This is a genomic window from Glycomyces sp. MUSA5-2 (genome assembly GCF_037034145.1).
In the GTDB taxonomy this organism is placed as follows: Bacteria; Actinomycetota; Actinomycetes; order Mycobacteriales; family Micromonosporaceae; genus Glycomyces; species Glycomyces artemisiae.
The window spans coordinates 57672-286165 of the sequence record NZ_JBAGKG010000004.1 but is presented as its reverse complement, the minus strand read 5'-3'; the positions used below and the strand labels follow the sequence as shown (position 1 = coordinate 286165).

At 70.5% G+C, this 228494-nt stretch carries 211 protein-coding genes, 3 tRNA genes and 3 pseudogenes (2 of these 217 cut by a window edge); 140 read left to right on the top strand and 77 right to left on the bottom strand.

All coding sequences use genetic code 11. From position 1 onward, the window contains the following. Nucleotides 1-410, top strand: partial view of an RICIN domain-containing protein gene (locus WA640_RS15005; protein ID WP_335988660.1) — the 3' portion only. Its footprint begins 385 nt before the window's first position; 410 of the gene's 795 nt are visible here — the last part of the coding sequence; its start codon lies off the left edge, out of view; the stop codon is at nucleotides 408-410. Between the two features lie 4 nt (nucleotides 411-414). On the opposite strand, the gene WA640_RS15000 is transcribed toward WA640_RS15005, so the two are convergent. Then, nucleotides 415-1782, bottom strand: a complete 1368-nt coding sequence (locus WA640_RS15000; protein ID WP_335988659.1) for a serine/threonine-protein kinase — start codon at nucleotides 1780-1782, stop codon at nucleotides 415-417. 173 nt (nucleotides 1783-1955) lie between these two features. Here WA640_RS15000 and WA640_RS14995 point away from each other — a divergent pair, with 173 nt between their 5' ends. Further along, nucleotides 1956-2504 (top strand): hemerythrin domain-containing protein, encoded by a 549-nt coding sequence (locus tag WA640_RS14995; RefSeq protein ID WP_335988658.1) that lies wholly within the window; start codon nucleotides 1956-1958, stop codon nucleotides 2502-2504. 63 nt (nucleotides 2505-2567) lie between these two features. Here the strand turns inward: WA640_RS14995 and WA640_RS14990 are convergent, their stop codons facing one another. The 3 genes from WA640_RS14990 to WA640_RS14980 form a co-directional block, all read right to left on the bottom strand. Beyond that, nucleotides 2568-3776, bottom strand: a complete 1209-nt coding sequence (locus WA640_RS14990) for a zinc-dependent alcohol dehydrogenase (protein ID WP_335988657.1) — start codon at nucleotides 3774-3776, stop codon at nucleotides 2568-2570. A gap of 104 nt (nucleotides 3777-3880) precedes the next feature. After that, entirely contained in the window at nucleotides 3881-4267 is a 387-nt protein-coding gene (locus tag WA640_RS14985; protein ID WP_442904764.1) for a low affinity iron permease family protein, read from the bottom strand. A gap of 53 nt (nucleotides 4268-4320) precedes the next feature. Beyond that, nucleotides 4321-6111, bottom strand: a complete 1791-nt coding sequence (locus WA640_RS14980) for a thiamine pyrophosphate-requiring protein (protein WP_335988654.1) — start codon at nucleotides 6109-6111, stop codon at nucleotides 4321-4323. Nucleotides 6112-6234: 123 nt separating this feature from the next. On the opposite strand from WA640_RS14980, the gene WA640_RS14975 reads away from it, so the two are divergent. Beyond that, nucleotides 6235-8307, top strand: a complete 2073-nt coding sequence (locus WA640_RS14975) for a catalase (protein WP_335988653.1) — start codon at nucleotides 6235-6237, stop codon at nucleotides 8305-8307. A gap of 7 nt (nucleotides 8308-8314) precedes the next feature. On the opposite strand, the gene WA640_RS14970 is transcribed toward WA640_RS14975, so the two are convergent. Next, nucleotides 8315-8899, bottom strand: a complete 585-nt coding sequence (locus WA640_RS14970) for a TetR/AcrR family transcriptional regulator (protein ID WP_335988651.1) — start codon at nucleotides 8897-8899, stop codon at nucleotides 8315-8317. A gap of 98 nt (nucleotides 8900-8997) precedes the next feature. Between WA640_RS14970 and WA640_RS14965 the strand changes: the two genes are divergently transcribed. The 4 genes from WA640_RS14965 to WA640_RS14950 all read left to right on the top strand — a co-directional run bounded on the left by WA640_RS14965 (nucleotide 8998) and on the right by WA640_RS14950 (nucleotide 13657). Then, entirely contained in the window at nucleotides 8998-10062 is a 1065-nt protein-coding gene (locus WA640_RS14965; RefSeq protein WP_335988650.1) for an NAD(P)-dependent alcohol dehydrogenase, read from the top strand. Between the two features lie 127 nt (nucleotides 10063-10189). Beyond that, nucleotides 10190-10849 carry a response regulator transcription factor gene (locus WA640_RS14960; RefSeq protein WP_335988649.1) on the top strand — a complete coding sequence of 220 codons (660 nt, stop codon included), beginning with the start codon at nucleotides 10190-10192 and terminating at the stop codon, nucleotides 10847-10849. Nucleotides 10850-10875: 26 nt separating this feature from the next. Further along, entirely contained in the window at nucleotides 10876-12078 is a 1203-nt protein-coding gene (locus WA640_RS14955) for a sensor histidine kinase (RefSeq protein ID WP_335988647.1), read from the top strand. 85 nt (nucleotides 12079-12163) lie between these two features. Then, on the top strand, nucleotides 12164-13657 hold the full coding sequence (locus tag WA640_RS14950) for a S41 family peptidase (protein ID WP_335988646.1): 1494 nt from the start codon (nucleotides 12164-12166) through the stop codon (nucleotides 13655-13657). Nucleotides 13658-13730: 73 nt separating this feature from the next. Here WA640_RS14950 and WA640_RS14945 read toward each other — a convergent pair whose 3' ends face one another. Continuing rightward, a complete protein-coding gene (locus WA640_RS14945) occupies nucleotides 13731-14534 on the bottom strand; it encodes an alpha/beta hydrolase (protein WP_335988645.1) in 804 nt (267 codons plus the stop codon). Between the two features lie 250 nt (nucleotides 14535-14784). On the opposite strand from WA640_RS14945, the gene WA640_RS14940 reads away from it, so the two are divergent. Beyond that, nucleotides 14785-15696 carry a peptidase inhibitor family I36 protein gene (locus tag WA640_RS14940; RefSeq protein ID WP_335988644.1) on the top strand — a complete coding sequence of 304 codons (912 nt, stop codon included), beginning with the start codon at nucleotides 14785-14787 and terminating at the stop codon, nucleotides 15694-15696. Between the two features lie 65 nt (nucleotides 15697-15761). On the opposite strand, the gene WA640_RS14935 is transcribed toward WA640_RS14940, so the two are convergent. After that, nucleotides 15762-17801, bottom strand: coding sequence for a glycosyltransferase (locus tag WA640_RS14935; RefSeq protein WP_335988643.1), 2040 nt, complete (start codon nucleotides 17799-17801; stop codon nucleotides 15762-15764). Between the two features lie 376 nt (nucleotides 17802-18177). Then, entirely contained in the window at nucleotides 18178-19173 is a 996-nt protein-coding gene (locus tag WA640_RS14930; RefSeq protein WP_335988642.1) for an AraC family transcriptional regulator, read from the bottom strand. Nucleotides 19174-19324: 151 nt separating this feature from the next. On the opposite strand from WA640_RS14930, the gene WA640_RS14925 reads away from it, so the two are divergent. The 3 genes from WA640_RS14925 to WA640_RS14915 all read left to right on the top strand — a co-directional run bounded on the left by WA640_RS14925 (nucleotide 19325) and on the right by WA640_RS14915 (nucleotide 22640). Then, the gene (locus tag WA640_RS14925; protein ID WP_335988641.1) at nucleotides 19325-20107 is read left to right on the top strand and encodes an IclR family transcriptional regulator; all 783 of its coding nucleotides are present in this window, start codon (nucleotides 19325-19327) and stop codon (nucleotides 20105-20107) included. Between the two features lie 255 nt (nucleotides 20108-20362). Continuing rightward, the gene (locus tag WA640_RS14920; protein WP_335988639.1) at nucleotides 20363-21430 is read left to right on the top strand and encodes a hypothetical protein; all 1068 of its coding nucleotides are present in this window, start codon (nucleotides 20363-20365) and stop codon (nucleotides 21428-21430) included. 4 nt (nucleotides 21431-21434) lie between these two features. Then, on the top strand, nucleotides 21435-22640 hold the full coding sequence (locus tag WA640_RS14915) for an MFS transporter (RefSeq protein WP_335988638.1): 1206 nt from the start codon (nucleotides 21435-21437) through the stop codon (nucleotides 22638-22640). Here the strand turns inward: WA640_RS14915 and WA640_RS14910 are convergent. Then, nucleotides 22615-23493, bottom strand: a complete 879-nt coding sequence (locus WA640_RS14910; protein ID WP_335988637.1) for a helix-turn-helix transcriptional regulator — start codon at nucleotides 23491-23493, stop codon at nucleotides 22615-22617. The genes WA640_RS14915 and WA640_RS14910 overlap by 26 nt on opposite strands. Nucleotides 23494-23549: 56 nt before the next feature. Here WA640_RS14910 and WA640_RS14905 point away from each other — a divergent pair, with 56 nt between their 5' ends. The 4 genes from WA640_RS14905 to WA640_RS14890 are packed head-to-tail and all read left to right on the top strand — an operon-like array spanning nucleotide 23550 to nucleotide 28347. Next, a complete protein-coding gene (locus WA640_RS14905; protein ID WP_335988635.1) occupies nucleotides 23550-25169 on the top strand; it encodes an FAD-dependent oxidoreductase in 1620 nt (539 codons plus the stop codon). A gap of 39 nt (nucleotides 25170-25208) precedes the next feature. After that, entirely contained in the window at nucleotides 25209-26531 is a 1323-nt protein-coding gene (locus tag WA640_RS14900; protein ID WP_335988633.1) for an ABC transporter substrate-binding protein, read from the top strand. A 2-nt stretch (nucleotides 26532-26533) separates the two neighbouring features. Continuing rightward, on the top strand, nucleotides 26534-27508 hold the full coding sequence (locus WA640_RS14895) for a carbohydrate ABC transporter permease (RefSeq protein WP_335988632.1): 975 nt from the start codon (nucleotides 26534-26536) through the stop codon (nucleotides 27506-27508). Then, a complete protein-coding gene (locus tag WA640_RS14890; RefSeq protein ID WP_335988631.1) occupies nucleotides 27505-28347 on the top strand; it encodes a carbohydrate ABC transporter permease in 843 nt (280 codons plus the stop codon). Before WA640_RS14895 ends, WA640_RS14890 begins: the two co-directional genes overlap by 4 nt. A 24-nt stretch (nucleotides 28348-28371) precedes the next feature. Here WA640_RS14890 and WA640_RS14885 read toward each other — a convergent pair whose 3' ends face one another. Beyond that, nucleotides 28372-30618 carry a hypothetical protein gene (locus tag WA640_RS14885; protein WP_335988629.1) on the bottom strand — a complete coding sequence of 749 codons (2247 nt, stop codon included), beginning with the start codon at nucleotides 30616-30618 and terminating at the stop codon, nucleotides 28372-28374. Nucleotides 30619-30632: 14 nt separating this feature from the next. Continuing rightward, complete coding sequence (locus tag WA640_RS14880) at nucleotides 30633-32003, bottom strand: hypothetical protein (RefSeq protein ID WP_335988627.1); 1371 nt, start codon at nucleotides 32001-32003, stop codon at nucleotides 30633-30635. Between the two features lie 169 nt (nucleotides 32004-32172). On the opposite strand from WA640_RS14880, the gene WA640_RS14875 reads away from it, so the two are divergent. The 3 genes from WA640_RS14875 to WA640_RS14865 all read left to right on the top strand — a co-directional run bounded on the left by WA640_RS14875 (nucleotide 32173) and on the right by WA640_RS14865 (nucleotide 35365). Continuing rightward, on the top strand, nucleotides 32173-33156 hold the full coding sequence (locus WA640_RS14875) for a hypothetical protein (protein WP_335988625.1): 984 nt from the start codon (nucleotides 32173-32175) through the stop codon (nucleotides 33154-33156). Between the two features lie 317 nt (nucleotides 33157-33473). Then, nucleotides 33474-34730, top strand: coding sequence for an MFS transporter (locus WA640_RS14870; RefSeq protein ID WP_335988623.1), 1257 nt, complete (start codon nucleotides 33474-33476; stop codon nucleotides 34728-34730). After that, entirely contained in the window at nucleotides 34730-35365 is a 636-nt protein-coding gene (locus WA640_RS14865) for a hypothetical protein (RefSeq protein ID WP_335988621.1), read from the top strand. Before WA640_RS14870 ends, WA640_RS14865 begins: the two co-directional genes overlap by 1 nt. 67 nt (nucleotides 35366-35432) lie before the next feature. Here the strand turns inward: WA640_RS14865 and WA640_RS14860 are convergent, their stop codons facing one another. Beyond that, on the bottom strand, nucleotides 35433-37901 hold the full coding sequence (locus tag WA640_RS14860; RefSeq protein WP_335988619.1) for a tetratricopeptide repeat protein: 2469 nt from the start codon (nucleotides 37899-37901) through the stop codon (nucleotides 35433-35435). A 185-nt stretch (nucleotides 37902-38086) separates the two neighbouring features. Between WA640_RS14860 and WA640_RS14855 the strand changes: the two genes are divergently transcribed. The 3 genes from WA640_RS14855 to WA640_RS14845 are packed head-to-tail and all read left to right on the top strand — an operon-like array spanning nucleotide 38087 to nucleotide 41789. Then, nucleotides 38087-39268, top strand: coding sequence for an NAD(P)/FAD-dependent oxidoreductase (locus WA640_RS14855; protein WP_335988618.1), 1182 nt, complete (start codon nucleotides 38087-38089; stop codon nucleotides 39266-39268). Then, complete coding sequence (locus WA640_RS14850; RefSeq protein ID WP_335988617.1) at nucleotides 39265-40194, top strand: RNA polymerase sigma-70 factor; 930 nt, start codon at nucleotides 39265-39267, stop codon at nucleotides 40192-40194. The genes WA640_RS14855 and WA640_RS14850 overlap by 4 nt, the downstream gene beginning before the upstream one ends. 32 nt (nucleotides 40195-40226) lie before the next feature. Further along, a complete protein-coding gene (locus WA640_RS14845) occupies nucleotides 40227-41789 on the top strand; it encodes an FAD-dependent monooxygenase (RefSeq protein WP_335988616.1) in 1563 nt (520 codons plus the stop codon). Here the strand turns inward: WA640_RS14845 and WA640_RS14840 are convergent. Beyond that, complete coding sequence (locus WA640_RS14840; protein WP_335988615.1) at nucleotides 41777-42217, bottom strand: hypothetical protein; 441 nt, start codon at nucleotides 42215-42217, stop codon at nucleotides 41777-41779. The two genes, WA640_RS14845 and WA640_RS14840, sit on opposite strands and share 13 nt — an antisense overlap. Nucleotides 42218-42494: 277 nt before the next feature. Between WA640_RS14840 and WA640_RS14835 the strand changes: the two genes are divergently transcribed. Further along, nucleotides 42495-44681, top strand: a complete 2187-nt coding sequence (locus WA640_RS14835) for an NACHT domain-containing protein (protein WP_335988614.1) — start codon at nucleotides 42495-42497, stop codon at nucleotides 44679-44681. Between the two features lie 43 nt (nucleotides 44682-44724). Here the strand turns inward: WA640_RS14835 and WA640_RS14830 are convergent, their stop codons facing one another. Both WA640_RS14830 and WA640_RS14825 read right to left on the bottom strand, forming a co-directional pair. Further along, complete coding sequence (locus WA640_RS14830; RefSeq protein WP_335988612.1) at nucleotides 44725-45153, bottom strand: GNAT family N-acetyltransferase; 429 nt, start codon at nucleotides 45151-45153, stop codon at nucleotides 44725-44727. 51 nt (nucleotides 45154-45204) lie between these two features. Next, nucleotides 45205-45765, bottom strand: a complete 561-nt coding sequence (locus tag WA640_RS14825; RefSeq protein WP_335988611.1) for a TetR/AcrR family transcriptional regulator — start codon at nucleotides 45763-45765, stop codon at nucleotides 45205-45207. A 92-nt stretch (nucleotides 45766-45857) separates the two neighbouring features. Here WA640_RS14825 and WA640_RS14820 point away from each other — a divergent pair, with 92 nt between their 5' ends. The 3 genes from WA640_RS14820 to WA640_RS14810 all read left to right on the top strand — a co-directional run bounded on the left by WA640_RS14820 (nucleotide 45858) and on the right by WA640_RS14810 (nucleotide 49075). Beyond that, nucleotides 45858-46700: an alpha/beta fold hydrolase gene (locus WA640_RS14820; RefSeq protein WP_335988610.1), complete on the top strand. Its 843-nt coding sequence runs from the start codon at nucleotides 45858-45860 to the stop codon at nucleotides 46698-46700. Nucleotides 46701-46864: 164 nt separating this feature from the next. Beyond that, nucleotides 46865-47878: an alpha/beta hydrolase gene (locus tag WA640_RS14815; RefSeq protein WP_335988609.1), complete on the top strand. Its 1014-nt coding sequence runs from the start codon at nucleotides 46865-46867 to the stop codon at nucleotides 47876-47878. 51 nt (nucleotides 47879-47929) lie between these two features. Next, nucleotides 47930-49075, top strand: coding sequence for a helix-turn-helix domain-containing protein (locus WA640_RS14810; RefSeq protein ID WP_335988608.1), 1146 nt, complete (start codon nucleotides 47930-47932; stop codon nucleotides 49073-49075). Here WA640_RS14810 and WA640_RS14805 read toward each other — a convergent pair. After that, entirely contained in the window at nucleotides 49045-49536 is a 492-nt protein-coding gene (locus WA640_RS14805; protein WP_335988606.1) for a hypothetical protein, read from the bottom strand. The genes WA640_RS14810 and WA640_RS14805 overlap by 31 nt on opposite strands. A 332-nt stretch (nucleotides 49537-49868) precedes the next feature. On the opposite strand from WA640_RS14805, the gene WA640_RS14800 reads away from it, so the two are divergent. After that, nucleotides 49869-50879 (top strand): MsnO8 family LLM class oxidoreductase, encoded by a 1011-nt coding sequence (locus tag WA640_RS14800; protein ID WP_335988605.1) that lies wholly within the window; start codon nucleotides 49869-49871, stop codon nucleotides 50877-50879. A 33-nt stretch (nucleotides 50880-50912) separates the two neighbouring features. Here WA640_RS14800 and WA640_RS14795 read toward each other — a convergent pair whose 3' ends face one another. Further along, nucleotides 50913-51401, bottom strand: coding sequence for a lamin tail domain-containing protein (locus WA640_RS14795; RefSeq protein WP_335988604.1), 489 nt, complete (start codon nucleotides 51399-51401; stop codon nucleotides 50913-50915). A gap of 382 nt (nucleotides 51402-51783) precedes the next feature. Here WA640_RS14795 and WA640_RS14790 point away from each other — a divergent pair, with 382 nt between their 5' ends. Continuing rightward, nucleotides 51784-52239, top strand: a complete 456-nt coding sequence (locus tag WA640_RS14790) for a hypothetical protein (protein ID WP_335988602.1) — start codon at nucleotides 51784-51786, stop codon at nucleotides 52237-52239. A 325-nt stretch (nucleotides 52240-52564) separates the two neighbouring features. Beyond that, a complete protein-coding gene (locus tag WA640_RS14785) occupies nucleotides 52565-53203 on the top strand; it encodes a hypothetical protein (protein ID WP_335988601.1) in 639 nt (212 codons plus the stop codon). A gap of 138 nt (nucleotides 53204-53341) precedes the next feature. On the opposite strand, the gene WA640_RS14780 is transcribed toward WA640_RS14785, so the two are convergent. After that, nucleotides 53342-53959, bottom strand: coding sequence for a GNAT family N-acetyltransferase (locus WA640_RS14780; RefSeq protein ID WP_335988600.1), 618 nt, complete (start codon nucleotides 53957-53959; stop codon nucleotides 53342-53344). 32 nt (nucleotides 53960-53991) lie between these two features. Next, nucleotides 53992-56730, bottom strand: a complete 2739-nt coding sequence (locus tag WA640_RS14775) for an AfsR/SARP family transcriptional regulator (RefSeq protein ID WP_335988598.1) — start codon at nucleotides 56728-56730, stop codon at nucleotides 53992-53994. Nucleotides 56731-56864: 134 nt separating this feature from the next. Here WA640_RS14775 and WA640_RS14770 point away from each other — a divergent pair, with 134 nt between their 5' ends. After that, the gene (locus WA640_RS14770; protein WP_335988596.1) at nucleotides 56865-58151 is read left to right on the top strand and encodes an MFS transporter; all 1287 of its coding nucleotides are present in this window, start codon (nucleotides 56865-56867) and stop codon (nucleotides 58149-58151) included. Nucleotides 58152-58439: 288 nt separating this feature from the next. Here WA640_RS14770 and WA640_RS14765 read toward each other — a convergent pair whose 3' ends face one another. From WA640_RS14765 to WA640_RS14745, 5 genes and pseudogenes are all read right to left on the bottom strand, one after another. Further along, nucleotides 58440-58757 carry an antibiotic biosynthesis monooxygenase gene (locus WA640_RS14765; protein ID WP_335988595.1) on the bottom strand — a complete coding sequence of 106 codons (318 nt, stop codon included), beginning with the start codon at nucleotides 58755-58757 and terminating at the stop codon, nucleotides 58440-58442. Between the two features lie 72 nt (nucleotides 58758-58829). Further along, on the bottom strand, nucleotides 58830-59306 hold the full coding sequence (locus WA640_RS14760) for a hypothetical protein (protein WP_335988594.1): 477 nt from the start codon (nucleotides 59304-59306) through the stop codon (nucleotides 58830-58832). Nucleotides 59307-59326: 20 nt separating this feature from the next. Next, a complete protein-coding gene (locus WA640_RS14755; RefSeq protein WP_335988593.1) occupies nucleotides 59327-59701 on the bottom strand; it encodes a YciI family protein in 375 nt (124 codons plus the stop codon). Nucleotides 59702-60051: 350 nt separating this feature from the next. After that, nucleotides 60052-60885 (bottom strand): annotated as a pseudogene (locus WA640_RS14750) (alpha/beta fold hydrolase); the annotation flags it as partial. 19 nt (nucleotides 60886-60904) lie between these two features. Further along, nucleotides 60905-61762, bottom strand: coding sequence for an alpha/beta hydrolase (locus tag WA640_RS14745; RefSeq protein WP_335988591.1), 858 nt, complete (start codon nucleotides 61760-61762; stop codon nucleotides 60905-60907). 284 nt (nucleotides 61763-62046) lie between these two features. Here WA640_RS14745 and WA640_RS14740 point away from each other — a divergent pair, with 284 nt between their 5' ends. Further along, entirely contained in the window at nucleotides 62047-63021 is a 975-nt protein-coding gene (locus tag WA640_RS14740) for a helix-turn-helix domain-containing protein (protein ID WP_335988590.1), read from the top strand. 27 nt (nucleotides 63022-63048) lie between these two features. Here WA640_RS14740 and WA640_RS14735 read toward each other — a convergent pair whose 3' ends face one another. The 4 genes from WA640_RS14735 to WA640_RS14720 form a co-directional block, all read right to left on the bottom strand. Then, nucleotides 63049-63693, bottom strand: a complete 645-nt coding sequence (locus WA640_RS14735; RefSeq protein WP_335988589.1) for a TetR/AcrR family transcriptional regulator — start codon at nucleotides 63691-63693, stop codon at nucleotides 63049-63051. Nucleotides 63694-63802: 109 nt separating this feature from the next. Further along, nucleotides 63803-64822: an NAD-dependent epimerase/dehydratase family protein gene (locus WA640_RS14730; RefSeq protein ID WP_335988588.1), complete on the bottom strand. Its 1020-nt coding sequence runs from the start codon at nucleotides 64820-64822 to the stop codon at nucleotides 63803-63805. A gap of 727 nt (nucleotides 64823-65549) precedes the next feature. Further along, nucleotides 65550-65843 (bottom strand): hypothetical protein, encoded by a 294-nt coding sequence (locus WA640_RS14725; RefSeq protein WP_335988587.1) that lies wholly within the window; start codon nucleotides 65841-65843, stop codon nucleotides 65550-65552. 174 nt (nucleotides 65844-66017) lie between these two features. After that, nucleotides 66018-66641 carry a hypothetical protein gene (locus tag WA640_RS14720; RefSeq protein WP_335988586.1) on the bottom strand — a complete coding sequence of 208 codons (624 nt, stop codon included), beginning with the start codon at nucleotides 66639-66641 and terminating at the stop codon, nucleotides 66018-66020. Between the two features lie 572 nt (nucleotides 66642-67213). On the opposite strand from WA640_RS14720, the gene WA640_RS14715 reads away from it, so the two are divergent. Both WA640_RS14715 and WA640_RS14710 read left to right on the top strand, forming a co-directional pair. Then, nucleotides 67214-68002 (top strand): hypothetical protein, encoded by a 789-nt coding sequence (locus tag WA640_RS14715; protein WP_335988585.1) that lies wholly within the window; start codon nucleotides 67214-67216, stop codon nucleotides 68000-68002. A gap of 330 nt (nucleotides 68003-68332) precedes the next feature. After that, entirely contained in the window at nucleotides 68333-69277 is a 945-nt protein-coding gene (locus tag WA640_RS14710; RefSeq protein WP_335988584.1) for a hypothetical protein, read from the top strand. A gap of 149 nt (nucleotides 69278-69426) precedes the next feature. Here WA640_RS14710 and WA640_RS14705 read toward each other — a convergent pair whose 3' ends face one another. Next, a complete protein-coding gene (locus WA640_RS14705; RefSeq protein WP_335988583.1) occupies nucleotides 69427-70389 on the bottom strand; it encodes a hypothetical protein in 963 nt (320 codons plus the stop codon). Nucleotides 70390-70919: 530 nt separating this feature from the next. After that, on the bottom strand, nucleotides 70920-71624 hold the full coding sequence (locus tag WA640_RS14700; protein WP_335988582.1) for a hypothetical protein: 705 nt from the start codon (nucleotides 71622-71624) through the stop codon (nucleotides 70920-70922). 495 nt (nucleotides 71625-72119) lie between these two features. On the opposite strand from WA640_RS14700, the gene WA640_RS14695 reads away from it, so the two are divergent. From WA640_RS14695 to WA640_RS14590, 22 genes are all read left to right on the top strand, one after another. Beyond that, a complete protein-coding gene (locus WA640_RS14695; RefSeq protein ID WP_335988581.1) occupies nucleotides 72120-72470 on the top strand; it encodes a pilin in 351 nt (116 codons plus the stop codon). Nucleotides 72471-72473: 3 nt separating this feature from the next. Further along, entirely contained in the window at nucleotides 72474-74138 is a 1665-nt protein-coding gene (locus tag WA640_RS14690) for a hypothetical protein (protein ID WP_335988579.1), read from the top strand. 14 nt (nucleotides 74139-74152) lie between these two features. Further along, nucleotides 74153-75004, top strand: a complete 852-nt coding sequence (locus tag WA640_RS14685) for a PrgI family protein (protein WP_335988577.1) — start codon at nucleotides 74153-74155, stop codon at nucleotides 75002-75004. Continuing rightward, a complete protein-coding gene (locus tag WA640_RS14680; RefSeq protein ID WP_335988576.1) occupies nucleotides 75001-76743 on the top strand; it encodes a VirB4 family type IV secretion system protein in 1743 nt (580 codons plus the stop codon). The genes WA640_RS14685 and WA640_RS14680 overlap by 4 nt, the downstream gene beginning before the upstream one ends. Then, nucleotides 76743-77795 (top strand): M23 family metallopeptidase, encoded by a 1053-nt coding sequence (locus tag WA640_RS14675; protein WP_335988575.1) that lies wholly within the window; start codon nucleotides 76743-76745, stop codon nucleotides 77793-77795. The genes WA640_RS14680 and WA640_RS14675 overlap by 1 nt, the downstream gene beginning before the upstream one ends. Then, nucleotides 77792-78223: a hypothetical protein gene (locus tag WA640_RS14670; protein ID WP_335988574.1), complete on the top strand. Its 432-nt coding sequence runs from the start codon at nucleotides 77792-77794 to the stop codon at nucleotides 78221-78223. The genes WA640_RS14675 and WA640_RS14670 overlap by 4 nt, the downstream gene beginning before the upstream one ends. After that, nucleotides 78220-80136, top strand: a complete 1917-nt coding sequence (locus tag WA640_RS14665; protein WP_335988573.1) for a type IV secretion system DNA-binding domain-containing protein — start codon at nucleotides 78220-78222, stop codon at nucleotides 80134-80136. Before WA640_RS14670 ends, WA640_RS14665 begins: the two co-directional genes overlap by 4 nt. Then, on the top strand, nucleotides 80133-80975 hold the full coding sequence (locus tag WA640_RS14660; protein WP_335988571.1) for a replication-relaxation family protein: 843 nt from the start codon (nucleotides 80133-80135) through the stop codon (nucleotides 80973-80975). The genes WA640_RS14665 and WA640_RS14660 overlap by 4 nt, the downstream gene beginning before the upstream one ends. 349 nt (nucleotides 80976-81324) lie before the next feature. After that, entirely contained in the window at nucleotides 81325-81837 is a 513-nt protein-coding gene (locus tag WA640_RS14655; RefSeq protein ID WP_335988569.1) for a hypothetical protein, read from the top strand. Nucleotides 81838-82285: 448 nt separating this feature from the next. Continuing rightward, the gene (locus WA640_RS14650) at nucleotides 82286-83236 is read left to right on the top strand and encodes a hypothetical protein (protein WP_335988568.1); all 951 of its coding nucleotides are present in this window, start codon (nucleotides 82286-82288) and stop codon (nucleotides 83234-83236) included. Beyond that, a complete protein-coding gene (locus WA640_RS14645; RefSeq protein ID WP_335988567.1) occupies nucleotides 83188-84171 on the top strand; it encodes a DUF4192 domain-containing protein in 984 nt (327 codons plus the stop codon). The genes WA640_RS14650 and WA640_RS14645 overlap by 49 nt, the downstream gene beginning before the upstream one ends. Before the next feature lie 103 nt (nucleotides 84172-84274). Next, entirely contained in the window at nucleotides 84275-85372 is a 1098-nt protein-coding gene (locus WA640_RS14640) for a hypothetical protein (protein ID WP_335988565.1), read from the top strand. Between the two features lie 218 nt (nucleotides 85373-85590). Next, entirely contained in the window at nucleotides 85591-87003 is a 1413-nt protein-coding gene (locus WA640_RS14635; protein ID WP_335988564.1) for a hypothetical protein, read from the top strand. Nucleotides 87004-87215: 212 nt separating this feature from the next. Next, nucleotides 87216-88382, top strand: a complete 1167-nt coding sequence (locus WA640_RS14630; RefSeq protein ID WP_335988563.1) for a hypothetical protein — start codon at nucleotides 87216-87218, stop codon at nucleotides 88380-88382. A 92-nt stretch (nucleotides 88383-88474) separates the two neighbouring features. Further along, complete coding sequence (locus tag WA640_RS14625; protein ID WP_335988562.1) at nucleotides 88475-88939, top strand: hypothetical protein; 465 nt, start codon at nucleotides 88475-88477, stop codon at nucleotides 88937-88939. Beyond that, nucleotides 88936-89391 carry a hypothetical protein gene (locus WA640_RS14620; RefSeq protein ID WP_335988561.1) on the top strand — a complete coding sequence of 152 codons (456 nt, stop codon included), beginning with the start codon at nucleotides 88936-88938 and terminating at the stop codon, nucleotides 89389-89391. Before WA640_RS14625 ends, WA640_RS14620 begins: the two co-directional genes overlap by 4 nt. A gap of 3 nt (nucleotides 89392-89394) precedes the next feature. Beyond that, a complete protein-coding gene (locus WA640_RS14615) occupies nucleotides 89395-89856 on the top strand; it encodes a hypothetical protein (protein ID WP_335988559.1) in 462 nt (153 codons plus the stop codon). A 97-nt stretch (nucleotides 89857-89953) separates the two neighbouring features. Then, the gene (locus tag WA640_RS14610; RefSeq protein ID WP_335988557.1) at nucleotides 89954-90949 is read left to right on the top strand and encodes a DUF4192 family protein; all 996 of its coding nucleotides are present in this window, start codon (nucleotides 89954-89956) and stop codon (nucleotides 90947-90949) included. Further along, nucleotides 90949-91425 carry a hypothetical protein gene (locus tag WA640_RS14605; RefSeq protein WP_335988555.1) on the top strand — a complete coding sequence of 159 codons (477 nt, stop codon included), beginning with the start codon at nucleotides 90949-90951 and terminating at the stop codon, nucleotides 91423-91425. Before WA640_RS14610 ends, WA640_RS14605 begins: the two co-directional genes overlap by 1 nt. Further along, a complete protein-coding gene (locus tag WA640_RS14600) occupies nucleotides 91422-91889 on the top strand; it encodes a hypothetical protein (RefSeq protein ID WP_335988552.1) in 468 nt (155 codons plus the stop codon). The genes WA640_RS14605 and WA640_RS14600 overlap by 4 nt, the downstream gene beginning before the upstream one ends. Continuing rightward, nucleotides 91886-92377, top strand: coding sequence for a hypothetical protein (locus WA640_RS14595; protein WP_335988549.1), 492 nt, complete (start codon nucleotides 91886-91888; stop codon nucleotides 92375-92377). The genes WA640_RS14600 and WA640_RS14595 overlap by 4 nt, the downstream gene beginning before the upstream one ends. Before the next feature lie 142 nt (nucleotides 92378-92519). Then, entirely contained in the window at nucleotides 92520-93161 is a 642-nt protein-coding gene (locus WA640_RS14590; protein ID WP_335988547.1) for a hypothetical protein, read from the top strand. 89 nt (nucleotides 93162-93250) lie between these two features. Here the strand turns inward: WA640_RS14590 and WA640_RS14585 are convergent, their stop codons facing one another. From WA640_RS14585 to WA640_RS14575, 3 genes are all read right to left on the bottom strand, one after another. Next, nucleotides 93251-93913 (bottom strand): prepilin peptidase, encoded by a 663-nt coding sequence (locus tag WA640_RS14585; RefSeq protein WP_335988544.1) that lies wholly within the window; start codon nucleotides 93911-93913, stop codon nucleotides 93251-93253. A gap of 106 nt (nucleotides 93914-94019) precedes the next feature. Then, nucleotides 94020-94244, bottom strand: coding sequence for a DUF397 domain-containing protein (locus WA640_RS14580; protein ID WP_335988541.1), 225 nt, complete (start codon nucleotides 94242-94244; stop codon nucleotides 94020-94022). Further along, complete coding sequence (locus tag WA640_RS14575; protein ID WP_335988539.1) at nucleotides 94241-95110, bottom strand: helix-turn-helix domain-containing protein; 870 nt, start codon at nucleotides 95108-95110, stop codon at nucleotides 94241-94243. The genes WA640_RS14580 and WA640_RS14575 overlap by 4 nt, the downstream gene beginning before the upstream one ends. Before the next feature lie 464 nt (nucleotides 95111-95574). On the opposite strand from WA640_RS14575, the gene WA640_RS14570 reads away from it, so the two are divergent. The 13 genes from WA640_RS14570 to WA640_RS14510 all read left to right on the top strand — a co-directional run bounded on the left by WA640_RS14570 (nucleotide 95575) and on the right by WA640_RS14510 (nucleotide 103196). Continuing rightward, nucleotides 95575-95934: a hypothetical protein gene (locus WA640_RS14570; RefSeq protein ID WP_335988537.1), complete on the top strand. Its 360-nt coding sequence runs from the start codon at nucleotides 95575-95577 to the stop codon at nucleotides 95932-95934. Further along, a complete protein-coding gene (locus WA640_RS14565) occupies nucleotides 95931-96230 on the top strand; it encodes a hypothetical protein (protein WP_335988533.1) in 300 nt (99 codons plus the stop codon). The genes WA640_RS14570 and WA640_RS14565 overlap by 4 nt, the downstream gene beginning before the upstream one ends. Continuing rightward, nucleotides 96223-96621 (top strand): hypothetical protein, encoded by a 399-nt coding sequence (locus WA640_RS14560; RefSeq protein WP_335988532.1) that lies wholly within the window; start codon nucleotides 96223-96225, stop codon nucleotides 96619-96621. The genes WA640_RS14565 and WA640_RS14560 overlap by 8 nt, the downstream gene beginning before the upstream one ends. 19 nt (nucleotides 96622-96640) lie before the next feature. After that, nucleotides 96641-96937 (top strand): hypothetical protein, encoded by a 297-nt coding sequence (locus tag WA640_RS14555; protein ID WP_335988530.1) that lies wholly within the window; start codon nucleotides 96641-96643, stop codon nucleotides 96935-96937. 2 nt (nucleotides 96938-96939) lie between these two features. Continuing rightward, nucleotides 96940-97272 carry a hypothetical protein gene (locus WA640_RS14550; protein ID WP_335988529.1) on the top strand — a complete coding sequence of 111 codons (333 nt, stop codon included), beginning with the start codon at nucleotides 96940-96942 and terminating at the stop codon, nucleotides 97270-97272. Continuing rightward, nucleotides 97269-97646 carry a hypothetical protein gene (locus WA640_RS14545; protein WP_335988527.1) on the top strand — a complete coding sequence of 126 codons (378 nt, stop codon included), beginning with the start codon at nucleotides 97269-97271 and terminating at the stop codon, nucleotides 97644-97646. Before WA640_RS14550 ends, WA640_RS14545 begins: the two co-directional genes overlap by 4 nt. After that, entirely contained in the window at nucleotides 97646-97897 is a 252-nt protein-coding gene (locus WA640_RS14540) for a hypothetical protein (RefSeq protein ID WP_335988525.1), read from the top strand. Before WA640_RS14545 ends, WA640_RS14540 begins: the two co-directional genes overlap by 1 nt. Beyond that, nucleotides 97881-98168 (top strand): hypothetical protein, encoded by a 288-nt coding sequence (locus tag WA640_RS14535; RefSeq protein WP_335988523.1) that lies wholly within the window; start codon nucleotides 97881-97883, stop codon nucleotides 98166-98168. The genes WA640_RS14540 and WA640_RS14535 overlap by 17 nt, the downstream gene beginning before the upstream one ends. Nucleotides 98169-98321: 153 nt before the next feature. Next, a complete protein-coding gene (locus WA640_RS14530) occupies nucleotides 98322-98720 on the top strand; it encodes a hypothetical protein (protein ID WP_335988520.1) in 399 nt (132 codons plus the stop codon). Nucleotides 98721-98805: 85 nt separating this feature from the next. Next, complete coding sequence (locus WA640_RS14525; protein WP_335988519.1) at nucleotides 98806-99408, top strand: hypothetical protein; 603 nt, start codon at nucleotides 98806-98808, stop codon at nucleotides 99406-99408. Further along, nucleotides 99402-99923 carry a hypothetical protein gene (locus tag WA640_RS14520; RefSeq protein WP_335988517.1) on the top strand — a complete coding sequence of 174 codons (522 nt, stop codon included), beginning with the start codon at nucleotides 99402-99404 and terminating at the stop codon, nucleotides 99921-99923. The genes WA640_RS14525 and WA640_RS14520 overlap by 7 nt, the downstream gene beginning before the upstream one ends. A 288-nt stretch (nucleotides 99924-100211) precedes the next feature. Beyond that, nucleotides 100212-101642, top strand: a complete 1431-nt coding sequence (locus tag WA640_RS14515) for a hypothetical protein (RefSeq protein ID WP_335988516.1) — start codon at nucleotides 100212-100214, stop codon at nucleotides 101640-101642. A gap of 60 nt (nucleotides 101643-101702) precedes the next feature. Then, nucleotides 101703-103196, top strand: coding sequence for an IMP dehydrogenase (locus WA640_RS14510; RefSeq protein ID WP_335988514.1), 1494 nt, complete (start codon nucleotides 101703-101705; stop codon nucleotides 103194-103196). A 49-nt stretch (nucleotides 103197-103245) separates the two neighbouring features. On the opposite strand, the gene WA640_RS14505 is transcribed toward WA640_RS14510, so the two are convergent. After that, entirely contained in the window at nucleotides 103246-104718 is a 1473-nt protein-coding gene (locus WA640_RS14505; protein ID WP_335988511.1) for a peptide deformylase, read from the bottom strand. Nucleotides 104719-104861: 143 nt separating this feature from the next. Here WA640_RS14505 and WA640_RS14500 point away from each other — a divergent pair, with 143 nt between their 5' ends. From WA640_RS14500 to WA640_RS14490, 3 genes are all read left to right on the top strand, one after another. Continuing rightward, nucleotides 104862-105353, top strand: coding sequence for a glycine-rich domain-containing protein (locus WA640_RS14500; RefSeq protein ID WP_335988510.1), 492 nt, complete (start codon nucleotides 104862-104864; stop codon nucleotides 105351-105353). Between the two features lie 16 nt (nucleotides 105354-105369). After that, nucleotides 105370-106269, top strand: coding sequence for a phosphotransferase (locus tag WA640_RS14495; protein ID WP_335988509.1), 900 nt, complete (start codon nucleotides 105370-105372; stop codon nucleotides 106267-106269). Between the two features lie 75 nt (nucleotides 106270-106344). Next, complete coding sequence (locus tag WA640_RS14490) at nucleotides 106345-107022, top strand: hypothetical protein (RefSeq protein WP_335988507.1); 678 nt, start codon at nucleotides 106345-106347, stop codon at nucleotides 107020-107022. Nucleotides 107023-107128: 106 nt separating this feature from the next. Here the strand turns inward: WA640_RS14490 and WA640_RS14485 are convergent, their stop codons facing one another. Then, on the bottom strand, nucleotides 107129-107941 hold the full coding sequence (locus WA640_RS14485) for an IclR family transcriptional regulator (protein WP_335988505.1): 813 nt from the start codon (nucleotides 107939-107941) through the stop codon (nucleotides 107129-107131). Nucleotides 107942-108054: 113 nt separating this feature from the next. Here WA640_RS14485 and WA640_RS14480 point away from each other — a divergent pair, with 113 nt between their 5' ends. The 12 genes from WA640_RS14480 to WA640_RS14425 are packed head-to-tail and all read left to right on the top strand — an operon-like array spanning nucleotide 108055 to nucleotide 118852. Further along, the gene (locus WA640_RS14480) at nucleotides 108055-108654 is read left to right on the top strand and encodes a hypothetical protein (protein WP_335988504.1); all 600 of its coding nucleotides are present in this window, start codon (nucleotides 108055-108057) and stop codon (nucleotides 108652-108654) included. Next, complete coding sequence (locus WA640_RS14475) at nucleotides 108648-109538, top strand: hypothetical protein (protein WP_335988502.1); 891 nt, start codon at nucleotides 108648-108650, stop codon at nucleotides 109536-109538. The genes WA640_RS14480 and WA640_RS14475 overlap by 7 nt, the downstream gene beginning before the upstream one ends. A gap of 36 nt (nucleotides 109539-109574) precedes the next feature. Then, nucleotides 109575-110255 (top strand): SAF domain-containing protein, encoded by a 681-nt coding sequence (locus WA640_RS14470; protein WP_335988500.1) that lies wholly within the window; start codon nucleotides 109575-109577, stop codon nucleotides 110253-110255. Then, nucleotides 110252-111058: a hypothetical protein gene (locus WA640_RS14465; protein WP_335988499.1), complete on the top strand. Its 807-nt coding sequence runs from the start codon at nucleotides 110252-110254 to the stop codon at nucleotides 111056-111058. Before WA640_RS14470 ends, WA640_RS14465 begins: the two co-directional genes overlap by 4 nt. Then, nucleotides 111055-112374, top strand: coding sequence for a CpaF family protein (locus WA640_RS14460; RefSeq protein ID WP_335988497.1), 1320 nt, complete (start codon nucleotides 111055-111057; stop codon nucleotides 112372-112374). Before WA640_RS14465 ends, WA640_RS14460 begins: the two co-directional genes overlap by 4 nt. Before the next feature lie 5 nt (nucleotides 112375-112379). Then, complete coding sequence (locus tag WA640_RS14455; protein ID WP_335988495.1) at nucleotides 112380-113333, top strand: type II secretion system F family protein; 954 nt, start codon at nucleotides 112380-112382, stop codon at nucleotides 113331-113333. Then, nucleotides 113330-114199, top strand: coding sequence for a type II secretion system F family protein (locus WA640_RS14450; RefSeq protein ID WP_335988493.1), 870 nt, complete (start codon nucleotides 113330-113332; stop codon nucleotides 114197-114199). The genes WA640_RS14455 and WA640_RS14450 overlap by 4 nt, the downstream gene beginning before the upstream one ends. A 44-nt stretch (nucleotides 114200-114243) precedes the next feature. Further along, nucleotides 114244-114438, top strand: coding sequence for a hypothetical protein (locus tag WA640_RS14445; RefSeq protein WP_335988491.1), 195 nt, complete (start codon nucleotides 114244-114246; stop codon nucleotides 114436-114438). Between the two features lie 7 nt (nucleotides 114439-114445). Beyond that, on the top strand, nucleotides 114446-114865 hold the full coding sequence (locus WA640_RS14440) for a TadE/TadG family type IV pilus assembly protein (RefSeq protein WP_335988488.1): 420 nt from the start codon (nucleotides 114446-114448) through the stop codon (nucleotides 114863-114865). Continuing rightward, the gene (locus WA640_RS14435) at nucleotides 114865-115305 is read left to right on the top strand and encodes a TadE/TadG family type IV pilus assembly protein (RefSeq protein ID WP_335988486.1); all 441 of its coding nucleotides are present in this window, start codon (nucleotides 114865-114867) and stop codon (nucleotides 115303-115305) included. Before WA640_RS14440 ends, WA640_RS14435 begins: the two co-directional genes overlap by 1 nt. Continuing rightward, entirely contained in the window at nucleotides 115302-115772 is a 471-nt protein-coding gene (locus WA640_RS14430) for a pilus assembly protein TadG-related protein (protein ID WP_335988485.1), read from the top strand. The genes WA640_RS14435 and WA640_RS14430 overlap by 4 nt, the downstream gene beginning before the upstream one ends. After that, a complete protein-coding gene (locus tag WA640_RS14425; RefSeq protein WP_335988482.1) occupies nucleotides 115769-118852 on the top strand; it encodes a hypothetical protein in 3084 nt (1027 codons plus the stop codon). Before WA640_RS14430 ends, WA640_RS14425 begins: the two co-directional genes overlap by 4 nt. A gap of 317 nt (nucleotides 118853-119169) precedes the next feature. On the opposite strand, the gene WA640_RS14420 is transcribed toward WA640_RS14425, so the two are convergent. The 3 genes from WA640_RS14420 to WA640_RS14410 all read right to left on the bottom strand — a co-directional run bounded on the left by WA640_RS14420 (nucleotide 119170) and on the right by WA640_RS14410 (nucleotide 122111). Further along, nucleotides 119170-120540, bottom strand: a complete 1371-nt coding sequence (locus WA640_RS14420; RefSeq protein WP_335988480.1) for a DUF6414 family protein — start codon at nucleotides 120538-120540, stop codon at nucleotides 119170-119172. Continuing rightward, on the bottom strand, nucleotides 120537-121706 hold the full coding sequence (locus WA640_RS14415) for an ATP-binding protein (RefSeq protein WP_335988479.1): 1170 nt from the start codon (nucleotides 121704-121706) through the stop codon (nucleotides 120537-120539). Before WA640_RS14415 ends, WA640_RS14420 begins: the two co-directional genes overlap by 4 nt. 114 nt (nucleotides 121707-121820) lie before the next feature. After that, complete coding sequence (locus WA640_RS14410) at nucleotides 121821-122111, bottom strand: hypothetical protein (protein WP_335988478.1); 291 nt, start codon at nucleotides 122109-122111, stop codon at nucleotides 121821-121823. Nucleotides 122112-122679: 568 nt separating this feature from the next. Here WA640_RS14410 and WA640_RS14405 point away from each other — a divergent pair. The 3 genes from WA640_RS14405 (at nucleotide 122680) to WA640_RS14395 (ending at nucleotide 124478) form a co-directional block, all read left to right on the top strand. Beyond that, on the top strand, nucleotides 122680-123375 hold the full coding sequence (locus WA640_RS14405; protein WP_335988476.1) for a hypothetical protein: 696 nt from the start codon (nucleotides 122680-122682) through the stop codon (nucleotides 123373-123375). Then, complete coding sequence (locus WA640_RS14400; RefSeq protein ID WP_335988474.1) at nucleotides 123372-124232, top strand: TRM11 family SAM-dependent methyltransferase; 861 nt, start codon at nucleotides 123372-123374, stop codon at nucleotides 124230-124232. Before WA640_RS14405 ends, WA640_RS14400 begins: the two co-directional genes overlap by 4 nt. 87 nt (nucleotides 124233-124319) lie before the next feature. Next, on the top strand, nucleotides 124320-124478 hold the full coding sequence (locus WA640_RS14395) for a hypothetical protein (RefSeq protein WP_335988473.1): 159 nt from the start codon (nucleotides 124320-124322) through the stop codon (nucleotides 124476-124478). A gap of 119 nt (nucleotides 124479-124597) precedes the next feature. On the opposite strand, the gene WA640_RS14390 is transcribed toward WA640_RS14395, so the two are convergent. Then, a complete protein-coding gene (locus WA640_RS14390; RefSeq protein WP_335988472.1) occupies nucleotides 124598-124873 on the bottom strand; it encodes a hypothetical protein in 276 nt (91 codons plus the stop codon). On the opposite strand from WA640_RS14390, the gene WA640_RS28870 reads away from it, so the two are divergent. Next, the gene (locus WA640_RS28870; RefSeq protein ID WP_442904763.1) at nucleotides 124814-126310 is read left to right on the top strand and encodes a recombinase family protein; all 1497 of its coding nucleotides are present in this window, start codon (nucleotides 124814-124816) and stop codon (nucleotides 126308-126310) included. The genes WA640_RS14390 and WA640_RS28870 overlap by 60 nt on opposite strands. Here WA640_RS28870 and WA640_RS14380 read toward each other — a convergent pair. The 5 genes and pseudogenes from WA640_RS14380 to WA640_RS28865 form a co-directional block, all read right to left on the bottom strand. After that, nucleotides 126270-126343: transfer RNA gene (locus WA640_RS14380), tRNA-Leu, on the bottom strand. The two genes, WA640_RS28870 and WA640_RS14380, sit on opposite strands and share 41 nt — an antisense overlap. 69 nt (nucleotides 126344-126412) lie before the next feature. Beyond that, nucleotides 126413-127126: a hypothetical protein gene (locus WA640_RS14375; protein ID WP_335988468.1), complete on the bottom strand. Its 714-nt coding sequence runs from the start codon at nucleotides 127124-127126 to the stop codon at nucleotides 126413-126415. Next, nucleotides 127116-127574: a MarR family winged helix-turn-helix transcriptional regulator gene (locus tag WA640_RS14370; RefSeq protein ID WP_335988467.1), complete on the bottom strand. Its 459-nt coding sequence runs from the start codon at nucleotides 127572-127574 to the stop codon at nucleotides 127116-127118. The genes WA640_RS14375 and WA640_RS14370 overlap by 11 nt, the downstream gene beginning before the upstream one ends. Before the next feature lie 34 nt (nucleotides 127575-127608). Next, nucleotides 127609-128367, bottom strand: coding sequence for an SDR family NAD(P)-dependent oxidoreductase (locus WA640_RS14365; RefSeq protein ID WP_335988465.1), 759 nt, complete (start codon nucleotides 128365-128367; stop codon nucleotides 127609-127611). Between the two features lie 22 nt (nucleotides 128368-128389). Next, a pseudogene (locus WA640_RS28865) lies at nucleotides 128390-129271 on the bottom strand (aminoglycoside phosphotransferase family protein); the annotation flags it as partial. A gap of 128 nt (nucleotides 129272-129399) precedes the next feature. Between WA640_RS28865 and WA640_RS14355 the strand changes: the two are divergent. The 6 genes from WA640_RS14355 to WA640_RS14330 all read left to right on the top strand — a co-directional run bounded on the left by WA640_RS14355 (nucleotide 129400) and on the right by WA640_RS14330 (nucleotide 137838). After that, a complete protein-coding gene (locus tag WA640_RS14355) occupies nucleotides 129400-130137 on the top strand; it encodes a 5-formyltetrahydrofolate cyclo-ligase (protein WP_335988462.1) in 738 nt (245 codons plus the stop codon). Nucleotides 130138-130282: 145 nt separating this feature from the next. After that, nucleotides 130283-130900, top strand: a complete 618-nt coding sequence (locus WA640_RS14350; protein WP_106365251.1) for an ANTAR domain-containing response regulator — start codon at nucleotides 130283-130285, stop codon at nucleotides 130898-130900. A 118-nt stretch (nucleotides 130901-131018) separates the two neighbouring features. After that, nucleotides 131019-133730: a DNA polymerase I gene (polA, locus tag WA640_RS14345; protein ID WP_335988459.1), complete on the top strand. Its 2712-nt coding sequence runs from the start codon at nucleotides 131019-131021 to the stop codon at nucleotides 133728-133730. Nucleotides 133731-133938: 208 nt separating this feature from the next. After that, nucleotides 133939-135438 carry a 30S ribosomal protein S1 gene (gene rpsA / locus WA640_RS14340; RefSeq protein ID WP_106365250.1) on the top strand — a complete coding sequence of 500 codons (1500 nt, stop codon included), beginning with the start codon at nucleotides 133939-133941 and terminating at the stop codon, nucleotides 135436-135438. Nucleotides 135439-135512: 74 nt separating this feature from the next. Further along, nucleotides 135513-136703: a dephospho-CoA kinase gene (coaE, locus tag WA640_RS14335; RefSeq protein ID WP_335988455.1), complete on the top strand. Its 1191-nt coding sequence runs from the start codon at nucleotides 135513-135515 to the stop codon at nucleotides 136701-136703. Nucleotides 136704-137136: 433 nt separating this feature from the next. Further along, nucleotides 137137-137838, top strand: coding sequence for a hypothetical protein (locus WA640_RS14330; RefSeq protein WP_106365248.1), 702 nt, complete (start codon nucleotides 137137-137139; stop codon nucleotides 137836-137838). A 58-nt stretch (nucleotides 137839-137896) separates the two neighbouring features. On the opposite strand, the gene WA640_RS14325 is transcribed toward WA640_RS14330, so the two are convergent. Further along, on the bottom strand, nucleotides 137897-139315 hold the full coding sequence (locus WA640_RS14325; RefSeq protein WP_335988452.1) for a hypothetical protein: 1419 nt from the start codon (nucleotides 139313-139315) through the stop codon (nucleotides 137897-137899). Nucleotides 139316-139393: 78 nt separating this feature from the next. Between WA640_RS14325 and uvrB the strand changes: the two genes are divergently transcribed. After that, a complete protein-coding gene (uvrB, locus tag WA640_RS14320; protein WP_106365246.1) occupies nucleotides 139394-141451 on the top strand; it encodes an excinuclease ABC subunit UvrB in 2058 nt (685 codons plus the stop codon). Between the two features lie 59 nt (nucleotides 141452-141510). Here the strand turns inward: uvrB and WA640_RS14315 are convergent, their stop codons facing one another. Continuing rightward, nucleotides 141511-141801 carry an antibiotic biosynthesis monooxygenase family protein gene (locus WA640_RS14315; RefSeq protein ID WP_106365245.1) on the bottom strand — a complete coding sequence of 97 codons (291 nt, stop codon included), beginning with the start codon at nucleotides 141799-141801 and terminating at the stop codon, nucleotides 141511-141513. A gap of 270 nt (nucleotides 141802-142071) precedes the next feature. On the opposite strand from WA640_RS14315, the gene WA640_RS14310 reads away from it, so the two are divergent. Then, nucleotides 142072-143118 carry a TerC family protein gene (locus WA640_RS14310; protein ID WP_106365244.1) on the top strand — a complete coding sequence of 349 codons (1047 nt, stop codon included), beginning with the start codon at nucleotides 142072-142074 and terminating at the stop codon, nucleotides 143116-143118. Between the two features lie 61 nt (nucleotides 143119-143179). On the opposite strand, the gene WA640_RS14305 is transcribed toward WA640_RS14310, so the two are convergent. Beyond that, a complete protein-coding gene (locus WA640_RS14305; protein ID WP_219926845.1) occupies nucleotides 143180-144079 on the bottom strand; it encodes a C40 family peptidase in 900 nt (299 codons plus the stop codon). Nucleotides 144080-144337: 258 nt separating this feature from the next. Here WA640_RS14305 and bioB point away from each other — a divergent pair, with 258 nt between their 5' ends. Continuing rightward, on the top strand, nucleotides 144338-145405 hold the full coding sequence (gene bioB / locus WA640_RS14300) for a biotin synthase BioB (RefSeq protein WP_335988447.1): 1068 nt from the start codon (nucleotides 144338-144340) through the stop codon (nucleotides 145403-145405). Nucleotides 145406-145468: 63 nt separating this feature from the next. On the opposite strand, the gene WA640_RS14295 is transcribed toward bioB, so the two are convergent. Continuing rightward, on the bottom strand, nucleotides 145469-146488 hold the full coding sequence (locus WA640_RS14295; RefSeq protein ID WP_335988446.1) for a LacI family DNA-binding transcriptional regulator: 1020 nt from the start codon (nucleotides 146486-146488) through the stop codon (nucleotides 145469-145471). Nucleotides 146489-146757: 269 nt separating this feature from the next. Here WA640_RS14295 and WA640_RS14290 point away from each other — a divergent pair, with 269 nt between their 5' ends. The 8 genes from WA640_RS14290 (at nucleotide 146758) to WA640_RS14255 (ending at nucleotide 158343) form a co-directional block, all read left to right on the top strand. Next, nucleotides 146758-149076, top strand: coding sequence for a beta-glucosidase family protein (locus tag WA640_RS14290; protein ID WP_335988444.1), 2319 nt, complete (start codon nucleotides 146758-146760; stop codon nucleotides 149074-149076). 56 nt (nucleotides 149077-149132) lie between these two features. Further along, the gene (locus WA640_RS14285) at nucleotides 149133-150230 is read left to right on the top strand and encodes a Gfo/Idh/MocA family protein (protein ID WP_335988442.1); all 1098 of its coding nucleotides are present in this window, start codon (nucleotides 149133-149135) and stop codon (nucleotides 150228-150230) included. A 49-nt stretch (nucleotides 150231-150279) separates the two neighbouring features. Further along, nucleotides 150280-151197, top strand: a complete 918-nt coding sequence (locus WA640_RS14280; protein WP_335988439.1) for a PmoA family protein — start codon at nucleotides 150280-150282, stop codon at nucleotides 151195-151197. Next, on the top strand, nucleotides 151194-151913 hold the full coding sequence (locus WA640_RS14275) for a cupin domain-containing protein (RefSeq protein ID WP_335988437.1): 720 nt from the start codon (nucleotides 151194-151196) through the stop codon (nucleotides 151911-151913). The genes WA640_RS14280 and WA640_RS14275 overlap by 4 nt, the downstream gene beginning before the upstream one ends. A gap of 111 nt (nucleotides 151914-152024) precedes the next feature. Then, complete coding sequence (locus WA640_RS14270; protein ID WP_335988435.1) at nucleotides 152025-153890, top strand: RNB domain-containing ribonuclease; 1866 nt, start codon at nucleotides 152025-152027, stop codon at nucleotides 153888-153890. A 74-nt stretch (nucleotides 153891-153964) separates the two neighbouring features. Beyond that, nucleotides 153965-155221 carry a tyrosine--tRNA ligase gene (gene tyrS / locus WA640_RS14265; protein ID WP_335988433.1) on the top strand — a complete coding sequence of 419 codons (1257 nt, stop codon included), beginning with the start codon at nucleotides 153965-153967 and terminating at the stop codon, nucleotides 155219-155221. Nucleotides 155222-155270: 49 nt separating this feature from the next. Continuing rightward, nucleotides 155271-157334, top strand: a complete 2064-nt coding sequence (locus tag WA640_RS14260; RefSeq protein ID WP_335988431.1) for a hypothetical protein — start codon at nucleotides 155271-155273, stop codon at nucleotides 157332-157334. Beyond that, nucleotides 157309-158343 (top strand): HAD-IIA family hydrolase, encoded by a 1035-nt coding sequence (locus WA640_RS14255; RefSeq protein WP_181245840.1) that lies wholly within the window; start codon nucleotides 157309-157311, stop codon nucleotides 158341-158343. The genes WA640_RS14260 and WA640_RS14255 overlap by 26 nt, the downstream gene beginning before the upstream one ends. An 86-nt stretch (nucleotides 158344-158429) precedes the next feature. On the opposite strand, the gene WA640_RS14250 is transcribed toward WA640_RS14255, so the two are convergent. Both WA640_RS14250 and WA640_RS14245 read right to left on the bottom strand, forming a co-directional pair. Continuing rightward, complete coding sequence (locus tag WA640_RS14250) at nucleotides 158430-158777, bottom strand: SCP2 sterol-binding domain-containing protein (protein ID WP_181245839.1); 348 nt, start codon at nucleotides 158775-158777, stop codon at nucleotides 158430-158432. A gap of 194 nt (nucleotides 158778-158971) precedes the next feature. Beyond that, on the bottom strand, nucleotides 158972-159310 hold the full coding sequence (locus tag WA640_RS14245) for an SCP2 sterol-binding domain-containing protein (protein ID WP_106365231.1): 339 nt from the start codon (nucleotides 159308-159310) through the stop codon (nucleotides 158972-158974). Nucleotides 159311-159471: 161 nt separating this feature from the next. Here WA640_RS14245 and WA640_RS14240 point away from each other — a divergent pair, with 161 nt between their 5' ends. From WA640_RS14240 to WA640_RS14185, 12 genes are all read left to right on the top strand, one after another. Further along, a complete protein-coding gene (locus tag WA640_RS14240; protein WP_335988428.1) occupies nucleotides 159472-159858 on the top strand; it encodes a hypothetical protein in 387 nt (128 codons plus the stop codon). Further along, nucleotides 159855-160049 (top strand): hypothetical protein, encoded by a 195-nt coding sequence (locus WA640_RS14235; RefSeq protein WP_335988427.1) that lies wholly within the window; start codon nucleotides 159855-159857, stop codon nucleotides 160047-160049. The genes WA640_RS14240 and WA640_RS14235 overlap by 4 nt, the downstream gene beginning before the upstream one ends. 32 nt (nucleotides 160050-160081) lie before the next feature. Then, nucleotides 160082-160879, top strand: coding sequence for a TlyA family RNA methyltransferase (locus tag WA640_RS14230; RefSeq protein ID WP_335988425.1), 798 nt, complete (start codon nucleotides 160082-160084; stop codon nucleotides 160877-160879). A gap of 83 nt (nucleotides 160880-160962) precedes the next feature. Next, nucleotides 160963-161871, top strand: a complete 909-nt coding sequence (locus WA640_RS14225) for an NAD kinase (RefSeq protein ID WP_335988424.1) — start codon at nucleotides 160963-160965, stop codon at nucleotides 161869-161871. Nucleotides 161872-161930: 59 nt separating this feature from the next. Continuing rightward, complete coding sequence (gene recN / locus WA640_RS14220; protein ID WP_106365226.1) at nucleotides 161931-163667, top strand: DNA repair protein RecN; 1737 nt, start codon at nucleotides 161931-161933, stop codon at nucleotides 163665-163667. A gap of 72 nt (nucleotides 163668-163739) precedes the next feature. Then, nucleotides 163740-164936 carry a putative cytokinetic ring protein SteA gene (steA, locus tag WA640_RS14215; RefSeq protein WP_106365225.1) on the top strand — a complete coding sequence of 399 codons (1197 nt, stop codon included), beginning with the start codon at nucleotides 163740-163742 and terminating at the stop codon, nucleotides 164934-164936. Further along, nucleotides 164933-165862, top strand: a complete 930-nt coding sequence (locus WA640_RS14210; RefSeq protein ID WP_181245838.1) for a copper transporter — start codon at nucleotides 164933-164935, stop codon at nucleotides 165860-165862. The genes steA and WA640_RS14210 overlap by 4 nt, the downstream gene beginning before the upstream one ends. A gap of 10 nt (nucleotides 165863-165872) precedes the next feature. Beyond that, on the top strand, nucleotides 165873-166769 hold the full coding sequence (locus WA640_RS14205; RefSeq protein ID WP_335988422.1) for a hypothetical protein: 897 nt from the start codon (nucleotides 165873-165875) through the stop codon (nucleotides 166767-166769). Continuing rightward, nucleotides 166766-168421 (top strand): murein biosynthesis integral membrane protein MurJ, encoded by a 1656-nt coding sequence (murJ, locus tag WA640_RS14200; protein WP_335988421.1) that lies wholly within the window; start codon nucleotides 166766-166768, stop codon nucleotides 168419-168421. Before WA640_RS14205 ends, murJ begins: the two co-directional genes overlap by 4 nt. Further along, nucleotides 168418-169515: a glycosyltransferase family 4 protein gene (locus tag WA640_RS14195; protein WP_335988420.1), complete on the top strand. Its 1098-nt coding sequence runs from the start codon at nucleotides 168418-168420 to the stop codon at nucleotides 169513-169515. Before murJ ends, WA640_RS14195 begins: the two co-directional genes overlap by 4 nt. 3 nt (nucleotides 169516-169518) lie before the next feature. Then, complete coding sequence (locus WA640_RS14190; RefSeq protein WP_335988419.1) at nucleotides 169519-171759, top strand: hypothetical protein; 2241 nt, start codon at nucleotides 169519-169521, stop codon at nucleotides 171757-171759. A gap of 95 nt (nucleotides 171760-171854) precedes the next feature. Further along, the gene (locus WA640_RS14185) at nucleotides 171855-173546 is read left to right on the top strand and encodes a CTP synthase (protein WP_335988418.1); all 1692 of its coding nucleotides are present in this window, start codon (nucleotides 171855-171857) and stop codon (nucleotides 173544-173546) included. Nucleotides 173547-173604: 58 nt separating this feature from the next. Here the strand turns inward: WA640_RS14185 and WA640_RS14180 are convergent, their stop codons facing one another. Together WA640_RS14180 and WA640_RS14175 are read right to left on the bottom strand one after the other, a co-directional pair. Then, on the bottom strand, nucleotides 173605-173958 hold the full coding sequence (locus tag WA640_RS14180) for a DUF805 domain-containing protein (RefSeq protein WP_335988416.1): 354 nt from the start codon (nucleotides 173956-173958) through the stop codon (nucleotides 173605-173607). Between the two features lie 189 nt (nucleotides 173959-174147). Further along, nucleotides 174148-175653, bottom strand: coding sequence for an MFS transporter (locus tag WA640_RS14175; RefSeq protein ID WP_335988415.1), 1506 nt, complete (start codon nucleotides 175651-175653; stop codon nucleotides 174148-174150). Between the two features lie 162 nt (nucleotides 175654-175815). Between WA640_RS14175 and WA640_RS14170 the strand changes: the two genes are divergently transcribed. The 11 genes from WA640_RS14170 to WA640_RS14120 all read left to right on the top strand — a co-directional run bounded on the left by WA640_RS14170 (nucleotide 175816) and on the right by WA640_RS14120 (nucleotide 184597). Continuing rightward, the gene (locus WA640_RS14170) at nucleotides 175816-176355 is read left to right on the top strand and encodes a TetR/AcrR family transcriptional regulator (protein WP_106365217.1); all 540 of its coding nucleotides are present in this window, start codon (nucleotides 175816-175818) and stop codon (nucleotides 176353-176355) included. Between the two features lie 24 nt (nucleotides 176356-176379). Next, nucleotides 176380-176934 carry an NUDIX hydrolase gene (locus tag WA640_RS14165; protein ID WP_335988414.1) on the top strand — a complete coding sequence of 185 codons (555 nt, stop codon included), beginning with the start codon at nucleotides 176380-176382 and terminating at the stop codon, nucleotides 176932-176934. A 202-nt stretch (nucleotides 176935-177136) separates the two neighbouring features. Then, on the top strand, nucleotides 177137-178258 hold the full coding sequence (gene ald / locus WA640_RS14160; protein WP_335988413.1) for an alanine dehydrogenase: 1122 nt from the start codon (nucleotides 177137-177139) through the stop codon (nucleotides 178256-178258). Between the two features lie 165 nt (nucleotides 178259-178423). Next, nucleotides 178424-179350, top strand: a complete 927-nt coding sequence (locus WA640_RS14155) for a ParA family protein (RefSeq protein ID WP_106365215.1) — start codon at nucleotides 178424-178426, stop codon at nucleotides 179348-179350. A gap of 77 nt (nucleotides 179351-179427) precedes the next feature. Further along, complete coding sequence (locus WA640_RS14150) at nucleotides 179428-180321, top strand: segregation and condensation protein A (RefSeq protein ID WP_245889024.1); 894 nt, start codon at nucleotides 179428-179430, stop codon at nucleotides 180319-180321. Then, nucleotides 180318-181079: an SMC-Scp complex subunit ScpB gene (scpB, locus tag WA640_RS14145; protein WP_335988409.1), complete on the top strand. Its 762-nt coding sequence runs from the start codon at nucleotides 180318-180320 to the stop codon at nucleotides 181077-181079. Before WA640_RS14150 ends, scpB begins: the two co-directional genes overlap by 4 nt. Then, nucleotides 181066-181803 carry a pseudouridine synthase gene (locus tag WA640_RS14140; RefSeq protein ID WP_106365212.1) on the top strand — a complete coding sequence of 246 codons (738 nt, stop codon included), beginning with the start codon at nucleotides 181066-181068 and terminating at the stop codon, nucleotides 181801-181803. Before scpB ends, WA640_RS14140 begins: the two co-directional genes overlap by 14 nt. Before the next feature lie 55 nt (nucleotides 181804-181858). After that, nucleotides 181859-182230 (top strand): YccF domain-containing protein, encoded by a 372-nt coding sequence (locus WA640_RS14135; protein ID WP_106365211.1) that lies wholly within the window; start codon nucleotides 181859-181861, stop codon nucleotides 182228-182230. 137 nt (nucleotides 182231-182367) lie between these two features. After that, nucleotides 182368-183045, top strand: a complete 678-nt coding sequence (cmk, locus tag WA640_RS14130; protein WP_335988406.1) for a (d)CMP kinase — start codon at nucleotides 182368-182370, stop codon at nucleotides 183043-183045. Continuing rightward, nucleotides 183038-184441: a ribosome biogenesis GTPase Der gene (gene der, locus WA640_RS14125; RefSeq protein ID WP_335988404.1), complete on the top strand. Its 1404-nt coding sequence runs from the start codon at nucleotides 183038-183040 to the stop codon at nucleotides 184439-184441. The genes cmk and der overlap by 8 nt, the downstream gene beginning before the upstream one ends. A gap of 82 nt (nucleotides 184442-184523) precedes the next feature. Then, nucleotides 184524-184597 (top strand) — tRNA-Pro (locus WA640_RS14120). A 294-nt stretch (nucleotides 184598-184891) separates the two neighbouring features. Here WA640_RS14120 and WA640_RS28860 read toward each other — a convergent pair. The 3 genes and pseudogenes from WA640_RS28860 to WA640_RS14110 all read right to left on the bottom strand — a co-directional run. Further along, nucleotides 184892-185066, bottom strand: a pseudogene (locus WA640_RS28860) (MEDS domain-containing protein); the annotation flags it as partial. 473 nt (nucleotides 185067-185539) lie between these two features. Further along, a complete protein-coding gene (locus tag WA640_RS14115) occupies nucleotides 185540-187294 on the bottom strand; it encodes a phosphodiester glycosidase family protein (protein ID WP_335988402.1) in 1755 nt (584 codons plus the stop codon). Between the two features lie 145 nt (nucleotides 187295-187439). Beyond that, nucleotides 187440-188009 carry a TetR/AcrR family transcriptional regulator gene (locus WA640_RS14110; RefSeq protein WP_335988400.1) on the bottom strand — a complete coding sequence of 190 codons (570 nt, stop codon included), beginning with the start codon at nucleotides 188007-188009 and terminating at the stop codon, nucleotides 187440-187442. A 129-nt stretch (nucleotides 188010-188138) separates the two neighbouring features. Between WA640_RS14110 and WA640_RS14105 the strand changes: the two genes are divergently transcribed. Both WA640_RS14105 and WA640_RS14100 read left to right on the top strand, forming a co-directional pair. Next, nucleotides 188139-189026: an alpha/beta fold hydrolase gene (locus tag WA640_RS14105; RefSeq protein ID WP_335988399.1), complete on the top strand. Its 888-nt coding sequence runs from the start codon at nucleotides 188139-188141 to the stop codon at nucleotides 189024-189026. Nucleotides 189027-189136: 110 nt separating this feature from the next. Continuing rightward, the gene (locus WA640_RS14100; RefSeq protein WP_335988398.1) at nucleotides 189137-189838 is read left to right on the top strand and encodes an SDR family oxidoreductase; all 702 of its coding nucleotides are present in this window, start codon (nucleotides 189137-189139) and stop codon (nucleotides 189836-189838) included. Between the two features lie 113 nt (nucleotides 189839-189951). Here the strand turns inward: WA640_RS14100 and WA640_RS14095 are convergent, their stop codons facing one another. Beyond that, nucleotides 189952-190656 (bottom strand): TetR/AcrR family transcriptional regulator, encoded by a 705-nt coding sequence (locus WA640_RS14095; RefSeq protein ID WP_335988397.1) that lies wholly within the window; start codon nucleotides 190654-190656, stop codon nucleotides 189952-189954. 102 nt (nucleotides 190657-190758) lie between these two features. Between WA640_RS14095 and WA640_RS14090 the strand changes: the two genes are divergently transcribed. After that, nucleotides 190759-191442 carry an NAD(P)-dependent oxidoreductase gene (locus tag WA640_RS14090; protein ID WP_335988396.1) on the top strand — a complete coding sequence of 228 codons (684 nt, stop codon included), beginning with the start codon at nucleotides 190759-190761 and terminating at the stop codon, nucleotides 191440-191442. A 195-nt stretch (nucleotides 191443-191637) separates the two neighbouring features. Here the strand turns inward: WA640_RS14090 and WA640_RS14085 are convergent, their stop codons facing one another. Continuing rightward, nucleotides 191638-192372: a TetR/AcrR family transcriptional regulator gene (locus tag WA640_RS14085; RefSeq protein WP_335988394.1), complete on the bottom strand. Its 735-nt coding sequence runs from the start codon at nucleotides 192370-192372 to the stop codon at nucleotides 191638-191640. A gap of 83 nt (nucleotides 192373-192455) precedes the next feature. On the opposite strand from WA640_RS14085, the gene WA640_RS14080 reads away from it, so the two are divergent. Further along, nucleotides 192456-193349, top strand: a complete 894-nt coding sequence (locus WA640_RS14080; RefSeq protein WP_335988392.1) for a lipocalin-like domain-containing protein — start codon at nucleotides 192456-192458, stop codon at nucleotides 193347-193349. A 19-nt stretch (nucleotides 193350-193368) separates the two neighbouring features. Next, nucleotides 193369-194586: an FAD-dependent monooxygenase gene (locus WA640_RS14075; protein ID WP_335988390.1), complete on the top strand. Its 1218-nt coding sequence runs from the start codon at nucleotides 193369-193371 to the stop codon at nucleotides 194584-194586. A gap of 74 nt (nucleotides 194587-194660) precedes the next feature. Here WA640_RS14075 and uidA (WA640_RS14070) read toward each other — a convergent pair whose 3' ends face one another. The 11 genes from uidA (WA640_RS14070) to uxaC all read right to left on the bottom strand — a co-directional run bounded on the left by uidA (WA640_RS14070) (nucleotide 194661) and on the right by uxaC (nucleotide 210055). Beyond that, nucleotides 194661-196424, bottom strand: coding sequence for a beta-glucuronidase (uidA, locus tag WA640_RS14070; protein WP_335988389.1), 1764 nt, complete (start codon nucleotides 196422-196424; stop codon nucleotides 194661-194663). Between the two features lie 255 nt (nucleotides 196425-196679). Beyond that, a complete protein-coding gene (locus tag WA640_RS14065; protein ID WP_335988388.1) occupies nucleotides 196680-199301 on the bottom strand; it encodes a family 78 glycoside hydrolase catalytic domain in 2622 nt (873 codons plus the stop codon). A 13-nt stretch (nucleotides 199302-199314) separates the two neighbouring features. Beyond that, entirely contained in the window at nucleotides 199315-200625 is a 1311-nt protein-coding gene (locus tag WA640_RS14060) for an MFS transporter (protein WP_335988387.1), read from the bottom strand. A gap of 103 nt (nucleotides 200626-200728) precedes the next feature. After that, on the bottom strand, nucleotides 200729-201739 hold the full coding sequence (locus WA640_RS14055; protein ID WP_335988386.1) for an SDR family NAD(P)-dependent oxidoreductase: 1011 nt from the start codon (nucleotides 201737-201739) through the stop codon (nucleotides 200729-200731). Then, on the bottom strand, nucleotides 201736-202275 hold the full coding sequence (locus WA640_RS14050; protein ID WP_442904762.1) for a gluconokinase: 540 nt from the start codon (nucleotides 202273-202275) through the stop codon (nucleotides 201736-201738). Before WA640_RS14050 ends, WA640_RS14055 begins: the two co-directional genes overlap by 4 nt. Then, nucleotides 202269-203507: a D-mannonate dehydratase ManD gene (manD, locus tag WA640_RS14045; protein WP_442904758.1), complete on the bottom strand. Its 1239-nt coding sequence runs from the start codon at nucleotides 203505-203507 to the stop codon at nucleotides 202269-202271. The genes WA640_RS14050 and manD overlap by 7 nt, the downstream gene beginning before the upstream one ends. Nucleotides 203508-203516: 9 nt before the next feature. Continuing rightward, complete coding sequence (gene uidA, locus WA640_RS14040) at nucleotides 203517-205307, bottom strand: beta-glucuronidase (RefSeq protein WP_335988382.1); 1791 nt, start codon at nucleotides 205305-205307, stop codon at nucleotides 203517-203519. Between the two features lie 16 nt (nucleotides 205308-205323). Beyond that, entirely contained in the window at nucleotides 205324-206148 is an 825-nt protein-coding gene (locus WA640_RS14035) for an SDR family NAD(P)-dependent oxidoreductase (protein WP_335988381.1), read from the bottom strand. 9 nt (nucleotides 206149-206157) lie between these two features. Then, entirely contained in the window at nucleotides 206158-207369 is a 1212-nt protein-coding gene (locus tag WA640_RS14030; protein WP_335988380.1) for a glycoside hydrolase family 1 protein, read from the bottom strand. Continuing rightward, nucleotides 207366-208664 (bottom strand): mannitol dehydrogenase family protein, encoded by a 1299-nt coding sequence (locus WA640_RS14025; RefSeq protein ID WP_335988378.1) that lies wholly within the window; start codon nucleotides 208662-208664, stop codon nucleotides 207366-207368. The genes WA640_RS14030 and WA640_RS14025 overlap by 4 nt, the downstream gene beginning before the upstream one ends. After that, on the bottom strand, nucleotides 208661-210055 hold the full coding sequence (uxaC, locus tag WA640_RS14020; protein WP_335988377.1) for a glucuronate isomerase: 1395 nt from the start codon (nucleotides 210053-210055) through the stop codon (nucleotides 208661-208663). The genes WA640_RS14025 and uxaC overlap by 4 nt, the downstream gene beginning before the upstream one ends. Nucleotides 210056-210232: 177 nt before the next feature. On the opposite strand from uxaC, the gene WA640_RS14015 reads away from it, so the two are divergent. From WA640_RS14015 to WA640_RS14000, 4 genes are all read left to right on the top strand, one after another. Continuing rightward, nucleotides 210233-211258 carry a LacI family DNA-binding transcriptional regulator gene (locus WA640_RS14015; RefSeq protein WP_335988376.1) on the top strand — a complete coding sequence of 342 codons (1026 nt, stop codon included), beginning with the start codon at nucleotides 210233-210235 and terminating at the stop codon, nucleotides 211256-211258. A 233-nt stretch (nucleotides 211259-211491) separates the two neighbouring features. Further along, a complete protein-coding gene (locus tag WA640_RS14010; protein ID WP_335988374.1) occupies nucleotides 211492-212787 on the top strand; it encodes an ABC transporter substrate-binding protein in 1296 nt (431 codons plus the stop codon). After that, nucleotides 212784-213695: a carbohydrate ABC transporter permease gene (locus tag WA640_RS14005; RefSeq protein WP_335988372.1), complete on the top strand. Its 912-nt coding sequence runs from the start codon at nucleotides 212784-212786 to the stop codon at nucleotides 213693-213695. Before WA640_RS14010 ends, WA640_RS14005 begins: the two co-directional genes overlap by 4 nt. Beyond that, nucleotides 213692-214507, top strand: coding sequence for a carbohydrate ABC transporter permease (locus WA640_RS14000; RefSeq protein ID WP_106363921.1), 816 nt, complete (start codon nucleotides 213692-213694; stop codon nucleotides 214505-214507). The genes WA640_RS14005 and WA640_RS14000 overlap by 4 nt, the downstream gene beginning before the upstream one ends. Here WA640_RS14000 and WA640_RS13995 read toward each other — a convergent pair. The 3 genes from WA640_RS13995 to WA640_RS13985 all read right to left on the bottom strand — a co-directional run bounded on the left by WA640_RS13995 (nucleotide 214500) and on the right by WA640_RS13985 (nucleotide 216934). Next, nucleotides 214500-215150, bottom strand: coding sequence for a TetR/AcrR family transcriptional regulator (locus WA640_RS13995; RefSeq protein WP_335988369.1), 651 nt, complete (start codon nucleotides 215148-215150; stop codon nucleotides 214500-214502). The two genes, WA640_RS14000 and WA640_RS13995, sit on opposite strands and share 8 nt — an antisense overlap. Before the next feature lie 96 nt (nucleotides 215151-215246). After that, the gene (locus WA640_RS13990) at nucleotides 215247-216041 is read right to left on the bottom strand and encodes an SDR family NAD(P)-dependent oxidoreductase (protein WP_335988366.1); all 795 of its coding nucleotides are present in this window, start codon (nucleotides 216039-216041) and stop codon (nucleotides 215247-215249) included. Nucleotides 216042-216100: 59 nt separating this feature from the next. Further along, nucleotides 216101-216934 (bottom strand): oxidoreductase, encoded by an 834-nt coding sequence (locus WA640_RS13985; protein ID WP_106363918.1) that lies wholly within the window; start codon nucleotides 216932-216934, stop codon nucleotides 216101-216103. 159 nt (nucleotides 216935-217093) lie between these two features. On the opposite strand from WA640_RS13985, the gene WA640_RS13980 reads away from it, so the two are divergent. Together WA640_RS13980 and WA640_RS13975 are read left to right on the top strand one after the other, a co-directional pair. After that, complete coding sequence (locus WA640_RS13980; protein WP_335988363.1) at nucleotides 217094-218020, top strand: helix-turn-helix transcriptional regulator; 927 nt, start codon at nucleotides 217094-217096, stop codon at nucleotides 218018-218020. Between the two features lie 19 nt (nucleotides 218021-218039). Next, nucleotides 218040-218102: transfer RNA gene (locus WA640_RS13975), tRNA-OTHER, on the top strand. 183 nt (nucleotides 218103-218285) lie between these two features. Here the strand turns inward: WA640_RS13975 and WA640_RS13970 are convergent. Then, the gene (locus WA640_RS13970) at nucleotides 218286-219776 is read right to left on the bottom strand and encodes a hypothetical protein (protein WP_335988362.1); all 1491 of its coding nucleotides are present in this window, start codon (nucleotides 219774-219776) and stop codon (nucleotides 218286-218288) included. A 132-nt stretch (nucleotides 219777-219908) separates the two neighbouring features. Further along, nucleotides 219909-221153: a hypothetical protein gene (locus tag WA640_RS13965; protein ID WP_335988360.1), complete on the bottom strand. Its 1245-nt coding sequence runs from the start codon at nucleotides 221151-221153 to the stop codon at nucleotides 219909-219911. A 591-nt stretch (nucleotides 221154-221744) separates the two neighbouring features. On the opposite strand from WA640_RS13965, the gene WA640_RS13960 reads away from it, so the two are divergent. Further along, nucleotides 221745-222284 carry a PH domain-containing protein gene (locus tag WA640_RS13960; protein WP_335988358.1) on the top strand — a complete coding sequence of 180 codons (540 nt, stop codon included), beginning with the start codon at nucleotides 221745-221747 and terminating at the stop codon, nucleotides 222282-222284. Nucleotides 222285-222412: 128 nt separating this feature from the next. Here WA640_RS13960 and WA640_RS13955 read toward each other — a convergent pair whose 3' ends face one another. Beyond that, the gene (locus tag WA640_RS13955) at nucleotides 222413-223213 is read right to left on the bottom strand and encodes a J domain-containing protein (RefSeq protein WP_335988356.1); all 801 of its coding nucleotides are present in this window, start codon (nucleotides 223211-223213) and stop codon (nucleotides 222413-222415) included. Between the two features lie 127 nt (nucleotides 223214-223340). Then, nucleotides 223341-225716, bottom strand: coding sequence for an Hsp70 family protein (locus tag WA640_RS13950; protein WP_335988354.1), 2376 nt, complete (start codon nucleotides 225714-225716; stop codon nucleotides 223341-223343). Between the two features lie 254 nt (nucleotides 225717-225970). Between WA640_RS13950 and WA640_RS13945 the strand changes: the two genes are divergently transcribed. Together WA640_RS13945 and WA640_RS13940 are read left to right on the top strand one after the other, a co-directional pair. After that, nucleotides 225971-227293, top strand: coding sequence for a hypothetical protein (locus tag WA640_RS13945; protein WP_335988351.1), 1323 nt, complete (start codon nucleotides 225971-225973; stop codon nucleotides 227291-227293). Nucleotides 227294-227297: 4 nt separating this feature from the next. After that, nucleotides 227298-227597, top strand: a complete 300-nt coding sequence (locus WA640_RS13940) for a hypothetical protein (RefSeq protein ID WP_335988349.1) — start codon at nucleotides 227298-227300, stop codon at nucleotides 227595-227597. Between the two features lie 100 nt (nucleotides 227598-227697). Here the strand turns inward: WA640_RS13940 and WA640_RS13935 are convergent, their stop codons facing one another. Beyond that, nucleotides 227698-228240: a hypothetical protein gene (locus tag WA640_RS13935; protein ID WP_335988347.1), complete on the bottom strand. Its 543-nt coding sequence runs from the start codon at nucleotides 228238-228240 to the stop codon at nucleotides 227698-227700. Nucleotides 228241-228243: 3 nt separating this feature from the next. Further along, nucleotides 228244-228494: the 3' portion of a PadR family transcriptional regulator gene (locus WA640_RS13930; RefSeq protein ID WP_335988345.1), read on the bottom strand. The gene runs 79 nt beyond the window's last position; the window shows 251 of its 330 coding nt (coding positions 80-330); the start codon falls outside the window, past its right edge — the gene reads right to left on this strand; the stop codon is at nucleotides 228244-228246.

Genomic DNA, 228494 nt, shown 5'->3' with positions numbered 1-228494 from the left:
CCCGCCAGGAGGCCAGCGGCCTGTGCATGACCTGGGGCGACGAGCCCGACGGGGACGGGCGCAGCGTCATGGTGCTGGGCGAGTGCGCCAGCACCGAGCCCGAACTGACCTGGGTGGAGGACGGCGGCCGGTACGCGGTCGAGATGGCGTTCGAGGACTGGACGCCCTGCATGACCGCCGACAACGGCGGCACCGAGGACGGGATGCTCGTCGGATTCGACGGCTGCGACGGCCTCGACGCGCAGACGTGGGAACTCGCTCCGGCCGGCGGCGGTTACCTGCTGCGAACGGCCGCAAGCGATTCGCTGTGCCTGAGCGTCCTCAAGAGCGCCTCGGCCGAGTCCGGCGACGCGGTGGCGCTCCAGGACTGCGACGCCGGGGACGCGAAGCAGCGGTGGACGCTCCTGTGACGGCTCACAGCCGCTGGTAGCACAGGAAGTAGTAGATCCGGTCGGTCTCGGGCTCCCACTCGCGCCCTTCGCGGACCGCCGAGTCGGCCCAGTAGTAGTCGAACTCGACGCCCTCGTGCCCGCACGCCTCCCACGCGGCGTCGTCGTGGTCGGGCTGGGCCGGGTTCGGGTCCTCGGGGTCGGTGACCACCCGGTACACGCGCTTGGCCGCCGCCTCCGAGTCGCAGGCGACGACCACGTACCGGTCCTCGTCCGCAGTCAGGCACTCCCCGGCGCGCGGCGCGCGCTCCACCTGGTCGTCCCCGGTCACCGGAGCCGCGGTCGGGTCGACCGCGCCCGCCACGACACCGTCTCCTGTGGAGTCGCGCAGTTCGGGACCGAAAGCCAGGAACGACAGGCCGCCGCCGAGCGCCAGCCCCGCCGCCAGCGCCCCGGCGAGCGCGAGCCGACCCGGCCTGCGGACCCGGCCCGGCTTCGCGGGCCCGTCCTCGGCACGGGCCACGGCCTGCTCGAACGCCCGCGCCAGCTCCCCGCAGGTCCGGTACCGGTCCGCCCGGTCGCGGCTCATCGCCTTCGCCGCGATGGCGTCGAACTCGGCGGGCAGGTCGGGCCGGATCTCGGCGACGCTCGGCGCCGGGCCCTCCTCCTGCACCCGGGCGACGATCGCGTCGTCGGTCCGGTCGAACGGCCGCTGCCCGGTCAGGCAGTGGAACAGGACGGCCCCGAGCGAGTACACGTCCCCGGACCGGTCGACCCCGCTGTCCGACCCGGCCGCCCTCTTGGCGGCTGAGTACACCTCCGGCGCGGTGTACCGGCGGGTCCCGATCGAGTCCCCGACCCGGGTCAGGTCCTCGCCCACGGCGTGCTTCGCGACCCCGAAGTCGCTCAAGTAGACGTGGTCCCCGGCGCCGAAGAGGATGTTCGCGGGCTTGACGTCGCGGTGGGCCACCCCGCGGTCGTGCGCGTAGTCGAGCGCGCTCGCGACCTGGGCGATCACCCGCGCGGCCGCCGCAGGCTCCATGGCGCCCATCGCCAGGCGCGCCCGCAGGTCGCCCTCCGCCTGCGGCATCACGAGATAGAGCAGCCGGTCGTCCGGCCCCGCGGCGGCAACGACGAACATGATGTGCGGGTGGTCCAGGCCCGCCATGAGCTCGATCTCGCGCAGGAACCGCTTGCGGAAGCCCGGGAACGCGGCCAGCGAGCCCGCCATGACCTTGACGGCCACCTTGCGGTCGTGCAGGCGCGCGTCGGCGGCCCGGTACACCCGGCTCATCGCGGTCGTGCCCAGCGGCTCCGGATCGATCCGGAACCCGGGGAGGAGGGCCTGGAGTTCTTCTGGGGGAAGGAATTCGCTGTCGGTGGTGTCGTCCATCGCGCTTCGTTCGAAAGTCCGGGGGGAGCGGGCCTGCGGCCCGGACAAGGGTCCCATATCGGGGCCCTCCGTCCTGCGCGCCCCTCCCGCGGGGGAGGTCCTCCCCTGATGCATGAGCGCTCTGAGCAGCGGGTACCCCCGGGGCGACCGACGCCGAAGGAGAGGACGAGGACATGAGCGGCGATGTAGTGGACCTGATCATGGCCGACCACCGCGAAGTGGAGCGGCTGTTCGACGAGCTCAAGACGCACCCGGAGACCCGGCCCCTGCTCACGCCGGTGCTGTCGGCGCTGCTGACCGCGCACAGCCGCGCCGAGGAGGCCGAGGTCTACCCGGTCGCCAAGACCGAGGCCCACGAGACCGAGGAGGTCGCGCACTCTCAGGAGGAGCACGAGGAGGCCGAGGAGCTGCTCGTCCGCCTCAACGGCGCCGACCCCGAGTCCCCGGAGTTCGACCGGGCCCTCCAGCAGCTCATCGACGCCGTCACGCACCACGTCGAGGAGGAGGAGTCCACGGTCCTTCCCGGCATGAAGACCGGGCTCGACGACGCCCGCCGCGCCGAACTCGGCGCGGCCTTCGCCGCCAGCCGCGCCCAGCACCTCGGCGACGAGCCGGGCCACGCCAGCCGCGAGGAGCTCGAACTCCAGGCGCGGAACATGGACATCAGCGGTGCGTCCAACATGGACAAGGCCGCGCTGAAGGACGCCGTGAAGCCCGAGTGATCGGAACGGCGGGGCCGAGTCCTGTTCCCTGCGAACAGGACTCGGCCCCGCTGCGATCATCGGTCAGGCGACGTCCAGCACCGTCTTGAGCCAGCCGTCCTCGCGGCGGTCGAACGTCTCGTACGCCTCGATCGCGTTCGCGGGCGGCTCGTGCTTCGTGATGAACCCGGTCGGGTCGAGCGTGCCCGTCGCGACCAGGCGCAGCAGCCCCGGGATGTAGCGGCGGTGGTTGCAGTTGCCCATCTTGAGGGTCAGGTTGCGGTTCATGGCGTCGCCGATCGGGAAGCGGTCGAACCCGGCGGGGTACACCCCGACCACGCCGATGCTCCCGGCCTTCGCGACCGCGTCGACCGCCCACCGCAGCGCGAGGCTCGGCGCGTCCCCCGGCACCCACTGGTCGCCGTCCGGAGCGCCTTCCGGCGCGGCGACGTCCCGTTCCCGGTCGAACTGCGCCGCTTCGCCTTCGGGCAGCACCGCAGGCCCGGCGGCGGGCCGCTGCGCGTCGACGCCGACCGCCTCGATCACCCGGTCGACGCCGATCCCGCCGGTCAGGTCCTTGACGGCCGCCACCGGATCCTCCCGGTTGAAGTCGATGACCTCGGCGTGCTGTTCCCGCGCCTTCTCCAGGCGCGATGCGATCCCGTCGACGACGAGCACGCGCCCGGCGCCCTGGCGCTTCGCCGAGGCGACCGCGAACTGGCCGACCACGCCCGCGCCGAGCACCAGGACCGTGTCGCCCCGGCTCACCTCCGCGAGCTTCGCGCCGAACCACGCGGTCGGGAAGATGTCCGAGAGCAGGATCGCCCGGTCGTCGTCCACTTCGTCCGGTATCGGGACCAGTCCCGTCTGCGCGTAGGGCACCCGCGCGTACTCGGCCTGGAGTCCGTCGACCGGCCCGGTCGACGCCGGGCCGCCGAAGAAGCACGTGCCCGCGGCGGGCCCGTTCGGGTTCGCGTTGTCGCACTGCGCGTAGTACCCGGCCCGGCAGTACGAGCAGGTCCCGCACCCCACAGTGGACGGCACCACGACCCGGTCCCCGGGCCGGAACCCGCGCACCGCGGAACCGACCTCCTCGACCACGCCGACCGCCTCGTGCCCGAGGATCGTGCCCGGGACCATCCCCGGCATCGTCCCGCGCACCATGTGCAGGTCCGTGCCGCAGATCGCGCTGCGCGTGATCCGCACGACCGCGTCGGTCGGCTCCTCGACCGCCGGATCGGGCACCTCGTCCAAGCGGATGTCCCCGATCCCGTGCCACACCACGGCCTTCATCGCATTCCCCCCTCCGCGAACGCTGCCGGGCCGCGGTCCCGCGGCCCTCGCCCACAGGCCTACCCGCTGACCGGCCGCGTATGCGCGGGCCGCCGACTCGCGGCTCAGGTGCTCTCGTCCTCCTCCAGGCCCACCGCGCGGCGCAGCTGGTCGCGGCACTCGTCCAGGTCGGTGGAGTCCGGGTCCTCTTTCGCGGTGTGCTGCATGAGGTCGGCGAGGCCGTTGGCGATCGCGTTGAGCTTCTGCTGGATCGCCGCGTCGTTGCGCGACTCGGTGTTCTGGAGCAGCGCCACCATGAGGAACGTGATGATCGTCGTCGTGGTGTTGATGATGAGCTGCCAGGTCTCCATCGGCAGCCAGATGATCGACGGCGCCCAGATCAGCACCAGCAGGATGCACAGCAGGAAGAACGGCGCGCGGGCGGCGAACTCCGACGCCTTGGTCGCGAACCTGTCGAACAGGCCGACGTGGTTCGAGACGTCCTCCGGCATCGTCGCGTCCACCGTGCGCTCCTCGTGTTTCTCGGTCACAGCGTCCTCCTACGTCAGTGCCGGTGCGGCAGCAGTTCCCGGGCCTTGGTCTTCACGCCGCGGACGAGGACGTCCCACGCGTCGGGGTCGCCCTTGAGGAGCGCCTGGGTCGTGGACGCGAGCTGGTCGCGGCTCACGTGCGGCGGGATCGGCGGCACGTTCGGATCGCATTGGACGTCGAGCAGGACCGGCCGGTCCGCGGCGAACGCGAGGTCCCAGGCGTCGCCGAGCCGGTCCGGATCGGTCACCGTGACGCCCTGGAACCCGAGATGGCCGGCGACGTCCGCGTACGAGACCGGCGGCAGGTCCTGCGACGGCCCGAACTTGGGCGCGCCGCCCGCGGCCCGCAGCTCCCAGGTGACCATGTTCAGGTCCCCGTTGTTGAACACGCACACGATGAAGCGCTGATCCTCCCACCGGTCGAGGTAGTGCGACGCGGTGAGCAGCTCGGCGAGGCCGTTCATCTGCATCGCGCCGTCGCCCACGAGCGCCACGACGGGCCGGTCGGGGTAGGCGAACTTCGCGCCGATCGCATACGGGACGGCGCAGCCCATCGTGGCGAGCGTCCCCGACAGCGAGCAGCGCATCGTGCCGCGGACCTTCAGCTGGCGCGCGTACCAGTTCGTCGACGACCCGGAGTCGGCGGTGACGATCGCGTCGTCGGGGATGCGCTCGGAGAGCTCGCGGACCACCCGCATCGGGTTGACCGGGTCCGCCTCGACGAGCGACTGCCGCTCCAGGGTTTCCCACCACGAGGCGACGTTCTCCTCGACGGTCTCGCGCCACTCGCGGCGCTCGCGCGGCTCCAGCCGCGGCAGGAGCGCCGCGAGCGTGGCCTCCGCGTCGCCCACGAGCGCGGCCTCGACCGGGTAGCGCAGGCCGATCATCGAACCGTCGAGGTCGATCTGGACGGCGCGGGCCTGCCCGAACTCGGGCAGGAACTGGCTGTACGGCATGTTGGAGCCGACGATGAGGAGGGTGTCGCAGTCGCGCATCATCTCGTAGCTAGGGCGGGTGCCGAGCAGGCCGATCGAGCCGGTGACGTACGGCAGGTCGTCGGTGAGCACGTCCTTCCCCAAGAGCGCCTTGGCGATCCCGGCGCCGGTGGCGTCGGCGACCTGCGTGAGCGCGGCCCCGGCGCCGCGGGCGCCCTGGCCCGCGAGGATCGCGACCCGGTCCCCGGCGTTGAGGATCTCGGCGGCGAGGTCGAGTTCGGCCGCGGCGGGCAGCGTGCGCACCGCGGGGTGCGAGGGCGGCGAGGAGGGCACCTGCTTCATCGCGTGCGCGGGCGGCGCGTAGGCCTCCTCCTGGACGTCGGCGGGGATGATGACGGCGGTCGGGTCCCGGTGCGCCTCGGCGGCGCGGAACGCCCGGTCGAGCGCGAACGGCAGCTGCTCGGGCACGTCGACCTCGGCGAGGTACGCGGAGGCCACGTCCTTGAACAGCGACCGCAGGTCCACTTCCTGCTGGTAGGACCCGCCCATGGCGCTGCGGGCGGTCTGCCCGACGATCGCCACGACGGGCACGTGGTCCAGTTTCGCGTCGTACAGGCCGTTGAGCAGGTGGATCGCGCCCGGACCCGAGGTCGCGGCGCAGACCCCGGTGCGCCCGGAGAACTTCGCGTACCCGACGGCCGCGAAGGCCGCCGCCTCCTCGTGGCGGGTCTGGATGAACCGCGGCCTGTCCTCGGCCCGCCCGAACGCGGCGATGATCCCGTTGATCCCGTCTCCCGGATAGCCGAAGACCTGCTCCACGCCCCATTCGCGCAGCCTGCCCAGTACGTGGTCGCCCACTTGCTCCGCCATGGCGCCCTTCCTCCCGGTAGTCGTCGTCACACGGGGCTACCCGCTCCCCGGGGTGATAACCGCCGTTTGACGGCGGCCAGCGCGGGTAGGGAGGTCCGAGAGGGACGACGAAGGGGGACCGCCATGACCGACGAGGCCGCACGCGACCGCAAGGACGCCCAGCTCGACCGCGACAGGGTCATCGACGCCGACGAGGCGCTGACCACGCAGCAGGGGGTCCGGGTCGACCACACCGACGACTCGCTCAAGGCTGGCGGCCGGGGGCCGACCCTGATGGAGGACTTCCACGTCAGGGAGAAGATCACCCACTTCGACCACGAGCGGATCCCCGAGCGCGTGGTCCACGCCCGCGGGGCGGGCGCGTACGGCGTCTTCCGGCCCTACGACGACTCGCTGCGGGAGTTCACGACCGCGTCGTTCCTGACCGACCCGGCCGAGGAGACGCCGGTGTTCGTGCGCTTCTCGACCGTCGCCGGGTCGCGCGGCTCGGCGGACACGCCGCGGGACGTGCGCGGCTTCGCGACGAAGTTCTACACCCGCGAAGGCAACTACGACCTGGTCGGGAACAACTTCCCGGTCTTCTTCATCCAGGACGGGGCCAAGTTCCCCGACTTCGTGCACGCCGTGAAACCGGAGCCGCGCAACGAGATCCCGCAGGCCGCCTCGGCGCACGACACCCTGTGGGACTTCGTGTCGCTCCAGCCTGAGACGCTCCACGCGATCATGTGGCTCATGTCCGACCGGGCGCTGCCGCGCTCGTTCCGGATGATGCAGGGCTTCGGCGTGCACACGTTCCGCCTGGTCGACGCGGCCGGCCGCGGCACGTTCGTGAAGTTCCACTGGACGCCCGCGCTCGGCACCCACTCGCTGGTGTGGGACGAGGCGCAGAAGGTCTCCGGCGCCGACCCGGACTTCAACCGCCGCGACCTGTGGGACGCGATCGAGGCCGGGGACTTCCCCGAATGGGAGCTGGGGGTGCAGCTCGTGCCCGAGGAGGACGAGTTCGCGTTCGACTTCGACCTGCTCGACGCGACCAAGCTCATCCCCGAGGAGCAGGTCCCGGTCCGCCCGGTCGGCAGGCTCGTCCTCAACCGCAACCCGGACAACTTCTTCGCGGAGACCGAGCAGATCGCGTTCCACACCGCGAACGTGGTGCCCGGCATCGACTTCACGAACGACCCGCTGCTCCAGGCCCGCAACTTCTCCTATCTGGACACCCAGCTGATCCGGCTCGGCGGCCCGAACTTCGCGCACCTGCCGGTGAACCGGCCGGTCGCCGAGGTCCACAACGACCAGCGGGACGGCTACGGGCAGCACCGCGTCCACACCTCGGGCACCTCGTACAACAAGAACTCGATCTCGGGGGACAGCCCGGCGCCGGGTGCGGAGGGCTCGTACCGGCACTACACCGAGAAGGTCGAGGGCGCGAAGATCCGGGAGCGCTCGGAGTCCTTCAAGGACTTCTACGGGCAGGCGGCCCTGTTCTGGCACTCGATGACCCCGGTGGAGGCCGAGCACATCGTGGCCGCGTACCGCTTCGAGCTGGGCAAGGTGACCGACAAGGGCATCCGCGCCCGCGTCGTCGACCAGCTGCGCCTCGTGGACCTGGAACTCGCGCAGCGCGTCGCCGAAGGGGTCGGCGTGCCCGCGCCTTCCGAAGGCGCGCACCGGGAAGGGCCCACCTCCCCGGCGCTGTCGCAGCTCACCGACCCGGTGCGGTCCGTCGCGACCCGCAAGGTCGCGGTCCTCGCCGCCGACGGCGTCGACGGCACCGGCCTGACCCGCCTCGTCGCCGACCTGCGCCGCCGCGGCGCCGTCCCCGAGGTCCTCGGGCAGACCGACGGCGCCGTCCACTCCGAGACCGGCGAGGACGTCGTGGTCGACCGGGCCCTGCCCACGATGGCCTCGGTCCTGTACGACGCGGTCGCCGTCCCCGGCGGGGCCGACGCGGCGCTGCGCGCGGACGGCCGGGCGCTCCACTTCGTCGCCGAAGCCTTCAAGCACGGCAAGGCGATCGCCGCGTTCGGCACCGGATCGGACCTGCTGGAGGCCGCCCGGATCGACCCCGGCGCACCCGGCGTCGTCACCACCGCCGCGGACGGCGGCGACGTCCCCGATTCGTTCCTCGACGCCTTCGCCGACGCGATCGCCGCGCACCGCGCCTGGGACCGCCGCACCGACGACGTCGCGGCCTGATCGGGGGTCAGGGCGCCACGAGTCGGGCGACGGCCTCGCGCAGCAGTGCGCGCCGCCGGTCGTGGTCGCTCTCGGGTTCCTCGACCGTGGCGGTGTAGACGCTGCTCGACGGCGACCAGGCGGAGGCCATGCCGATGAGGAGGATGAGCAGATCGGCGGGGTCCCCCGCCCGCAGTCGGCCCGCCTCCTGCGCGGCCGCGATGGCCGCGAGCTTCGGCTCATGCTCGGCGCTGTCGAACCAGCGCCCGGTGGGGCGCCGTTCGAGCCTCGTCCAGGCGATGAGCCGCGCGAGCTCGGGATGCTCCAGGTTCCGGTCGTACAGCCGCACCGCCCACCCGGGCAGGTCGCCGGCGTCGAACGGCACGCTGTCGGCGCTGGTGTCCACCCGGTCGGCGATGACGGCTTCGAACAGGCCCTCTTTGCTGCCGAAGTAGGCGTACAGCTGCGCCTTGTTGGCCCCGGCCGCCGCGATGATGCGGTCCATCCTGGCCCCGGCGATCCCGACGCGCGCGAACTCGGCGGCGGCGGCGTCGAGGATCCTGCGGTGCGTGGCGATCCCGCGCGAAGTGGTGGGCATCGGGGGCTCTGACATGGCCGTACGGTACCAGAAAGACCAGTCGGTTGACTTCGGCTCGCCCGCGGCCTAGTCTCGATAAAGACAGACTAGTTATTCTTTTTTTGGAGGTCCCGATGACTACCAGCACCCTCGCGTGGCAGCACGCGAACGACAGCACCGAGCTGCGACCGGTCGCGATCGAGCGCCGGAGCCTCCGCGCCGACGACATCGCGGTCCAGGTCGCCTTCTGCGGCGTGTGCCACAGCGACCTCCACGCGATCCACGGCGCCACCCCGCACATGTCCGACGGCGGCGGGCTGGTCCCCGGCCACGAGTTCACCGGCACGGTCACCGCCGTCGGAACGGCCGTGACCCGTTTCGCCGCAGGCGATCTCGTCGCCGTGGGCACGCTCGTCGACTCGTGCGGCGAATGCGCCATGTGCCGGGTCGGGCAGGAGAACTTCTGCCAGCTCGGACCCGTCAGCACCTACGGCGGACGGGACCGCGTCGACGGGACGGTGACGAAGGGCGGCTACAGCCGCGAGTACGTGCTGCGCGAGCGGTTCGCCTACCGCCTCCCCGCATCGCTCGACCCGGCCGCGGCCGCCCCGCTGATGTGCGCCGGGATCACGATGTGGGAGCCGCTCCAGGCGGTGGGCGTGGGACGCGGCAGCCGCGTCGCCATCGCGGGCCTCGGCGGCCTCGGCCACCTGGGCGTGAAACTCGCTGCGGCCCTTGGCGCCGAAGTCACCGTCCTCAGCCGCACCGGCGACAAGGCCGACGACGCGCTCGCACTCGGCGCCGAGGACTTCCTCCTGACGACCGACGACGATCAGCTGCGGCTCGCCCGCGGCCGCTTCGACCTCATCCTCGACACGATCGCCGCCGACCACGACCTCTCCCCGCTGCTGCGGCTGCTCGCACTCGACGGCACCCTGTCCGTCGTGGGCAACCCGCTGATGTCCGGCCCGCGCATTCTCGAACTCACCGCAGGCCGCAAGAAGCTCACCTCCAACGGCACCGGAGGGACGAAGGGAACATCCGCCATGCTGGCGTTCTGCGCCGAGCACGGCATCACCGCCGACATCGAGGTCCTCCCCTCCACACGCGTCAACGAGGCGCTGACCCGCCTGGAGAAGGGCGACGTCCGCTACCGCTTCGTCCTCGACATGTCCGACCTCGCCGACCTGGAATCCTAAGCCGCACGCGGCGAACGACGGCTCGCCGCGCCGTGCGGACACCCGCTACGGTAGGGCGGTCTCGGCCGGGACGCGTCCGCTCCGCCCGGTCGGCTCCGGGACGAGGAGGGGAACGAGGTGTCGTGGGATGCGCGTGCTCATCGTCGAGGACGACGAGGAGACGGCCGAGGCCGTCGCGATCGGCCTGCGCCGCAAGCAGATCGCCGTCGACGTGGTGTACGACGGCACGGAGGCGCTGGAGCGGCTGGCCGGTGAGGGCGACCTGTACGAGGTGGTCGTCCTGGACCGGGACCTGCCCGGGACGCACGGCGACGAGGTGTGCGCGGCCCTGACCGCCGCCGGATGCCGCAGCCGCATCCTGATGCTCACCGCCGCAGGCGATGCGGACGACATCGTGGCGGGCCTGGGACTGGGCGCCGACGACTACCTCGCCAAGCCGTTCGACTTCCCCGTGCTGGTCGCCCGGATCGCCGCGCTGGCCCGCCGCGCCCACCCGGCCGTGCCGCCCGTGCTGCGCCGCGGCGACCTCGCGGTGGACAGCGCCCGGCGCACCGCATCCCGCGCCGGTCGGCCGCTGTCGCTGACCCCCAAGGAGTTCGGCGTCCTCGAACTCCTCCTCGCCGCCGAGGGCCGCACGGTCTCCGCCGAGGAGCTGCTCGACCGGGCCTGGGACGAAGCAGCCGACCCCTTCACCAGCGCCGTCAAGATCACCGTCAGCCGACTGCGGGCCAAGCTCGGGCCGCCGCCTCTCATCGAGACGGTGGCCCGGAGCGGCTACCGCATATGAGCGGCCCCTTGGTTCCGTTGCGGCGGTTGACCGACCGGACCCTCCGTGCGGGACTGCCGCGCCGCACGGTGCGCCTGCGACTGACCGCCTGGTACGGCGGGCTGTTCCTCGCCTCCGGGGCCGCGCTCCTCGCGCTCACATACGGCCTGGTGGCCGGGGCCCTGGACCGTCCCACGGTCCTGGAGCGGGCGGTGACGACCAATGCGGACTCGGTGGACGGGGCAGCCGGCGACGGCGCTGCGCTGGACGCCGAGATCGGCGACCTGCGGGAGGAGGCCCAGCGAATCGCGGACCGGCAGAAGACCGCCGTGCTGCGCACCCTGCTGGTGCAGTCGGGGATCGCCCTGGGGTCGATGTCGGTGATCTCGGTCCTCTTGGGCTGGCTGGTCGCAGGCCGCGTCCTCCATCCACTGCGGACCATCACCGCGACGGCGCGGGACATCTCGGCGACGAGCCTCCACCGGCGGCTGGCCCTCGACGGACCGCAGGACGAGCTGCGGGAACTGGGCGACACCTTCGACGCGCTGCTGGCCCGGCTCGACGACGCGTTCCATGCGCAGCGGCAGTTCGTCGCCAACGCGTCCCACGAACTGCGCACGCCGCTGTCGCGCCAGCGCGTCCTGGGCCAGGTGGCCCTCGCCGATCCCGAACCGACCGTGGACACCCTGCGGGCGGCGCACGAGCGGATCCTCGTCGCGGGGGAGCAGCAGGAGCGCCTGATCGACGCGCTCCTCACGCTGGCCCGCGGGCACGCGGGCCTCGACGAGCGCCGCCCCTTCGACCTGGCCCGGATCGCGCGGGAAGCGGTCGTCGCCTGCGGTGCGGAAGCGGCGGAGCGGCAGGTGACGCTGCGCCCGTCGACCGGCCCCGCCGCGCCCTCCGGCCACCGGGCGCTCGCCGAACGGCTCGTGATCAACCTGCTGGACAACGCGATCCGCTACAACACCCCCGGCGGGCACGTCGACATCCGCACCTCCACGAGGGACGGCCGCGCCGTCCTGGAGGTCGCCAACACCGGTCCGGACCTCGCTCCAGAGGATGTGGAACGGATCTTCATGCCGTTCCAGCGCCTCGGCACCGCCCGGACCGCCCGCGGGTTCGGACTCGGCCTCTCCATCGTCTCGGCCGTCGCCGCCGCCCACGACGCCGACCTCACCGCCGCCCCGAGACCCGGGGGCGGACTGCGCATCGCCATCGTGTTCCCCGCTGCGCCAACGAAACCGCGGTGAAACCGCCCGTCGCGTACGTTGCCCCTCGGCGCCCGACCGCTGCGGCGCCCGCGTCACCGCACGCGCGAATCCAGGAGCACTGCGCATGAGCGAAACACCGGCGACCCCACTGCCGCAAACGATCACACCGACCCGGCGCCGCGGCCTGGCCGCCGCGGGCGCCGCCGCCCTCGCGGGCGTCGTCCTCGTCGCGGGCCTGAGCGCTTTCAACGACCCGCAGGCATCGGCCGAGAGCGCCGACGCGCCCGCGGCCTGCACGGCCCAGGACCCGGCGAGCCCGCCGCCCGCCCGGGAACCGGTCCCGACCACCGTCGACACCGTGGCCCAGGCGTACTACTGCATCTTCGACAACTACTACGGCGGCAGCCTGATCGACGACCGCCAACTGCTCCAGTACGCCTTCCAGGCCGTGGTGCGGGACCTGCGCGAACGCGGCATCGACCAGCCCCGCGCCGTCCTGCCCGCGCTGACGGGCGACAGGGACGAGGACTGGTCGCGCTTCGCCGAACGGCTCCAAGAGGTGCTGGACGCGGCGACCGACGACGAGGACGTGCGCTCCGCCCTCGCGGTCACCGCGATCGAAGGCATGCTGGAGTCCTTGCACGACAACCACGCCGGATACCTGGTCGCCGGCGGCGGGACCACGTCGGACGCCCAGCCGTGGGGCCTGGGCATCGGCCTGAACCGGACCCTCCCCGCCGCCGAGACCGCCCCGGACTTCACTGGGCCGCTCTTCCTGACCTCGGTCGACCCCGACACCCCCGCCGCCGCGGCCGGGCTCAAGCCCGGGGATGTGATCGATGCGGTCAACGGCGTCCCCGTGTTCACCAACGGCCAGCTCAACCCGGGTGTCCTCGACTACCTGCGACCGCCGAGCGGCGAGAGCACCCCGGTGGTCCTCTCGATCACCCGGCCCGCCACCGGCCGCACCAAGCGCGTGCGCGTCGTCCCCGGCCCGCTGCCCGCGCAGCCGCAGACTGGCGTGGAGGCCGAAGTCGTGGACGGCGGCATCGCGAGCGTCCGCGTCGGGTCCTTCTACCCCGGCGTCGCGCAGGAGGTCCTCCAGGCCGTCGCCGACCTCCAGGAGTCCACTGCGATCACCGGCGTCGTCCTCGACATGCGCGGCAACAGAGGCGGCCTCGGCGACGAGGCGAACAGGCTCCTCGGCGCCTTCGTCCACGACGCCTCGGCCGTGTCCTTCTGCGACGCCGAGGGCGCCTGCGAACCCCAGCCGGTCGACGACAGCGTCCCGCTCCTGAACCTGCCGATGGCCACCCTCGTCGACGACGGCTGCGCCTCGGCGTGCGAGGTGTTCGCGACGGGCGTCAAGGACCTGGGCTTGGGGGCGCTCGTCGGCACCCGCACTGCGGGCGCCAACTCCGGGCCCGCCCTGGAGTACGCGCTCGACGACGGCGTCAGCCTGATCCGGCTGCCGTCACACCGCGTCGTGGGCGCGAACGGCGAGATCATCGACGGCGTCGGCGTCCCGCCGGACCACTACGCCCCCTTGACCGCCGAGGACCTGTCCGCGGGCGAGGACGCGGCCCTCGACAAGGCGGTCGAGCTGCTCGGCTCGTGACCCGAGAGCGAACGCCGACGGGGCGGCCGATGGCCGGCCCCCGTCGGCGGGCGTTCTCGAAGCGCTGCCGCGTTCAGCGAGCGGTGGCGGCGACGTCGCGGACGGCGTCGGCGACGGCCTTGAAGTCCTTCTTGAGGATGAGGTCGTGGTTGCTGGCGACCTTCGCGCTGATCTCGACGTTCGGGTTGCGCGCGACGTACTTGTCGAGCGCGGCCCGGATCTGCTCCTGCTCGTCGCCCTTGCTGCCGAAGGACGCGCCGGAGGCGAGGACGTAGCGGGTCGGCACGGCCAGGCCGTCGATCACGGGGCCGAGGTTCGCCTCCCGGGAGATCTTGCCGAGCTCGATGTTGCACTCGGCCTGCTGGGCCGCGCTGAGCTTCGGGGTGAGGCCGGTGGGGCGCAGCAGGGCCGTGACCAGGCTGAGCCGCTTGAACAGCTTGCGGATGCGCGCTTCCATGGCGTCGGTGAGCCAGTCGTGGGGCTCAGCCCCTTCGACGGGGACGACGCCGATGCAGCGGTCGGGGTTGCGGAAGGCCCAGGTCGTGGCGACGAACGCGCCGTACGACCAGCCCGCGATGATCACCGGCCCGGTCACGCCGCGGGCGGCGAGGACGGCGTCCACGTCGCGGACGCACGCCTCGAAGGAGTAGTCGGCGGAGGTCTTGGACTTCTTGCCGCGGGCGCGCTCGTCGAAGTTGATGTGGCGGAACCCGTCGCCGAGCTCGGCGACGACGTGCTTCCAGTAGCCGAGCGTCGCGAACTGGCCGTTGCAGTAGATGACCGGGACGCCGTCGCCGCCGGTGTCGGTGACGTAGAGGGCGGTGTCGTCGACCGGGACCATGCCGGTCCACAGGGCCTTGGTGTCGTTGTTCGTCATGCCCTGAACTCTGGACTCCGGCGCTGACACGACGCTGACACGATCCTGACTCCGCCTCTGCACGAAGAATTCCTTCATCGATTGCTTGACTTGTGGAGATTCCTGTCAGATCCTGGATGAGGGCCCAGCCGACCTGGGATTGTAACCCCAAGTGTCGCAGTCGATTCAGTTCGAGGCCGTCCCACCGGGCGCCGTTCGACCCCAAGGCGGACGCCCGATCTCCTTCTACCCCCTTCTGCAAGGAGCAGTCATGAGTTGGATCAGATCGAAGCGGCATGCCCTGATCGCGGTGTTCGCGGCGGCCGTGATGGGCCTGGCGGCGGCGATCGCCGGGGCCGCGCCCGCGCAGGCCGCGACGGCGCGCAACGGCGTGTGCGAGTCCGGGGAGTTCTGCCTCTACTACAACAGCGACACCGCCGGCTCGGTGAGCGACTTCGCCGGGTCCGTCAGCGACTACGGGTCGGGCTCGGGCTGCTACAAGTTCATCAGCGCGGGCGCCGGACAGGGGCAGTGCGTCAAGAACAACGCCGCCTCCGCCTGGAACCGGACCAGCCGGTACGTCACGGTGTTCTACTACAGCGGCTACAGCGGCCCGATCGACAACTTCAGCCCCGGTGCCGAGGCGAACCTCCGCGCCTACCTGAAGAACGAGAACGCCGCCCACCTGCTCGGCGTCAGCGGCGACGCGGCCGACAACCTCGAATACGCCGTCTACCACACGTCCTCGGCGAACATCACCGCTTACTTCGACGGCTACACCACCACCTCCGGTCGCCACGAGGGCGTCGACATCGCGCACACCGTGGGCGCTTCGGTATACGCGCCGGTCTCGGGCACCGTGGTCCGCATGACCGAGGGCTCCCGCGGCTCCGGCGGCCTGTCGACCCTCGCCGTCTACAACTCCAGCCTCGACAAGACCGTGGTCTACCTGCACCTGGACCCGACCGTCGGCGTCGGCGCGACCATCTCCGTGGGCGAGAAGATCGGCGTCGAGGACTGGCGCGGCGTCAGCTCCTCCGGCGGTGCCCACACGCACGTCGAGATGCGCAACGGCCGCCAGACCGCCGCGGCCCCCAGCGTCGGCGACCCCACGCTGAGCAACCCGAACCCGACGAGCTTCTGGACCGCCAGGGGCTACAACATCTGCTGCCAGTTCGGCTAGATCCGCACTGACGCAAGCGGAAAGCCGCGGAGGGCCATGGCCCTCCGCGGCTTTCCCATTTGGATTCAGCGGGCCGAGAGGACCGCGTGCTCCGGCTTCGCCGCCCGCAGGTCCGAAAGGCCGGGCGCGGCGATGTCGAGGTACACGCGCTCGTACTCGGCCAACGTGGATTCGAGGTCGTGGGAGGCGATCATCTCCAGGCTCGCCTCGCCCATCGCCGCGCGGGCCGGCTCGTCGTCGAGGATCGCGGCGATCCGCTTGGCGAAGTCGTCCGTGTCCGTCGGCGTGAAGAGCCAGCCGTTGCGGCCGGGGTGGACGAGGTGGGGGAGGGCCATCGCGTCGGCGGCGACGACCGGTTTGCCCGCGGCCATCGCTTCCATGGTCGCGATGCTCTGGAGCTCGGCCGTCCCCGGCATGCAGAACACGTCGCAGCGCCGGTACGCCTGCACCACTTCGTCATCGGAGACGAACCCGTGGAAGACGACCCGCTCGGCGATGCCGAGCCGCGCCGCCAGGGCCTCCAGCCTGGGCCGGACGCTGCCGTCGCCGACGATCTCGACGCGCACGTCGGCGGGCAGGAGCGCGGCGGCCTCCAGCAGCTCGTCGACGTTCTTCTCCGCTTCGAGGCGGCCGACGAACAGCAGGGTCGGCGCGGCGGCCCGCTCGACGCTCCCGCCGGTGTAGCGGGCGCGGTCGATGCCGCAGGAGATCGCCATGACCGGGCGGTCCAGGCCGTTGCGTTCCAGGAGCTGGGCGGCGCGGAGCGTCGGCGTGGTGCAGACCGTGGCCCGGTCGTAGACGCGGGCGAGGTCGCGCCACGCGAGCCGGGCCGCGAGGCGGTGCGACCAGCGCGGGAGCGGCCCGAAGCCGAGGAGGTTCTCCGGCATGAAGTGGTTGGTGGCGACGACCGGGATGCCGGCGGCGGTGGCGGCGCGCACGGCGGCGCGGCCGACGATGAAGTGGGCCTGGGTGTGGACCACGTCAGGGTCGATCTCCGCCAGGAGCTCCGGCACGGCTTTGGCTGCGCGCCAAGGCGGGCAGAACCGGAAGTCCGGGTGGAACGGGGTCCGGACCGCGCCGATCCGGTGGACCGTGACGCCGCCGACGATCTCCGTGAACGACTCGTTCCTGGTCGAGGGGCAGATGACGTGGACGTCGTGCCCGCGCCCGGCCAGGCCGGAGGCGAGGCGGTGCGCGAAGTTGGCCGCGCCGTTGACGTCGGGCCAGTAGGTGTCGGCGGTGATCGCGATGCGCAGCGGGCCCTCGCCGGTCCTGCGGCGGGCGGCCGCCGCGGCCTCACGAGGGGGGAGCGCGCGGGCGAGCATCAGCAGCCCGGCCGCGGCGACGGCGGCGGGCGCTGCCATCGCGGCGAGCGTCCCGGATGCGGTCTCGCCGTAGGCGAACGCGCCGATGAGGACGGCGACGAGCGGGTCGACGATGGTGAGCGCGCCGACGACCGTGGCGGCGGACCCGGCGGCGTACGCCTGGTGCACGAGCCACGCCCCGGCGAGCGCCGCGGCCGCGGCCTCCGCGATGATGAGCGCGATCTGCTCCGGCGCGAGCGGTGCGACGGCCACGGCCCGCACGAGGGCCGAGGTGAGTCCGAACAGGACGGCCGCGGCGACGGCCAGGAGCAGGCACCGCATGCGGCCCTTGACGGCGAACGCCACGGCGCACACGGCCGCCGCGGCGGGGAGCGCCCACTGGGCGGCGGCGATGTCGGGCGCGGACACCACGGTGCTCGTTCCCATGGCGGACAAGGCGATCACGGCCGCGATGCCCACGGTGCTCAGCGTCAGGGCGGCGATCACCGAGCGGGTGAGCGCGGTCCCGGTGAACACCACGGTGAGCACGAGGGCGATCATGCCGACTGGTTGGACGACCGCGATGGGCGCCAAGGTGATCGCGATGATGTGCAGGCCGGCGCCGAGCACGACGAGCCCGTTCCCGAGGTACCAGGAGGGCGTGCTCAGGATGGTCCGGACCGCGGAGAGCCGCAGTTCGGGACCGGACGTCGACTGGGTGACGGCGCCGTGCTGGAGGCAGGCGGCGCCGGCCAGGCAGCAGGCGCCGACGGCGGCGAGGACGATGGCAAGGATCAGCATGGATTCCTCTCGGGCGCGGCGGCGGGGGCCGGTTCGCGGGCAGGGGTGCAGCGTCGGGTGGTGCAGGGTCCGGTGATGCGGACTCGCGTGCCGGATCGGTTCGACGTGCAGGAACAGACTCTCGTATCCGCAGGTGAGCCCTGATGAAGAACAGCCGTCAAACAGGCGAACACCTGCCGATGGCGTTCACCCGGGAAGCGCGAATGGCGCTGAATGTCCATTCCTGGAACCCTAAGCAGGCGCGGGGCTCCGCGCATTGCAGCAGAACCCCGGCTTCGGGGTAGGGCTAGCTGTACCCGCCGGGTCGCGCCAGCTTCCGCTGCCGGGCCTCCCCGCGAGCTGAGCAGCGGGTCCGCCCGGCCGCGGGCCGCGCCGGTCAGCGGTCGGCGCGGCGCTGGAGGGTGGTGGAGGGCGGCTCGCCGAAGCGGCGGCGGTAGTCGGCGGCGAAGCGGCCGAGGTTGGTGAAGCCGAGCTGGATGGCGATGGCGGTGACGGTGGCGCCCTCGCCGGGGTCGGCGGCGCGGAGGCGGTCCTTGGCGCGCTGGAGGCGGACGCCGCGCAGGTACTCCATCGGGGTGGTGCCGAGGCGCTTGCGGAAGCCCGCGTGGAGGGCCCGGGTGCTCGTGTTGGCGTGCCGGGCCAGCTCGGCGACGGTCCAGTTGCGGTGGGGGAGGCGTTCGAGGAGGTCGGCGGCGCGGTGCATCCAGTCGGGGCCGGGCGGGGACCCGCCGTCCCACAGGCGCTCGGAGTGGTTGTGCGGCAAGGCGAGCAGGAGCCCTGTGAGCAGGCCGCGCTCGGCCGCCGCCAGCGCGGCCGGGTGCCTGAGCAGCGGCGCGGGCGAGTCCAGGTCCTCGATCACGCCGTCGACCGCGGCCAGCCAGCCCGCGGCCGGGCGCTCCCAGGCGTCGACCCCGCGGGCGAAGCGCAGCGGCGGGTCGGGCGCCTCGGCCGTCCACGACTCGAACTCGGCGTCGAGCGCGGCCTGCTCGACGCCGACGACCGTCATCGCGCAGCCCGGCTCCCAGTCGATGCGCAGCTCCGCGCCGGGGGACGCCACCGCCGCCGTCCCGGGCGCGACCGCGACCTCATCAGGTCCGAAGTGGAACACCGCGCGTCCGGACAGCGGATGCGCCACCAGGTAGCCGTCGTGCGCCTCCGCCGCCATCTCGACGCCCGCCCCGTACGCGAGCACGCTGACGCGCACCGCCCCGACCGCGGCCGAGTGCAGCACCGCGTCGAATTCGCCTTCGTTGCGGCGCAGGCGATGCGGGAACAGGTACCGGGACGCCTCGGCGCGGGCGGCCTCGGGATCGGAGGTGCGGAACACGCGGTGGCCCGCGAGCGGCAGGGGCTGCGTAGAATCAGTGCCCATCGCTTAACTATCGGTGACCGCGCGGCCGAGGGCAATCGCCGCGCGGCCCGCGAATCCAAGATAGTGAGAACGGTTCCACGGCACGGGGGCGGAACCGCCGCCAGCGACCGCGCCAGCGCCGGTGCGACCAGCGATCCCCTTTGGAGCAGCCGTGGCGCCTGTCCCCGCCCCGACCGGCGGTCCCCCCGCCCTCCGCAGCCCCGACCGGGTGCTGCGCCTCGTCGAGCAGCTCAGCCGGAACCCCCAGGGGCTCACGGCGAAGCAGCTCGCCCGCCGCACGGGCATCCCGCTCAAGACCGTCTACCACCACCTCCGCACCGTCATCGACCGCCAGTGGGCCTGGCGCGGCGAGGACGGCCGCCACTACTTCCGGCCCGAGGCCGTCGGCCCGGCCCCCGGCGCGGTGCCGCGGCTCGACCGGGTCCGACCGGTCCTCGAACGCCTCGCCGCCGGGACCGGCGCCGCCGTGTTCCTCGCGTCGCTGCGCGAGGACCGGCTGGCCGTCGCCGCGCACGCCGCGGCCCCCGGCGCGGTGCCGCTGGACGGGCTCGCCGAGGACCTCCCCGAGGCCGTCCACGCCACCGCCATGGGCCGGGCCCTCCTCGCCGGGCTGCCCGCGCACCAGCGCCGCCGCCTGCTCAAGGAGCACGGACTGCGCCCGTTCACCGCCCGCACCGTGCGCGACGCCGACGGCCTGGAGGCCGAGCTGCGCCGCGGCGCCCGGTCCGGCGTGTTCACCGAGACCGGCGAGTACCGCGAGGGCGTCGCCTGCTCGGGCGTGATCGTGCGGACCGGCGCCCGCGCCTCCGACGGCCTCGCGCTGGCCGCCGCGGTGCCGGCCGGACTGCCGCAGGCCCGCAGGCGCGAGGTGGACCGGCGGCTGCGCCTGGCGGCGGCCGACCTCGTGCCGATCCTCATCCCCGAGATCGACTGAATAGACATAGTGGACTATGTAGATCGATGGTTTCCCTGCTAGATGCGCCGCTGTTACCGGCAGTTCAACGCACCGATTCCATTGTGTTGATGCAGGATCCGGCCCGCACAACGGCTCTCAGTGGACAGCGGGCCCGCCGCACGCGGCCATACGCTCGAAGCAAGATCCGGGTCCCCCGCGGCCGTGAAGGTTCCGACAACGGCGTCCCGCAGGGGGGTCCGGACCGCGCCAGCCATGCGAGAAGGGAAGCGCACCGTGCAGATCACGCGAAGCGCCAACGGAACCGACGCCACCGACACCCACCGGGCCGCCGCAGGACGCGCGGCGCCCCCTGCCGCCACACCCGCTCCCGAACGGAGCCCCCGCGAACTCGCCGAGCTCCTCGAACGCGTGAACGTCGTCGCGGTCTGCGAGAGCAACGATATGCGCAACGTCGGCGACCACTGGTCCGCCGCCGGCCGCACCGTCCAATGGGTCCAGCGCCTCGGCGGGACCATCAGCCTCTACGAGGCCGCGTCCCTCCAGCGCCTGGGCAAGCACTCCCCCCTCCAGGGCAAGCTCGTCGTCGTCGGCGGGAGCGGACTCGTCGGCCCCGGCCGCTTCGAGTCCTGCGTGGAGTCCATCTTCGAGCAGCGCCCCGCGGCCGTGGCGCTGTGGGGCATCGGCCACAACGTGCAGGCCGGCGTCCACCGCGACCCGACCTCCGGCTGGCGCAGGCGCGTCCTCAAGGACGGCGTCACCCGGCTCTGGCCCGAGTGGCTCGCCCGCGCCGACGCCGTCGGTGTCCGCGACTGGGACGCGGGCCTGCCGTGGGTCCCGTGCGCCAGCGCCATGCTCCCGGTCTTCGACGAGCTGCGCGGCATCGAGCCCGAGCACGAGTTCGTGGTCCTCAACCACTACGAGCGCGGCATCGACACCGCGCAGGCCCGCGCCGCCGGACGCGACTTCGAGCACCTCACCAACAACACCGAGGACCTCCGCGGCACCCTCGCGCGCCTCGCCGCCGCCAAGGTCGTCGTGTCCAACTCCTACCACGCCCTGTACTGGGCGCTCCTGCTCGGCCGCGGCGCCGTCGCCGTGGAGCCCAACTCGACCCGCTTCCACGGCTTCCGGTGGCCGATCTCGTACGCGAGCCAGGCCGACTGGCTCATCGCCGTCGAGCACGCCCGCCCGGCCCCCGAAGCGCTCGACCAGGCCCGCGAGGCGAACCTCGAATTCTCCGAGCGGGTCCTCCAGATCGGACGGAGCCTCGGCCTCGTCCACCCGAGGGAGGCGGTCAACCCGGGCCTCGGCGTCCCGGTCGACCCGGTCCCGGGCGCCTGAGCCCGTGTCGGACGCGCTCCGGCTCCTGCGCGACCGGGCGCTGCGGAGGTACTGGTACGGCAGGGTCCTCTCCCTCGCCGCCGCCTCCGCGGCCCTGGTCGCCACCCCCGTCCTCCTGTACCAGCAGACCGGCTCGCCCCTGTGGGTCTCCGCGCTCGTCGCCGTCCAGGGCCTGCCGTACCTGGTCCTCGGCCCGGTCGCGGGCGCCGTCGCCGACCGCTGCGACCGGGCCGCGCTCCTGCGCGCCGCCGAGCTCGCCACCGCGCTCGCGCTCGCCGCGATCCCCGCCGCGGCCCTCTTCGGCCCCGTCCCGCCGCTCCTGGTCGTCGCCGCGGTCGCCGTGGCGCGCACCGCGTTCGTGTTCGCCGACGCCGCGAACTTCGGCCTCGTCCCGGCCCTCGCGCCCCCGGGACGCCTGGCCGAGACGACCGCCCTGCTGTTCGCGACAAGCACCGTCGTCGAGATGGTCGGGCCGAGCCTCGTCGGCGCCGCGCTCGCCCTGCTGCCGGTCCCGTACGCGATCGCCGCGGGCGCGGCCGCCTCGGCGCTGGCCCTCGCCTGCTACGCCGCGGCGGGCCTTCCAGGCGCGGAGCGGGCCGAGCGGCCCTCGTCGGGCCTGTACCGCGACATCGCGGACGCGGCGCACTGGCTGCTCGCGCACCGGCCGGTCCGGTCCACCATCGCGCTCGGCGTCGCCGTGGCGGTCAGCCAGGGCGTGTTCGTGTCCCAGGCCGTCCCGTGGGCCGCCGAGCGGCTCGGCGCGGGCGGGGACGGCTCGGTCGCCGGGCTGCTGTTCACCGCCTGGGCGGTCGGCGGGCTCGCGGCCACCGCCGCGGTGCCCGCGCTGGCCCGCCGTACGGGTCAGCGGCCGGTCGCGTTCGGCGCCATGTGGATCGCCGCGGCGGGCGCGGTCGGCTGCGCGTTCGCCGTCGGCGTCCCCGCGGCGGTGGCCGCGAGCGCGGTCTGGGGCCTGGGCTACCTCGCGGTGGTGCTCGCGGCGGTCGTGTGGCGGCAGCTCAGCACCCCGGACCGGCTGCGGTCGCGGGTGAACACGGCCGCCCGGATGGCCGCCTACGGCGTCGGCTACCCGCTCGGCGGCGTGCTCGGCGGCTGGGCGGCGACGGCGGCCGGGCCGCACGTGGCGATGGGCGGCGCGGGCGCGGTCGTCGCGGGCGTGGCGGTCGTCAGCCTGTCCGGTCTGCGGCGGTGAGCGCCTCGGGCGCGGTGCGCGCGGTCGACGTGCGCAGCTCGGTGGGGGACAGGCCGGTGGCGTCCTTGATCTTCCGCGCGAAGTGGAAGCTCGTCTTGAAGCCGCAGCGCACGGCGATCGAGCCGACCGGGAGCCCGGTCGAGGTCAGCAGCTCGACGCCGAGGGAGATGCGGCGGTCCCACAGGTACCGGATCGGCGTGGTGTCCATGTGGGCGTTGAACATCCGCACGAGGTGGCCGGGGGTGACCGCGGCGGCGGCCGCGATGTCGGCGAGCGTGACGGGTTCGTCGAGGTGCCGGTGGATGAACATGCGGGCGTCCTCGATGGGCCGCGGCAGGGCCGCCGGGAGGTTCCGGAACTCCGCGATGAACCGCCACAGCAGGGCCGTGGCGAGCGCGTCGACCAGGGCCCCGTCGGCGGTGAGCCGGGTCTGCTCGGTGACGACGGCCTCGCGCGCCAGATAGGTCAGCGCCGACGACAGGGTCCTGGTGGGGCGCAGGGAGGTCAGCCAGGCGCGCATCCGGTCGGTGGCGCCCTCCATGCGGCCGCGGACGAGGGTCTCGCGGGTGTCCTCGTCGGGGTCGAAGCGGATCTGCTCGGTGTGGCCGGGCAGGAGCAGGCAGATCTGCCCGGCGGGGACGGTGCGGGGCTCGCCGCCGTCGATGCGCACGGTCATCGACCCGGCGTGGACCAGCATGAGCTGCACCTCCTGCTGGAGGCGGGGGCCGATGCGCGACCCGGCGGGCTGCACGAGCTGGCGGGCGGTCGCGTCGGTCATGCGCAGCCGCCGCGACTGTGCATCGAACGACTGCGCATCGAACCCCGCTCGGAAGCCGTCATCAATCTCAGACACAGACCAGCATATTACAGCCATGTAAATACAGGATGAATCCTGATGTCATGGATCACATGAGCGAACCTGAGACACACCTGCTCGTGGTCGGCGGCGGCGTCGGCGGGCTCATGGCGGCCGTCGCCGCCGCCCGCCGCGGCCTGCACGTCACCCTCACCGAGCCCACCGACTGGATCGGCGGCGTCCTCACCACGCAGGCCGTGCCCCCGGACGAGCACGTCTGGATCGAGCGGTTCGGCTGCACCGCGACCTACCGGGCCTACCGGGAAGGCGTGCGCGAGTACTACCGGCGCCACTACCCGCTGACCGAGGCCGCCCGGACCCGCCGCGCCTTCAACCCCGGCGGCGCGAAGGTCTCCGACCTGTGCCACGAGCCGCGCGTGACCCTCGCCGTCCTCGAAGCGATGATCGCCCCGCTGCGGGCCTCCGGGCGCCTGCGCGTCCTCATGGAGCACGCGCCCGTCGCCGCGGAGACCGACGGCGACCGCATCGCCTCCGTCACCGTCGAGGACCGGCGCACCGGCGCCCGCCGCGTCATCGCCGCCCCGTGGGTCGTCGACGCCACCGAGACCGGCGACCTCCTCCCGCTCGCGGGCGTCGAGCACGTCACCGGCGCGGAGTCCCGGGCCGAGACCGGCGAGCCGCACGCCCCCGCGGCCGCCGACCCGCTCAACATGCAGCCGGTGTCGGTGTGCTTCGCGCTCGACCACCGGCCCGGCGAGGACCACGTCATCGACCGGCCCGACGCCTACGAGAAGTTCAAGTCCGCCGGGGCCGTCGACTGGCCCGACGGGCAGCTCTCCCTCACCGCCCCGCACCCCAAGACCCGCCGCCCCGTGCAGCACATGTTCCTCCCCAACCCCGACGGCGACCCCGCCGACCTGCGGCCCGACTACGCCGACCAGCGGGTCGGCTCGATGGACCGGAACCTGTGGACGTTCCGGCGCATCGCCGCCCGCGGGAACTTCCTCCCCGGCGCCTACCCCAGCGACGTCACGCTCGTGAACTGGCCGCAGATGGACTACTGGGGCGGCCCCGTGTTCGACCACCCCGAGGCCGGCGCGCACCTGGCCGCCGCGCGCGAGCTGAGCCGGTCCTTCCTGTACTGGCTCCAGACCGAGGCCCCGCGGCCCGACGGCGGCACCGGCTGGCCCGGCCTGCGCCTGCGCGGCGACCTCCTGGGCGACACCGAGGACGGCCTCGCGAAGGCCGCGTACATCAGGGAGTCCCGCCGCATCCGCGCCGAGCACACCGTGGTCGAGCAGGAGCTCTCGCTCGACGTGCGCGGGGACGCGGGCGCCGTCGCCCACCCCGACAGCGTCGGCATCGGCATGTACCGCATCGATCTCCACCCCTCCACCGGCGGCGACCCGTACATCGACATCGGCTGCTGCCCGTTCGAGCTGCCGCTCGGCGCGCTGCTGCCCGTGCGCGTCGAGAACCTCCTGCCCGCCGCGAAGAACATCGGCACCACCCACATCACCAACGGCGCCTACCGGATGCCGCTGGTGGAGTGGAACATCGGCGAGGTCGTCGGGCACCTCGTCGCCTTCTGCGCCGCCCGCGGCGCCACCCCCAGGCAGGTCCGCGCCGACGAGGCGCTCCTGGCCGACTTCCAGCGCGAACTCGACGACGCGGGCGTCGAGCGGCACTGGCCGCGCGTCGCGGGCTACTGACCGCGCCACCCCCGCATGCCCATCGAAGGAGACGGCACCATGTCCAAGACGAGCACGACCGCCGCCGCGGCCGCCGCGGCACTCCTGCTGGCGTCCGCCGCGGCCTGCGGCGCCGAGAGCGACACCGGGGAGGTGGTCATCACCTGCGGCACCTGCCAGGAGAGCCCCACCGACCCGTTCCTCCAGTACAACTACGAAGCGGCGCAGCGGTTCAACGAGGAGTTCGCCGGGCGGTACCGCATCGAGACGATCGAGAACGCCAACGCCGGGTCGAGCGAGGACCGCCTCCAGTACTACCAGCGGCTCGCCCTCGCCGACGACCTCCCCGACCTGTTCCAGCTCAACTCAGGCGAGATCAAGGCCCTCCAGGAGACCGGCAGGCTCCACGACTTCGCGCCCGCCCTCGACGCCGACCCCGACTGGGCCGGCACGTTCCAGGACCACGCCTTCGACGCCCTCACGGGCGACGACGGCGAGGTCTGGGCCATCCCGCAGCAGCGCGACGCCATCGGGATCTACTACAACGCCGACCTCCTCGCCGCCGCCGGATACGACGAGTTCCCCTCCACATGGGACGAATTCGAGTCGCTCGCGGCCGTGCTCGAGAGCGAAGGCAAGACCGCGATCGCCATGGACGGCGACTGGTCCACGATGCTCATGTGGGTCCACCTCATCGGCACCCACCCCGGCGGGGCCGCGTTCCTCGACGAGGGCATCGAGGACGGCGACTGGGGGAGCGACGACGCCGTCGTCGCCGCCACCGAGCGCCTCCGCTCCTGGCACGAAGCGGGCTACGTCAACGCCGACGCGTTCTCCGGGGACTTCCAGAACGCGGCCGCCGCCTACCTCACCGAGGACGCCGCCATGGTCTCCAACGGCCCCTGGTTCGTCGCCACCAACCTGACGACCGACGCGGCCGCCCCCGGCCTCTACGAGAAGACCGGCTACGCGCTCGCACCCGGCTGGGCCGCAGGCGAACGCGGCGCGATCGTCGTCTCCGGCGCCGGCTGGGTCTCCGGCGCGGTCGACGACCGCGAACTCGAAGCCGTCCACGCCTTCGCCCGCTTCGTCTCCTCCCAGGACGAGGTCCTCGCGCAGGCCGCCGCCACCGGCGCCAACCCGCCCGTCGACGTCGACCCCGCCGCCGCCGACGCCGCGGGCCTGGAACCCCTCGCCACCGGCCTCGTCGAGCAGGCCGCCGACCTCGCCTACACCTACCCGCACGCCCGCGTCCACGGCCCGGCCGGCTTCAGCGCCGCCTGGAAGAACCTGTGGCCCGCGTACGTCGAGGGCGACATGGACACCGGCGAGTTCCTCCAGCGCCTCGCCGACGACGCCGCGGCGACCGGCCTCGGCGGCTGACGATGAGCACGCCCACGATCCCCCGGCCCCAGATCCTCGGCGCCGGGCCCGGCGGCGCGGCCCCGCCCGAGCGCGGGGCCGCACCGCGGCGGCGGACCGCCCGCCGCGCGGGCGGCATCCCGCGCGGCATGCGCCGCGCCGTCGTCCTCTCGCTCCTGCCCGGCCTCGCCCTGTTCGGCACGTTCTTCCTGGTGCCGTTCGCGGTCATGGTCGCCACCGCCTTCGCCGACTGGAGCGGCCTCCGGCTCGAATGGACCGGCCTCGCCAACTACCGGGCGCTCCTCGACGACCCCGTCTTCTTCAAAGCCCTCGGCAACACCGTGTTCTACGCCGCCGCGTCGGTCCTCGTCCAGGTCCCGCTCGGCGTCGCCGTCGGCATGGTCCTCGCGCTCCGGCCCCCTGGCTGGAAGGCGATCCGCACCGTCGTCTTCATCCCGTTCGTGATCTCCGGCGCCGCCTACGCCGTCATCTTCTCCATGTTCTACAACCCCCGCTCGGGGCTGCTGAACAACGCGCTCGCCGCGCTCGGCGTGCGCGGCGACCGCGACTGGCTCTTCGACAGCGCCACCGCCAGGTGGGCCGTCGCGGGCACCTTCGTGCTCGTCATCGGCTTCACCGTGGTCCTCGTCATGGCCGAGATCACCTCGATCCCCAAGGAGGTCTACGAGGCCGCCACCGTCGACGGCGCCTCCACCTGGCAGCAGCTCACCCGCATCACACTGCCGTTGCTGCGCAACGTCATCGGCACCGCGATCCTCCTGCGACTCCTGGTCGACATCGGCATGTTCGACCTCGTCTTCATCCTCACCGCGGGCGGCCCCGACGACGCCACCGCCACCCTCGCCCTCTACGCCTACCGCGCCTACCTCACCGGCGAATGGGGCTACGCCAACGCCGTCGGCACCGTCATCATCGCGATCGGCCTGGTCCTGATCGTCTCGGTCCGCCGGGTCTTCCGCATCGGAGAGCGCACATGACCGCCGCCGCCACCACCCGCCGTCCGCTGTGGACCTGGATCCCGGTCTACGGGTTCCTCGCCGCCGTCGCGCTCCTCGCGCTCGCGCCCACCGCCTGGGTCATGCTCTCCAGCTTCAAGACCGGCAACCAGATCTTCACCGGCGAGGGGCTGTGGCCCGACCCGTTCACCCTCCAGGGCTTCACCGACGTCTTCACCCAGATCCACCTCCACCGCTACCTCTTCAACACGCTGATCTACGCCGTCTTCGGCACCCTCGGCGCGCTCACCGCCGCCTACCTCGCCGCGTACCCCCTGGCCCGGTACGCCTTCGCGGGCCGCAACGCCCTCGTCGCGCTGTTCTCCCTGGCGCTGGCCCTCCCGCTGGTCGGCCTCGCCACCCCGGTGTTCTTCGTCGTGCGCGAACTGGGCCTGTTCGACTCACGGATCGGCATGGTGGTCTTCTATGCGGCGCTCCAGTTCCCGTTCACCTTCGTGGTCCTGCGCGCCTTCCTCGTCTCGACGCCGCCGGAGCTGGAGGAGGCGGCCATGATGGACGGCGCGGGCTACTTCACCACGATGTTCCGCGTGGTCCTGCCGCTGACCCGGCCCGCGCTCGCCACCGTCTCCGTGGTGGCCTTCGTGAACATCTGGAACGAGTTCTTCTTCGCCAACCTCCTGCTCGTCTCGCAGGAGAACCAGAACGTGCAGCTCGCCCTCGCCGGGTTCAAGTCCCAGTTCGGCTTCAACGTCACCGGCGCGGTCACCGGCGCGACGCTCGTCATGCTCGTCCCGGTCGTCCTGTTCCTCCTCCTCCAGCGCCACGTCATCGCGGGCCTGACCGCGGGCGCCGTCAAATGACGCGCCGGGCCGGCTCCCGGGCCGTCAGACGCGCTGGCGGATCTGGTCGATCCGGGTCCGCGCGTAGTCCTGGAGGTTCGCGTCGTTCCGCTTGTGGGCGTTGCGGCTCAGGGTCTCCAGGTGCTCCAGGGTGCCGTCGCGGTCGCCGAGGAGCAGGTAGCACTCGATGAGCAGCTTCCGGTTCTCGTCGGCCGCCGACGGGTCTTCGAGGTCGCCGCGTTCGCGCAGGTCGTCGAGGAGGTCGGCTTTGACCTCCGCGGCGTCGGCCGCGTCGTCGAGGCGGCCTGCGGCGAAGTAGCCCTTGGCGAGCCAGTGCCAGTGGACGGCGGGCACGCCGCTGTAGCGCTCCACGGCGATCAGCTCCTCCAGCGCGGGGACGGCCTCGGCTTCCCGGCCCTCGGCGAGCAGGCCCCGGGCCTGCGCGAACCCGTAGCCCGCCCGCACTACAAGCGGTGTGCCAGCAGGGAACCCGGCGATCCGCTCGTCGACTTCGCGGCGGTACGCGGCCGTCGTCCCCGCTTTGGCATGGGCGGCCTCAAGGTAGGAGAACGCGTGGACCGCCTGCGCGGGCCAGTCCGCGTCCAGCGCGGCGTCGCGCATCGTCGCGGCCAGCGCGATGACCTGCTCGGACGGCAGCCCTTGCTTCACCGCGAGGTGCACCTGGTGGCCCGCGACGACGGCGACGACATAGGGGTCGCCGGATTCGGCGGCGTCCTCGGCGGCGCGGGCCAGCGCGCGGTCGACCTCGTCCGGCTCCAGCCCCGTCATGACGTTGGCGTACGCGAACTCGGCGCGCGCGATCGCGCCCGGGTCGGGCAGTTTGCGCAGCAGGTCGCGCATCTGGGTCACCAGCGGCACCGCGTCGTCGATCCTCCCGTTGTCGGCCATCCACATCGCGGTGTCGCACATGCAGAGCGCGAAGCGGACCCAGTCCTCCTCGTCCTGGTACCGCCCGGCCGCCTCGTACAGCGCGGTCCCCTTGTCCGGTCCGCCGCGCAGCAGCGCCTCCAGGTGCGCGCGGCGGGCGGCCAGGTGCGCGGGCGGCTCCCCGAGCGCCAGGAGGTGGTCGCCGACGGAGGTGCGCTGGTCGCGGTCGAGGTGCCGCTCGGCTCGGGACAGGATCTCCTCGGGCGGCAGGTCCTCGGGGATGCCGTGGGTGAACCGGTAGTGCGCGGCGCTCATCCTGACGTCGGCGACGGGCCGCGCGGCGAGGCGGGCGCGGACCCGGTCGCCTTGGGACGCGGTGCCGTTGCGCGCGTCGAACCGGGCCGCGAGGTCGAGTGCGATGCGGCGCATCCGTTCGAGGAGCCGCGCGGCGTCGACGTACTCGTCGTCGCCCTGCTGCGCCCAGCCGATCGGCTCGTCGCCGCGGCCGGCCTCGACCATCTGCTGCATCAGCACCGCCGTGGCGGCGGCGAAGTCCATCTTTCCGGTGGGCCGGTTCAGGGTCGGGAAGCCCCACATCATCCTGCTGAGCGTTTCGAGGCCCGCGTCGAGGTTCCCGGTGAGCGCGCAGAACTCGATGAGCTTGCCGCTGTACTCGTAGCGGTACACCTCGCGGGTGATGCCGCGGCGGGCGAGGCGGAAGGACCGCCGGGCCTCGGCGTGCAGGCCGAGCCGCGCCAGGGGGAGGAGCATGTCGATGTGCACCGGAACCGGGGGCTCGTCGAGGGTCCGCGCGCCGGACAGCGCCGGGGCGGCTAGTGCGTGCGCCGCCGCGTCGTCGCCGCGGTCGACGAGCCGGTCGACGTGCGCGGCGAGGTCCCACATGCGCGCTGGGTCCGGTCCGCCCGCGGCGGTCCACTGCCGGAAGTACTGCTGCTCCTGCTCCCGGTCGGCGGCGATGTGCGCGACGGCGCGGCGCGTCGCGTACACCTCCGCGAGGTTCGCGCCCGCCGTCCAGAAGCGCCCTTCGACGTCGTCGAGCGCGGCGTAGATCTGGGTCAGGCTGAAGACGGGGAACTCGGCCATCGACCGGATGATCCAGCAGTACCAGGAACGCAGCGCGGCTTCTTCGGCCGGGCCGAACTCGTGCCTGCGGTCGTCGTGCTCGGCGAGGCAGCGGGCGAACAGCGGAAAGGCCCGGTCCCATTGCCGCCCGACGCAGTAGGCGTTCGCAAGCGCGTGCCGGGCGACGAAGGCGAGCCGGGCGAAGCCCCCGGCCTCGGCGCCGCTGACGACGTCCTCCAGCTGCGCCTGCTGTATCTCGAAGTCCTCCACCGCCTGTGCCGACTCCAGCGCGGCCCACAGCCGGGGCTCCTGGTGGATCATGCGTCTCCTCTGTTTCAGTTCGAGCCGGCGTTCTTGCCGACCTTGACGTAGCGGGGGCCGTGGAGCGCCGGGCCCCGCTTGGCGCGCAGCACCTGGCCGTCCTCTCCCGCGGACCAGGAGGGCCGGGTGGGCCAGCGGCGCATCAGCTCGTTCCGGAGCTCCCGGCCGCGCACGTTCGCGATGCCGTTGCCCACCAGCGCGGCGGCGAACAGGCCCGCCGAGACGGCCACCACCAGGAGCGACTCCTCGCGATAGACGGCGAAGACGTCCTCCGAGCCCAGGCCCTTGCCTTCGCCGACCATGTACGCGGACACGCCGAACACCAGGCCGACCCCCGACAGCGCCGCGCCGACCAGCGCCAGCGGGTGCATCCGCCGCTGGGCGTGGTGGGCGAGCAGGTCCTCGGCCGGGCGGCCCCCGCGCGGCTCGGCGAGCTTCGCGAGCAGCTCGGCGCGCTCGGCCCGGCGCCGCCGCCAGTCGACGAGGACGCCGGCGACCGCGAGGAGCGCGGCCAGCGGCAGCAGGACCGCGAAGACCACCAGGCCCCCGGCGAGGAGGCGCTCGATGAAGGAGTTGTAGGTGACTTCGTCGCACTGGGCGCCCGGCCTGGGGGCGGTGCCGCAGCGCATCGTCACCGACGCCTGGAGCGCCACGAACCCCAGGACGAGGAGCACTGCGGCGGCGAAGAGGAGCCGCTCCGCGGGCGTCACGTAGAGCAGCCGCTGCTTGCCCGGCGACCGGAACGACCGCTTCCAGGCGGCCGCCTCGTCGCTGGAGCTCCAGTTCGCGGCGATCAGGGCCTGTCGCCGCTCGTGCGCGGGCGTGAGCCATTTCGGCCCGGCGAAGCCGAGCAGGGCCATGAGCGCGGCGTAGCCGATGAGGAGCCAGAAGAGGAGCACGTCCTCGGAGCTGTCGCCCTCGGCGACCGCGATGCCGAGGCCGATGATCCCGAGGATCCCGGCCATGGCCGCGTTGCCCCATCCGAAGATCGTCAGCTGCGTCGCCGGTTCGCGCGTCACGGCGACGATCTGCTCGGGCGAGGGCACCTCGTACCGGGACGCGCCGCGGGCGGCGGCTTTGACGAGCGCCCGGGAGGTGGTCAGCTCCCGCAGAAAGGTCGCCAGCGCGAACGCGGCCCATGCGGCCAGGGCGAACGCCATGATCATGCCGGCGCTCATGCGCGCGAGGTCGTCGATGGCGTGTTCGAGTCCAGGGTCGTTGAACAGGTGCTCCTCGGCGAGGATGGCGCCGATCATCATGAGGATGAAGGCCGACGCCAGTCCGATGAGGAGTGCGATCAGGGTGCGGACACCGGTGCGTGCGACCTCGCCGCCCAGACCGACCGGGTATTCGTGCCAATGCCAGGACCGGCCGTCGTCACCCACCGATGAACTCCATTCCCCGAGACGATTTCCGCCGCATCGTACGAAAGGCCCGCCACCGCCGCCCCGCCGCGGGGCGCTCTTCCATCGGATTCCAGCGGATTCCAACGGCCGCTTGCCGACCGCCCCCGTGCAGGGGAGGGTGCAATCGTCTGGAGAGAGGACCCGTGACATGCCCCTGCGCAAGCCGTCGCGTCGGCGGTCGACCTGGCTGCTGTGCTTCTGGGGCGGCACGGCCGGCGCGTGCGCCGGTCTCGCCGCCTATCTCGTCCTGCTGGCCTTCTCCATCACGGGCGAGGCGTACTGGCTCGCCGCCTCCGTCCTGCTCGCCTTCGGATTCATGCTGCGGCAGACGGCGAAACGCGCGGTGCGTTCGCTCGAACGGGGCGAAGCGGTGACGATCGAGCACGTCGGGCCCGCGGCGGCCTCCTTCATCGAACGGCGCGGCCCGCTCTCCCCGCGGCTCGGTCTCGGCAGCGCCGATCCCGAACCCGGGCTGCACCGGCACGTCCTGCGCGGCGACATCGCGCTCATCGCGACCGGCGCGCTCGTGATCATCCTGGCCCTCGCCGCCTGCACCACGGTAAGCACCGCGACCGGCGCGCGGCAAGGCGAGGAGGAGGGCCCCTATTCGACCGACCGGATCCCCGAGTACTACCTGAGTCCGTGCGGCTACGCGGGCTACCCCACCACAGCTGCACCGAGGTACGACGGCCCCGGTCCCCACCCGATCGTGGCCTCGCATGACCCCGAGCACCACACCGACACCTCCCAGAGGCTGTACTCGGACGATTTCCCCGAGGAGTGGCTCGCCCCGGTCGCCGAGCTCGGGTTTCCCGACGTCGAGCGGTCGCAACTGGTGATCTGCCTGACCGAGATCAGGCGGACCGGCACCGAGCCGATCATGCGCTGCGACTACGTCCACATCGTGCTCGACCTGTTCCCCGCCGCTTACACGTTCGAGGTCCGCGAGACCGCCAGCGGCAGGTCGATCGGCGAATTCGACGTCGAAAGCGACGACGGAGGCGACGCGCCGTGCCCGCAATGGGTCAAGTTGTGGCCCGCGGAGGACAACGAGCCCGCCGGGGTACTGCGCACCTGGGACGCCGACGCGCTCATCGACGCCGCGGCGCCGTTCGTGCTCGCCGACCTCTGACCCCCCGCCAGCCGCGCACCCCCTGCGACACCGAACCGTGACGCCGCGGCCGCACGGCTCCGAGCGCCCGCCTCCCGTCGATTGCAACGGATTCCAACGAGTCCTTCCGCTTCGGCCCTCCACTCAGTTCAATGGGCTGCGGCCGAGCGCCCGGGACGCCTCCCGGCCGCTCCGCCGCAGGAAAGGAGATTGCGATGCGCGACCGCGAATACCGCCGCGACAGCGACTGGCACTGACCAGGCCGCGAGTCCATCCGCTGGGGCCGGACACGGCCGGCCCCAGCCCCCTCCGCCGCGACACCGAAACCGAGGAAGCCCATGCCCGAGCGAACCGCGCGGTACCGCGACGTGCTCGCTATCGGCGAGTTCCGCGTCCTGTGGCTCGCCCAGATCCAGTCCCGCATGGGCGACCAGTTCGCGCGGGTCGCGCTCGCGCTCCTGGTCTTCGACCGCACCGGGTCCGCGGCGGTCACCGCGCTCGTCTACGCCATGTCGCTCCTGCCGCCGCTCATCACCGCACCGCTCCTCGCCGGGATCGCCGACCGCCACTCCCGGCGCACCGTCATGACCGTCACCGAGCTCGTCCGCGCCGGCCTCAGCGCCCTCATGATCATCCCCGCCGTGCCCCTCCCGCTCCTGGCGCTCCTCGTCCTCCTCGTCACCTGCCCGCAGCCGCTGTTCTCCGCCGCCCGCACCGCCACCACCCCGCGAGTCCTCCCCGGGCGGCTCTTCCCTGTCGGCCAAGCGATCATGAGCAGCACCGACAACATCGCGCAGATCCTCGGCTTCACCCTCGGCGGCGCCCTCGTCGCCGCTACCGGCAGCCCGCACCTCGCGATCGCCGTCAACACCCTGACGTTCGCGCTGTCCGCGCTCATGCTCCGGACCGGGCTCGGGCCCCACCTGCCCGACCGCGACGGCGTCGCCGAAGAGCGGACCCGCAGCGGCTTCGCCCTCGCGGGCATCCGCTACGTCGCCGGCGACCGCCGCCTCCTCGGGCTCGCCGCGCTCACCTGGCTGTTCGGATGCTTCGTCGTCCCTGAGGCGCTCGCGGCGCCCTACGCCGCGCAGATCGGCGCCGGACAGGCCGCCGTCGGCTGGCTCATGGCCGCCGACGTCATCGGCGCCGCCGTCGGCATGCTCCTGGTCGCCCGCCTCGGCCCGACCGCCCGGCGCCGACTCACCGTGCCGCTCACCGTCGCCACCGGCGTCCCCCTGGTCCTGACTCTCACCGCGCCGAGCCTGCCCGTGACGGTGGCACTGTGGGCGCTCTCGGGCCTGTTCGGCTCCTACATGGTCCTCGCCCAGACCTCGTTCATCGAATCCGTGCCAGACGGCATGCGCGGCAGGGCGATCGGCTTCGCCGCGGCCGGGCTCCAGACCGCCCAGGGACTCGGCATGGCGCTGGCCGGGCTCCTCGCCTCGGCCCTGTCGCCCTCGATCGCCGTCGCCGCGTGCGGGGCGGTCGGCGCCGCGGCCGGGCTCGCGATCGGCCTGCACGCGAGGATCGGCCGCGACCCCGCCACCGACCGAGACCCGGCGCCCGCCACTACGACAGTAGGGAACCCCGCATGATGCCGCCGACCAGAACCGCCTGGAACGCCCCGTCGCCGCTTCCTCCGCCGCCGCAGCCGCACCGGCGCCTCTGGGCGGGCGGCGCCGCGGTGGTCGCCGTCGTCGCGATCGCGCTCACCGCCATCCTGGTCGTCGTGTGGCAAGTGAACCCCACCGGAAGCGGCTCGGGAGCCGAGGTGCTCGCCGACGAGACCTGCGCGGAGTTCGACACCGACGGGTACGCGCCCCTGTTCGGGACCGAACCCGGTTCGTCCGAATCGGACGGCTACACCTCCGGCGGCATCGGCAACCTCACCTGCACGTGGTACCACGAGGGCGCGGACGGCGCGGGCCTGGCCGTCGACGCCTGGACCGACGCCGACTCGGCCGCCCAGTACTGGCTCGACGAGAAGGCATGGTGGACCGAGCAGGCCGACGCCGTCAGCGACTTCGACGGCGCCGGGGAGTCGGGTTTCCTGTACGTGCAGGGGGAGGGCGAGGACCAGCAGAAGCGCCAGATCACGTTCGTGACCGGCCGCCTCACCATTTCGGTCTTCTGCTGGATCGACCCGGCGCAGCAGTCCCCGGAGGACGCCGACGCCTACCTCCAAGACCTTGCGGCCCAGGCAGAGCAGATCACCGCCTCGATCGCCTGAGCACGGGGACCGCACGGTCGACGGCTGGCCCCGCCGCGAGATGGACCGGCGCCCAGGGCATGACCGGTCACTCGGGCGCTTCGAGCTTGGCGCGGACCTCGTCGGCGACGGCGTGGCCGAGCTCCTCGAAGAGCGCGAGCGATTCGCTCCACGCGGCGCGCGCGGCGGCGCGGTCGCCCGCGTCGGCGTGGACGTCGCCGATGCGGTCGAGGGTGCCCGCGGTCTCGAACGGGCGGCCGAGGGCCCGGAACTCGGCGTTGGCGCGGCGGTACTCGGCGATCGCGGCGTCGTGCTCGCCCCCGGCGTGGCGGATGTAGCCCAGGGTGTCGAGGGTGAGCGCGGCCCCGCCGCGGTCGCCGAGCTTCTCGAAGACGGCGAGGGCCTGGAGGCACGGCTCGACGGCCTCGGCGGCGCGGCCGAGATGGGCGAGGTGCCAGCCGATCTCGTTGAGGGCGCGGCCCTGGCCGCCGAGGAAGCCGCGGTCGCGGTCGATGGCGAGGGCCGTTTCGGCGCAGGCGAGCGCGGCCGCGTAGTCGCCGACGTGCTCCTCGATGGCGGCGAGGCTGTGGAGCACGGCCGCCTGGCCCGCGGCGTCGGCGTCGGCGCGGTGGAGGTCGAGCGCGGAGCGAAGATGGGTGCGGGCCTCGTCGACGCGGCCGTCGCGGATCGCCGGGTGGGCGACGAAGCGGTGGCTGCGGGCGATCGCCTCGGTGTCGCCCGCGCGCTGGGAGGCCTCTAGGGAGAGGCGGGCGAGTTCGATCTGGCGGCTCCATTGGCCGCGGTCGCCGAGGACGTTCGCGGCGGTCCAGGCGAACTGCCAGACGTCGGCGTCGAAGCCCGCCTCGGCGGCGTGGGCGGCCCCGGCGAGGAGCCCTTCGAGTTCGTCGTCGATCCACCGCGCCGCGGCGTCGTAGTCGTCGAAGACCTCGGGTGTGACGCCAGGGGCCAAGGGGCGCGCGACGATCGGGTCGCGGCCGGGTTCGGCGGCCATGGTGGCGGCGATGCCTCCGGCGCGCCAGTGGTCGAGGCCGCGGCCGACTGCGGCGCGGCGGTCCTCGGCGGTCTCGTGGCGGTCGGCGAGCGCGGCGGCATGCTCGCGGAGGAGGTCGTGGAAGGCGTACCGGCCCCGGTCGTCGACGGCGAGGAGGTTGGCCTGCGCGAGCTCCGACAGCAGCGCGCGGGCGCGCTCGATGGGCTCGGCGACGACGCTGGCGGCCCACGCGGGCGCGAAGTCCGGGGCGCGGTGGAGACCGAGGAGGCGGTAGGCGCGCTGCGCGCCGGGGCTGAGGCGGCGGTGGGAGTGGTCGAGGGTGGGGGTGACGGCGGTGGCGGGGTCGTCGGGGCCGGTCGCCAAGGCCCCCAACGCGAGGTCGGCGGTGTAGTCGGCGAGCGAAGTGCGCCGCGGGTGGTGGTGGGTGAGGTAGTCGGCGGCGGCGATCTGGATGGCGAGGGGGAGGCGGCCGCAGCGGTCGGCGAGGGCCTGGACGTCGGCGTCGGGGACGTCCTTGGTGGCGAGGCGGCCGAGGAGGTCGCGCAGGAGGGCGGTGGCCTCGGTGTCGGCGAGGGCGTCGAGGTCGAGGCGGGCGAGTCCGGGACTGGTGACGTCGAGGCCGGTCAGGCGCCCGCGGCTGGTGACCAGCGCGAGGCAGCCGGGCGCGGCGGGCAGGAGCGGGCGCACCTGCGGCTCGCCGTGGGCGTTGTCGAGCACGAGGAGGACGCGGCGGTCGGCGAGGATCCGCTGGTACAGGGCCGCTTGCGCTTCGGTGTCGGAGGGGAGGCGGCGGGGGTCGACGCCGAGCTGGTAGAGCAGGCGCAGGCGGGCGGTGTCGGCGTCCACAGGAGGCCCGGCGCTGTAGCCGTGCAGATCGAGGTAGAGGCAGCCGTCGGTGTAGGTGGCGCGGGCGAGCGCCGAGCGGGCCCACTGGACGGCGAGGCCGGTCTTGCCGACGCCGCCGATGCCGGTGACGAGGACCAGTGCGGCGCGGTCGGCGAGGGCGCGGTCGAGGCGGCGGAGGGCGGCCCGGCGGCCGGTGAAGGAGCGGTTGGCGGCGGGCAGGGCCCGGGCGTCCCAGGCGGCGGGGTCGTCGACGTGCAGCGAGGTCCCGGTGAGGCGGCGGCGGACCTCGTCGAGCTGGACGCGCTGGTGGATGCCGAGGCCGAGCGCGGGGTTGGACAGGAGCAGGTCGAACCGGTCGGGTTCGTCGGCGGCGGGCGGGGCGGGGAGGTGCTCGCCCTTGAGCCAGTTGTAGACCGTGCTCATCGAGACGTGCTCAGTGGACGCAGAGAGTTCGCGGACGGTGAGCCCGGAGTCGGCGATCCGGGCGCGCAGCCACGCGCCGAGCTTCACCGGCGTGTCGAGGTGGTCGAACTCCCCGGCGGCGGCGGGCGGCCGGTGCCCGGCGGCGGCGAGCCAGGCGCGGACCTGGCCCGCACCGACCCGCAGCTCGCGGGCCACCTCCTCGGCGCTGAGCCGGTGGTGCTCCATGTGCGCGGCGAGCCAGGCCGCGAGCCGGGCGGCGGTGTCGGCAGGGGGCATGCGTCCTCGCTTCCGGTGCTTGCGTTCCAACGTATTCCAATCATGCCTACCCCTCGACCGCGATCGGGGGTTGCATCAGACCACCGGCGGGTCCACCGGGGCCCGGGCCCGCCGCCTCCGAGTGGGACGGAGGTGATGCGCGCCATCCCGTGTCACGCCTTCACGCGCGGCGGTGTCTTGGGGGCATGAACGAACACAGTGCAACCAGGAACGTCGTCGTCATCGGCGGCGGATATGCAGGGACGATCGCCGCGAACCGGCTGCGGGCCAGGGACGACGTGCGCGTCACGCTCGTGAACCCGCGCCCGCAGTTCGTCGAGCGGCTGCGCCTGCACCAGCTCGCGGCGGGCACCGGCGAGGCCGAGATCGACTACGGGACGCTGCTGGGCGAAGGCGTCGAACTCGTCGTCGACAAGGCCGAGCGCATCGACGCCGGCGCTCGCACGGTGCGCCTCGCCTCCGGCGGCGCGCTGGCCTACGACTACCTCGTCTATGCGGTCGGGAGCACCGGGGCGACGCCCGTCGCGGTGCCCGGCGCGGCCGAGTTCGCGTACGACATCGCCGAGCTCGAACCCGCGCGGCGCCTGCGCGCCGGCCTCGAAGACCTGCCGCTGGACGCGCCGGTCACCGTCGTCGGCGGCGGGCTCACCGGCATCGAGATCGCGGCCGAGCTCGCCGAGCAGGGACGCCGGGTCGCGCTCGTGTGCGGCCGGGTCCTCGCGCCCTACCTGAGCGGGCCGGGGCGCCGCTACGTCGCCAAGTGGCTCAACAAGAACGGTGTGACGGTGATCGAGGGCGACAACGTCGCCGAGGTCCGCGCCGACGCCGTCCGCCTCGCCTCCGGCGCCGAATACGCGAGTGCGCTGACGATCTGGACGGCCGGATTCGCCGTCCCCGACCTGGCCGCGGCGAGCGGCCTGTCCACCGACGGCCTCGGGCGGCTCCTCACCGACGAGACGCTGACCAGCGTCGACGACGACCGGATCGTCGCGGCCGGGGACTGCGCCGCCCCGTCGGGGCAGGCGCTGCGCATGAGCGGGTACGCGGCCGGGCCGCTCGGCGCGCGGGCCGCCGACACGGTGCTCAGCCGCATCGCCGGGACCGAGCCGGCCGTGATCGACCTCGGGTTCACCGGTGCCTGCGTGAGCCTTGGCCGCCACGACGGGATCCGGCAGATCGGCCGCAAGGACGACTCCATGACCGGCCTGTTCATCGGCGGCCGCCTGGGCGCGTTCATCAAGGAGGCGACCTGCCGGTTCGTGGTCGCCAAGCGCATCCGCCTCGAAGCGCGCAAGCCTGGCACGATGATCTGGATCAAGGGCGGCCCCCGCGCCCTCGAACCGGTGGCGGAACGGAGCAGGGCATGAGCACCGAAGGAGCGCAAGCGTACGACGCGGCGGACGCCGACGAGCACGCCGAGCGCTTCACGGCGCTGCGGCCGCTGCTGTTCACCATCGCCTACGAGATCCTCGGTTCCGCGACCGAAGCCGACGACGTCCTCCAGGACGGCTACCTGCGCTGGTCCCGAGTGGACCTCGCCGAGGTCCGCGACACCAGGTCGTACCTGGCGAAGCTGGTGACCAGGCAGGCGCTCAACGCGCTGCGGGCGAGCAGCCGCCGCCGCGAGGACTACGTGGGGCCCTGGCTGCCGGAGCCGCTGCTGCTCGACGAGCGCGATGCGTCCGCGGACGCGGTGCTGGCCGAATCGGTGTCGATGGCGATGCTCGTGGTCCTCGAAACCCTCACCCCCGACGAGCGCGCGGTGTTCGTCCTGCGGGAGGTCTTCGGGTTCGAGCACGGCGAGATCGCCGCGGCGGTCGGGAAGTCCGTGGCGGCGGTGCGCCAGACGGCGCACCGCGCCCGGGCGCACGTGCAGGCCCGTCGGAAGCGCTTCGCGCCCTTGGACACCGAGGCCGAGCGGATCACCGAGCAGTTCATGGCCGCCACGGCCACCGGCGACCTGGACGGGCTGCTCGCGCTGCTCGCCCCGGACGCGGTGTGGACCGCCGACAGCGGCGGCAAGACCACCGCGGCCCGCAAGCCCGTCGTCGGCGCCGCGAAGGTCGCCGCCGCCGTCCTCGACATCTTCCACAAGCGACGAACGGAGTCGGATCTGCGGATCGAGACCGTCACCTGCAACGGCGCGCCCGCCATCGCCGCCTACATCGAAGACCGCCTCGAAGGCGTCTTCCTCCTCGTGGTCGCCGCCGGGCGGATCACCGACTTCTACGCGATCCGCAACCCCGACAAGCTCCTCGCCATGACCGGCGTCCACCGCATCAGCCGCCGGTGAACCCCGGCCACGCCTCCCAGAACGGAACCACGATGACCGACAACAAGACCGGGACCCGGCCCCAGGTAGTGATCGCCGGGGCCGGGCCCACCGGGCTCATGCTCGCCTGCGAACTGCGGCTCGCCGGAGTCGACGCGCTCGTCCTCGAACGCGACACCGCGCCCCGCACCGTCGAATCGCGCGCCGGAGGACTCCACGCCCGCACCCTCGAAGTCCTCGACCAGCGCGGCCTGGCCGACCGGTTCCTGGCAAGCGGGCAGCGGCGGCCCGGCGCGCACTACGCGGGCCTGCCGCTGGACCTCTCCGACCTGCCGACCCGGTACCCGTTCCTGCTGTTCCTACTCCAGTCCGAAGTAGAGCGACTGCTCGCGGAGCGGGCAGCCGAGACCGGGGCGGCGATCCTGCGCGGCACCGAACTGACCGGCTTCGCGCAGGACGAGGACGGCGTCACCGTCGACCTCGCCGACGGCTCGCGCCTCCGCGCCGACTACCTCGTCGGCTGCGACGGCGGCCGCAGCACCGTCCGCCGCCTCGCCCGCATCGGCTTCCCCGGCACCCCCGCCACCATGACCGCCATGCTCGGCGACGTCCACCTCACCGATCCGCCCGAGCGCGACGTCTTCCAGGAGCGGCGCGAACACGGCTCCTTCTCGGTGCTCCGCTTCGGCCCCGACTGGTACCGGGTCATCACCAACGAGTTCGACCACGTGCGCGACCGCGACGACCCGGTCACCCTCGACGTCCTCAGCGCGACCATGCGCAAGATCGCCGGGACCGACTTCGGCATTCACTCCCCGCGCTGGCTCTCGCACCACGGCGACGCCGCCCGCCAGGCCGACCGCTACCGCGACGGCCGGGTGCTCCTGGCCGGGGACGCCGCGCACGTCCACTTCCCCGCGGGCGGGCAGGGACTGAACACCGGCGTGCAGGACGCGGTCAACCTCGGCTGGAAGCTCGCCGCCGTGATCCGCGGTCAGGCACCGGAATCGCTGCTCGACACGTACGGGGCCGAACGCCGTCCGATCGCCGCCCGGGTCCTGCAGAACACCCGCGCCCAGACCGCGCTGTGGCGGGTCGACGACCACACCTCCGCGCTGCGCGAGACCATGGCCGACCTGATCGGCATCGCCGAGGTCCGCACCCGCCTCGCCGCCGAGATCACCGCGATCGACACCAGGTATCCGATCGAGGGGTCCGACAACCTGCTCGGCCGCCGCATGCCCGACCTCAACCTGGAGCACGGCCGCGTCTACGACCTGCTCCACAAGGGCCGCGCCCTGCTGCTGGACCTCGGCGGCCTGCACGGACTCGAAGCGGCCGCCGCCGGATGGACGGACCGGGCCGACCTCGTCCGGACCCGCACCGCGCAAGGCGCGGACTTCAACGCGCACGCCGTGCTCGTCCGCCCCGACGGACACGTCGCCTGGGCCGCCCGCACTCGCGACCGGCGCGACCTGGACGCGCTACGGGCCTCCCTCACCACCTGGCTCGGCCCCGCCAATACCCCTTCGAGCAGGGCTCGGGACAGCGGCGGACGGGCCCCTGCCGCGAGCGCACTCGTCCGCGGCAGGGGCCCGCGGGGTCAGAATCCGTAGTTCGGGGTGTAGATGTCGGGGCGGTGGGCCGGATCGGCGTACACCTGCACGGATGCGTAGCTCTCGGCCGAGTCGGGGGTCTTCTCGGTGTACGTGTAGTTCTGCCAGGTGCTGCTCGTGGTGGTGAACACGACGGCGTTGAAGTCGCCCTCCTTGAACCGGACCTTCGCGGAGTATCCGTCGCCGGGTCGGAGGTCGCGGAGCTGGCCGTGGTACACGCCGTTGCCGTCGCAGGTGCCGACGACCTGGCGCTCCTGCGCGACGGCGACGCCGCCCTGATAGTGGGTGATCGTGAATCCGCTGGCCCTGCCTTGGCAGGCGGCCTCGGCGGGCGCGGCGGAGATGAGCAGTGTCCCCAGGAGGGCGACGGCGGATGCGGCGGTCGCGGCCAGTATTCGTGTGAAGAGGACGCTCTTGAGACGTCGCATGTGGATCCTTTCGTGAACGCTCTTGCGGATGAGCGTGCTTGCACACGCCATTCTTCGGCCGCCGAGAGCGGTGCACCAGGCGAGCGGCAGGCAATCCACCGGCAGGGCCACGAGCCTTGCGCGCCGTGTGCGGGCAACGCCTCGTCCGAGGAGTACCGATGTGCGGCAACGAGCCCGAGCGCCCCGGCTTGTCCGAGTCAACGCCGTCGCGAGAGCGGCGACGGCGGTCCCGGTGCGATAATCGGTGTGCCCGCCTCCCGACCCCTTGGAGGGCTCCTTGCTGCACGCCCTGGTCCGGCTCGGCCCGCTCAACAACTTCCTCGCGTTCATAGTGGCCGCAGTCTCGGCGTATCTGGGTTGGCGTGCCGCAGGCCCGCCGACGTTGACGGTCCTCGCCTGCCTCGCGGCGGTCACGGCGTTCGTGGGATGGATACTGTCCCTGCACCAGGAGGGGAAGGCCCGGTCGGCGAGCGCTGACGGCACCGCACGGGACCTGGCGAAGCTCCTGGCCCGCCAGTGGAACACCGCGGCCCGGCAGCGGGGTCTGGCCGACCCGTCGCCGATCCCTGTGGCGTGGAAGGCGACCGCGCGTCCGATCGCGCCTTCGGACGCCGATGTGGCGGGTGCGGCCGCCGCGTCCGGCCCCGCCTGGGAGTCGGGCACCGCCGACGACATCGCCGAGCGGTGGCGCCGCATCCCCTCGGGCCGCCTGGTGATCCTCGGCCCGCCGGGCTCCGGTAAGACCTCGCTCGCGGTCCTCCTGGTGTGCCGCCTCCTCGCCGGTCAGGCGGCGACCGGCGGCCCCGCGACCGGCGGCCCCGTCCCGGTCCTGCTCGACCTCGCAGGCTGGAACGCGCGCGCCGACCGGCTCGACACGTGGATCGCGCGAACGGTGGCCGCCGAATACTTGAAAGGGCACGGCAAGGCCGGACCCGACCGGGTCGCCGACCTCATGGAGGAAGGACGCCTCCTGCCGGTCCTCGACGGCTTCGACGAACTGCCCGCGACGATCAGGTCGCAGGCGTTCGCGGCGCTGAACGACGTGTTCGACGAGCCTTCCGGGGCGTCGCTCCCGCTGGTGCTGACCTCGCGGATCGACGAGTACGAATCGGCGGTGGAGGCGGCCGGGCGCCCGCTGGAGCGCGCGGCGGTCGTGGAGATCGCCCCGGTCACCGCCAGCGAAGCGGCCTTCTATCTGCCCGGCGGCGAGATCGCCGCGCGCAACCGGTGGACGCCGGTGACGGAGGCGCTCGCGGCCGATCCGCAAGGGCCGCTTGCGACCGTGCTGTCGACACCGCTCAACCTCTACCTGGCCCGCACCGCGTACGACGATCCCGCGTCGAATCCCGCCGAACTGCTCGACCAGGCCGACGCCGCGTCGATCGAGCTCCACCTCCTGGGCGCGTACGTGCCGGCCGTGTACGGGCGCAAGCGCAGCGCGCTGGCCGCCATGCGGCTGCGCCCGTATCCGCCGGAGGAGGCCCGGCGGTGGCTGGAGCACCTGGCCTCCCATTGCGAGCGCTTCGGCACCAGGGACCTCGCATGGTGGCAGCTGCACCGGTCGGTCGACGCGGTCCGCCTGCACCTCGCGGCACTGGCCGTCGCCGCGGTCGCGACCGTGCTCGTCACGGTCTTGGAGCATGTCCGGTTCGGGAGGACCGACGGTTTCCCCTACCTCACCTTCATGCTGTCCATACTGGTCCTCGTGCCGTCGGCTTCCCTGGTGCTGGCCCTGGCGGAGCGGCGACGGGTGGCCGACCTGCCGCTGGTCGGGTACGTCCACCTGACCGACCGTCTCAAGTGGATGAAATCATGGGCGGCCGTCGCGCATGGCGGTCTCGTCTTCACATTCTGGATGGTGCTCATCGAGTCGTGGGGGCAGGTCACGGGAGAGCCGACCGCATGGGACCTGGGACCGGTGTCCGAGATCGGGATCGCGGAGCTGCGCCGCTCGTTCGCGAACGGGGGTGCCGCGGCGTCCATGGCGTCGGTCGCCGTCGCCATCGTGCTCCTGCTCGTGTCAGGGCGGTTCTTCCGCGGTTTCGAGCGGCTGCTCCGGCGGACGGCCCGCGAAGCGCAGGTGGTCGACCAGCATCCGACGCCCGCCCAGATGCTCAAGTCGTTCCACGTGACCGTCCTGGGCTACACGGTGATCGCGAGCGCGATCTGGAGCGCGATCGCGCTCGTCGAGCCGACGGTCCCACCGGGCGGCCGAGCGGTCGCCGTGGTCGTGGCCTTCATCGAGATGACGGGCCTGCTCTGGCTGGTCTACGCGCGCATCACCGGGGTGTGGTCGTTCGCGATGGCCTGCGTCGTGCTCGCGGGCAGCGGGCTCGGTCCGCTGCGGCTCATGCGGTTCCTCGACGACGCCGCTCGACGCGGCGTACTCCGGCAATCGGGGCCCGTCTACCAGTTCAGGCACGCCAGGCTCCAGGCGCACCTCGCCGAGCGCACCTGGGACTGACCGGGGACGGCACGCGGCGGGTGCCGCCCGTGCACCGCAGGCCCTAGTCGAGCTCCAGTGCGAAGTGGAAGGCCCTGATCGTCAACCGCTCCCGCATGTAGAAGCGGTGGGCGTCGAGTCGATGTGTTCCCGAGTCCAGATGCAGTGCGTTGCAGCCGAGTTCACGCGCTCGCCGCTCCAGGTATTCGAGGAGCGCGTGGCCGACTCCGGTCGAGCGCGCCTCGGACAGCGTGACCAGGTCGTCGACGTAGAGCATCCGGAGCCGGTTGGTGTTCGCCACCGTGCGCCAGCCGGCTACCCCCACGCAGCGGCCGTCCGAGTAGGCCCCGGTGAACCGCAGCCCCTGGCCGTGCCCCTCGTCGTATACGGCGAGGAGGTCGTCGACGCTCAGGTTCGGGCGCAGCTCTCGGAGGACGGGCAGCAGTTCGGCCGTGAGCCGGGCGTCACCGGGCTCGATGTCGATGATCTCCACCGGAGGATTGTACGCAGGACCGGCCCTGAACGCGTGCCGTGCGGCGGTCGGTCAGTCCAGGGCGTTGGCGAGGAGGGCTTCGGCCGCGGCGCGGGCGTGGGCGGCGGCGTCGGGAGTGTTGGCGATCGCGGCGGTCGTCTGCGCTCCTTCGGCGAGGATGGTGATCTGGGGGGCAAGGGACGCGGGGGCTCCGGCCTCGTCGACCAGCTGCGCGACGTAGGCGCCGAATGCCTCCTTCTGCTCGCGCACGGTCCGGCGCACCTCCTCGGAGCCGCCGCTCAGCTCGCCGTAGAAGTTGATGAACGCGCACCCGCGGAAGTCGGGTTCGCGGAACCACGCGTCGAGGAAGTCGAAGACCGCCAGCAGCTTCTCGCGCGGGGTCGCGGCCCGCTCGGCGGTGGCGGCGATCCCGGCGTCCCACACCTCGCGCCGCCGCTCCAGCACGGCCACGATGAGGTCGTCCTTGGAGGGGAACAGCCGGTAGATGCGCTTGAGCGAGACGCCGGCCTCGGTGCGGACGGCGTCCATCCCGACGGCCTGCACCCCGCAGGCGTAGAAGAGCCGGTCGGCGGCGCCGACCACCTGTGCCCGGGCCGCGGTGTCGTCGATCATATGGGAACCCCTTGCGGTGAGAACGATCGTTCTCTAGAGTAGTCCACATCAGCGGAGAACGATCGTTCTCCATCGGGAAAGGGACGAAGACCATGGGCACCATCACCGTCGGCACCGAGAACAGCACCCCGATCGAGCTCTACTACGAGGACCAGGGCTCCGGGCAGCCCGTCGTCCTCATCCACGGCTACCCGCTCGACGGGCACAGCTGGGAGCGCCAGACCCGCGAGCTGCTCGCCGCCGGCTACCGCGTCATCACCTACGACCGCCGCGGCTTCGGGCAGTCGAGCAAGGTCGGCACCGGGTACGACTACGACACCTTCGCCGCCGACCTGAACACCGTCCTCACCGAGCTGGACCTGCACGAGGTCATCCTCGTCGGCTTCTCCATGGGCACCGGCGAACTCGCCCGCTACGTCAAGAACCACGGCCACGAGCGCGTCGCGAAGCTCGCCTTCCTCGCCTCGCTGGAGCCGTTCCTCGTCAAGCGCGACGACAACCCCGAGGGCGTCCCGCAGGAGGTCTTCGACGGCATCGCCGCGGCCGCGCGCGGCGACCGCTACGCCTGGTTCACCCAGTTCTACCAGGACTTCTACAACCTCGATGAGCACCTGGGCTCGCGCATCAGCCAGGAGGTCGTCACCGCCAACTGGAACACCGCCACCGGCTCGGCGCCGGTCGCCGCCTACGCGGTCGTCTCCTCCTGGATCGAGGACTTCCGCGCCGACGTCGAGGCCGTCCGCGCCGCCGCCAAGCCGACCCTGATCCTCCACGGCACCAAGGACAACATCCTGCCGATCGACGCCACCGGCCGCCGCTTCCACCAGGCCGTGCCCGACGCCGAGTACGTCGAGGTCGAAGGCGCCCCGCACGGGCTGCTGTGGACCCACGCAGAGGAAGTGAACGAGGCGCTCCTGACGTTCGTCCGCTCTTGACGGATCGGGATGCCACGGCTCCGGCCGTGGCATCCCGGCTGCGGGAAGGCTTCGGTGCCGTTCTGGCGGGTGGAGCGAGTGGACTTCCCGCCATCTGCGGGTGTCGCGGCGCCCGTTCGCCGTTCGAGGATGGGGGATCAGCGATGCACGCGAAGGAGTGGACCATGACCGATACCGCGGCCGAAAGCATGCTGGGGCCCGTCACCACGCGGCCCCCGTTCGACCCCGAACTCGCCCCCGCCGAGAAGATGCTCCGGGCCGGGCCCGCCGGCACGGTCCTGACGGCGGAGACGCTGCCCGCGTTGCGAAACGGCATGCCGGAGGTCGAGGCGCCCGGATTCCCGGAGCCCGACCTGACGGCGGGCGGACGCGTCCGAGTCGAGGAGCGCCGCGTCCCCGGCCCCGACGGGGCGCCGGAGATCACGCTGCTCATCCTCAGCCCGGCCAGCGCGCGCGGCCGGGTGGGCGGCCTGTTCAACATCCACGGCGGCGGGATGATCGCCGGGGACCGGCGGTCCGGAGCGGAACTGGTCCTGCCGTACGTCGCCGACGGGAACGCGGTCGCGGTCTCCGTCGAGTACCGGCTCGCCCCCGAGCACCCCGACCCGGCGCCGGTCGAGGACTGCTACGCCGGGCTGGCGTGGACGGCCGAGCACGCGGACGAACTCGGCATCGACTCCGACCGCCTCATCATCGTCGGCGGCAGCGCGGGAGGAGGACTGGCCGCAGGGACCGCGCTCCTCGCCCGCGACCGCGCCTTCCCCCGGTTGAGCCACCAGATCCTCATCTGCCCCATGCTCGACGACCGCTTCGCGACCCACAGCAGCCGCATGCTCGACGGCGAGGGCGTCTGGGACCGCAACGCCAACCTGTTCGGCTGGACCTCGCTGCTGGGGGACCGGCGCGGCGGGCCCGACGTCTCGCCGTACGCCGCCCCCGCCCGCGCCGAGGACCTCTCGGGCCTGCCGCGGACCTACATCGACACCGGTTCGGTCGAGGTCTTCCGCGACGAGATCCTCGACTACGCGACGCGGCTCTCACAGGCAGGCGTCAACGTCGACCTGCACATGTGGGGCGGCGCGTTCCACGGCTCCGACATGATGGCGGCGCACGCCGCCGTCTCGCGCGCCTCCGTCGCGACCCGCGACGAGTTCATCCGGCGCGCGCTCGAAGCCTGAACCGGAGCTAACCTTCACGTTCAAGCACCAAGGTCGGCGCGGGAGGTTGGCGTGCGTGAGCTCATCGGCAGGCTGGAGTCCAGCGACGACCCCGCCGTCGCCGCCCTGCGCGTCATCGACCACTTCGACCGCCTCGTCCAGGCGCGGGCCACGGCAGCGGCCGTGGTCCGCGCGACGGCGGCATTGGCGGGCTGCCCCGCCGGACTGCACGACGCCGAAGCCGGCAGCGTCAGGCGATTCGACCCCGAAGGCAGGCCGCTGCCGGAGACCGAGCACGCCTCGTCGGTGCGGCTGGCAGTGCCGGGCCGCATCGGCGCCTGGGTCTGGCTCGAACGGCCCGACGCGACCACCGGACCGCTCGACCCGCTCCTGCTGGAGCGCGCCGCGCACACGATCCAGGCGCTCAACCGGCCCGCACCGCACACTCCCGCCACACTGGTCCGGGTCGCCTGCGACCCCGATGCCGCCGAGCACGACCGACGCAACGCCGTGCGGGCACTCGGCCTCCCCTCCGATGTGACCGTCGTCGTCGCCACCGCACCCTTCCCCGCTTTGCCCCTCGCGGCGGCGATCGGCCGGTACACGGTCGCGCTGGCCCCCGCACCTGTGGCCTTCCCGACCGACCTGCGAGCCGGTACGGCCCTTGCCGGCGAACCGCTCGATCTGCCTACCGCCGTGGGGCGAGCCGCCATCGCGTTTCGCCTGACCGACCGCGTCGGCGGGCCCGGCGCGTCCGTGGTCCGGTACGAAGGCCTCGGCGCCGTCGCCGCACTTGTGGAACATTTCAGCCCACCGGACGCCGCGGCGGTCCCGGACGTGCAGCGTCTGAACCAGGCCCTCGCCACCCGCCCCTGGATCATCGACACGCTCCAGGCCGCGCTTGACCAGACCAGCCTGCGCCAAGCCGCAGACCGCCTGCATCTGCACCATTCCACCCTCCAAGAACGCCTCGCCTGGCTGGAGTCCCGGCTCGACCTCGCACTAGCCAAGCCGGGAGGACGACAGCGAGCTGCTATCGCCCTCGCGCTCTGGCGCATCGCCCGCAGCGAGGACCCCGGCCCCGAGGCGCAGTTCCAGGGGTACGACTACGACCGCGACGGCAAGGCAGAGCTCGGGTCAAGACCGCGGACAGCTGGGCGAAGCTCTTGCGGCGGCCATGTCAATGCTCAGGAAACGCAGCCGGATTCGTCGACATAGGACCGGATCGCCGCTCGCGCACCCTCGACTTCTGGCACGTTCCAGATGTCGTAGGCCTCGGCCAGCGAACCGCCGTCGTCGACGACCCCGGAGATCGCCGTCCCCGCTTCCGTGAGCACCTGGACGTGGGCTGCGACGTCCTCGGGCACGAGCTCGGCCAACTCCTGTCTGGCCGCGGCGAGGGTGTCGGCCCCGGACTGCGTATCGACGCTGGGGACCATGTCCTCCGCGAGGCCCGGTCCCTGCTCGGTGTAGTCGGCGACGAGTGCCATCGACAGCGCCGCATGCGCGCCGAGCACGGTCCCGAGTTCACTGCAGGGCAGGTCCTCCGGCACCCATGCCGGAGTCGCCGCCTCGGATGCGGCCGGCTCATCGGCCCACGGCCCCTCGTTCACGCAGGCACTCGTCAACACAGTCGCGCCGAGCACAAGCACCGCGGTGAAAAGTCGCTTGCAGTTCATGGGAGAAGGCTAAACGAGCGAGGGCCGCCCCGCTGCCCGCAAACGGGCGCAGCAGCACACCGGCCACAGCGCGGCTGTTCCGCGGTCGCGATCGCCGTGGTCCTCAACGCGAGGACCTGGCTGGCGCCGCTTCCGCGATTGACTTCGCGACCGGGCGCCGCGTCAAGGGCACTGTCACCGAAGTCGCGGTCCGCACCGCCGCGTCGCATGCGCTCGAAGCGTTCCACCACGACCTGGAGACCGGCACTTGCGGGCCCAGACGGCCCGGTGAGACCGGGCACGATCAGTGTCGAGAGAGAAACATTCGCGAGCCCGCGGGTGTTGCGCGGCATATGAGGACTCCGCAACCACTTCGGCTCTCACTGCTCGATCGCGCCGTGATCGCCGAAGGCGAGACGGCTGCTGAGACCCTGCGGGAGGTGGTGAGGCACGCCAAGCAGGCCGAGGAACTGGGCTTCCACCGCTACTGGGTGACCGAGCACCACAGTGTCCCCGGCATCGCCGGTTCGGCGCCCACAGTGCTCGCAGCCGCGGTCGCGGCAGCGACCAGCCGCATTCGGGTCGGCACCGGCGGCGTGATGTTGCCCAACCACCGGCCGCTGGTGGTCGCCGAGCAGTTCGGGGTCCTGGAGTCCCTGTTCGAAGGACGCATCGACATGGGCCTGGGCCGCACCCTCGGGTTCATCCCGGCCGTCCGCGCGGCACTGGGCCACGACCTCGCCGAAGGCGACGACTTCGACGACCTCCTGACCGAACTCCTCGGCTATTTCACCGGCGAACAGCGGTCCCACCCGGGCGTGCACGCGCGGCCCGGCGAAGGGCTGCGCCCCGAACCCTTCGTCCTGGCGGTGGGATCAGGCGGCGAGTACGCCGCCAGGCACGGCGTAGGCCTGGTCATCGCCGCTTCGAAAGACTTCGCGGCCACACGCGCCAAGATCGACGACTACCGGCTCGGTTTCCGACCCTCCGCGTGGCGATCTGAACCGTACGTGGTCGTGGCGCAGACGGTCGCCGTCGCCGCGACCCGCGAAGCGGCCGAGGACCTGCTGCTCCCCGAGTACTGGTCCACCGCGCTGTCCCGCACCAAGGGCGAGTTCCCGCCGCTGCGGCCCTCAGCGGAGATCCGGGCGGCCGCGAAGACCCGCCGCGAGTCCACGTATCTCGAACAGGCGCTCGCGGGCGCGGTCTACGGGACCCCCGACGAGGTCGCCCCTCGGCTGGCGCGCCTGGTCGAAGCGACCGGTGCGGACGAGCTCCTCATCGGAACCACCTCCTACGACCGCAAGGCCCTGTTCGACTCCCACCGCCGCCTCACTGAACTCACCGGCCTCGCTAGCCACTAAGAGCGTGTCTCACATGGGTGCGCGCCGCGGAGCTCAGTGGAAGGTGACGTAGCCGTTGCCGTCGGCGTCATCGCGCGAGGGTTTGTAGGAGTGGGAGTCCGCGTTCGCGCCCGACGGCTTGTAGAGGTAGATGGAGTCGCCGGTGTTGTTCCAGATGAAGTTGCAGTTGTCCCGGTAGACGACGTTGTTCCCGTCCGAATCGCTGCCGTTGCCGCCGCGGAGCCGGACGTAGTCGCCGGGCTGGAGGTAGTGGTCGGCGGTGAACTTGAACTTGTTGCCGGCGGCGTCCTTCACCAGGTAGCCCCGGAGGTTGACCGTCGCGGTCTTGGAGTAGTTCTTGATGGTCACGTACTCCTCGGCGGTGTTCCCTCCCACGCAGCGGTTGTCGTCGGAGCCGGGCGCGTTGTACTGGATGCCGCGGATCTTGAGGGCCGACGAGTACTCTGTGGCGGAGGCCGGGGTCGCGGTGGCAACGAGGGTGGCGACGGCCAGGCCGACGACCAGAAGCGTCTTCTTAAGCATCAGAATGTCCTCATTGTTCTGAAATCAGGGGTGGGCTCGAATCGCATCTCGTGTGCATGTTCGAGCGACTGAGGATAAATATTAGCGCTTCTCGGAATTGCTGTGGGGACGCGTGCCTGCACCTGCCGCCGCCTGTAGCGCCTCTCGTCCAAGTCGAGAAAAATTCACTGTTTGTCTGACGACAAATAGCCGCCGAAGCCATCGAAACACTCACCAAGATGCAATGAGGAATAAAGGACTTTGCGCGCACCGGTCGGCGGTGGTTCACGGAGTCGTTTCCGGACGGGTGCAGAACGGATGCCGTTCGGATGCGGCCCCGCGGGACGGTGGTCCTCCAACGATCCCCATCAAATGCCGTACCGGCATTGGAACGGAGGAAGCGATGTTCGAGCGAATCAAGGCGTCCGGCAGGCGGGCGCTCACCATGCTGGCCCTGGTGGTCACGGCGACCGCGGGACTGGCCGTGATCGGCGGCTCCACCGCGAGCGCCGAAGACGTGGGCGCAGCGGCCTGGGAACTCGACTACGCCAAGAACACGACCATGTCCGGAAAGGACAAGGAATGCTCCACCGACAGCCCCTGGGTGTCGGTCTGCTTCCAGCCTTCCGGCGACATCTTCTGGGTGAGGGACAAGGAGGCGGACGGCAACCGGGTCGCCATCGAATGGCGCGACCTCTCCGGCAACCGGGTCGGCCGATGCACCGACACGCTCGGCGTCGCCGCAGACTGGACCAGCTGCAACAAGGACCTCCCCGAGGGCCACAACATCCAGTGGCGCGCAGGCCACTGGGACTTCGGCCAATGGAACTGGGACCGGGAGTTCACCACGTACGCGTGACCACCACCCCGGCTCAAGACCCGGCCCGGCGACCCAGCGCCGGGCCGGGCATATGAGTCCCGCCGATCCCACGCCTCAGCGTGCACGGTCGGACCGGTGCCAGGCCCGGCTCAGCCGCTGCCCTTCGGCCAGAACTCGGTATGGGTGGTGTAGTCGGCGGGGGAATGGGAGGCCCGGGTGCGGATGGTGGTGTCGGCGTCCGCGGGGCACGGCCGCGAGCGCGGCACGCAGGGCGCTCTGCGAAGGCACCGAGACCGCGACGGCCTCAACGGGATCCGCGCCAGAGCTCGCGGGCGGATGGTCGACGGCGGCTACTGTCGTTCCCATGGCGATGAGCTTCGATACCGGCCTCCAACTCGCGGGGGTCGTCGTTGCGGCGGCCGGCACGTACTACGCCTTTCGTCAGTACCGCCTTGCACACACCACACAGCGGGAACGCGGGGACGCTGATCGCGACGGGGGAGCGGTCGAGTTCTTCACGCTCAAGCGACACCCCGATACGACGGGCAAAGTCGTCGCCTGGTGCATCATTGCCGCCAGCGCCGTGTTCGGCTTCTGGAGCCTGGAGAGCTCCGAAAGTGATATGGAAAGCACGATCGGGGCCGTTATTGCTCTGGCGGGCATGCTCTTCGGAGCACGGATGATCGACAGCGCAGACGACACGATCGGAGTCGAGCTCAACGAGGCCGGCATGGTCGTGCGACGGAACTACGAACGGCCGCGTGAATGGCGAATCGCTTGGGATCAGGTCGACCATGTCGCCATAGTGCACAAATACTCCACCGAGCGTGTGGTGGTGGCCGTGCTGAAGCCGAACAGCGGCTTCGTTCCCGGTATGCCGCAGGAGCGGTATTCGAGCCGAGACGGCGGATACGAGATGTGCGATCTTCGGGAGGCAAAGCCTTCAGAGGAAGCCTTCCTGGAGGCGTTGCGGCGCTTCTCCGGCGGGGACGTCAGGAAGTGAGCGATCGCGGCTCAGCGCTAGGAGCGGGTGGCGATGGCGCATCCGCCGCAAACGGTTACCCAATGCGTCCACACGGCGGCCCTCCGGCGTGCGAGCGCTGAATCGTTGCAACGCGGACCGTCCGGACGGTCGGCCGCGCTATCTGAGCATGGCGACGGGCGACGCGTTCGGGATGCCGTCGATGGGGGCGATTTCGCGGAAGCCGAAGCGCGCGTAGAGGCGTCGGTTGTCGGGAGTGGAGGACTCCAGATAGGACGGCAAGCCGGTGCGGTCGACGTACTCCAGGCGGGCCCGCAGCAGCGCCGACCCGACGCCGAGCCCCTGCTTCGCGGCACCGACGCCGATGTCCGCCAGGTACCAGTGCGGCTCGGCGGGGCGGTGGCGCTGGAGGCGGTGCTCCATGGTCATCGCGCGGGGGATCCCGGCGGCGCCGAACGCCTTGAGGAACAGCGGCATCTGGGCGAGCTCCCGGGTGAGCGCGCCGCGGCGCGCCTCGGGCGACTCCCAGGCGGCGACGCCGATGATCTGCTCGTCGCCCTCCCGGCGGGCGACGTCCACGGCACCGCGCGGCCCCGGGCCGGACCGCAGGACCGCGGTGAACAAGTGCGTCAGCTTCCGCTGCCGGTCCGCTTGGGCGGGAAGGATGCTGAGGGCGACGGGATCGTCGGTGAAGGCGTCCGCGAGGACCGCGGCGGCGGCCGCGAATTCCTCGGGTCGGGCGGTCGTGATCGCGATCATCGGGGTGTCGGTCTCCATGGATCGGCGGTTGGACGGTCGGCACCGCCGCGTCAGGGCAGTGCGTCCAGGGCGGCGCGGACCTCGGCGGCGTCGCGGTGGCCGAGTCGGTCGAGGATCTCCAGGGCACGCCGGTAGTGGCCGCGGGCCGTGCCGGAGTCGCCCATGGCGGTGCGGTTCTCGGCCAGGTGCACGAGGGTGTCGGCGGCCCGGTACCGGTTGCCTTCGGGCCCTTCGTAGAACGCGAGGGCCCGCGCGTAGCAGTCCTCGGCCTCGGCGTGCTCGCCGCGGGCGGCGTAGACGTAGCCGAGGCTGTCCCAGCAGACGGCGAGGCCGTCGCCGTTGCCGAGCTCGCCGTACAGCCGCAGGGCCTCGCGGCAGCGCCGCTCGGCCGCGTCGTACTCGCCGACCTGGGCGAGGCTCCAGCCGATGTTGTTGAGCGAGTCGGCCTGCCCGTTGCGGTCGCCGAGCCGCTCGTACCGCTCCAGCGCGGCGACGTTGCACGCCGCCGCGTCCCGGTGGCGGCCCTGGAGGTAGTCGATGTAGCCGCGGTTCTTCAGGATCGCGGCCTCCCCGTTCGCGTCGCCGATCTCCTCGAAGACGCCCAGCGCCAGCGCGAAGCGGGCGCGCGCCTCGTCGAATTCGTGGAGGTGCCCGTGGACGCGCCCGATCTTGCGGTGCGAGACCGCCTGCCAGCGCCGGTTCCCGAGCCGCTCGGCCGCACCGAGGGCGAGCGCCTCGATCTCCATCCAGGTGCGCCACCGGTTGCGGCGGTGGAGGGTCTCGCCGACGGTCCACACCAGCGGCCACAGCAGGTCGTCCCAGCCGCGGTCCGCGCACCGCCGGACCAGCGCGAGGATCGCGGCGGTCTCGGTGTCGAACCACTGCTGCGCGTCGGCGGAGGTCTTCAGGTCCGGGAGCGTGACGCCGGGCCCGGCCTCGGGCAGGTCGATCGGGGGCCGCCCGGGGACCAGCAGCAGCGTCGCCGCGTGCGCGGTGTGCATGTGGTGGAGGACGAGCCGCCGCAGCGCGGCGTCGCGGCGCCGGGGCGGGTCCGTCAGCTCGGTCAGCTCGACGGCGTACGCGCGCAGCAGGTCGTGCGTGTCGTACCGGCCCGGGGCGGTCTCGGCGGCGAGCTGCGTGGCCGCGAGCTCGTTGAGGAGGCAGGTCGTCTCGGCGGCGGGCCGTCCGATCAGGCTGGCGGCGGCCTCGACGCCGAGGGACGAACCGGGGGCGAGTGTGGTCAGGCGGAACAGCCGCGCGGCGTCGCGGCGGACGGACCGGTAGGACCACGACAGGATCGCGCGGACACCGGTGTCGGCCTCGCCGGTGTCGAGCGCGTCGAGCCGGTAGCGCCCGAGCAGATGGCGGGCGAGGTCGGCGAGGGGCAGCGAGGGGTCGGCCTCGGCGCGGGCGGAGGCGACCGCGAGCGCCAGCGGCAGTCCCGCGCACGCGTCGATGATCGCCTGCGCCGCTTCAGGTTCGCGTTCGAGCGCGGCGGTGCCGAGGCGGGCGGCGAGCAGCCGGTGCGAGTCCCGGGCGTCCATCGTCGCCAGGCCGACCGAGACGGCGCGGTGCGAGACGAGCAGGCCCGTCAGCGAATTCCGACTGGTGATGAGCGTCAGGGCGCCGCCGGTCCCGGGGATGAGCGGGCGCACCTGGGCCGTGTCGCGCGCGTTGTCGAGGACCACCAGAATCCGCAGGTCGGCGGTGACGGTGCGGAAGAGCCCGGCGCGGGCGTCGAGCCCCTCGGGGATCTCGCGGGGCGGCACGCCGAGCGCCTGGAGGAACCGGGCGAGCACGTCGGCGGGGTCGGTCGGGGCGGCCTGCGGGCTGAACCCGTGGAGCTCGGCGTACAGCTGCCCGTCGGGGTACTCGCCCGCGATCCGGTGCGCCCAGTGGATCGCGGTCGTGGACTTCCCGACGCCGCCGGTGCCGGTGAGCACGCGCACCGGCCGGTCGGAGCCGGTGAGCCGGTCCAGCGCGTCGTCGCGGCCGATGAAGACCGCGGGGCCGGCGGGGAGCTGCCTGGGGACGGTCGGCGGCGGCGTGCGCGGCGGGAGCGCCGACAGGGCCCGCCCGGCGAGGAGGTCGGCGTGGAGCCGCCGCAGGTCCGGCCCGGGGTCCGCGCCGAGGGCGTCCGCGAGCGCGGCCCTCGCCGCGTCGAACCGGTCGAGGGCCTCGGCGCCGCGCCCGCTGCGGTCGAGCGCCACCAGCAGCCGCGTCCACAGCGTCTCGCGCAACGGGTGGAGCGCGACCAGCCGCTCCAGCTCGGCCACCGCCGCCTCGTGGCGGCCCTCGGCCAAGTCGAGGTCCACGCGCCGTTCGACGGCTTCGAGCCGCAGCGCCTCCAGCCGCGGCGCGACCGTGCCGGTGAGCCAGTGGCAGCCGATGTCCTCGAACGCCTCGCCCCGCCACAGCGCGAGCGCGGCCTCCAACTGCGCGCGGTCGCCCGCGGCCCGCGCCTGCCGCTCGAACCGGGCGGCGTCCACGTCGTCGTCGCACGCGTGGAGCACCAGCCCGTGCGGGCCGCCGCCGATCCGGTCGGCGCCGATGAGGTCGCGCAGACGCCCCGCGTAGGTCTGGAGGGTGCGCCGCAGGTGGCCGGGCTCGCCGTCGTCCCAGATCGCCTCGCCCAGGCGCCCGTAGGGCACCACGCGCCCCGGCGTGAGCGCGAGGATCGCGAGCAGCGAACGGAGCCGCCCCGCCGTCACTTCGACGGTCGCACCGCCGCGGCGGACCGCGAGCGGACCCAGGAGTCCGATCGTGAGCTCGTCTTGGGAATCGTCCATGGTGTCCGCCAAGCCTAGGACCGCAGCACGAACTGCGTACAACGTACCCCCTAGTGTCGCGAACAGCGGCCGGGACCAGGCATGAGGCGCCCGTGAGAGCCGGATGACGCGCGCCGGGGGTCCCATTGGTCCCGATGAACGGCAACGGTACCGGCGCGGCCCCGCCCGGGCGGCGACACGAGAGGCGCACAGGCCCCGGCAGGACGGGGTTCCGCGAGGTCTTCGCGAGCGGCGAGTTCCGGGTCCTGTGGCTGGCGCAGGCCCAGTCGCGCATCGGCGACCAGCTCGCCCGCGTGGCGCTGGCGCTGCTGGTGTTCGACCGGACGTCCTCGGCGGCGATGACCGCCCTGGTCTACGCGCTCACGTTCCTCCCGCCGCTGCTGACGGCGCCCCTGCTCGCCGGGCTCGCCGACCGCTACTCGCGCCGCACCGTCATGGTCGCGGTGGACCTGATCCGCGCCGTCGTCATCGCCCTCATGGCCGTGCCCTCGTTGCCGCTGCCGGTCCTCATGGTCCTGGTGACCCTCGCGACCTGCCCGCAGCCGCTGTTCTCGGCCGCGCGCAACGCGACCCTCCCGCAGGTCCTGCCCGACGGCCGATTCGCGGTCGGGATGAGCGTCATCACCGCGACCGACGGCCTCGCCCAGATCGCCGGGTTCACCGTCGGCGGGCTCCTCGTCGCCGCCACCGGCGACCCGCACCTCGTCCTCGCACTCAACGCGGGCACGTTCGCGCTCTCGGCGGGCCTGCTGCGCTGGGGCATCGGCCCGCACCGCCCTGAGCCCTCCGACGAGACCGGGCGCGGCGGGTTCGCGCTCGCGGGCGTGCGGCACGTCCTGCGCGACCGCACGCTCCTCGGGCTCGCCTCACTCATGTGGATCTTCGGCTGCTTCGTGGTCCCCGAAGCGCTGGCGGTCCCCTATGCGGCCGAGATCGGCGCCGGCGAGGAGGCCGTGGGCTTCCTCATGGCCGGCGACGTGATCGGCATGGCCGTGGGCGCGGTCGCCTTCGCCAAAACCGGGGTCCGTTGGCGACGACGGCTGCTCGTCCCGCTCGCAGCGGCGACGGGCCTGCCGCTCATGGCGACCGCGCTCACTCCCGGCGTCCCGGCCACGGTCGCCCTGTGGGCCGCCGCCGGGTTCCTCGGCACCTACATGGTGATCGCCCAGATCGCGTTCACCGGCCTGGTCCCCGACCACATGCGGGCCCGCGCCATCGCGTTCGCCTCGGCGGGCCTCCAGACCGCGCAGGGCCTCGGGGTCCTGTTCGGCGGCCTGCTCGCCGAGGCCCTCCCTCCGTCCTCGGCGATCGCGGTCAGCGCCGCGGTCGGGACGGCCGCCGCGCTCACCGTCGGCATCGCCGCCCGGCTCGGCCGCGTCGACCACGAAGCGCCCGAACCTGCTGCACCGGTCCGCTCATGAAGGCGCGCGACGACAGCGGGGACACCGGATCTGCCGCACCGAGACTCCCGCCCCGAACCCGGGGCGGGTCCGCCGAGCAGGGGAGGAGGTGCGCCATGCGAGGACGCGACTACTAGTGCCCGGCCGCGGGCGGCTGTCGTGGGTTGACACCGTCCGGCGGCTCCAGCTGCCGACGGCGGGCCGACGCCGCGGCCTTTGGGGGCACTCCCCGTCCGCGACGCTGTTCCCGCGGACGCAGATCGGCGGCCCGCCTCATCGAGGCGGGCCGCCGATGTCGTGCGCGGGCTTCTAGAAGCCGCCCGCGGCCAGGACCTCCCGGTGGACGACGGTCCGGTCGTAGTCGACCAGGACCGCCTGCGCCTCGGGTTCGACCACGGCCGTGTCGAACCGCTCGCCCGCGAACGAGCGGATCTCCTCGATCGACTCCCAGAACGTCAGGACGACCAGCTCGCGGACCGGATCGCCCGCGGCGCCGCCCAGGGCGAGGTGGGCGCCGCGGAAGCCTGGCTGCCTACCCAGCTCGGCGAGCAGCACGTCCTCGAAATAGCGCTGGTAGGCGTCGGCGCCCTCTTCGGTGGCCCGCGCCGACCAGGTCCGCAGGATCATCCCGGTGCTCCGTCTCTCAGGGGGTGTGGACAGCATGATCACTCCTCGTCTCGTCTCAGGGCTCTCGGTGCGTCACGTGACGAAGACCGCCGCGATGCAAGGGCCCGTGCTGATATCGGCCGCCCCGATGCTCGCGCCGACCGCTCCGCCGCCGGCGGCGCCCGCGGCCGTCGCGGTGACGCCACCGGACGCGTCGGAGGCGAACTCCTCCACGACCAGGCCGGGCGGGTCCCCGGCCAGCTCCTCGACCGCGGCCTGGACCGCGCTCTCCGAACCCTCGCAGACGAATTCCATCGCTCCGGCGGCGTCCCCGGCGTTGACCGCGTCGACCAGGTCCACGATGACCTGCTCGACCGGTGTGGACGCCGCGACGCCTGAGCCGCTGCCTCCGGAGTCGACAGGGGCGGACGTCTCGTCGGCGGTCGCGGCCGCGGTGTCCCCGATGCCGCCGTCACTGCTGCCGCCACCGCTCTGCCCGCCGCACGCGGCGAGCACGAGGCCCGCCGCGAGCAGGCAGGCGCCGAGCGGGAGCAGCTTCGCGTGCTTCATGATCGGCACTCGCCTGACGACTACTCGGGCGCCTCTTGCAGCGCCCGGACCTCGATCCGCGAACCCAGCGCGGCCGAGGCCTGCTCCGCCCAGCCCAGCGCCTGCTCCTGGTCCGGGACGTCGATGATCCAGAACCCGCCGACGTACTCGGCCGCCGTCACGAACGGCCCCGGCACGCGCACGGGCACGTCCCCGGTGGCGTCGACGGTGACCGCCGTCGACGGCGGCTGGAGGCCGCCCGCGGAGACGAAGGCCCCTGCCTTCTCAAGGCCGCTGTTGAACGCGCCAACGGCGTCCATCATCGCTTGCAGCTCAGCGGGATCGATATCCTGCATCGACTCCATCGTCGGCTCCTCTTCGGACCCGTGCGGGACGGTGAGGAAGTACTGGGGCATGACGCCGCTCCGTTCTGTTCACTGGAAAGATCCCCGAAGCGAGTCCGAGACTCGCCGGGCTCTGAAAGTCAAGAGCCGACCGCTCTCACACCCGCCTCAAACCGACCTCATCCCAGCTCACGGCCTATATCCGGCCCACCAGTCAGACCCTGCTGCGCTTGAGTGGTCACAGCGCCGGGAGGATCCTGCCCGCGACCTCCCTTAAGCCGATGCGCGTCCTGTCCGAGCAGTGCGCGGTCGCGCTGATGACGACCTCGTCGCCGTCGACCACGACCGTCCACTCCACTGCATCCGAGACGGGGCCTGATCGGCCGGTCCCGTCTCGGAGGCATCATGGGGCGCTGGCGAGGTCAGGGCTTCCAGCCGTTGACGAATTCCAGCAGGTCGGTGTTGAGCCGTGCTTTGTGGGTGTCGGTGATGCCGTGGGGCGCGCCCGGGTACACCGTCAGGGTCGCGTCCGCGATGATCGCGGCCGACGCGATCCCGGCGGTGCCGATCGGCACGACCTGGTCGTCGTCTCCGTGGATGATCAGGGTCGGCACGTCGAAGCGTCGCAGGTCCTCGGTGTGGTCGGTCTCGGAGAACGCCGCGATGCAGTCGTAGGCGGCCTTGTGGCCGGCGGCCATGCCGGCCAGCCAGAACGCGTCCTGCATGCCTTGGGAGACGTGCGCGCCGGGCCGGTTCGCGCCGAAGAACGGCCCGGCGGCGAGGTCCTTGTACAGCTGTGAGCGGTCGGCGAGCGATGCGGAGCGCAGTCCGTCGAAGACCTCCTCGGGCACGCCGTCGGGGTTGCCGGGGCCGCGCAGCATCAGCGGCGGTACCGCCGAGATGAGGCCGGCCTGCGCGACGCGTCCGGTGCCGTGGCGGCCGATGTAGCGGGCCACTTCTCCGCCGCCGGTGGAGAACCCGATCAGGGTCGCCTCCCGCAGGTCGAGTGCGTCGATGACGGCTGCGAGGTCGTCGGCGTAGTGGTCCATGTCGTTGCCGTCCCAGGTCTGGGCGGACCGACCGTGGCCGCGCCGGTCGTGGGCGATGACGCGGTAGCCCTGGGAGGCCAGGTGCAGCATCTGCGCCTCCCACGAGTCGCTGTGGAGGGGCCAACCGTGGCTGAAGGTGACGGGTCTGCCGTCGCGGGGACCCCAGTCCTTGTAGTAGAGCCGGACGTCGTCTGCCGTGGTGATGAAGGGCATCGCGAAGGTCCTCTCAGGCGGTGAAGCGTCGGATGAAGTTGAAGCTGATCGCGGCGACGTCGCTCCAGCCGTGGTCGATGGTCAGGGAGTGGCCGCGGCCCGGAATCTCGGTGAACTCGGTGATTCCCGGGTTGTGCTGCTGCCGTTTGAATTCGGCTTCGGTGATCGCCCGCGGGACGGTGTTGTCGCGTTCGCCCGAGATGATCAGCAGCGGCCCGCGCTCGGGGTTCTCGATGTCCACTTTGGCCTCGGTCCAGGGGTTCACGTTGGCCGTGGCCGCTTGGAACAGCGGCGCTCCCGGCGCCGGGACGGCGAAGGCGGCGAAGAGCTCCTTGGCCTCCTCCTCGGTGACCGCGTTGGCGAATCCGTACCGGAACTGGTCGAACGTCAGCGGCACGGCCCGCCACCAGTTCGCCGGGTTGGCGATCACCACCGACGCGACCCGCAGCGCCGAGACCGGCAGCGGCAGCACGCCGCGGAACGGGGCGGCGTCGACGGCCACCGTCGCAGCGGACAGGCCGCGCCCGGCGAGGATCTGCGCCAGAAGGCCGCCGAACGAGTGCCCGATGAGCGCGGGTTTCCTGTCGAGCGCCTCGATGATCTCGTGGTAGTGGTCGGCGACCTGCCCGACGGTCTTGCCCGCGAACACTTCCGGGTGTTCGTTGGCCTCGTCGACCGTCTCGGGATCGTCCGGCCATCCGGGGGTGAGGGCGACGTAGCCCTCCTCCTCGGCCAGGGCCGCCCAGCGGTCCCAACTGCTCGGCAGCAGCCACAGCCCGTGGATGAAGAGGATCGGGGTGCGACCGGACTTGTTGGCCCGCTCGATCTGGTCCACCGTGTGCCGGGGGATGTCGTGCTCATGGTGAGGCATCGGTCTTCGCTTTCTCCATAGTCGATTCCGTCATCCTGAACGCTAGGTCGAATCAGGGCTGAAAGTCCTGCTCAGGGATGCAACGGGCCTTGCCCGTCCGGCACGGATGCGCGGGCGCCGAAGCCGCCGCGGCGCAGGCCGGGCACGGTCCTGGATCGCGGGATGTGCTCAGCGTGCACGGCTTCGGGCCGCGGCTGCACAGGGCCTCGCAGTGTCCGGAGTCCGCTTGCGCTGGTGCCTCGGGCCGTGGTTCAGTCGTGAGAGGACGATTGCGAGGTGCGTCGATGACCGCGGTGTGGAACTCCCGTGACGTACCCGGACCGGAGCGGGCGAGCGCCGTCCGGGAGGCCGTCGGCAGTCAGGTGGTCCGGGTGGACATCGACCTGCCCGACGATCCCCGGGACATCGACGTCGGCCTCAACCTTTCACACGCCGGACCCGTCCAGGTGCTGACGGTGCGCTCGATGGCGACCACTGTGACCAGAAGTCCCCGCCTGGCCGGCGACGCGACCGAGCCGCAGCTGTTCGTCACGGTGCAGGGCCGCAGCGCTTCGGCGATGTCCCAGCACGGCCGGTACGCCCGCTTGGAGCGAGGCCAGTTCGCCGTCTACACCACCACCAGCCCCTACACGCTGATGTTCGACCACGGGCTCGACGCGCACTTCTTCCGCATCCCCCTCACCGAACTCGCCCTGCCGGAAGCGGCCCTCCACGAGGTCGCCTCGCGCGCCCTCGGACCCGGCAACCCGGTCGCCGGGCTCGCCGCCTCGTACCTCGGGCAGCTCGCCGACAACCCCGATCTGCGGTCCCCCGCCGTCGCGACCGCGCTCGCCCAGCCGACCATCGACCTCGTCCGTGCGGCGCTGCTGTCCAGCATGGCCGACCCCGCGCTGGGCAAGGAGGCGATGCAGACCACGCTCGAACTGCGCATCCTCGAATACCTGCGATCGCACCTGGGCGACCACACCCTCAACGCCGCCCGGGTCGCCGCCGCCCACCACATCTCCGTGCGCCACCTGTACAACATCCTCGGCAAGGCCGGCATCGGCCTCGGCGACTGGCTCCGCACCCAGCGACTCGAAGCGTGCCGACGCGAACTCGCCCAACCCCACGCACGCCACCGCACCATCGCCTCGATCGCCCACCAGTGGGGCTTCGCCGACGCCACCCACTTCAGCAGAGCCTTCCGCGCCGCCTACGGCATGACCCCGCGCGACTGGCGAGACCACAGGACCCGCCCGACGCCACCGCTCACCTAGCCGGTCGCGCGACAGGGCGGCTTTCGATCAGAACTGCTTCCCGGCACCCAGGAGCGCGGGGATGTCGGCGGCCGTCGGCGGCGGTCCCGGCAGGGAGGTCTTCCCTTCCGCGCGGAGTCCGTCGAGCAGCAGCGCGAGGTAGCGACGCCAGACCTCGGGATGCACGGTGCGCCCCATCGCATACGCGGGCCCGAGCAGCGCGAACACCGCGGCGATGTCCTCGGCGACCGCGTCCGCGCGGATGGCTCCGGCCTCGTGAGCGCGGTCGAACAACTGCCGCACCGCCGCAACGATGCGGGGCCAGATCTGTGCCTGCGCCTCGTAGTCCCCTTGTCCGGTCAGGGTCTCGTAGAGACCGCGATCGGCCGCCTGGCGTGCTGCGACGCACTCGAAGAACTGAACGAGCCCGGCCCAGGGATCGGCGACTTCGAGCGCCTCATGGGCATCGGTGACGATCTGCTCCGTCGCGCCCCGCAGGACTTCGGCGGCGACGGCCTGCTTGTTCGGAAAGTGGCGGTAGGCGGTACCGGTGCCGAGGCCGGCATGGCGCGCGATGTCATCGAGCGTGGCACCGAAGCCGCGTTCGGCGAAGACCTCGCGTGCCGCCTCGACGAGGCGTTGCCGGTTCCGCACCGAATCGCGCCGTGCCGGTCTGCTCTCGGAGGTGCTCATGCTGCGATCCTGTCATCCTCCTCGGAGACCCTCGGCGGCGCGATGCCGACCGCGGCCGGCATCCACCAGGTCCGGACGGACCGGCCCGCAACACGAGCTCCCGGCATCCTCACGACGCCGCACCGTGGGCGATCAGGCTCCTGGCGCAGTCCACAACGGTCTCCTCGGCCGGACGCGGCACCCAGCCGAGCACCTGCTCCGCCTTCGCTGTGCTGTGCCTGTTCCGGCGCCCCAGCGAAATGGTGATCGCCCGCAACGACGGGTCGAAGACCGACGCGATCCGCACCACGAGATTCGGCAGCACCCGAGTGGAGACCTTCGCGGCTGCGTCGCCGAGCCGGTCGTGGAGCACCTCGGCGATGTCCCCCATCCAGATGAACGGGCCGGTGCCGAGGAAGCGCTGGCCGGCCGCCTCCGGCGAGGTCATCGCACGGAGGTGCAGATCGACCAGGTCGCGCACGTCCACGACTTCGAGACCGATCCGCGGCGCACCGGGCATCGTGCCGCGGAGCATCCTCTGCACGATCGCGGCCGTGCCGACGTTGTCGGCGGTCAGGACGGGGCCGAGCACTGCTCCAGGCAGGACTGTCGTCAGCTCCGTCGCGCCGGGGTTCGCGGCCATGTAGTCCCACGCCGCCTTCTCGGCGATCGTCTTGGACCGCCGATACGCGGGCAGCGAAGGGCTGTCGACCGTCCACAGCGTCTCATCCGTCACCCCCTCGACGGCGTAGGACGCAGGGCTCGCCGCGTTCGCCGCCGAGGTCATCACGACACGCTTCACGCCAGCGCGGGCCGCCGCCCCCAGCACCCGCAGCGCGCCGTCGCGCGCGGGCACGATCAGCGCCTCGGCATCCCGCGAGCGCTCGTCCCCGAGCGGCGAGGCGACGTGCAGCACGAAGTCGATCCCGTCCATCGCGGCGTCCCAGCCCTCGTCTTTCAGCAGGTCGGCATGGGCGAAACCCAGTCGATCGCCAGGATCCACCGCAGACGCCACCGCGGCCCGGACCACCGCCTCCTTGCCGGACGACCGCACCGTCGTCCGCACGTCATAACCGCGCTCCAGCAGCGCCACGATCGCCCACCCGCCTACATACCCGGTACCGCCGGTCACCAGGACTTTCTCGCCCATGCCCCTCACTCCTCATATTCGGAGATCATCTCTCCGTTTCGAGTCTACCATGAAACGGAGAGAGCATCTCCGATAGTGACCGCCCAGGCGGCCGTCCACGGTCGTGGTGGCGGCCGGGACTCGGCGAGGTGATCGGTTCACGCGTCCCGGCTTCATGGCCGCGTTCGCGACTGCTTTACGAGTTCTGTCCACCGGGGAGGGTAAGGACGGCGAGCAGGCCACCGGCACTGGAGCGGTCGAGGTGGAGATCGCCGCCGTGGAGGTGCCTGTTGTTCGGCCAGGGCCAGACCGAGATCTGACCCGGCGCGGGGGTGCTCCCCGCGGGTGAAGCGCTCCTTCATGGCCTCGCGCTGGTGTGCGGAGATGCCGGGCCCGTCGTCGGCGATGGTGATGACCGCGCCGGGGCGAACGGAGGGGGCTGGAGGGACAGTGAAGGCGTGACACTTGTTCGTGTCACGCCTTGGATGTCTTGTTTGACCTGGTAGTGGAGGTATAACTCCGCTTCGGTAGCCCGGGCGGGCTATGACGCTAACCCACACCCATATGACCTCGGTGTTTACTCCACATCAAGTGGATTCTCGCTCCAGTCAGTATACAACAACGGCGGGATAGAGCTGTCGGCGAGCATCAAGGTCTGTAGCTAGAAGTCGTTCTGAACCGGGGCTTTGCCTGATGGCGGCCCCGGTTTTCTTGTAGTCGGGGGAGATGGTCCCAAGCTCGCGTAGGTTCAGTCTGGTGCATCGTCGCCGACCTCGACGAACTCTCTGCCTCCGAGGATTTTCTTTGCCTGCGCCATGACCCGGTGCGCGACAGCAAGTGCCTCGTCTTCGGTTCGGTAAAGCTCGGCGCGGTAGGGGCCGATGGTCGGGTGGTCGAGGCGTTCGACGTACCAGCGCCCGCGGTCGCGGACCTGCCCGACCCGCACCGTGCAGCAGTCCCAGACGTAGAAGCCCTTCGATTCCCAAACGCGACCCCCAGGGAGCCGGCCGAAGAAGATCGCGGAATCAGCTTCTTGAGACACATGTTCTCCAGGGCTTCTTGGTTCGTGTCGTTGATGTAGCCGAAGGGGGCCGGGGCACGGGTGCTTTCTGGTCGGGGTGCGGTTTGCTTGGGGTGTCCTCGATGCGGTGATTGCCGCGCCGCCCGCGCCCCTCGGCGGGGTGCGGGCGGCGCTGTCCTCGGAAGCGCAGTGGTGCTATGAGCCTGCGGCGCAGAAGATATCGAACAGGAGGGTGTCGATGATCCCGCCGTCGTGGGGCAGGTCCTGTTCGGTCGCGACCGCCAGGTGCGCTTCGCCGCGCGGCGTGAGCGTGAACTCGTCGGGATCGAGGCTGCCGATGGTGGCGGTCAGGCGCAGCGGCTCGGTCGAGGCCAGCTCCACCGGTCCCTCGCCGACGCCCCACGCCTCGGGCGGCTCCTCCACGCTCATGCGCAGGTCGGTCTCGACGACGAGCCGGAACTTCAGCGGCAGGTAGGAGACCCGCTCGACCGAGGCCGTCCCGGTCCCGCTCAGGCGCACCTCGCCCAGGCCGCCCGCCTCGGGGTCGTCGGCGGTCTCCAGGTGGAAGCTCGCCTCGCCGGTGCCCTGGTCCAGGATGCCGGGCATCCCCTCGATCGCGAACGCCCCTTCCAGGGGGCCGGTCCGGTATTCGGCCTCGCCTGCGGTGCGCAGCACTATGTCGTCGGGGTGGCTGATGCGCCAGTCCGGGTTGAACGAGGGCCCGGCGGCGCCTGCCGGACCGGCGACCATGACAGCGGCGACGGCGGCGACCGAGCAGGCGGCCAGCACCCGCGCGGTGGTCTTCTGAGCAATGCCCATGGTGTTGCTTCCTCCATGTCGTGCGGATCGTCCCGGGCACGGCCGAACGACCGGACACCGGGTGCTTTGTGGACGCGAATCCGCACCGAGGCTACGACACCTGTACGGCAGCGGCACCCGATTGACCGAATCCACCCACCCTGCGACCGGGCCCACCACGCGACCGCCAGCTCCCTTTCCCCGACCGAGCCGACCCTTGCGACACGGACTCCATTCGCGACACAACATGCCTCGTCAGCGACACAATGAGGAAGACGGCAAAGGGGAACAGGTGTTCCCCTGTGCTGAGTATTAGATGTCCTTGATGTAGCCAACGAGGCCCAGATTGCTGATGCTGTGTCGTCGAAGTCTTGTCCTCTCGGGGTGTCCGTGACGGAGTGAACGGGGCGGCTGAGTGTCCTCGTCTGTGTTCCAGTTGACCGACCTTCGGCTTGTGGGCTTGTGGCTGGACCAGGGGAGCCCGGCATCGCCGTGAACGGGCCCGGTTTGCCTCTTATGGACCGTGTCGGTCCCCGCATGCTCCTGCGACGCATGGAACCATATGGCATGAAACATCACGATAGGAGTGGAATATGCTAGTCAAGCACGTCTTTGTGTCCGCGGCCGTAGCTGTAGCGGCATCGCTCGCCGCCGCACCGGCCCAGGCCGCCGCGCCGATCGAGGCGTCGCAGTCGTATTACGTGCACAGCATCATCATGGCCATCGATGACTTCGGCGACGATGGCGACCGTTGCCTTGAGATCTACGGGAAACTGACCTACCGCGACGCCGCTGGGACCTGGCACACCTTCTGGGAAGCCTCCGACGACGACTTCTTCAAAGCATGCGCGTACGACGACCAGTACGCCAACTTCGAGCCCTCCGAGTCGTTCACAGTCGAGCTCGGATCTGGCCAGGCGATGGGCTTCGGGGCTCACCTGTATGACTACGACCCCACCGTGCTCGACAAGGACGAGCAACTCGCCAACGGCCACACCGACATTCGCGCGGGCAGCGTCGACACCCGCCGCGACCGCATCGGCTCCTTCGACCTCAAACTCGAAATGACCACGTCCCGCGCGCCCGCCAACGCCGATGACGACGACTACGACCGCGACGACTACGACCGCGACCGCGGCGACTGGGACCGCGACCTCGACGATTACGACGACGACTACTCCGACGGCAACGACTACAACTACGACCGCAACGACTACAACCAGTACGACTACGGCGACGACAACTACTACTCCGACGGCGACGGTGGGTACGACTACGACAGCGACTACGCGGACGGCTACGACGACTACCGCAACGACTACGACGACTATGCCGACGATTACCGCGACGACTATGCGGACGACTACGGCGACGACTATTAACGGTCCGCGGCCTGCGACGCCATCACTTCGCAGGCGACCGTCGCCTTCTGCCGATCGACTGCAACGGCGCGAACGGATAGCTGCGACACGGACACTGTCCACCACACAAAAGCCCTGATCACAGACGTTACTGAGACACGAGCCCAGGGGAACGGGTGTACGAATCTACTCGGGACCGAATGCCGCTCACCCTGGACGTGGACCTGTCTGAGGGTGCCCCGCGGGAATTGTCCGCTGATGAGCGGACTGCTGGGGGCTTCGCCCGCGATCCAGGTAGTGTACGCACCTGAAATCCCGCGCACGCGGAACGGTCTGTGATCGGATGGGCTGGTGGGTGAAGAGCAGCGATACCGGATCGACCACCGGATTCCGGAACGGCCGGTCGAGCACCGCATGTACCTGCCTGCGGTCGGCAAGGATCGCGACGCTTCGGTGCTCTTGCACATCATGATTGCCCTCGATGCGTTCGAGCCGTGGCAGGTGGCGAAGGGGCACTATCTGGACGTGGTCCGCGAGCGCCGACCGGGCCCCGACCACGTGGTGACGTCGTCGTGGCTGGCCCCGGGCGGCATCGATCCGTGGATGAACGAGGGGATGCGGCCGTTCCTGGTTCCGCCTGCCTTGGCTCGTCGTCCGTTCGGCGTGCTGGGCCGGTGGTGGCCTTTCACCTGGGCCGTCGTGGTCATGGCGGCCGTCGTGTTCACCAGCGGCATCCTCGCGGTACTCCTGGGGCTGCTTGGCGGCGTCTTGATCGCAACGGGCATCGTGCTCTGGCTCCGAGGTCGGCTGCCCTATCGGCCCGCCCCTGCGAAGTCGCGCGCCTCCTTCATCGACGAGTGGGAGGCGCGCATGGCCGCTGCCGCCATTCTCAGCGAGGGCCGTCCCAGTGAAGCGGTCATACGCGAGGTTCAGGCGCAGTCAGTGCGCGGCACGGGCAACGCCGAGGTCGAAGTGCCCGAGGTCGTGCGTCACGCCCTGCGCGTGGGCCCGCGGGTGTTGGAGCGGGTCGAGTACCTGTGCGCCGTCGCCGAATCCGATATCCGCGACGATCGCACCAGCACCGCCGTGCAATCGGAAGCACTGGTGTGGCGGGTCATGACCAACGTCGCCGACTCCACCGTGACCGAGCGCTGGCCGGAGGCGATGGCGCGCCATGCCCAGGCGTGCCGGGACGCTGGATGGTGCACGGTGCTGGGATGTCGCCGCCCCGCACTGGGCGGCGACCGCTGTCCCGTCTGCGACAGCCAGTCCGCAGCACCCCGGCGCGGGGTCTGACGGCATTCCGGACTCGAGACCGCGAACATCGCTCACCGTCCCCACCACCCCCATGCGGCAGTGGACGCGAGCCGCTCGGCGCCTGAGCGCGATCCACGCCTCTTCCCAAGGTGCAGTGCGATCGGGTGCGGAAGTGCCTCGGCGGTGGTCTATGCGGAGTCGGAGACGGTACCCAGTTCCGCGCACTGAGAGCAATAGACGCCTTGGGTGGGACGGCGGCAGCCCGGCACGGTGCACCACTTCGCCGCAAGGCAGTACTGGTGGTGCTCCTCGCGGGATTCGGTCCAGATGCGGTCGAGCAGGACACCGTCCGGGGCCCGGAGATCGTCGGCGTCGATGCACAGGAGCTGGCGCAGCCGCGCCTCCGTGCGCACCACGCCGGCCTTGGCGCCGTTCCCCGATCCGGCTTCGGCCTGGTGGCACAGCCAGCGGACGCGCGCAAAGAAACTGAACCCGCGTTCCACCGCCAACGCGATTTCCGGGCGAAGCTCGTCGATATCGAAGCTCGCTCCGTTGCGTACGGATGCCTCCAAGTACCGGCGAAACTCCTCGAACAGCTGTTCCGAAGGGCTGTTCTGGAGGATCGCATCCGCGGCGATCCGGGCGGCCCACTCTTCCTTGATGTGGTCGCGCGGGTCCTCGGGTGGCGGCAGCCGGGGCAGGCGTCTCGTCCAGATGCCGTAGATGGCGGCGAGCATCTGTCCGACGGCGACCCCAACGAGCACCACACCCCACGGGCCGCCGACGCTCCAGGCGACGCCCGCTGCGAGGGCCAGGCTGACCAGTGGCAGCAGCGCTGGGCCCCACCGTCGGGCAAAGACCGTGACGGCATGGGCGGCGCGCCGATGCGCCCGCTGCATCCGCAGGCCCTCACTCACGCGCCGTCCCTCGTCGGTCAGTCCGTACCAGGCGATCCAGGCATCCTCGCCGTCGGCGTCTTCGCGGACCAGTTCGCACCGCTCGCCCAGTTTCAGACGCCACCGGGCGGAGACTGAGCGGAGCAGAAGTTGGCGAGCGGTGCGGTCGTCGGTCACCGCCAGCAGGTAGACACGGCTCTCGAGGCGGCCGTCCCGGCGGCGGTGATCGACCCGGTACGGCGACGTGGTACCCATGCCCACATCATTACCGCAGAACAGCCGGAGCGAGTGGAGATGCACCGACTTTGCGCCGGTCCTCCGATTGCGGGGATGTTGCAGAGGTCATCGGTTCCGTCTGCGTCGGCAGTGCCACGGTTGCTGCGCTGGCCGCCGGGGTTTCGACTCCGGCAGGTCGATCCTGCTCCCGGAGTCGCGGTCGAATACTGATTCTGCGATTTGCGCGCTGGCAGTAGTCTCACGGTCTCCTGATGGGCCCGCAAATCGTGCCATTGCTGATGCCTCTGCCGCTCGCAGGCGATATCGCACTCGATGGAGTATCTGGGGGACCAGTGCTGTCGCGCAGATTCTTACCGCCGCCTCGAACCCGAGCGTAGGCATGCTGGTCAGCCATTCCTCGTGGATGACTCCAACGGCTGCCATCAGCCACCATCCAGTTATCACAGCGCCCCCGAACAGGAGCAAGATTCCGTAGCCGCATGCGCTAATGAACCGCTGGATCCGCTTGATCTTCGTCGGACGCCAGTGCGCCCCAGTTGTTATGCGCGTCATTTTGTCAGCCATTCCAGAAGTTGTTTCTTGGCGGCGTTGATCTGATTTTCTGCTTCCTCAGCGGTCAATTCGACTGCTATTGCTTCGAGATCGATAGATCGCCGTTCGATGACTACCGCCAAAACGAGTCGGGCCTGTTCCCTGGTGATGATGCCGTTGCGCGACGCCTTGGCAAGGATGAGGTCCGGATGGCCGAATTCCAGGGCTGGAGGGTGCGATTCGAACGTCGGCGACCGCAACTGTCGCTGATATCGGGAGAGCTCGATCGCGCAGCGGCGGGCGGCGACATAGGCGCGATTGCACAGCCGTCCGCAGATGTTCGGACGGGTGAGGTCGATGTCGTGGATCGCGTAGACGAATCCGGCGAGGGCAGCGCTTTCAAGCTCGGTTCGGTCCTGGTAGTCAGGCGCGTATACGGCAGCGGTCTTGACGGCGTTTCGGATGCCGGGAATGGCAACTCCAGTGGCGATCACGAGCCATGGACCATGCTTGATTCTGACGTTCGAGGCGATGGTTGCCCAAGCCCGGTCACGTTCGCGCTGGCTGGTGCCCTTGCTTAGGAGCGTCTGACTGAGCTCGCCGGTGGAGATGTGCTTTCCGCCGACGGGAATCGACCAGTGTCCGTCTGCGGTTCGTGTGCCCTTCTGTGTGCAGAGGCGTTTGAACTCGCGTTCACAGTTCCCGATGGTTGACGTTCTCATGATGGCTTCCCTCGGTGCGTTTCTCGACGCTTTGTGCGCCTGGTTCTCCATCTATGAAGACGCATCTGCGAGGGATGTGCAAATCGCACGGTAACCTCCGACAACCTTGACGCCGTAAAAGGTGACTCAAGGTTACCGGTCGCGTGACAACCCCGGATCCTGAAAATGATTCTCGACGGATTCCAAGGCTTGGTTATCTCGATAATTCATTGGTATTTCACCAGTTCAGAAGCTGGTTATTGCGTGGTTACTGCCCGGGTGGTTCGCATTATCGGTAACCCGCTGTCATTTCATGGTGAGTCGACGGAACGGTGTCGACTTGACACGCTGGCGATTTCGTCGCGGCCTGGACATAGCTCTTGGCACTCGCATCGGAGGAGGTGATGTCTCCGTCGCGGCGAAGCGAATCGGTAGCGTGTCGACCGGCCCGGAAACGGGCTTCGGCGCGATTCCGGGCCGGTCTTCTGCACGAGTCCTCCGAGGGAGGCGCAGAAGATGCGCACGCACCACTCACCACGGCCGGAGAAGCCGTCCAGGCTATTGCGCCTGGGTATGGCATCCGGGCTGTCGGCCCTGTTTTTTGTCTTGATGGCTGAGCCCGCGATGGCGAATACCCAGGGTGTCATCGATGTCCTGAACCGGTTGCAGACGGTCATTGTCGTCATTGCGGGAACCGCGGTCGCCGTCATGTTGACGCTCGCCGGTTTCCGCTATCTGCTTGCATCTGAGCCGGGCGAGACCGAGCGCGCGAAATCGGCACTGAGGAGCGCCGCGATCGGTTTCGGGATCGTGGTGCTCGCGCCGATTCTCGTGACGATTCTCAAGCAGATCCTGTCGGGGGAGTAAGCCATGTATGAGCAGATTCTCGACGGGATGATCGCATGGCTCGCCGACCGTGCTGGCGCGTTCAGGCAGACGATTGTTGATGCATTGCGCGAGACGGAATGGGTCCTCCTCTCGGAGGATTTCACGGACTGGGGACTCGAACTCCGCGGTCATTTTACCGTCATCGTGTACGCCTCCTACGCGCTCTTGATCGTCGTCGGCGGCTTGATCCTGATGGCGCACGAGACCCTGCAAACCCGCTATACGGCCCGTGAACTCGCCCCGCGTCTGATTATCGGGTTCCTCTTGGCGGGATGCTCGTTCGTCATCGTCCTCCAAGGGCTCGAAGTGAACAACGATATCGCTTCGGCGTTCCTGGCCTCCGACACCCGGCTCGTGGATGACCAGGAGCGATCGTATTCGCTTTCCGAGTTGAGTTCGACTCGCGACCTCGGGACCGATACGCCGACCGTCGATGCGCTTCTGCTCGACCTGCTGTGGGTGGTGCTGACGATCGTCTGCCTGCTGATGCTGTTCGTCGTTTCCATCATGCGGAACATCGTTTGGTTCTTTCTCGTGGCGCTCTGCCCGATCGCTTTGGCATGTCATGCGCTCCCGGTCACCGAATGGGCGGCGCAATTGTGGTGGCGAATGTTCGGTGCGTGCATGGCGAGCTCCATCGGGCAGGCCGTGCTGATCTGGGTGTGGAACAGCTTGCTGTGGCCCGACGGCCGCGACGGCGGGGGCCGCTACTTCGGCCACATCGGTCACATCGGCGTCCACAGCCTGTACCTGATCGTCGTCATCTGGATGATGTGGCAGGTCCACCAGAACGCGTTCCGGATCGCGCGCGGCAGGGCGCTGCGGGTGCCCGGGGCACGGTTCCTGACCGGTGTCGCCACCGCGATGGCGGTCGGGGCCGTGACCGGCCGGTTCCGCCGCCGCGGCGGCAAGAACCAGGCTCCGAAGACGCCGGAGCCGGAGGAGCCTGCGGGTGATTTCTGGTGGGACAAGCCTGCGGGCCGCCGCCTGTCGACGGCGACGGATCTGGGTTCGGCCTTCGGCCACCGGCCTCCGGTCGAGGGCCGCGCGTCGCAGGTGAACGACCTCGGGTCCGCGTTCGGCCACCGGTCGCCCGAGACCGCGCCGCGGACGCCGCCGTGGTGGGAGCGCCCGCCCGGTGAGGCCCCCGAGCAGCCCGTCCGGCCCGGCGAGGGCGAGTACGACTCGATGTTCGAACCCGCCCACCCGCTCGACCACTCGCGCAGGCTCGGCGGCGCCGCCACCGATGCGGGACGCCGCCGCGGCCTGGAGCAGCGCCTCACCAACGCCGAAGGCCGGAAGCTCGCCGCCGAGCAGCGACGCCAGCAACTGCCCGGCATCCGCCCGCGCGAGGGGCGGCGTGTGGCCGACGTGCCGCCGCTCCGCCACAACGAGCAGGCATGGGCGGCGTTCGATGCCCACGTGGCCGCCGAACGCGCCCGCCACCCCGCTGCGGCCAGTACCGGCGCCGCGCCGGACTCGGCGAGCGGTGAGCGGCCTGGGACGAGCGCGCCCGGCCCGGACCAGCCGGTCCTCGGCGGCGCCGGATTCTGGGCCGCCTCCGACCGGGCCGCCGCCGCGATCGAGGCGCAGCGGGCCCGCGATGAGGACGAGCGCCGCCAGCGCGAGGGGCGGGCCGAGTCATGAACGGCCGCGGCAGCGTGAGCGTCCCCGCTGACGTGAACGTCGAGGACCGGATCTTGTTTGGGCTCACCGCCCGCCAGACCTTGATCCTCGCCCCGGTCGCCCTGGGGCTCCTGGCCGCGTGGCGCGGCCTGGTCGGCACCGTCCCGCTCCCGGTGCTCCTGCTGGTGACCGCGCCGCTCGCCGCGGCTGCCGTCGCCCTGGCGCTCGGACGCGTCGACGGGGCCGGGCTCGACCGGATCGCCCTGGCCGCGATCCGCCAGCCCCGGCGCCCGGTCGCGGCCGGTGCCCCCGCGACAGCGGTCGCCCGCAGCATCGCCCCGGTGAGCGAGACCGGCGCGGTCGCGCCGGTGCGCGGGCCGGTGCGGGCCGTCCGCGACGACGGCGCGATCGACCTCGGCCCGGCCGGGTGGGCGGTCGCGGTCGACGTCGGCTTCCTCAACTTCGGGCTGCGCGCCCCGAGCGAGCAGGCGATGCTGTGCGCCGCGCTCGCCCGCCTGTTGTGCTCCACGGACGCGCACCTGCAAATCTGCCTCTCCACGCGCCCGGTCGACCTGTCGGCCTACCTCGACGGGCTCGGTGCGTCCGCTGCGGCGATCGATGCGCCCCGATTGCGCGAGGCCGCCGAGGCCCACCGGGCGTGGCTGGGCGAGGTCGTCGCGTCCCGGCAGCTCTTGCGCCGCGAGATCACCGTGACCGTCCGCTGCCCCGACGCCGAAGGCGCGCGGTACGCCGCCGGCCAGGTCCGGGCCATGGCCGAGGGTATCGGCGTGTCCGCGCGCCTGCTCGACCGCGCCGAACTGACCGCCAGGGTCCGGTACGGGATCGACCCGTACGGCTCGCCCGCACGGACGGAGGCCCCGTCATGACCACACGCGCGCACCGACTGATCGCCAAGATCCGCGGACGCGGCTCGTTCCCGGTCCCGGCTGAGCTGTGGCCCGATACGGCCGTCGTGGAGCTGCGGCGCATGCGCGCCGGAGACGGTTGGGCCGCCGTCCTGGTCCTGGTGGGCTATCCGGCCTCGCTCCCGCTGGGGTGGATCGAGACGCTCACCGGCGCCCACACCCGCATCGAAGTGGCCGTCCACATCGGCCCCATCGCGTCCTCGGTCGCCGCCGCACGGCTGCACAAGCGCCGCGCCCGCCTCGAATCCTCACGCCAGTACGCCGCCCACCGGGGGCGGCTCGATGAGCCCGAAGTCGAGGCCGCCGCCCAGGACTCGGCCGACCTGGCCGACCGGATCGCCCGCGGCATCGCCCGCCTCCACGACATCGGCGTGTACGTCACCGTCCACGCCGAGACCGAACGCGACCTCGACCTGGCGTGCGCGCGGCTTCGCGCGGGGGCCTCGGCGGCGATGATGGACGTCCGCCCCGCCACCGCCCGGCAACTTCCGGGGTTGATCGCCACGGTCCCGGTGGGCATCGATCCGGTGGGTGCGACCCGGGTCGTGGACACCGACAGCGCGTCCGCCGTGTTTCCGTTCGCGTCGGCCGATGTCCCCGGCCCGGTCGCACCCGCCAGCGTCTTGTACGGCCTCAACCTCGTGACCGGGGGACCGGTGCTGTGGGACCGGTGGTCCGAGCCCAACCACAATTCCGTCCTCCTGGCGCGCAGCGGTGCCGGGAAGTCGTACTTGACGAAGTGCGAGGTGCTGCGGCAGCTCTACCAGGGCGTCAAGGTGACGATCGTCGACCCCGAGGCCGAATACACCGACCTCGCCGCCCACGTCGGCGGTACGGTCCTGCGGCCCGGCGCCCCCGGTGCTGCCCTGAACCCCCTCACGCTGCGCGAGCGGGGCCGCTCTGACGCGCTGGTGCGGCGGGGCCTGTTCGTGCGCACCGTCGCCGAGACGCTGCTGCGCGAGCGTCTGGACGCTGATGCGGTCGCGGCCTTGCAGGAATGCGTCCTCGCTGCCTATACCGAGCACGGCATCAACGCCGACCCCGCCACGTGGGATCGGCCCATGCCCACGCTCGCGGACGTCGTCCGACTGCTCGCCGCGCGCGAGGACGGCCGCGCGCTGGCCTCGCGCCTGGGCCCCTTCACCGGCCACGGGTCGCTGTTCGCGCTCAGGGAGTCGGCGATCGAGCCGTCGCCGCGGCTGCTGGTCTGGGTGCTCGCCGAGGTCCCCGAGGAGCTGCTCCCTGCCGTGACGCTGGTCGTGCTCGACCGCACGACCCCGGCCCGCCGCGCCGACGGCCGGTTCGAGCTGGTCGTGGTCGACGAGGTGTGGACCCTGTTCAAGGACGGCCGGGCCGCGGAGTTCCTTGCCGCGACGGCGAAGTCGGCCCGCAAGCACTTGATGGGCCTGGCCGTGGTCACGCAGGACGCCGACGACGTGCTCTCCTCCGAGTTGGGGCGCACCGTCTTGAACAACTCCGCGACCCAGTTGTTGATGCGCCAGTCCCCGCAGGCGATCGACACGATCACCGACGCCTGCAAGCTCACCGGCGCCGAACGGTCCCTCGTCGCCTCCGCCCGCGTCGGCGAGGCCCTGCTGCTGGCGGGGGAGACGCACGTGGCGTTCCGCGCCTGCGCCTCCGAGACCGAGCACCGGCTGTGCCTGACCGGCCGCTCCCGCTACGAGACCGGGAGCGCCTGATGCGCCGCCTCATCATCCTCGCCCTGCTGGGCCTGTGCGCCTTCGGTGCGTGCGCGGTCCTGACGGTCGTCTCCGGCACGAGCGACCAGCACTCCGCGATCGGCACCGGCGGCGGCGCATGCGATCCCAGTCCCGACGACCTCGACGCCGTCGCCGCAGCACTCGGCTCCGGCTACGGCCGCACCCAGGCCGACCACGCGGTTACCATCTGGCAGACCGCGACCGGACGGGACCTGCCGGAGCGCGCCGGCCTCATCGCCCTCGCCACCGCCATGCAGGAGAGCACCCTCCGCGTGCTCGCGAATCCGGCCGTCCCGGCCTCCCTCGACCTGCCCCACGACGGCCTCGGCGAGGACCATGATTCGGTCGGCCTGTTCCAGCAGCGCCCGCACTGGGGCGACCTGGCCGACCTCATGGACCCCGCCGCCTCCACGAACCTGTTCCTCGACGCCCTCGAAGACGTCGAGGGCTGGGAGTCGATGAGCCTCGCCGCCGCCGCCCAGGCCGTCCAAGTGTCGGCCTTCCCCGACGCCTACGCCAAACACGAGAGCGCCGCGACCGCGGCCGCAAAGGTGATCGCCGCGATCGAATGCGGCTGGATCCACCCGGTCGCCGGATACGGCGTCAACTCGGGTTGGCGCACGAGCGAACGCCCGACCCACAACGGCGTCGACCTCGCCGCGCCCCGCGGCACCGAGATCCTTGCCGCTGCCGCAGGGGAAGTGGTCACGGTGGTGTGCAACGCCCACAACGGCGTCGGCCGTCAGCTCTCGTGCGATGTGGACGGCTCACCCGGGATCGCCGGGTGCGGCTGGTACGTCGAGGTCGCCCACGCCGAAGGTCTCCTGACCCGCTACTGCCACATGGGCGAACGCCCCGCCGTGTCCGTCGGCGACCAGGTCGCACCCGGGGACCTGCTGGGCTACGTCGGCTCCTCGGGCCGCTCCAGCGGCCCCCACCTCCACCTCGAAGTCCACACCTCCCATCACGCCACGTTCGACACCGCGATCGAACCGGTCGCGGCATTCGAGGCCAAGGGGGTCCAGCTATGACCGGATACGACGTCCTGCCCGACCTGACGCTGCTCGCCTTGCGGCCGTGGGGGATCGGTGCCGCCGCCGTAGTGCTGGCCGTCCTCGCTCTCCGGGCGGTCCTGCACCGCCGCGCCGCTCGGGTGCGCTTCGCCGGGGCCAAGTACGTGACCGTCGCGGCCCCGCCCGAAGTCGACCACGCCGGGGCCGCGCTCTTGTGGAGGCACCTCGCCGCGATCGAACACGGGAGTTGGAGACGGTTCTGGGAGGGCCAGCCCTACGTGATCTTCGAATACCGGTTCACCGGCCCGAGCCTCGCCGTCCGCATCTGGGTTCCAGGAGATATATCGACAGCGATGGTTATTGATGCGGTCGGGACCGCGTGGCCCGGATCCACCTGTGCTGTCACCGACGCTGAACCGCCACTGAGGGAAGGAGTTTCTTCATGACCGCGAAGCAGGAGCAGTCGATCGCCGGGGCCAGGTTCGGGCTCCGCGCGGGCACCCAGGCGGCGACGGGACTGGTGGCCGCTGAGACCGGGGGTGATGTGGTCCGCGGCCTGATCGAGGCCGGGACGTCGAACCGGGCCGGCGACCGGACCGTGGTGCAGATCGTCGCCCGGCCCGCTTCGCCGCGGCGCGTCGCCCGCGCCCGCAGAGCGCTCACCCCGCATTCGGGCAGCCTCGGCGCACAGGTCCTCGACCTGTTCACGCCGGGAAAGCCCGCGCCGCGCGCCCACCGGGCCCCGGAGGGGCCGTGGGCGGGCGAAGAACGCAAGCGGCTCGCCGCGCGGCTCGGCTCGGGCGCGCTGTGGTCGGTGGGCGTGCGCTACGCCCTCGCGGTCGAGGCCGCACCCGCCACCGCCGCCGCGCGCTCAGGGCAGGTGGGTGCGGCGGTGGGGGCGATGCTGGGGCCCGCGTGGCGGCGTCGGCGCTGCCGCCGGGCCGGGGCCCTGGTCGACGGCTGGGCGTCGGCGGCGGGGCCGCTCATGTCGGCCGACGAGCTCGCGGCCCTCGCCCACGTTCCGGCCGACGCCGTGGTGCCCGCGCTGGAGCGGGCCGGGGCCCGTCCGATCGCGCCGGTCGCGGCCGTCCCCTCGGGCGGGCGGGCCACCAAACCGCTCGGCGTCGCCCTCGTCGGCGGACGCAAGATCGCGATCCCCGTCGCCGATGCGCGCTCGCACCTCCATGTCATCGGCTCCACCGGGTCGGGGAAGTCGACGCTGCTGCTGCGGATGATCCTGGCCGACATCCGCGCCCGCCGCGCGATCATCTTGGTCGATCCGAAGGGCGATTTGGTGAACGACGTCCTCGACCGCCTCGACCCCGCCCAGGTCGCCGGACGGCTGGTCCTCATCGACCCCGACCAGGCCGCTGCGGCGCATCGGGGTCTGCCGCCGATCGTGCATACCGAGGACACCGAACTCGCCATCGACCACCTCGTCGGGATCTGCGCGAACATCTTCGTGCGCCACTGGGGTCCCCGGGCCGACGATGTGCTGCGCCAGAGCCTGCGCACGCAGGTGTTGCTGGGCTCGCATGATTACTCGGGGCTGGAGTCGCTGCCGATCCTGCTGACCGACAGCGCGCTGCGCGCGCCTCTGGTGACGAGCATCCCGGAGGGGGAGAAAATCCTTACCGGATTCTGGAAGTGGTTCGACTCCCTGCCCGCGGGGGTGCAGTCGCAGGCGGTCGGGCCGGTCGTGGCGCGGTTGCGGACGATCCTGGGCCGCCCCTTCGTAGCCGCCACCATCGGCAACCCTGCACAGGAGCGGTGCATCGACCTACCTGCCGCGCTCGACGGCGGCGGGATCATCCTCGCCCGCCTGCCCAAAGGGCAGCTCGGCGAAGACACCGCCAAACTCATGGGCTCGCTCCTGGTCGCGCGCACCTGGCAGACCGTCACCGCCCGCCAGCAGCAGGCCGAGCACCGCCGCAAGGACGTGGCGCTCTACGTCGACGAGGCGCAGAACTTCCTGCAACTGCCCGAATCGATCGATGACATGCTCGCCGAGGCCCGTGCGCTGCGCCTGGGCATGGTGCTGGCCCACCAGCACCTCGGGCAGCTCGGCCGCGACCTGGAGAGCGCCGTCAGCGCGAACTGCCGCACCAAGGTCGTCTTCAACGTCGCGCCCGAGGACGCCCGCCGCCTCGCCCGCCACACCGCCCCGCTGGTCAACGAGCACGATCTCGCCCACCAGGGGGCCTTCACCGCCGCCTGCCGCCCGGTCATCGGATCCGAAGTGCGGCCCGCGTTCTCGCTGCGGACCCTGCCCGCGCCCGAGCCGATCGGCCAGGCCCGCACCGTCCGCGCCAGCGCCGCGGCCTTCCCCGCCTTCACCTTCAAAGAGGAGGCACCATGAGCCCGCGAGGGGCCGACTTCGACCCGATCACCCTCATCGCCCGCCTGACCGAGCGGGACCTGACCGTCATCGACCTGCTCGCCCGGCACAAGATCGCCACCACCGCGATCCTGCGCGCCGTCGTCGGCTTCCCCAGCAGGCGGGCGGCCAACCTCCGGCTCCGGGCCCTGTGCGACCTGGGCCTGCTGCGGCGGTTCCGCCTGCCCGCCACCGGGACCCTCCGGTTCGTCCTGGACTGGCACGGCCAGGTCATCTGGGCGATCCGCCAAGGCCAGCGCACCCCGACCCGCCGCGACGCCGACCTGGCGATCCAGCACATCATCTTCTCAGCCCACCGCACCCACAAGGAAGGCGTCAACGAGTTCTTCGCGCTCCTGTACGAGGGCGCCCGCGCAGCCCGCGACGTCCGGGTCACCGAATGGCTGAACGAGGCCGACGCCGCCGGGACCGGGCTTCTCGGCGTCCGGCCCGACGCCGCCGGGACCCTCACCTGGGACGACGGCCGCGAGCTGCGGTTCTGGTACGAGCACGACCGCGGCACCGAAACCCTCGCCCGCCTGGTCGAGACCGTCGACCGCTACCGCACCGGACGCCTCGCCCTCGCCCGCTCCCGCACCCTGCTCATCGGCGTCCCAGGCTCCCGCCGACTCGACCACTTCCTCACCACCGCGCCGGTCCCCGCCGATCTCACCGTCGCCGTCCACGTCACCGTCCCCCTGCCCCCGATCTCCCACGAGGACGCCGCCCCGATTCCCCGGATTGACCAGCCCCGCTGGCGGGTCCTCGGCAATGCGGAACTGCACAGCCTGCGCTCACTCGCTCGCCGCTCGACACCGTAACGGCGGTGTCCACGCCCCTTCCAGATCAGGGCTTCCAGATCGGGCCTTCCAGATCCCCCCTTCCACCGCCCCTTCCCCTGCTGAGCACCAGCCACCAACCAACACCGCTGCTCAATGCCCCCTGACGCCCCTCAAGACAACATCCGAATATATATACATATCCCCGAGGGGCCCTCGGGCCGTTCACGCTCCGCCGTGTCCCCTCCTCTCCCGGCGGCTCCAACATCCCCCGCCCCTTCTTCACGTACCTCCACTTCCCCACGTGTCGGCGTCGGACCCAGTTCCCGGCGGCTCCCCTTGCCCCCGTTCGTAGGGCACAGTGGTGGAAAGATCACCCAGGGAGATGCAGATGGATTTCCTCGACCAGCTTCCAGCCCTCGTCGGTGTCGTCGTCGGCGCTGCTGGCTCTTACCTCGCGTCCAGCCGAACTGACAAACTGCGCTGGCAACGAGCTCGTGCCGAGCGATGGGACGAGAGACGCTTCGAGATCTACAAGAGCTACGCCAATGTGCTGAAGCGGTTCGGTCAAATTGCCCTTCGGATCGGCGTGGCCCGTGGCTTCGAGCACGGCGCTCAGCCCCTTGATCCCGCCGAGGGGATGGAGGCGCTCGCTGAAGCAGAAGCCGTCCGTGCCGCCGAGTGGGAAGGAGTCCTCCTCGTCGCCGACACCGAGACGATCCGAGCCGCACGCGAGTGGCACAAGATCGTATGGACACTCGACCACTACGCCCGTGGTATGCGGAGCGAGCCCGGCGGATGGCAGGAAGCTGTGCGGAACGCCGTTGACGCGCGGAACCGGTTCTACGCGTGTGCTCGCCGCGACCTTGGAATTACCGGAGGCTTGCTTCCGGTCGAAACGTGAGAACAAACCGGGCGACTGGCTCGTGGGTTACCCCAGGTTACCGACCACCCAGCGCTCGAATGGTGTTTTCCCTGTTCGGGACCGGTACGCTGGAGTGATCACGAAGAACATGCATTAGGAACACCACGAGCCCAGGCCCGGCCTGGACGACGGCGGAACCGCATCGCGGACCCTCCCACCGGCACTGCCAGTCGGAGACCCGATCACCGCCACGAGTCCAGCACCAGACCCGCTCACCACCACAACCTGACCGGCTCCGGCCGGACGCACCCACCGCACCTACCGCGGGCTGACGCTCCCTCTTGGAGCACGCCCCGACCGGTTGCGGTCCTTCGTGATGTCTCGACTCCCGCCAGTTGGAGTCACCTCGTATGCGGCGGTACCACATGGGTGCCGCCGTTTCGCATGCCCGCCGCACGACGCGGGCGCATCTGAAGGAGGCACCTCCATGACCATCTTCCTGATCGGATTCGCGATCCTCATCGTCGGCCTCGGCGCAGGAGCGCTGATCGGCGCGCACTTCACCGCCAGCGCCGAGGCGAAGCGCCGCATGGTGTGGCCGATCGTCGGCCCCGTCGCCCTCGACGTCGCCGATACCCATCGACTCCTCGCCGAACTCAGCGAGGCGCTGGAGGAGTACGACGACACCGGATCTGAGTTCGTGCGAACGCCTGAAGCCGAGGCCCTGAACTCGCTGATGGAGCGCGCCGCCATCGATCCGAACCGGCTCCCGGCCCTCGTCGGCACTCTCCTGTGGTTGAGCGAGTACGCCGACTACCACCAGCCCGGCGCCCTCGCCGCCATGCTCCCCGAATCCGTGAGCACCACGGGCGGCCGACCGGCCGCCGTGAGCGGGAAGGCGAGCGCCAACCCGGTCGACCGCGATGCCGTCGAACTCGGGGCGCTGCTGCGCCTGCTCAACCACACCGGCCGCGACGATGCGTGGGAAAGCGACGCCGATCGCGCGTGGCGCTGCTGGAGGCGTTCAAGGACCTGCTCATCGAACGCGGCTACCGCCCCTAGCTCGCCGAAACCGGCCCTGTCCCTACCCCGATCCCCAACACCCAGCCCACGACCCAGTCCCAGGCGGTGCCGACCGGCACCGCCTTTCTCGTGCCCGCCAACGGGCTCAACCAAAGGAGCATTCCGATGCCGTACATCGCCGCAACGATCGCCGTTCTCGGATTCCTCGCCGCCGACTCCGGCGCCGAGGGCTGAGACCACGACACAGGCCAGCTCGGGTGACGCCCGATCGGCCTCTGTGCATCCAACGGCGGTGCCCCCATGCGGAGGCATCGCCGTTGCCATGCCCGACAACGGATCTTCCCCAACACGGAATGAGGTACCGACATGTCACCGCAACCTGCATCGATCAAGATCAACGGCCCTGGCGATTTGATCGCCGTCGTTCCCTACCTGCTGGGCTTCGCGCCGGAGTCGAGCCTCGTCGTGGCCGGGTTCAACGAACTCGGCTACCGCAGCGCGTTCCGCGTCGACCTGCCCGAGCGGCCCGAGCACGCCCTCGGCGTGCCCGATCTCGTCGGGCAGTTGCTGCGCAGCGGCTGCGGCCAGTGCATCGCGATCGTCTACGGGCCCGAGCCCATCGCCCATGCCGTCGCTGCGGTCACCGCCCGCAGGTGCGAGGCGGCCGATGTCGAGGTGATCGAGGTGCTCCGCGTCGAGCAGGGCCGCTACTGGTCGCTGACCTGCGACGGGTCCTGCTGCCCGCCCGGACGGGAGGTCCCGGTCCTGACGGAGGCCGAACTCGCCTGCTTCGCCGCAGGGGTCGTCGCTCTGGCCGATCGGGCCGCGGTGGCCGCGCAGCTCGACCCCGCCGACAAAGGTGCCCGAGCGGCGGTCGCCGCCGACACCATCGCGTGCAGGGAGATGAACGCAGGGCAGGACCAGGCCGCGTGGCGGAATGACGAGTATGACTACGTCGACCAGTGGTGGGACTTCCCGGTCCTGCCCTGGCCCGCCGCGATGGCACGCCTGGGCCTGGCGCTGGCCGACGGCCAGATCCGCGACCGGGCGCTGCAACACATCGCGACCCATCCGGACCAGGTGCGGCTCGATGTGTGGATTTGGCTGGTGCGCCACCTCGACGGTGATCTGGTGGCAGGAGCGGCGATCGTTGCCGGGTTCGCCGCCTACCGCTCGGGCAACGGCACTCTCGCCACCGAAGCCTTCCACCTGGCACTCGCCGCCGCCCCGGGGGATGAGCGCGCCGAGGCTCTGGCCGAAGCGTGCCATCTCGGGGTGCCGCCATCCGAGGTGGCCGACTGGATCGGGCTCGGCTCGGCCGCGACCGGGGAGGCCGACCGCGCGAACTGACCGCCCACCACCACACCGACCGCACTTCCATGCAGCCCGCCACTGACTCAGTGGCGGGCTTTTCCATGCACCGCAATCGAACACGACGAACAGGAGCACGACCATGTCACGACAGAGCCGCATCAGCCAACTCAAAGACCTCATCGACCACCCCGCCACCTCGGCCGAGGAGCGGGAGGCAGCGCAGCGGATGCTCGACCGCCTCATGACCAAGGGCGCGGTCGAACCCGCGTCTGACCGCAACCCTGAGCACTACGACGAGCATGGCCGCTGGCTCGGTTCCTACCAGAACCGCTGGTACGGCAGCAAAGCCACCACCGAGTACGCCCCGGCCACCGAGATCGCGGCGTGGATGCGCGCGGACATCAAGCTCGCCCGCAAAGTCGCCAACGCCCCCGCCGAAGACGCCGGCGGTGTTGCGATCCCTTCCGGATTCGCGGGCATCCCAAGGGGCATCAGGATCACCGTCCGGACCGACTCCGGCACCTGGACCAGCAGCATCGACATCAACGTCAGGAACATCCCCCCGGCCTGGGGCTGGTACACCGCACCCGTTCGTGATGTCTACGACCGGGACTGGGAGCTGCGACAGACCCCCACTCCCGAGCTGCTGCGGCTGGTGCGGGAACTGGAGGAGATCCACCGGGCCTACAACTGGGACGGCTCCGACATCATGACCGATTACGTCGACGTCCGCTACTACGGCGACGTCCGCCTGGTCACCGACGAGCACGTGGCGATGCCCCGAAGGATCGACGACGCCGCCATCGCCGAGGCCGCCGCGCTCCGACCGCCGAGGCCGGTCGCAGGCGTGGAGGATGCCTTCCTGCGCCACGTCATGCCGCATTTCAGCTCGATCGACCTCGAGGCCGACTCCGGCGAGACCATCACGCTCCAGGCCCGCACCATCGGCGACCCGCCCTCGGCTGAAACCGACCTCGGCCAGGTCCGTCGCCTCGCCTACCGCGTGGTCGCCGACGGGACGCTGTGGTTCTCCGGCGAATACGACTGGACCGTGGCGCTGCCGTCCCCGGATTGCCCGGCCGACTTCTACCTGCCGCTCATCACCCGCCTCGCTCACGAGGCGGGCCGCCTCACCGCAGGCGAAGCGCCGCAAAGCTCGATGAGCGAGGAGCAGACCGCCTGGCTCATCGCTCACGAGCCGCAGTTGCGGGGCAACCTCGCCCGCTGGCACCGCTGAAGCCTCGAATCACCCGATCCCGGCCGCGCAATGCGCTCGGAGGGGCACCGGCCAGAAAGGAGCACCGCCGCTATCCGGCCTGCATATTAACGAATCCGACGTGCGTCCGTACCGACATCGAAGTCCGTACACGGACGCGTTCGCAAACCGCTCGGTACCGCCCGGTGCCGGGCTCTGTTCGTCTGCGCCGCAGACGAACTGATCACGAGGAGCATGTCATGCATCTGGAATCCTGGGCCGGTTTCGGCCTGACCGCCGGTCTCGGCGCCAACGCGGCCGTGGCCGCGCTCGCGCCCTACCTCCTGGGCGACGAGCCCACCGAAACACTCGTCGCCATCGGCCTGGCCGAGGGGCGACCGGCCCTGACCGCGACGTGGCCGCTGGCGAGCCTGACCGACCACGCCTCCTACGCCGAACCGATCAACACGTGGGCGAGGCAGTGCGAGGAGCTGTACGTCCTGGTCTGCACCGAGGACCCCGAGCGGTGCTACGACGCGGCCGAAGCACTCTGGTACGAGTGCCTGCCGGTGACCGACGGGCTCCGCGAGTACCTGACCGTCGCCCGCTCGAAGCGCGGCTGGGCCCCGCTCAACACCTTCGACCGCGACGGCCGCGACCTCCCGTTCGAGGACCACTGGTCGCACCTGAGCGAGCCGCACCCGGTCCTGGCCCGGCTGTTCGCCCTGGCCTGGCAGCAGGCCCTCGGCGACGCCCACCAGGTCCCGGCCCCCGCACTGCCCGCCCTCGCCCACGGGCTCGGGTCGGGGCCGATCCGGATCTCAGACAACGGGCGACTGCCGTGGGCGTATGCACCGGCGCGCGTCTACGGCATCGATCTCACCTCCGGTGCCGACGCGCTCGCGGAGGTCTACGACGCGGTCTGGCGGGCGGCCGAGCCGGAACTGCTCGACATCGCGTACTGGCGCACTACTGGGAGCGAGCCCGCAGCGGGGACCGCGCAGTCCCTCATCGCTGGCCTGAGCGCGTTCGCGCAGTGGCGGTGGGGCCTCTACGGCGGTGCCGAACAGGCCGCCGCCGATGCGGTCGCGGCCGATCCGACCAGCGCCGTCGCCCGAGCAGTCGCCCGACTGGTGCAAACGCCCCCGCGCCTGGGCGAGGATCGAGCGCTGGCGTGGGCCCCGGTCGGCTTCGCCTGTCGCTACAGCGGCCCGGGGCTGCCGATGGTGGACGTGCCCTTGCACACCGAGATCCGCGCCCTCGCTGACGGAGCCCTCGATGCGCTGATGGACCCGAGCGTCGACGGCAGGGACTACCGCACCGAGATCCGCGCACTGCGCGGCACGAAGGGGCAGCTCGTGCACGAGAGCTTGGAGCACCTGGCGGACACCGCCGAGCCGCTGGCGGTGCGACAGCTCGCCGACATCGCCGCTGCCGATCCCACCCGGGTCGGCCTGACCGGCGTGTGGGGCGTGCTCCAGCTCCAGACCTGGGGCCGCACCCGAGGAACGGCGACCGCCGTCCTCCTCGACGGCTCCGGCCAAGTCCTCCACCGCTCCACCGACGCGGACCGCGACACCTGGACCGCCTGGCCGTCCGACCGCACCGGCGGCTGGAAGAGCGAAGAGCTGTTCCGCCTCGCGCACGCCCTCCTGCGGGCCGAACGCCGCTAGCACCCCGCCGGCGGCCTCCACACCCGCCCCCACCCCACCGACCAGAAAGGAGCCTGACCGCAGTCCGATCAGCACCCCTGTGAACCCGACGCGTGCACGACGCTTCGGCCCAGTCCGAACCCGCACGCGTTCGCGATGGCTCGACACCGCACCGGAGTCGGGTCATTTTTCATGCAACGCAACAGCAATCACACGAAAGGTGACATACCGTCATGTCAACGCAAAACGAGGCGACCCGCGACGTCGCCGATTTCTTCACCCGCAACCAGGGCGAGTACGACATCGAAGCGATCGTCTACGGGGCCGAGGTCACCAAGGCCCAGGCCAACCGCGCCCTGACCAGCCTGGTCAAGGACGGGACGCTCACGGTCACCGGCACCGGCACCGACCGGCGCTGGACCCTGGCCCCCGCGCCCGAGGAGGGCGACGACCCGGCCGAGGAGACGGCCCCGACCGCACCCAGCGACCACGAGGCCGACAGCACCACCGCCGACGAGGCGAGCGAAGCCGACGCCGACGAGTCCGGTACCGCGCAGGCCGCCTCCGAGGAGTCCGAAGAGGCCGAGGCGCCCACCGCGGACGCCACCGAGTCGAAGAACGAGGGCACCGGCGAGGGCGACATCGCCACCTCGGAGTCCGACTCCGGCGAGGGCCAGGTCCAGAAGACCGAGCACGACAAGGAGGAAGAGGACGAGGACGGTGGCGAGGAGTCCACTGAGGCCCCCACGCTGCCGATCGAGCCCGAGCCCGACCCGGACCCGCAGATCCTCTACTACGCGAGCGTCATCGCCAACATCGGCGCGCCGTTCGACACCCAGACGCTGTGCGACAAGGCGTACACGCCGACCAAGCGGCGCGCCGTCACCACGATCCTGCGCGCGATGGCCGAGCACGGCCTCGTGCGGTGCTCAAAGCCGTTCGCGCCCGACGCCGACGACGCGGTGTGGGAGCTGGTCTACGACAAATCCTTGATGGACGCGGTGGTCCGCGTGCAGGTCGCCGACGCCCCCGACCACCTTACCTGCGAGGTGTGCGGGCAGACGAAGACCTTCGGCGGCGCCCCCAGGCCCCGCCCGGCCGGAAGCAACGTCCGTAACGACGGCAGGACGATCCTGGCTGCGGGTGAGCTGACCGGCTACGTCATCGACTACGTCACCGACCCCGAGAACACCGGTGTCGAGTTCACCGTCCGCCAGATCACGAAGGCGCTCGTCGCCCTGCACCCGGGCAAGGTGTCCGACAACTCCGACGGGGCGATCAAGAACGCCCTGGACAAGATGTGCCGCAAGGACCCGAGGCGGGCCCGCTACGCGGACAGAGCGCTCGTGCAGCTGGTCAGGCCGATGGGGCCCCGAACGTACCGGGCCCTGTGGGTCTAGCCGATCCGACATCACCGCAACCGATCACGGTGCCGCCGCCCGCCCTTGCGTGGGCGGCGGCACCGCCGTACCCGACAGAAAGGACCGTCCGCATGGACGACACCAATCCGCATCGGATCGGCGAAGGCCGCCTGGCCCTCCCGCCGGCCGAATCCGACTCGCGCCGCTACGGCGCTGTGCTGCTCCTCGACGACCGAGGCAACCCGGCTCCGCTGCGCGTGTTCACGCCGATCGGCACCGCAGTCCTGACCGCCACCATCGCCAGCAACGATGCTGCCGGACCCGCGTCGCGGCCCCGGATCGAGCTGCTCGGCGTCGGCGCGCTGTTCTTCGCCGACACCCGGTGGAAGGACCGACCCGCGCAGGCGGCGGGTGTCCGGCCCCGCGACGGGCGCCAGAGCTGGTGGCTCGATCCGCGCGCGCTCGCGAAACTGCAAGACGTGCCGATCCTGCTTGAGGCGCACGAGTCCTGGCCCGGATGCCGGTGCAAGCCGGTGATCTGCAAGCCCCGGCGCAAGAAGCGCGGCTCGCGCCAGGCGCGGGGGCGGCGGCGATGAGCACCGTCATCATCATCCGCCTCGGCGAGGGCGTCCTCCGCGTCCCGGCCTGGGAAGGCGAGTCGGGCCGGTTCGGGTCGGTCGCCCTGGTCGAGGACGACCGCTGGGTGCGCCTGACGCTCGACCGGATCCCGAAAGGACACCGGGCCGAACTGGTCGCCGTCAAGCTCACCGAGGTCACCATCAGACGGTGGTTCCGGCGCTCGCGCACAGAGATCGAAGAGGCACCTGTCTCGCTGGGCGTGGGGACGGTCTTCACCTCGCAGATCAGTCCGGCGACCGGGCGCGAATCGGTCGGCGTCAAACCCGACCGGCCCGCACCGGGCCCGGGCCCGTGGCTCGATCTCGCCGCGCTCAAGGAAGTCGAGGGACACCGGGTCCGCCTGGTCCTGGTGCGCACCCCCGAGACCCGCGCCGCAACCATCACCCGCCGTCCTGAAGGGAGCTGGTGAACCGTGTCCGATGCTCAGCAATACGAGCTCGGCGAGGGCGTCCTGCACTGGCCCAACGGACTCGTGCGATACCTGAGCCGCAACTGCGTCGCCCTCATGAGCGACGGCGACTCCTGGGTGGGGTTCGAGGACGCTCCGGTCGGGGAGGTCGTGCGCCTGACCGCCCGCGTGGTCACCGTGCGCGAACCGATCCTGGCCCCCGACCTGTCCCGCAATCTCGCGCCGAGCATCCCGTTCGTCGACGAGGTGATCGAACTGGGCTACGGCGCACTGTTCACCGGCAGTGCGTATGGCGAGGGGCTCACCGCGATCGGGGTCCTCCCGGTCACCGACGTCATGGCCTGCGACCGATGGCTCGACCTGGACGCGGTCTACCGGGCCCACAACCACATCGTCCGCCTCCGCGCCGAAACCGGGCGCACGCCGCGCTTCGTGCGGCAGCGAACTCCGGTGAGCGGCTCCTAGAAGCCGCCCACCGGGCCACAACGGGTGCAGCCGAGTCTGCGTCGAAACTTTCTCGGCTGCGCCCCACACCACCAATCCGCGAAGAAAGGGAAGTGCAGTGAACCTGCAAGCCTACGGGATCTCCGGGGTGCTCGACACCCGCACCGAAGCCGAGCTGATCGGCCTCGTCCCCTACATCCTCGAACGCCACCCGAAAGAAGAACTGGTCATCCTCGGCGCCTACGGAGGCGAGCCCCGCGCCTGGACCGCCTGGCCGCTCGCCGCCCTCGACGCGGGCGAACCCCGCAGCAGCATCGCCCGCACCTGGGCGAGCGAGGAGTTCGACCAGCTCCACTTCATCGCCTACAGCGCCGACACCGACGCCGCCGCAACGCGCCTCAACGGGCTCCACGACCAGCTCCGGGACACCGGATGCGAGTCGGTCGACCCGGCTCGCAACCTCGTCGTCACCGGCCGATCCTGGGGCTACGCCGCCTTCGGAGGACTCCTCGACGCCTACGAGGGCACCGGCACCATCACCGCCCCCGACCCGGCCCAGGGCCGCATCGAGGGCCTGATGTTCCGCGCCGCCTGCCGCAAGCGCTACGCCCTCGCCCGCCTCCGGCCCCGCGACGCCGCCAGCGCCGCCAAGGCCGCACGGATCGCCATCCGCTGCCGCACCAACCGCGCCGATGCGGCCGATCCCCTCGCACAGGCCGAGGCCGACGAGCGGTGCTACCACCGGGCCCTGCGCGACCCGCGCAGCCTGAACACGACGAGCGCGGTCGCCCTGGGCGTCGCGGTTGCCGCAAACACCGACCTCGCGGCAACGGCGATCGACGACATCAGCAGCGGCCACGCTCACGCGCTGGAGGTGTGGACCGAGGCCGCACGGCACGCCACCGGCACCGACCGCGCCCCCAGCACCGCGCTCGCAGCGCTGGCCGCATGGCAGGCCGGAGACGACGCCGCAGCGGCCTTCGCCGAAGCGGCCGTCGACGCCGACTCCGAGTCGGTGCTCGCCTGGGCCGCCGTGCACCTGATCGGCACCGGCATCCAACCCGGCGAGATCGCGGCGCGGGGCAGCCTCGATGCCGAGGAGGCGGCGGCCTGATGAACGACTCCGTCCACGCGGCCCTGTCGGAGCTGCTGCGCATCGTCGTGACCCGCTGCGCCCTCGCCGGGGACAGCACCATCTTCGGCGTCTACCGCCACGCACCGGCCTACTTCGCGGTCCCGATGACCGGCCTCCAGGCCGCCTTCGGCTCCTCGGTCAGCGGGTCGGGCAGGGACGTCGGCGACCGGCTCGAAGCCCTCGCCCAAGTGGTCGAGGCCGGGCGCGTCACCGATCCGACCGAAGGGCTGTTCGGGGTCGGCCTGGTCCTCCAGGTCGACCTCCCACCAGCCCCGATCCACCTGCTCACCGTGGTCTGCGCCGACCAGATCGTGCACCGGACCGGCTGGCGTCCCGGCGAGGGAGGTCCCCGCGGCACCATCGCCGTGCCCGGCCGCCTCGACGTGAGCTCCGACCCGTTCGTACGCGGCCTGACCGCGATCCTCACCGCCCTGACCGGAGGTGAGAGCGCATGAGCCAGCGGACCGACCCGCGCCTGATCTGGCAGGTCGAACAGCTCGCACGCGAATCCCGCGAACAGGGCATCGGCGGGCTCTGGGCGGTCATGACCGCCCCGCCCGGCGAGCGCATCGAGATCGGCTTCGTCTACGACGAAACCGACCAGCAACGACTCGCGGCCGCGAACGACCACACGATCCGCGACCTGTTCACCAGCGCGCTCACCAACGCGCGCCGCGACCGGACCGCCCTTACCATCGCGGCGCTCCGCGCGGTCGTCGCGATCTACAAGGTGCCCGGCGAGGTGGACTGGCAGACCGTCCTGATCGACCGCGGCGCGGTCACGGGTGGCTGGGCCACCAATGGGATCCACACCGCAGTTGCCGAAATCGGGATGGACGTGCTCGGTTTCCTCTCGCTGGCGCTGCCCGAGCTTCTGGCCGACCTCGTGCATGGCGCTGGACGGGAGGCCCCCGAATGACCGAAGCAGGCAAGACCGAGCCGATGGCCTGCCGACGGTGCAACGAGGCGCTCAACGAGTTCCGCGCCGAGCTCGCCGACGGCGCGTTCACCGGAGAGATCCAGTACGTGCACGTCTTCGAAGACGCCCACGACCATGCGCCTGAGCCGCGACCGGCTGCGGAAGTCCCCGAAGAGGACCTCGTCTTTCACTGCGACTTCTGCTCGTCGACAGCCGTGAAGTGGTGCTACTGGGCCGATCCGATCAAGATCGCAGTCCTCGACGACGAGGACCGCGTCCGCGAGGGATCGGGCTTCTCTATCGATTGGGCTGCCTGCCAACGGTGCGCTGACCTGATCGTGCTCAAGGCGATCGACCGGCTCGCCGACCGGGCCGTGAGCTGCCAGGGCCTGCCCGCTGACATGCGGGAGCCGCAGATCGACCTCTACATCGAGTTCTTCGCAACACGCAAACCCGGACGACGCCGGATCAAACGCCGACGCACCTAACCCCGAAGGCCCGGTAGCGAAGCGCTGCCGGGCCTTCGGCCGTGTGCTGCAAACACCAGAACACGAGCGGCGCCGCCGGGCCCGGACGCGACTTCGGCACCCGGCCGCCGCGACTCGACTCCAGATCCTTGAAAGGAATCAAGTGAACCGGCCCAACGACACCACCGGCAACCACGAACCGATCCCGGCCCGCATGGCGAACCTGCCCCGATACGGGTACCTCGCCGTGCCCTGGATCGTCCGCTGGACCATGACCGCGCCTCCAGGCGACCAGATCGAATACGATCCCTCCCTCGGAGATGTCGCCGCCTGCGACTGCATCCCGGGCAAGGGAAGACCACAGTTCGCGAACCTGTGCTACCCCCGGCACCGCAAGGCGATGACCCAACGCTGCTGCGGCCAGTGCGGCGAGAAGCTCGGCGACCGGATGTTCTGGATCGCCGACAACGACTCCCAGACCTGGACCGAGCCGGCAAGCCACCCCGAATGCCTCGCTTATGCGATGCGCGCCTGCCCCGATCTGAAACGCACTCTCAAGGAGAAGCCCGACCTCGGTGTCGTCGAGGCCCCGGGCTACTGGCTCCACGCCGAGCGCAGTCCCAACCGCGTCGAAACGGGCCCCTGGAACTACTTCCCGCCAGGGACACCGATCATCCTCCAGCAGCTCATCGGTGGCATCCTCTTCACCTACCAGGCCGAACCGCGCGCGAAGACCCGTCACAACGCGGCGGCCTGGCTCCGCCAGAACGAGGTCGAGCGCGGCAATCATAAGTACCCGCGTTGACCAACATCGTGGGTCGGAGGATCGCCTCCGGCCCACGATCGCCCGCATGCAGGTGGCCCCCTTTTTATGCCGCCTTGATCCACAATGGATCAATACAGGTGATGGATCCGGTCGGCGAACATGAAAGCAGTCCACCACCCGGCCAGCAGGAATGCCCCATACGGGACCACGATCTCACCCCAGCGCCGCCAGAGCAGCGCAACGCTCACCCCCACGGCAGCCACCAGGCACCCGAGCCCGATCCCCCACTCGACTAGCGGCCACGACACCCACCCCGCATAGCCACCGAGGACCGCGAACAAGGCGACGTCTCCTGGGCCGATCCCGCTGCGCGGCAACCACAGCACGAATCCGAACGCACCAACTACCAACGCCGCCCACGCCGCCCGCTTCAACGCCGCAACGTCACCGGTCACCTCTGCATCCCACATGAAACACACCGCTCCGGTGATGACAAGTGCTCCGGTCAGCAGGTACGGGATTCGATGCGCCGTCGCATCGATTACCGCTACAGCTGGTGATGCGGCCGCGAACAGCCCGAACGCAATCACTGCGGGCCGATTGCCCACGACCGACACGGCAAGTATCGCACCGCCGGAGGACGTCACCACGACCGTGATGAACAGCAGCCATCGCAGCCAGCTCGGCAACGTATTAAGCGCGCGTCCATGTTCATGAGGAGCCAGCCGAAGACCCAGTACCCAGAGGGATGCCGACACTATGCCTCCACCAACAGCAATCCCGACCCACATGGCCGGAGCCTAGACGAGCCTGAACCCAGCCCGAGGGGCAATTAACTGTTCGGATAGCAAAGGCGCCTCCTGGGGAGGAGGCGCCATATGGTCTGGGGGACCAGCTTTAACGGTGATCTGACTCCGTGGCAGTGAGCATGGCGAGGAAATCCAACCTAGTTGCTTCGAGGATCGGTGAGCTGGCGCCGAGCTTCGAGTCCCGGACCTCAAAGCCGAGTGCCGACACTCGAACCTCAACACAGTTGCCATTTCCGCTATCGGCACTGCGCGACGACTTGCGCCACCCCGCAGCCTGTGATGTGGAGGATGGGGTAGCGAGCTTGCGGTTCATCTCGAAACTTCCTTCAACATGGTTGCAATGTATTCCATTGTCCTGGTCTGGCCCCAGGCGTCGTGATCCCAGATGTGGTCAAATGCTTCCACGGTCGAGTCTATGTCGTGGCCCTCGTAAACGACACCTCCGCCTGTGGTCTCCACGTACATAAGCGCAGGCCAGTCCCGATGGTTCTGGAGGACGCGGAAGCTGCCGGTAATCCCGGCGACCGTGTGAGCCCAGGACGTTGCGGGCAGCACCCGAACCTCGACGTTGGGAAGCTGGGCCTTGTCGAGCAGGCCAGTGAACTGCTCTTGTGTCGCCTCCCGGCTGGCTCCACGTTGTGCCAAGGCGTTTTCGTGGAGAAGGAACCGGGCGTGTGGCGGGTTGGAGTCCCTGAGCAGGATTCGACCACGGATCATTCGAGCGTCGACGAGGTCATCGACCTTGCTTGCCTCCTGTGGTCCGGCGCTGAGAAGCTCACGGGCCCAGGTCTTTGTCTGGAGACTGCCGGTGATGGTGTCTATCTGGAAGATCCGCCAGTCGGCGTACCGATCCTCGGCCCAAACGAAGTCGGCGAAGTCGCGGTCGGTGATGATCCCTTCATGCCATCCCCGCTGGTTGACCTCCTCGGAACGGCGAAGGAATCTTTCCCGCTCCTCGGGTTCGGCGACACGGTAGAGAGTGAGGAGCTTCTTGAGCTCCTCACCAACGACGGGATAGGTCCCTGACTCGAATCGCGAGACGGTCGAAGGGCTTCGTCTGAGGTAAGTTGCGACATCCTCAAGCTTGAATCCGGCTGCCCGACGTAGCTCCTCAAGCATCTGGCCGTAGCGCCTCGCTCGCCAAGTTGGCTCAGCCTTGGCGGCCTTCTTGTCTGCCACCTGCTCGACCTCCAGGGTATTGAGCTGCCCTCATCCGTTCTGAGGGAGCTGCGGCTGCCTCACCATACACTAATCCTCCCTCGTGAAAATTTTCATGGGCGGGTCGATTGACTCAATACGAGCGATGTGCGACGATCGGTTAAGCATCTCACTTGAGGTGATTGCCCCCACCTGGGGGTGAAGCTTGATCCGAGGCCGCGAACCGGACGGTGCTGATGTGCTCAGCCGGTTGCTGGGTGGGCACCGGCTTGCGCTCCCCGCCGCAAGAGCGGCCCCGGCCCGCCTGTCTTGGTGGGGCTCTCGTCCCGAAAGAGGGGGCAGGCGGGCCGCTTACAACTGAATTCGGCTTCGGCCGCCATGACGGCGGCCCGCCTTTGAGACCGGGTGATTGGTAGTCAGGTTGGTCTCTGGGGCGGGCCGCTCCACCAGCACTTCCACATCACCGACGCGAGAGGGCTGCTCTCATGACGACGACAGATCTGGTGTACCCGCCATCCTACGATGCGGCGATCGACATCGCCCAGTTCGTTGCCGCCCGGCACCGGCCGCGGCGGACCCTCCGGGGGTGTCTGTTCCGACGCAAGGAGCGGTTCCGGTGTCGCGTCTGTCGTATGGCGGTGGGTCCCCAGGGCTGCGCGGACCGGATCAGCGCCCGTTGCACGATCCTCAGCTGCGAGGACCCGCGGCGGCGTGACCAGGCCCTGCGCGACGACTACCTGTTCCGGCGCTCGGAGATGCTGAGCACGCTCGCACCTGAGCCGCAGATTCCGCAGCAGCGCCGACCGCAGGACGACCCGCTGGATGCGGCGGCGGTGATCGCATGACCGGGGTCGCCCAGGAAGAAGAGACGGTCTTCGCCGGGGAGTTCGCGATGCGTCCCACGCGGGGCGCGGCCCTGCTGCGACTTCACGTCCGCGCCGCTGTGGAGGCGCGGGAGGTCCGGTTCTACGACACCGCGCAGCAGCCCTTCAAGATGGCCGCGCTGGTGGAGCTTGCCGAGGACGGGATGCGCACCATGCTCGCGGTCGCCTACGAGCACCGCTTGTACGGGTCGAAGCAGCTGCTCGGCGGGTACGCGATCGGATGGTTCCAGGGCTACGAGGCGGCCTCCGATGAGTAAGCAGTCAGACGAGCGCCGTCATCGGCGCGATCCGCAGCGCGTCCTGGTGGAGTTCGGCGATGTGCCGTGGTCCCTCGCCGTCGAGACCACCGATAAGTCCGGGGTGTACGCCCTGGCCGTCCGCCGCGTCGGCGATGCGCTGGAGGTCCTGGCGACGTTCGCGACCGACGATAAGGGGAACGCGGTCGGCCTGCGCCGGGTCTCCGACCAATTTCGCAAGCCGCAGGTCGAGGCGTGGGCGGCGATGGGCGCGCGTCTGTTCCATGCCGCGCGCAGCCGCGCACAGCGAGCGGACGCTCGCGGCACCTGGAGCCCGCCGGACACCTCCCTGTCGCAGCCGGTGCGCGCACCGGAGCAGCGGCGCCCCCATCCGCACCCGGTGAACGGGTGAGGACATGGACGATCCGAACGTGATCGACTTGAGTGCCGTCTCGGCCGGTCTGCTTGCCGCCCGATTCGACCCGCCGCGCTTCACCGCCATCGACCGTCCCGCCTGGACCAGCCGCAACCTGCTCAACTGCCACGGCCTGACCGTCAGGCGGGCCCGGGTCCGGTTGGGCACGGTGCTGATCGGCCCCGGCGGGACTCTGCGGCCGCTGTGGAGCGATGCCGGGGCCCGCGTCCTCGCCGGGAGGGCCGAGGCGGTCCTGCTCGGGACGATCGCCGAGCGCCTGCGCCTGCCCCGGCCGGTCCGGGTCCGGAGGTAGCCGTGGGACTGCCGAACAAGAGCGCCGTGCGCTCGATCGATGCGACCGTGGACGGCCTGGCCGTGCGCGTCCGGGCGTTCCTGGGAGACGGGCGCGTCCCCATCTCCTCCCAGGGCACGGACTTGCCGCTCGCGGCCGAGGTCGATCGCATCGACACCTCGATCCGACTGCCGCGCATCGCGATCATCGACCCCGACCTCATCCCCGGATTCCGCGACGCCCATGCCGTCGCCGCCGTCGCGGCGCTGGCCGTCGACTTCTACCGCCATCCCGACCACTACGAGATCGCGGCGGGCTCGACGCCCGCCGCCGAGACCACAGGGAGTGCGCCATGACCGAACGACCGACACCGCCGACTGCGACGGCCGAGCCCGTCCCCGAGCTGGAGCATGCGCCGGCCGGTGGGGTGCTGCGCGAGTTCGCGCTCTCGGGCGGGAGGTGGTTCCAGATCGTCAAGGAGGCGGACGCCGATGCGGTCCGCATCCACCGGCGCCATCCCCAGCCCGACCGCGGCCGCAACGTCGCCGGAGCGAGCGGGCTCGACGGCACCCGCACCCTCTGGCGGTGGCCGGAGAACTGGACGGCCGATGAGCGCCACAAGGTCACCATCGCCGTCGCCAACGCATGGCTCGCCCACCACAAGGCCCAGGAGGCGGCACAGGACGCGGCCGACCGCGCCGCGGCCGAGCGCGAAGCGCAGGCCGCCTAGTGGAACCGGTCGAGGTCGCCGGATACCGGCTCCGGTTCGAGGTCGACGGAGTCGTAGTGAAGGTCGTGGACGACGCCGGGGACTACGTCGGCTATGCCCACTCGCTTGACCGTCAGCTCGGCCCGTTGTTCAACCCGGGCTGGAAGTACCACAAGGACCTCGGCACGCGCGCCGACGATCCTCGCGGAGCCGACAAGCGCGACGCTATCGCCCGACGCGCCAAGGAGGTACGTGATGCAGCGGCCGGATGACCTGCCCGAGGTGAGCGAGTCGGTGTGGCTGGGCGACTTCGTCCGCGGCCCGATGGTCTTCTCGGTGTTCCAGACGCTAGAGGATGCCGAAGCGGGCATGTACCGCATCGACTGCCGGTGCGGTTCCGAGCCGCGGCCGGTCGGCACGCTCACTGCCGACCCGTTCACCGCGCCGGTCTGGGATACCGCCTGGGCGGGCGACGCGTGGTGCGCCTGGATCGAGCTGCACGCCCGCGACCTCATCGCGCCCCGACCGCCCACCGGCACCTAAGACCCCGGGCGCGGCGGCGTCGTACCAGCTTGGTGCGTGTCCCGAGCCTCCCAGCAGCGGATGCACCCGCCGCCGCGCCCGGACCCTGCCACATCACATGAAACACCACACAGGACATTCTCTTTCGACATGTAGTGAGGACGCACGCCGCCAATGGAAACCGCCTATGCGACCGCCGCACCGCCCCAGGGCATCGTGCCGCTCGGGTCGACCCGGCGCAACGGCCGCAACCTCGAATTCCGCCACCAGACCGGCCACGAGCAGGGCATGTTGATCATGGTGGCGCTCCGCGAGGGCGACGACCGCACCGACCTGGGCAATCTCATCGTCCACACCGCCGGGCGGACCGAACAGCAGTGGTGGGATGCCGCCGGGGCTGCCGGGATCGGCTCCGGCGGCCCGGTCGATCACGGGCTCGTCCGGCTCGCGGTCGCGCTCGTCCATTCCATTCGCACCGGCGAGACGCTGTCGGGGCAGTTCCTGTTCAAGAAGGATGACCTGTGCCCGTATGTGTTCGCGGTCGCTGAAGCGGGGCTCACGTGCATCAGCTAAGCGCCCCCGCCCCCACCGGCATCAAGCCGACCCTGATCGCCGTCAGCGGTCGCGCGATCGGCACTGCCATCGAGGTGACCGCAGGATGACCACCGTCAACACCTTCACCTTCGGGCACTTCGAGTACGCCCTCGACCTCCCTGACGAGCGCGACCAGCGCCTTGCAGCCGCGATGCTGCTGCGACGGACCGGTGAGGCCGATCCGCTCGGCAGCCTCCAGCAGCTGCACACCGACACCCCCGAGCTGGTCGTCTACGACTGGGTCGAGCCCGACGAGCGCGCCCGCCTTGAGGTGTGGGCGTCCGACATCCTCGCCCATGCCCAAGCGGTCTGGCGCGCGCACACCAGCGGCCACACCCTCCCGTCCACGATCCTCGCGACACCGCAGCGCTCCCGGTGGCGAAACGACCCGGAGCTGCCGGTGATCCTCGCCCTCGGGATCGCCGTGGCCCTCCAGTGGGCGCTGGCGATCGTCCTCCCCGACTCGACCCCGGAACTGGCCGCGGCCGCGCTGGTCGGCGTGGTGTGCGTCGGGTCGTTCTTGGGCGTGTACTGGGTGCTGCGCGGTGTGCGCCGCGCGCTCCAAGTCGCCTGGCGCATCGCCGCGCTCGTGGCGGTACTGCTCCTGGCCGGGGCGGTGGCGGGACACCTGTCGGGTGACGCGCCGCTCGGGATGCCGCTGTGGTGACGACCGAGGCGAGCAGAGCGCGGCAGGTGCTCGCCGACTTCATCGCCTCCCGCCGACCGCCGACGCCTGCCGGGCAGTGGCGCTTGGCGCGCCTGCTGCACCGCTTCGGCAAAGCGGACCCTGCCCTGGCGGTCCTGACTAGAGCGGACATGCACGGCGCGGTCCTCGACCTGCTCACCGGTGAGTCCGACCCCGAGACGATCCGCACCTGGGCGCGGGAGGTCACCATCCTGTTCCGGCCCTTCGAGGTCACCGGTCACCCGATCACCGCCGAGGACGGCTACCACTGGTCGGTCCACATGGTCGTCAACAGCCTCGCGTCTGACCCGGGCCAGTCCTGGCTGGGCATGGACGTCGAGGGCCTGGGCCTGATGCTCGAATCGCTTGCCTTGGACGACCCGGACCGCTACGAGGGCGAGGCGTACCGGGCCCAGCTCCGGCGGCACCTGGACACCTCCTACCCCAGGTGGGCGCAGCCCGACGCGCCATCGCCGCCCGATCCGCAGCCCGCCTAGCGGGCCCCTGAGCTGGAGAGGACTGGGGGTTCCTCTCCACCCAGGGCCGCCGCCTCACCTCCTTCCCGAAGCGGCGGCCCCTGCACCCGAGCACCCCGCGCTCCCCGCCGCAGGGAGGGAGCCGGTCAACGACGCCCGGCTCCCGCAGGGCAGCCGCGCAGGTCATTTCCGAAGTCACGTATATCGAAATGTCCTCACCGGCGCGGCTGCCCGTCAGCTCCCTGGAATCCGGTGAACCACAACGCGAGCACATGCGGCCGTCCCCGGCCGCCGAACGAGTAACGGAGCATGATGGGCAACGACCACGACCCGGCAGCGGCACCGGACCCGCCGCTGCACCGGACCAAAGCCGCCGTCCGCGACATGGCCGACCACCTGTACCGCTCGTCCCCGATCACGCTGTCGGGGACCGAGTACGCGAAGGTGCTCGACGCATTGCAGGAGTCCTCGGGCGCGTTCGTCGCCGGGGCGATCCGCCAGACCCAGCAGCGGGCGAAAGTCCTCTACGAGACCGAGGACCCGACGCCGCAGCAGTGCATCAAGGCCGTGTTCGCCCACCGCTCCTTCGGCCGCACCAAGTCCAAGATCCTGGACGATGCCGCGGCGATGGACATGATCGACCGGTCGCTGGCCTCCGAGGACCCGGTCGTCCGGCTGTTCTGCACCGGGTTCCCCATGAAGGTCGCCAACCCCCTGGAGACTGAGTGCAGAAGCGACGCGGTCGACTTGGGCGACGTGTCGGTCCTGCTGCGCTACGCTGAACTCGCCGCGGTCCTGACCCACTTCGGCCAGCCGATCGGCAAGGCGTTCGCCGTCACCGTCATCTCGGACGGGCGGATGAACGACGGCATGTTCAAGACCGAGAGCCTGGCGTGCGAGTCCTACGTCTCGCGCCTGGGCGACATGACCGCCCGGCTCGCCATCGATGAATACGTGTCCGTGACCGAGTTCTACTCGATGCTCGCCGAAGCCGGGGCGGATCACCGCGTCGCCTACGACCGCGCCGTCGAGGCCGCCCGGACCCACTGCCACGACGTCTTCGGCCCGCTGCTGGACCGGGGCGACCTGGACCAGTCCCTCAAGCAGGCCCTGGACCGCGAGAACGACCTCTTCGACACCGCGAACTTCGCCGACCTGTTCCACTCCTCGATCGGCAGCATCCACTACCCCGAGATCCGCCAGCTCGCCCACGAGTTCACCCTCGAATTCGCCGTGGTCTACACCCTCATCGTCGGGTCCATCCTGTGGGGCCAGCGGATCGAGGACACGCGGGTGAACGACGTCATCATGCGCGCCCTCCCCGCCCCCGCACGATCGAACTTCCAGTACAGGGCCCAGAAAGAACAAGCCGCCGTGGCCGAGAAAGCGTGGCACTCCACGATCGAGTACTTCGCGGTCATGGAAGCGGCCCGCACCACCGATATCCTGAACACCATCGTCCCCGGCGGGATCAGGGTGACGACGCGCCCGAAGCAGGGGCAGATCGGCGTCCACACGTCCGACCAGAACTCGCCGTCGCTGTTCAGCTACCACTCGGTGCCCGTCATCGTCCTGTGCGACAAGGGCAAGCGCGTCAAGGTGGACTTCCAGTTGCGGCTGCACGCCCTGACCGGCGGCTACCGTCCCGTGCTGCTGCACGGCACCGACACCGTCGCCTACGTCCACCCGGACGTCCCGCTGGAACTGCTCGATGCGCTGCCTTGGAGACGGGGCGGCTAATGCCCGCGCCAGACGCAACACCACAACCCATCCACAACCAATCCACAAGGGAGTTATCCGGTGCCGATCATCATCGACGAGGTCTCCAGAACCTTCAACGAGTACCTGCTGCTTCCGGGCCGGACCCGCAAGGACTGCACGGTCAGCGCCGTGGACCTGTCGACCCCGCTGGTGCGCCACCCGGCCCACGAAGAGTCGCCGCTGGTGCTCCGCGCCCCGCTCACCTCGGCGATCATGCAGGCCGTCTCCTCGCACGACCTCGCCATCGCCCTCGCCCGCGAAGGCGGCCTGTCCTTCATCTACCACAACCAGCCGATCGAAGCCCAGGCCGCGGCCGTGCGCAAGGTCAAGCACTTCAAATCCGGGTTCGTCACCTCCGACACCAACGTCCAGCCCGCCCAGACGCTCCGCGATCTGGTCGCGCTCATGGAGCGCACCGGCCACTCCACGGCCGCGGTCACCGACGACGGCACCGCCACCGGCGTGTTCCTCGGCCTGGTGGGGAAGCGGGACTTCCACCCCCAGCGCCACGACCTCGACGCCACCGTCGAATCCCGCATGACCCCGATCGACGGCATGGCGCACGCCAAGGGCGAACTCACCCTCTCCGAGGCCAACGCGCGCCTGTGGGAGGAACGCCTCGACGTCCTGCCCGTCCTCGACCTCGAAGGCCGCTTGCAGCACCTGGTGTTCCGTTCCGACTACGAGGACGGGAAAAAATTTCCGAACCAACTCGTGGACGCCGACAAGCGATTGAGGGTCGGTGCGGGCGTGAACACCCACGACTACACCGACCGCATCCCAGCGCTGGTCGAGGCCGGCGCGGACGTGCTGTGCTTCGACTCCTCGGACGGGTACTCCGACTGGCAGGCCGAGGCCATCGCCTGGACCAAGAAGGAGTTCCCCCAGACCCCGATCGGCGGCGGCAACGTGGTCGACGGGGCCGGATTCGACTTCCTCGCCGAGGCCGGGGCCGACTTCGTCAAGGTCGGCGTCGGTGGCGGCTCGATCTGCATCACCCGCGACCAGAAAGGCATCGGCCGCGGCCAAGCCTCAGCGGTCCTCGACGTCGCCGCCGCCCGCGACGCCTTCACCGAGCGCACTGGCGAATACGTGCCGATCTGCTCGGACGGTGGCCTCGTCCACGACTACCACATCACCCTCGCGCTCGCGATGGGCGCGGATTTCGTGATGATGGGCCGCTACTTCGCCCGCTTCGACCAGGCGCCCGGGGCGAAGATCCGCACGCAGGAAGGGTTCGTCAAGGAGTACTGGGGCGAAGGCTCAGCGCGGGCGCAGAACGCCGCCCGGTACGGGCAGGGCAAGCAGATGCTGTTCGAGGAGGGCGTGGACGGGTATGTGCCGTTCGCAGGCGATCTCCACGAGGGCGTCGCCAGTACCCTGGCGAAGGTCAAGGCCACGATGGTCTCGTGCGGCGCGACCGCATTGCCCGACTTCCAGGCAGGGGCCCAACTCACCCTCGTGTCCGAGCAGTCCTTCCAGGAGTCGCACGCGAACGTCACCATCCGCGAAACCAGCGGCACCACCCACTAGCGACGCGTCATACGCCTGGTCCGGGCACGTCTCCCGGGCCGGGCCGCTATCAGGACCGGTAGGCCCACGCCGATCCGGTGCCCCGGTACTCCTCGACCGGGATCGGGGCCTCACCCTCGGGGAGATGGTCGGAGCACAGGACGCCGTAGAGGTGGTCGACTTCGTGGAGGACGAGTCTGGCGAGGCCCTGCTCGAACACCGTGATGCGTTCGCTGCCATCAGGGTCGGTGTGGGCGATGTGGACGCTCAAGGGCCGGGGGATGCGCGAGCGGGTGTCGAAGAAGCTCAGGCAGCCCTCGTACTGCATGTCAGTCTCGGCGCTGGATTCGACCACGACCGGGTTCAGCAGGATGACCGGGTCGGAGGCGCCTGGGGGGTAGACCACCGCGGCCGCGGCGTCGAGGCCGATCTGCGGCGCGGCCAGGCCCCGGCCCTTGCCGCTGAAATCGTGCCCGGTCGCGACCAGCTCTGCGGCCTGCTGCAACCGTGCGACTGCAATTCGCGCCTGCTCGGCCTCGGCGGGCAGGTTGAACTTGCGGGCGGTGGCCCGCAGGATCGGGTCGCCGTCCTGGACGATGCCGAGGACCGCCATGACCTCGCTGGGACGCTGGTGCATCGGCTCATCGTACGGCGCTGCACCCCATCGCCATTGGAGCGTGTAGCGCGCGTGCAGCGGCGGGTTGTCGGTCGCCCACGAATATCGGACGCGCTCGCCGGATCGGTCGACGGCGATCGGGGTCGGCAGCGGGAGGTCGTCGCCGGTCAGGGAGGTGTGCGTCCCCCACACCTGCGGGGCGGTGCTGGCGGGCAGGTCGAGGGCGACCGCGAGGTGGTTGGTCGGCAGCCGGACGGCGCGCCTGTACCAATTGCCCCACAGGGTTTCGGGGACGGTGTAGGTGTACTCGATCCAGCCCGCCTCGCCCGGGTACAGCGGCAGGCGCCGCCCGTCCTCGCCGCGCAGGACCAGCCACACCTCCTTGAACGCATCTCGATCGTGCTGCACGGTCCATTTGATCGGTTCCGTGCGGCCCTCGCCGTACCACGCCTGGAGCTGGAGGTCGTCCCACGTGAGCGGGTGCTCTCGGTAGAGCTGATTGCTGCGCTCGGGCTCGCCCGGGTACTTGTCGACGGCAATGCGAATCAAGTACCGGAGCACCGGGTCAGTCCCGGTGTTGATCAAGCGGCGGCGCTGGGTGAGCCGATAGACACCGTCCTCGTAGTGGAGCTCGGCGAGATCCTGGTCCACGGTCAGTCCGCTTGCGGCCGAAGGCACCGGCGCGGGTGCGGCGGCCTGGCCGTGGCGCTCGCGCCACGCCCGCTCCAGCGCCCCGCCGGTACGCATCGCCTTGTCCGCCGCTCGGGCGAACTCGACCGATCCCCGCTCGGCCCCGGACGCGATCTTGGAGACGTAGGGCCGGTTGAAGCCGGTCGATTTCGCCAGCGCGGTCCGGGAAAAGCCGCGGATGTCGAGCCAGTGGCGGACTTCGGCAGCGTAGGAGTCGGGGTCCTCGTTGGCGCTCAAGGGGCGATGCCTCCGGTGTGCGTGGGCGTGCGCACGTCGTGCGCGGCGCACTCACTCTACCCGCACAGGGTGCGCACGGAATGTACTGGACAAGGCAGGGCGAACCCGCCCCGCCGAGTCCGACTCCCGAGAGGAGACCCCCAATGGACACCACCAAAGCCCTGAAACGGGGCCGCGACCTCGTCTCCGAGGAGGTGTTCGCGAAGCTCGCCAAGCGCATCGCGGACGAACACCACTTCGAGACCGAGATGGCCGAGCGATGCCTCGACCAGGGACTGGCGTTCCTGGGCGCCTGCGCGGTCTCGACCGCGCCGCTGTCGCCGAGCATGGCGGCCGACATCGGCTGGCACACCTTCATCCTCTACACCCGCGACTACGCCGCCTTCTGCGAGGCCGTCGCGGGCCGCTTCCTCCACCACGTCCCCGACGAGACCGAAGGCACCGCCGCGGAGGAGGACGTGCAGACCGTGCTCGACCGGTCGGCCGCAGCGATCCGTAAGGCCGGGTACCAGGTCGACCGGGAGCTGTGGCAGTACGAGGGCGCACTCAAGTGCAGCCAGTGCCACAATGGCTGCGCGGAGGACCCGCCGCCGGTCCCGCCGTTCATCCCCGGCCAGGGCCCCGGCGCCAACTAAGGAGACGACCCCACTCATGACGCTGCGCCGAGACTGGAGCGACCTGCCCGCCGCCGTGCGGGATGCGGTGGGGCACCAGTGCGGCGGCATCAGGGCCGTCACTCCGATCAGCGTCGGCGTCAACAGCGCCGTCGCCTGCGCGCTCGACACGGCAGGCGACGGCGCTGTCTTCCTCAAGGGCTACCAGGAACCGGCCCGCAACGAGTGGATGTTCCGCAACGAGCTCGCCGCCGCCAGCGCCGGAGCTCCGGGCCCGCAGTTTCTCTGGCACCTCGAAGTCGACCGATGGCACCTGTTCGCCTGGGAGCACCTCCCGGGCCGCCACGCCGACCTCGCACCAGGTTCCCCCGACCTCGACCTGATCGCCGCCGCCCTCGCCGAACTCGCTGAGATTCCCCCGCTCGAAGTCGGTACGGGCTTTGCCCCCGAAGCACGCCGCTGGGAGCGCCTCCAGCCCTGGAAACACCTCGCCGCCGCGCCACCCGAGCACCTCGACCCATGGATACGCGGCAACCTCGACCGGTTCGCCGCCGCCGAGTACGACGCGCTTCAAATCCTCCACGGCAACCGGCTGGTGCACACCGACCTCCACGGATACAACATTCTCATTGACGACCAGCACCGGCGAGGCCACCTCATCGACTGGGCCTGGGCCCGCCCCGCCGCCCCCTGGGTTGACGCCGAACTCCTCGCCTTCCGCCTCGTCGCGGACGGGCACACCAGCGCCAAAGCTGACCAATGGCGACTCGACCACCTTCCCCACCCTGGAGTCGCGCTCGACATACGCCGCAGCTTTGCCGTCCAAATGCTCGGCACCTGGCTCCACCTCGCCCGGCGGGACCCCTCACGGGAACTCCTCAGCGTGTCCGCCGAACACGCGCTGAGCTGGGCGAAGTACCTGCACGACATGGAATGACCTCTGGAAACCGCTCAGTCGCCTCTGCGCGAATCGGAATCACCGAGAGACCCGGAAATTCAGTAGGCTGGTCGTGTGGAAAGCGACCCCCCAAGCGGGACATGGCAACGGAATAAGGGGAAGTTCACCGTTATCGGAGCCATCGGCCTCCTCGCGAGCGTGCTCGGGATCCTTGACTGGCTCGGCATCGGCCCAACGCATGGCGGCTCAGGCATCGGAGGTGAAACTGCAACCTCTGGATGGACGGAGGAGTACTCGGACTGGTCAATGACACTCAATACCCGTATCACCAACAGCGATTACAGTACTTGTCCGCAGATTCACCTCGATTTCGACGACCGCAGTATGGAACCCGAGGTCTGGTACGAGACCACGACAGACGGCTCCACCCCAGCCAACTATGTGGACCTGATTTGGGACCCGTGCGACATCGATGTCGAAGCGCAGAGCACGAGAACGAGCTACCTCTATACCAACAGTATCGGCGGGTTGCTCTACCAAACTGGGGGAGACCCCACCCCAGCGGAGTGCGAGCAGGAACTGCGCGACGACCCTGCTCCCCTCGACTGGTTCCTTGACCCTTGGCACCCGGAGAGCGCCGACATCGAAGTCGGGGCGACCATCTGCCTGAAAACCAACGATGACCTCCTGGTCCTAGCCACCTTCGACTCCATCAGCCCGGAAAACACCAACGACTGGATGGCGGCGCACCTGACGGTGACCACCTACTCTTCGACAGGAGGGCAGCTGTAGCCGGCCGGACACCCCCGAATCCGACGCCGCCGGCGACGACGTGCCCGGGAGCGGCCCCGACCCATGGGCATCGGCTTAGGTCCAGGTTGAGCTTGGAGTTACCTGGTCACTCGGTGGTCGTTCTCGGCTTGAATGTCGGTGGGAGCAGCGGGCCGATGTAGGGCTGCATTCGTGCGACTGCCTGGTGGAGCGCGGCGGCGAGCTGTTCTCTGGCTTGCTCGAACTCGTCGGCGGCGACTGATGTGGTGATGGCGACGCTGCCGCCGTAGATGCCGCCGGGGTGGGCGAGGATCGCCAGGCATGCGCCCGTGTCGCGGTATTCGCCTCGGGCGCTCCACAACTCGTCTTCTTGTGCGGCAAGGTCGGCTTCGAGTTCCTCGGGGTCGGTGATGGTGTGTTCGGTGTAGCGCGGCATGCCCGTGAGCAGCATTAGGCGGCGGCGCTCCTGAGCGGAGGGGAGCTGGGCGAGGAGGCACTTTCCTGAACCCGTCGCATGGAGCGCGAGCGGGTCGATGCCTTCGAGCAGGGACACTCCCTTCGGGCTCGGGTGGCGGTGGGAGAAGACGAGCCGCTCGCCGCTGAGCGATGCGAGTGCGACGTCCCTTCCGGTGGCTTCAGTGAACTCGGCGAGGATGCGATCGATGCCCTCGTGGTCGGCGGTGCCGAGCGGGAGCCGGGTGCCCGGGGTGAGCATGTAGCGACCGGCGCCGACGCGCTGCACCCAGCCATGGGATTCGAGGAACTCAAGGTGCCGCTGGACGGTGCGTCGGGGCAGGCCGCTTTTCGACTCGATGTCATGGAGGTACATGGGTGTCTTGGTGCGGCCGAGCGCCGTGTAGATCATGAGCGTCTTGCCGACCGTGGCGAGGTCGCTGTCGCGTTCTCCGGCTGCGGGTGTTGAGTTCGGCGGGTCGTCCATCATCGGCTCCTGGAAATCGGTCAGAGAGGTGAAATTCGCTCCCGTGCGCCATCATGCGCCGCGGGTTTCCGCTGGCCCTTGCATCTGTCGCCCATTTGACACAGGGTTATGCCATGCCTACGCAGACTAACCCGAGCGGTGCGACTATGATTCGCGTTTTCATCGCCCTCGCCACTGGCTCCCTCCTGGCGACCGGACTTACGGCATGCTCCGAGGACGAAACCCCCGCAGACCCCGCCCCCGCCACCACCTCGACGCCGAGCGCCAGCGCATCCCCCGCGGTCGCTCCTGAAGACATCGTCGACCCCCACGAAGCTGCGGTCGCCGCGTTCGAGCGGTTCATGGACGCGTTCGTGGCCGCGTCCGCGATCCCCGATCCCGCTTCCGTTGAGCTGGCGACCGCTGCGACCGGCGATGCCCTCCGCGCGGTCACCGACGCCTTGCAGACCAATCTCGATGAGGGTGAACGTTCGGAGGGCGAGCCCGCGATCTCCGACGTCACGGTCACCGAAAGTGCGCTTAACACCGACCCGATCCAGGTCGTTGTCACGAGTTGCCAGGACACCACGGACTGGCTCTCGGTTGATGCTGAGACCGGCGAGCCGGTCGCCGATGAGGAGTACGGCAGGCGCCACATTGAGGCCCTCGTGGAGCTGCTCGACGGCCGCTGGTACGTCACCGATCTCGCCGTCCAGGGGGTGGGGACATGCTGACGCGAAGACGCCGCGCCGCGCTCGTGGCCGCCGCAGCGGCCGCGGCGTGGCTCATGATCCCTTCGGCGGCACGGGCGGAGACCTGGGGTGAGGTCAACCCCGATGACGACAGTGTCGACATCGGCGTCGGCACCGACGGCAGCCCTGGCGGCTCGTCGGGCGGCTCCGGCGACGACTCGTCCGGGAGCGGTTCGGGATCGGACACCTCCGCCGAGGGGGGAACCTCAGCGCCCGAAGGCGTGTGCCCGAACTGGGCGTATGAAGTGGTCGACTCGGACTCGGGAACCTACATGGGCGCCTCGGCCGGCGAGCGTCCGTCCGAAGAGCACCAGCTCCTGGGGCGCTCGTGCCGCGACCCGCACACCGGCCGGACGATGACCGGCGCGCAATGGGTCCTACCGGGCGAGGACGCACCGATCGTCGACCCCGCCGTCCTTGCCCAGCAGGCGGTCGACTCGCTCCAGCTTCCGACCCCGACCATCACTGCCTCGCCGGAGGACAAGCAGCTCGTGATGCTGCCGGTGTGGCTCGCGGTGAGCGAGGCGTCCTGGGAGACCCAGTCCGCCACCGCCTCGGTTCCCGGCCTCTCGGTGACCGCGACCGCGGAACCGGTGGTGGCGATGTGGGACATGGGGGACGGGACCGTCGTGACCTGCTACGGGCGCGGCACCCCCTGGACGAAGGACCAGGACGAGGAAGCCGAGTCGCCGGACTGCGGCCACGTCTACGAACAGCCCTCCGAAGGCGAGCTGCCGGTGTCGGTGGCGATCACCTGGGAGGTGTCGTGGTCGGGGGGCGGGGAGTCGGACACGTTCCCGGACATGACCACTGAAGCGAATGAGGCTTGGCCGGTCACCGAGTCCCACGCGCTCAACACCGAATAACGACCGATACGCGCGCTCGCGATTACGGGGGTTCTCATGAGCGGCAACAAGCAGGGCGCTGACCGCCCTGAAAGACCGGGGCGGCGCAGCCGCCGCCGAATCTGGGTCCATATCGCCGGTGCGGCGGCCGTGGTGCTGTGCTGCGCGGCGGCCGTGGTCTGGACGGTGACGTCCGAGCCCGACCGGGCCTCGGTGCTCCGGGTGGCCTCGACGCTGGCGGCCGGGCAGGTGATCGCCGAGACCGACCTCGCGCCAGTCGACGTCGCCGCCGACGAGGTCGACCCGCTCGGCCTCGTCCCGTCCTCGGCCGCGGCATCGGTGGTCGGGCAGCTCGCCGCGATCCCACTCGCGGCCGGAACCTTGTTGAGCGCGTCCATGGTCGGCACCCCGTCCTCGCCCCGCGAGGGGTGGGTGGAGGTGACGGTGGCGCTGGCGGACGGCCGCGTCCCCGCCGCGCTCCAGCCGGGCCATCTCGTGTCGCTGCTCGGTGCGTCGGATACCGCGGCGACGGGAGTGTGGTCGGCGGGCGGCACCGTCACGGCCGTCGCGCATCCGGAGGAGGGCGGTGCCCTGGTGACCGTGGAGCTGCCCGCGGAGACGATCCCCGGTCTGGTGAGTGTGGAGGCGACGTCGCTGCTGATGGTCGCCACCGCCCACGCCGCCCCCGACCCCGAAGCTTCGCCCTCGCCGACGCCGAGCCCGACCGCGGGGGGATGACCATGCTGATCGCAGTAGGCACCCTCAAGGGCCGCGGAGCGACCACGACCGCGCTTGCGCTTGCCGCGCATTGGAACACCGAGGACGCTGATGAGCGCACTCCGGTGGTGGTCGAGCTCGACCCCGAGGGCGGGGACGCAGCGGCGTACTGGCGGGTGCGGATCGAGCGCGGCTTGGCCGACGTGATCGCGCTCCTCGCCTCCGGGGCTCTGGCGGACACCGACGTCGACGTGCTCGCCGAAGGCTCCCAGGAGCTTCCGGTCGCGGGTGTGGCGGTGCCGGTGGTGTGCGCGGCGCCGGGCGGGCGCGGGGTCCGCAAGGCGATCCCGATGCTGGCCGCCCCGGGCGCGAAGCTCCTCGATCCGCCTGACGGGGTGGTGATCGCTGATCTGGGGCGGCTGCATCACGAGTCGCCCGCGTGGTCGGTCGCCGCTGCGGCGGATGTCCTGGTGTGCGTCACCGAGGGCACGCTGGCGGCGCTCGCGCAGGTGCGCGCGCGGATCGAGGACCTGTCCAGTCTGGAGCGCCTGGGGCCTCGCACGGGCCTGGTGGTGGTCGAGCGCGAGTCCACGGCCGCCGAGGTCGAGGAAGTCGCCCTCACGGCTGATCTTGATGTCCGGGTGCTCGGCGCGGCCGGCCCCGGGAGTCTGATCGACGCCGATCCGCCGACCGGGCGGGCCGCGCGCCGCGGCCACCGCGCCTGGCGTGTCCTCGCCGATGCGGTTCGCGACCTCGCCGAGACGCCCCGCCCGCTCGCCCTCACCGCCGCACCCGAACCGGCACCGCAGGAGGCATTGTCATGACGCTGCTGGAACCGTCCCGCACCGGGCACCGCGCCGAGGCTGCGGACCATGACGGCCTGGTGTACGCCGCCGCGCGCCGCCTCCTCGACCAGACGACCAGTACCGCAGGGGACCTGGAGTCCCGCGCCGACGCCTACGGTGCGGCCGTGGACGAGGCGATCCGCGAAGTCAACCGGAGCCTCGTCGATGTCGACGGCGACTTGATCGCCGAGACCGAGCGGGAAGGGCTGCGAGAGCGGGTGGTCGCGCGTCTTGCCGGGCTGGGCACCCTCGCCGTGCTCCTGGCCGACGACGCGATCGAGGACATCACCTGCAACGGGTGCGATGTCGTGTGGGTGACGCGCGCGGACGGCTCGAAAGCGCAGGTCGGCCCGGTCGCCTCCTCGGATGCGGAGCTGATCGCAGCGGTGCAGATGCTCGCCGCCGGTGCAGGACTGAGCGACACCGAGCGGCGCTTCGACCGCGCCGCCCCCGCCCTCGATCTGCAACTACCGGACGGGTCCCGGCTGCACGCGGTCCGCGATGTCGCCCACCGGCCCTCGGTCTCCATCCGGCGCCACCGCCTGACCGAAGCCTCCCTGGACCAGCTCCAGGCCGGGGGCATGTTCTCCCGCGACATCGCCGAGCTCCTGAAGGCCGCGGTCGCCGCGAAGCTGAACATCATCATCGCCGGACCCATGGCGGCGGGCAAGACCACCCTGCTGCGGGCCCTCGCCGGGCTGCTGGACTACAGCGAGCGGATCGTGACCATCGAGGACGCCTACGAACTGGGCCTGCACACCGACTCCCGGCACGGCAACGTGGTGGCGATGCAAGCCCGGCCCGCGAACATCGAAGGCGCAGGCGAAGTCAGTGCGTGGGACTTGTTCCATGAGGCGCTGCGCATGCGCCCTGACCGGGTCCTCGTCGGCGAGGTCCGCGGCCCTGAAGTCGCGGTCATGCTCGACGCCATGTCGACCGGCACGGACGGGTCCATGTCGACCATCCACACTTCCAGCTCGGCGGGGGTGTTCCGCAAGATCAAGACCCACGCCCGCAAGCCGCCTGCGGGCCTGGATCCGGAGGCGACGGCTGACCTGATCGGCGGCTCCCTCGATCTGGTGGTGCAGATCGCCCTGCGAGGCGGTCGCCGCTGGGTCTCCTCGATCCGCGAAGTCGTGGGCTCGGAGGGGTCGATGGTCGCTTCCAACGAGCTGTACGCCCCCGATGCCGCGGCGCAGACGGCGGTGTTCGCGACGCCGGTCAGTGCGGCGCGGGCCGAGCGCCTCGCCGAGCACGGCTGGCGGCCTCCCGGCTCCCCGGCGCGGCGGTGGTGATCCACATGGATACCGAAGCGCCCATCACTGCCGTGCTGGGAACTCTTGCGGGCCTTGCGATCTGGGGCGCGCTCGCGCTCGCGACGCGGCCTGAGCCCGACCCCGCAGCCGCCGACGCGGCCCCTGCGGGCCCCACCCGCGCGGGGGCTACCCGGGGTAGGGACCGGGCCCCGTGGGCGCGTATCGCGGCCACGGCGGCGGTAGCGGCCCTCGTGTGGGCCCTCACCGGGTGGCCCGCCGCTACCGCCGGGGCCGCCGCCCTGACCTGGTTTTTCCCCGTCATTTTCGGGGGAGAAGCCGCCTTCCAGCGGGAGCAGGCCCGCGTCGACGCCGTCGCCTCCTGGGCCGAGAGCCTGCGGGATGTCATCGGCGCCGCTGCCGGACTCGGACAGGCCATCCAGCGCACCGCCGCTCACCCGCCCCCGGCCATCGCCGACGAAGTACGGCACCTCGCCGCCGAACTCCGCGCGGGCCGGGACATGACCAGCGCCCTGCGCGCCTTCGCGATCGACCTCGACGACGAGACCGCCGACCTGGTCGCGCTGGCGCTCATCGGCACCGAAACCAGCTCCGGCGCTGTCGCACCGGTGCTGGACGACCTCGCGCAGACCGCCCGCGCCGAGGCCGTCATGCGCCAAAGAGTCCATACCGGACGCGCCCGCACCCGCACCGCCACCCGCGTCATCTGCGGCACCACGATCCTGATGCTGGCGTTCCTGTTCGTCGTCTCCGGCGACTACCTCGCCCCCTACGACACCCTCACCGGGCAGCTCGTCCTCGCGATGGCGTTGGGCCTGTTCGGGTTGGGGCTGTGGGGCATGCACCGCCTCGCCACCCCAGCGCGCCTGCCGCGCTTCATCACCGCCGAGCTGCCCGACCTCAGCGGCGTGGGCAGCCGATTGGGCCGCGCGTTCACACCGCGCCTCCCCGCGGCCGAGCCGCCGGGAGCGCCGTCATGACCGCCGTGTGGACCGGACTCCTCGGCGCGGCGGCCGGGGCCGCGATCTGGATCGCGCTCGCCGCGCTCGCCCCGGCGCCGCCGAGCCTCGCCGCAGGACTCGCCCTCCTCGCCCCCGACACCGGGACCGTCCCGGTCGAGGAGCCCGGGGGCGTCCGGCGTCTCGCCGAGCGCCTCGGCTTGCCCCGGCCGCAGGTTCGTGCCGACCTGCGGGCCCTCGACCGCACCGTCGAGGACTACGCCGCCCGCCTGGGCCGCCTCATGCTCCTGGCCGCCGCCGCGCCCGTCGCCGCCGGGCTCCTCCTGGCCGTTGCCGGGACCGGTCTCGACCCGGCCCTGGTCGCTGCGGCGGCGGTCGGGTTCGCGATCCTCGCCTGGGCCCTGGTCGACGCCGACCTGCACGCCGAAGCCGAACGCGAACGGGCCGAAGCCCTCCGGGTGCTCGCGGCGGTGCTGTCGCTGACGGCGATGGCCCTGGCCGGGGGAGCGGGCATCGACTCCGCGCTGCGCACCGCCACCGCCAACGGCGCGGGCCGCGCCTTCGACCGCATCCGCGCCGCGCTCGACCGCGCCGGACTGCTCATGCAGACCCCCTGGGACGCCCTCGCCGAGGTCGGCGACCGCCTCGGCGCCGCCGCCTACACCCAGCTCGCCTCCACCACCGCCCTCGCCGGGACCGAAGGCGCACGGATCCGCCAGTCACTGACCGACCGCGCGACCGCGCTGCGCACCGCCCGCCAAGCCGCCACCGAAGCCGACGAGCACTCCCGGTCCGAGCGCATGAGCATCTGGCTCGTCCTCATCGCCGCCAGTTTCATCGTCCTCCTCGGATTCCCCGCCTTCGACCGGATCATGACCGGACTCTGACCGACCCGACACACCAGGAAGAGAGCAGTAGGAGTTGACACACAATGGACATACGAATCGTACTTCTGTACCTTACGAGCGAGGTCCGCCGCCTCGCCCAGCGCTGGCGGGACGACGGCGACAGGGGCGACGTCTCCGAGAAAACGGTCACGATCGCGGTCATGGTCGCGCTCGCGGTCGGGGTCATGGCGATCATCGCCGCGAAAGTGACAGCCAAGGCCGAAGGCATCTCGTTCTAGGTCCGCCGTGCGACACCGAACCGACACCGTCCTCATGGGGCGCAGCGCGATCGACCGGGGCTCGGCCACGGCCGAGGCGGTCATCGCCACGCCGCTGCTGCTGCTCTTGGTCCTGGCGATCATCCAGGCGGGGATCATCTGGCACGCCCGCCACATGGCCCAGGCCGCCGCGGGAGAAGCCATGGAGGCCGCCCGCGTCGCCCTCGCCTCCGGCGGCGACGGCGCCGCCGCCGCCACGGCGTCCCTGGGCCGCAACGCATCCGGGGTTCTCGAAGATCCCTCGGTAAGCGTCGACCGGGGCGCGGAGACGATCACCGTCACCGTCACTGGAACGCCGACGCAGATCATCCCGCTGTGGGAGGCGACCGTCGAGGTCACCGTCGCTGGGGCGGTCGAGCATATCGAACCGGCCGAAGGCGGTTCCTGATGCGCGCCGGCACGATCCGGGCAGCGATCCGCGCGAAGATCCGCGCCGGGGCCATCGACCGGGGCTCGGCCCCGATCGAGGTCGTCCTCCTCGCACCCGTGCTGGTGCTGCTGATCATGTTCGCGGTTGTGGCCGGCACGGCCGCTTCGGTCCGCATCGAGGCCGACCGCGCCGCGGGCGACGCCGCTCGTGCCGCCAGCCTCCAACGCACCGAGGGTGCTGCGCTGGCCGCAGCGCAAGCCGCTGCCGAGGCCACGCTCTCGGAGCGCTGCCAGGGCCCGGCGGTGGGCATCGACGCCGACCTCACTCCCGGCGGCACGGTCACCGTCACCATCACCTGCACCGTCGACACCACCGGCCTACCGGCCTTCGGCACCCGGACCATCACCGCGACCGGGCAATCCCCGGTCGACGCCTGGCGGGCAGGACCCGGATCATGAACCACCCCAACGAACCCGACTTCGACGCACCCGACGGCGGGTACGCGACCGCGTTCGTAACCGTGATCGCCCTCGCACTCATGGCCGTCATCGGCCTCGCAGTCGACGGCGGCGGAGCCGCCGCCGCACACGCCCGCGCCCAGCACGCCGCCGCCGAAGCCGCCCGCGCAGGCGCCGACGAGCTCGACCTCGTCTACTTCCGGCAGACCGGCATCGTCCGCCTCAACCCCGCCGAGGCCAGCGCCGCGGCAAGCTCATGGCTCGCCAGCACCGGCATCACCGGATCGGTGTCCGCCTCGACCACCGAAGTCACTGTCACCGTCACTGATGAAGCACCCACCCAGGTCCTCGGGATCGTCGGCGTCGGATCGATCAGCGTCGCCGCTACCTCGACCGCCAGCCCGCGCAGCCCCGAAGACGTCCTCGGCCTCACCGAAATCGACGCTACCGATGGGAGCACGCCATGACCCGCCTCGCCTACCGCGACCCCTACGACCAGTACCGCACGCCTGCAACGGGAGTCGACCCGGCACCGGCCATGAGAGCCCGCATCGGCACCGCCATCGCCGCCGTCTTCGGCTGCATCGTCATGATCGTCGGCATCCCGCTGTTTCTCTACTTCGTCGTCGGCTCGCGCTGGCCTTCCCGCTGGCCCGTTGAGGACGACTTCTCCCGGTTCAACTTGTACCCGACCGGGGAGCTGATCCTCGGCGTGCTCGCCGTTCTCGGCTGGGCGCTGTGGGGGATCTTTGTGCTCTTGGTCCTCCACGGGATCATCACCAGTACCGTCGATGCGATCCGGTGGGGTGTGCGGGCCGAGACCTGGAGAGACGCTTCCAATCCCGTCCGGTGGGTCGCCGGGCTCCTCATCGGTGCCGTCGCTGCGCTGTGGCCTGCCACCGCCCACGCCGCCACCGAGCCCGTCGAACCAGCGAACACCACCCGCGAACTCACTGCCGACGAACTCGCCGCCATGACTGCCACTGGCACCGCCGAGGCGCCGACGGCCGCCGAGTGCGCTGCCTCGGACGCCCCGCCGGTGGCCGATGCCGAACCTGCCGCAGAGACGCCCGAAGACGACCACGAGCGGAATGCTGACGGCCTCATCATCGAGACTGTCGACAGTGACCCGAGCGACCCCAGCGACGACACCCTGTGGGGCATGGCCGAAGAACACTACGGCGACGGCAACCAATATGGGCGGATCTTCGACTACAATGAGGGCCTCACCCAGTCCAACGGCCTCAAACTCACCGACGCCGACCACATTGTCGACGGCACCGAGATCGCGATCCCCGGCACCGCAACCCCTGCCGACGCCACCGAACCCGCTGCACCGGAGACCGAGGACGCTGAACCTGAACCTTCTGACCCAGAAACCGCCATCCCGCCACTGCAACCCGAGACCGAGACCGACACTGGCGATCCCGACGCCCCTGCCGACGCCGATCCCGAACCGGCACCGGCGGCACCCGATCAAAGCGCAGATCCCACTGATCCCGGTTCTGCACCTGACCTGAGCGACGAGCCCGAAACCGAGGCCGGTGAAGCAGCCGATGCGCTCCCGATCGGCGTCTGGATCGGGGCAGGCACCTTTCTCGCCGCCCTCACCATCGCCGCCTTCGCGAAACGGCTGCGCAAGCAGCGCCGCCAGCGGACCGCACCGAGCGACCAGCGGCTGACCGGGCGATTGGCCGACATCGAAGCCGCCGTCGCCGAAGAAGACCACCACCTCGCAAGACTCGGCCAATCCGCGCCGGGGGCTGTAAACGGGGCGCTCACCATCGCGACCGACTTGCGCGAGCCGATCGACCTCCGCGACGTGGCGCAACCGGCCGTCGGCCTCCTCGGCCCCGGCCAGGCCGCAGCCGCTCGCGCCGCGGTCGCGAGCGCGCTCCTGGAGGGCACGCCGGTCGTCATCACCGCCGCGGCCGTGCAGTACTGCGGACTCCACGACATTCCCGAGGCGACCCTGCATCGCGGACTGCACCTCATCGACGGGTTCTCCTCGCCGGTGCCGAACCCGCAGGAGGCACCAGGACCCCGGCTCCTGGTATGCGCCGAACCCGACCTCGACGGCCTCGACGAAGCAACACTCAGCGACCTATGCAACCGCAACCGAGAGCGCGCGCTCGTCCTTTCGGGCGACCTGGACTCCACGATGACTCTCGCCGCCGATGGCACGGTCCTCGCTGCCACCGGCCACAGCGAACAGGCCGAGGCCAGGCAGTGCTACATCGCCGAGCCCGCCGTGGTGGAGCTGGCGATCCGCAGCTCCGTCTCTGAGACCAGGACAACACGTCCGTACTGGGGCAGCGCCGCACGCACCCTCGGTGATTTCCTCGCTGCTATCGACCAGTTCGACGACCTCATCAACGTCATCGACTGGCTCGACCCCGCGATCGGCCTCAACGGCCCCTTCGCGCCCGAAGCGACCCGGGTCGCCGTGGCCTCGACGGCAGCCGCAGGAGGAGCCGTCGTACTGACTCCCCGTGCAGCAGTGAGCATCGACGGCGGCTGCCCGTGGCCGCCCGAATGCGCCGACCTCATCGCACCCGACCTCCCCACCGCGATCGACCGCGCCGCCGACCGCTCCTCGCAAGGCGCTACGAGCGCGCTGGTGGTCTGCACCGAAGCCGACCTCGACAAGGCGACCGATCCCCAGTTCGGTGAACGCGACATCACCGCCATCATCCTCGGCGACTGGCCCGACGCCTCCCTCACCTTCAACGAGACCGGCGAAATCACCGACCACCACGGCGTCGACCTGCCCGGGCGCTGCGCGTCCTTCCCCAGCCCCCCCGAGCAGATGATGGAAGACCTCGCCCTCGCCCAGCACCGCGGCCCCGGCATCAGTGAGAGCGACCTCGAACCCGACGAAGACGCGCCCGCTAACCCGGGGCAGGTGCCGCAAGCCGCGCCTGCCGAACCCGAACCGATCGACAAATCCGCACCGGCACGGGAACTGCGGCTTTGCGTCTTCGGGTATCCCGGCGTCTACCTCGATGAGAAGCCCGTCCCGCTCAAGCAGGGCCGCCGCGCCCTCGCCATCCTGACCGCGCTCGCCCTCGACCCGGACGGGAACGGCTGCACCAAGGACGCCCTGCTCTTCGACGCACTAGACGGCGAGCCGATGAGCACGGCGAAGCACTACTTCACCACCATCATCAACGACACCCGCGGCGACCTGAGCCGCGCCGCCGGCATCGAGAAGACCGAGGAGCGATTCATCGTCTACGACAAACGCACCCGCCGCTACCACCTTGAACAAGGCCGGTTCGCCATCGACCGCGACGAATTCGACCGCCTCGAACAAGACGCCGCCCTCGCCAAAACCGACGACGAACGCGCAGAATTGCTCGCCCAGGCCGTCAGTCTCTACGCCGGGGACCTGGCCGACCAGATGGACATTGAAACTGCCACCGACCTCCGCTCCCAGTACCGGAGTGCAGTATCGCGCGCCTCTCGGGTACTCGTTGAGTACTACGAGGCACAGCACGACTCCGCTCGTGCTGACCTCTACCGCAGGGCCGTGGGGGGAGACTGAAGCGCAGGTCATTCGTCTCACCGCTCGATATGCGATCGCTACCTCTTCGGTGCGTATTTCGCAGCGTAGCGCGAGCATATGCTGAAACGACATTGAGCATTGACCTAGACGAGGGTTCAGCAGGAAACCTGATGTAGGTTCTCTGTCTCACCGGCGTGTCGTTTTCTATATAGAAATCTGGCTCTCGGCGGAAGGCACCTTCGAGTCTGTACTTCTAGGAAATCTGATGTTCCACCTGGTGACGTTTGAGCTTGGGGGCCAGGACACGAAAAATCCAGAAGTCAATTAACGATAGCGCTACCTTCACTCTGAGCCGACTACCAATAAATTGCTATTACCTCGGCGTCAATTACGGGCCCCTTTGAATCTGCGAGTATTTCTGGTGAGACCTCGAGCCCCGTCAGAGAAGCGGATCCACCGATAGGAATCCCATTCTGCCGAAATGCTTGCATTCTCAAACGCGAGATTGCAACAGCGTCAACCTCACCGTGAGACCGATCGACTATATATTTCTTCACATCCGCAAAGACAGCCCTACTAGATGGCACGGAGGTGATTAGATCCGCGCTAGATTCCGCAATATTCTGAATATGCTCCCGATCATTTGCTGTGAGCTCATATTCAAGCTCTTGGGCCAACATCTCACCAAAATCAGATATCACTCGCAAGCGGGGTTCGATAAATCGCGACTGCTTTGCAACGCTTCGACTCATTGCATCCAGGCCCTGCGCGCCAAACATTGATATTTGGGCCTTGAATTCAGGAACCACCTCGCCAATAATGTCATCCATCTTGATGGGCGACCAGTTTGACGCCAGGCCGTCATGATTCAATCTGCACAAGATGCGAAACCTTGCATTTGAGAAAAGCAGTCGTCGGATATCCTTCCAGAAGAGCGATTTCTGGGTAACGCAAGCCAAGTGGAGCTCAGATGTTGAAGGGCGTTCGTCCGGCTGGATTGATTCGAGCAACCTTCGATGTATGAGGTACCTGCCTTTTTCGTCACTGATGACGAAATAGTCCGATGCGCGAGAATATAGCGGAATAAGCCCAGCCATCAGTTTCTCTAGGATTTTGTTAATCCCCATAGCGGTATCGATGCCACCCTGTACTGCTGAGTCTTGAGCGTCGGCAGTTTCCGAAACGATATCGCTGATAGTTGAGATAATCGTGCTCATCCGAAATAGGGAATCGGCGCTTAGATCAACTTCAAGCTCGATGATTTGCCCGCGACTTAGCCGATCCACCGGCATCAGCCACTGAGTCAATGAACCTTCATTTCGCCGTGCTTCAACAGAAGCCCGGACTTCGTTAAAGGTTGGAACGACGTCGGAAGGCGGAATGGGTCGGAGCGCAAAGGAGGTATTCTCGCTATCATAGAACTCTTTGAAGGTTGCCTGAATCGTCGCCTTGCTCACTACCTGAGTGTCTTCTGTTTCAGTGGACTCAAGACGAGAGCCGACCTTCGCTTTGACGACTGTGGCGTTGCCTTCAATTGCCGAATTGACCTCGGATGTCGAACCACGCGTGAGCGTATGTGTGTACTGGCTTGGAATCTTCCCTAGTCGAGACGAAAGCAGACTTACCACGCTAACTTCATCGAGGTACACAAACTCCCTCAGTTCACCTCTGGCAACCCGGCCTTTCGCATTTTCCTTGCCGCCAAACCATTTTCGCCAAAGTTTCACTGCATTCCCCGCTTTCCTCCGTCATTGCGTCTGTTGAGAGTCGGCCTCGAACGCTGTGCCGCGACTCTCTCTAGCCCGCCAAAGTAATCTTCCTCAAGAATCACGTCACGATCATCTTGTACTGCCAATAGTGCGGCTTCAGTCCAAATTGCAGTTAGGTCCGCCGGTGACCAGGAATCCGTAAGCGCGGCTATCTCGCCATGCGGTAGCCTGCCCTCAGTTGCAAGATCGCTCGCCGAAACAGCGAGTATCTCCTTTCGGGCCTGCTCGTCTGGCAGAGAAAATTCAATCTCCCAGTCGAATCTACCCGGACGCCTCAATGCAACATCGATGTCTTGTGGCCGATTCGTCGTGGCAATTACAATTACATTGCGATTCTTGTCAAATCCATCCATGCACGTAAGCAATTGCCCAACTACTCGTCGCGAAGATTCATTCGAATCGCTTCCACGTTGTTGCGCAACACTGTCGATCTCATCGAAGAAAACGATCGCTCGATCCTGCTTCTTGGCATCGTCGAATATCGCACGAATCAACTCTTCACTATCTCCAACCCATTTGCTAATGATCTCAGGACCACTGATACTATAAAACTGCGCTTTCGCTTGATTTGCAATTATTCGCGCAAGCATCGTCTTACCGGTTCCTGAAACGCCAGTGAAGAGCACGCCTTTGATTGGTCTCGCGTTAATCTTGGTGAGTGCCACGTGATGCTTGAGTGGGATTTCGATCAACTCTTGAGCACGTTCGATTATTGCCTGAGACCCTCCAAAATTAGCAAAGGTTGGTGTGGCACTAGGATCGGACTTAAAAGGCGATATATCGATGGGTCGATCGAGCGATATCTCTATTTGTCGCACTGGATGGTCAGCGAGGACTCGTATCACTCCTCGGAGATCACTTCCCTCAACTGTGAACCCCACTTTGATATCTACATCGGCAGGCTTAGGTAGCGTCAAGAATCTGTCACCGATGGAAATGACAAGCTCCGATTCAAGTACTACCCGAACGGTGCCTATCCATGTCATCTGGGGCCACAGCTCTGAAGGAGCGAACTCCACGTCATCGAATGACGGGCCTACAAGCACCACATCGCCCGGTTCGAACTCGTCCTCATCTTCAAGGTATGTATAGGATATAGACCCATTAAGGTATTCGATGTACATGATGTTCTCATCATGATTCACGTACTTGATGCGCGCAGGCGTTCGCTGAGGATTGTCCCGATTCGACATGATATGGATATCCCCGTTCTTTGCTCGATCGAATCCTTCCTGATTTTATATCAGACCATGCAAGGCCGAAGGTTCGCCAAATTGCAGCAACACAGGGCTCCAGGAATCGCATCCCTGAGACATGAGTTTCGGATGTGATGCAAGTGAATCACTTGTCCATATCACCTGCTCCGAACGAAAGCAGATATGGTTCGCGCCTCCGGAAAAATCCGAAGTGATTGATTGGTCCTTGTTAACCAGTTTTGGAAATATCGTGGTGTTCTGTTCGATGAGAAAGCGGAATTCAGGCCGTTCGAGGTCAGCGGGCAGGCGTTGTCCGCGAAGCGTGAGCTGCATGGGCTGCTTGATATGGCGGTAGCGGCCGGGCGGCAGTTCGACCAGTTCAAGACCGATTGGGGCGCCTTGTATCCGATGACCGGGAACGCGAGGTCCTGCGACCGGAGCATGCCGATACCAGTGTGGTGTTGTGCGAGCTCAGCAACGAACACGACGGCACGCGAAGCCTCATGCGATACGTGGACGTCGCCGCCGCCTGGACACACTCTCCTGCGCGCGTCCCGCTGGTCATCTCTACACGGAGACGCAGGCGCCGAATCTCCACGACGCCTGGCGCGATGCCGACCCCGCCGACATCGAACGCGCCCTGGAAGAAGTCAACATCAACCGACCCATCCTCGATCTTCCGCCAAGTGCCGCACGGGAACTCTCGCACGCAATACGAAACTCCGCCGCGAACGGCCCTTCCTTGGACAACGCAGGACGTTGACCACCCTGTCTAGACACAACCGGCACCCGCGAGAACAACACAGCGAGTAACCCTCGATAACCACACCCCTCGGACACGGTAACCCTGTGTCTTTTACACAGTGTCCAGGCCGAGTTCGATCCGCGACGAGACGTCGCCTTGACCCAGCACCACCACAACCGCGCCTCGCACCCGCCGCAGCGCTACGGCTCCTTCGACGTGCCCCTGACCGTCTGGTCCGCTGCCGACGCGGCGGACGTGACCGCGCACCTATTCGCCGAGCTCAAACCCGCCCGCGGCCCGATCGCCGTGGTCGACCTTCCCGGATGGGACGAGGTCTGCCGCGCGGGCCGACGGGCGGTCGTCTTCGGCACTAACCGCGGCGCCTTCGCGCGCACTCTCGCATCGCTCCCCACGTCGAAGCAGGGACTCGGGATCTTCCAGGCCCTCGACGCCGACAGCGCCGCCACCCGCATCGCCAAGCTCGAAGGCGCTGCCGGGCTCGCTCTCGCCTCGGCCCGCGCTCTCACGTGGCCCGGCGCTCCCGCCGCTCTGGTGGGAGTCCTTCGACCGGGCGGCCTGTTGGCGGTGATCGGGCGCACCGACGCCGATGCGGCCGCCATGACCGAGTTCAACCGGCCGCGCCCCGGACCGAAACTCGACGCGACCGCGCACGCTGTCGGCCTCGAGTTCACCGGGTACGTCGTCGCCGCACCCAAGCGCGCCTTCGACACCGCGGTCGCCTCGGCGATCAACGGCGAAGCGACACCGCATCGGCCTTGCGCGCCCTTGACGCGGCACTTCGATATCGCCATCTGGACCCGCGCCACCGCGGCCACCGGGGGTGCGAAGTGAGCGAGGAGCGAAACGAGGCGACGGTGTGGGCGACCGGCCAGCGCCAGCCGCAGGGGCAGAGGGACGACCTGTACTTGCCCGAAGTGCTCGACCATCCGGCGAAGATGTGGGTTCAGATCGCCCGCCACGCGATCGAGCGGTACAGCGAACCCGGGCAGACGGTGCTCGATCCGATGGCTGGCATCGGCACGACGCTCATCGAGGCGATCCGCGCCGGACGCAATGCGGTCGGGGTCGAGTGCGAACCCCGCTGGGTTGAGCTCGCCCGCCAGCATCTCGACCGTGCTACTGCCGCCCATCCGGGCGTCTGGGGTGAGGTCTTCCTCGGCGACGCGACCCGCCTGGAGGAGGCACTGAGCCGCTGGCGCGGCCAGGCGCCGGTGGACATGGTGCTCACCAGCCCGCCCTACGGGGCGATCACCCATGGGCGGCCGAAGAGCCGTAGGGTCACGGGCGGTGCGATCCGGCCCCACGCCCACCGGTACGCGGCCGGTGCGGCGCACCCGAACCAGCTCGCCACCGGCTCGCTCCGGCGGCTCGGGACCGGTCTGGAGCAGGTCTGGGCGGGCTGCCGGGACGCCCTGCGCCCCGGTGGTGTCCTGGTGGTGTGCGCGAGGCCGTACACCGACGACGGGGCCTTGATCGACTTCCCGGCCGTCGTCGCCCACACCGCGGGCCTGGCCGGGTTCGCGCTCATCGAGCGGCGCGCGGCCCTGCTGGGCCGGTGGGACGGGAGCGCGCTCCACGTGCACGCCTCGTTCTTCCACAAGCACCAGGTCCGTCTCGCCCACCAGGCTGGCCGGACCGTGTTCCTGCGCGCCCATGAGGACGTGCTGGTGTTCCGGAGCCCCTCATGAGCCCGGATCAGCGGCAGTTCCCGACCGCTCGTCACCGCGGTGAAGTCGGGCTACGGTCGGCCGCCGTAAGGCCAGCAGGGGTGCGCCATGACAGGCGGTGACAACAGCCGAGAGCACACCGGCAAGTCCGAGCCTGAGATCGCCGCGACGTGGGTGATTCACGAAGTCGACGGCGATGAAGCACTCGTGCTGGAGACCGAGCAAATCCGAGCAATCCTGGAAGTGATCGAATGGCTCAATCAGTAACACCGCCCTGGCTGGTCGGCGAAATGGCAGCCCAAGCGGCCATGGGCAATGTGGAGCAATTCCTCCGCGTCGCAGTCTTGGGCCGCACCTCGACCAAGGACCTCCAAGACCCGACCATCTCACTCCCGCGCCAATTCAACGCGTGCGAGAAGAACCTTCCGCCAGGGGCGCAGATCGTCGCTTTCTACTACGACATCGAGAGCGGTCGCACCGATCTCGACCGACGGGGCATGGGCAACGCCCACGAGCAGTTCGACATCCCGATTCCCCGCACCGGCGGCATCAAGGACCTCCTTCGCGATGCCCGACGTCGCGATCGGGGCTTCGATATCGTCATGTGCGAGTCGATCGATCGCCTCGCCCGCATCACCTACTTTTCGACTCGCATCGAGCACGAGCTTGAAGAACTAGGCGTCGCGCTCCTGGCGGCCGACGAACCGGTCGTCGCCACGCGGCGCAAGCTCAAGAACGCCACCACCGTTCTCACGCGGCGAGTCAAGCAGGGGATCAGCGAGTGGTACGTCCTCGATCTGATGGAGAAGTCCTGGGGCGGTACCGAAGTCCACACTCAGGCAGGGTTCAACATCGGGAAGCCGCTGTACGGGTACCAGGCGAATCGCACGCCGCACCCGGTAGCTGAGAAACGTGCCGCAGGCATCTCGAAGACCAGGCTTGAGATCGACCCGACACGGGCCGCGGTCGTGCGCCGCATCTTCGAACTGCGCATCGGCAGAAGCGCTGGCTACGAGGCCATTGCGGCGATCCTGAACGAAGACCTGGCGCTCAATCCGCCGCCCGAACCGTCCAACCCTGCTCGCGCCCGGGGGGACTGGTGCGGTGCGACGGTCCGCGAGATCCTGCGCAACCCGAAGTACACCGGCTACATGGTCTGGAACCGGCACGCGACTAAGAGTGGCGGCAACCGCATCAACCCCATGAACGAATGGGTCTGGTCGCCCGAACCCACACACGAGGCGATCATCAGCCCCGAGCAGTTCAGCGCCGCCCAGCAAGCCTCCGGCTACCACGCGCGGCGCCGCAACAAGAGCACCGAACAGCACCAACGCCCCGACTACCGGCTGCGTTCGATCATCCGATGCGGGCTGTGCGGGCTGCGCATGTACGGCACGCCCCGCAAAGAGCGCATCTACTACTCGTGCCACCCCAAGCGCGGGTCACGCCCTGACGGCCACCCGGCCGCGACCTACCTGCGCGAGGACCTCGCCGAGCGGGTCATCGAGAAGTTCCTGGACAGCTACCTGCTCGGGGCGCAGCGAACCGGCCGCCTCCGGGCGCTCGCCGACCAACTCGAAGCAGCCGACGCAACCGAGTTGGAGCGGGAGCGCGACACCCTTGCTGCCGCCCTGGCAGACTCGGAGAAACGGAAGTCGAAACTCGTGCGGGTGTTCGAGCTCGCTGAGGACTTCGACAACGACCTCATCCAAAGCGTGGTGGAGCGCCAGCGGCAGCTCGCTCAAGAGCGCCACGGTCTCCGAACCAGAATCGAGACGATCGAGGAGAGTCTTCGCAGCAAGCCGGATGTCCGGATCGTCGACGCGTTCCCGTGCGACAAGATCGACACCGACCGCCTGCCCGCGGACAAGCTTCGTCGGCTCTTGCAGGCGTTCAGGGTGGAGCTGGTACACCAGCCCGAAGCCCAAGAGCTGACCTGTCACGCCACCGTCACGCCTACGCTCGCGGAAATAGTGCGAACGTTGCTGAATGAGGTGGAAAACGTGCAAGAAGGCGAAAAACCCGCACAACCAGCGGTTGCTGTGCGGGTTAATGACGTAGCCCGGGTGGGATTCGAACCCACACTGTACGGGTTTTGAATCCGTCTTCTCTGCCAGTTGGAATACCGGGCCGGGGTCCTGCCTGTGCGGGGCGGGGCCGGTGTGAATGATACCTGGGGGGCGGTCGGGACGGGGGATGGGTCAGGTCAGTTGGGTTCTGAGGTCGGCTGCCGCGGTGAGAGTGGGGGCGAGGGCGGTGCGGTCGCCGGGGGTGAGGGGGACGGCGGCGAGGCGGTCGAGGAGTTCGAGGGCGCGGGGGCGGTCGTCGGTGCGGGCGGCGAGGTCGGCGCGGTAGGCGAGGGCTTCGGCGAGTTCGGTGGCGGGGGTGTCGGCGGCTTTGGCGAGGGTCGCGTCGAGGATTCTCGCGGCTTGGGCGGTGTCGCCTTTGGCGTCGCCCAGGACGATCGCCCGTTCGAGGAGCTTGCCGAGCTTGCTGACGCGCTGGGGAGCCGCGTCCTCGTCCTCGTCGGCCGGGAAGAAGCGGATCACGTTGCCGCCCGGATCGACCAGGGAGAAGCCCGCGCGGTTGCCGGTGTTGGCGCGCTTGCGGGGGCGGGTGACGCGGGGGATGCCGGCGACGAGGAGCTTGCCGTGCTCGGCGCGCATGCCCGCGGCGAAGCGGTCGAAGAGGGCGCCGGTGTCGGGGACGATGACGATGCAGGTGCCGTAGGTGTTCTCGGGGTCGAGGTCGTCGACGCCGTAGAAGTGGAGCTGGATGTCGTCCATGACGACCACCGTGTACGGGTTCGGCCGGGTCTGGTGGAGCGTCTCGGTGAAGCCGAGCGTCCGGTAGAACGCGGCGGTCTCGTCGATGGATCGGCACGGGAGCAGGGGGATCGTCTTCTCACCGGTCATGCGGAGGCTCCTGTTCGATTGCGGCGCTGAGGGTGTCGAGGAGGGCCCGGGCGGCGGCGACCGCGTCGGGGTCGAGGCGCGCGGCGAGGCGGTCGGCCCATTCGGCATGGCGGCGTTCGACGTCGGCGAGCGCGCGCAGGCCCGCGGGCGTGGGGGCGATGAGCTTCGCGCGGCGGTGGCGCGGGTTGTCGCGAAGCTCGGCGAGGCCGTCGCGGACGAGGGCGTCGGCCGTCTGCTGGACGCTCTGGCGGCGCAGCCCCATGAGGCGGGCCACGTCGGCGACGGTGCGCGCCTCGGTGTCGACGAAGCCGAGGACCTGCCAGCGCGCGCTAGTGAGCCTCGCGGGCCGCGCGAGGTCGTCCCCGGCGGCGATGAGCGCGCCGTTGGCGCGGAACACGCCGATGATCAGCTCGGACACCGCGAGCGCGCGCGGACTCAGTTCCTCCACGCGCGCAAGGCTAGCAGCACTTGACAGGTACCTGTCAATCGAGTCGGCGGGCCTCCGGGTCGGGCCCCTGGGCGGCCCGGCCGCCGTCCACGGGAAGGACCGCCCCGGTGACGAACGAGGCGGCGTCGGAGAGGAGGTACGCCACGGCGTCCGCAACCTCGGCGCCCTCGCCCGCGCGGCCCAGCGGGTGCAGTTCCCGCATCCGGAGAGCGAAGGCCTCGCGGTCGGGCACGGCGTCCATCCGCTCGGTCGCGATCGACCCCAGCGCGACCGCGTTGACCCGGATGCCGAGCGGCCCGTAGTCCACCGCGAGCGCCCGCGTCAGCCCCTCGACCGCGGCCTTCGCCGTCGCATACGGCAGCGCGCAGCCGACGGCGCGCTGCGCCTGGTGCGAGGACACGTTGACGACCGCCCCGCCCGTGCCGGCGGCCAGGAACGCCCGCACCGCCGCGGCAGCGCCCGCCAGGCACGGCTGGAGGTTCGCCCGGATCAGCTCCGCGACCGCCGCGCCGCCGGCCTCGTGCAGCCACGCGTCGCGGAACACCGCCGCGTTGTTCACCCAGCCGCGCAGCGTCCCCAGGGACGCCGCGGCCTCCGCGGCCCGGGCGGCGACCGCGTCCTCGCCGGCGTCGCCCACGACCACCGCCGCGCGCCCGGCCGCGGCGAGCGGCTCCAGCCACGGCACCGGCGCCGTCTCCACCACCACGACCGCGTCCCCGCCGTCGAGCAGCCGCTCCGCGACCGCCCGCCCGACCCCGCGCCCGCCGCCCGTCACGACCACTGCCCGTCCCATGCGTCGAGCCTAAGCCGACGACGTCGCAGGCGATGCGGGCCAGCGTCCGCGTCGCCCAGCGGGTCACCGCCGGATTCGACTCCGCGTAGTACCAGGCGGCGCCGATGGACTGGACGAACGCGAAGGCGCGGGCGCGGTCCCACTCGGATTCGGCGGGGGCGAGGGCGTCGCGGAAGGTGCGGCGCGGGCCCGCGTCGAGGAGGTGCCAGGCGGCGATGAGGTCCAGGGCCGGGTCGGCGGGGCCGAGGCCGCCCACGTCGAGGACGCCGACGAGGCGGCCCTCGCGCAGGAGCACGTTGCCGGGGATGAGGTCGCTGTGGCTCATCACGTCGGGCGCCGTGCCGCGCGGCAGGTCCCGCATCCCGGACCACAGGCGGCGCATGAGCGCCACGTCGAGCAGCTCCTCGCTTTCGATGAGGCACCGCTGCACCCACTCTTCATGGGTCGCAAGCACGCCGCCCCGGCCGCTCCCGGAGAAGCGGCGGCCCTCGGTGGGGATCGACCGCACGTCGCGGACGAACTCGGCCAGGTCCGCCGCCAATCCATGGGACGCACCGGGATCGCCCTCCGCCGTCTCGCCGGGCAGCCACGTCTGCACCGACCACGGCAGCGGATACCCCGCGCCCGGCGCGCCGATCGCCAGCGGCTTCGGCGTCGGGAAACCCGTGCGGCCCAGCAGCTCCCGGGCCGCGTCGGCCTCAGCTTCGAGCGCGCGCCGTGCCTCCGCCGGGTCGGCCGGCTGGAGCGGGAACCGCGCGGCCAGGTCCTCGCCGACGCGGAAGATCGCGTGCACCGTCCCCGACGAGGCCACCGGGGACACCGGCAGGCCCCGCCACCGCGGGAACTGGGCGTCGATCAGCTCCTGAACTGCGGCAACGGGAACGAACAGCTGGTCGTCGTGCATCTGCATGGGCAGAGCCTCGCACCGCCCGGGCCGGGCGGCAACCGGGTTTCCCGGGACCGGAGGATGGCGGGCACAGTGGAGGTGTGGGAGCCTGGAGGAGTTCACCCCTGGGCGTTGAGGAGACCGGAATGTCGTCGGCGCAAGCGAAGGATGAGATCCGACACCGCGTGTGGTCGCTCCTGGAGCGCCAAGGCGCCGCCGAAGGGGACCCGGCCGGGCGCATACCCCGCTTCCAAGGCGCGAGCGAAGCCGCCGAGCGCCTCGCCGCCACCGACCACTGGCGCGGCGCCAACGCCGTCAAGGTCAACCCCGACCGCGCCCAGCACCAGGTGCGCGCGCTGGCCCTCGGCGCCTCCAAGGCCACCTACATGGCCGTCCCGAAACTCGCGCTCGACCAGCCGTTCTACCTGCTGAACTCGCTGCTGCCGAGCTACACGCCCGACGAGGCCGCCACGCGCGACGCCGCCGAGGCGCACAGCCTCCTCGTCGGCGTCGAGGCGATGCAGCGGCTCGACCTGGTCGTCTCCGGGTCCGTCGCCGTCAACCGCGACGGCGCCCGGATCGGCAAGGGCCGCGGGTACGCCGACATCGAGTACGGGATGCTCACCGAGGCCGGGCTCATCGACGACCGCACCGTCATCGCCACCACCGTCCACGACCTCCAGGTGCTCGACGAGCCGATCCCCGAGGAGCCGCACGACTTCCGCGTCGACCTCGTCGTCACCCCGACCCGGATCATCCGCTGCCCGCGCACCCGCCGCCCGCACGGGCTCCACAAAGACCGGCTCACCGCCGAGCAGCTCGCCGAGATCCCGCTCCTCGACGCGCTCATGGCGAACACTCGCGGCGGCCCCGGTGAGGGGTAGTGCGGCTCACGTTTCGGCCCTGGCGTCCGAAACGCTCGCCATAGGAACGTGCGGACGTAACACGCGGCGGCTAAGCTAGCGTCCGGACGTGCCGCGATTCCCGCACGACCCACCGTCCAGACGCGCATGAAAGGTACGGACCCGCATGACGAGCAAGGCCGCCGAGGAGCCGCGCAAGCGCGTGCTCATCGCCGAAGACGAGGGGCTCATCCGCCTCGACCTGGCCGAGATGCTCACCGAGGAGGGCTATGAGGTGGTAGCCGAGGCCGCCGACGGCGAAGCCGCCGTGCGCCTCGCCCAGGAGCACCTGCCCGACCTGGTCATCTGCGACATCCAGATGCCTATCATGGACGGTCTCCAGGCCGCCGAGAAGATCGTCTCCGCGCGCATCGCGCCGGTCGTGATCCTCACCGCCTTCTCCCAGCGCGACCTCATCAGCCGGGCCACCTCCGCCGGGGCCATGGCCTACCTGGTCAAGCCCTTCCAGAAGTCCGACCTGGTCCCCGCGATCGAGCTGTCGCTCACGCGCTTCGCCGAGATGACCGCCTTGGAGAAGGAGGTCGAGAACCTCACCGAGCGGCTCGAAGTCCGCAAGCTCGTCGACCGCGCCAAGGGCCTCCTCATGACCCAGTACGGCATGGCCGAGCCCGACGCGTTCCGCTGGATCCAGCGCGCCGCCATGGACCACCGCCTGTCCATGCGCGCCGTCGCCGAGCGCGTCATCGCCGAAGCCGAGCAGAAGGAAGCCCAGGAAGCCGAGTAGGCGACCCGCATTCCACGGGGCCCGCGATCCGCCGGATCGCGGGCCTTCGGCGTACCGCGGCCACGCCGTCGCCGGACTTGCCCCGATCCTGTCGGACCCACTCGATAGGCTCGGGGGCGTGACCGCTTCGCAATCCCGCCTGCTCCTGATCGACGGCCATTCGATGGCCTACCGCGCGTTCTTCGCCCTGCCGGCGGAGAAGTTCGCCACCGACGACGGGCAGGTGACCAACGCCGTCTACGGCTTCGCCTCGATGCTCATCAACCTGCTCAAGGCCGAGGAGCCCACGCACGTCGCGGTCGCCTTCGACGTCTCCCGCCACTCGTTCCGCACCGACGAGTACGCCGCCTACAAGGACGGCCGCGGCGCCACGCCCGACGAGTTCAAGAGCCAGATCCCCATCATCAAGCAGCTCCTCGACGCCTTCGGCATCGCCTGGCTCACCAAGGAGACCTTCGAGGCCGACGACATCATCGCCACCCTCGCCACCCAAGGCGAGGCCGCCGGGCTCGCCACCCTCATCTCCTCGGGCGACCGCGACGCCATCCAGCTCGTCAACGACGCCGTCACCCTCCTCTACCCGGTCAAGGGCGTCACCGAGCTCGCCCGGTACACGCCCGAGGCCGTCGAGGAGAAGTACGGCGTCACCCCCGAGCGCTACCGCGACCTCGCCGCCCTCGTCGGCGAGAAGGCCGACAACCTCCCCGGCATCCCCGGCGTCGGCCCCAAGACCGCCGCGAAGTGGATCACCAAGTACGGCTCCCTCGACGGCCTCGTCGCGAAGGCCGACGAGATCACCGGCAAGGCCGGGCAGAGCCTGCGCGACCACCTCGACGACGTCATGCGCAACCACCGCCTCAACCGCCTCGTCACCGACGTCGAGCTCGACAAGGCCGTCGCCGACCTCGAATGGCACGGCTGGGACGTCGCCGAGACCAACAGCCTCTTCGACGCCCTCCAGTTCCGCGCCCTCGGCGACCGGCTCAACGCCAACCTCGCCGACAAGGCCGTCGGCGCCGCCGTCGCCCCCGTCGCCGAGACCGCCCAGGTCGAGACCGCCGTGCTCGTCCCCGGCGGCCTCGCCGCCTGGCTCGGCGAGCGCACCGGCGACGTCGCCGTCGCCTTCACCGGCACCTTCGCGTCCGGCGCCGGGTCCTTCGACACCATCGCCCTCGCCGAAGGCGGCCAGGCCCTGTGGTTCGAGCCCCCGCAGCTCGACGCCGAGGACGAGCGATCCTGGACCGCCTGGCTCGCCGACCCCCTCAAGCCGAAGCTCGTCCACGACGCCAAGGCGTTCCTGTGGGGCGCCGACGCCGCGGGCTGGCCCGAGCCCGCCGGGCTCAAGGCCGACACCATGATCGCCGCGTACCTCCTCAAGCCCGAGCAGCGCTCCTACGCGCTCGGCGACCTCGCGATGCAATACCTCGGCCGCGAACTGGAGACCGCCCAGACCGCCGCCGACGACGGGGCCCTGTTCAGCGACGCCGCGCTCGCCGGCCAGCCCGCGGACGACGACACCGCCCGAGTCAACGCCGACTGCACCGCCGCCGCGGTCGTCGCCGAGCTCGCCGCCGAGCAGTCGAAGCGCCTGGAGCAGCGCCACCAGGCCGCGCTCGCCGACGACCTGGAGTTCCCGATCATCGGCGTGCTCGCGCGCATGGAGATCACCGGGATCGCCGCCGACGAGGGCCACTTCGCCGACATCGAGTCCGGGTTCGCCGCGCAGTCGAAGGACGCCACCGACCGCGCCCACGAGATCGTCGGCCGCCCCTTCAACGTCGGCTCGCCCAAGCAGCTCCAGGAGATCCTCTTCGAGGAGCTGAAGATGCCGAAGACCAAGCGCACCAAGACCGGGTACACCACGAACGCCGAGGCGCTCCAGCAGCTCCTGGTCAAGACCGGGCACCCGCTCCTGGAGCAGCTGCTGCGCTTCCGCGACGTCGAGAAGCTCAAGCAGATCGTCGCCACGCTGCGCGCCACGATCCAGACCGACGGGCGCATCCACACCACGTTCCACCAGACCGTCGCCGCCACTGGGCGCCTCTCGTCCGCCGACCCGAACCTCCAGAACATCCCGGTCCGCTCCGAGGCCGGGCGCGCGATCCGCGCCGGGTTCGTCGTCTCCGAGGGCTTCGAGTCGCTCATGACCATCGACTACAGCCAGATCGAGATGCGGATCATGGCGAGCCTCACCGGCGACGAGGGCCTGATCGACGCGTTCATCGCGGGGGAGGACATCCACTCCGCGGTCGCCGCGAAGGTCTTCGGCGTGGGCCTCGGCGAGGTCTCCGCCGAGCACCGCCGGAAGATCAAGGCCATGTCCTACGGCCTCGCGTACGGCCTGTCGACGTACGGCCTCAGCCAGCAGCTGGGCATCTCCAACGAGGAGGCGCAGCAGCTGTCGGACGACTACTTCGCGCGCTTCGGGAAGGTCCGCGACTACCTGCACCGCGTCGTCGAGGAGGCCCGCAAGACCGGGTACACCGAGACGATCATGGGCCGGCGCCGCTACTTCCCTGACCTGACCTCCGACAACCGCCAGCTCCGCGAGATCGCCGAGCGCGCCGCCCTGAACGCGCCGATCCAGGGCTCCGCGGCCGACATCATGAAGACCGCGATGCTCGGCGTCGACCGGGCGCTGCGCGAGGCGAAGCTCGACTCGCGGGTCATCCTCCAGGTCCACGACGAGCTCGTGTGCGAGGTCGCACCGGGCGAGGCGGAGCGGCTCGAATCACTCGTGCGGGAGCAGATGTCGAACGCCGCCACGCTCGCCGTGCCGCTGACGGTCGCCGCGGGCTTCGGCTCGTCGTGGGAAGACGCTGCCCATTAGCGGTGTCCGTGGACACCAGCCCCTGGCCCGGACTGGCGCGGCATTATCGCGCACGGTAACCTGGACGGGCCTGGGCTTGTCCGCGTCCTCAGCATGGAGCAGGACGCCGCCGGCGGCAAGGGCGGCCCGGGACTGAACCGCGAGTGCGCGCGTCCCCAGGGCGCGGGCGCGAGCCCACGAATGATACGTATCCGGAGCACCAGCCCACATGACGAGCAGCATCGAGGCCACCTCGAGCAACGCTGAGAACAGCACCACGGTCGACGAGAATCTGTCCGACGAGGAGCTCCTCGCCGCGATCGACGCGACCATCAAATACTTCAACGACGGCGATATCGTCGAAGGTACCGTCGTCAAGGTCGACCGGGATGAAGTCCTGCTCGACATCGGCTACAAGACCGAGGGCGTCATCCCCTCGCGCGAGCTGTCGATCAAGCACGACGTCGACCCTGAAGACGTCGTCGCTGTGGGCGATCACGTTGAGGCCCTCGTCCTCCAGAAGGAGGACAAGGAAGGCCGTCTGATCCTCTCCAAGAAGCGCGCCCAGTACGAGCGCGCCTGGGGCACCATCGAGAAGATCAAGGACGAGGACGGCGTCGTCCGCGGCTCGGTCATCGAAGTGGTCAAGGGCGGTCTCATCCTCGACATCGGCCTCCGGGGCTTCCTCCCCGCGTCGCTGGTCGAGATGCGCCGCGTGCGCGACCTCCAGCCGTACGTGGGCCGCGAACTCGAAGCCAAGATCATCGAGCTCGACAAGAACCGCAACAACGTGGTCCTGTCGCGCCGCGCCTGGCTGGAGCAGACCCAGTCCGAGGTCCGCACCGAGTTCCTGCACCAGCTCGCGAAGGGCCAGGTCCGCAAGGGCACGGTCTCCTCGATCGTCAACTTCGGCGCCTTCGTCGACCTCGGCGGGGTCGACGGCCTGGTCCACGTGTCCGAGCTGTCCTGGAAGCACATCGACCACCCGTCCGAGGTCGTCGAGGTCGGTCAGCCGGTCGAGGTCGAGGTCCTGGAAGTGGACCTGGACCGCGAGCGCGTCTCCCTGTCGCTGAAGGCGACCCAGGAAGACCCGTGGCGCCAGTTCGCGCGCACCCACGCGATCGGCCAGATCGTGCCCGGCAAGGTCACCAAGCTCGTCCCGTTCGGCGCGTTCGTCCGCGTCGAGGACGGCATCGAGGGCCTCGTGCACATCTCCGAGCTGGCCGAGCGCCACGTCGAGGTGCCCGAGCAGGTCGTCAAGGTCGGCTCCGACGCCATGGTCAAGGTCATCGACATCGACCTGGACCGCCGCCGGATCTCGCTCTCGCTCAAGCAGGCCAACGAGGCCTACGTCGAGAACGAGGAGCAGTTCGACCCGACGCTGTACGGCATGGCCGCGCAGTACGACGACCAGGGCAACTACATCTACCCGGAGGGCTTCGACTCGGAGACCGGCGAGTGGATGGAGGGCTTCGACGAGGCCCGCGAGGAGTGGGAGCGGCAGTACGCCGAGGCCCGCACCCGCTGGGAGGAGCACGGCAAGCAGATCGCCGAGCGCGTCATCACCGAGGCTCCGGCCAAGCCCGCCGAGGGCGAAGCCGCACCGAAGGGCGACAAGGGCGCCAAGAAGGCCACTTCCGAGAAGAAGTCGGCCCCCGCGGAGCCCCAGGGCACGCTGGCCACCGACGAGGCGCTCGCGGCTCTCCGCGAGAAGCTCGCCGGCAACTAGCAGCCGTCACTCTTTCAACTGACAGACCACTGCCCGTCCCAGGCCGTTCGCCCGGGGCGGGTAGTGTTTTATCTGTGCTTAACGTCGCATTGACCGGTGGCATCGGAGCCGGTAAGAGCACGGTCGCGAAGCAGCTCGCAGAGCTCGGGGCGCGCGTCATCGACGCCGACGCCCTCTCCCGCGAAGTCGTCGCCCCCGACACGGAGGGCCTCGCCGCGGTGGTCTCACGCTTCGGCCCCGAGGTCCTGACCCCGGAGGGCGCGCTCGACCGCGCGAAACTCGCCGAGATCGTCTTCGACTCCGCGCCCGCGCGGGCCGAACTCGAAGCGATCGTCCACCCGCGCGTCCGCGCCCGGGCCCGCGAGATCACCGACTCCCTGCCCGACGACGCCATCGTCGTCCAAGACATCCCGCTCCTGGCCGAGACCGGCCAGGCGCCCGGCTTCCACCTCGCCATCGACGTGGAGGCGCCGCGAGAGCTCCGGCTCGAACGGCTCGCCGCGCGCGGCCTCGACCGCGCCGACGCCCTCAGAAGGATCGACGCCCAGGCGTCCGACGCCGACCGCCGCGAGGTCTGCGACGTCGTCCTCTCCAACGACCACGACGTCCACGAGCTCGAACGGCGCGTTGCCCTGCTGTGGGACGAGCGCATCAAGCCGTTCGCGGAGAACCTCCAGAACGAGCGGTACGAGCCCCGGCCCGAGAAGCTCCAGCTCGTCGAGACCGACCCGGCCTGGGCGCACCGCTTCGAGCACCACGCCGCGCGCCTGCGCCGCGTCATGGGCCCCAGCGCGGTCCGCATCGACCACGTCGGCTCGACCGCCGTCCCGGGCCTGCCCGCCAAGGACGTCGTCGACATCCAGGTCACCGTGGTGTCGCTGCACATCGTCGACGCGTTCGCCGAGGCCCTCGGCGACGCCGGGTACTTCGGCAAGGTCGCCTACGACTCGCCCAAGCCCGGGCACCCGGACATCGAGCAGTGGGAGAAGCGCTTCTACGGCTCCGCCGACCCCGGCAACATCGCGCACCTCCACTTCCGGTCGATCGACGCGCCCGGCCAGCGGTACGCGCTGCTGTTCCGCGACTGGCTCCGCGCCGACGCGCAGGCCCGCGCCGAGTACGCGCACGTCAAGGGCGCGCTCGCCGCGAAGTTCGACTCCACGCGCGAGTACACCGAGGCCAAGGAGCCCTGGTTCGACCGCGAGGGCTGGCCCCGCGCCAACCGCTGGGCCGAGGAGCACGGCTGGCACGCGCCGCTCTGCTAGCGACCGGACACGGACAGGACCCGCGAGCGTCTCGCGGGTCCTTTGTCGTGTCCGGATCTCCCATCGGTGACCCGCGGTGATAGCCAGATGACGGAAAATGCCGTTCCTACTGCGGTGTCCGATTCTGTTACGATGAACAGTCGCGTTCGATTGCCGATCGACGACACCCCTCCCGACCCGGCCGCGGATACCGGTGATTCGCGGGCGAGTCCGGTCCGACTCTTCGACCACCACAGAAAGTCACCAGACCACAATGGATATTCCAGCAGGTCCGGCCGCTCCGACCGCCCCCGCCTCCGGCCCGGGCCGTCGCAGTCGCCACGCCAAGCCGCGCCGCCTCCGCGGCGGCGTGCTCGGAAGGATCACCTTCGGACGGCGGAGCGCCCGTTCGGAGTGCAGGCACATCGACACGAGGATCTCGGAGCCGCGCGACGTGCAGCGCGACGCCGAGGCCACCATCCGCGACATGAAGCAGAACAGCGAGGACCGCGACCGCGCCGTCCACGACCTCGCCCACGGCCCCGGGGCCGGCGAGGCGTCCCGCTGGCTCCTGTGCAACGCGATCCAGAACCACGACCTGAGCCAGGACCACCGCCTCGCACTGGCCGAGGAGTACCTCCGCTGCCTCCCCGAGGAGGCCTCCGAAGCGCTCCTGCGCTTCGCCCTCGACGTCGCCAACGACCCGTTCTCGCGCCTCGCGGCCGCCCGCCGGATCCCCGGCGAGGACCGCCGGCGCCTCGCGATCCTCGTGATCGCGACCGCCGCCGGGCTCGACGTCGAATGCCGCCTCCAGGCCGCGATCGCGCTCGTGCCCCTGGCGCTGCGCGACGCCGAGGAGGTGCTCAAGGGGCTCGCCACCGACGCCGCCCGCGGCTTCGAGATCCGGCTGGAGGCCGCCCGCCGCTGGGCGGAGCTCAACCGGATCGCCGCGATCGAGGTGCTCTGGAGGATCGTGAGTGCGACCGAGGCCCCGTGGCTCTGGCGGATCGCGGCCGCCGTGGAACTGGTGCACCTGCGCGTCCGGGCGGCCAAGGGCCTGCTCCTGGAGTGGATGGAGAACCGGGAGCTCCCCGAGGAGATGCACACGCACCTCATCGCGACCCTCCGCAGGCTCGACCTCCAGCGCGCCGCCTAGCGCCCGACGCGCGACGGGCCCGGCCGATGGCCGGGCCCGCGTCGTCTCGCCTTGCGGCTCAGCCGATCTGGTCGGCGACCTCCCACGGGACGGCGACCATCGGGTAGTCCTCGTAGGCCACCTCGGCGCTCGCGACCCCGTAGTACGTCATCATCTCGACCTCGGTGAGGCGGTCGTCGGCCAGGTGGTACCGGTACGCCGACCGGCCCGCCTCGGCCTGCGCGTCGCCGTTGACGGGGAACTCGACCACGTACTCCGGCTCGTCCTCGGTGCCGTCGGTGCGCAGCAGCCGCGCGTCGGCGGCCATCCGCTCCTCGTCGTCGGGCTCCTCCGCGGCCATCTCCAGCAGCCGGTACACCAGCGACTCGACCGGGCCGAAGCTGTCGGCGACGTCCTCGTCGCTCAGCTTGTGGACCTCCCAGCCCTCCGCGGGCGGCGTCTCGGGCAGCTCGCCGTCCTCGACCGCGAGGGTCGCGAACCCGCCCGGCCGCGCCAGCATGAGCCGCTGCCCGTCCGGGTCCTCCAGGTGCAGGTACGCGGTCATCGTGCGCCAGTCGACCGACCCGAACCCGGTCGCGACCTGCCCGTCGGCGACGGGCACGGACAGCTCGACCTCCGAGGACCGCTCCCAGTTCTCGTACCTGACCTCGCTGATCGCCTCCGCGAGGTCCTCGTCCACCTCGGCGGGCGCGATGGCCGGGCCGCCGAGGAGGTCGACCGGGTCGAGCCCGGCGGGGTCGACCGCGACATCGCGCAGGAAGTCCACGGCCGAGAGGCTCTCGGCGCCCGTGTTCACCTGGAACCGGCGCAGTACGCCCTCGCCGTCGATGGAGTACAGGGCCTCCGGGGCCGCCGCGGCGGTCTCGTCGGCGGCGGGCTCGCCCGTCTCCACCATGATCGGCGCCCGGAACGAGTCCACCGGCTCGCCGTCGATGATCCCCTCCTCGCGCCAGGTCGCGTCCTCGGCCAGCTCGGCCGGGTCGTCCGCGTCCGCCGCGGTCAGCGTGAACAGGGACGACACGAGGATGTCGAGGGTCGTCTCCAGCGGCGACCCGGCGCCCGAGAGCATCGCCCGGGTCGTCCAGCCGTCCTCCGGGACCGTGGCGGCCGCGAACGCGGCCTCGTCGTCGGCCCGCGAGGCCATCAGCCCCGGCACGGCCTGGACCAGCGTGTACGAGCCGTCGTCGGCCGGGACGCGCGCGTACACCATCGGCACCCGCCAGTCCATGTACCCGTCGACGACGAGCGTCTCGCCGTCGACCGGCAGGCTCATCCGCAGCGCGACGGGATCGGCGTCGTGGTTCTTCTGGCGCATCGACGCCAGCAGCGCGGCCTCGTCCTCGCTGACCGGGCGCTCGGCCTGCGAGTTCCCCGGACTGCACGAGACGGCGAACCACCCGGCGATCGCGACCGCGGTGATGATGGCGACGACCCACAGCAGGGCCGACTTGAACGGAATCGAGGTAGTGGAGCTCACGCAGGGACCAACGATCCTGCGCCCGAAAAGTCACCCTCGGAGCGGAGGAGTGTCGGACCCCGGGGTTACCGTTGGGCCGTGGCTTTCGATATTCCGCGCGCCGACGGGCGCTTCGAGGTGGTCAGCGAGTACGAGCCGTCAGGCGACCAGCCGACCGCGATCGCGCAGCTCGCCGACAGGGTCGGCAGCGGCGAGCGCGACACCGTGCTGCTCGGCGCCACCGGCACCGGCAAGTCCGCCACGTCCGCGTGGCTGATCGAGAAGCTCCAGCGCCCCGCGCTGGTGATGGCCCACAACAAGACGCTCGCCGCCCAGCTGGCGAAGGAGTTCCGCGAGCTCCTGCCGAACAACGCCGTCGAGTACTACGTCTCCTACTACGACTACTACCAGCCCGAGGCGTACGTCGCCCAGACCGACACCTACATCGAGAAGGACGCCTCGATCAACGAGGAGGTCGAGCGGCTGCGCCACCGCGCCACCTACTCGCTGCTGACCCGCCGCGACGTCGTGGTGGTCGCCACGGTCTCGGCGATCTACGGCCTCGCCACGCCCGCCGAGTACCTCGAACAGGCCACCGAGGTGAGCGTCGGCCAGGAGTGGGAACGCGACAAGCTGCTGCGCCGCCTCGTCGACGTCCAGTACGCGCGCAACGACATCGCGTTCACCCGCGGCACCTTCCGGGTCCGCGGCGACACGATCGAGATCATCCCGGCGTACGAGGAGCTGGCGATCCGGATCGAGATGTTCGGCGACGAGATCGACCGGCTCTACTACCTGCACCCGATCACCGGCGACGTCATCCGCGAGGTCGACCGGGTCCTCATCTTCCCCGGCTCGCACTACGCCACCGGCGACGAGCGGATGCGCCGCGCCATCCGCGACATCGAAGTCGAACTCGAAGAGCGCCTGACGGAGCTGGAGTCCCAGGGCAAGCTCCTGGAGGCCCAGCGGCTGCGGATGCGCACCGTGTTCGACCTGGAGAACATGAAGCAGACCGGCACCTGCAACGGCATCGAGAACTACTCGCGGCACATCGACGGCCGCCCCGCCGGGTCGCCGCCGCACACGCTCCTCGACTACTTCCCCTCGGACTTCGTGACCATCATCGACGAGTCGCACCAGACCGTCCCGCAGATCGGCGCGATGAGCGAGGGCGACGCCTCCCGCAAGCGCAACCTGGTCGAGCACGGCTTCCGCCTCCCCAGCGCGCAGGACAACCGGCCGCTGCGCTTCGACGAGTTCCGCGAGCGCGTCGGCCAGTCGGTGTACCTGTCGGCCACGCCCGGCAAGTGGGAGCTGGAGCAGACCGGGAACAAGTTCGTCGAGCAGGTCATCCGGCCCACGGGCCTGGTCGACCCGCACGTGGAGGTGCGGCCCACGAAGGGCCAGATCGACGACCTCATGTTCGAGATCCGCGAGCGCGCGAAGAAGGACGAGCGGGTCCTGGTGACCACCCTCACCAAGAAGATGGCCGAGGACCTCACGGACTACTTCCTCGACAACGGCATCCGCGTGCGGTACCTGCACTCGGAGGTCGAGACGCTGCGCCGCGTCGAGCTGCTGGGGGAGCTGCGCCGCGGCGACTACGACGTGCTCGTCGGCATCAACCTCCTCCGGGAGGGCCTCGACCTGCCGGAGGTGTCGCTCGTGGCGATCCTCGACGCCGACAAGGAGGGCTTCCTGCGCTCGGCGACCTCGCTGATCCAGACGATCGGGCGCGCGGCCCGCAACGTCTCGGGCACGGTCCTGATGTACGCGGACAACCTCACCGACTCGATGAAGGCCGCGCTCGACGAGACCGACCGGCGCCGCGAGAAGCAGGTGGCCTACAACCTGGAGCACGGCATCGACCCGCAGCCGCTGCGCAAGCGCATCGGCGACATCATGGAGGACCTGTACGACTCCGCGGCCGAGACCGCGAAGCTCGTCGCCGCCGAGCGGCCCGTCCGCGGGAAGAGGACCGACGCGAAGGGCGCGGGCAAGGTGCGCTCCGAGATCGTGCAGCAGATCGACGAGCGCAACGAGCAGATGCTCACCGCCGCAAGGGAACTGCGCTTCGAACTGGCGGCGGCGTACCGCGACGAGATCGCCGACCTGAAGCGGGAGCTGCGGGAGATCGACGCGGCCGGAGGCTGACACGGCGACGGGCCCGCGCGGGGAATGCGCGGGCCCGTGCCGGTGTTGTGCCGAGGGTGCTAGTCGATGTCGACTGCATGCTCCACGAACGGCGGCTCCGCGAAGAACGGGCCGATCGCCTCGCGCCATTTCGGGAACCGGTCGGTCTCGCGGAAGCCCTGCTCGTGGGCCTCGACGGAGTCCCATTCGATGAGGAGCACGAACCGGGAGGGGTTCTCGACCCCCTGGGTCATGCGGATGGAGCGGCACCCGGGGGAGGCCTCGACGAACGCGCGGGCGCCGCGGTACGCCTCCTTGAAGGCGTCCTCCTGCCCGGGGGTGATCTTGATTTCAGCGACTTCCAGAACCATGCGCGGAGCGTCCCACAAGGCTCACGGATCGCCGCAGGTCAGGAGTACTGTCGAGAGAGAAGTCACAAATCCGACTGATGACAAGTCGGGTTCCGGCAGGCAGAATAAGCCTGTCTGTTCAAAATCAGGTATGTGGGGAGTATCCCGCAGCGCACAGCGCTGTTAGCGTCGTCGTCAATGCACGGGACCGCGATCGGTCCCCGGTGACGCTGGTCCCAGGGGGATCGGGAGAGACCATGTGACCCTCCAAAGACCAAGGAAGGCAACACATTGGAACTCCCGGCCTGGGCATGGGCGCTGACCATGGCAGGACTGGCGTCGGTGGTCGTGTTCGACCTCGTGATGGCGGTCCGCAACCCCCACAAACTCTCCACGAAGGAATCGGCCACCTGGGCCGGCGTCTACGTCAGTGCCGCGCTGCTCTTCGGCGCCCTCATCTTCTTCACGCAGGGCGCGACTTACGGCGGGCAGTTCTACGCGGGCTATCTCACCGAGCTCGCCCTCTCCGTGGACAACCTCTTCGTCTTCCTGCTCATCATCCAGGCGTTCCGCGTCCCGGACAAGCTCCAGTCGCGGGTGCTGCTGGTCGGCATCGTCCTCTCGATCATCCTGCGCGGCGGCTTCATCGCGGTCGGCTCGGTGCTCATCGAGCAGTTCAGCTGGGTCTTCCTGATCTTCGGCGCGATCCTCATCTGGACCGCGTGGGGCCAGCTCAAGGGCGACGACGACCACGAGGAGGGCATGCCGCAGAACCGCTTCATGAAGTTCGCGGAGTCGAAGCTCCGGGTCGCCCCCGACTACGACGCCGGGCGCCTGACCACCCGCATCGACGGCGTCAAGTTCGTGACCCCGCTGCTGCTGGCGATGCTCGCGATCGGCTCCACCGACATCCTGTTCGCGCTCGACTCGATCCCGGCGATCTTCGGCCTGACGCAGGAGCCGTACCTGGTCTTCACCGCCACGATCTTCGCGCTCATGGGCCTGCGGCAGCTGTACTTCCTGCTCGCGGCCCTGCTGAAGTCGCTGCGGTACCTGTCGCTGGGCCTGGCCGCGATCCTCGGCTGGATCGGCGTCAAGCTCATCCTGCACGGCCTGCACGAGAATCAGCTCCCGTTCATCAACGGCGGCGAGCACCTCGACGCGATCCCCGAGATCCCGACCGCGCTGTCGCTGGGCGTCATCGCGGGCGTCCTCATCGCGGTCATCGCGACGAACGGCATCCTCCTGCGCCGCGAGGGCAAGACCTGGAAGGAGCTGTTCGAGGAGGCCGAGCGCGAGCAGCACGTCCCGGCCACCGCGGGCGCCGAGAAGGTCTGACACCAGTACATGCAACGGCCCGCCTCCCTTTCGGGGAGGCGGGCCGTTCGCGTTGCGTCCGTTAGGCCCTGACGGGCAGGCGGCGGCACGCGGCGATGCGCGCCAGCTCGGCGTCCTTGAGCGGCTCGGCCACGACCTTGCCGTAGACCGGCGAGGAGAAGATCACCTCGGGCAGGTCGGACTGGCTGCGCTCGGCCATGATCGCCGGGGTCTTCGGGTCGCCGCCGTGGTCGAGGAAGACCAGGTCGCCGGGGTGCAGGTCCTCGAACGCGACGGCCTCGCCGGCCTCGATGAGGGCCGGGCCGAAGCGCGGCACGTCGATCCCGAGCTGGCGGTAGACGATCCACACCAGGCCGGGCGCGTCGATGCCGTAGGCGCTGACGCCGCCGTGCAGGTACGGGATCTCCAGGAGCTGCTGGGCGAGCTTGACGGCGTCGAGGCCCGCGGCGACCAGCGCGGTCGAGGGCGCGGACAGCTCCGCGGCGGGCTCGGCCGTGAGGTCGCGCTGGGGGACCCAGCCGGGCTGGCGCGGGCCGGGGAGGGCCACGGGGACCCAGCCGCGGTACGCCTCGCCGACGACGCGCAGGCGCGTCCCGAGCGTGACGCCGGGGATCGACACGTCGCCGCCGGGCTCGTCGCGCACGGCGGTCGCGGTGGCGCTGACCAGGTACTCGGTGCCGCCGGCGCTGCCGTCGGCCGGGTGCGCGAGCTGGTCGAGCGGGACCCAGCCCGAGGTCTCCTGCGAGGGGCAGGTGACCTCCGCCCAGCCGTCGGCTATGCGCTCGACGTCGACGCGGGTGCCGAGGAGGCACTGGGTCCGCACGCGTCCTTTGAGGCCGTTGGCGCGGATGTCGTTGGTGAGCCTGGCGACCCATTCGCGGATGGCGGACGGCACGCCCAGCGCGAGCCGGTCCTCGGGCCCGGCGGCGGAGGGCTGGGCCCAGAGGGTCGCGACTGCCACGGCGATCAACGCCGGTTGTCCAGGTGCGATCGGCAAGGTTGGTTCTCTCCGGATGGTTCGGGCGGTTCACAAGTCGAGACGCGAGCAGGGGGATCTCCACCAGCCCGCCGCGTCCTTCGCAGCACCGACCACCCACTGTAGCAAGTGTAGGCGGATCGCGACGCTCCGACCCGAGCGTGAAGTCGCGGGGGCATACCGCCCGATAACCCCCGCACCATCGGAAAATCCCCTTCCCGCGGCTGTGGCAGGATCGTGCGCATGACCGGACTGCACGACGCCCTCGACCGCCTCGCCACCGCCGCCGAACTCGACCGCGCCCCGGACGCGGCCGACCTGGAGTCCGTCCTCGCGAGCGGCGACGCCGAGCTGATGGACGTGGTCGCCGCCGCGGCGCGGCTCCGCTTCCGCCACTTCGGGAACACGGTCAAGCTGAACTACCTCGTCAACCTCAAGAGCGGCCTGTGCCCCGAGGACTGCAACTACTGCTCGCAGCGCCTGGGCTCGAAGGCCGACGTCCTCAAGTACACCTGGCTCAGCCCCGAGCAGGCCGCCGAGCAGGCGGCCGCGGGCGTCGCGGGCGGGGCCTCGCGGGTGTGCCTGGTCGCGAGCGGGCGCGGTCCGACCGATATGGACGTCGAGCGGGTCGGCAAGACCATCGCCGCCGTGAAGAACGCCGCGCCGGGGGTCGAGGTGTGCGCGTGCCTGGGGCTGCTCAAGGACGGCCAGGCCGAGCGGCTCGCCGACCTCGGCGCCGACGCGTACAACCACAACCTGAACACCTCCGAGGACACGTACGCGGAGATCTGCTCGACCCACACGTTCGCCGACCGCGTCGACACCGTCAACGCCGCCCACGGCGCGGGGCTCTCGCCGTGCTCGGGCCTCATCGCGGGGATGGGGGAGTCGGACGCCGACCTCGTCTCGGTCGCGCTGGGCCTGCGGGAGCTGGGGGTCGACTCGATCCCGGTGAACTTCCTGCTGCCCTTCGACGGCACGCCGATGGAGGCGACGTGGGACCTGGACCCGCGCCGGTGCCTGCGCATCCTCGCGATGGTCCGCCTCGCGAACCCCGCCGCGGAGGTCCGCCTCGCGGCCGGACGCGAGGTCCACCTGCGCACGCTCCAGGCGACCGCGCTGCAGATCGTCAACTCGATCTTCCTGGGCGACTACCTGACCAGCGAGGGCCAGGCCGCGAAGGACGACCTCGCGCTCATCGCCGACGCCGGGCTCGTCCCGCTCGGACTCGATGCCGCGCCGGAGGAGGTCCGCGAAGCGGTCAAGGTGCGCCGCCGCGGCGCCGGGACCGACGCCGCGCCCAACGCCTGACTCAGCGGGAGGCGCGACCGCGCGGCCGCAGCGCGAACCAGAGCGCGGCGCCCGCGGTCCGGCTCAGCCGAAGGCGGCGGTCGATTCGCGGACGACGAGTTCGGTCGCGAGTTCGAGTCGGGGGGAGTCGATCTCGTTGCCCGCGGCCATCTCCAGGACGGTGCGGGCCGCGAGGGCGCCCATCTCGGCGAGGGGCTGGCGGACGGTGGTCAGGGGCGGGGAGGTCCAGCGGGACTCGGGGAGGTCGTCGAAGCCGACGATGCTGACGTGCTCGGGGATGCGCAGGCCCGCCTGGCGGATCGCCTCGTAGGCGCCGAAGGCCATCTGGTCGGAGGAGGCGAAGATCGCCGACGGCGGGGTCTGCAGGCGCAGCAGGGCGTTGGCGCCGTCGAAGCCGGACTGGTGGTAGAAGTCCCCGTCGACGACCAGGTCCGAGTCGAACTCGATGCCAGCGGCCTCCAGGGCGGCGCGGTAGCCGTCGAAGCGGGCGCGCGAGCACAGGACCTGCTTGGGGCCGTGGATGAATCCGATCCGCCGGTGGCCCAGGGCGATCAGGTGCTCGGTGGCGGCCAGACCGCCCGCCCAGTTGGTGGCGCCGATCGCGGGGGCGTCCATCGTGGGCCCGCCCGAGGGGTCGAGGACCACCATCGGGACGCCGAGGTGGCGCAGCTGCTCCAGGATCGGCGAGGCGAGCTGCGAGACCACCAGGATGACGCCGTCGGAGGCGCGGGTGCGGAGGTTGTCCATCCACTGCTCGGTCGAGGCGCGCCTGCGGTGCACCGCGGAGACGACCGTGCCGACGCCGGCGGCGTGCGCCGCGTCCTCGACGCCGCGGATGATCTCCACGGCCCAGGGGCTGTCCAGCTCGTTGAAGACCAGGTCGACCAGGCGCGCGCGGCTCGGCGCGCGAGTGGAGCGGCGGCGCTGGTACCCGCGCTCGTTCAGCAGCTCTTCGACGCGTCGGCGGGTCTCGGGGGCGACGTCGGAGCGGCCGTTGATGACGCGCGACACCGTCGGCACGCTGACGCCGGCCTCGTCGGCGATGGCGCGGATGGTGATCCGCCCGTGTTCGGCTTCGCTCAAGGGTCTCCTCCAGGTCCTCTGCGCAATGGTTCGCTGCACATCCTATAGCGCGCCGACGCGGCTCCCGGAGACCGCCTGAAAGTTTCGGACTCAAAGCCTGAAACAAGGGGCTGGGCAAACGCATCCCAGCGTCAGATTGACGCTAGAACTGAGGCTTCATCAATGTTATGGTGTGCGAACCTGTATCGAAAACGATCAGAAAAGTTTCAGAAACTATCGGCCCGGAACCAGCCGCCAAGGCGCGCGCTGGGCCGCTTGAGTGGAGCAGCATGGACACCGACACCCCCGCGGAGACGGCCGAACGAGCCGCCGGGCTGGTCAAGCGGATGACCCTCGAAGAGAAGTGCGCGCAGCTGTCGAGCCTGTGGCACGGCGTCGAGGCCGACGCGGGGGACATGGCCCCCCACCAGAGCGAGCAGACCGGCGGCGCCGTCGCCGCCGAAGACCCCCTCGCCCACGGGCTCGGACAGGTCACCCGACCCTTCGGATCCGCCCGCGTCGACCCCGCCGAAGGCGCCGCCCGCCTCGCCGCCATCCAGCGCCGCGTCCGCGACACCAGCCGCTTCGGCATCGCCGCCGTCGCCCACGACGAGTGCCTCGCGGGCTTCATGGCCTACGGCGCCACCATCTTCCCGACCGCCCTCGCCTGGGGCGCGACCTTCGACCCCGCGCTCGTGAAGGCCGTGGCCCGCCAGATCGGCGACACCATGCGCTCGGCCGGCATCCACCAGGGACTCGCGCCCGTCCTCGACGTCGTCGCCGACTCCCGCTGGGGCCGCACCGAAGAGACCATCGGCGAGGACCCGTACCTCACCGGCGTCCTCGGCACCGCGTACGTCACCGGCCTCCAGGACGCCGGGCTCATCGCCACCGTCAAGCACTTCGCCGGGTACTCCGCCTCCCACGCCGCCCGCAACTTCGGCCCGGTCTACCTGGGCCCCAGGCAGTTCACCGAGACCTACCTGACGCCCTTCGAGATGGCCGTGCGCCTGGGCCGCGCCAAGTCCGTCATGCCCTCCTACGCCGCCAACGACGGCGTCCCCTCCCACGCCAACGTGCGCCTCCTCACCGGCATCCTCCGCGAGGAGTGGGGCTTCGAGGGCACCGTCGTCGGCGACTACTTCGGCGTCAACTTCCTCCACTCCCTGCACGGCATCGCGGGCGACCGCTCCGCCGCCGCCGCGGCCGCCCTCGGCGCGGGCGTCGACGTGGAGCTGCCCGGCGCCGACTGCTTCGGCGAGCCGCTGCGCAACGCCGTCGCCGACGGCCTCGTCGAAGAGAAGACCCTCGACCGCGCCGTCGAGCGCGTGCTCACCCAGAAGATCGAGCTCGGCCTGCTCGACGAGATCGCCGAACCGTCCGCCACGGTCGACTTCGACCCGCCCGAGGCCCGCGCGCTGGCGGCCGAGGTCGCCCGCAAGTCCGTGGTGCTCCTGTCGAACGACGGCACGCTCCCGCTGAAGGCGGCCCCCGCGCGCGTCGCGCTCGTCGGCCCCGTCGCCGACGACCCGGCCGCGTTCCTCGGCTGCTACTCGTTCCCCAACCACCACATGCGGTACGACGCCGAGAGCGGCGAGCGGTACCCGGCCGTCGACACCGGCGTCGCCATCGCGACGATCGCCGACCGGCTCGCCGCGGACCTGCCCGGCGCTGTGATCGAGCACATCGCCGGAGGCTGGGTCCGCGAGTCCACCGACGCCGAGATCGCCGCCGCCGCGAACGCCGCCGCGGCCGCCGACCTCGCCGTCGTCGCCGTCGGCGACCGCTCCAGCCTGTTCGGGCGCGGCACCTCCGGCGAGGGCTGCGACGCCCCCGACCACGCCCTGCCCGGCCGCCAGGCCGAGCTGCTCGAAGCGGTCCTCGACTCCGGCACGCCCACCGTGGTGGTCGTCGTCTCGGGCCGCCCGTACGCCCTCGGCACCGCCCCCGAGCGGGCCGCCGCGATCCTCCAGGCGTTCCTGCCCGGCGAGGAGGGCGCCGCCGCGATCACCGCGATCCTCACCGGCGCCGCCGAGCCCGAGGGCCGCCTGCCCGTGGGCGTCCCGGCCCGCCGCGACTCGCCGCCCGCGACCTACCTGGGCCCGCAGCTGGCCCGCCGCTCCGAGGTGTCCTCGGTGGACCCGACCGCCCGCTACTCCTTCGGGCACGGCCTCACCTACACCGAGTTCGCCTGGGACGAGCCGGAACTGCTCTCCTCCGCCGAGGTCGCCCCCGACGGCGTCGTCGAGGTGGCCGTGCGCGTCGCCAACACCGGCGAGCGCCGCGGCACCGAGGTCGTGCAGCTCTACCTCCACGACCCCGTCGCGAGCACCGTCCGCCCCGTGCAGCGCCTCGTGGGCTTCGCCCGCCTGGAGCTCGAAGCCGGGCAGGCCGCGCGGGCGCGCTTCGCCGTCCCCGCCGACCTCGCGGCGATCATCGGCCTCGACGGCCAGTGGACCGTGGAGGCCGGGGCGCTCGAACTGCGCCTCGCCCGCTCGGCCGCCGACACCGCTCCGTCGTTGACCGTGGAGGTCACCGGCGAGCGCCGCATCGAGCCCGGCACGAGGGCTCTGGAGACCCAGGTCACTGTCGAAACCGGCGTCGTCTAGTATTGTCCTGAACGCTGGAAAACGTTTACCGACTCTTCGTGCCAAAGGAGCCCCCTGTGTCCTCCACCCACCGCCTCGCCATCGTCGGCACCGGCGGGATCGCCAATCTGCACGCCGAAGAGCTCCGGAAACACGTTCCCGGACGCATCGAGCTCGTGGCGGCCGTCGACCCCGACGCCGCCCGGCTCGATGCGTTCAAGGACAAGTTCGGCCTCGACCGCGGCTACGCCACCATTGAGGAGCTGCTGGCGAACGAGGACCTCGACCTCGTCGACCTGTGCAGCCCGCCGGTGGCCCACGCGCCCGGCGCCATCGCGGCCCTCGCCGCGGGCGTCGGCGTCGTGTGCGAGAAGCCCCCGGCGCTGAGCCTGGAGGAGTTCGACCGGATCGCGGCGGCCGCGGCCGCCTCCAGCGCCGACTTCGCCGTGATCTCCCAGCACCGCTTCGGGTCCGCGGCCGAGCGGGTGCGCAACATGATGGCCTCCGGCGTCCTCGGCCGCCTCGCCGTCGCCAAGTGCGACACGCTCTGGTTCCGGCCCGAGGAGTACTTCGCGGTCGAGTGGCGCGGGCGCTGGGAGACCGAGGGCGGCGGCCCCACCATGGGCCACGGCATCCACCAGATCGACACGCTGCTGTCGATCGTGGGGCCCTGGTCCGAAGTGGTCGCCACCGCGCACCGGCACCGCCGCCGCACGAACACCGAGGACGTCTCGCACGCGATCGTCACCCTCGAATCCGGCGCCTCGGTGGTCATCACCAACTCGCTGCTGTCGCCGCGCGAGGTCTCCCAGATCCGCCTCGACTTCGACACGGCCACCGTCGAACTCGACCACCTCTACGGGTACGGCGACGACGACTGGCGGGTCCATCCGATCGAGTCCGCCGCCGACGAGGTCAACCAGGCCTGGGCCGGCGAGCCGCGCGGGCAGGCCTCCGGCCACGGCGCCCAGTTCAAGCGCATCGCCGACGCCCTCGACGGCAAGGCCACCCCGCCCGTCCCGGTCGAAGAGGCCCGCCGCACCCTCGAACTGCTCGCCGCGATCTACGCCTCGGCGTTCACGGGCAAGCGCGTCCGCGCCGGGGACATCGACCCGACCTCGCCCTTCTACCAGCGGATGAACGGCTCGGGCGCTCCCTGGGCCGACCTCAAGTGACGATGCGCCAGAAGCGACGATGCACCAGCACCAGAGCGGAGAGACACCGATGACGCTGCACCTCGACGACAGTGGGACCGCCCTCTCGATCACCACGGGCGACCTTGAGATCTTGCGCTACGTCTACCGGCCCGACAACGACCAGTTCGAGTCCCCCCGGCCCTACTTCGAGCCGCTACGCGACCTCGCCGGGCACCAGGTGAGCCTCTACCGGCCCCACGACCACGTGTGGCACAAGGGCATCGCTCTCTCGCTCCCCAACGCGGGCCCCGAGAACTTCTGGGGCGGGCGCACCTTCCGCCGCGGCCTCGGCTACGTCGACGAGCAGAACGACGGCGCCATGGTCCACCGGGAGTTCACCGAACTGACCGCGGACGCCAACGGCGTCAAAGCCGTCGAGCGCCTCGACTGGATCACCCAGGACGGCCGCCACTTCTTCTCCGAGACCCGCTCCTTCGCCGTGGGCGTCCTCGCCGACGACACCTGGGTCCTGTCCTTCACCACCGCGTTCACCAACGACACCGACGACACCGTCGTCATGGGCAGCCCCACCACCGAAGGCCGCGACAACGCCGGATACGGCGGCTTCTTCTGGCGCGGGCCCCGGTCCTTCACCGGCGGCCGCGTCTACACCGCCGACGGCGAAGGCGGCGACGAGCTCATGGGCGCACGCGGCGACTGGATGGCCTTCCGCGGCGCCCACGACTCCGTCGACGCCGCCTCCACCCTCGTCTTCACCGACCACCCCGACAACCCCGGCGCGCCCGTCAAGTGGTTCGTCCGCTCGAACCCGTTCGCCGCGGTCTGCCCCGCGCCGTTCTTCGACACCGAGCTGCCGATGGCCCCCGGCGACACCGTGACCCTGCGCCACGCCGTCGCGATCGTCAACGGCGACACCGGCGTCGACGGCGCCGCCAAGACCGCCGACCTCGCCGCCGCCGAACTCGCGAAGCTGGTGGCGGCATGAGCGGCTTCCCCGGCGGCACCGCCGTCTCCATCGTCACCGTCTACGACTGGCCCACCGTGGACGGCCAGGCCGGAGGCTCCCCGCACTTCCACACCGCCTCCACCGAGGGCTACGTCGTCACCGGCGGCACCGGCGCGGTCGAGACCCTGTCGAGCAACGGCTACGAACGCCGCGACCTCGCCCGCGGCACCGTCCTGTGGTTCACCCCCGGCACGGTCCACCGCCTCGTCAACCTCTCCGGGGACCTCCAGCTCGTCGTCGTCATGCAGAACGCCGGCATCCCCGAAGCCGGGGACGCCGTCTTCACCTTCCCCGACGAGGTCCTGAACGACCCCGAGGCCTACAACGCCGCCGCCACCGCGCCCGGCGCACCCGGCCTCACCCACGAGCAGCGCGGCGAGGCCACCCGCGCCCGCCGCGACCTCGCCATCGAGGGCTACCTCGCCCTGCGCGAGCGCGTCGAGAAGGAAGGTCCCGACGCCATGAAACCGGTGTGGGACCAGGCCGCCCGCATCGTCGCCGACCGCACCGCTACCTGGCGCCGCCTCTGGGCCGACGGGCCCAAGGCCCAGGCCGACGCCACCGGCGCCCACCTCGACGCCCTCGCGGGCGCCGACGCCGCCCACCTCTGCGACGCCCACGTCGCCTCCGCGGGCGACGCGGAAGGCAAGTGGGGCATGTGCGGCCGCCTCGAAACCTGGGACCTCCGCCCCTGACCGACGCCGACACCGGGCCGGGCGTTCACCATGTGAACTCCCGGCCCCACGCGTACGCCCCCGCAGCGTGTCGCTCCCGCTACGATTGCGGCTGGACACGAAGGAGCGCAGTTGGCCGAGCACAACCCGGCGGAACACGGGATCATGATCGACGCCCCCACCACCGCCGACCGCGACGACGCGGTCTGGATCGAACCCCTCGGCGACGGCCCCGGCCCCGAAACCGGCTTCGACGTCTGGATCCACATCGCCCGCGCCGCCGACCACGTGCGCACCGGCGGCCCCGCCGACACCGAGGCCCGCCGCCGCGTCCACACCCGCTACCGCGCCGACCACACCAGGCACATGCTCCCCGCACCCGTCGTCGAAGCCGCCTCCCTCACCCCCGACCGGCCCTGCGACACCTTCGCCGTCCACCTCCGCATCGACGCCGCCGGACGCGTCCTCGACGCCGAGCTCGGCCCCGGCCGCCTCACCCGCTCCTGGACCATGACCCACGCCGAGGCCGCCACCGCCTCCGGCGACCCCGCCCACCCGCTCCACGACACCCTCGCGCTCGCGCTCCGCTTCGCCCAGACCATGCTCGCCGCGCGCCGCAACGCCGGAGCCCTCGCGTTCTACGACCTCCTCTCCGGCTTCGCCACCAACGAAGAGGGCCAGATCGTGCGCCTCGACAGCGCCGAACGCAACTCCGGCTACATCATCGTGCAGGAGTTCATGATCGCCGCCAACGCGCAGATCGCCGCCTGGGCCGTGCGCGAGGACCTCCCCATCCTCTTCCGCAACCACCGCCTCGCCTCCGTCGCGGGCGACCCCGCCGAACTCCGCGGCGAACTCGACGACATCGCCGCCTCCGGCGACGGCGCGGCCTTCGAGATGCTCCGCACCCGCATGAAGATGGTCTCCCGCGCCGCCACCTACGGCCCCACCGTCCACGGCCACCACGGCCTCCAGCTCCCCGTCTACACCCACGCCACCAGCCCCATCCGCCGCTACCCCGACCTCGTCACACAGCGGATCCTCCTCGCCGCCGCCCTCGGGCACCCCAGCCCCTACAGCCCCGAGGAGCTCGCCGCCACCGCCGACCACGTCAACGAGCACCTCGACGCCGAGCGCCGCGCCAAAGCCGAGTTCTTCAAGCAGCGCGCCCACGCCGAGACCGCCCGCCAGATGGAGGCCGCCGACTTCGCGTCCCTGCCCTACAAGCAGTTCGCCCGCGTCCTCCAGTTCGCCGTCGAACGCGGCGAGGCCCCCGCCGGACTCGCCGACGAGACCGCCCGCCGCCTCGACGCCCGCGAACTCCAGCTCCGCGAGTTCGCCTCCGTCTACCTCTACGGCGGCCCCGACTTCCAGTCCCTGCGCGAGCGCCTGAACCGCCGCCTCGCCCGCGAGCCCCAGCAGGCCCAGTCCGTGCTCAACGTCTACCTCCAGGACCGCCTCGGCGGCCCCGTCAGCAACGAGGCGAACGTCCGCTGGACCGTCGAGGCCGAACCCGCCTACGAAGGCCCCCTCTTCGGCGCCCAGGTCGCCCTCGTCTTCGACGAGACCCGCGTCGAGTCCCCCAAACGCTTGCAGCGCAACAAGAAGGACGCCCGCAACCAGGCCGCGCTGGCGCTGGCCGCGCAGCTCGCGGGCCTGCCCGACCTCTCCTCCGACGCCGCCGCGAAGCCCCGCGCCGACGCGCCTCGCAAGCTCCTCGTGGACGCCGCCGTCAACCCGGCCGAGGCCGTCCAGATCTACGCCGCCCGCGGGGTCGTCGACGGCCTCTCCTGGGACTTCGAGGTCGACGGTCCCTCACACGAACGGGTGTTCACGTGCCGCGGCGAGGCGCTCCTGCGCTCCACCGGCGAGCACGTCGCCGCCGAGGGCCGCGGCCCGACCAAGCAGGCCGCGAAGACCGCCGCCTCGCTGGAGCTGCGGGTCGTCATCGAGGCCGGGCTCGCGCTCGGGGAGACCGGGTCCAGGAGCCCGGCCTAGAGCGCGCAGTAGGCGGGGCCACGCGCGCGAACGCACCGCGAAACGCGTTTCCCCCGCTAAGGCACAATGAACCCGTGCACATTCTCGACGATTTCGCATGGCGCGGCCTCATCCAGGACTCGACCGGTATCGACGCTCTCCGCGAGCACATCGACGCGGGCCAGGTGACGTTCTATATCGGCTTCGACCCGACCGCCCCGAGCCTGCACGTCGGCCACCTCATGCAGCTCATCACGGCCCGCAGGCTCCAGCGGGCGGGGCTGCGGCCGCTGCTGCTCGTCGGCGGCGCGACCGGCCAGATCGGCGACCCCCGCGAGGTCGGCGAGCGCGTCATGAACCCGCCGGAGGTCGTGGCGGGCTGGTTCGAGAAGATCCGCCGCCAGGTGGCGCCGTTCGTCACCTACGACGGCGAGAACGCCGCGATCCCGGTGAACAACCTCGACTGGACGGGGGAGATGGGGGCCATCGAGTTCCTCCGCGACGTCGGCAAGCACTTCCCGGTCTCGAAGATGCTCGCGCGCGACGTGGTGAAGAACCGCCTCGAATCCGGCATCTCCTTCACCGAGTTCGCGTACCAGCTGCTCCAGTCGAACGACTTCTTCGAGCTCAACCGCCGCTTCGGCTGCACCCTCCAGTTCGGAGGGTCGGATCAGTGGGGCAACATCACCGCGGGCGTCGACTTCATCCGGCGCCGCTCCGGCGCGCACGTCCACGCCTTCGTGAGCCCGCTCGTGACCAAGGCCGACGGCACCAAGTTCGGCAAGAGCGAGGGCGGCGCGGTCTGGCTCGACCCGGAGCTGACAAGCCCGTACGCGTTCTACCAGTTCTGGGTGAACTCCGGGGACGCCGACGTCGTCGACTACCTCAAGCGCTTCTCGTTCAAGTCGCACGAGGAGATCGCCGAGCTGGAGGCCGCCACGGCCGAGAAGCCCGCCGCGCGGCTCGCGCAGAAGGCCCTCGCCGAGGAGCTGACCACGCTGCTGCACGGCGCCGAGGAGACGCAGAACGTCGTCGCCGCCTCGCAGGCCCTGTTCGGCCGCGGCGAGCTCGCCGAGCTGCCGGAGGCGACGCTGCGCGCCGCGCTCGTGGAGGCCGGTCTCGCCGAGCTCCCGAAGCCCGATGTCACCGTCGCGGAGGCGATGAAGGAGGCGGGCGTCGTCGCGAGCCTCGGCGAGGCGCGCCGCGCGGCCAAGGAGGGCGGGGCGTACCTGAACAACATCCGGGTAACCGACGCCGAGGCGGTCATCGACCGCGCTGACCTGCTCCACGGCAAGTACGGAGTGATCCGGCGGGGTAAGAAGACCGTCGCCGGGGTCGAGGTCGTCGGCTAGGACCTACACTTGATTGGTTTTGTCGCGGTGAACAGAGGGGGAGACACAAGTGGCTGAAGACGGCCGCGCCCGCAAGGGTGGAGAAGACCGACGAGGCGGCTACGGCCGTCGCGAGGGCGGCGGCTACGGCGACCGTTCGGGCCGGGGCGGTGGCGACCGCCGCGACGACCGCGGGAACCGGGGCGGCTACGGCCGCAGTGAAGGCCGCGACGACCGCCCGCGGCGCTACGAGGACCGGGACGACCGGCCCCGCCGCTACGAAGGCAACCGCGACGACCGCCCGCGCCGCGACGACGACCGCGGGGGCTTCAACCGCGACGACCGCGGCCCGCGCCGCTACGACGGCGACCGGGGCGGGAACCGCGGCTTCAACCGCGACGACCGCGGTGGCAACCGCGGCGGCTACAACCGTGACGACCGCGGTCCCCGCCGCTACGAGGGGAACCGGGACGACCGTCCGCGCCGCTTCGACCGCGATGACCGCGGCGGCCAGCGCGGGGGCTTCAACCGCGACGACCGCGGTGGCAACCGCGGCGGGTTCAACCGCGACGACCGCGGCCCGCGCCGCTACGACGACGACCGTCCCCGCCGGTTCGAGAACCGCGACGACCGGGGCGGGAACCGCGGTTTCAACCGCGACGACCGCGGCGGCCAGCGCGGGGGCTTCAACCGCGACGACCGTGGTGGCAACCGCGGCGGCTTTAACCGCGATGACCGCGGCCCCCGCCGCTACGAAGGCAACCGCGACGACCGCGGTCCCCGCACGTTCGACCGGGACGAGCGTCCGCGCCGGTTCGAGAACCGCGACGACCGGGGCGGGAACCGCGGCTTCAACCGCGACGACCGCGGTGGCAACCGCGGCGGTTTCAACCGCGACGACCGGGGTCCCCGCCGCTACGAAGGCAACCGCGACGACCGCGGCGGCCGCAGCTTCCGCGATGACCGCGGCGGCAGCCGGGGCGGGTTCAACCGCGACGACCGCGGCCCGCGCCGCTACGACGACCGGGACCGGGACGACCGCTTCGGCCGCGACGGCAAGGAGCGCCGGGGCCGGGACAACCTGCGCCCCTTGGAGGAGCGCGAGGCCGGGCACGAGGGCCCGATCCGCATGGGCGAGTCCGACCAGGCCCCGGACCTGCCCGAGGGCGTCGAGTACGGCTTCGACCAGCTCGACAAGGAGACCAAGGAAGGCCTCCGCAGCCTGAACAAGCAGCTCGCCGAGGCCGTCGGCAACCGGCTCATCGCCGCCGCCGCGCTCCTCGCCGAGGACGACGTCCAGGGCGCCCTGGAGCAGGCCCGCTACGCCCGCCGCAAGGCGTCCCGCGTGGCGATCGTGCGCGAGGTGACCGGTGTGGCCGCGTACGGCGCCGAGGAGTGGCAGCTGGCCGTCAACGAGCTGCGCGCCGCGCAGCGCCTGGGCGGCACCCACGACCACGTGGCCCTCATCGCCGACTGCGAACGCGCCCTCGGGCACCCCGAGCGCGCGATCGACCTGTACCGCGAGTTCGGCAGCGACGAGAGCGTCGACCCGGAGGTCCGGGTCGAGCTGCTGATCGTCGCCTCCGGCGCCCGCCGTGACATGGGCATGGGCGAGGCCGCGACCGCGATGCTCAAGGTCGGGGCGCTCAACTCGCCGAAGGCCGAGCCATGGGTGGCCCGTCTGCGCTACGCGTACGCCGAGGGCCTCCTGGCCGACGGCCGCGAGGACGAGGCCCGCGAGTGGCTGTCCAAGGCCGTCGCCGCCGACGAGGAGGGCGAGACCGGCGCCGCCGAGCGCCTCCTCCAGTTGGAGGGCATCGACTTCGAGGAGCTCGAAGACGACGAGGACGACGACGAGTTCGATGACGACGACCTCGATGATGAGGACGACGACGAGGACGACGACCGCGACCGCGACGACGACTACGACGACGAAGACGACTTCGAGGACGAGGACGACGACGTCGAGTACGACGACGAGGAAGACGACGACCTCGACGAAGGCGACGAGGACGACGACGAGGACCGCGAGTCCGAGGCCCCGCGCGCGGCGCAGGAGCCGTCCGGGCCGGCGGCCGAGCAGGCGAACCCCGACGCTGAGGAGTCCGATGACCCGACTGAAAGGCGCCCCTGAGGCACTGGCGAGCGCCTACGACCTGGCGCTGCTCGACCTCGACGGCGTCGTGTACCTGCTGCACGAGCCGATCCCGGAGGCGGCCGCAACCCTCGCGGCCCTTCCGGGGCTCGACTGCGACCCGGTGTTCGTCACGAACAACGCCTCGCGCAGTCCCGAGACGGTGGCGGAGTCCCTGCGCGGCATGGACATCCCCGCCGAGGCCGCCCAGGTGCTCACCTCCGCGCAGGTGGTGGCCTCGGGCATCCTCGACCGGATCGGCAAGGGCGGCAAGGTCCTCGTGACCGGCTCGCAGGCGCTGCGCGACGCGGTGACCGGCGCCGGGCTCGTCCCGGTCGACGACCCGAAGGCCGCCGCGGCGGTGGCCTTCGGGTACACGCCGCAGACCTCGTGGCGCTCCCTCGCGGACACCACGATCGCGGTCCGCGGCGGCGCGTTCTGGGCCGTGGCGAACCTCGACGCGACACTCCCCACTCCGGACGGTCCGCTGCCCGGCATGGGCGCGCTCGTGGGCGCGGTGGCGACCGCGCTCGGGCACGGCCCCGACTTCACGGCGGGCAAGCCCGAGCAGCCGATCTACCGGATCGCCATGGCGCGCAAGCCGGGCGGCCGGGCGATCATGGTCGGCGACCGTCCCGACTCCGACATCGCGGGCGCCAACCGCGCCGGGATCGACTCGCTCCTGGTGTTCACGGGCGTGGCCTCGCCGCGACTGGCGCTGGGCCTGCCGCCGCAGGAGCGGCCGACGTACCTCGGCTGGAGCCTCGCGGCGCTGACCGAGCCGCACCCGGAGCCGGACTGGAACGAGGCCGTCGACCGGATCGACTGCGGCGGTTGGACGGCCGAGCTCGACGGGCCCGACATCCGCTTCAGCGGGCAGGGCGAGGAGTTGGACGGCTGGCGCGCGCTGTGCGAGTTGAGCTGGGCCGCAGCGGACATGAACGGGTACGACCCGTCGCGTCCGCCCGTCCCGGTCGGTCCGGCCGCCGAGAAGCTGCTGGCGGCCTGACCGGTCCCGTTCCCAGGCAAGCGGAAAGCCCGGACTGCCGCGGTCCGGGCTTCGTCATGTCGTGCGGGTGAAGGGGCCTCGGGGGCTTATTCGACCTTGAGGGCCTTGCGCAGCTTGGCGAGGTCCTTCACGGACGCCTTGATCTTGACCTTGCCGGTCAGGAACGCCTTGGCGGGCTTGAGTTCCTTCTTGGACAGGGCGATGAGGTCGTCCGAGCCGATGATGATCCGGACCTCGGCGTCGGCGGCGTCGCCGTCGAGCAGGTCGGTCAGCTTGCCGCCGGAGAGCTTGGCGCTGAACGCCTGGCCCAGGTCGGTGACCTCGACGGCCAGCGTGCGTTCGAAGTCGTCTTCAAGGTTGAGCTCGTCGGACTTCTTGGCGACCTTGCCCGCCATCTTCTCCAACACGTTGCGGACTTCGTCAACAGTGGCCATGCGGTCCTCCCGATAGTGCATACGAAGCTCGACCCGCTCGTCTGCGAGGTCGGCTGCGCAGAGATTACAACGTGGCCTGAATGCTGTTGCGTCCGACCGGGAGGCATTTGCCCGTCCGCGGGCCGCAGGGGCCGGGGCGGGCCTCACGGCCCGCGCCCGCGCACCCTACGCCGCAATCCCGGCGCCAAGGGCCCCTACAGGACCTGGCGGAGCTTCATCAGGTCCATCATGGGAGCCTTGATCTTCACCTGGCCCCCGGTGAACGCCTTCATGAAGTCGAGCTCGCCCGCGACGAGCTTGAGCAGGTCGTCGGAGCCGACGATCATGCGGATCTCGGCGTCGGGGTTGTCGCCGTCGACGATGTCGACGAGCTTGCCCCCGTCGAAGCGGCCGTTGAAGGAGACGGACAGGTCCTTGATGTCCGCCGCGAGGCTCCGCTGGAACCCGGTGAGCTTCTTGACCGTCTTCGGGTTCGAAGCGAGGTTGTCCGCGAACTGCTCCAGGGCGGTCCGGCATTCGTCGATGGTGGCCATGTGGCCCTCCTGTTCGATCGGCGCGGGCGCGGCTGTGCGCCCACGAGTATGTTACCGACCAGTACGACGCGTCGGTCGCGACCGGTCACCGGTAGCTTGGCAGTACCGTTGACGGGACAGGACCCCGTCCCGGGAAACCAGACCCCGAAAGGAGTGGGACCATGGCCGACACCGCCCGCGCCTACTTCGACACCGTCTTCGGCATGGCCGGCGAGCCCGCCCGCCGCGCCCGCGAGTTCGCCGGCAAGGTCCGCGAGGACCTGCGCGCCGGCTCCGAGAGCGCCCGCTCCGGCGCCCAGCGGCTCCGCGAGCACGGCGGCCGCACCGCCCACGACGTCAGGCGCCTCATCCGCGCCGAGCTCGACAACGGCCTCACCCGCATGGGCGTCGCCACCCAGGCCGACCTCGACGACCTCAACCTGCGCCTGGAGCACTCCGAGGAGCAGATCCGCGAGCTGCGCGTGCGCCTCGCCGAGGCCGAAGCGCGCGCCGCCGCCCCCAAGCCCGCCCCCTCGCAGACCGGCAGCGACGACGAAGGGGACGCATGACCGACGCACCGAACCCGGGGGCCCTCGCGGCCCGCCTCCAAGGCGACGCCGACGACGTCGAGGCCGAGGTCGAAGAGGCCCTCGGCAGCCTCGAAGCGCTGGAGGACCTGCCCGTCACCGAGCACGTCGCGGTCTTCGAAGGCGTCCAGCAGCGCCTCTCCGAGATCCTCAGCAACGTCGACGACGCCTGACCCGAACACGTTAGAAAGCCACCGACCGCGCCATGCCGACGCGCTACCGACTCGACGCCGAACTCGTGCGCCGCAAGATCGCCCGCTCCCGCGAGCACGCCCGCGAACTCATCGCCGACGGCCGCATCCACCTGCGCGGCATCCCGGCCACCAAGGCCGCCACCTCCGTCACCGGCGACGACTCGATCCGCCTCGTCGGCGACGCCGACGACTACGTCTCCCGCGGCGCCCACAAGCTCATCGGCGCCCTCGACGCGTTCGGCGTCGACCCCGCCGGCCTGCGCGTCCTCGACGCGGGCGCCTCCACCGGCGGCTTCACCGACGTCCTCCTGCGCCGCGGCGCCGCCGAAGTGCTCGCCGTCGACGTCGGCTACGGCCAGCTCGCCTGGAAGCTCCAGACCGACGAGCGCGTCACCGTGCACGACCGCACCAACGTCCGCCACCTCACGCCCGAGCAGCTCGGCGGCCAAGTGGACCTCACCGTCGGCGACCTCTCGTTCATCTCCCTCGGGCTCGTCCTGCCCGCGCTCGCCGCCTGCACCAAGCCCACCGGGCTCATCCTCCCGATGGTCAAGCCCCAGTTCGAGGTCGGCAAGGGCCAGGTCGGCGCGGGCGGCGTCGTCGCCGACCCCGCGCAGCGCGCCGACGCCGTCTGGAACGTCATAGAGACCGCGCAGGGCCTCGGCTGGACCACCACCGCCGTCGCCGCGAGCCCCCTCCCCGGCCCCAAGGGCAACGTGGAGTTCTTCTGCCGCATGCAGACCGGCGGCGAACCCGTCGCCCGCGAGACCGTGGACGCCGTGGTCGCCGCCGGACCGCCCGCCAAGTGAGATCCGCGGCGACGATCGCCTCCGGGCGCGTCGGCTCCCGGTGTACAGTTCGAGGCCCTGGAACCGTCTGTGAAGGAGCGCGCGTGGGGTCGCAGCAGAAGCCCGGCCGCGTGCTGGTCGTGACGCACCCGCTCCGCGAGGACGTCGCCGAGCTCGCCGAGAAGCTGGCCGCCGCCCTCCGCTCCGCCGACGTGGCGGTCCGCATCATCACCGGCGAGGTCCGCTCCCTCCTCCACCCCGACGCCCTCCTGGTCGTCGAACCGGGAGGCGAGGAGGCCGCCGCGACCGCCGACCTCGTGCTCGCCCTGGGCGGCGACGGCACGGTCCTGCGCTCGGCCAAGCTCGCCGCCGAGGCCGACGTGCCGCTCCTGGGCGTCAACTTCGGCAAGGTCGGCTTCCTCGCCGAAGCCGAGACCGGCGAGCTGGAGACCGTCGTCTCCCGCCTCCTGGACGGCGACTACGGCGTCGAGGAGCGCACCGCGCTGGCGGTCGAGGCGACCGGCACCGACGGCGAGCTGCACCGCTCATGGGCGTTCAACGACATCGCCGTGGAGAAGGCCGAGCCCGCGCGGATGCTCGAACTGTTCATCGAGATCGACGGGACCCGCATCTCCCGCTATGGGTGCGACGGCGTTGCGGTCGCGTCCCCGACCGGCTCGACGGCGCACGCGATGTCCGCGGGCGGCCCGGTGGTCTGGCCCGATGTGGACGCCCTGGTGGTCGTCCCCATGAACGCGCACGCGCTGTTCGCCAAGCCGATGGTCGTGCACTCCTCTTCGGAGATCCGCATCGGCGTGGAGTCGGTCGGCACCGAGGGCGCGCTCATCGCCGACGGCAAGGAGCTCACCCGCCTGACGGCCGGATCGACGGTGACCATCCGCCGCTCGGCCCGCCCGGTGCGCCTGGTGCGCATGTCCGGCCAGCCGTTCGCCTCGCGCCTCGTCTCGAAACTCTCTCTGCCCGTTGACGGTTGGCGTCACGGGCGAATCTAGCTCGCAACGAGCGCCTCTCCACCGCCCGATGTCGGTCCGTGCGGGTACAGTCTTGAACTGTGTTGGAGGAGCTTCGCATCCAGAACCTGGGCGTGATCGCTGACGCCACCCTGCCGCTCGATCCCGGTCTGACCTGCATCACCGGTGAGACCGGCGCCGGCAAGACCATGGTCGTCGCCGGTCTGGGTCTGCTGTTCGGCGGCCGCGCCTCCCGCGCCCCCCTCGGCGCGGACCGCGCCCTTGTGGAGGGCCGCTTCGCCGTGGGCGAGGCCGCGCTCGAACTGCGCGAACGCGCCATCGAGGCCGGCGCCGACCTGGAGGACGGCGAGCTGCTCCTGGCCCGCTCGGTCTCCAACGAGGGCCGTTCGAAGGCCTGGGTCGGCGGCCGCTCCGCACCCGTCGGCGTTCTCGCCGAACTCGGGGAGCTCGCCATCTCGGTCCACGGCCAGTCCGACCAGATGCGCCTGCTCCAGCCCGCCGAGCAGCGCGCCGCACTCGACCGCTTCGCCGGGGCCGACCACGGCAAGCTCCTCGACGCCTACCGCACCGCGTTCCACGAGCTGGGCGCGTGCGCGGCCGAGCTGTCGCGCCTGCGCACCAGCGCCCGCGAGATGGCCCGCGAGGCCGACATGCTCCGCCTGGGCCTCGACGAGATCACCGCCGTCGACCCGCAGGAAGGCGAGGAGGCCGACCTCGCCGAGGAGGCGCTGCGCCTGGAGAACGCCGAGGCCCTGCGCCTGGCCGCCGCCACCGCGCACGGCGCGATCACCGGCGACCCGACCACCGGCGAAGGCGGCGCCACCGACACCGTCGGGGCCGCCGCGCGCGCCCTGGAGCACGACGCGCACTCCGACCCCAAGCTCGCCGAGTTCGCCGAGCGGCTCGCCGAAGCCGGTGCGCTCCTTGCGGAAGCGGCCGTGGACCTCTCGTCCTACCTCGACGACCTCTCGGCCGACCCGCGGCGCCTGGAGGAGATCTACCAGCGCCAGGCCGCCTTGAAGACCCTGTACCGCAAGTACGCCGAGGACCTTCCCGGCGTGCTCGCGTGGGCCGACAACGCGAGCAAGCGCCTCGGGGAGCTCGACGTCTCGGACGAGCGCGTCGCCGAGCTGGAGTCCCAGCACGCCGAGCTGACCGCCCGCGCCGCCGACCTCGCCACGCAGCTGCGCGCCTCCCGCCGCGCCGCAGCCGAGCGGTTCTCCACCGCCGTCTCCGCCGAGCTCAAGGGCCTGGCGATGCCGCACGCGGAGGTCGTGGCCGCGGTCGAGGCCCGTCCGGCCGGGCGCGGCAGCGTCGACCTCGTCGTGGACACCACGATCTCCGGCGCGTCCGAGGACGGCGCCGACGAGGTCGAGCTGCTCCTGCGCCCCCACCCCGGCGCCCAGCCCGCCGCCCTCCACAAGGGCGCGTCCGGCGGCGAGCTGTCCCGTGTGATGCTCGCCATTGAAGTCGTGTTCGCGGAGATCGGCGGCCCGCCGGTCCTCGTGTTCGACGAGGTCGACGCAGGCGTCGGCGGCGGCGCGGCCATCGAGATCGGCCGCTGCCTCGCCAAGCTCGCCCGCCGCCACCAGGTCCTCGTCGTCACCCACCTGCCGCAGGTCGCCGCGTTCGCCGACCGCCACCTCGTCGTGTCCAAGGACACGTCGGGCGCAGTCACGGTCTCCGGCGTGCGCGTCGTCGACGACGCCGCCCGCGCGCGTGAGCTTGCTCGCATGCTCGCCGGGATGCCCGACTCCCACCTGGGCGTCGCGCACGCGGAGGAGCTGCTGGCCGAAGCCGCGAAGATGAAGTCATAGGGCGGTCCTTACCGCCATCGAGCGGCGCGCCGCAGCATGAGGCGTGGCCGCAGGATGGCATGATGATGCACGATGCGTGTACCTAGCTTGCGTTTGCCCGGGCGGAACCAGGAGGGCGAGCCCTCCGAGGGCCGGCTCGTCGGCACCGCCCGCCTCGACCGCCGCACGAAGCGGCTCTGCGGTCGCCTCGAACCCGGCGACATCGCGGTGATCGACCACGTCGACCTCGACCGGGTCGCCGCCGACACCCTCGTCGGGACCGACGTGGCCGTGGTCGTCAACGCCGCCAAGTCGATCTCCGGCCGCTACCCGAACCTCGGCCCCGAGGTCCTCGTCAAGGCCGGGATCGTCCTCATCGACGGCGTCGGCGACGAGATCTTCGACAAGGTCCGCGAAGGCAAGACCGTCGCCGTCGAGGACGGCAAGGTCTACCTCGGCACCGAACTGGTCGCCGAGGGCGCCGTGCAGACCGCCGACACCGTGGCCGCCGACATGGAGGCCGCGAAAGAGGGCCTGTCGATCCAGTTGGAGGCGTTCGCCGCCAACACCATGGAGTACCTCAAGCGCGAGCGGGACCTCCTCCTCGACGGCGTCGGCGTCCCCGAGGTGAAGACCTCCTTCAACGGCCGCCACGCGCTCATCGTCATCCGCGGCTACAACTACAAGGAGGACATCGACGTCCTCCGGCCGTACATCCGCGAGTTCAAGCCCGTGCTCGTCGGCGTCGACGGCGGCGCGGACGCGCTCCTCGAAGCCGGGTACACGCCCGACATGATCGTCGGCGACATGGACTCCGTGTCCGACGACGCCCTGCGCTGCGGTGCCGAGATCGTCGTCCACGCCTACGCCGACGGCCGCGCGCCCGGCATGGAGCGCATGGACAAGCTCGGCGTCCCCGCGATCCCGTTCCCGGCGGCCGCCACCTCCGAGGACATCGCGATGCTCATGGCCGACGAGAAGGGCGCGGAGCTCATCTGCGCCGTGGGCACCCACGTCACCATGGTCGAGTTCCTCGACAAGGGCCGCGGGGGCATGGCCTCGACGTTCCTGACGCGCCTGCGCGTGGGCGGCAAGCTCGTCGACGCCAAGGGCGTCTCGCGCCTGTACCGCCAGGACATGTCGGTCTCCGCGCTCCTGCTGCTCATCGTCTCCGGCCTCGCCGCCATGGCCACCGCCGTCGCCATCTCCACCGTCGGCCGCTCCTTCGTGGACGTCATCGCCGACTGGTGGGACGGGCTGCTCTTCCAGATCCAAAGGCTGTTCTCGTGATCAACTTCCGGTACCACCTGGTGAGCCTCACCGCGGTGTTCCTCGCCCTCACCGTCGGCCTCATCCTCGGCACCGCCGCCCTCAACGGCCCCGCCATGGAGGCGCTGGAGACCACCAGCCAGGGCCTGCGCGACTCCAACGAGCAGCTGCGCGCCCAGGTCCAGGAGCTGGAGGACCAGCTCGGCGAGGAGCAGGAGTTCGCCGCCGAGATCGCCCCCGCCTACCTCGCCGGGAAGCTCACCGGGAAGAACATCCTCGTCGTGGCCCTGCCCGGCGCCGACACCGCCGCCGTCGACGGCACGGTCGAGATGCTCGGCTACGCGGGCGCCACGGTCTCGGGCCGCCTCTCGGTGCTCGACGACTTCTTCGACCCGAACAACGCCGACCAGCTCGTCGACCTCGTCGACACCACCACCCCCGCCACGGTCCAGACCCCCGTCACCTACGACGGCGTCCAGGCCATGAGCTACGTCCTCGCCGCCGTCACCACCGGCAAGGCCGCCGGGACCGCCGTCGAGATCACCCCCGGCGACATCACCAAGGTCACCACCGCCCTGACCGACATGTCGATGCTCACCGTCGAGACCACGCCGACCGGCCTCGCCGACGGCGTCATCGTCCTCGCCGGCGCCGGGGCCACCGACTCCGACGCCGACCAGCGCAACACCGGCATGGTCACGATCACCAACGAGTACGCCGCCGACGGCCCCACCCTCTACGGCGCCATGACCTCTACCGGCGACGGCAACCCGATCAACGTGCTGCGCACCGACAGCGCCGAGACCGTCGCGACCGTCGACAACGTCGCCTTCACCCAGGGCCAGATCGCCACGGTCGCCGCGCTCGCCGAATTCGTCAACGCGGGCACCGTGGACCACCTCGGCATCGGGGAGGGCGCTTCGGCCCTGCTTCCCGACGCGGCCTAGTATCGCGCCCATGAGCCAGTTGACGCGAACCGTCGGTAGGGCGTTCCTCGGAGGGGTCGCGGCAGGCGGCACGATCGCCGCGATCGGCGCCATCCGCCGCTCGAAATGGGCCGCCGACCTGGAACGGATCAACCACAAGGGCGACACCGTGAGCCTGGCCGAAGGCCCCGGCATCACGATCGGCGCCACCGCGGGCGCGGTCCTGGGCGCGAACTCCCCGGCCTACGCCGCGGCCGCCGCCACCGCGGGCGTCACCGCGGGCGCCGTCGGCCTCTACGACGACATCGCCGACTCCAAGGGGGAGAAGGCGAAGGGCTTCAAGGGCCACGTCGGCGCCCTCCTCAAGGGCCGCGTCTCCGCCGGGCTCGTCAAGATCCTCGGCATCTCCGGCGCCGGGCTCGCCGCCGCCGCGCTCATCGACCTTGAGAACGGCGAGCTCACCGACGACCGCCGCTCCCGCCTGCGCCGCATCTGGAACGTCGGCGTCGGCGGCGGCGTCATCGCCGGGGCCGCCAACGTCATCAACCTGTTCGACCTGCGCCCCGGCCGCGCCCTCAAGGTCGTCACCCTCGCCTCCGCCCCGCTCTCGCGCCCCCCGGGGGCCAAGTCCCGCCGCGCGACCGCCGCCGGCGGCGCCAACACCGCGCTCGCCGTCTCGGCCGCGGCCGGCGCCGCGATGTCCGAGGACCTCGAAGGCAAGACCATGCTCGGCGACGGCGGCGCCAACGCCCTCGGCGCGCTCCTGGGCCTCGCCTACGTCGCCCGCACCGGCATGGTCGGCCGCCACGTCGCCCTCGCCGGGGTCGCCGCCCTCATCGCCGCCTCCGAGAAGGTCTCGTTCACGAAGGTCATCGCCGAGACGCCCGTACTGCGCGAGCTGGACGAGCTGGGTCGGACGAAGTCTTGACCGAGACCCGACGCGAAGTCGGTCGTGCCGCCTCGGTCATCGGTGCGATCACCGTCGCCTCCCGCCTGGCCGGATTCGGCCGCACGATGGTGTTCACCTGGGCGGTAGGTGCAGGCACCCTCGGTGCCGTCTACCAGACCGCCAACAGCATCCCGAACATCATCTTCGAACTCGTCGCGGGCGGTGCGCTCGCGGCGCTCGTCATTCCCCTCCTGGCCGCTCCGCTCGCCAGGCACGAACCGGAGCAGGTCAGCCGCATCGCCTCGGCGCTGCTGACCTGGGCCCTCACGATCCTCGTCCCGGTCGGGATCCTCGTGGCCGTGTTCGCCCGGCCCATCATCCGGCTCCTGTCGGGAGGCGAGTACTCGGGTGCGGCGCTCGACGCCGGAACCGAGATGCTGGTCCTCTTCGCTCCGCAACTGCCCCTGTACGGCGTCGCGGTCGTCCTCACCGGCATCCTCCAGTCGCACCGGCGGTTCGCCTGGCCCGCCATCGCGCCCCTGCTCTCCAGCATCGTCATGGCGCTGGTCTACGTCGTGTACGGCCTGTTCTCCGGACGCGACCCCAAGGTCCAGAACCTCGCCGAATCGGACCTGATCCTCCTCGCGCTCGGCACGACCGTCGGCGTCGCGGTCCTCGCCGGATCGCTCATCATGCCCTTGCGCGGCCTGGGCCTGCGCATCCGGCCTGCATGGCGCCTCGACACACATGTCGCGGCGGGCCTGAAGTCGCTCGCCATCGCGGGAGCGATCACTGTCGGCGCCCAGCAACTCTGCCAGGCCCTGCTCATCGCCCTCGCCAACAACGCCAGCGAGAACGGCCCCGCGGCGATCTTCACGATCTCGCAGACATTCTTCTTGCTGCCCTGGGCGATCCTCGCGGTCCCGCTCGCGACCGCCGCGTACCCGGTCCTCGCCGAGGCGTTCTCCCTTGGCGAGCAGGAGCGATACGAACGCCGCCTCTCGCAGACCGGTCGCGCCGTCCTCCTCCTCTCGGGTCTCGGCGTCGCCGCCCTCGCTGGCCTCGCCGAACCCATGGCGACCGTGCTGTCCTCGGTCTCCGCGGACCAGTCCGCGTCCACCCAGTCGCAGTTCCAGGGCACCCTCACCGGCCTCGCCTTCGGCCTCTTCGGCTACTCCATGTTCGCGATCTACTCCCGCGGCCTGTACGCCGTGGGCCGCAACAAGTACGCCGCCGGGGCCACCTCGATCGGCTGGGCCGCCGGGGCCGTCGCCGCGGTCGTCCTCTCCCAGGTCATGCCCCTCGAAGACCGCACCCTCGCACTCGCCATCGCCTGGTCGATCGGCATGACCGTCATCGGCCTCGCCCTCACCGCCGCCATCGCCCGCCACACCGGTGCCGCGAGCCTCGCGGGCATCCCCAGGGCCGCGCTCGCCACGGTCGTCGCCGCGGTCGCCGCGGTGCTCGCCGCGCGCGAGCTGATCGCGCTGTGGGGCCATGCGGACACGATCTACACCGCGCTCTTCCAGGGCGTCGTCGTCGGCGCCGCCACCGCCGTGGTCTACCTCGGCCTCGGGGCGCTCATCGGCGGATCCGGTGTCGTGCGCCCGGTCCTGCGGCGCGCTGGCAGAATACGGTCGTCAGCGGAAGACGAAGCACAGCAACCCGACGAAGACGGAGCAGACCAGTGAGCCACCGCCGTATCGCCTTGGTGCTCGGCCCCTCGACCGGCGGCATCGGCACCCACGTCGCCTCGGTCGCCGAGGGTTTCGTGGAGCGCGGCGACGCCGTCCTGGTGGTCGGCCCGCCCGAGACCGAGGAGCGCTTCGGCTTCCGCGCGCGAGGCGCCCGCTTCGCGCCCGCGCCCATCACCGCGAAGCCCTCCCCGGAGCTGCCGCTCGCCTGGTGGTCGGCCCGCAACGCCCTGCGCGGCATCACCGGACGCGGCGTCGACGTCGTCCACGCCCACGGCCTCACCGCCGGGATCACCGCGCTCGCCGCCCGCCCCGCGGGCGCCGCGCTCGTCACCACCTGGCACAACCAGCTCATCACCTCCGGAGTCAAGCGCCGCGTCTCCGACGCGATCGAGGGACGCCTCGCGCGCGGCGTCGACGTCGCCCTTGCCGCCTCCTCCGACCTCCACGAGCACCTGGTCGCCCTGGGCGCCAAGGACGCCCGCCTCGCGCCCGTCGCCGCCCCGCCCAAGAACGCCAGCGGCGAACCCGGCGCGGTCCGCGCCGAACTCGGCATCGGCGACCGCCCCATGCTCCTGTCCGTGGGCCGCCTGCACCCGCAGAAGGACTACGACACCCTCATCGCCGCCGCCACCCGCTGGAAGGCCCTGGACCCGGCCCCCGTCGTCGTCATCGCCGGGGACGGCCCCGAGCGCGACCGCCTCCAGGGCCTCATCGACGCTTCGGGCGCCGACGTGCGCCTCCTCGGCCACCGCACCGACGTCGGCGACCTCCTCGCCGACGCCGACCTCTCCCTGGTCACCAGCCAGTGGGAGGCCCGGCAGCTGTTCGCCCAGGAGACCCTCCAGGCCGGCGTCCCGCTCGTCACCACCCGCACCGGCGGCATCCCCGAGCTCGTCGGCGACGCCGGAATCTACTTCGAGGTCGGCGACGTCGACGCCCTCGATCAGGCCGTGCGCGGCCTCCTCGGCGACCCGGACAAGCTCGACAGCTACCGTGCCGCCAGCCTCGCGCGCGCGGCCACCTGGCCCGACGAGGCCCAGATGCTCGACGCCCTCGACGCGCTCTACCTCGAACTGACCGGAAGATAACCAGTGGTGCGCAACCTGGACGCCGGGCGGCGGGCCCGCAAGGTCCGCAAGTCCCTCGCCCGCTCCCTGTCCGAGCACCGCGGGCCCCTCGGCGTCTGGATCGCCGTCGTGCTCCTCGCCGCGCTTGCGGTCATCCAGCTCCTGCCCGACGAGCGCGAGGACGCCATCCCCGACACCGTCGACTCCGTGATCGTCCTCGGCGTCGGCGGCCTGTCCTGGACCGACATCGACGCCGAAACCACCCCGAACCTCGCCGCGCTCGCCGAGAACGGCGCGCTGGCCGAGCTGAACACCGACTCGGGCCGCAACTTCACGTGCACGCTCGACGGCTGGCTCACCCTCTCCGCAGGGGCGCCCGCCGTCGCCGGGAACTACGGCGACTCCGCCGACTGCGGGCCCGTGACCGACGAGCAGATCAGCGACGAGGACGGCGCCACCACGGTCGGGGACATGACCGACCTCGTGGCCCTCAACCGCGACCTCGACCAGGGCGCCGAGGTCGGGATGCTCGCCGCCGGGACCTCCTGCGCCACGGGAGTGGGTCCCGGCGGGGCCTACGCCACCGCGAACTCGGTCGGCCGCGTCGGCGAGTACGCCTCCGCGCTCCCGTCCGGCCGCGACCTGGCCGCGCTGCTGAACGAGTGCCCGCTCACCGTCGTCGACGGCGGCGTCCTCTCCTCCGACGCGGAGCTGCGGGCCGCCGCGCTCGACCAGCTCGACGCGACCGTCGCCGCCCTCGACGAGGCCCGCTCGGGCGACAGCGCGCTCATCGTCACCGGCATCAGCCAGACCGAGGAGCCCAACCGGCTCCTCGCCACCGTCGCGAACTTCGGGTCCGCCGACGGCCACACGCTCCTCGACCTGCCCGCCGAGCGCCCCGGCTACCTGCGCCTGACCGACCTCACCGCGACGATCCTGACCCTCCTGGACGCGCCGCTCCCGGACTCGGTCTCCGGGACCGCCGCGGGCGCCGCCGAGGACACGCTCTCGTACGCCGACCGCCAGGCGGTCTTCGACGACACCGACGTGCGGCTCATCGCGGCCGCGGTCGCCGCGCCCGCCACCCAGTGGCTCCAGGTGATCCTGTTCCTCGCGCTGACGTTCGTGGCGTGGCCGCTGCTGCACCTGCTGCGCCGCGCCGGTCAGCCCGGCGTCAAGCCGCCGCCGCTGTGGCTCATGCGCCTGAACATCGTCTCGGCGCTCGTGTGCGCGGTGTTCACCGCAGCCGCGATCCTCGCCGACTTCTTCGAGTGGTGGTCGGCCGACCGGCCCGGCATCGTCGGCCCGCTCACGGCCCTCGGCATCGCCGTCGTGTGCGCGTTCGCCGCGATCCTCATCCCCGGCCGCCGCGGGCCCGCGAGCCTCATGGTCACCGTGTCCGCGTTCGGGATCGTCGTCACCGTCATGGCGATGGTCATCCACACCGAGGACCCGCTCGGGACGCTCCTGGGCGACTACACCGTCGCCGACTCCGCGTCGAACGAGCTCGGCCCGGTCGCCACCGGCATGTTCATCGCCTCCCTGTGGCTCCTGGCCGCCGCCGCGGCCTGGCGGCTCCCGCGCCGCTACCAGGCGCCCGTCATGGCCGCCATCGGCAGCCTCGGCGTCCTCGTCGTCTCCGCCGGGTTCCTCGGCGACTCCGTGCCCGCGGCAGTCGCGATCATCGTCGGCACCTGCCTCGCGGCCGCGCTCGCCACCGGCGGCTGGGTCACGTTCCAGCGGTTCGTGTGGTCGGGCCTCGCGGGCGTCGCGGTCCTGTTCGGCCTCTCGTGGATCGACTACCAGCGGCCCGCGGCCGAACGCGGCGAGCTCGGCGCGTTCCTCGGCGACGTCCTCGGCGACACCAACGGCGTCATCGCCTCCGGGGTCGGCTCGAACGTCGTGTCGGTCTTCACCTCCCCGATGAGCCTCCTCGCCGTCATGGCCGGCGGCTACTGCTGGCTGGTGCTCCTGCGTCCCGGCGGCGGCCTGCGCCGCGCCTGGGGCCTGTACCCGCCGCTGCGCGCCGCGTTCTCCGCGGCCGTCGTCGGATCGGGCATCGCCGGGCTCCTCCTCGGCAAGGGCGTCATGAGCCTCGGCTCGGCCCTCGCGGTCATGGTCCCCTTGGCGGTCATCATGAGCCACCGCGTGCTCGCCCGCGCGCACGTCAAGGACGGCGAGTACTCCGACATGATCGTCGACGCACCCTCGTGGGTCGATGAGGAAAACAGCGGCGAAAGTGTTAGTGTGGAATCCCGTGGATGAAGCGATCCACCGGCTGCCTCTGGCGAAGCTTGCGAGCCAGAGCAAAGGCTCAGCCTTAAGCAGCTCGTTCGCCACGAACACCACGGGAGTCCGCCTTGGCCAGCGCTGCGAATGGTCAGATCCGCACTACGAAGCACCTCTTCGTCACCGGCGGGGTCACGTCCGCCCTCGGCAAGGGCATGACCGCCGCCAGTCTCGGGAACCTCCTGACGGCCCGCGGCCTCTACGTGGTGATGCAGAAGATCGACCCCTACCTCAACGTCGACCCGGGCACGATGAACCCGTACGAGCACGGCGAGGTCTTCGTCACCGACGACGGCGGCGAGACCGACCTCGACATCGGCAACTACGAGCGGTTCCTCGACCGGAACCTGTCGAAGCACGCGAACGTCACCACCGGCCAGGTGTACTCCGACGTCATCGCGAAGGAGCGCCGCGGCGACTACCTCGGCGCCACGGTCCAGGTGATCCCGCACATCACCAACGAGATCAAGGCCCGCCTCGCGGCGATGGCCGACCCCGACCCGGAGACCGGGCGCGTCCCCGACGTCGTCATCACCGAGGTCGGAGGCACGGTCGGCGACATCGAGTCGCTGCCGTTCCTGGAGGCGATCCGCCAGTACCGCCACGACATCGGGCGCGACAACTGCTTCTTCCTGCACGTGTCGCTGGTGCCGTACCTGGCCGCGTCCTCGGAGATGAAGACCAAGCCCACGCAGCACTCCGTGGCGCAGCTGCGCAGCATCGGCATCCAGCCCGACGCGATCGTGTGCCGCTCCGACCGCCCGCTCCCCGACGGCCTCAAGGGCAAGATCGCCGGGTTCTGCGACGTGGACGACGCGGCGGTCGTCTCGGCGCCCGACTCGAAGTCGATCTACGAGATCCCCAAGACCCTCCACTCGGAGGGCCTGGACGCTTATGTGGTCCGCAAGCTCGACCTGCCGTTCAAGGACGTCGACTGGACCGCGTGGGACGACCTGCTCGACCGCGTCCACAACCCGCAGGCCACCGTCGAGGTCGCGATCGTCGGCAAGTACGTGGAGCTGCCCGACGCGTACAAGTCCGTCGTGGAGGCCCTGCACGCGGCCGGGTTCGCGCACCGTGCCAAGGTCAACGTCCGCTGGGTCGTCTCCGACGAGTGCGGGAGCCCCGAGGACACCGCGAAGGCCCTCGCGGGCGTCGACGCCGTGGTCATCCCCGGCGGGTTCGGCGACCGCGGCGTGCCCGGCAAGATCGAGGCGCTCACCTGGTCGCGCACCCGCGGGGTGCCGACGCTGGGCCTGTGCCTGGGCTTGCAGTGCATGGCGATCGAGGGCCTGCGCGAGATCGCCGGGCTCGTCGGCGCCGACTCCGAGGAGTTCGACCGCGAGGCCGAGCACCTGGTCATCTCCACGATGGCCGACCAGACCGAGATCGTCGCGGGCCGCGGCGACATGGGCGGCACGATGCGCCTCGGCACCTACCCGGCGAACCTCGCCGAGGGCTCGATCGTCGCCGAGGTCTACGGCGCCACCGAGGTCAACGAGCGCCACCGCCACCGCTACGAGGTCAACAACGCCTACCGCGACCAGCTCGCGAAGTCCGGGTTCGTCATCTCGGGCCTCTCGCCCGACGGGCGCCTCGTCGAGTTCATCGAGCTCGACCGCGAGCAGCACCCGTACTACGTCGCGACCCAGGCCCACCCGGAGCTCAAGTCCCGCCCGACCCGCCCGCACCCGCTCTTCGCGGGCCTGGTCGCCGCGGCCCTGAAGCGCCAGGCCGCCGAACGCCTCGACCTCGAAGCGTAAGCACCACAAGCAGAAAGGGCGGGGCTCCGAGTGGAGCCCCGCCCTTCTCACTTGTCGGTTACCCGTTGCGCGGGTCGTCGCCGTACTGGTTGGAGCCGTGCTGGCCCTCCAGCGCGAGCAGCACGATCAGGATGATGCTGCCGACGCCGGGCACGAAGTTGATGAAGTACCACCAGCCGGACCGGCCGGTGTCGTGCAGTCGGCGCACGATCGCGGCGAGCGTGGGCAGGAGCACCGCGACGAGGTAGAGGAAGAACGGGATGTAGAGCAGGGGCTCCCGGGTGAGCGAGAACAGCAGGGACAGGGCGATCAGGATGATCGCGTTGATCAGGTAGAACATCCAGAACTCGCGGCGGCCGGCGCGGCCGGAGAAACCGACGTAGTTCTTGAGCACGGCAAGGTACCAGTTCACGCTGGGTCCTTTCGAGGGGGCGATCCGCTGTGGACCGTCAAGGGGATTGAGGGGGAGGCCCTGGGCGAGGGCCGATCGGAAACGTACCACGTTCCCCCAGTTGAGCGCGAGGCGATTCCCCCGCGTCGGCTCCCTTGAGGAGGGGACGGCGAAAGGGCGGGCTCCCGGAGCCCGCCCTTTCCGTGCGCCTTACGGCTGCTTCGTGCGCAAGGTCCGGCCGACCATGACCGTGGCGACCACGATCAGGCCCGCGGCGATGAGCGCGACCGTCTGGAGGCCGTGCGTGAACGCGGTGCGGGCCGCGGCGAGCAGGGCGTCCCCGGCCTCCGCCGGAAGCGCGGCGGCCGCGTGGACGGCCTCGCCGAGCGTCTCGGCGGCCGCCGCGGGCGCGTCCCCGAGTTCGCTCCGGTATATCCCGGTGGCGAGGGATCCCAGTAGCGCGACGCCCATCGCGCCGCCCAGCTCGTACGCGGTCTCCGAGATCGCGGAGGCCGAGCCGGCCCGGTCGGCCGGGGCCGCCGCCAGGACCGCGTCGTTCGTGACCGTCTGCGCCAGGCCCGACCCGGCGCCGATGAGCGCGAACGCGACCGCGACGACGCCTGCGCCCTGATCAACGCCGATGAAGGACATCGCGGCGAAGCCCGCGACCACCAGCACCAGGCCGCCGACGATCGTGCGGACCATGCCGATCCGCTCCGACAGCCGCACCGCGACGAGCCCGGCGACCACCGAGACGCCCATGCCCGGCAGGAGCAGCAGCCCCGCCTCCATGGGGGAGTAGCCGAGCACCAGCTGCAGGTACTGCGTGAGCAGGAACAGCGACGAGATCATCGCGAACACGATCGTGAAGTTCGTGGCGAGCGAGGCGCTGAAGCGCCTGATGCCGAACAGGTTCAGGTCCAGCAGCGGGTGCTCCAGGCGGCGCTGGCGCCGCACGAACAGCATCGCCATGGCGATGCCGAAGGCGATCGCGAGGGCCGCCGTCCACTCCACGCCGTGCTCGGCGATCGTCTTGACCCCGTACACGAACGGGAACATCGCCAGGAACGACATCGCGACGCTGAGGAGGTCGATGCGGCCCGGGTTCGGGTCCTTCGACTCCGGCAGCAGGAACGGCGCGGCCACGACCACGGCGATCGACACCGGCGCGGCCATGAGGAACACCGAGCCCCACCAGAAGTGCTCCAGGAGCCAGCCGCCGATGATCGGCCCGGCGGCCGAGCCCGCGGAGAACCCGGAGGCCCAGATCGCGATGGCGAACTTGCGCTGGCGGCCGTCCTCGAAGAGGTTCCGCATGAGCGCGAGCGTGGTCGGCATGAGCGTCGCGCCCGCCAGGCCCAGGAACGCGCGGGCGGCGATGAGCATCTCCGCAGAGGTCGCGTACGCGGCGGCGACGCTCGCGGCGGCGAACGCGGCCGAGCCGATGACGAGCAGCCTGCGGCGGCCGATGCGGTCGCCGAGCGTCCCCATGGTGACCAGGAGACCGGCGAGCGTGAACCCGTAGACGTCCACGATCCACAGCAGCTGCGAGGAGGACGGTTCGAGGTCCTCGGACAGGAACGGCACGGCGAAGCCGAGCACGGTCATGTCGATGGAGATGAGCAGCACGGGGAGCACCAGCACCGCCAGCGCCCACCCCTGCTTCGCGGTGAAGCGCGGGCGGGGGCCCGCGTGCTGCGGCAGGGTCGTCGTCATGGTGTCTCCTCCTCAGGGTCAGTTCGCGGGCCGAGGGCCGCCGCGGAACGGGCGGCCCGCAGGTGGACACCTGGGGCGCTTCGGCGAAGCTTGTGATCGAATCGACGGTTCAGGGAACATCGCTGTACCGTCCAGACGGTATAGTAGCAAGCGGGAGGGCCCATGACCAAGGACGAACCGAGCACGCGTGACCGGATTCTCAACGCGCTCCAGCGCATCCTCGTCGAGGAAGGCGCCTCCGGCGTGACCCTGGAGAAGGTCGCCGCCGAGGCCGGCGTCTCCAAGGGCGGCCTGCTCTACCACTTCAAGTCCAAGTCCGACCTGTACGACGGCCTGGCCCGCCGCCACCGCCTGCAGGAGGAGGCGAACATCGCCCGCGCCCGCGAGACCGGCGTGGTCGCGAGCTTCCTGGAAGTCTCCTGGGTCGAGTCCGAGGAGTCCGCGGCCGGGCTCTGGGCCCTGCTCACGGCCCTGCGCGGCACCGGCGAGCTCTCGGAGGAGGCCCGCGCCGACGTCCTGTTCATCTTCAACGGCTGGCGCGACCTCATCCACGAGCAGGTCGCCGACCCCGTCACCGCCGAGATCGTGCGCCTGGTCGGCGACGGCCTGTTCCTCTCCGCGCTCGCGGGCGCCCCGCTGCCCAAGCGCGAGGTCGTGGAGCAGATCCTCGCCCGCCTCACGCTTGAGAGCGGCGGGGCGTAACAGAGCCGGGCTAGGGTGGCTCCCGTGCATGAATACCGAGTCCTCGACAGCGACATCGTCCACCGCGGCTGGTGCTACGACCTGACCGCCGAGACCGTCGCGATGCCGGGCGGCGGCAGCGCGCGCCGCGAGTTCCTCGACCACTGCGGCGCGGTCGTCACCGTGCCGCTCGACGAGTCCGGCCGGGTCGGCCTCATCCGCCAGTACCGGGTCCCGACGAAGGAGCGCCTGTGGGAGTTCCCCGCGGGCCTGCGCGACGTCGAGGGCGAGGACCCGGCCGTCACCGCCCGCCGCGAGCTCGCCGAAGAGGTCGACCTCGCCGCCGCCGACCTCGTCAAGCTCGGCGAGTTCTACACCACCCCGGGCATCTCGAACGAGCTCATCCACTACTTCCTCGCCACGGGACTCACCCCCGTACCCGAGGCCGACCGGCACGAGCGCACCGACGAGGAGGCGAACATCGAGCTCGTCTGGTGGGACCTCGACAAGGCCCTCGACGCGGTCGTGAACGGCGAGATCCGCAACGGCGTGTGCGCCCTCGCGCTCAACCTCGCCCGCCTCCACCTCGAACGACGCTAGGGCGCGCGCTGCTGTGTTACCGAAAACCACCGGCCCGTCGTGCGTTCGTGCGGCGGGCCTGACTTACGATCACCGCGACGACGCCGTCCGAACCGCTGACCCAGAAGGAATGCCGGTCTCCGGGCACTGCGCGTCTTAGACTGCCCGTGCGGGACGCCGACCGGCCCCGAACTGGCACAACGCTTCGGAAGGAACCCGCAGAGTGAAAGTCGCCGTCCCCCGCGAGATCAAGAACAACGAGTACCGCGTCGCCCTGACCCCCGCCGGGGTCCACGAGCTCGTAGCCGCCGGGCACCACGTCAGCGTCGAGACCGGCGCCGGGCTCGGCTCGGCCATCACCGACGACGACTACCGCGCCGCCGGGGCCGTCATCTGCCCGGACGCCGACTCCACCTGGGGCGCAGGCGATCTCGTGCTCAAGGTCAAGGAACCGATCCACGACGAGTTCCACCGCATGGCCCCCGGCCAGACCCTCTTCACCTACCTCCACCTGGCCGCCTCCGCCGAGTGCACCGACGCGCTCCTGGAACGCCACGTCACCGGCATCGCCTACGAGACCGTGCAGACCCGCGACGGCCGCCTGCCGCTCCTCGCGCCCATGAGCGAGGTCGCGGGCCGCCTCGCCGTCCAGGCCGGGGCCTACCACCTCCAGCGCCCCGAAGGCGGCCGCGGCACCCTCATGGGCGGCGTCCCCGGGACCCCGCCCGCGCGCGTGGTCATCATCGGCGCGGGCGTCTCCGGCATGAACGCCGCCGCCGTCGCCGTCGGCATGCGGGCCGACGTCGAGCTCCTCGACCTCAACATCGACAAGCTCCACGCCGCCGACGACCTCTACCAGGGCCGCCTGCGCACCATCGTGTCCAACCGCTTCGAGATCAAGCGCGCCTGCCGCGAGGCCGACCTCGTCATCGGCGCCGTCCTCGTCCCGGGCGCCAAGGCCCCCACCGTCGTCGACGACGAAGTGCTCGCCGAGATGAAGGACGGCGCGGTCCTCGTCGACATCGCCATCGACCAGGGCGGCTGCTTCGCCCACTCGAAGGCCACCACCCACGACGACCCGACGTTCACCCACGGCGGCAAGCTGTTCTACTGCGTCGCCAACATGCCCGGCGCCGTCCCGAACACCTCCACGTACGCGCTCACGAACGCGACGCTCCCGTACGTCATGAAGCTCGCCAACCACGGCTGGGCCGAGGCCCTCCGCACCGACGCGGCCCTGGCCGGCGGCCTCAACACCTACGCCGGGCAGGTCGTCAACGAGCCCGTCGCGACCACGCACCACCTGCCGCTCATGCCGATCGCGCAGGTCCTCGCCGAGAACTGAGGACACACAGGACCCTCGCGTCCCAGCCGGAAGCAAGCGATCCCACACCGGGTGCCTCGGAGTCTCGCAAGCCGTCGACAGCCTCGATACACTGACGTACAGTCGCTATGACAGGCAATGGTGAGACGCCCGGCACCCGGTGCCGACTCGCACCCGGAGGCGGAAATGAGCAGTGTGGACAGCAACGACAAGTGGGCCGCCCTGCGCGGGGCCGCGCAGGTGCCTCCCACTGACGGCGACGGGGACCTGTCCTCGCCCGACCCCGAGACGTACACCGGCAAGCGCGACATCCCGCAGCCGCAGCCGCTGGAGCGCCACGGACCGGCCCGCGTCATCGCCATGGCCAACCAGAAGGGCGGGGTCGGCAAGACCACCACGACCATCAACCTCGGTGCGGCCCTTGCCGAGTACGGCCGCAAGGTCCTCCTCGTCGACTTCGACCCGCAGGGCGCGCTCTCGGTCGGCTTCGGCACCAACCCCCACACCCTCGACCTGACGGTCTACAACCTCCTCATGCAGGAGGACGTCGACATCGACGACGTCATGGTCAAGACCAACGTCGCCGGGCTGCGCCTCCTCCCCGCCAACATCGACCTCTCCGCCGCCGAGATCCAGCTCGTCAACGAGGTCGCCCGCGAGCAGACCCTCGCCCGCGTCCTGCGCCCGATCATCCCCGACTTCGACTACGTCCTCATCGACTGCCAGCCGTCCCTGGGGCTCTTGACGATCAACGCGCTCACCGCCGCCCACTCGGTCCTCGTCCCCCTGGAGTGCGAATTCTTCTCCCTCCGCGGCGTGGCCCTCCTCCTCGACACCGTCGACAAGGTCCGCGAGCGGCTCAACTACGACCTCGAACTCGACGGCATCCTCGCCACCATGTACGACTCGCGCACCACGCACTCCCGCCAGGTGCTCCAGCGCGTCGTGGAAGCCTTCGGCGACAAGGTGTTCTCCACGGTCATCACCCGCACCGTGCGCTTCCCCGAGACCACCGTCGCGGGCGAGCCGATCACCACGTGGGCCCCGGCCTCCTCCGGCGCCCGCGCCTACCGCCAGCTGGCCCGCGAACTCATCGCCGCTACGGACAAATAGACAGCCGAACGCGTTCCACCACAAGAAACCCAGAGTTCACCCCGAAGCGCGCGCGGGGCCCGTCTAAGCTTGCGTGCGTGAGCGACCAGCAGCTGCCCCAGCTCCCGACCCAGCGGGAGGGCGAACCGGACGAGGCCGAGACCGGCTTCCGCGTCCGCCTCGTCAACTTCGAGGGCCCCTTCGACCTGCTGCTCCAGCTCATCGGCAAGCACAAGCTCGACGTCACCGAGATCGCCCTCCACGAGGTCGCCTCCGAGTTCATCGCCTACGTCACCGGACTCGACGAGGCCTGGAACCTCGAAGAGACCTCCGAGTTCCTCCTCGTCGCCGCCACCCTCCTCGACCTCAAGACCGCGCGCCTCCTGCCCGGCACCGTCGTCGACGACGAAGAGGACCTCGCCCTCCTCGAAGCCCGCGACCTCCTCTTCGCCCGCCTCCTCCAGTACAAGGCCTACAAAGAGGCCGCCGGGGCCCTCTCCGAGCTCGCCGAGGGCGCCGCCACCCGCGTCCCCCGCAACGTCGGCCTCGAAGACCGATTCAAGGGCCTCCTGCCCGAACTCGTCCTCGACCTCACCCCCGACGCCCTCGCCGCCCTCGCCGGGAAGGCCATGAAGCCCAAGCCGCCACCCACCGTCGGCACCGGCCACATCCACGTCCAGCGCGTCTCCGTGCGCGAGCACGCCGTCATCCTCTCCCGCCGCCTCCAGCGCGTCCAGACCGCGACCTTCCGGGCCCTCACCTCCGACTGCGAGACCCACCTCGAAGTCGTCGCCCGGTTCCTCGCGCTCCTGGAGCTCTACCGCGAGGCCCTGGTCGGCTTCGAGCAGATGCAGGCCCTCGGCGAGCTGACCGTCCGCTGGCTCGGCGGCACCGGCAACACCGAGATCGAGGTCGACGAGTACGCGGGCACGCCCGCGGAGGCCGAAACCGCGTCCGCGGACGCACCCACGGGGGAGGACACGCGCGAATGAGCGAGCGAACCGAAGACCTGGAAGAGGGCCTGGCCGCCTGGCGCATGCCCAGCGCGCGCCAGGAGGCCGCGCCGCTGCGCGCCGACACGCCCGCCGACGAGCCGGTCGGCGACGTCGACGAGTACGCGGCCGCACTGGCCGCCGTCCCGGCCCAGCCCGAGCCCGAAGCCGACGACGAACCCGAGGCCGCGGCCCCCAGCCCCGTCCCCGAGGACGTCGACCTGGGCGCGGTCCTGGAGGCGATCCTCATGATCGCCGAGGAGCCGCTCTCCGAGGAGTTCCTCTCCTCGGTCCTGGAGCGACCGCGCTCACAGGTGCGCGAGACGCTCGGGCGGCTCAGCGCCGAATACACTGGTGACGGACGCGGATTCGATCTGCGTCGCCAAGCCGGCGGCTGGCGCTTCTACACCCGGGCCGACTACGCCCGCTACGTGGAGCGGTTCGTGACCGACGGCGCCTCCGCCCGCCTCACCAAGGCGGCGCTGGAGACGCTCGCCGTGGTCGCCTACCGGCAGCCGGTCACCCGCGGCCGCATCTCGGCCATCCGGGGGGTCAACTGCGACGGGGTCATCCGCACGCTGCTGGCGCGCGGCCTGGTCGAGGAGTGCGGGACCGACCCGGACTCGACGGCGACGCTCTACCGCACCACCACCCTGTTCTTGGAGAAGATCGGGCTGGACTCGGTCGACCAGCTCCCCGAGCTGGCCCCGTTCCTGCCCGACGACGTGACGGATATCGAGGAAGATGAACAACGCTGACGCAGAGGGCGTACGCCTGCAAAAGGTCCTGTCGCAGGCCGGGATCGCCTCCCGCCGCGCCGCCGAGGAGCTGATCTCCCGCGGCAAGGTGAAGGTCAACGGCGAGCCCGCCCGACTCGGCCAGCGCGTGGACCCCGCCAAGGACGTCATCCACGTCTCCGGCAAGCGCGTCGTGACCGACGTCGACAAGGTCTACTACGCGATCAACAAGCCGCGCGGGATCGTCTCGACCATGGAGGACGACGAGGGCCGCCCCTCGCTCGCGAACTTCGCGCAGGGCCTGGACCACCGCGTGTTCCACGTGGGGCGCCTGGACACCGACTCCGAGGGCCTGATGCTGCTCACCAACGACGGGGAGCTCGCGAACCGGATCATGCACCCCTCGCACGGCCTGCCGAAGGTCTACCGGGCGCAGGTCAACGGGATCATGGACCGGCCCACCTGGAACCGGCTGCTCAAGGGCGTCGAGCTGGAGGACGGGCTCGCGAAGGCCGAGAAGCTGAAGATCATCGACGAGCACGCCGGGCAGTCGTTGATCGAGATCACCATGCACGAGGGCCGCAAGCACATTGTGAGGCGCCTCATGGACGAGGTCGGCCATCACGTCTCGCGCCTGGTGCGCACCGAGATCGGCCCGATCCAGCTGCGGAACCTGAAGCCGGGGACGCTGCGGCGGCTCACCCCCAACGAGGTGGGGGAGCTGTTCCGCGAGGTCGGGCTCTAGCCTTGTACAGCCTGCTGTAGCGACGGGATGGGCAAGGCCCGGTTAGGGTCTCATCATGAAGACGATTCTGAACATCATCTGGTTCGTGCTCGCCGGGCTGTGGCTCGCGATCGGCTACTTCGTTGCGGGCCTGGTGTTCTGCATCTTCATCGTGACCATCCCGTTCGGGATCGCGAACATGCGGCTCGCCGGGTACGTGCTGTGGCCGTTCGGGCGCACCGTGGTCTACGACCCGCAGGCCGGGTGCCTCACGCTGGTGGCGAACATCCTGTGGCTCATCCTGTTCGGGTGGGAGCTCGCGCTCGCCCACCTGGTGACCGGGTTCCTCCAGGCGATCACGATCATCGGCATCCCGCTGGCCGTGGCCAACTGGAAGATGATCCCGCTCGCGCTGTGGCCGCTGGGGGCGCGCGTCGTCGAACGCTAGGCCGTTCGCGCGGAGGCATGGACGAGCGCTGGGCCGTCCGCGCATAGACAGTGGACCGGCCCCGTTCGCCACCCCAGCTCGCCTGACCCGGCATGATGTAGGTTTGCGGGGTTTGCACATGAAGAACGGAGCCGACAGTGCCTGAGCAGAAGAGCGGACCGGTCGTCGCTATCGACGGCCCGTCCGGGGCCGGGAAGTCGACGGTGTCCAAGACCCTCGCGACCGCGATCGAAGCGGCGTACCTCGACACCGGTTCGATGTACCGGGCGGCGACCCTCGCCGTCCTCAAGGCCGGCGTCGACCCCTCCCAGACCGCGCAGGTCACCAAGACGGTGAAGAACGCCAAGCTGGAGTTCGGCACCGCGCCCGACGACCCGTTCACGCGCGTGGACGGGGAGGACGCCGACCAGGCGATCCGCTCCGACGAGGTCACCAAGGCCGTCTCGGCGGTCGCGGGCAACAAGACGGTGCGGAAGTTCCTCATCGACGAGCAGCGCCGCATCATCGCGAACGCCAAGCGCGGCATCGTGGTCGAGGGCCGCGACATCGTCGAGGTGGTCGCCCCCGACGCCGACGTCAAGGTCTACCTCACCGCGGACCCCGTCGAGCGCGCCAAGCGCCGCGCCGCCGAGAACGGCGCCGACGCGACCGCGACCGCGAAGGACATCCAGCGGCGCGACACCGCCGACTCGAAGACCACCAAGCCCCTGGAGGCCCCCGCGGGGGCCGTGGTGATCGACTCCACGGCGCTGCCGATCGTGGAGGTAGTGGCCAAGATCCTGGCCTTGCTGAACAACAGGGACATCGATGAGTGACGAACCGACCTGGGCCGACGACGACTTCGAGTTCGACGGGGACGACCTCGCCGAAACCTCGCAGGACCGCGGCCCGGTCCCGACGGTGGCCGTGGTCGGCCGCCCCAACGTGGGGAAGTCGACCCTGGTCAACCGCATCCTGGGCCGCCGCGCCGCAGTCGTCCAGGACGAGCCGGGCGTGACCCGCGACCGCATCGCGTACGACGCCGAGTGGTCCGGGAAGCAGTTCAGCCTGGTCGACACGGGCGGCTGGGACCCCGACGCGGACGGCATGGCGAAGGCCATCGCCTTCCAGGCCGAGCTCGCGATGCGCACCGCCGACGTCATCGTCTTCGTGGTCGACTCCCGCGTCGGTCCCACCGACGCCGACGAGGCCGCGGTCCGCATCCTCCGCTCGACCCGCAAGCCGGTCATCCTCGTCGCGAACAAGGCCGACTCCGAGCGCCAGGAAGCGGAGGTCCACGACCTCTGGAGCCTCGGCCTCGGCGAGCCGTTCCCGATCTCGGCCCTCCACGGCCGCAACTCCGGCGACCTGCTCGACAAGATCATCTGGGCGTTCCCCGAAGAGCCCACCGGCAAGCTCAAGGAGCGCGGCCCCCGCCGCATCGCCCTGGTCGGCCGCCCCAACGTCGGCAAGTCCAGCCTCCTGAACCGCATCGCCGGCGAGGACCGCGCCGTCGTCGACAACGTCGCCGGCACCACGGTCGACCCGGTCGACTCCGTCGTCGAGATCGACGGCGAGGACTGGATCCTCGTCGACACCGCGGGCCTGCGCAAGCGCGTGAAGTTCGCGTCGGGAACGGAGTACTACGCGGCGCTGCGCACCGAAGCGGCCGTAGAGGCCGCCGAGGTGGCCCTGGTGCTCCTGGACGCGAGCGAACCGATCAGCGAGCAGGACCAGCGGGTCCTGACGCAAGTGGTCGAGTCCGGCCGCGCGTTGGTCCTAGCGTTCAACAAATGGGACCTGGTGGACGAGGACCGCCGCTACTACCTGGAAAAGGAAATCGACAGGGAACTCGGCCAAGTGAGCTGGGCCCCGCGGGTGAACGTCTCGGCGCTGACGGGCCGCGCCGTGGAGAAGATCGCCCGATCCCTCCGCGTCGCCCTCGAAGGCTGGGGCCAGCGCATCACCACCGGCGAGCTGAACCAGTGGATCAGCACCCTCCAGGCGGCCACTCCGCACCCGACCCGCTCGGGCAAGGCCCCGAAGGTCATCTACGCGACCCAGGCCGCCGCGGAGCCGCCGCGCTTCATCCTCTTCACGAACGCGCCGTTCGAGAAGCAGTACCTCAAGTTCATCACCCGCAAGCTCCGCGAGGACTTCGGCTTCCCGGGCACGCCCATCGAACTCGTGGTCAAACCACGCGAATCCCGCAAAAAAGACAAGCGCAAATAGCCCGCCTCACACGGGGGACCTCGCCTCAGAGGCCCCCGACCCCATAAGCTAAAGTTGTCACCGCCGCGGCAACGCGGCAAAACGGGCTGTGGCGCAGCTTGGTAGCGCACTTGACTGGGGGTCAAGGGGTCGCAGGTTCAAGTCCTGTCAGCCCGACAAACAGACACCGGGAACATCGATGATGTTCCCGGTGTTTTCTTGTGCGTACGGAGAGGTAGTGATGCTCTCGGGCGGCGAGACGAGGTTGCTTCAATCGGTCATGGCAGTGATGAACCTTCGCGTCAGCGCCGGGTGCGCCTGGAGACGCCGGACCTATACCACCGCTCCAGCTGCATCCAGGATGAGGACCTGCGGCAAGTCTCCGGAGATTTCGAGTCATGGTCCGGGCGGCCAGGTACTGCGAACGCAGTAGACCGGGAGATCTGGCCGGATGAAGGCGTCGCGGCCCGACGGGGAGGCACCCACCTCCTCGTAGGGGCACAGGATCGCGGCGTCGCGGCCGGCGAACGCGAGATTGATCAGCGCTTCGTGCTGGGCGCACGCCGGGTACTCGGTGTCTGCGCCGGGCCCAGATCGGCTCGCCGATGATGCTGACGCTCCGGTCGGGGTGGCGGTCGGCGAACGCGAACGAGACTAGCCGTCGATCCGCCCGCACAAGGCAACAGTCGTGCACGGCCGTTGACGGCTGCATTCGCGCCGTCGGACCGCGCTCAGGACGTCCGGGTGCTCGTGGTGGCGGCGCGGTGGGAGGTGGACGGCCGTGCGGGAAGGTCGTGTGCGATCGCCCAGATCGCAATGCGGCAGAGGGCTTCCTTGCAGGACAGTCGCGGCGCCGGTCAAGACGGCGCGTTTGGGTCGGTCGTCGGCGGTCACGAACTGGACGACCGCATCGCCGCGGCCGAGGCTGATCGTCTGATGGAAGTACCGGACCCGCAGGCGCGGCGGTCGCCGGTCGGTCAGGCGCGTGGCAAGGTCGCTCGCGGCGTTCCAGCCGGTGGGCATCCCCGAGGAGCAGGGGGGAGGGCGGCGGTGGCGGGTGCGGTGAGGATGCCATGGCGGATGGCTCCTCCTGACTCCTCGGCGCGGGTGCTGAGCGGTTCAGTAGCCTGAAGCGCTGCAAGGCGAGTCGAACACCCCTGCGCTGCACGTCTGGAACCGCCACGCGTATCCGCCTGCCTCGACCGGGCCGGAGCCCGACAGCGGCGCGGTGACGGTGATGGGCTCGTTGGCAGGGAAGCTCGATTCGACGGCCTCCTGGTACCGCGCCGCCAGATCCGCATCGCCGCAGCCCTCGCCCTCGGTGAACTCAGGCGTCCCGAAGTCCAGCGTGACCTGCATACCGGCGTCGACCAGCTCCCCGGTGAGCTCGACGGGCTGTGCCGCGTTCACCGCGTCGCAGTAGTTCATGCGGTAGTCGCGCAGCTCGCCGGAACCGGTGACCGTGCCGTCCTCGGCGATGGTGAAGTCGCCCCACCAGGTCGGGTGGTAGCAGACGAACGGGTCGGGCGGTTCGAGCAGTGTGCACAGGTCCCCGTCACCGGTCCGCTCCCCGTCGACCTCGCTCAACTGGAAGGACCACCGGTTCGCCCCGGGCGGTGCGGTCGGTGCGAGCGAGGAGGCGTCGTCGACCGGTTCGCTGAAGACCGCCAAGGCGTTCGCCACGGCGCGTTCGACGTGGACGGGCCCTGCGCCGTCCGACGGCTCGTTCTGCACCCGCATGGCGCCGTCTTCGTAGGTCGCGAGCGTGCTGGAGCCGCCCCCATCGAAGCCGACGGCCCGGTAGGCTCCCTTGTCGACCATGACCTCGGCCATTTCGGCCAGGCTTGCCCCTCCGGCGCCGATCACGACCATGTAGAGCGTGTCCCCGGTCTCGTCGAAGCCGACCGCGGTCCGTGGCTTGTCGTCCTTCTCGATCTGGTCCAGGTCATCGACCGGACTGCCTTCGGCGACGATGGGGAGGCCGCCGATCGCCTGTTGGAGCGCGTTGCCGTCGGCCGACTCCAGTCCCCATTCGACCTCCACCGGGTCACCGACGGCGAGGCTCTGGAGTCTCGACACACTCTCGCCCCGCGCGAGCAGAATGCGCTCGTTCGCCTCGATGTGCCGGTCGCCTATCTGCGGTTCAGAGGAGACGACTGCCCCGTCTCTGATCCTGACCTCCCAGTACTCGCCGTCGCAGGCCCGCTCCGCGCGTCGTTCACCCTCGTCTCCGCAGCGCGCTCGTTCACGACTGGTGTCACCCCACTCGGGGGTGAAGAGGCCAACGCCGTCGACCGGCACCGCGTACGAGTTGAACGTCCCGATGTCGATCACACCGCTCTCGGTGGCAGCGCTCGCGTGGAGGCCCACGGTGGTCGCCACCGGTGCGCCCGAGAGCGTGACGCCGAAGACATCCTGATTGGACCGGTACTCCTCGGGCAGAGCTTCACGATTGGCGCCGTAGCGCTGCCGACCGGGGACTGCGCTGTTGAACGCCACACCATTCGCGATGGTCGGCCCGACCGGCCCGTTGGTGGCCTGGTATCCGGCGTCGCCGTTCGAATTGTGGATCCAATTGAAGTAGTCGCCGTTGACGACCCCGGTTGCGCCGGCGTCGGCAGCCAAGACGCTCGGCTCCGCGAGGCCCGTCACCTCGCCGGTATTGAGGACATCCAGCCTGACGCCCGGCTCGTCAAGATCGACGACGAGCATATGCCCCGATGCGTCGTCCGGACCGGTGAATTCGACGTACTCGACGCCGGGTGCGATCTCCCTTTGGGTCTCGTCCTCGCCGGGAGCGCACGCGGTCGCGGTGAGCGCCAACGCGAGCGCAGCAGCGGTGGTCAGTGCGGTTCCGACCCGTGTCCTCTCCAACGGATCGCTCCTTTCGGGTGGGTCCGGCTCCGCCCCCGCCACACGGCCGCGCGGTTCAACGTATTCGCCCGTGATGTCAGGATATCGACACCCGGCAATCCCGGGTGCCCTGAGCGGCAACCCTCCCTGATGCGTCGATGCGTCGTCAGCGCAGGTCCGCCGCATCGAGCAGTACCGCCACGGTGGGGGCGAGGAGTCCGTCGAGGTGTTCGGCGCCTATCCCGGCGCGGGCGCTGGCGCCGTCGAAGACGAGGGTGAGCTGGCGGGCGAGAAGGTCGGGGTCGCTTGCGCCGCCTTGGGCGGCCTCGGCGCGGAAGTACGCGGTCAGGGCAGCCTTCACCTGCCGGGCTACGCGGCTCGCGGGGTGGTCGGAGTCCTTGAGCTCGATCTCGGCCGAGAGATAGGGGCAGCCCCGGAACGCGGGGTCGGCCGATTGCATGGCGACCTGGTCGAACACATGCGTGATCCGCTCGCGGGGGGCGAGGTCGGCGTCCGCGGCGGGCAGGAGCGCGGCCACGTAGGAGGCGGCGCGCCGCTCCAGGCTCGCGGCCAGCAGTTCGTCCTTGCTGGCGAAGAGCTGGTACATGGAGCGCTTGGACACCCCGGCCGCCTTGCACAGCGCGTCGATGCCGATGTTGACGCCCTCGCGGTAGGTGAGTGCGGCCGCCGCCTCCAGGAGGCGCTCGCGGGGGCCGGGTTTCAGGTCCGTGGTCATCGTGCCAGGTTAGCGCGATTCGCAAGCAATGAAAACCGATCAGTTTCATCTGCTTGCGGTTGGAAACAGATCGGTTTACGATGATGGAAACCGATCGGTTTCCACCGGTCCGAGCCGAGGAGCAGCTCCATGTCCGCCGACGAACCGCGTCCCACGATCCGTATTCCCGGGACCATCAGCCGCACGATCTCCGCACGCCACGAAGGCGAGGGGGTGCTGCGCTACCTCCAGGCCGGAAGCGGCGCGCCGCTGGTCCTGCTGCACACCGTGCGGACGCAGGCCGAGCACTTCCGCAACCTCATCCCGCTCGTCGCGGACCTGTACACCGTGTACGCACTCGACCTGCCGGGGATGGGCTACTCCGAGATCGTCTCGGGCGCCTCCTACGAGGAGCCCGCAATGCGCGCCGGGGTCGAGCGGCTTCTCACGGAACTCGACCTCGCGGACGTGACGCTGCTCGGGGAGTCCATGGGCGCCACGCTCGCCCTGACCGCCGCGGCCGACCTGCCCGAGCGCGTCCGCCGTGTAGTCGCGGTGAACGCCTACGACTTCCGCGGCGGCATCGCCCGATCGAGCCTGCTCGCCCGCGCGGTGGTCGGCGGCGTCCTCGCCCCCGGGATCGGCCCGGTGATCGCGGGCGTCGAGCCCAGGCCCGCCCTGCGAGCCATCCTCCGGGGTGGAGTCGGCGACAAGGCCGCACTGCAGGAGGACTACTTGGACGAGCTGCTGCACGTCGGCACCCGCCCGGGCTACCCGGTCGTGGCCCGGAGCGTGTACCGGAACCTGCCGAGCCTCATTGCGGCCCGCTCGCGCTACCGCGACGTCACGGCGCCGATCCACCTCGTCTATGGCGAACGCGACTGGTCCCGGCCCGCCGACCGCGAAGCGAACCGGGCGCTGCTTCCCCGTGCCGAGTTCACGCAGGTTCCCGGGGCGGGCCACTTCATCGCACTGGAACGGCCCGACGTCCTGGTCGACCTGCTGCATGCCCGCGACGGCGCCGACTCCGCGCACTGAGTCACGCGGGTTGCCTGCGACACAATCCCTTCCAACTGGAAACCGATCGGTTTACTGTCGTGGGTACACAACCTGAAACCGATCGGTTTCCACTCGGTAAGGAGTCAGTCATGACCAGCATCAAGGGCGCCAACGTCCTCGTCACCGGCGGCAGCCGCGGCATCGGCAAAGCGCTGGTGGAGGAGCTCTTCGCCCGCGGGGCCGCCAAGGTCTATGCCACCGCCCGCGACCCGCGCGCGATCACGCATCCGCAGGCGGCCGCGCTGGCCCTCGAAGTCACGGACCCCGCGTCGGTGGCGACCGCCGCCGCGCACGCGCAGGACGTCACGATCCTCATCAACAACGCCGGGGCTGCGACCGGCGCCTCCTACCTCGACTCCCCGATCGAGGACGTCCGCCGCGACCTGGAGACCAACTTCTACGGGCCGCTCCTGGTCACCCGCGCCTTCGCCCCGATCATCGAACGCAACGGCGGCGGCCGCATCCTCAACGTCCACTCCGCGCTCTCCTGGCTCGCCGACGGCACGCCCTACAGCGCCTCCAAAGCCGCCCTGTGGTCCCAGACCAACTCGCTTCGACTCTCCTTGCAGCCACGCGGTATCGGCGTCACCGGCCTCCACGTCGCCTACGTCGACACCGACATGACCGCGGGCATCGACGCACCCAAGTCCGACCCGCGCGACATCGCCGCGGCCGCGCTCGACGGCATTGAAGCCGACGCGAGCGAAGTGCTCGCCGACGACACCACCCGCTGGGTCAAGTCCCAGCTGTCCGGCGACCTCGACGCCCTCTACGCCCAGCTTCCGCAGTAGCCGCCGCGATGTCGAACCACGAGAGGTCCACCTCGAGGCGAGCCCACTATTCGTTGGCGGCTTGGAGGCGCGTGATCGCCGCGGCCGCGATGGAGGTGTCGGGTTCCGGCGTCCTAGTCGGCGAGGCCGAGGGAGCGGGTGAGGTCGCGGAGTTCGGCGCGGTAGAGGCGTGCTGGGTCCTTGGCCTGCGATCGCAGGTGGCCGTAGACCTCTAGTGCGACGAGTCCGTGCATCCGGCCCCAGACCCGCAGGGCGAGTGCGACCGCGGCGGGCGGCAGGTCGGGGAACTTCTCCTTGACCAGGGCGGCGAGGCCGGGGTCGAAGTCGTCCCAGTCGTAGTCGTCCGCGGGCTCCTCGTCCTTCGGCGGCCAGGCTGCGGCGACGAGGCCGGTGAGTCCGGCGCAGGCCCGGGACGCCGCTTCGGGGGCGGCGCCGCCTTCGGGCGCGCGGTAGCCGCGCACCGGGTCGCCGTAGACGAGCCGGAACCCGTCCGGGTGCTCGATCGCCCACGACCGGAACGCCTCACCCCATGCGAGCAGCCTCGCGGCGGGCGCGTCGACGGGGTGCGCGTCGCGCGCCGATTCCGTCCGGTCCACCAGCGAGGTGTACATGTCGCCGGTGAGCGCGGTGATCAGGTCGTCGCGGGTCGCGTAGTAGCTGTACAGCGCCCCGGCCGTCATCCGCATCTCGCGGGCGATGGCCCGCAGGGCGATCGCGTCCGGCCCGCCTTCGGCCAGGAGCGCCAGGGCGACCCGCTTGATCTCGGCGGTGGTGTCGAGTCGGAGTTGTTCGCGCCGAGTCGGAGTCGTGTTCGTCACGTTGACAGCATACCCCGTGCGGAAACTATGCTCCGTGTAGAAACTACACGGCGTTCAATCTTTGATCGCCGTTCTATCACTTCTTCGAGAACGGAGCCCGCAATGCGGATCGGAGTCTTCGGCGCGACCGGCGCCATCGGCGGTCAGATCGTCTTGGAGGCCGCGGAACGCGGACACCAGGTCACCGCCTTCACCAGCGACCCGGCCCGACTGGGTCGGGACGACGAGTCGGTGCGCTGGGCCGTCGCCGACATCCTCGACCCGGTGGCCGTCGCCGATGCGATCGGCGGCCTCGACGTCGTCATCCAGGCCATCAACGCCGGGCGGGGCGTGGCGGACACCATCGCCAACGCCGACGTCTTTCCCAGGGCCGCAACGGCAATGCTCAAAGCCCTCGAATCACATCCCGTGACCCGGCTCATCGTCATGGGCGGCGCCGGAAGCCTGGAAGTGGCCCCCGGTCTCATGGTCGTCGACGTGCCGGGCTTCGCCGAAGGCCTGCCCGAGGCCCTCGACGTCCCCGTCGAGTACGCGAACGCCGTCAGGGCCGGGGTCGAGGCCCTCGCGATCTACCGCGCCTCGAATCGGCGGTGGACCTACATCAGCCCGTCCGCCGGCCTCATCCGCCCTGGCGGCCGCACCGGCCGCTTCCGGATCGGCGGCGACCAGCTGCTGGTCCGCGAGGACGGCACCAGCGACATCAGCCTCGAAGACCTGGCCATGGCCGCTGTCGACGAAGCAGAGACCGCACGCCACGTCCAGCGCCGGTTCACCGTCGGCTACTGACCCGACCGCACCGTGCCCATTGAGGACCTCCTCCGCGAGATCGAAGGTCAGCTTCGCGTCCTCCTGACCCGCTGACCGCCGCGGCCCCAACCTGAGTCAGGTGGGCCGGTGGTGGCTGCGCATCAGTGACCGAGAGGTGTGGGCGATGGCTGCTTGCTGGTCGGGGGGCTTGAACGTGGCCGTCGTGGCCGCCTTTCAGCGGTCTACTGGGTGCTGCTCGGGGGCGTCGAGCGTGTGCCGGGCGTCCTCCAGTGCGGTGAGGACCGCTTGCGCAGCGGCTCGGAGGCGGGCCGGGTTCGGGGGCCCGGCTGGTTCGAGGGCCGTCCGGATGGTGTGGGCGAGGAGGTCGGCTCGGTGCTCGGTCGGGTAGTCGGAGTTGTCGAGGCCGGTGACGACGCCGCCGGTGACGGCCCCGTGCAGGGCCATGTCGATGATGAACACCTGGTCGGCCGCGGGGATCGTCTCAGCCAGGAGGCCGTGGGCGCGCCAGATTTCGACTAGGCGTGCAAGTAGTTCGCCGAACCCGAGCTCCCGGATCACCGGCAGGCCGGTCCCGGAGACGGCGAGTGCCCCGAGGAGTTCGTCGTCTCCGGCGAGCATCGCCCGGTGGATCGGCGCGCGGGCCTGTTCGGCGAACACCTCCCGGGCGACCCTGCTCGGCCGGGCGGCGTCCGGGTCCCGCTCGATGCCCGCGGCGACGGTGTGCACGTGCCGGCGCAGCTCGCGGCGCAGCAGCGCGGTGAAGAGCTGCTCCTTGGTCTTCCAGTGGAGGTAGACCGTCCCCTTCCCGATGCGCGCGCGCCGGGCGATCTCGTCGACGGTGACGCGCTTGTAGCCCCATGCCGTGAGCAGTTCGCGCGCCGCGTCGAGGATGCGTTCGGCGCGTTCGTGTTCGGGCTGCGGTGCTGTGGCCGGGCGGTCGTGCGTCATGGGCCCAGTATCTCACGCCACAATTCTGATTGACCAAATTTCAAATCTGGTCAACTGGTACTCAAGTGGGGTAGGGTCTGGCCATGAACTCCCACAAAACGACCACCGCACACCCCGTGCTCTTCGACCTCTCCGCAGACCTCGCTCCCACCGCCTCGGACGCGGGCGACTCCTGGTGGTTCGCCTCCAGACTGCGCGACGACGACGGCGACATCTACTGGACGAAGACCCACGTCATCCAGATGGGCGAGTCCTACGTCAGCACCGTCTCGGTGCTCCGCGACAGCGACAGGCGCGCCGACGAGCGCCACACCGCCGAGCCCGCCGCCGAAGTCAAGGCCGCCGCCGATCGCCTTGACGTCCAGACCTCCCTGCTGGACATGAGCGGCGGCCCCGACGAGTTCACGACCTCGGGCGCCACCGACGACGCCGCGTTCCGGCTCGCCCTGCGCCGCACCGAACCCGCGCTCTACAACGGCGGCAGCGGCGTCTTCCCCTTCCTCGGCGGCCGGACCGGACAGCTCTCCCTGCCCGGGCTCGCCGCCACGGGGACGATCACCATCGACGGCGTCGAGCGGAACGTCAAGGGACGCACCTGGTTCGACCGCCAATGGATCGCCGGACCCGCCGACCCGCCGCGCTTCCTGTGGTTCGGCCTCGACCTCGGCGACGGACGCTACCTCAGCGTCTGGGACACCACGGGGGACGGCGTTTCATGGCTCACCGCCCTCAAGCCCGACGGCACGCATGTCATCACCGGCGCACAGCGGACTGCGCACGAAGGCGGCTACCTGTTTGCGATTCCCGATCTGGAAGCGTCGCTGGAGATCACCTACCGCCGCCTCGACGCCACCGAAGGCGACTCCACCAACGTGTGCACGGTCGCCGGAACCTTCGCCGGACGCGAGGTGACCGGACACGGCTACCACGACATCGTCGGTCCCAGCGGTCCCGAGACGACCAGGCACCACGCCTGAATCCGAAAGGAGCAATGCAATGGGAAACCTCAATGGACGCCCCCGTGCGCTGGTGGTGGGCCTCGGGATCGCCGGAATCGCGACCGCGTTGCGGCTGCGGCAGATCGGCTGGGAGCCGGTCGTGATCGAACGCGCCCCTGCGCGCCGCTCCGGCGGATACTTCATCATGCTGTTCGGCGCCGGGATCGCCTCCGCGCAGCGACTGGGCGTGCTCGACGCCATCGGCGACCGCAGCGGCCCTGACGTGCGCCTCGACTCGGTCAACCGCGCCGGGCGCCGCAGAACGGGCATGAACCCGGCCACCCTCGGCCCCAACCCGCCTCGGACCCTGCTGCGCGGCGACGCCGAACGGGCGCTCTTCGACGCCCTTCCCGACGACGTCGAGATCCGCTACTCGACCGTCCCGACCCGCATCGCGCAGGACACCACCGCGGCCGAGGTCGACCTCCACGACACCGCCGCCGACACGACCACCACCGAGCGGTTCGACCTGGTCGTGGGCGCCGACGGGATGCGCTCCACGGTCCGTCGGCTCGCCTTCGGCCCCGCGGACTTCCTGCACCCGCTCGACTACATAGTCGGCGTGACCCTCCTCGACCGGCCGGTCACCGGCTACGGCACAGGCGAGGGCATGATCCTGGCCGAACCCGGCCGCTCCGCCTGGGTGTTCCCGTTCAAGGACCACCCGCCGAGCCTGCTGTTCTCCTACCGCACGCAGAACGTCGACGCCGAATTCAGCCGCGCCCCGATCGAGTCCGTCAAGGCCGCGTTCGGCCCCCAGCCGCCCGGCCCGATCCTCCAGGAGCTGTTCGACCGGTTCGAGACCGCCGACGAGTACCTCTTCGACTCGGTCAACCAGGTCAGGTTGCCGCGCTGGCACGACGGCCGGGTCGTCCTGGTCGGCGACGCCGCCTGGTGCGTGACCCTGTACGCGGGCATGGGCGCCTCCAGCGGCATCGCGGGCGGCGAACTGCTCGGCACCATGCTGGAGCGCCACGGCGGCGACGTTCCCGGCGCGCTCCGCGAATGGGAAGCCCGCCTGCGCCCGTTCATCGCAGTGGAGCAGGAGTCGGCGTTCACCACGCGAAGCCTGTTCACGCCCCATGACCGCAAGGAGTACCTCGCGCGCGCCGTGATGACGCGGCTCATGGGCTCACCGGTCCTCAGCAGAGTCCTCGGCAGCCGCGCCCAGCCTCCGGGCATGGAGCACAAGGCAATCGACATCGCCGCCGTCTGAGGACCGGCCTCGGTATCCGAGTCCGCCCGATCCGGGCGGGCTCAGATGCCGAGGGTCGCCGCCTGCAACCGGTCTCAATCCTCGCCCCGCCAGCGCTTCCGGAGCACGCGGGCGGCCGCCTTCGGGCGGCGGTCTCTCGTGAAGACGCCCTTCTTGTTGCCGTCGACGCGGAAGACCCCGGCCATGGTCTGGAAGTCGGCGAAGTTCCACACCTGCTCGCCGATGACGGCAGGGACGCGGTCGAAGACCCGGTGGTACGTCTCCAGCAGCGCGGACTGGAAGTCTTCGGTCCACAGCTGCGCGTTGACCGAGTGGAGCCCGGCGAGGGTGTCCGCGCCGTACTCGGTCATGACGAGCGGCTTCCCGAACCGCGCCTCCCAGCCGCGCAGCTCCGCCTCCAGATGCGCTTCGGCGCTGGCGAGGTCGCCGGTGTCGTTGTACCAGCCGTAATAGCGGTTCAGGCAGATCACGTCGAACAGGTCCGCGATCGTGTCGGTCTCGAAGGTCGCGAAGACGAGATTGGTGTACGTGACCGGCCGCGTCGCGTCGAGTTCGCGGGTCAGGTCCACCAGCGGCGCGAAGTAGTCGCGGGCGCCGTCCTCGAACGAGGCGGGCTCGTTCGTGATGCACCACATGACGACCGACGGGTGGTTCTTGTCGCGCTTGATCAGCTCCCGGATCGCCTGCGCGTGGGCCTCGCGGGTCGCCTTGCCGAAGCCGTCCTCGCCGAAGGTCCGCTCCACCGCACCGGTGCGCATCCCGCCGCCGATCGCGAGGTTGAGACCCACCGCGGCGGTCTCGTCGATGACCACGATCCCGTGCCGGTCCGCGTAGTCGAGCACCTCTTCGGCGTACGGGTAGTGCGAGGTGCGGAACGAGTTCGCGCCGCACCAGTCCATGAGCCGGAAGTCGTGCACCATGTACGCCGGGTCGTGGCCCTTGCCGCGCACCGCGGTGTCCTCGTGCTTCCCGAAGCCCTTGAAGTAGAACGGCTCCCCGTTGATCAGCAGCTCGGTGCCGCGCACCTCGACCGTGCGGATGCCGACCGGCAGTGAGTACGAGTCCACGACCGAACCGTCCTCGACGACTTCCGCGACCAGCTCGTACAGGTACGCCGCCCCCGGACGCCACAGCCGCGCGTCCGGGACCCGGAGCTCGCCCGAGGCGCCCTCCCGCTCGGCCACGGTCGCGCCCTCGGCGTCCAGCAGCCGCACCCGCACCGCCGCACCGGCCGCGACCTCGTACTCGACGACGCCCGTCGTCCCGTCGAGACCGGTGACCACCGTGACGTCCTCGACCGACACGGCCGGGACACTGTAGAGCCACACCGACCTCGCCAGGCCCGCGTAGTTGTAGAAGTCGTGCCGGTAGAGCTGCTTGCGGCGGCCGTCGTCGGTCGTGGTCGTGAACCCCGGCGGGATCGTCGTCGGCGTCAGCTCGTTGTTCACCCCGATCGTGAGCCTGAACTCACCACCCGGCTCGACCAGGTCCGTGACGTCCGCTTCGAACGGCGTGTACCCGCCCACGTGCTCGGCCACCAATGAGCCGTCCACATAGACACGACCCTCGTGGGTTGCCGCATCGATGCGGACCCGCACCCGTTCACCGGCCCACCCGCGCGGCACCCGCACGGTCCGCTGGTACCAGACCCAGCCCACGTGGTCGCGGATCGCGTCGTCCGCGAACACGTCGTTGTAGCTCGCGGGAACGGGCGCTTCGAGGTCGGTCCGAAGGACGCCGGTCCACGGCTCAGGTCCGGCGTCGTCGTCCAGGGCGAAGCGCCAGAGCCCGTCCAGGTTCACCAGCTCGCGCGTGGGTGAGTTCTGCGGTCGCAGCATTCAGATCACTCTCTCCTCAAGGGACGATTCGGTCAGACGGCGGCGCGCGGCCCTGCGCCGCGACTGCTCCTGCGGGTCCGCCACCGGCGATGCCAGCAGCAGCCGCCGCGTGTACGCGCCGCGGCGAGGAGGTCACCTCCGCGGCCGGACCGGTCGGCTCGCCGAGGACGACGCACTGCACGACCCCCTTGAACCGGAGGTCCTGGTACCGGTACGCCAGGTCCAGGGGGTCAGTAGTGGCCGAGGTCGTCCATGTCAGTGCCCTTCGTCCAGGCGGCAGGCCGCGCGGTGGACGCCGGGCGCGGCGGCGCGGGTCGTGCCGTCGGGGAGGATGATCGTGGCGGAGGTCCCGGGCGGGACCTCGACGGTGAGGGCGAGTTCGCCGCCCTCGACCGCCCAGTCGACCCTGATCGTCCCCTGGGGAGTGTCGAGGTGTCCGCGCGCCCACGTCAGCGACGCGTGCGGGACGGGCGCCACGGTGAACGACTCCCACGCCGCCGAGTCCTCGTCCTGCCGCAGCCCGAGGGTGTGCGTGTGCAGGAAGCGGATCACCGCGCCCTTGCTGTAGTGGTTCAGCGATTCGTGCGCCTCGCCGTCCTCGTCCACGCCGTCCCAGTTCTCCCAGATCGTCGTCGCGCCGCGGTCGAGCATCCCCAGCCACGACGGCTCGGTGCGCTGGAACAGCAGCTCGTACGCGAGGTCGGCGCGGCCGTGGTCGGCCAGGACCGGCAGCAGGTCGGCAGTCGCCAGGAACCCGGTCGTCAAGTGCGTGTCCGCCTCGCGGATCAGCTCCGCAAGTCGGTTCACCGCGCGCTCCCGCAGCCCCTCCGGGATGAGGCCGAAATGCAACGCCCGCACATAACTCGGCTGGTTGTCGACCGCGGTGCGGCCGTGCTCGTCGAGGAACTCGGTGCGCCACGCGTCCAGCACCCGCGCCGCGGTCGCGGAGTAACGCTCTGCCTCCTCCGATCGCCCGAGCAGGCCCGCGATCCGCGCCAGGACGCTCGTGGACCGGTAGAGGTACGCCGTGCCGATCTCGCCTTTGTCCGAGGTGAACCATGCGGTCGGGTTCACCTGGATCGGGTCGTACGCCTTCCCGTCCGGGCCTTTCGGCTTCGGCTCGCACCACTCTCCCCAGTGGAACGAGCCGTCCCAGAGGTACCGCTCGTGCGGCAGCGGCTCGGCCGAGCGCTCGATGCGCGAGGCGTGCCGCGCCGAGGCGGCATTGCCGAGGGCCCACTCGACCCACCGGACCATCGCCTCCCAGTTCTCCGCGAGCACTTCGGTGTCGCCGTATGCGGTGTACAGCTCCCACGGCACCAGCACGATGGCATCGGCCCACCCTGCCGAGCCGGTCATCATCGCGAGCCGCAGCTGCGGGTTGAGCTTGGTGCGCCGCCCGTCGGGGGAGAAGCTCGCGATGCGCCCGTCCTCCCACTGGTCGTCGCGCACGCTGCGCAGCCACTTGCGGCTGAACCCCAGGACGTCGTACAGGCGCGTCGCGGTCGGCGCGAACACCTGGTAGTCGCCGGTCCAGCCGATGCGCTCGCGGGTCGGGCAGTCCGTCGGAATGTCCACCGCGTTCCCGCGGAAGCTCCATTTCGCGACCTCGTGCAGCCGGTTCAGATCCGTGTCGCTGCAAGCGAAGTCGCCCACCGGCGCCAGATCGCTGTGGACGACCCGCATCGCCACCGCCTCCGCGTCGAGCGGCGCGTCCCGGGTGATCCGGGCGTACTGGAAGCCGTGCACGGTGTGCCGTGGCTCGAACATCCCTGGTGCACCGGAGGAGACGACCTCGTCGCGCTGACGGAACACCACCTCCTTGCCTTCAGGCGAGGTCGCGTCGAGGTGCGCGGTCGTCGGGTCGCCGTCGGGGCCGAGGTGCTCGCCGTACTCGATGACGGTCCGGGTCCCGGCCGGGCCGAGGTCGCCCAGGGCGATCCATCCGGAGGCGTTCTGGCCGAAGTCGGCGATCCAGGTGCCGTCATCGATCTGCTTGAGCGACACCGCGGGCCGCGTCTCCACCACGCGGACGGGCGGCGCGGGGGACCAGTCCACGGGCGGCGCTTCGACCCGGCAGGTCAGGACCGGCACCGGGTCCTCCCTTGCAGCTTGCAGATCCACGGTCTGGCCGTCCATCAACCCCGCGCGCACCACCTGGGAGCGGCGGCTCGTCCACGACCTGTCGCTGCGCACCACCTGCGTTGCGCCGTCCTCGTACGCGATGTGGAGTTCGAGCCGCACGCCCGTGGGGCCGTCCCAACCGGCGGGTTCGCGGAAGGCGCCGACTTCACCGCGCACCCAGCCGTCCGACAGCAGCACTTCGATCCGGTTCGCGCCCGGCAGCACCGCGGCCGCGGCGGCCTGCGCGTACAAGGTTCGGTCGTAGGAGGTCGACCCCGGCGACAGCTCCGCGGTCCCGACACGGACGCCGTTGACGAACGCCTCGTACACCCCCAGCGCCGTCGAGTACAGCCGCACCGATCGCACGCCTTCCCGCGCTTCGAAGTCCGTGCTCAACGTGTACGCCGGTCGCTGCCCGAACGGCTCGTCGCCGGTCTCGACCGGGGAGATCCACTCCGCGGTCCAGTCGGCCTCGAACAGTCCGCTCTCGAACGCGTGCCAGTCTGAGACCGCGTCGCCGGTCCGCACCCGCCATCGCACCCGCCGGGCGCTGCCCAGCGGCGCCCACGGCCACGGCACGAACCGGTGCCCGTCCACCTCGACCGGCGTCTGCGCCTCGCCGTCCACCTCCGCTTCGAGCCGGTACCGGCCGGCGTCGGCTACCGGCAGCCAGGAGAGCCGCGGCGCGGGCCCTGAAACGGGGAACTGGTCGCCGCCGGAGTCGATCCGCAGGCCCTGGGGTTGCTGAGTCATTGCGTGCCTTTCGCTATCGGACGGACTTGATCTTGGTGGCGATGACGAGGCCGCCCGCGAGCGCGAAGACCGCGCCGCACAGGTACAGCAGCGTGTAGTTCTTGTCGCCGCCGCCCGCGCCGACGGTGATGATGAACGGCGCGATGAGCGGCGCTATCGCGCTGGGGATCTTCTGCGCGAAGGCCACCACCGCGAGGTAGCGGCCGGCCTGGGCGCGGTCGGGGAGCACGGCGAAGGCGATGGCCTGGTCGACCGTGGCGAACACCGCGATCGCGAGCTGCATGAGCACCATGCCCGCGATGAGCTGCGGCAGCGAGTACGCGAACGCCTCGGTCACCGCGCCCGCGACGAAGATCCCCGCGCCGACCAGGGCGAAGAGCTTGCGGCGCTGGAGCTTGTCGGAGAGGAACCCGCCCGCGACGGCGCCGCCCGCGGCCGCGGCCACCCCGATGATCCCGATGACCGCGAGGACTCCGGCGACCTCCTTGACGGGCAGGTCGAGGCGCTGCGCGTAGAAGAACGTGCTGAACGTCGTGTTGAAGTACAGGCCCATGAAGAAGATGAACCGGCCGAGCCAGTTCCAGCCGAAGTCCGGGTACTTCCGCGGGTTGAAGCCGTAGCTGGTGATCAGGCCCTTGACCGTGACGTGGGCGCCTGCGCCCACGAGCGCGCGCGAGTCGCCCTCGGGCTTGAACACCGGGAGCAGCAGCATGAGGGCGACGCCCACGGCCGCGGGGACCATGAACACGAGCAGTTCATTGGAGGCGAACGCGTAGGCGATCCCGATGCCGAGCACCGGCGCGACCTGGACGGCGACGCCGGTGAGCGCCGAGACGCGCCCGCGCTGCTCCTCGGGCACCCGGTCGGCCTGGAGGTTCTGGATCGCCTGGCCCGCAACGGACCACCCCGCCATGCCGATCACCCAGAACAGGCCCACGAGGAGCACGTTCCCGGCGAGTGCGATGCCGCCCATGGCGACCAGGCCGAGCACGGCCCCAGCGGCCATGAACGGGGTGCGGCGGCCGAACCGCGACCGAAGCCGGTCGCTCCACAATCCGATCAGAGGGCTGAGCGCGAGGTACGTGAACTGCGCCGAGCCGGTGACGAAGCCGAGGAGCTCCTCGCGGCCGGGCGCGATCTCGTCGATCCGCAGGGCGAGGGAGTAGGAGAGCGGCACCATCATGGCGAGCGAGCCGCCGAAGGCCGCGACGGCGAGCCAGACGAGGTAGGCAGTGCTGACGCGCTGGAGGGGCGGGGCGGCGATCGCCCCGGGTGCGGCGTCCGGAAGGGACTGCGCCGCCGGTTCCCGAGTGTCTTCGGGCATGTCGACTCCTTTGTCGTGGTGTGCGAGCGGTGCGCCGGGTGCCGGTGGCGCCCCGCTCGCGGTGAGGGCGTTGTGAAGTTGGAGAGCGAGGGGCCGACCGGTGCTACTGGACGGACCAGCCGCCGTCGGAAGGGAGGACGACGCCGTTGATGTTGACGCCGTCGTCGCTGAGCAGGAACGTGATCGACGCCGCCAGCTGCTCGGGCACGGCCAGTGAGGGGATGGCCTGCTGGAACGGCGCGATGCGGGCGTGTCCGACCGCTGAGATGTTCGCGGGCATCGCGATGCCGGAGGCGACCGCGCCGGGCGCGATCGCATTGACGCGCACTCCCTGTGGGCCGTACATGAACGCGGCCGACCGGGTCAGGCCCACGACGCCGTGCTTCGAGACGGTGTAGGCGGTGCCCGCGGAGTTCCCGCGCAGGGCCGCCTCCGAGGCCACGTTGACGATCGAGCCCCTCCCTGCGGCGAGCATGACCGGTGCGACGGCGCGCGTCAGCTTGAAGCTCCCGGTGAGGTTGATGCCGAGCACCCTGTCCCACATGGCATCGGTGGTCTCGTGAACCGGTGAGTAGTCGTCGGTGACGCCCGCGACGTTCGCCAGGCCGTCGATGCGCTCGCCCGCGACCGCCGCGATCCGGTCGATGTCGGCCTGATCGGTGATGTCCGCTCTGACGGCGGTGACCGACGGCAGCTCCTCGGCGAGTTCATGCAGGCGGTCGGCCGTCACGTCGACGGCGACCACACGGCCGCCCTCCCGTGCGATGCGCGACGCGGTGGCCCGGCCGATCCCGGAGGCGGCTCCGGTGACGATCACGGTCGTGCCGTCGAATCGCCCGGGCACGACGGTCTCGCGCCATCGGCCCGAGTCCGCGGTCTCGGTCGGGACGACGCCGTCGTTCGCCCGCAGCACCAGGTCGTCCACGACCGACTGCGGCATCTGCCCCTGGCTGACGGCCACGAGCTGCTGGAGCGGCAGATTCCGTACGGGCGCCAGCATGTCCTCGGCGACACCGGACTGCGCGAGGAGGCCCTTGATGAGCGGCTCGCCCTTCGGATGCCGCAGCCAGGCGTCGATGGTGCTCTGCGCGGTGAGCGGCGCTGGATCGTTCATGCGGGGCTCGCTTTCCTTGCGTCGTCCAAGCGGAAGGCGATCGCCTCCGCTGTTGCGTCGGGGCTGCCGTCGATGGCGACGGCGAAGCCCGGTTCGTCCGGCTCCAGCGGTTCGAGGGTCGCGAACTGCGAGTCGAGGAGTCCGGTGGGCATGAAGTGCCCGGCCCGCGCGGCCATCCGCGCGGCGATGAGTTCGTAAGAGCGGTCGAGATGCGCGAACCGCACCGGTGCTCCGGCGCTGGCGATGATCGCCTCGCGGTAGAGGCGGCGCAGCGCCGAGCACGCGACCACGACGGGCCGCCCGGCGGCGAGGTGCTCGCGGATCACCGTGCCGACCTCGGCGAGCCAGGGCCACCGGTCGTCGTCGGTGAGCGGAGTGCCCGTGGCCATCTTGGCGACGTTCTCGGCGGGGTGAAGGTCGTCGGCGTCGACGAAGTCCCCGCCGATGCGCGCGGCGAGCAGCGTGGCGATGGTGGTCTTGCCGGAGCCCGCGACTCCCATGACCACGACCGCTTGGGGCGCTTGAACGTTCACCAGTCGTGGATGGTGCCGTCGTGGAGGCGGTTGAAGGGGAGGTAGGCCTGGACGTAGGGGTATTTGCCGGCTTGGTCGGTGTCGAGGTCGACGCCGAGGCCGGGTTGGTGGCCGGGGTGGAGGTGGCCGTCGGTCCAGGTGAAGGATTGTTGGAAGACCTGGTCGGTGCGGTGCCCGTGTTGCATGTATTCCTGGATGCCGAAGTTGTGGATGGCCAGGCCCAGGTGCATGGCGGCGGCCATGCCCACGGGGGAGATGTCGGTGGGGCCGTGCATCCCGGATTTGATCTGGTACTGGGCGGCGTAGTCGAGGACCTTCTTCAGGTGCGAGATGCCGCCGGTGTGGGTGACCGCGCTTCTCACGTAGTCGATGAGCTGCTCGCGGATGATCTGCTGGTAGTCCCACACGGTGTTGAAGATCTCGCCGATAGCGAGGGGCGTGGTCGTGTGCCCTCGGACCAGGCGCAGGGCTTCCTGGTTCTCGGCGGGGGTGACGTCTTCGAGCCAGAACAGGTCGAACGGCTCCAGGCTCTTGCCGAGTTGGGCGGCCTGGATGGGGGTGAGCCGGTGGTGGGCGTCGTGCAGGAGCGGCAGCTCGGGCCCGAACTCGTTCCGGACGGCTTCGAAGACGGTGGGTACGTGGCGGAGGTAGGAGCGGGTGTCCCAGTCCTCTTCGTTGGGCAGTGCCCCGCGCTGGGCGGGTTCGTGGTCGTAGCGGACGCCTTCCATCGCCTCGTAGGTGGCGTTGGAGGCGATGCCGTAGATGGATTTCAGGCCCGGGACGCCGGTCTGGATGCGGATCGCCCGGTACCCCTGGGCCTGGTGGGCGCGGATGGAGTCGAACAGTTCCTCGACGGTCTTGCCGGAGGCGTGCCCGTAGGCGAGGAGCCCGGTGCGGGAGGCCCCGCCGAGGAGCTGGTAGACGGGCATGCCGGCGGCTTTGCCTTTGAGGTCCCACAGGGCCATGTCGACCGCGGCGATGGCGGCCATGGTGACCGGGCCCCTGCGCCAGTAGGCGGAGCGGTAGAGGAACTGCCAGGTGTCCTCGATCCGGTGCGCGTCCCGACCCAGCAGCAGCGGGACGACATGGTCTTTCAGGTACGACACGACCGCCAGCTCGCGGCCGTTCAACGTCGCGTCCCCCAGCCCGGTCAGGCCGTCGTCGGTGGTCAGCTTCAAGGTCACGAAGTTCCGGTCCGGACTCGTGACGATCACTTCAGCACGATCGATAATCACAAGGCACTCCTAATCGTTCTGTCCGGGCTTGCGGCCGTCGAGGCCGGTCCAGCGGCGGCGCAAGGCGAATGCGGCCGACTTGGGTTTGCGGTCGCGGGTGAAGACGCCCTTCTTGTTGCCGTCGACGCGGTGGATCCCCGGGCCGGTGGCGAAGTCGGCGAAGTTCCAGACGTGCTCGCCCACGAACTCGGGGATGCGGTCGAAGACGCGGTGGTTCATGGCGAGGAAGTCCGACTGGTACTCTTCGCTCCAGGGCGCGTCCCACACCGAGTGCAGGCCCGGCTGGGTGTCGGCGCCGTACTCGGTCATCATGACCGGCTTGCCGAACCGCTGGGCCCAGCCGCGCAGGTCCTGCTCCAGGACGCCTTCGGCGGCGGCGAGGTCGCCGGTGAAGACGTACCAGCCGTAGTAGCGGTTGATGGCGAGCACGTCGAACAGGTCGGCGATCTGGTCGTTCCCGGCGTGCGCGAACATGACGGCGGCGTAGGTGAGCGGCCGGGTCGGGTCGAGTTCGCGGGTGAGCTTCACGAGCGGCTCGAAGTACTCGCGGGCGCCGTCCTCATTGGAGGCGGGTTCGTTCGCGATGCACCACATGACGACCGACGGGTGGTTCTTGTCGCGGGCGACGAGTTCGCGCAGGTGCTGCTCGTGCGCGGCGCGGGTGGCGTCGCCGAAGGTCTCGGGGGAGAAGGTCGGCTGCGGGCCGATGCCGGTGAGGCCGCCCTGGACGCCGAGGTTGAGGCCCACGGCGGCGGTCTCGTCGATGACGACGATCCCGTGGCGGTCGGCGAAGTCGAGCACTTCCTCGTCGTAGGGGTAGTGCGCGGTGCGGAAGGAGTTCGCGCCGCACCACTGCATGAGCTGGAAGTCGTGCACGAGGTGCGCCTGGTCGTGGCCCTTGCCGCGCACCACCGTGTCCTCGTGCTTCCCGAAACCGGTGAAGTAGAACGGCTCGCCGTTGATGAGGAACTGCGCCCCGCGGACCTCGACGGTGCGCACGCCGAACTGCTGCGTGTACGCGTCGACCACCTCGCCACCGTCGACCAGCTCTACGACCAGGTCGTAGAGGTAGGCCGCGCCGGGCCGCCACAGCACGACGTCCTCGATGCGGAAGGACCCTTGCGCGCCTTCGGCTTCGGCCACCACGGCGCCGGATTCGTCCACGGCCCGAACGCGCACCGCGCCCTCGCCCGCGTCGACCCGGTAGTCGACCAGGCCCGCAGACCCGTCCACCTCGGTGGTCACGGTGATGTCCTCGATGAACCGCAGCGGCGTGCTGTAGAGGCGCACCGAGCGGGCGATCCCGGCGTAGTTGTAGAAGTCGTGCAGGTAGGACTGCTTCTCGCGGCCGTCCTGCCCGACGCTCACGGTCCCGGGCGGGATCGTCTCTGCGGTGAGCCGGTTGTCGACGGCGACGGTGAGCCGGAACTCGGCTCCGGGCTCGACGACGCCGGTGAGATCGGCCTCGAAGGGCAGGTATCCGCCGGTGTGCTCGGCGACGAGGCGGTCGTCTGCGTACACCTTGGCGGCGTGGGTGACCGAGCCGAAGCGCAGCACGGTCCGCTGCCCGACCCAGCCGCGCGGTATCCGCACTTGCCGCTGGTACCAGGCGGTCCCGACGTGATTGCGGATCTCGGGGTCGGTGAACAGGTCGTTGTAGCTGGCCGGGACGGCCGCTTCGAGCGGCGTGTCGAGCCGCGCGGTCCACGGCTCATCGCCGACCCTGGAGCCGATGGCGAAGCGCCACAGGCCGTCCAGGCTCGTGACGTCCCGTGTGGACGTAGTGGTGACGGAAAGCATGGTTCTCCTCAAGGGGTCAGGCGGTGTCGCCCGCGTCGGCGAGCAGGGTGGATCCGGTCATGATCGCGGCGAGGTCGCTGGCGCAGAACAGGACGACGCGGGCGATGTCGTCGGGGACGCCGATCCGGCCGAGCAGGCCGGTGCTCATGAGCTTGGCGATCGCGGCGGGGTCGGCCGGGACGCCCGTGGCCTCGGCCGCTGCCGCGGCGGCGGCCATGTTGCCCTCGGTGGGCACGAAGCTCGGTGCGACGCCCAGGACGCGGATGCCCTTGGGCGCGAACTCGATCGCGAGCTGCTTGGTGAGCCCGCGGGCGGCGTGCTTGGAGCCGACGTACGCGGCGAGTCCGGGCGCGGTGCCCTTGAACCCGGCCGTGGAGACCACGTTGACGATGACGCCGCCGCCGTCCATGCGGCGGGCCGCTTCGGTGGCGCCGAGGAACACGCCGCGCGCGTTCACCGCGAACACCCGATCCCACTCGTCGACGCCCATCTCCAGCGCGGGCCGGTTCGGGAACACTCCGGCGTTGTTGACCCAGACGTCGAGGCCGCCGAGCGTCTCGGCGGCGCGGTCCGCCGCCGCGGCGACGCTGCCCTGGTCGGCCATGTCCATCTGCACGCCGACGGCGTCGACGCCGTGGCGTTCGGCGAGTTCGGCCGCGGCCGCCGCCGCGAGGTCCCCGTCGAGGTCGCCCACGAGGACGTCGGCCCCCGCTTCGGCGAGCCGCAGCGCGATCGCCTTCCCGAGGCCGCGGGCGCCGCCGGTCACGACGGCCCTCCTCCCGCGCAGGTCGAGCAGGTCGCGGACGGCGGTGCCGGAGAAGTCCGGAACGGAAACGGTCATGTCGGCTCCTTAGTCGGTGAGGCTCGCGCCGTTGGTCTTCGCGATGCCGCCGAGCCACGCGAGGCTCGGCTTCGGCGTGCGCACGAACGTCTCGCGGTCGACCGCGACGAGCCCGAACGTCGGCCCCCAGTGGCCCCACTCGTAGTTGTCGAGCAGGCTCCAGTGCAGGTAGCCGCGCACGTCGACGCCGTCGGCGGCGGCCTCGCCGAGCGCTTTGAGCGCCCCTTCGGTGTAGGCGATCCGGCGCGCGTCGTCGGCCGTGGCGATCCCGTTCTCCGTGACCAGGACCGGCAGGCCCGTCACCTCGGCGGTGTGGCGCGCGGCGATCCCGATCGCGTCGGGCCGGAACGCGGTGCCCACCAAGGTGTTGTCGGGGTGCGGCGGGTACGGCTCGATGCCGTCCTCGTTCACCCACTGCGCCGAATACGACTGGACGCCCACGAAGTCGTCGCCGCGGGCGGCCTCCAGATAGAGGTCCTCCCAGATGTACTCAAGTTCGCGCTTCTTCTCCTCGCAGCCGGGCCGGGCCTCGAACGCGCGGTTCGCCACGGACCAGCCGACCTTCGCGCCGGTGCGCTCGCGCACGAGGTCGCGCACCGCGTGGTGGGCCTCGACGAAGCGCCTCCCGATCTCGACGTCAGGGGCGGGCAGCGGCGGGCGCGGGCCCTCGTCCACGGTGGGGCTCTGCCATTCGGCGCCCGCCTCGGCGGCCTGCTGCATCTTCACGGCCAGGCCGGTCATCATCGCGAGCATGTTCGGCTCGTTCATGGTCACGACCCACTCGACGCCGTCCAGGACCGGCACTACGGTATCCACATAGGATCGGAACCGGTCGATCGCCTCCGGCGCGAGCCAGCCGCCCGCCTCGGCGAACCAGCGCGGGTTCGTGAAGTGGTGCAGCGTGACCACGGGCGCGAGCCCGAGTTCCAGAGCGGTGTCGATCATGCGCCGGTAGTGCGCCAGCTCGGCGCGGGAGACCATGCCGGGCTCGGGTTCGATGCGCGCCCACTCGATCCCGAACCGGTACGCGTTGTACCCGTGGTCGGCGAGGAGCCGCATGTCCTCGCGGTAGCGGTGGTAGGAGTCGCAGGCGTCGCCGCTGCGCTCCATGCCCGGCATGCGCGCCTCATTGGCCCAGAAGTCGCTGTTCAGGTTGCCGCCCTCGATCTGGTGCGGCGCGGTCGAAGCGCCCCAGAGGAAGCCGGTCGGGAAGGTGCTCATCGGTGAGACTCCTGTGTGGTCGGTCTGGTGAGGGTTTCGGCCGCATCCGCGTACGCGGTGCGGAAGACGGGGTCGGCGGCGAGGTCGGGCGCGAGGTCGTCGAGCCAGCCGCCGGTGGCGCGGGACCAGGCGGCGAGCGCCGTCGCGCACGCCGCCGCGGTGCGCCCGGCCCGGCGTTCGAGGCGGGCGACGGGCGCGATCCGCATGCGCAGCTTGGTCTCGGCGTCCTCGGCGATCTGGGCGAGCCGGTGCTCGATGCGCGGGTTCGCGAACCGTTCGAGCAGCGCGCCCCGGTACTCCCGCAGCCCCAGGTCGGGAAGGTGCCGCACAGCCTCGTCCCATAGAGCCTCGACCTGGTTGCGGCACACGGGGTCAGCGACGGCCTCGGCGACCGTGGCGTGGCCGCGGAGGGTGCCGGAGGCGGCGAGGAGCGAGTGCGCGCCGTTGAGGAGCCAGAGCTTGCGTGCCTCCCAAGGGGCGATGTCGGCGGAGAATCGCGCACCCGCGCGCTCCCAGGCGGGCCGCCCGGAGGGGAACTCGCCGCTGAGGACCCAGTCGCTGAACGGCTCGGCGACGACGGGCGTGCGGTCGCTGCGGCCGGTCGCGCGGCGCACGAGGTCGAGGTCCGCTTTCGCGGTGCGCGGCGTGATCCGGTCGACGGAGGTCGACACGAACGAGGCCAGGGCCGGCAGCGCAGCCGCCAGTTCGGGCAGCGCCGCCTCGGCGAGGCCGGTCAGGGCCCGGCGCACGGTCTCGCCGTTGCCGGGCAGGTTGTCGCACGGGACGACGGCGACGGGCGGCGCCCCGGCCCGACGGCGCCGGTCGAGCCCGTAGAGGACGCGTCCGAGCGCGGTCCGCGGCAGTCCGGTTGCGTCCCTGAGCATCCTGAGGTCGGCGGCGGTCTCGGGGTCGTCGAAGTCGGGTTCGCCCTGCGGGGTCAGCCGGTGGCCCGCCTCGGTGATCGTCATCGTCAGCACGGCGACGGCCGGGTCGGCGACCGCGGCGGCGAAGTCCTCCACGTCGTCGCCGGGCACGGCGCGGACGATGCTGCCGATCGGCTCGCAGCGGTCGCTGCCGGCGCCGCGCTCCACGAGCGTGTACACCCCGTCCTGGGCCGCGAGCAGGTGCGCGGCGTCGGGCCGGCGGCCGGTGTAGGCCGCGATGCCCCAGCCGTCCCCGGCCTTCGCGGTGTACCAGGCCTGGTGCGAGCGGTGGAACGCGCCGAGTCCGAGGTGGACGATGCGCACGTCGGGCGCGGTCCCGCCGACGGCGGTGCGGTCGAGGGGGATCGTCACAGCTTGAACACCTCCCGCGGGAGGTCGCACACGAGGTCGTCGATGATCCGCTCGGCCATGGGGAGCGCGATGCGGCCTTCGGCGACGAGCCGGGCGAGGAACCCGGCGTCGACGCGGCGGGCCGTGTCGTGGCGGGCCGGGATCGACAGGAACGCGCGGGTGTCGTCGACGAACCCGGAGCCGCGGTAGAACCCGGCGGTCTCGGTGACGGCGGAGCGGAACCGGGTGATCGCGTCGGGGGCGTCGAGGAACCACCACGGCGCGCCGATGTAGACGCTCGGGTAGAAGCCCGCGAGCGGCGCGATCTCGCGCGAATAGGTGGTCTCGTCCACGGTGAACAGCACCAGGTGGAAGTCCTTGGCGAGGCCGTGGCGCTCCAGGAGCGGCCGCAGGCCCCGCACGAAGTCGGTGGGCACGGGGATGTCGTGGCCGGCGTCGGGCCCGAACCGCTCGAACGCCGGGGTGGAGTGGTTGCGCAGCACGCCCGCGTGGAGGGTCATGACCAGGCCGTCCTCGACGCTCATGCGCGCCATCTGGACGAGCATGTGGCCTCGGAACTCGCGCCGCTGCGCGGCGTCGGCGGTCCCGGCGAGCACGCGCTGGAACAGCCGCTCCGCGTCCCCTGGTTCCAGGTCGGCGGTGTAGGGCTCCTCCACGCCGTGGTCGGCGGAGACCGCGCCGTGCGCGATGAAGTGGTGTCTGCGCTCCTCAAGGGCCGCAAGGTAGCCCGCGAAGGTCGCGGCGCTCCCGGTGGCGGCCAGGAGCCGCTCGACGTTCCCGGCGAATCCGGCCGCGCCCGGGTCGGTGTACCGGTCGGGGCGGAACGTGGGCGCCACGCGGCCGCCGAGTCCGGCGTCCGCGAGCGCGGCGTGGTGCGCGAGGTCGTCCAGCGGGTCGTCGGTGGTGGCGAGGAACTCGATCCCGAAGCGCCGGAACAGGGCCCGGGGCCGGAACTCGGGGCGGGCGAGCCGTTCGGCGACGGCGTCGTACACCTCGTCGGCGTGCTCGGGCCCGAGCGGGAGCCCGATCCCGAGGACTTCGGCGAGCGACTCCTCGATCCAGTACCCGGAGGCGGTCCCGGCGAAGCGGTGCCAGTGGTCGTTCAGGGTGCGCCACGCCGCCCGCGGATCGTGCTCGGCGGTCGCGGCGAGCCCGGCCGGGTCGACTCCGGACGCATGGAGCTGCCGGGTGACGTAGTGGTCGTGGGTGACGATGAGGTCCACGGGGTCACGGAACCGGACATCGGTTGCCAGCCACTCGACCAGGACGTGGCCGTGCGGCGAGATGACCGGCGCCTGCGCAACCCGGTCGTAGAGGTCCGCCGCGATGGCCCGAACCTGCGGATCGACAGGAAGCAGGCGGTGTGCCGCACGGGGTGGGGACTGGAGCATGTGCGCCATTCAAGCACGTGACTGAACATGTGTCAACCGATTGCCAGTTCGCGATCCCGGGAACCGTCCTCGGGCGATCCTCCGATATGATCGGCACGTCCGAGAGCCGGAACCCGGCACGAAGCACCGTTCCGCCAGCGGGTTGACAACCCTGGCAACAAGCGTGAAAGGGGAGGCGTGGACCAGTCCGACGCAGCTGCCTCCGTCCGCGGCGACCGCAAGGCCCCGGCGACGATCTACGACATCGCCAGGCACACGGGCTTCAGCCCGTCCACCGTCTCGCGCGCGCTCAACAAGCCCGGCCGCCTCAACGCGACCACCGAGCGCCGCATCCGCGACGCCGCCGAGGAGCTCGGCTACCGGATCAACCCCATGGCCCGCGCGCTGCCCACCGGCAAGACCGGCACGCTCGGCCTGGTCGTCTCCGACATCACCAACCCGGTCTACTTCGACCTGGTCAGGGGCGCCGAGCACATCGCCTCCGAGGCCGACTCCACGCTCATCTTCGCCGACTCCCAGGAGTCGGCCCGCCTGGAGCGCTCGATCGCCGAACGGCTCCAGACCTCTGTGGACGGACTGCTGCTGGTCGGCTCCCGCCTGGGGGACCAGGACATCCGCGAGCTCTCCTCGGTGAAGCCGCTCGTGGTCGTCAACCGCCTCGTGGACGGCGTCCCGGCCGTCGTCCCCGACGTCGCCCCCGGCATCGAGGCCGCGCTCGGGGCCCTGCGCGAGCGCGGCCACCGGCGCATCGCCTACCTCGCCGGGCCCGAGGCGTCCTGGATGAACACGCTCCGCTGGCAGACCCTGTTCGACCTGGCCGTCTCCTGGGGACTCTCGATCGTGGAGATCAAGTCCACCGAGCCGACCCGCGCCGGCGGCGCAGAGGCGTTCCAGCGGATCGTCGCCGCCGACGTCACGGCCGTGTTCGCCTACAACGACCTCATCGCCCTGGGCCTGCTGCGCGCCAGCCGCGACCGCGGCGTCGCCGTCCCCGAGTCGCTGAGCATCGTCGGGTTCGACGACATCTTCGGCGCCGACCTGCCCACGCCCGCGCTCTCCAGCATCCGCAGCCCCCTCGGCGAGCTGGGGGAGCGGGCCACCCGCCGCCTCCTCACCGAGATCGACGGCGCCCCCGCCGAGGTGGGCGCCGCACTGCCGACCCGCTTCATCGACCGCGAGTCCATCGCAGCCGTCCGCTCCTGACCAGGGCCCCGGCCCGTCGCTTGAGCCCTCGGCCCGGGGGTGCTACGCTCCGTCCACGAAAATTACAGTCGACTCAGAATTGATCGGCGCGGCCTATTGCCAAACTGGCAATCGATTGACAGAATAGGCCCTCCCGTATTCCAGTCATACGAGATTTTCAGGTACTGAACAAGGCGGCATCCGATTGCCGGATCCGGCACCGCCTCTGGCTTCAACGATGAGGACCGATGTCCATGAACCGCAACCCCTTCACCACGAACCCCCTCCGCCGCCGCAGCGTCCTGGCCGCGGCGGGCACGATGGCCGCGGCGCCCCTCGCCCTCGCCGGATGCGGCGGGAGCGAGGAGACCGGCGACCCGAACAAGCTCACCTTCCTCAACCAGTCCCGCGGCCAGGAGGCCGTGCTCACCGCGCTCGCCGCCCAGTACAGCGAGGAGCAGGGCGTCGAGATCACCGTCGACTCGCCCGGACCCGCCGACTACCTCCCGAAACTCCAGGCCAACGCCCAGTCCGGCAAGATGCCCGACGTCTACTCCTCCTTCAACGCCACCGACATGGCCTCCTTCTACCGCGCGGGCTGGGCCAAGGACCTCACCGAGGAGCTCGACGCGGGCTGGAGCGCCGACTTCAGCCCTGCCATCATCGAGATGTCCACCTTCGAGGAGGGCAACAACCTCGACGTTGCGCCCGGGATCTACACCGTCCACTGGGAGACCCAGACCTACGGCTTTCTCATCAACCCCGCCCTCGCCGGGTTCACCGCCGCGGACGCCCCCGCCACCACGGGCGCGTTCATCGACGCGCTCGTGAACGCCGGAGGCGGGAACTTCGCCGTCGCCGCCTCTCTCACCCCGCAGCTCGTGCAGGCCGCCGCCTCCAACTGGCTCACCGACGACCAGATCGCCGCCACCTTCAACGGCGAGGACCCCTGGGAGCAGGACGCCTGGGCCGGGGCCTTCCAGTTCCTCGTGGACCTCAAGGACGCCGGCGTCATCGCCAACGGCGCGCTCCTCGGCGGCCAGGGCGACAACCCCGAGGTCGAGACCGCGTTCTTCACCCAGTCGACGGCCGCGATCTTCGACGCCTCGCCCGGCGTCTCCGTGGGATTCAAGACCAACCCCGAGTTCGAGGACTACTTCTCCATCGGCATCCTCGCCGCCGACGGCGGCGCGCAGCCGCCCCGCTCGCCCGGCGTCCCCGGCAAGGGCGCCGTCATCAACCCCAAGAGCGCCGCCGCCGACAACGCCCTCGCGTTCGTCAAGTGGCTCACCGCGCCCGAGCAGCAGACCGCGTTCGCCACCGACGCCCGCATCCTCCCCGCGAACCCCGAGATCCTCGCCAGCGACGCCGTGCCCGCGCAGCTCACCGGCTTCGCCGCGGGCGTTGAAACGATCCAGCTCATGTCCGCGACCTTCACCACCGACGTCAAGACCGCCATCGTCGCCGAATCCGAGCGGATCGTCCTCGGCGAATCCACGGTGGACGAAGCGCTCGCGAACATCCAGGCTGCGCAAGACCGCACGTCATGACGACCCTCCCCGTCCGCCCGCGGAGCGCGAAACGCGCGCTCCGCCGCAACCTCCTCGGCTGGGCCTTCCTCGCCCCCGCCGTCGCACTCATCGCCCTGTTCACCATCACCCCGTTCGTGCAGGCGATCCTGCTCAGCTTCCAGTCCTGGGACGGCGTGAGCCCGGACGCGCCCTGGGTCGGCCTGGCGAACTACGAGTTCATCGCGAGCGACCAGACCTTCTGGGCCTCGATGCGGAACGTCCTCGTCTTCGGCGCGGTCGGCTTCGTCGCGGGCAACGGCATCGCCCTCGCCATGGCCGTCGCCGTCAACGCGATCACCCGCGGCCGCACCTTCTTCCGCACTGTGTTCTACCTCCCCGGCGTCCTCTCGGTCGTCGTGGTCGGCCTCCTGTTCTCCAGCATCCTCGCCCCCAGCTCCGGCGTCCTCAACCGCGCCCTGGAACTGGTCGGACTCGGTGCGCTCCAGCAGAACTGGCTCGGCGACCCCGACGTCGCGCTCCCGGCCGTCGCCGCCGTCTTCGTGTGGTTCCACTGGGGCTTCGGCTTCCTGCTGTTCCTCGCCGGACTCCAGGACGTGCCGAAGGAGCTGTACGAGGCCGCCTCCCTCGACGGCGCGGGCCGCTGGGCCCGGTTCCGCTCCATCACCTGGCCGCACCTGGCCCCGGTGACCTCCATCGTCAGCCTCCTGACCCTGCTCGCCGCGCTCCAGATCTTCGGCACCGTCCAAGTGCTCACCAACGGCGGGCCCGGCTACCACACCATGGTCCCCACCCTCGCGATCTACAACGAGGCGTTCGTCAACTGGCGCTACGGCAGCGCCGCCGCGATGTCCGTCGTCTTCGGCGGCGCGCTGGTGCTCCTGTCGCTCCTCCAGCTCGCATTCACCGGAAGGCGGTGGCGCCCGTGAAGGCGGGGAAGATCGGCCTCTACGGCCTCCTCACCATGGCCGCGCTGACCGCGCTGCTCCCGCTCGCGTGGATCCTCTCGGGGTCCCTCCAGACCCTCCCCGAACTGCTCTCGAACGAGCGGTTCCTCCCGGCCGACCCGCAATGGGGGAACTACGTCACCGCCTGGGTGGACGGCGACCTCGGCGTGTACCTGCGCAACAGCGTGCTCTACACCGGGACGGCGGTGCTCGGCATCCTCGTCGCGTCGAGCCTCGCGGGATACGCGCTGGCGCGGCTGGAGTTCGCCGGGAAGGGGCTCTTCACGTTCGTGATCCTCGCGGTCATGATCATCCCGGCCCCGGCGATGTTCCTCGCCCAGTACAAGCTCCTCGTCTCGCTCGGGCTGAGCAACAGCCCGGTCGGGTACGTGCTCATCCTCATCACCTCGGGCGTGCCGATGTCGACGCTCATCATGCGCAGCTTCTTCGTGAGCCAGCCGCGCGAGCTCGAAGAGGCCGCGGCGATCGAGGGCGCCGGGCCGCTGCGGATCTTCGCGAGCGTCATCCTGCCGCTGGCGCGGCCGGGCCTCGCCGCGGTCGCGGTGATCCAGGGCCTGGGCGCGTGGAACGAGTACCTCATGGCGCTCGTGATCTTCGACGACAACGCGCTCATGCCGATCCAGCGAGGACTGACGGCGTTCACGTCGGCGGAGACCCCGCAGCAGCAGATCCTCCTCGCCGCCACCGCGATCTCGGTGGTGCCGGTGATCGTCTTCTACCTGATGGCGCAGCGGCACATCGTCCAGGGCATCGGCGCGGGCGCGATCAAGTGATCTCCGCTTCGCGGCCGGACCCCGGTCCGGCCGCGAAGTCGCGCTCCAGCGCCGCCCGCCGTTCGGGGGTGAGCCCCAGCACCGCGTCCACGACCGCTTCGAGCGCGCCCCGGATGTCGAACTCCGGGCCGTGCTGCCACTGGAGCTGAAGCCCGCTCCACGCCGCGAGGATCCGTCTCGCGGCCTCGGCGGGCTCCACGTCCTCCGGCACGATCCCCAGCCCTTGGAGCCGCGCGATGTCGGTGGACACCACCCGGATCGAGCGCTGGTGGCGGTTCCGGAAGTATTCGTTGGCGGGATGCTCCGGGTCCGTCGCCGCCCCCGCCATCTCCGCGAACAGCCGCGCATGGTGCGTGCGCTGCACCCCGGCCTCCGCTCGCGGCCCCATGTCCGCGACCGCCCCGGCCTCGCCGCCCTCGGGCCGGATGTGGTCGTCGTCGAACTGCTGGAGCGCCGCGATGAGCAGCCCTTCTTTGCTCGGGAAGTGGTAGAACACCGTGGGCTCGCTGACGCCCGCGTCGGCGGCGATCTCCGCCACGGTCACCTCCCGGTGCCCCTTCTCCTGGATCAACCGCAGTGCCGACCTGCCCAGCAGCTCGCGCTTGACCTGCGACTTGCCGTACGGGCCGCGTCGCCCTGCCATCCGGTTCCGTCCATTCCGCATGCCGCTTCCAAGGAGTGTGCGGAACCAATCTACGGCTCGCGAGCCCGCTCGCAGGAAGCAGCGCTCCGTGCTCGATCAGCTCGGGCGGGCCATGCGGGCGTGCCGGGCGGCCTTGACGCGTTCGGGGAGGAAGCGGTTGCGGAAGGCGGCGAACTTGGTGGCGCGGCCACCGCCGACGACGGCGTCTTTCCCGGCTAGGAGTGCGTCGACGCCTTGGCGGGCGACCAGGCGCTTGTCGTTCTTCCAGGAGTTGTCGCCGAAACGGGTGGCGCCCATGCCCGCGTTGGCGTGGAAGTCCGAGTCGGTGGCGCCGGGCAGGAGCGCGGTCACGGTGATGCCGTGTTCGAGGAGTTCGGCGCGCAAGGACTCGGCGAACATGTAGACGAAGGCCCGCGAGGGCCCGTAGGTGGTCTCGTACGGGGTCGGCTGGGTCGCCGAGACCGAGGAGGTCATGAGGATGCGGCCGCGCCCGCGCGGGATCATGTCGGCCACCACGCGCTTGGCGAGGTGCACCACGGACTTGACGTTGAGGTCGATGAGCGCGAGGTCGTCGGCCAGGTCGATGTCGGCGAAGGCCCCGCCGATCCCGATGCCCGCGTTGACGACCGCGACCTCCAGCGGGCGGCCCAGCGCCCGGGTCCGCGCCCAGAGGTCCTCGACGCCGTCGTAGGAGGCGAGGTCGGCGCGGACGGGACACGTCGTGGCGCCGAGGGCTCGCAGTTCCGCTGCGGCCGTGTCGGTGCGGTCGGAGCGGCCGGTGACGACCAGGTCGAAGCCGCGGCGGGCGAGCTCTCGGGCGATTTCGAGCCCGATGCCCGCGGAGGCGCCGGTGACGAGGGCGAGCGGTCTGTTGTCGGCTGCGGGGTTCATGGCGGTCTCCCGGTGTTCGGTCGTGGGGAGCGGCGAGCGCCGCCGCTCCCGGATCAGTGTCAGGCGCGGTCGGCGCCGCGGCTGACGGCTTCGCGGGGCGCCACGTCGGCGCGGACGGCGTCGAGCTTTTCCAGCAGGCCGTCGTAGGCGAAGTTCCCCAGCGGCAGGCGCTTTGGCGGGTGCTCGTCGTATGCGACGTCCACAATGGCGACCGCTGCGAGCTCGGGGTCCCCGGCCTCCTTGCCTGCGGTGTCGCGGAAGGATCGCCGCTGGGCCCCGGCCGTCTGGTCGTAGTCGGCGATCTCGCGCTCGGGCGCGACCTCGGCAGCGGAGGACCCGGCCCAGTCCGTCGCGAACCCGCTGGGCTCGACCAGGACCACGCGGATGCCGAGCGGCGCCACCTCCTGGTCGAGCGCCTCCGAGAGCCCCTCGACGGCGAACTTGGTGGCGTTGTACCAGCCCACGGCAGGGAAGGACCGCACGCCGCCGACCGAGGACACGTTCAGGACGGTGCCCGAACGGCGCTCGCGCATCGCCGGAAGGAGCGCGTTGGTGACCGCGGCCAGGCCGAAGACGTTGATCTCGACCATGCGGCGTACCTCGGCCTCGTCGCTCTCCTCGACGGCTGCGAAGTAGCCGATCCCGGCGTTGTTGAACAGCACGTCCACCGCCCCGAACCGCTCCAGCGCCGCACCGGTCGCCGCGGCCACCTGCGCGGGGTCGGTCACGTCGAGCGCCGCGGCCAGGACGCGGTCCCCGCCCGCCCGGACGATGTCGTCGAGGTCGTCGGTGTCGCGGGCGGTCGCCACGACCCGGTCGCCGCGGCGCAGCGCCTCCAGCGCGACGGCGCGTCCGAATCCCCTCGAAGCGCCGGTGATGAACCAGGTGAGCACGGTGGTGCCTTTCTCTCGCAGTAGCCGACCGGGGTCCCGGCCGGACCGCGCCGACGCTACCGCCCAGGTCAGAGGCCCGTAAGAGGTCGAAACACCCTAGGACCGGGCGTCCTACCCGGGATCGTGGATCCCGCTGCGCGTTCGGAGGACAATCGGGGGATGGCCGCCAGGAGAAACGAACTGCTCAGCGCCTTCCTGACCCGCAAACGCGCCGAGGTCTCCCCGGAGACGGCAGGCATCGAGACCATCGGGACCAGGCGCGTGCCCGGGCTGCGCCGCGAGGAGGTCGCGTTCCTTGCCGGGGTCAGCCTCGACTGGTATGTGCGCCTGGAGCAGGGGCGGCCCGTGACGCCCTCGGAGCAAGTGCTCGGCGCGATCGCCCGGACCCTGCGGCTCGACGAGGCCGAACGCGACTACCTGTACAACCTCGCTCGCCCCGCCACCGGCCCCGGCGCGGGCGACCCGGGCCTGCCCGCCGTTCGCCCCGGCATCCGCAAGATGATCCGCACCTTCGACAACCAGCCCGCGTTCGTCCTCGGCCCCCGCATGGAAGTCCTCGACGGCAACGACCTCGCCTGGGCCCTTCTCGCCGACTTCCCCGCCCGCGCACCCGACGACCGCAACCTGCTCCGCTGGATCTTCACCGATCCCGCCGCCCGCGACCTCTACATCGACTGGGCCCAGGTCGCAGCCGAGCTCGTCGGCGTGCTCCAGCTCGAAGCCTCCGCCAGGCCCCGCGACCAGCAGATCGCCGCGCTCGTACGCGAACTCGCCACCACCAGCACCGAATTCCGCACCTGGTGGGCCCGCCCCGCACCCCAGGGCCGCACCTCGGGCACTAAGCGCTTCCAGCATCCCGTCGTCGGCGCCCTCACCATCGAATGGGAGGCGTTCACCCTCCAGGAAGACCAGACCCAGACCGTCTTCGTCTACACCGCCGCCGACCCCGACTCCGACGCCGCTCTGCGCATGCTCGCAAGCTGGCGAGCCACCACCATCCGCGACTCCGAAGCAGGGACCCTCACTCCCAAGCGCGACTTCCGCCTCAACCCCACAGAACCTCCGGGATCACAGGGCGCGGAGTGACGATCGCGATCGCAGGTCCGTGAGTTTCTGGGGTGTCCGTCCGATAAGCGGAAGGTCGCCGGTTCGACCCCGGCCCTGGCCACCCTCATCACCAGGCGAAACACCCCGTCTACCAGGAAGAATACTGGAAGGCGGGGTTTCCTCTTGTCCGGCTCCGACCGGCTGAATCCGACTGGAAACGGCCCGATCTGTGGCCCCAGCGTGGCCCGACATTTCAGTTAAATAGTACTAATCAGGCAAATAGTGCATATTGAATGTGAATGTTCTACCTCCGAAAGTATGGTTTTTGGGCCAGAAGGTGAAGCCAGACCATGTTGAGATCTTGCGGCCGGGCCGCGCTGTGTGTGATCGACATTCCTTCGGTCCCAAAGGCTTCGCTTCCTGCGATGAAAGGTTTCAGGTCTTCCGGCGTGAATTCGGGAGCTTCGGGCATGGTCGGCAAGGTTCGGAACGGGTCAATCTCGGCGGCGTGGGCCCTGGCCCACGCGAGCCAGGCCATGGCCCTCTCCCGGTCCGATTCGGGGGCGTCAGTGGCCTCGATGCGCTGTTCCAGCACGTCACAGTAGGCGCTGATCGCGCGAGCGCGTTCGAACGCCGCCACCTGCCGGTAGAGCGTCTCGGCATTGAACTGGGACAACGCTCGGGAGCGAGCGTCCGTTTCGGCCTTCTCGCGGGCGCGCTGCCGCTCAGCCGCCTCCTGTGCCTCGATCGCGATGCGCTCACGGTCTTCTGCCGCCCGAGTAGCGAGGCCATCGAGGACTTCGGGCAGGCGATCCTCCAGCGTGCCCGTCTTGCGGTCGGCCCAACGGCACCGGCTGCCCGATTTTGTATGGGGCAGTTCGATCTTGAGCGTCTGCGATTTGACCGCATCGAGCGTCTGCGGGAACTCCTGCTCGATGGTGACCTGGTACGAGTACCCCTCGACCTCCACCCAGATCCAGCCTTCACGATGCTCTGACTGTCGGCGGTGCCCGCTGTAGTGCGGCTCGGCCTCGCCCGAGCGATCCCGGACTTGCCAGCCGCGTCCTTCGGCGGCCGCAGCGAGCGCCTGCAGGAGCAGCAGGGCCCGGTGCCGGAGCGGCTTCGACATGGCGAGCTTCCCGGCATCGTCACGGAGCCGGGCCACGACCGGGTGCAGACGGTCCAAGCGCTGCGGCACCGGGACCGGCGCAAGTTTCGCGGCGCGCTTGCGAGCGGCATTGGGATGGGCGCCTGCCACGAGCGCGATGGTCAAGTCACCGCGTTCGGTCCCGGTGCACCCGATGAACTGACCGTCAGGGAACAGTCCGTACCGCTTCGCATAGTGGACGGTCTTGCGCCAGTGCCCGCGCTCAGACTGATCCGGATCGGCGATGACGATCCTGCGGTCCCGAACCAGACGCTCCACCAGCGACAGCGCCTCCTGGCGACGAGCCCCAGGAGCAGCGGAATGCGTTCGCGCGCTCAGGCCCGGACCCGACTTCGCATCCTCGCCGAGTACACGCCGCTGCTGCCTCGGCGGCGACCCGAATTCAGATGCCCGTCTTGTGTCCCCAGATTGGGCGCCGCCTTGATCGAGGAAGTCCCGGCCTGCCTCAGTGATCGTCGCCCGCCACTTCCCGCCGGTCCTGCGAACCGTCACCAGGCCGCGGGAAGCAAGCGAGCGAGCCGTGATCCGCAAACCCACCCGGTCATCCCCGCTGAGATCATCCCCATCCCCGATCAACCGCAACGTCGAGCGCTGGCGCTCGTTCAGCGGGGGTGATGTTCGCGCCATTGAGGCTCCTCCAACTCGCCGGGTGCAGAAGTGCCCATGCTCGCAGCTCGCTCAGCCTGCGGGCGTTCTTTCACTGCCGCGTGTCGAGGTGCCCTGCGGTGACCTTTCAACCTCGCGATCTATTCCGCTGCGTTAGCTCTCAGCAGAGAAGAACTGTTTCGGCGTCCACAGCGCAACGTACCAGTCGGTGCCGGGAGTACCGGGCACGCTGATGGTGCCGTGCGCATCATGGTTGCTGAATCGGATGCGCAGGAGTCCGTCGTCGCCGTTCACCGCTGCCGCAGCTTCAGCGTCGGCGCAGTACGGGCGGTTGTAGTCGATCGAAGTGAGCGCCCAGTGGTGGAGGACCAGGTCCTCGCTGAGCGTGTCCTTGATCATCTGAATGGCCAGTCTCGTCCCCATTTTCTGGGCGTCTTTAGGGGGAAGGAAGGCCATGACCTTGCCCCACTGGCGACGTTCCCAGGCTTCGAGTAGTGCGCGGGCCCGAGAAGTGACGGGGTCTTGGTCGAAGGTCGGGGCATCCGCAGTCAGGCGCCGTGCCGCAAATCCCTCCTTGTATCGGGAGCGCCGTCCGAGCTCCTGCAGTCCCTGGATGGCTTCAGGCCATCCGGGTTGGGGTTCAGGGGGTTCTGCCGCTTTCGTTGTGGCGGTGGCCCAGTCGGCGACGGCGAAGAGCATGTTCCATGCCTTCGTCGCAACTGCGATGTTGTTGAAATTCACAACGGTGCCGTGGACGATCCCGTGCCGGAACACTTCGAAGACCTCTTCGTCGACCCGTCGCTTCTTCGAGGTGTTGAAGGTCTTTAGGACGTGGGTCAGGCCCATGTGGTGTCCCACCACGCTGTCCCAGGCCGTCATGTCCTCCGCGTCCCGAGCATGGAACCCCTTACGCACCGCTGGCTGGAAGTCGTTGACGAATCCGTCCATGACCGCGATCAAGTGCAGGGTGCAGCTGTCGAACTGCCTGTCCTCGTAATGTTTAAGCGCCTGTCTGAGTTGTCGCATCCGGACCTGGAATCCCGGCTGCCGATTCAGTGTCGAGATCCACCACCTGAGCGTCCGGAGATCCTGATACAGCGCGATAAAGCGCCCCTCCGCCTCGGCGGATTCGTCCAGCAGCAAGCGAACATTCTTGGTGCTCAGCAGGGCATGGAAGATCCAGTTCCGCGCGCCGAGCTGTTCGTAGAAGTCGTCAACGGTACTGACGAGATGGTCCAGGAGTTGCTGATGCTCGGCGGCTTTGGCTCGCAGCCGGGAAGAGAACAGCGAGAGGGCATTCATACTCAACAACTGCTGCGAGAGCTGTTGAAACGTCGGCAGATCCCGGACCGAACCGTACGGTGTCGGTGAGGGACTCATGGGATGAGAGGTGGCCATAGACCATGCTAGTTCTTCTGGTTGTGTTCGTGCGGAGTCGATTCCTGCGCGATGTCAGCGCTCAGGTAAAGACTGGGTTGAGATCGTGGGCGAATGAGGGTACTGGGACCCGGGCTGTCGAGGCGAGGCGAGCAACCACCCTGGGAACGAGCTTCCCCACGTGGTGCTCGATCGGCTTCAACGTTGACTCTCAGTCGGTCAGTGAGCCTTTCCAGGCGGCCCCGCGTGGTACGGCATCAATCTCTCGAGCGTGAAGACCGTCCTGCGAGAAGCCGGCGCGAAGAAGTACTCGGCACGGATCTAGATGACCGGCGGCGGGCGCTCACGACCGTGGGCGCCCGCCGTCCTCTTCCTGTTTCGGCCGGATCGGTACTGACGCCTTCCCGAAGGCGTCCAATATGCTGCTTCCGGACGTGGTCCGGCGCCTGCGCGACGAGCTCCCGGCTGCGACATTCGGCTTTTCGAGGACGACCTGCACCACTCCCGGTTCGGCGAGCTCGACATGTGCGCTGCGGTCATCGTGGCGAGAAGCATCGGTTGGGTACCTTGGGCTTTGACACCCCCGACCCGCCCCTTTCCCCTGGAGGCACCATGCCGTTCCCGGAGAACGTACTCGCCCCGAACGAAGAGATCCGATTCTTCAGACGTCCGCATTGGCTGGCCTTGCTGGGAGCCTGCGCCAGGATCGCCATCTGCCTTGCGGTCTATGCCATCGCCGCCTCGATCGCCGCTTCGGCGGAAAACCTTGACGGACCGGGACTCGCTCTTTACGCCGCCGTAGTCACAGTCGACGGCGTCGTCCTCATCAGGAACGTCTTCGACCTGATTGCCGTACCGCTGCGAATCCTGTCGACTCGCTACCTCGTCACCACCGACCGCGTGGTCCTCCAATGGGTGGTCCTCAGCCGCAAAGGGAGCGAGGTGCCGCTCATGCAGATCACGGCAATTGAGTATCATCAGTCGCCTATCGCGCGGCTGTTCCGCTACGGCGACCTCAGGTTCAAATCGTCGGCATCGGACACCGAGGTTCGCTTTCGCTACATCCATCACCCGCGTCAAGTCCGTGCTGAAATATACCGGCTCATTGAAATGCGAGCTCCGAGGGCAGGGCGCGACGAATCGCAACTGTGACCTCCGGCGGAGGAGAGCGAACCGTCAACCGCTGTCCTGGACGCAGCACCGGTGTGGCCCTGACCGATCCACGACCGGTCCCACCGGTGGGAGGGGCCGAAGGTTTGGGCTGTGGAGCACCCGACTCTTCAGCGGCCGGTCCTTGAGGCGTTTTGGGCGATCGCGGTGAAGTTGCCGGTGAAGACCAGCAGGACTCCGATGACGGCGAAGATCGGGCCGGGCCGGGTTCCCTGTTCCACTCCGTAGTAGTCGAGATAGGGGTCGTTTCCACCCATGGTCCCGAGGGATCCGAACGCGATCGGGAGCAGGAGCACCGATCCGGCGATCCCGACGAGTGCCCAGACCAGGCCCTGGTTCGGGGTGGAACTGGCGAAGTACAACGCCCACAACAAAGTCACCAGGACCAACGAGATGGCGACCAGAGGCATGCCGGGCAGCGAGTCGGCTCCGAAGCTGTCCTCGGACGAGACCTGGTCCCAGTAGTTCCCGGCCCCGGACAGCCTCGGATCCCAGGGCATGAAGGTGGCGATCGTGATCAGGAGCGCGCCCGACAGCGCGAGGACGGCTCCCGCAGCCGCGGGCCGACGCCTCGGCATGGGCGCCATCGCTGCGGGGTGCGGATAGTAGGAGGAGGCGGCGGTGAATTGCCCGTTGGGATAGGACATCACCGGTGGCGGTACAACCTGTGGCGGTGCGGGAACGGGGTTCTCGGCGCGCCTGTTGTCGTACGCGGCTCGGCGCTCGGGATCCAGCAGTGTCTCGCGCGCCCGCACGAGGTCGGCGAGCACCTGACCTGCCCGTCCACGCACGGCCGGATCGCTGTCGCGGGCGAGGTGCGCCCAGGTTCGCTCTTGCTCGCGAAGGCGCTCTTCGATGGCGTCGGTGTCGGCGTCTTCGGGAAGGTCGAGGAGTTCGTACAGATCCGGCATCGGCGCTCCTGAGGGATTTGCTTGCGGCAGTGCGGAACCTCCCATGTTATCGACCCGATGCGACAGTCGCTTGATGTCACGTCCAGGGGTCGCGGCCGAGGGGCTCCACCGGCGTTCTGGTTTGGAGTTACAGGCTCCAGACCTGTACTTCACCGGCCATGATGCCGGTGACGACGACCGGGTGCCCGTCGATCGCGCCGGTCGCCGTCGACGTCAGCGCCGTCTCACCGGTGTGCGGAGCGAAGGTCTCGCCGATCGGTTCGCCGGTGTCCAGGTCGTGCAGGGTCAGGCCCTTGTCGCCTTGGAGGAGTGCGACGGCCCGGCCGTCCAGTTCGAACAGCTGAGCGGCATTGACCGCTTGATGCGATTCGTGCCCGGCGTTACCGTACGGTGCGGCGGCGCTCAGGTCCCAGGCTTGGACGGAGCCGTCGCCGGTGACGGTGAGTCCCAGCACCTTCCCGTGGGCGCCGCCGAGGGCGAAGGCGATGACTTCGGCGTCCAGCTGGTCGAAGGTCCGTCCGGTGGTGTCGCCGGTGGCCGTGTCCGCTGTGAACATGCGGTTCTGGTAGGTGCCGACCTGGGTGAACGTGTCGTCGATGTAGGTCAGCCAGCTGAAGTCGGCGGAGGCGAGCGCGACGTCGCCGACCACCTCGCCCGTGAGCAGGTGGTGCACTTCGTGGTCGGTGACGTAGACCGGATCGGAGCCGCGAATACCGACCCAGTAGATCGTGTTGCGGCCCGACTCGCGGAAGGCGACCGGGTTGTCCGGGTCCTCGAGGTACCAGACCGCTTCGGTCGATGAGTCGCGGGAGAAGACCACGGATCGGCCTTCGTAGTCGAAGACAGAGAGGTGTTCGATGCCGTCCTGGTGGCCCTGGAAGGTGCTGATCGGTTCGCCGGTCGCCAGATTCCAGACTCGGATCAGGCTGTCCTCGCCGCCGGTCACCGCGACCGGGACGCCGTCGATCTGGCCGGTGCGCACATGGTGGACCGCGCCGACGTGGGCCTGGCCCATGGTGACCACGAGATCACCCAGGGCGGAGTCGGCCAAGGGGTCCTCGCTCGCGTCGGCCGAGTTGTCGTCGGTGGACAAGGTGTCCTCGGTCTGGGCACCGCCGGTGGTCAAGTCGCCGTCCTCCTTGTCGGGCAGGGACTGGAGGAGGATCACGGCGGCCAAGGCCAGGACGACCATGACCGCGACGGCGCTGAGCACGGTGACCCCCGGTCTGGACTTGAACCAGGAGCCGCTGCCGACGGGCGCGGCGGGGCGCATCTGCGAGTGGGGGCTTGTCGAGTGGCCCGGTCGTGCGCTTTGCGGGGTCGGCTGCGAAACCGGAAGCGGCGCCGACGGGCTCGGCAACGGCATCGTCTGGGAGGTCTGCGGCGGCAGCGCCGGGCTCGGGTCCGAGATCGGGGTGCTGATGGTGTGCTGGGCGACCAGGCCGCCTTCGGAGACGGCGAGTTCGGGCTGCTCGATGGCGGCGGGGGCGATGGCGAGCTCGCGGTGCAGGAGCGTCGCGACCAGCGGCATGCGGCTGGCCGCGCCTACCAGGAAGATCCCGGAGATCTGTTCTTTGGCCAGGCCGGATTCGCGGATCACGCCCTGGGTGATGCGGATGGTGCGCTCCACGAGCGGCGCGCAGACCTGTTCGAGCTCCTCGCGGGTGAGGTGGGCGTCGATGTCGATGAGCGGGATGGTCAGGTCAGTGGAGGCCGACCGCGACAGGCGCTCCTTCGCTTGACGCACTTCGTCCATGAAGGCGATGCGGTGGCGTACCTCAGCGGGTTCAACCGGATTGGTGAGGCGCTGCCAGCGAGCATCGTCGGGTTGCACGCTCACCTCGAGATATTCGGCGAGGGCCTGATCGAAGTCGAGCCCGCCGAGGTCGTCGGCGCCGTCGACGGCGAGCACGTCGAAGCCGCTCGCACTGCGCCGCAGCACGGTCGCATCGAAGGTGCCGCCGCCCAGGTCGTACACGACAACTCCGTTGCCGGGCCGGACATCGACGCGGAGGGACTCCACGAAGTACGAGACGGCCGCGACGGGTTCGGCGACGAGGTCGACCTGGCCGAGGCCGGCCGCTGCGGCGGCGTCGATGACGACGTGGCGGCGGGTCGGGCCCCAGGCGGCGGGAACGGTGACGGTGACGGGGCCGAGCGAGCCCAGGGTCTGCTCGCATTCGCGGGCGACACGCGAGAGGACAGCGGCGACCACGCTGGTAACGGGGATCTCGGTCTCGCCGAGGAGCAGCTGTGCGTCGTCGATGCGCCGCTTGGGGTTCGGCTCGAACCTCTCGGGCTTGCGGCGGCCGGAATGGACGGCGTCGGCACCGACGACCGGACCGTCTTCGTCGTCGATGTACACCGCGGACGGCAGCTGCGGCGAACCGTCGAACAGCTGCTGATGGACCCGCCCGTCCGGGCGCCGGATGGTCGCAACGGTGTGCGAGGTGCCGAAGTCGATGCTGATCGAGGCAGGTCGAAGGGGGCTCGAAAAGGACATGGATCCACTGTAGTGACCGCCGACCAGGCCGCGGGTGCATTGGGCGGCAACCAGAACGGGACCATCCGGCAGCAGATCCGGCTCGGACCTGGCGTCCGGAGCGTTCACCGCTAGGACGGAGCGGGGCCGACCGGCCCAGCCTCGGAATGGGGGCTGGTGCCGCATGCGCCTGCGGCTTTCGTTGCCGCTCATGTGGACACGCCACCGTATGCTGTCAGTCACGTGACTTACGCTACGGCGAAGGAGTGGACGGCATGGCGCTGCGGACAAAGGCCCACCTGACCGGCGGGCTCACCATAGCTCTGGCTTTTCTGGGGGCATGCAGTGAGCAAGGCACCATCTCCAGCCCCGAGGAGGTCGCCGAGGGCGAAACGGCCTCCTCGTCCTCTGAACCGGCACTCACCGCGTTCGACCCGCCCACCGTCTTCGACCAAGCGAGTCAAGCAATGATCGACACGCCGTACCGGGAGGACAGCCTGCCGCCTCTGGTGCTGCACGGCACCGACGCGATCGTCGCCCACTCCGACGGCATCGCGTTCGTCGACGCCCTCAGCGGCGAAGAGTTCGTTTTCCTCACGCCGCCAGGGGCGCCTGAGGAAGGCGGCCCCGGACCGGCAGTGGCGCACATCGAGGAGCCGCCGACCATCGTGGAGACCGACGGCGCCACGCTGGCGCTGGTGCCGTTCATCGTCCACAAGGAGACCACGGGTACCACGGCTCCGGGCATCCTCCTCGAACTGGTCGCAGCCGACACGGACACCCGGGAGATCGTCTGGACCGCGCAGGTCGACCTGGCTGAGTACGACCCGGACTACGAGATGGACGTGCGCGTCATCGGGGCCGACGCGACCACGGCGATCCTCGCCGCCACCGGGGGCAGCGCCTCCAGTGACGACAACACCCAGGCCATCGCCGTGGACATGGCCACGCGGGAGACCCGCTGGCGCCAAGACCACTTCACCCCGCATCTCTACATGGAGGGCACGGTGCTCGGCTGCGAGACGAACCCGGACGCGGACCTCGACGAGACCGTCTTCTCCTACAAAGCCCTCGACGGTGTCACCGGGATCGAAGCCTGGAATGTTCCCGACCGCGACTGCGGCTGGTCCTACGCCGCGGCACCGGGGATCGCGGCCGTGACCTTCCCCGAAACCTACGTGTGGTTCTCAGGCGAGGTCGAGTACGCGGAGTCCTTCCATCTCCTCGATGTCGCCAGCGGCGAGGCGATCAAGGTCTACGAGGAGTACAGCGCCTACGGCTGCCTGTTCGACGGCGAGGCGGTGCTCGTGTGCGGAGGCTGGAGCTACGACACCGGCACTCAGGTCGTCGGATATGACGCCCAGACCGGCGAGGTCGCCTGGTCGCTGCCCGACAGCGGGCGCATCGCCCCCGCCGTCACAGCCGTCTGGCACGGCGCCGTCTACGGGTCCACCGAGAACGGGGCGGTGGTCCTTGACGCCGCGACAGGCGCCGACATCGAGGTCGAGCCGGGCATGGCGCCCTACATCGTGAACGAGTACCTGGGCGTCGGCATGACCGAATCAGGTCAGGTCTTCACACAACCGGCTGTGGGGTGATGCCGTGTACTCCCCCTACTATCCCCATCCCTATCCGCCCCCGAGGCGGGGCAACGGCTTCGGTGTCGCCTCACTCGTCTTCGGCCTGATCGGGCTCATCGTCTTCTCGTGGATACCCGTCCTCAACGTCTTCATCGCCATCCCCCTGGCACTGCTGGCCGTCATCTTCGGGATCGTCGGCCTCGCAACGTCGGGAAACCGCGGCGGGGACGGCAGCGGCACCGGCGGCACCGGCCTGTTCCTCGGCCTGCTCACGATCATTGTCGTTATCTGCATGTGGTCGTGGATATTCGAGGCGATCTGATGAGGTCCGGACCGGCGGGCCCCAGCAGCTGTCGCGCACACGCGCCCGGCCGGGACCGCGGGCAATCCCTGTGAATCCCATGATCACCAAGGAGTTCGCTTTACTTCTCTTCTTTCCTCGGACCCTGAGCGGTGTCTTGCTGTTGCGGGTTCCGGCGGGCATAGCTGCGCAGATCCTCGACGAGCGCTTCCAGCGCTTCGGGATCTCGGGTCTCTTCTACGCGGCCGTCGATGAAGTGAACCAGGACCGACTTGCCATGCCCGAGCACTTGAAAATGATCGATGCCGTATGCCCCCAACCGGGCGTGATGCTGCCGCACCAGGTCAGCGTATTCCTCCGCGGTAATCCCTCCACGTCTGGCCGCCGCCCCAGCGGGCTTCCCTCGGGCGATCGAGACTGCTCGCAGTTCTCGGAGCGTCAAGGGCAGCAGCAGGACCCGACCGAGGGCATAACCCAGTTTTAGAAGTTTGCCCGGGATCGCTTCGAGTTCCGCCTCCCACTCCTCGCTGAACCGTTCAACGGTCCCGCGCTCGCCCAACAGGCGGGCGGCCCAGCGGATGAGGCGGCGTGCCGCCCAAGGAGACACCTCGCCGACCTCCGCGAGCAGCAGCGGAAGCAGAACGATCAGGAACAGCAGCTCCATCGATCACGCTCCCGCAAGACCAGGGCGAAACCCGTCGACACCAGACCTGCTCGCGGGCCGACGCTCAGCGAGCACCGCACGCGCGGCAGCGAGGTGATCGGGATCAAGCACATAGAACCGACGCCGCGGGCCGCGACGATCACCCTCGTCATCCTCCCAATAGCTGCTGACCCACTCGCAACGCTCAAGGCGCATGAGGATCGGGGTGACCGAGCCGGCGGGCCGCCCGATCATCTTGGCGATCTTCAAGCTAT

What these genes read in the sequence shown, in the direction of transcription:
- WA640_RS14475 (WP_335988502.1), top strand. Translation starts at nt 108,648, where the DNA reads ATGCTGACGCGAAGACGCCGCGCCGCGCTCGTGGCCGCCGCAGCGGCC.
- uidA (WP_335988389.1), bottom strand. Translation starts at nt 196,424, where the DNA reads ATGCTGCGACCGCAGAACTCACCCACGCGCGAGCTGGTGAACCTGGAC.
- WA640_RS14495 (WP_335988509.1), top strand. Translation starts at nt 105,370, where the DNA reads ATGACGCTGCGCCGAGACTGGAGCGACCTGCCCGCCGCCGTGCGGGAT.
- bioB (WP_335988447.1), top strand. Translation starts at nt 144,338, where the DNA reads ATGACCGGACTGCACGACGCCCTCGACCGCCTCGCCACCGCCGCCGAA.
- WA640_RS14480 (WP_335988504.1), top strand. Translation starts at nt 108,055, where the DNA reads ATGCCTACGCAGACTAACCCGAGCGGTGCGACTATGATTCGCGTTTTC.
- WA640_RS14170 (WP_106365217.1), top strand. Translation starts at nt 175,816, where the DNA reads ATGACCAAGGACGAACCGAGCACGCGTGACCGGATTCTCAACGCGCTC.
- WA640_RS14315 (WP_106365245.1), bottom strand. Translation starts at nt 141,801, where the DNA reads ATGGTTCTGGAAGTCGCTGAAATCAAGATCACCCCCGGGCAGGAGGAC.
- scpB (WP_335988409.1), top strand. Translation starts at nt 180,318, where the DNA reads ATGAGCGAGCGAACCGAAGACCTGGAAGAGGGCCTGGCCGCCTGGCGC.
- WA640_RS13935 (WP_335988347.1), bottom strand. Translation starts at nt 228,240, where the DNA reads ATGGAGCTGCTGTTCCTGATCGTTCTGCTTCCGCTGCTGCTCGCGGAG.
- WA640_RS14280 (WP_335988439.1), top strand. Translation starts at nt 150,280, where the DNA reads ATGACGCTGCACCTCGACGACAGTGGGACCGCCCTCTCGATCACCACG.
- WA640_RS14665 (WP_335988573.1), top strand. Translation starts at nt 78,220, where the DNA reads ATGACCGCGAAGCAGGAGCAGTCGATCGCCGGGGCCAGGTTCGGGCTC.
- WA640_RS14105 (WP_335988399.1), top strand. Translation starts at nt 188,139, where the DNA reads ATGTCCGCCGACGAACCGCGTCCCACGATCCGTATTCCCGGGACCATC.
- WA640_RS14075 (WP_335988390.1), top strand. Translation starts at nt 193,369, where the DNA reads ATGGGAAACCTCAATGGACGCCCCCGTGCGCTGGTGGTGGGCCTCGGG.
- steA (WP_106365225.1), top strand. Translation starts at nt 163,740, where the DNA reads ATGCGTGTACCTAGCTTGCGTTTGCCCGGGCGGAACCAGGAGGGCGAG.
- WA640_RS14090 (WP_335988396.1), top strand. Translation starts at nt 190,759, where the DNA reads ATGCGGATCGGAGTCTTCGGCGCGACCGGCGCCATCGGCGGTCAGATC.
- WA640_RS14545 (WP_335988527.1), top strand. Translation starts at nt 97,269, where the DNA reads ATGACCGAACGACCGACACCGCCGACTGCGACGGCCGAGCCCGTCCCC.
- WA640_RS14930 (WP_335988642.1), bottom strand. Translation starts at nt 19,173, where the DNA reads ATGGGCACTGATTCTACGCAGCCCCTGCCGCTCGCGGGCCACCGCGTG.
- WA640_RS14845 (WP_335988616.1), top strand. Translation starts at nt 40,227, where the DNA reads ATGACCGACAACAAGACCGGGACCCGGCCCCAGGTAGTGATCGCCGGG.
- WA640_RS14840 (WP_335988615.1), bottom strand. Translation starts at nt 42,217, where the DNA reads ATGCGACGTCTCAAGAGCGTCCTCTTCACACGAATACTGGCCGCGACC.
- WA640_RS14485 (WP_335988505.1), bottom strand. Translation starts at nt 107,941, where the DNA reads ATGGACGACCCGCCGAACTCAACACCCGCAGCCGGAGAACGCGACAGC.
- WA640_RS14530 (WP_335988520.1), top strand. Translation starts at nt 98,322, where the DNA reads ATGGAAACCGCCTATGCGACCGCCGCACCGCCCCAGGGCATCGTGCCG.
- WA640_RS14455 (WP_335988495.1), top strand. Translation starts at nt 112,380, where the DNA reads ATGGATACCGAAGCGCCCATCACTGCCGTGCTGGGAACTCTTGCGGGC.
- WA640_RS14815 (WP_335988609.1), top strand. Translation starts at nt 46,865, where the DNA reads ATGACCGATACCGCGGCCGAAAGCATGCTGGGGCCCGTCACCACGCGG.
- WA640_RS14825 (WP_335988611.1), bottom strand. Translation starts at nt 45,765, where the DNA reads ATGATCGACGACACCGCGGCCCGGGCACAGGTGGTCGGCGCCGCCGAC.
- uidA (WP_335988382.1), bottom strand. Translation starts at nt 205,307, where the DNA reads ATGCTTTCCGTCACCACTACGTCCACACGGGACGTCACGAGCCTGGAC.
- WA640_RS14650 (WP_335988568.1), top strand. Translation starts at nt 82,286, where the DNA reads ATGACCATCTTCCTGATCGGATTCGCGATCCTCATCGTCGGCCTCGGC.
- WA640_RS13945 (WP_335988351.1), top strand. Translation starts at nt 225,971, where the DNA reads ATGGCGCTGCGGACAAAGGCCCACCTGACCGGCGGGCTCACCATAGCT.
- WA640_RS14635 (WP_335988564.1), top strand. Translation starts at nt 85,591, where the DNA reads ATGCATCTGGAATCCTGGGCCGGTTTCGGCCTGACCGCCGGTCTCGGC.
- WA640_RS14155 (WP_106365215.1), top strand. Translation starts at nt 178,424, where the DNA reads ATGAGCAGTGTGGACAGCAACGACAAGTGGGCCGCCCTGCGCGGGGCC.
- WA640_RS14630 (WP_335988563.1), top strand. Translation starts at nt 87,216, where the DNA reads ATGTCAACGCAAAACGAGGCGACCCGCGACGTCGCCGATTTCTTCACC.
- WA640_RS14055 (WP_335988386.1), bottom strand. Translation starts at nt 201,739, where the DNA reads ATGAACGATCCAGCGCCGCTCACCGCGCAGAGCACCATCGACGCCTGG.
- WA640_RS14535 (WP_335988523.1), top strand. Translation starts at nt 97,881, where the DNA reads ATGCAGCGGCCGGATGACCTGCCCGAGGTGAGCGAGTCGGTGTGGCTG.
- WA640_RS14030 (WP_335988380.1), bottom strand. Translation starts at nt 207,369, where the DNA reads ATGAGCACCTTCCCGACCGGCTTCCTCTGGGGCGCTTCGACCGCGCCG.
- WA640_RS14560 (WP_335988532.1), top strand. Translation starts at nt 96,223, where the DNA reads ATGAGTAAGCAGTCAGACGAGCGCCGTCATCGGCGCGATCCGCAGCGC.
- WA640_RS14355 (WP_335988462.1), top strand. Translation starts at nt 129,400, where the DNA reads ATGTCGTCGGCGCAAGCGAAGGATGAGATCCGACACCGCGTGTGGTCG.
- WA640_RS14655 (WP_335988569.1), top strand. Translation starts at nt 81,325, where the DNA reads ATGGATTTCCTCGACCAGCTTCCAGCCCTCGTCGGTGTCGTCGTCGGC.
- WA640_RS14140 (WP_106365212.1), top strand. Translation starts at nt 181,066, where the DNA reads ATGAACAACGCTGACGCAGAGGGCGTACGCCTGCAAAAGGTCCTGTCG.
- WA640_RS14250 (WP_181245839.1), bottom strand. Translation starts at nt 158,777, where the DNA reads ATGGCCACTGTTGACGAAGTCCGCAACGTGTTGGAGAAGATGGCGGGC.
- WA640_RS14730 (WP_335988588.1), bottom strand. Translation starts at nt 64,822, where the DNA reads ATGGGCGAGAAAGTCCTGGTGACCGGCGGTACCGGGTATGTAGGCGGG.
- WA640_RS14205 (WP_335988422.1), top strand. Translation starts at nt 165,873, where the DNA reads ATGAGCCAGTTGACGCGAACCGTCGGTAGGGCGTTCCTCGGAGGGGTC.
- WA640_RS14970 (WP_335988651.1), bottom strand. Translation starts at nt 8,899, where the DNA reads ATGTCAGAGCCCCCGATGCCCACCACTTCGCGCGGGATCGCCACGCAC.
- WA640_RS14085 (WP_335988394.1), bottom strand. Translation starts at nt 192,372, where the DNA reads ATGACGCACGACCGCCCGGCCACAGCACCGCAGCCCGAACACGAACGC.
- WA640_RS14760 (WP_335988594.1), bottom strand. Translation starts at nt 59,306, where the DNA reads ATGAAGCACGCGAAGCTGCTCCCGCTCGGCGCCTGCCTGCTCGCGGCG.
- WA640_RS14065 (WP_335988388.1), bottom strand. Translation starts at nt 199,301, where the DNA reads ATGACTCAGCAACCCCAGGGCCTGCGGATCGACTCCGGCGGCGACCAG.
- WA640_RS14715 (WP_335988585.1), top strand. Translation starts at nt 67,214, where the DNA reads ATGCTAGTCAAGCACGTCTTTGTGTCCGCGGCCGTAGCTGTAGCGGCA.
- WA640_RS14450 (WP_335988493.1), top strand. Translation starts at nt 113,330, where the DNA reads ATGACCGCCGTGTGGACCGGACTCCTCGGCGCGGCGGCCGGGGCCGCG.
- WA640_RS13965 (WP_335988360.1), bottom strand. Translation starts at nt 221,153, where the DNA reads ATGGCCACCTCTCATCCCATGAGTCCCTCACCGACACCGTACGGTTCG.
- WA640_RS14780 (WP_335988600.1), bottom strand. Translation starts at nt 53,959, where the DNA reads ATGGAGACCGACACCCCGATGATCGCGATCACGACCGCCCGACCCGAG.
- WA640_RS13980 (WP_335988363.1), top strand. Translation starts at nt 217,094, where the DNA reads ATGGCCGCCAGGAGAAACGAACTGCTCAGCGCCTTCCTGACCCGCAAA.
- WA640_RS14745 (WP_335988591.1), bottom strand. Translation starts at nt 61,762, where the DNA reads ATGCCTCACCATGAGCACGACATCCCCCGGCACACGGTGGACCAGATC.
- WA640_RS14430 (WP_335988485.1), top strand. Translation starts at nt 115,302, where the DNA reads ATGAACCACCCCAACGAACCCGACTTCGACGCACCCGACGGCGGGTAC.
- WA640_RS28870 (WP_442904763.1), top strand. Translation starts at nt 124,814, where the DNA reads ATGTGCGAGTCGATCGATCGCCTCGCCCGCATCACCTACTTTTCGACT.
- WA640_RS14605 (WP_335988555.1), top strand. Translation starts at nt 90,949, where the DNA reads ATGAACGACTCCGTCCACGCGGCCCTGTCGGAGCTGCTGCGCATCGTC.
- WA640_RS14365 (WP_335988465.1), bottom strand. Translation starts at nt 128,367, where the DNA reads ATGGGACGGGCAGTGGTCGTGACGGGCGGCGGGCGCGGGGTCGGGCGG.
- WA640_RS14975 (WP_335988653.1), top strand. Translation starts at nt 6,235, where the DNA reads ATGACCGACGAGGCCGCACGCGACCGCAAGGACGCCCAGCTCGACCGC.
- WA640_RS14985 (WP_442904764.1), bottom strand. Translation starts at nt 4,267, where the DNA reads ATGCCGGAGGACGTCTCGAACCACGTCGGCCTGTTCGACAGGTTCGCG.
- WA640_RS14625 (WP_335988562.1), top strand. Translation starts at nt 88,475, where the DNA reads ATGGACGACACCAATCCGCATCGGATCGGCGAAGGCCGCCTGGCCCTC.
- WA640_RS14425 (WP_335988482.1), top strand. Translation starts at nt 115,769, where the DNA reads ATGACCCGCCTCGCCTACCGCGACCCCTACGACCAGTACCGCACGCCT.
- WA640_RS14785 (WP_335988601.1), top strand. Translation starts at nt 52,565, where the DNA reads ATGGCGATGAGCTTCGATACCGGCCTCCAACTCGCGGGGGTCGTCGTT.
- WA640_RS14690 (WP_335988579.1), top strand. Translation starts at nt 72,474, where the DNA reads ATGTATGAGCAGATTCTCGACGGGATGATCGCATGGCTCGCCGACCGT.
- WA640_RS14885 (WP_335988629.1), bottom strand. Translation starts at nt 30,618, where the DNA reads ATGATCCACCAGGAGCCCCGGCTGTGGGCCGCGCTGGAGTCGGCACAG.
- WA640_RS14905 (WP_335988635.1), top strand. Translation starts at nt 23,550, where the DNA reads ATGAGCGAACCTGAGACACACCTGCTCGTGGTCGGCGGCGGCGTCGGC.
- WA640_RS13990 (WP_335988366.1), bottom strand. Translation starts at nt 216,041, where the DNA reads ATGAACCCCGCAGCCGACAACAGACCGCTCGCCCTCGTCACCGGCGCC.
- WA640_RS14950 (WP_335988646.1), top strand. Translation starts at nt 12,164, where the DNA reads ATGAGCGAAACACCGGCGACCCCACTGCCGCAAACGATCACACCGACC.
- WA640_RS14965 (WP_335988650.1), top strand. Translation starts at nt 8,998, where the DNA reads ATGACTACCAGCACCCTCGCGTGGCAGCACGCGAACGACAGCACCGAG.
- WA640_RS14080 (WP_335988392.1), top strand. Translation starts at nt 192,456, where the DNA reads ATGAACTCCCACAAAACGACCACCGCACACCCCGTGCTCTTCGACCTC.
- WA640_RS14240 (WP_335988428.1), top strand. Translation starts at nt 159,472, where the DNA reads ATGGCCGACACCGCCCGCGCCTACTTCGACACCGTCTTCGGCATGGCC.
- WA640_RS14515 (WP_335988516.1), top strand. Translation starts at nt 100,212, where the DNA reads ATGATGGGCAACGACCACGACCCGGCAGCGGCACCGGACCCGCCGCTG.
- WA640_RS14700 (WP_335988582.1), bottom strand. Translation starts at nt 71,624, where the DNA reads ATGAGAACGTCAACCATCGGGAACTGTGAACGCGAGTTCAAACGCCTC.
- WA640_RS14525 (WP_335988519.1), top strand. Translation starts at nt 98,806, where the DNA reads ATGACCACCGTCAACACCTTCACCTTCGGGCACTTCGAGTACGCCCTC.
- WA640_RS14850 (WP_335988617.1), top strand. Translation starts at nt 39,265, where the DNA reads ATGAGCACCGAAGGAGCGCAAGCGTACGACGCGGCGGACGCCGACGAG.
- WA640_RS14660 (WP_335988571.1), top strand. Translation starts at nt 80,133, where the DNA reads ATGAGCCCGCGAGGGGCCGACTTCGACCCGATCACCCTCATCGCCCGC.
- WA640_RS14820 (WP_335988610.1), top strand. Translation starts at nt 45,858, where the DNA reads ATGGGCACCATCACCGTCGGCACCGAGAACAGCACCCCGATCGAGCTC.
- WA640_RS14175 (WP_335988415.1), bottom strand. Translation starts at nt 175,653, where the DNA reads ATGACGACGACCCTGCCGCAGCACGCGGGCCCCCGCCCGCGCTTCACC.
- WA640_RS14230 (WP_335988425.1), top strand. Translation starts at nt 160,082, where the DNA reads ATGCCGACGCGCTACCGACTCGACGCCGAACTCGTGCGCCGCAAGATC.
- WA640_RS14435 (WP_335988486.1), top strand. Translation starts at nt 114,865, where the DNA reads ATGCGCGCCGGCACGATCCGGGCAGCGATCCGCGCGAAGATCCGCGCC.
- WA640_RS14855 (WP_335988618.1), top strand. Translation starts at nt 38,087, where the DNA reads ATGAACGAACACAGTGCAACCAGGAACGTCGTCGTCATCGGCGGCGGA.
- WA640_RS14765 (WP_335988595.1), bottom strand. Translation starts at nt 58,757, where the DNA reads ATGATCCTGCGGACCTGGTCGGCGCGGGCCACCGAAGAGGGCGCCGAC.
- WA640_RS14275 (WP_335988437.1), top strand. Translation starts at nt 151,194, where the DNA reads ATGAGCGGCTTCCCCGGCGGCACCGCCGTCTCCATCGTCACCGTCTAC.
- WA640_RS14870 (WP_335988623.1), top strand. Translation starts at nt 33,474, where the DNA reads ATGCCCGAGCGAACCGCGCGGTACCGCGACGTGCTCGCTATCGGCGAG.
- WA640_RS14790 (WP_335988602.1), top strand. Translation starts at nt 51,784, where the DNA reads ATGTTCGAGCGAATCAAGGCGTCCGGCAGGCGGGCGCTCACCATGCTG.
- WA640_RS14060 (WP_335988387.1), bottom strand. Translation starts at nt 200,625, where the DNA reads ATGCCCGAAGACACTCGGGAACCGGCGGCGCAGTCCCTTCCGGACGCC.
- WA640_RS14460 (WP_335988497.1), top strand. Translation starts at nt 111,055, where the DNA reads ATGACGCTGCTGGAACCGTCCCGCACCGGGCACCGCGCCGAGGCTGCG.
- WA640_RS14935 (WP_335988643.1), bottom strand. Translation starts at nt 17,801, where the DNA reads ATGCTGATCCTTGCCATCGTCCTCGCCGCCGTCGGCGCCTGCTGCCTG.
- WA640_RS13970 (WP_335988362.1), bottom strand. Translation starts at nt 219,776, where the DNA reads ATGGCGCGAACATCACCCCCGCTGAACGAGCGCCAGCGCTCGACGTTG.
- WA640_RS14100 (WP_335988398.1), top strand. Translation starts at nt 189,137, where the DNA reads ATGACCAGCATCAAGGGCGCCAACGTCCTCGTCACCGGCGGCAGCCGC.
- WA640_RS14960 (WP_335988649.1), top strand. Translation starts at nt 10,190, where the DNA reads ATGCGCGTGCTCATCGTCGAGGACGACGAGGAGACGGCCGAGGCCGTC.
- der (WP_335988404.1), top strand. Translation starts at nt 183,038, where the DNA reads ATGAGTGACGAACCGACCTGGGCCGACGACGACTTCGAGTTCGACGGG.
- WA640_RS14720 (WP_335988586.1), bottom strand. Translation starts at nt 66,641, where the DNA reads ATGGGCATTGCTCAGAAGACCACCGCGCGGGTGCTGGCCGCCTGCTCG.
- WA640_RS14005 (WP_335988372.1), top strand. Translation starts at nt 212,784, where the DNA reads ATGACGACCCTCCCCGTCCGCCCGCGGAGCGCGAAACGCGCGCTCCGC.
- WA640_RS14890 (WP_335988631.1), top strand. Translation starts at nt 27,505, where the DNA reads ATGACCGCCGCCGCCACCACCCGCCGTCCGCTGTGGACCTGGATCCCG.
- WA640_RS14580 (WP_335988541.1), bottom strand. Translation starts at nt 94,244, where the DNA reads ATGAACCGCAAGCTCGCTACCCCATCCTCCACATCACAGGCTGCGGGG.
- WA640_RS14645 (WP_335988567.1), top strand. Translation starts at nt 83,188, where the DNA reads ATGTCACCGCAACCTGCATCGATCAAGATCAACGGCCCTGGCGATTTG.
- WA640_RS15000 (WP_335988659.1), bottom strand. Translation starts at nt 1,782, where the DNA reads ATGGACGACACCACCGACAGCGAATTCCTTCCCCCAGAAGAACTCCAG.
- WA640_RS14350 (WP_106365251.1), top strand. Translation starts at nt 130,283, where the DNA reads ATGACGAGCAAGGCCGCCGAGGAGCCGCGCAAGCGCGTGCTCATCGCC.
- WA640_RS14470 (WP_335988500.1), top strand. Translation starts at nt 109,575, where the DNA reads ATGAGCGGCAACAAGCAGGGCGCTGACCGCCCTGAAAGACCGGGGCGG.
- WA640_RS14800 (WP_335988605.1), top strand. Translation starts at nt 49,869, where the DNA reads ATGAGGACTCCGCAACCACTTCGGCTCTCACTGCTCGATCGCGCCGTG.
- WA640_RS14865 (WP_335988621.1), top strand. Translation starts at nt 34,730, where the DNA reads ATGCCGCCGACCAGAACCGCCTGGAACGCCCCGTCGCCGCTTCCTCCG.
- WA640_RS14670 (WP_335988574.1), top strand. Translation starts at nt 77,792, where the DNA reads ATGACCGGATACGACGTCCTGCCCGACCTGACGCTGCTCGCCTTGCGG.
- WA640_RS14755 (WP_335988593.1), bottom strand. Translation starts at nt 59,701, where the DNA reads ATGCCCCAGTACTTCCTCACCGTCCCGCACGGGTCCGAAGAGGAGCCG.
- WA640_RS14740 (WP_335988590.1), top strand. Translation starts at nt 62,047, where the DNA reads ATGACCGCGGTGTGGAACTCCCGTGACGTACCCGGACCGGAGCGGGCG.
- WA640_RS14945 (WP_335988645.1), bottom strand. Translation starts at nt 14,534, where the DNA reads ATGACGAACAACGACACCAAGGCCCTGTGGACCGGCATGGTCCCGGTC.
- WA640_RS14620 (WP_335988561.1), top strand. Translation starts at nt 88,936, where the DNA reads ATGAGCACCGTCATCATCATCCGCCTCGGCGAGGGCGTCCTCCGCGTC.
- WA640_RS14995 (WP_335988658.1), top strand. Translation starts at nt 1,956, where the DNA reads ATGAGCGGCGATGTAGTGGACCTGATCATGGCCGACCACCGCGAAGTG.
- WA640_RS14500 (WP_335988510.1), top strand. Translation starts at nt 104,862, where the DNA reads ATGGACACCACCAAAGCCCTGAAACGGGGCCGCGACCTCGTCTCCGAG.
- WA640_RS14235 (WP_335988427.1), top strand. Translation starts at nt 159,855, where the DNA reads ATGACCGACGCACCGAACCCGGGGGCCCTCGCGGCCCGCCTCCAAGGC.
- WA640_RS14290 (WP_335988444.1), top strand. Translation starts at nt 146,758, where the DNA reads ATGGACACCGACACCCCCGCGGAGACGGCCGAACGAGCCGCCGGGCTG.
- WA640_RS14395 (WP_335988473.1), top strand. Translation starts at nt 124,320, where the DNA reads ATGACAGGCGGTGACAACAGCCGAGAGCACACCGGCAAGTCCGAGCCT.
- WA640_RS14680 (WP_335988576.1), top strand. Translation starts at nt 75,001, where the DNA reads ATGACCACACGCGCGCACCGACTGATCGCCAAGATCCGCGGACGCGGC.
- WA640_RS14465 (WP_335988499.1), top strand. Translation starts at nt 110,252, where the DNA reads ATGACCATGCTGATCGCAGTAGGCACCCTCAAGGGCCGCGGAGCGACC.
- WA640_RS14990 (WP_335988657.1), bottom strand. Translation starts at nt 3,776, where the DNA reads ATGAAGGCCGTGGTGTGGCACGGGATCGGGGACATCCGCTTGGACGAG.
- WA640_RS14570 (WP_335988537.1), top strand. Translation starts at nt 95,575, where the DNA reads ATGACGACGACAGATCTGGTGTACCCGCCATCCTACGATGCGGCGATC.
- WA640_RS14795 (WP_335988604.1), bottom strand. Translation starts at nt 51,401, where the DNA reads ATGCTTAAGAAGACGCTTCTGGTCGTCGGCCTGGCCGTCGCCACCCTC.
- WA640_RS14940 (WP_335988644.1), top strand. Translation starts at nt 14,785, where the DNA reads ATGAGTTGGATCAGATCGAAGCGGCATGCCCTGATCGCGGTGTTCGCG.
- WA640_RS14415 (WP_335988479.1), bottom strand. Translation starts at nt 121,706, where the DNA reads ATGTACATCGAATACCTTAATGGGTCTATATCCTATACATACCTTGAA.
- WA640_RS14245 (WP_106365231.1), bottom strand. Translation starts at nt 159,310, where the DNA reads ATGGCCACCATCGACGAATGCCGGACCGCCCTGGAGCAGTTCGCGGAC.
- WA640_RS14695 (WP_335988581.1), top strand. Translation starts at nt 72,120, where the DNA reads ATGCGCACGCACCACTCACCACGGCCGGAGAAGCCGTCCAGGCTATTG.
- WA640_RS13955 (WP_335988356.1), bottom strand. Translation starts at nt 223,213, where the DNA reads ATGCCGGATCTGTACGAACTCCTCGACCTTCCCGAAGACGCCGACACC.
- WA640_RS14735 (WP_335988589.1), bottom strand. Translation starts at nt 63,693, where the DNA reads ATGAGCACCTCCGAGAGCAGACCGGCACGGCGCGATTCGGTGCGGAAC.
- WA640_RS13960 (WP_335988358.1), top strand. Translation starts at nt 221,745, where the DNA reads ATGCCGTTCCCGGAGAACGTACTCGCCCCGAACGAAGAGATCCGATTC.
- WA640_RS14135 (WP_106365211.1), top strand. Translation starts at nt 181,859, where the DNA reads ATGAAGACGATTCTGAACATCATCTGGTTCGTGCTCGCCGGGCTGTGG.
- WA640_RS14110 (WP_335988400.1), bottom strand. Translation starts at nt 188,009, where the DNA reads ATGACCACGGACCTGAAACCCGGCCCCCGCGAGCGCCTCCTGGAGGCG.
- WA640_RS14805 (WP_335988606.1), bottom strand. Translation starts at nt 49,536, where the DNA reads ATGAACTGCAAGCGACTTTTCACCGCGGTGCTTGTGCTCGGCGCGACT.
- WA640_RS14775 (WP_335988598.1), bottom strand. Translation starts at nt 56,730, where the DNA reads ATGGACGATTCCCAAGACGAGCTCACGATCGGACTCCTGGGTCCGCTC.
- WA640_RS14565 (WP_335988533.1), top strand. Translation starts at nt 95,931, where the DNA reads ATGACCGGGGTCGCCCAGGAAGAAGAGACGGTCTTCGCCGGGGAGTTC.
- WA640_RS14980 (WP_335988654.1), bottom strand. Translation starts at nt 6,111, where the DNA reads ATGGCGGAGCAAGTGGGCGACCACGTACTGGGCAGGCTGCGCGAATGG.
- rpsA (WP_106365250.1), top strand. Translation starts at nt 133,939, where the DNA reads ATGACGAGCAGCATCGAGGCCACCTCGAGCAACGCTGAGAACAGCACC.
- WA640_RS14375 (WP_335988468.1), bottom strand. Translation starts at nt 127,126, where the DNA reads ATGACCGGTGAGAAGACGATCCCCCTGCTCCCGTGCCGATCCATCGAC.
- WA640_RS14255 (WP_181245840.1), top strand. Translation starts at nt 157,309, where the DNA reads ATGACCCGACTGAAAGGCGCCCCTGAGGCACTGGCGAGCGCCTACGAC.
- WA640_RS14895 (WP_335988632.1), top strand. Translation starts at nt 26,534, where the DNA reads ATGAGCACGCCCACGATCCCCCGGCCCCAGATCCTCGGCGCCGGGCCC.
- WA640_RS14860 (WP_335988619.1), bottom strand. Translation starts at nt 37,901, where the DNA reads ATGCCCCCTGCCGACACCGCCGCCCGGCTCGCGGCCTGGCTCGCCGCG.
- WA640_RS14640 (WP_335988565.1), top strand. Translation starts at nt 84,275, where the DNA reads ATGTCACGACAGAGCCGCATCAGCCAACTCAAAGACCTCATCGACCAC.
- WA640_RS14675 (WP_335988575.1), top strand. Translation starts at nt 76,743, where the DNA reads ATGCGCCGCCTCATCATCCTCGCCCTGCTGGGCCTGTGCGCCTTCGGT.
- WA640_RS14900 (WP_335988633.1), top strand. Translation starts at nt 25,209, where the DNA reads ATGTCCAAGACGAGCACGACCGCCGCCGCGGCCGCCGCGGCACTCCTG.
- WA640_RS14585 (WP_335988544.1), bottom strand. Translation starts at nt 93,913, where the DNA reads ATGTGGGTCGGGATTGCTGTTGGTGGAGGCATAGTGTCGGCATCCCTC.
- uxaC (WP_335988377.1), bottom strand. Translation starts at nt 210,055, where the DNA reads ATGCTCCAGTCCCCACCCCGTGCGGCACACCGCCTGCTTCCTGTCGAT.
- WA640_RS13995 (WP_335988369.1), bottom strand. Translation starts at nt 215,150, where the DNA reads ATGGCAGGGCGACGCGGCCCGTACGGCAAGTCGCAGGTCAAGCGCGAG.
- WA640_RS13950 (WP_335988354.1), bottom strand. Translation starts at nt 225,716, where the DNA reads ATGTCCTTTTCGAGCCCCCTTCGACCTGCCTCGATCAGCATCGACTTC.
- WA640_RS14600 (WP_335988552.1), top strand. Translation starts at nt 91,422, where the DNA reads ATGAGCCAGCGGACCGACCCGCGCCTGATCTGGCAGGTCGAACAGCTC.
- WA640_RS14705 (WP_335988583.1), bottom strand. Translation starts at nt 70,389, where the DNA reads ATGGGTACCACGTCGCCGTACCGGGTCGATCACCGCCGCCGGGACGGC.
- WA640_RS14770 (WP_335988596.1), top strand. Translation starts at nt 56,865, where the DNA reads ATGAACGGCAACGGTACCGGCGCGGCCCCGCCCGGGCGGCGACACGAG.
- WA640_RS14010 (WP_335988374.1), top strand. Translation starts at nt 211,492, where the DNA reads ATGAACCGCAACCCCTTCACCACGAACCCCCTCCGCCGCCGCAGCGTC.
- WA640_RS14035 (WP_335988381.1), bottom strand. Translation starts at nt 206,148, where the DNA reads ATGACCGTTTCCGTTCCGGACTTCTCCGGCACCGCCGTCCGCGACCTG.
- WA640_RS14595 (WP_335988549.1), top strand. Translation starts at nt 91,886, where the DNA reads ATGACCGAAGCAGGCAAGACCGAGCCGATGGCCTGCCGACGGTGCAAC.
- WA640_RS14875 (WP_335988625.1), top strand. Translation starts at nt 32,173, where the DNA reads ATGCCCCTGCGCAAGCCGTCGCGTCGGCGGTCGACCTGGCTGCTGTGC.
- WA640_RS14410 (WP_335988478.1), bottom strand. Translation starts at nt 122,111, where the DNA reads ATGCAGCTCACGCTTCGCGGACAACGCCTGCCCGCTGACCTCGAACGG.
- WA640_RS14445 (WP_335988491.1), top strand. Translation starts at nt 114,244, where the DNA reads ATGGACATACGAATCGTACTTCTGTACCTTACGAGCGAGGTCCGCCGC.